Consider the following 225,859-nt stretch of genomic DNA (forward strand, 5'->3'; position numbering starts at 1 on the left):
GGCGATGGTGGCCAGCGCGTCCGCGTCGTCCTGCGTCGGACAGGCCACCCGCACGATCTGGCAGCCCGACGCCGTCAGCTCCGCGATCTGCTGCAGCGTCGACCCGATGTCCGAGGTACGGGTGGTGGTCATCGACTGCACCGACACGGGGGCGTCTCCGCCGACCGCTACGGTGCCGACCTGGATCTGACGGCTCTTGCGCCGCTCGGCGATCTTGGTCGGTACGGACGGCATGCCGAGAGAAATCGCAGTCATCTGCTGTGCAACCCCAAGTCGTGGATCAAGATCCGGTCCCGTGAACCGCGGGCACCCAGGCTTTGAGATTACGACACGGCGCTGTCCCCCAGCACATCCCACCCGGCAAACCCACCCAATGGGCGGCGGCCCGGAACCTCGGGTTCCGGGCCGCTTCTCCTGGTCGTACGAGGTCAGGAGATCCGGACCGGGTTCACCACGTCCGCAATAAGCACGAGCACGGTGAAGCAGACGAAGATCCCGGCCACCACATAGGCCACCGGCATCAGCTTCGCCACGTCGAACGGGCCGGGGTCGGGACGGCGCAGCACCCGGGCCACCTGGCGCCGCAGCGACTCCCACAGGGCGCCCGCGATGTGCCCGCCGTCGAGCGGGAGCAGCGGGAGCATGTTGAAGAGGAACAGCGAGAGGTTGAACCCGGCGACCACGAAGACGGCCATGGCCACCTGCTGGGAGGCCGGGATGTCCAGCGTGGCGATCTCGCCGGTGACGCGGGCGGCGCCGACGATGCCCATCGGGGAGTCCGGCTCGCGCGGGCCGTCGCCGAAGGCGGCGTTCCACAGGGCCGGGACCTTGCCGGGCAGATCGACGAGGGACTCCACGGCGTGACCGACCTGGTCGCCCATCCAGACCACCGAGTCGCCGAAGCCGAGCTTGACGACCCCGCGCGCCGGGCTGAAGCCGAGGAAGCCGGCCGTGACGTACTCGCCCTTGACGTAGTTGCCGCTCGCGTCCTTCTTGGCCACCTGGTTGGACGCGATGGTGGCGTGGAGGGTCACTTCCTTGCCGCCCCGCTCGACCACGATCGGCACGTTGCGGCCCGCGCTGTCCCGGATGAGGTCGGACAGCGTGTTCCACTTCGCGGTGGGTTTGCCGTCGAAGGAGACGATTCTGTCGCCCGCCTTGATCCCGGCGGCGGCCGCCGGGGAGGCCGGGTCGGACTTCTTGCAGTCGTCGCGGTTCTGGCTCTGCGCGATGACGCAGGCGGAGACCGAGGAGACGGTGTTGGTCTGCTGCTGGACGCCGAAGCCCATCAGCACGGTGAGGAAGAGCCCGACGGCCAGGATCAGGTTCATGAACGGCCCGGCGAACATGACGATGACGCGCTTCCACGGCTTGCGCGTGTAGAACATCCGCGTCTCGTCGCCCGGCTTCAGCTCCTCGTACGCGGCCGAGCGGGCGTCCTCGATCATGCCGCGCCACGGGGAGGTGGAGCGGGCTGAGACCCGGCCCGCGTCGTCCGGCGGGAACATGCCGATCATGCGGATGTAGCCGCCGAGCGGGATGGCCTTGATGCCGTACTCGGTCTCGCCCTTGTGCCGTGACCAGATGGTCGGGCCGAATCCGACCATGTACTGCGGGACGCGGATGCCGAAGAGCTTGGCCGTGGACAGGTGCCCCAGCTCGTGCCAGGCGATCGAGACCAGCAGACCGACCGCGAAGACCACTATGCCGAGGATGAACATCAAGGTCGTCATGCACGCGCCTCCGCGGTAGCCGTCCGGTTGGTCAGTTCGCGGGCCCTGGCCCTGGCCCAGGTCTCCGCTTCGAGGACGTCCGACACCGTGAGCGAAGTTCCCGTGACCGGGGTGCCGTGTTCCTCGACCACCCGGATGACGGTCTCCATGATCCCGTTGAAGGGCAGAGCGCCGCCCAGGAAGGCTTCGACGCACTCCTCGTTGGCCGCATTGAACACCGCCGGGGCGGTGCCCGCGAGCCGGCCCACGTGCCGGGCGAGGTTCACCGAGGGGAAGGCGTCGTCGTCCAGCGGGAAGAACTCCCAGGTGGACGCCTTGCTCCAGTCGAAGGCGGGGGCGGCGTCCGGGACGCGCTCGGGCCAGCCCAGGCCGATGGCGATCGGCCCACCCATGTCGGGGGGCGTCGCCTGGGCGATCGTGGAACCGTCGGTGAACTCGACCATCGAGTGGACATACGACTGGGGATGCACGACCACCTCAATGCGGTCGAAGGGAATGTCGTAGAGCAGGTGGGCCTCGATGACCTCCAGGCCCTTGTTGACCAGGGTCGCGGAGTTGACCGTGATCACCGGGCCCATCGCCCAGGTGGGGTGCGCGAGGGCGTCGGCGACGGTGACGTCCGCCAGCTCGGCCTTGGTGCGGCCGCGGAAGGGGCCGCCGGAGGCGGTGACGACCAGCTTGCGCACATCGGCGCGGGTACCGGAGGCGAGGGCCTGGAAGAGCGCCGCGTGCTCGGAGTCCACCGGGATGATCTGGCCGGGCTTGGCCAGCGCCTTGACCAGCGGGCCGCCGACGATCAGCGACTCCTTGTTGGCCAGCGCCAGGGTGCGGCCGGCCTCCAGGGCGGCCAGCGTCGGGGCGAGGCCGATGGAGCCGGTGATGCCGTTCAGGACGGTGTGGCAGTCGGAGGCGGCGAGCTGGGCGGCGGCGTCCGGGCCCACCAGGACCTCCGGGAGCGGCCCGGTGCCGTACTGCCCGGCCAGCGCCTCGCGCAGCGCCGGCGCGGCGTCCTCGCGGGCGACCGCGACGGTGCGTACCCCGAGCCTGCGCGCCTGTTCGGCGAGGAGGTCCACCCGGCCGCCGTTCGCGGAGAGGGCGGTGACCTGGAAACGGTCGGGGTTGCGCAGCACCAGGTCGATGGCCTGGGTGCCGATGGACCCGGTGGAGCCGAGGATCACCACGTCCTTCGGGCCGTCGCCCGCGGCGGGGTCGAACACGAGGTGCGGGTCGGCGAGCGGGGCGGGGCTGGCGGGGCTGTCGGTCATCCCCCCATTGTGGCCGCACCCGGCGACTGCCCGGACCGCGCGTCCCCCGGCCGGGTGGCCGGAACGGAGCCGTGCGGCGCGGGAAGGTTTCTCCCTTTGTGAAACCGGGGTGAAGATCCTGTGATAACAATTCAGTTGAACGGGTGAACTTCTTGCCCGTGCAGCGTCTTTGTGAACGACATCCTTGGGGGGATCTCTTCGTGCGTACCCTGCGCCTTCGCACCGCCCTGCCCGCTCTCGCCGGCGCGGCCCTGCTCGCCGGCACCCTGCTGAGCACCCCGGCCCAGGCGGCCGGCACCGTCCAGATCCACCGGGTGTACTTCGACAGCCCCGGCAAGGACACCCGGTCCAACTCCAGCCTCAACGGCGAGTGGGTCCAGCTCAAGAACACCAGCCGCTCGGCGGTCTCGCTGAAGGGGTGGGTCCTGAAGGACGCCTCGAACCACAAGTACGTCTTCCCGAACGTCAAGCTCGGCGCCGGGAAGTACGTGAAGGTGCACACCGGCAGCGGCCGCGACACCACCTCGGACAAGTACCAGGGCCGCCGTGCCTACGTCTGGAACAACACCAGCGACACGGCGACCCTGACCAAGTCCAACGGCTCCAAGGTCGACACCTGCTCGTGGACGACCCGGAACGGCAGCGACAAGTACTGCTAGCCGCTAACTGCCGTAGGGGCGGCGGGCGTTGACGCGCTCGCTCGCTCCCGGCGTGGCGTCCGCGATCCAGGCGCCGTCGCCCGAGGGGTCGAGGACGCCCTCTTCCAGCCACTCGTAGGCGCCGCCGAGGACACCCTTGACCACCTTGCGGTCGATGCCGTCGGTGTTGTGCCACAGGCGGGCGAACAGCTCGTCCACGCGGACGCGGGCCTGGCGGCAGAAGGCGTCGGCGAGCTGGTACGCCTCGCGGCCGTGCTCGCCCTCGCGCCGCAGCCGCTCGGCCCGGACACAGGCCGCGCTCATGGCGAACAGCTCCGCGCCGATGTCCACGATCCGGCCGAGGAAGCCCTGCTTGGTCTCCATCCGGCCCTGCCAGCGGGACATCCCGTAGAAGGTCGCGCGGGCCAGCTTGCGGGCGTGCCGCTCGACGAACCGCAGATGCCCGGACAGGTCGATGCCGTGCTTGAACTCGGCGTACGAGGAAGGGAGTTGCCCCGGGCCCGCGACCAGCTTCGGCAGCCACTTGGCGTAGAAGACGCCCGCGCCCGCACCGGCCTTCGCCTTGTCCTGGAGGGACTTGTCGGGGTCGATGAGGTCACCGGCGACCGAGAGGTGGGCGTCCACGGCCTCGCGCGCGATCAGCAGGTGCATGATCTCGGTGGAGCCCTCGAAGATGCGGTTGATGCGCAGGTCACGCAGCATCTGCTCGGCCGGTACGGCCCGCTCGCCACGCGCCCCCAGCGACTCGGCGGTCTCGTAGCCCCGGCCGCCCCGGATCTGGACCAGCTCGTCGGCCATCAGCCAGGACATCTCCGAGCCGTAGAGCTTGGCGAGCGCGGCCTCGATGCGGATGTCGTTGCGGTCCTCGTCGGCCATCTGGGAGGCGAGGTCGACGACGGCCTCCAGCGCGAAGGTGGTCGCCGCGATGAAGCTGATCTTGGAGCCGACGGCCTCGTGCAGCGCGACCGGCTTGCCCCACTGCTCGCGCTCGGCGGCCCACTGGCGGGCGATCTTCAGGCACCACTTGCCCGCACCGGCGCACATCGCGGGCAGCGAGAGCCGGCCGGTGTTGAGGGTGGTGAGCGCGATCTTCAGGCCGGCGCCCTCGGGGCCGATCCGGTTGGCGGCCGGGACCCGCACCCGGTGGAAGCGGGTGACGCCGTTCTCGATGCCACGCAGGCCCATGAAGGCGTTGCGGTGCTCCACCGTGATGCCCTCGGCGTCGGCCTCCACCACGAACGCGGTGATGCCGCCGGGGTGCCCCTCGGACTTCGGCACCCGCGCCATGACGACCAGCAGGTCGGCGACCACGCCGTTGGTGGTCCACAGCTTCACGCCGTCGAGGACGTAGTCGTCACCGTCCGGCACGGCGGTGGTCGCGAGCCGCGCCGGATCCGAGCCGACGTCCGGCTCGGTGAGCAGGAAGGCGGAGATGGCGGTGGTGGCGCAGCGGGGCAGGAAGGCGTCCTTCTGCTCCTGGGTGCCGAAGATCTTCAGCGGCTGCGGGACGCCGATCGACTGGTGGGCGGAGAGCAGCGCGCCGACGGCGGGGCTGACCGAGCCGACCAGGGCGAGGGCCTTGTTGTAGTAGAGCTGGGAGAGGCCCAGGCCGCCGTACTTGGTGTCGATCTTCATGCCGAGGGCGCCGAGCCGCTTGAGGCCGGCCACGACCTCGTCCGGGATGCGGGCCTCGCGCTCGATGCGGGCCGCGTCGATCTCCGTCTCGCAGAAGGCGCGCAGCTCGGCTAGGAAGGTCTCGCCACGCCGGACGCTCTCGGCGTCGGGGAGCGGGTGGGGGTGGATGAGGTCGAGCCGGAAGCGCCCGAGGAACAGCTCCTTGGCGAAGCTGGGCTTGCGCCAGTTCTGCTCGCGGGCGGCCTCCGCCACCTGCCGGGCCTCGCGCTCGGAGACGTTGGTGCGTTGAGTGGTGGGGGCGGACATGAGGCTCACCTCGCCGCGAAGAGGGATGTTGGCGGACCGTGGGTAACCGACCCGTTGCTACTGGATCGTTGGTACCTGAATCGGGGCCGCCCCACCACCCCCTGCGCGTCCGTTCAGGTGAACGGACGCTCGGGGGACCAGTGGCCGCTCAGACCGTTTCGAGCGCCGGGACCAGGGGCTCCTGGGCAGGAGCGGCCGGGGTGGCGTGACGGCCGGCGACGGCGTAGGCCAGGCCCACCAGCAGTCCGCCGCCGACGAGGTTGCCGAGGCCGACGAAGAGGAGGTTGTGGGCGAAGGCGCCCACGGTCACGCCGGGGACGTGCTCGAAGAGGCCGAGCGAGAAGGTCGTCATGTTGGCGACGACGTGCTCGAAGCCGGAGGCGACGAAGGCCAGGATGCCCGCGAAGATCAGCATGATCTTGGCGGCGTCGGAGCGGGTGCGCATGCCCATCCACACGGTCAGGCAGACCAGGAAGTTGCAGAGCACGCCACGGAAGAACATCGCCTCGCCGCTCTCGGCCATCTTGGCGGTGAGCATGCCGGTCAGGGCGGTCAGACCGGGGGCGGGCGCACCGGGAGCGGGCGCGACGCCGAGGACCCCGGCGTCATGGACGAGCCAGGCGAGGCCGACCGAGCCGACCAGGTTGCCGACGAGGGAGCCGACGATCACGGAGAGCGCGGCAAGGGGCGAGAGGGCCCGGCGGACCGCGCCCTGCACCATCGTCATCATGTTGCTGGTGGCCAGCTCACCGCCCGCGAAGATCACCAGCGTGAGCGCGACGCCGAAGACCAGGCCCTGGACCAGCTTGACCCAGGGCGAGTGAGCGGCGCTGAGCGGGCCGGACACGCTGACCATCAGCACGACGCCCATGCCGATGAAGGCACCGGCGAGCGCCGAGAGCACCAGGTAACGGCCGGGGGAACGGAGCAGCTTCGCCTTGCTCCGGGCGGTGGCGACCTGCGCGTCCAGCGCGTCTTCCATGGGTATCGGCACGATGCCCTCTCACTTTCCGCGAATGACCGCTCCTGCGGCGGCTCTGTGCGCAGGGAAGTGTGCGCCCGCGCGTACGAAAAAGTCAAAAGCGCAATCAATGACTCAATAGGCGTTGTTTATCGGACTTAAGAGGCCAAACCGATCGCGCGATCGGTCGCGCCTATCACCTAGGGAAAACAGAAACGGCCGGAGCCCCCGCACAGCGGGCTCCGGCCGTTCTGGTGTGACCTGTCCGTGGCAGGTCAGAGTGCGAGGCCCGTGAGGACCAGGACGCGCTCGTAGGTGTAGTCGTCCATCGCGGAGCGGACGCCCTCGCGGCCGACACCGGACTGCTTGGCGCCGCCGTACGGCATCTGGTCCGCGCGGTAGGACGGGACGTCGCCGATGACGACGCCGCCGACCTCGAGGGCGCGGTGGGCGCGGAAGGCGGTCTGGAGGTCGTGGGTGAACACGCCTGCCTGGAGGCCGTACTTGGAGTCGTTGACCGCGGCGAACGCCTCGGCCTCGCCGTCGACCCGGGTGACGGTGAGGACCGGTCCGAAGACCTCCTCGGTGGCGAGGGTGGCACCGGCCGGCACGTCGGTGAGGACGGTCGGCGCGTAGGTGGCGCCGTCGCGCTCGCCGCCGGTGAGCAGGGTCGCGCCCAGCTCGACGGCCTCGTTCACCCAGGACTCGACGCGCTCGGCGGCGGCCTCGCTGACCAGCGGGCCGACCTCGGTCTTGTCGTCGGCCGGGTCACCGGTGACCTGGGCCTCGACGGCGGCGACGATGCGGGGCAGCAGCCGCTCGTACACCGCGCCGTCGATGATCACGCGCTGCACCGAGATGCAGGACTGGCCGCCCTGGTAGTTGGAGAAGGTGGCGATGCGGCTCGCGGCCCAGTCCAGGTCGGCGTCGCTCGCCCAGTCACCGAGGACGACGGCCGCGCCGTTGCCGCCCAGCTCCAGCGTGCAGTGCTTGCGCGGCACCGAGTCCATGATCGCGTAGCCGACCTTCTCGGACCCGGTGAAGGAGATCACCGGGAGGCGCTCGTCCTGGACCAGGGCGGGCATCTTGTCGTTGGCGACCGGCAGGACGCTCCAGGAACCGGCGGGCAGGTCGGTCTCGGCCAGCAGCTCACCGATGACCAGGCCGGACAGCGGGGTGGCCGGGGCGGGCTTGAGGATGATCGGGACACCGGCGGCGATGGCCGGGGCGACCTTGTGCGCGCACAGGTTCAGCGGGAAGTTGAACGGCGCGATGCCGAGGACGACGCCCTTGGGGAAGCGGCGGATCAGCGCCATGCGGCCCTGGCCGCCCGCGTCGGTGTCGAGCCGCTGGGCCTCGCCGCCGTTGAACCGCCGGGCCTCCTCGGCCGCGAGCCGGAACACGGAGACGGCACGGGCGACCTCGCCGCGCGCCCACTTGATGGGCTTGCCGTTCTCGCCGGAGATGAGCTGGGCGATCTCCTCGGTGCGCTCGGTCAGCCGCTTCGCGACATGGTCGAGCGCGGTCGCGCGGACGTGCGCGGGGACGGCGGCGAACTCGTCGCGGACCGCGTACGCCGCGGCCACGGCCTCTTCGACCTGGGCGTCGGTGGGCACGCTCGCCCGGCCGACGACGCGGCCGTCCCACGGGGAGGAGACGTCGAAGCTGTCCTCGCCGGTGGCCTGGCGGCCGGCCAGCCAGAAGGCGTGGGTGGAGGTCATGTGCGGGTCCGGCCCTTCCGCGTCGGGGGTGGTGTGCGTGATCCACGGTAGGGCGGGCGAGCCCGGTGGTCGCTTGTCCGAGTCGTACGGAAACGGGCGGCCGATGCTCCGGTTCGGCGGGGTGGCGCCGGCTACTCCCCCGAGGTCGCCTTCAGCGCCAGCCACAGCTCCATCCGGACGTCCGGGTCGTCCAGGGAGCGGCCGAGGATCTCCTCGACCCGGCGCATCCGGTAGCGCAGGGTGTGCCGGTGCACGCCCAGGTCGGCGGCGGCCGCGTCCCACTGCCCGTGCCGGGACAGCCACGCCCGCAGCGAGGCGACGAGGTCGCCGCGCCCGGTCGCGTCGTGGTCGCGCAGCGCCCGCAGCAGCCCGTCCGCGAACGCCCGTACCGCGTCGTCGGCCAGCAGGGGGAGGACCGAGCCGGCCGCGACGTGCTCGTGCTCGACCAGGACCCGGCCGCGCCGCCGGGCCACCGAGAGCGCCTGCTCGGCCTGCCGGTAGGCGGAAGCGGCCGCGATCGGACCGGCCGGGGCGGAGAGGCCGACGCCGAGTTCGCCGTCCTCGCCGCCCTTGGAGTCCGGTACGAGCCGGGCGGCCTCCAGCGCGCCCGCGTACGCCGTGCAGGCGGCGACGGCCGCGCCTCCGTCGGGAGCGAGGACCACCAGGCGCTCCCGGTCGGGCACCACCAGCACGGCCTCGCCGGAGCGGGCGGCGGCGGACTCGGCGGCCTCCGCGAGCGCGTCCAGCGGGTCGCCGTCCGTCCCCTGCCGGGTCGCGGACTCGGCGACCAGCAGCCGGAACGGCGCGTCCAGCAGGCCGCCGTACAGGTCACCGGCGACCGTGCGGGCGTGGTCGGGCTCCCCGGCGAGCAGCATCCGCAGTACGGCCGCGCCGACCCGCTGTTCGGCGGCGTGCAGGGAGCGGGAACGCTCGGTGGTGAGGGTGAGCAGGGCGATGGCGGAGTGCACCGCGTAGCGCTCGGCGGTGCCGGGTGCGGCGGCGGTGCCGACGGCGAGCGCGGCGCGGGGGCGGCGGCCGGTGCCCAGCGAGTGCAGCTCGATCCGGTCCTCGGTGTCGGGGGCGGCGACCACCGAGGAGGCGGGGGCGGGGCGGTCCCGCAGCCGCTCGACGTCGGCGGTGAGCCGGGCGGCCCGGCGGCCGGCCCACTCGGGCGCGGCGGCGACGACGGCGCCGGACGCGTCGTAGAGCGCGGCCCAGCCGTCGACCTGGGCGGCGAGCGCGGCGAGCAGGCCCTCGGGACCGGTGGTGAGCGCCTGCCGGGTCAGCTCGCGCTGGGCGGCGAAGCCCGCGGTGACGGCGCGGTACTGGTCGGCGGCGATGGCGGCGGAGACGGCCTTGCTGATGGCGAGGAACGGGGTGCGCCGGGGCACCTCCAGCAGCGGCAGCCCCTCCAGCCGGGCGGCCTGCACCAGCGCCTCGGGGATGTCGTCGTAGTTGACGCCGACCGCGAAGCCCAGGCCGACGACGCCCGCGCCGGCCAGCCGCTTCACGTACCGCCGCATCGCCTCGGGGTCCTCCGCGTCCAGCTTGAGCGCGGTGATCAGCAGCAGCTCCCCGCCCTCCATGTACGGCACGGGGTCGGCCAGCTCGCTGACATGCGCCCAGCGCACGGGCACGTCGAGCCGGTCCTCCCCCGCGCGGACCGTCAGCTTCAGCGCGGAGTGGTGGACGAGCGAGGCGAGCGTCGGCGGCATGGGACCTTCGGGTCGGTGCGGTCCGGCGTGACACCACCGGAGATCAATTGGCCGTCATGTACGAACGGCCCACCTTGATTCTGCCTCACCGTACGATTCAGCGCCTCAGCCCCGCAGATCGACCAGCAAGGGCGGTGCGTGCTCCCCTCGCACGGTGGTCAAGGACAACACCGCATGCCCTGGCGGCACCCCGTGCGCGAGCTCGGAGGCGGACCAGCGCTCGCGTTCCACTTGGCGGACGGTGACCGCGCGGGCTGTGGGGGCCTGGCCGGTGATGACGCGGCGGAGCATGTGGACGGCCTTGCCGGCCGGGGTCTCCGCGATGATCTGCCGGTCGGTGACGTCGCGGGTCTCGATCCACTCCTTGCCCCAGACCTCGGCGAAGTCCTGGCCGTCCCAGGGGGTGAGGCCGGAGAACGCCATGCGGCACCCGGTCGCGCCGAGCAGCGGGCCGCGCAGCGGGCGGGGCACGTCGTCCAGGGTGCGCAGGGTGAGGACCACGCCCGCGTTGGCCGAGCGCAGCCGCTGGATGCCACGCACGGACTCGGGTGTGACGACCCCGGCCGCCTCGTCGAGCAGCAGGCAGGCGAAGAGGGAGCGGTCCTCGCGGGCGGTGACGGCGGCCGTGAACTGGGCCAGCACCAGCCGGGCCAGGATGCGGGAGGCGTCGGCGTGCCCGCGCTGCGGCAGGTCGATGCGGACCCGCACCGGGTGGTCGAGGGCCTTCAGGGTGAACGGCCGGGACGCGCCGGAGGTGTCGAAGAAGGCGGCGAACGCGGGCCGGTCCAGCAGCGCGACCCGGTCCGCGAGCACGGCGGCCACGTCACCGGGATGCGCCTGCTGCCGCTCGCGCGCGTCGAGTTCGCGCAGCAGCGAGGCGTGCCCGGTCTCGGTGAGCGCCTTGCGCAGCGCGGCGATCGGGCCGGGGGCCCCGTCGAGGAGCTGGCGCAGCTCGGGCACGGACGGGAAGCGCTGGTGGACGGCGCGGAAGGGGCCGAGCAACTGCGCCAGCACGGTGGTGGAGCGGCGGCTGTCGGAGCCGGGATGCGGGTCGGCGAGGTCGCCGACGAGGGCCTCGGCGAGTATCGCGGCGGCCTCGTCGGGGTCGGTGGTGCCGCCGTAGAGGTCGAGGTCGTACACGGAGTCGGGGTGGCCGACGCGGACCACCACGTCGTACGCCTCGGCCGGGCCGATCCCGGCGCCCGCCGCACCGACGCTGACCACGGCGGCGCGGCCGGCGAGGGCGTGCAGGCAGAGGGACTCCGCGAGCGGCGCCACCAGGCTGCCGGTCTTGCCGGAGCCGGCCGGGCCGACGGCGACCAGGGAGGTGCCGAGCAGGTCGGTGCCGAGGGCGAGCCCGGCACCCCGGTACTGATAGGGGTTGCGCGGGTCGTCGGCGGCGGTGCCGAGCCGGACCTGGCCGGTGAGCAGGTCGTGCCGGGCCTGCCGGGCGAGCAGGTCGCGGTCGCCGGAGGGATGCGGGCAGGCGGCGGAGCCGTCGCGCAGGACGGCACCGGTGAAGGCGGCCAGCGTGTTCGTCCCGGAGCGCACGCCCTGCCAGGCGCGGCCGATCCGGGCGTGGTCGACGTCCCGCATGAGCCCGGTGCGCGCCTCGGCGGCGAGCCGTTCGGCGGCCTCGTGGGCGCCGTGGGCGCGCAGCTCGGGCCAGTCGGCGGGGTCCTCGCCGGGCGCGGGCGGCGGCGGTTCGGCCGGGGTGGCGGTCTTCATCCAGGCGGGCGGCCCGAACCGCCGCCAGACCTCGCCCCAGCGCCCGATCCGGGCGACGGCGAAGAGGATCGCGAGGGCGATGAGGGTGTAGTAGGAGTACCAGAGGACGGCGCGGCCGACAGGGTCGTCGCTCTGGCGCCAGGAGTCCGGGGTGAACAGATCCAGCGGCAGCACCCACCAGCCGCCGAGGTAGCCGTTCCACAACAGGGACCACACCAGCCAGCCGACCAGGAACGCGATCACGGCCCCGCTGAGCAACTGCCGGGCCGGAGTCAGCTCGGGCTCGGTCTCCGGCCGGGGCCGGTGTCCGAGGCGCCACACGCCGGGCGCCGCGACGGGACGGGAGGCGCGCAGCCAGGCGAGGAAGGCCGAGCCGTCCGGGCGCGGCGGCGCTCCGGGTGGCATCGTGGGCATGGGTGGCGGAGCCCCTTCCGGGGGCCGCGTCGGGCGCGGCACCGGGCCCGTATGGGTGGCCCGCGTGTCCCGCGTACCTTCGCTGTCCATCGCCCTGCCCCCTGACCAGCCGGTCCGTCACCGTCAGCGAGTCAATCTAACGCCCCCGCAAGGGGAGTTCACCGATTACGCGGCCGGTGTCCGGTGTCCGGCCGCGCCGAGGACCCGGCCCGCCATGTCCACCACGGACAATGGGCCGCGCCGACAACGCCCACATGGAGCATGCCCACCCCACGGCACCCGTCTTAGCCTGCGGGAAAACAAGGCAAGCGTCCGTAATACCCCCAGGAGCCCCGCATGACCGCACTTCCGCAGGAGCGCCGCGTCGTCACCGCCATTCCCGGCCCGAAGTCGCAGGAGCTTCAGGCCCGCCGCACCGCGGTCGTCGCCCAGGGCGTGGGCTCCACGCTGCCGGTCTTCGTCACGCGCGCGGGCGGCGGCGTCATCGAGGACGTCGACGGCAACAGCCTCATCGACTTCGGCTCCGGCATCGCCGTGACCTCGGTGGGCGCCTCCGCCGAGGCCGTGGTGCGCCGCGCGAGCGCCCAGCTCGCCGACTTCACCCACACCTGTTTCATGGTCACCCCCTACGAGGGCTACGTGGAGGTCGCCGAGGCCCTCGCGGAGCTGACGCCGGGCGACCACGCGAAGAAGTCGGCGCTGTTCAACTCCGGCGCCGAGGCCGTCGAGAACGCGGTGAAGATCGCCCGCGCCCACACCAAGCGCCAGGCGGTCGTGGTGTTCGACCACGGCTACCACGGCCGTACGAACCTCACGATGGCGCTGACGGCGAAGAACATGCCGTACAAGAACGGCTTCGGCCCGTTCGCGCCCGAGGTCTACCGGGTGCCGGTGGCCTACGCCTACCGCTGGCCGACCGGCCCGGAGAACGCGGGCCCCGAGGCCGCCAAGATGGCGATCGACCAGATCACCAAGCAGGTCGGCGCGGACAACGTGGCCGCGATCATCATCGAGCCGGTGCTCGGTGAGGGCGGCTTCATCGAGCCGGCCAAGGGCTTCCTGCCGGAGATCGTGAAGTTCGCCAAGGACAACGGCATCGTGTTCGTGGCCGACGAGATCCAGTCCGGCTTCTGCCGCACCGGCCAGTGGTTCGCGTGCGAGGACGAGGGCATCGTCCCGGACCTGATCACCACCGCCAAGGGCATCGCGGGCGGTCTGCCGCTCGCCGCCGTGACGGGCCGCGCCGAGATCATGGACGCCGCGCACGCGGGCGGCCTCGGCGGCACCTACGGCGGCAACCCGGTGGCCTGCGCCGCGGCGCTCGGCGCGATCGAGACGATGAAGGAGCAGGACCTCAACGGCAAGGCCAAGCGCATCGAGGAGGTCATGAAGGGCCGCCTGGCCACCATGGCCGAGAAGTTCGACATCATCGGTGACATCCGGGGCCGGGGCGCGATGATCGCCATCGAGCTGGTCAAGGACCGCGACACCAAGGAGCCGAACGCCGAGGCCGCCGCCGCGCTGGCCAAGGCGTGCCACCAGGAGGGCCTGCTGGTCCTGACCTGCGGCACCTACGGCAACGTGCTGCGTTTCCTGCCCCCGCTGGTCATCGGCGAGGACCTGCTCAACGAGGGCCTGGACATCATCGAGCAGGCTTTCTCGCGCATCTGAGCGAGAGGACCGCTCCTTCGGCGAGTGGTCCGTACCTCTGACGGACGACTGCGGCAGGCCGTGTGAAGAACGTGTGCGAGGTGGATGACAGGACGCGATTGCGTCTGTCCGGCCGCCTCCGCCTGCCGTAAGTTCGGTCCCGATGAGAGATACACCCCGCTCGCAGGGGACTGCGGGCGAGTTCAGGCCGGGGCCTCCCCAGCTTCGACCTGGTCGTGCCCTCGCGCACACAACCGGGGCCTGAGGGCTCCGGGATCTCCACACCGATCGGACGGTCGCCGCCCCAAACCCCCCGGGGCGCGCGACATCCCGGTCCGGTCGGCCGCCCCGGAACCACCCCCCCCTGTTCCGGGGCGGCCGACCTCCTTCTCGCCGTCCGCGCGCATGCGAAGCTGGCCCGGTGCCGAATCCCGTCCGCCGCCTCGCCCTCGCCGCCGCCCTCCTGACCGGCCTCCCGGCGCTGCTGTTCGCGCTGCTCACCTGGCAGGTGCTGGCACACGGCCCGCTGCTCGCGCTGGACGCCCGGCTCAGCCGGAGCCTGGTCCACCCGGACCGCTTCTCCGAACTCCTCTCCGACCTCGGCAACATCACCGTGGCCGTCCCGGTGCTGGTGCTCGCCCTCGCGTGCACGGCCTGGTGGGCCCACCGCGCCGGGGTGCCCCGCTGGTGGCTCCCGCCCAGCGCGGCCGCCCTGCTGATGGCGGTGCTCCCGGCGATCGTGGTCCCGCTGAAGCTGTGGACCGCGCGGCCGGGGACCCCCGTGGTGCCCCCGGCCACCGGCTACTTCCCCTCCGGCCACACCGCGACGGCCGCCGTGGCGTACGGCGCCTCGGCGCTGCTCCTCCTCCCCTGGTGCCGCACCCGCGCCGCCCGCCTCGCGGCGGTCGGAGTCCCGGCCGCGCTGGTGCTCGCGGTGTCGTACGGGCTGGTACGGCGGGGCTTCCACTGGCCGCTGGACGTGCTGGCGTCCTGGTGCCTGGGCGCGGTGCTGCTGACCTGCCTCGGCCTGGTGCTCAGCCGAAGTAGGAGTCGAAGGTCCGCTGGAACTCCCAGCCCGCGAACCGGTCCCAGTTCACCGACCAGGTCATCAGACCCCGGAGCGCGGGCCAGGTTCCGTGGGTCGGGTACGAGCCGCAGTTCGTCTTCTTCGTGAGGCAGTCCAGGGTCTTGGTGACCTCGGCCGGGGCGACATAGCCGTTGCCCGCGTTGACCGAGGCGGGCATGCCGATGGCGACCTGGTCGGGGCGCAGCGGCGGGAAGACGTTGTTCGCGTCGCCCGCGACCGGGAAGCCGGTGAGCAGCATGTCGGTCATGGCGATGTGGAAGTCGGCGCCGCCCATGGAGTGGTACTGGTTGTCCAGGCCCATGATCGGGCCGGAGTTGTAGTCCTGGACGTGCAGCAGGGTGAGGTCGTCGCGCAGGGCGTGGATGACCGGGAGGTAGGCGCCGCAGCGCGGGTCCTGCCCGCCCCACTTGCCGCTGCCGTAGAACTGGTAGCCGTTCTGCACGAAGAAGGTCTCCGGGGCCATGGTGAGCACGAACGTGGTGCCGTACTTGGCCTTGAGGGTCTTCAGCGCGGAGATCAGGTTGACGATCACCGGGGTGGTCGGGTTCTTGAAGTCGGTGTCCCCGGTGTTCAGCGAGAGCGAGTGGCCCTCGAAGTCGATGTCGAGGCCGTCGAGCCCGTACTGGTCGATGATCTTCGAGACCGAGGAGACGAAGGCGTCGCGGGCGGCGGTGGTGGTGAGCTGGACCTGGCCGTTCTGGCCGCCGATGGAGATCAGCACCTTCTTGCCCGCGGCCTGCTTGGCCTTGATGGCGGCCTTGAAGTCGGCGTCGCTCTCCACGTTCGGGCACTCCGACACCGGGCAGCGGTTGAAGCGGATGTCGCCCGAGGTGACCGAGGTCGGCTCGCCGAAGGCCAGGTCGATGACGTCCCAACTGTCGGGCACGTCGGCCATGCGCGTGTAGCCGGAGCCGTTGGCGAAGCTCGCGTGCAGGTAGCCGACCAGGGCGTGGGCGGGCAGTTGCGCAGAGCCCCCGCCGTCGCCGCGGGCCGGGGTGGTCGCGGTCACCGTGGCGGACCGGGCGGACTCCCCCGCGTCGTTGGTGGCGGTGACCTGGAAGGCGTACGCGGTCGAGGGGTTCAGGCCGCTCACGGTGGCCGAAGTGCCGGTGGTGGAAGCGACTTTGACGCCGTCCCGGTAGACCGCGTAGCCGGTCGCGCCGGTCACCGGGGTCCAGGACAGGGCGACGGAGGTGGCGGTGACCGAGCCGGTCTTCAGTCCGGTCGGCACGGTGGGCGGCTGGGTGGTGGTGCCGCCGCCGGGGCCGGTGAGGGAGACGTCGTCGGCGTAGTAGGCGCCGGTGCCGTACCAGCCGTGGGTGTAGATCGTCACCTTGGTGGTGTCGGCGCCGGTGGTGAAGGTGGTGGTGAGCTTCTGCCAGTCGGGCGCGGACTGGGTCCAGGTGGAGACGTCGGTGGTGCCGGTGCCGCTCGCGCCGAGGTAGACATAGGAACCGCGTACCCAGCCGGCCAGCGTGTACTGGGAGTTGGGCCTGACGGACACCGTCTGGGCGCACTGGGCGTTGTCGCCGCCCTCCGGGGTGGCCTTGAGCGCCGAGGCGCCGCTGCGCACCGGGGAGGCGACGGTGGTGCCGGCGGTGCAGGTCCAGGGGGCGAGCCCGGACTCGAAGCCGCCGTTGACCGCGGCGTCCGCGTCGGCCGCACGGGCGGCCGACGAGAGCGCGGCACTGCCGGGCACGGCGAGAGCCATGACCGTGAGGAACGCGACCAGGGGTCGGGAACGGTCCACAAATGCCTCCAGGCATGGGGGAGTTGGAGGTCGAGGGTGCACCCAACTTGGTCCAGACCAATTCTGTTGTCAAGGAGTTCCCCTCAAGGAGTCCCCGCCGGACGGCCCCGGTCAGGGAGTTCCCGTCAAGGAGTCACGAGCGCCGCCCGTCCTCCTCGCTCGCCAGCGCGGCCGCCGCCTCGTGCATCGCCAGTTCCAGCAGCGCGGGGTCGGTGAGCGTGCCCGACCCGTCCGGCGGCACCAGCCAGCGCACCCCCTGGGTCGCCCGGCCGGGGTACGGGACGACGATCCAGGTGCCGGACCCGGCCGTGCGGATGCCCGTGCCCAGCCAGCGGGCGGCGGTGCCGGGCGGCACGAAGAAGCCCACCCGGTCGCCCCCGAAGTCGACCAGCACCGGGCCGGGTTGATCGAGGACCCGGGTGAGCACGTCCAGCGTCGGATAGCCCAGCTCCCCCGGCAGGACCAGCACGTCCCACGCCTTCCCGGCGGGCAGCAGGGCGACCCCCAGCGGGCTGCGCTCCCACTCCCACCGACAGGCTTCCGGGTCCGGCGCGACGGACGCCAGCCACTCCACCGCAGTCTTCGCCCCTGTCATGAAAAGACCTCCCTCTCCTTCGCGGACGCGCGTGCGTCTGCGAAGGAGAGGGAGGTCGGACCGTCCGCATTACGCGGGTTCACCGGCATCTTTGCTGTGACCTGGGTCACACAGCCTGGTTAGCTGTCGAACCCGAGCCCCAGCCGGTCCATGGCCCGCAGCCACAGGTTGCGCCGCCCGCCCTGCGCGTCGGCCCGCGCCAGCGACCAGCGGGTCAGCGCGATCCCGGTCCAGGCGAACGGCTCGGGCGGGAACGGCAGCGGCTTCTTGCGGACCATCTCCAGCCGGGTGCGCTCGGTGTCCGCGCCGTCCAGCAGGTCCAGCATCACATCGGCGCCGAAGCGGGTGGCGCCCACACCGAGCCCGGTGTAGCCCGCCGCGTAGGCGACCCGGCCCTGATGGCCGGTGCCGAAGAACGCCGAGAAGCGGGAGCAGGTGTCGATCGCGCCGCCCCAGGCATGGGTGAAGCGGACGCCCTCCAACTGCGGGAAGCAGGTGAAGAAGTGCCCGGCCAGCTTGGCGTACGTCTCCGGGCGGTCGTCGTACTCCGCGCGCACCCGGCCCCCGTAGGGGTAGATCGCGTCGTAGCCGCCCCACAAAACCCGGTTGTCCGGGGTCAGCCGGAAGTAGTGGAACTGGTTGGCCGCGTCCCCGAGGCCCTGGCGGTTCCGCCAGCCGAGCGAGTCGAGCTGCTCGGCGTTCAGCGGTTCGGTGGTCAGCGCGTAGTCGTAGACCGGCACCGTGTAGGAGCGGACCCGGCGCAGGAGGCTCGGGAAGATGTTGGTGCCGAGCGCGACCTTGCGGGCGCGGACCGTGCCGTAGGGGGTGCCGGCCTCCATCCCGGCGCCGTACTGCTTCAGGGTCAGGGCCGGGGTGTGCTCGTACACCCTGACCCCCAGGGCGACGCAGGCCCGCTTCAGGCCCCAGGCCAGCTTGGCGGGGTGGAGCAGGGCGACGCCTCGGCGGTCCCACAGGCCGGCCTCGAAGGTGGGCGAGCCGACCTCGGCGCGCAGGGCGTCGCGGTCGAGGAACTCCATGCCGTCCGCGAGGCCCTTGTCCTGAAGTTCCCGGTGCCAGTCGCGCAGTTCCCACGCCTGGTAGGTCTCGGTGGCCACGTCGATCTCGCCGGTGCGCTCGAAGTCGCAGTCGATGCCGTGCCGGGCGAGCGCGTCCTCGATCCCGTCCAGGTTGCGGGCGCCGAGTTCGTGCAGCCGGCCGATCTCGTCCGGCCAGCGGGCCAGGCCGTTGGCGAGGCCGTGGGTGAGGGAGGCGGCGCAGAATCCGCCGTTGCGGCCCGAGGCGGCCCAGCCCACCTCGCGCCCCTCCAGCAGCACCACGTCCCGGCCGGGGTCGCGCTCCTTGGCGTTGAGCGCGCTCCACAGTCCGCTGTAGCCGCCGCCGACCACGAGGAGATCGCAGGTGTCGGTGCCGGTGAGGGCGGGCTCGGGGTGGGGCTTGCCGGGGTCCTCCAGCCAGTAGGGGACCGGCTGGGCTTCGGAGAGGGAAGCGATCCAGTTGTCTTTTCCACGGCTCATGGCTCCAGGGGCCATGATTTCAACTCCCTACGAAGCTAAGGGGCTTTATGCCTGTCGCTGACCGCGTCTACGGGTGACGAGCATCGAGACCAGCACGAACAGTACGGCGACGAGGAACATGGCCGTCCCGATGACATTGATCTGAACGGGCGTTCCGCGCTGTGCCGAGCCCCAGACGAACATGGGGAAGGTGACGGTCGAGCCCGCGTTGAAATTGGTGATGATGAAATCGTCGAAGGAGAGCGCGAAGGACAGCAGCGCGCCCGCGGCGATTCCGGGTGCCGCGATGGGCAGGGTGATCCGCCAGAAGGTCTGCACCGGTCCCGCGTAGAGATCGCGGGCGGCCTCCTCCAGGCGCGGGTCCATCGACATCACGCGCGCCTTGACCGCGGTGACGACGAAGCTCAGGCAGAACATGATGTGGGCGATCAGGATCGTCCAGAAGCCGAGCTGGGCGCCCATGTTGAGGAACAGGGTGAGCAGCGAGGCGGCCATGACGACCTCGGGCATCGCCATCGGCAGGAAGATCAGCGAGTTGACCGCGCCGCGCGCCCGGAACCGGTACCGGACCAGCGCGAAGGCGATCATCGTGCCGAGCGCGGTGGCGCCGATGGTGGCCCACAGGGCGATCTGGAGGCTGAGCCCGAGCGAGCCGCACATGTCGGCGACCCCGCACGGGTCCTGCCAGGCGTCGGTGGAGAAGTGCTGCCACTCGTAGTTGAAGCGGCCCTTGGGCTTGTTGAAGGAGAACACCGTCACGACGATGTTCGGCAGCAGCAGATAGGCGAGCGTCAGCAGTCCCGCGACGACGACGAGACGGCGCTTGAGCCAGGTGAGAGCGGCCATGTCAGACGAGGTCCTCCGTCCCGGCCCGGCGGATGTAGAGCGTGACCATGGCCAGGATCGCTGCCATGAGGATGAAGGAGAGCGCGGCGGCCGTCGGATAGTCCAGCACCCGCAGGAACTGGGTCTGGATGACGTTGCCGATCATGCGGGTGTCGGTGGAGCCGAGCAGCTCGGCGTTGACGTAGTCACCGGCCGCCGGGATGAAGGTCAGCAGGGTGCCGGAGACCACGCCGGGCATCGACAGCGGGAAGGTCACCTTGCGGAAGGTGGTCCAGGGCCTGGCGTACAGGTCCCCGGCCGCCTCGTGCAGCCGTCCGTCGATCCGCTCCAGCGAGCTGTACAGCGGCAGGATCATGAACGGCAGGAAGTTGTACGTCAGCCCGCACACCACCGCCAGCGGGGTGGCCAGCACCCGGTCGCCCGCGGTCCAGCCGAGCCACCCGGTCACGTCCAGCACGTGCAGGGTGTTCAGCGCGTGCACCACGGGTCCGTTGTCCGCGAGGATCGTCTTCCAGGCGAGGGTGCGGATCAGGAAGCTGGTGAAGAAGGGCGCGATCACCAGGACCATGATCAGGTTCCGCCAGCGTCCGGCGCGGAACGCGATCAGGTACGCCAGCGGATAGCCCAGCAGCAGACAGAGCACGGTCGCGGCGGCCGCGTAGAGCACCGAGCGGACGAACTGCGGCCAGTACTCGGCGAGCGCGTGCCAGTAGGTGGCGAAGTGCCAGGTGACCTTGTAGCCCTGCTCCAGCGATCCGGTCTGCACCGAGGTCGACGCCTGGTAGACCATCGGCAGCGCGAAGAACACGATCAGCCACAGGATGCCGGGCAGCAGCAGCCAGTACGGGGTGAACCGGCCGCGCGCGCGGGGTGGCCGCGCGGGCTCCGACGGGGCGAGCGGCGGGGGCGCCTCGGCGAGCGTCGGCATCAGACGGCCGCCTCTTCCTCGGTGCCGGCGGCGCCCACCGTCCCGGCAAGCGGGGACTGGGCCGCGTCGAGCGCGAAGGTGTGCGCCGGGTTCCAGTGCAGGACGACCTCGGCGCCGGGCACCAGCCGGGTGTCCCGCTCGACGTTCTGCGCGTACACCGCGAGCGCGCCCGCGACGGGGCTGTCGATCACGTACTGGGTGGAGACGCCAATGAAGCTGGCGTCCGCGACGGTGCCGGTGAGGCGGTTGCGGCCCTCGGGGACCGAGCCCGCGTCGTCGGCGTGGGTGAGCGCGATCTTCTCGGGCCGGATGCCGACCAGCAGCTTGCCGCCGGCCGGGGCGGGCGCGGGACATCGCGCCTCGGGCAGCAGCAGCTTGCCGTCCCCGGCACGCAGCACGATGTCACCGCCGCCGCGGGAGTCGACCTCGGCCTCGATCAGGTTGGAGGTGCCGAGGAAGTTGGCGACGAATGTGGTGCGCGGGTTCTCGTACAGCTCGGTGGGCGAGCCGAGCTGCTCGACGCGGCCCGCGTTCATCACGGCGACCGTGTCGGCCATGGTCATGGCCTCCTCCTGGTCGTGCGTGACATGGACGAAGGTGATGCCGACCTCGGTCTGGATGCGCTTGAGCTCCAGTTGCATCTGGCGGCGCAGCTTGAGGTCGAGGGCGCCGAGGGGCTCGTCCAGCAGCAGCACCTTGGGGTGATTGATCAGGGCGCGGGCGACGGCGACGCGCTGCTGCTGGCCGCCGGAGAGCTGGTGCGGCTTCTTGCGCGCCTGCTCCCCGAGCTGGACCAGCTCCAGCATCTCCTCGACCTGCTTCCTGACGCTCTTGATGCCGCGCCGGCGCAGGCCGAAGGCGACGTTCTCGAAGATGTCGAGATGCGGGAAGAGGGCGTAGGACTGGAAGACCGTGTTGACCGGCCGCTTGTACGGGGGCAGCCCGGTGACGTCCAGGTCGCCGAGGTGCACGGTCCCGGAGGTCGGCTCCTCCAGCCCGGCGATCATGCGCAGGGTGGTGGTCTTGCCGCAGCCGGAGGCGCCGAGCAGCGCGAAGAAGGAGCCCTGGGGCACGGTGAGGTCCAGCGGGTGCACGGCGGTGAAGGAGCCGTACGTCTTGCCGATGCCGGTGAGGCGGACGTCGCCGCTGCCGTCTGTGGTCGTCTTCATCCTCGTCACGCCCCTGTGAGCTTCGCGAACTTCTCTTCGTAGGCCGTCTCTTCCTTCTGGCTCAGGGAGCGGAAGGCATGGGACTTCGCCTGCATGGCCTTGTCGGGGACGATCAGCGGATTGTCCGCCGCGTCCCGGTCGATCTTCGCAAGCCAGGGCTTCACGTCGTCGACCGGAGTGACGTAGTTGATGTAGGCGGCTAGCGCGGCGGCCTGCTCGGGTTCGTAGAAGAAGTCGATCAGCCGCTCGGCGTTCGTCTTGTGACGTGCCTTGTTGGGGATCAGCATATTGTCCGTCGACGTGACATATCCGCTGTCCGGAATGATGAAGTCCACATCGGGGCTGTCCGCCTTGAGCTGGACCACGTCACCGGCCCAGGCGACACAGGCCGCGAAGTCGCCCTTGGCGAGGTCGGCGGTGTAGTCGTTGCCGGTGAAGCGGCGTATCTGGCCCTTGTCGACCGCCTTCTGGAGCCGGGCGATCGCCGCGTCGTAGTCGTCGTCGGTGAAGTCGGCCGGGTCCTTGCCCATGTCGAGCAGGGTCATCCCGACGCTGTCCCGCATCTCGGAGAGGAAGCCGACCCGGCCCTTGAGCTTGGGATTGTCGAGCAGGTCGGAGACGGATCTCACCTCGATGCCGTCCAGCGCCTTCTTGTTGTAGGCGATGACCGTGGAGATGCCCTGCCAGGGGTAGGAGTAGGCGCGGCCGGGGTCCCAGTCGGGGGTGCGGAACTGGGGCGAGAGATGGGCGAAGGCGTGCGGGAGGTTCGCCGGGTCCAGCTTCTGCACCCAGCCGAGCCGGATCAGCCGGGCGGCCAGCCAGTCGGTGAGGACGATCAGGTCGCGGCCGGTCTCCTGGCCCGCGGCGAGCTGCAGCTTGATCTTGCCGAAGAACTCGTTGTTGTCGTTGATGTCCTCGGTGTACCGGACGGTGATCCCGGTCTTCTTCTGGAACGCGGCGAGCGTGGGGTGGCGTTTGCCGCTGTCGTCCACGTCGATGTACTCGGTCCAGTTGGAGAAGTTCACGGTCTTCTCCCGGGCCGAGCGGTCGTCCGCCGACGTGCCGCCCGGCGTCCGGCCGGCCGCCGGGATGCCGCAAGCGCTCAAGCCGCCCAGGCCCCCGGCCATGAGCACGCCTCCGGCCGACGCCCGCAGCAGCGACCGGCGGGTGAGCGCCGCCCGCCCGCTCCGCAGACTGCGCCGGACGGCGGCCATCTGGGGCGGGGTGAGGCGGTCGGGCTCGTACTGATCCATACGCGTGGTGCCCTTTCGGAAAGCGGCGGGGGCCTAGTGGCTCCGGTCCCCGAAGACCGTGCGGTGCCAGTCCTTGCGGACGGCCGCCGTGTTGTCGAACATGACGTGCTTGACCTGGGTGTACTCCTCGAAGGAGTACGCCGACATGTCCTTGCCGAAGCCGGACGCCTTGTATCCGCCGTGCGGCATCTCGCTGATGATCGGGATGTGGTCGTTGATCCACACGCACCCGGCCCGCAGATCGCGGGTGGCCCGCTGGGCGCGGTAGACGTTGCCGGTCCACGCGGAGGCGGCGAGGCCGTACGGGGTGTCGTTGGCCAGCCGCAGCCCCTCGTCGTCGGTGTCGAAGGGGAGCACGACGAGCACGGGACCGAAGATCTCCGACTGGACGATCTCGCTGTCCTGACCGGCGCCGGTGATCAGGGTGGGCCGGTAGTAGGCGCCGTTCTTGAGGTCGCCGCCGGGGGCTTCGCCGCCGGTCACGATGGTCGCGTAAGCGCGGGCCCGGTCCACGAAACCGGCGACGCGGTCACGGTGGGCGTGCGAGACCAGCGGGCCGAGGTCGGTGCCGGGCGCGAAGGGGTCGCCGAGCCGCACGGTCTCCATCAGCGCGGCGGTCCGCTCCACGAACGCCTCGTACAGCGGGCGTTGCACATAGGCGCGGGTCGCCGCCGTGCAGTCCTGGCCCGTGTTGATCAGCGCGCCCGCGACCGCGCCGTTGGCGGCGGCTTCCAGGTCGGCGTCGTCGAACACCACGAAGGGCGCCTTGCCGCCCAGCTCCAGGTGGAGCCGTTTGACGGTGGCCGTGGCGATCTCCGCGACCCGGCGCCCGACGGCGGTGGACCCGGTGAACGACGTCATCGCCACGTCCGGATGCCCGACCAGCCGCTCCCCCGCGCCGGGCCCGGTCCCGCTGACGATGTTGATCACACCGTCCGGGATGCCCGCGTCGACGGCCGCCCGCGCGAAGAGCAGCGAGGTGAGCGGTGTCAGCTCGGCGGGCTTGAGCACGATGGTGTTGCCCGCGGCCACGGCCGGGAGGATCTTCCACGCGGCCATCTGGAGCGGGTAGTTCCAGGGCGCGATCGACCCGACGACCCCGATGGGCTCGCGCCGGACGTACGAGGTGTGGTCGCTGGAGTACTCCCCCGCCGACTGCCCCTGGAGCTGCCGGGCGGCGCCCGCGAAGAAGGCGGTGTTGTCGATCGTGCCGGGGACGTCGAACTCACGGGTGAGCTTCAGCGGCTTGCCGCACTGGAGCGACTCGGCACGGGCGAAGTCCTCGGCGCGGTCCGCGAGTACGGCGGCGAAACGGTTCAGCGCGTCGGAGCGCTCGCCCGGCGTGGCGGCGGCCCAGCCGGGGAAGGCGGCACGCGCGGCGGCCACGGCCGCGTCGACGTCGCTCTCCCCGGCGAGTTCGTAGCGGTACACCTCCTCGCCGGTCGCCGGGTCCGTCACCGCGTGGGTACGGCCCGAGGTGCCCGGAACGGAGCGGCCCGCGACGAACTGCGCGCCCTCGGCGAAGCGGTCGCGGGCGGGAAATCGTTCCGGGGTGTCGGTACCCGGTCTGTGCATGTCGCTCTCCTCCGCCGGACACCCCTTCGGGGGCCGGGTGGCGTGGCTCCAGCTCGATTTGAGTGCCGATCCTGACAGAGGGGCGGGAGTGCAACAAGGGATTCCGTTGTTGCCTTTTGGTTACGCGACGGAATCTGTCGGCGGGCTGTCTACTCGGGGCTTTCGAGTCCGGACGGAATGTCAGTGGCGGCTGCCACACTTCGGTGCATGGGGAAGATCGACGGGGTGGAAGCGCTGATCGGCGCGGTCCGGGCCGGGGTGCCCGTGAAGTACCTGCACTTCTGGGGGCACCGCCCGCAGCGGGACGGGAGTGTGGGCGCGGGGTGCCTGAGCCAGTGGTGGCCGGCGCCGTTCACGGTGGACGGGGTCGGATACGCGACGGCCGAGCACTGGATGATGGCGGCCAAGGCGCGCCTCTTCGCCGACCCGGACGCCGAGCGACTGGTGCTGGCCGCGGGGCATCCGGCCGGGGCGAAGAAGGCGGGGCGGCTGGTCCGGGGGTTCGACGAGGAGATATGGCGCCGGGAGCGGTTCCGGATCGTCGTCGAGGGCAGCGTGCACAAGTTCGCCGCCGACCCCGGCCTGCGCGCGTATCTGCTCGGCACGGGGGACCGGGTGCTGGTGGAGGCGAGCCCGGTGGACCGGGTGTGGGGGATCGGGCTCAGTGTCCAGGACGAGGCCGCGTGGGACCCGGCCCGCTGGAAGGGGCCGAACCTCCTGGGCTTCGCCCTGATGGAGGCTCGGGAGCGGCTGCGCTCAGAAGCGGGGTGAGGCGGGGATCTGCGGCGCGGAGTTGTAGGAGGTGCCGAAGGGGTCGTCGTCCTGCCGGCTGTCCTCCTTGTTCGCGGCGAACACCAGGATGCCGATGAAGAGCGCCAGCGTGGCCACGCCCACGATGATGCCGATGATGCCGAGCACGAAGCCCGCCTGCGCCTGCCCGCGGTTGGTGGCCTCGCCCCGGTCGGCACGCCTGCGGCCCTGGACGCCCAGGATCACGGCGATGACACCGAGGACGAGGGAAACGAAGCCGTAGAGGCAGAACAGGACGATGGAGAGGATGCCGAGCACCAGGGCGGCGGTGCCGGCGTTGTTCTGCGGGGCGGGGGCCATGGGGGCGCCCCAGCCGTAGGCCGGGGGGTGGGGGTAGCCGTGGGGGGCGCCCGGGTAGCCCTGCGGTCCGCCGGGGTAGCTCTGCGGGCCGGGGTAGCCCGGGCCGCTCGGGTAACCGTAGCCGACGGGGGGTGCGGGGACACCGGGGCCGTTCGGGCCGATGGGCGGGGGCGGAACCGTGGCGCCGGTCTGCTGCGGCGGCACCGTGGGACCGGCCTGGGGGCCGAAGCCGACGCCGGGCATGGCGGCCATGGTCGCCTGGTCGTGGACGGACGGCGGCACCTGGTCCTGCGGACCCTGCTGGTTCTTCTGCAGCGAGGGCCCCTGGGGCGGCGCCCACGGGTCGGAGCCCGGCTCCTGCCCGGTCGTCCCTCGTCCGCCGTCGGGCTGCGTCTGCTCCGTCACGTCCTCATCCCCCCACGTAGCTTGTCAGCCCATGTTAGAGCCGCCGCACGGGCCGTACGGAGCTGCCCCTTCCCTGAGCGACCGTAGGGTCCGCCGCCCCGTCCTAGGATGGCTGGCGCACCGTCCGACCAGCCTGGGGAGGCTCCCTTGACCGAGCGCAGCGCCGCCCGCGATCCGCACGACTTCATCGCCGGCCTGCCCAAGGCCGAACTGCACGTCCACCACGTCGGCTCCGCCTCCCCCCGCATCGTCTCGGAACTGGCCGCCCGGCACCCCGACTCCAAGGTCCCGACCGACCCCGAGGCGCTGGCGGACTACTTCTCCTTCACCGACTTCGCGCACTTCATCCAGGTGTACCTGTCGGTCGTGGACCTGGTCCGCACCCCGGAGGACGTCCGGCTGCTGACGTACGAGATCGCGCGCGACATGTCCCGGCAGCAGGTGCGGTACGCCGAGCTGACCGTCACCCCGTTCTCCTCGGTGCGGCGCGGCATAGAGGACCGGGCCTTCATGGACGCGATCGAGGACGCCCGCAAGTCCGCCGAGGCCGACTTCGGGACCGTGCTGCGCTGGTGCTTCGACATCCCCGGCGAGGCCGGGCTGGAGTCGGCGGAGGAGACGGCCCGGCTGGCGACGGACGACCGGGTCCGGCCCGAGGGCCTGGTCTCCTTCGGCCTCGGCGGCCCGGAGATCGGCGTCCCGCGCCCGCAGTTCAAGCCGTACTTCGACCGCGCGCGGGCCGCCGGCCTCCACTCGGTCCCCCACGCCGGCGAGACCACGGGCCCCCAGACGGTCTGGGACGCCCTGACCGCCCTCGGCGCGGAACGCATCGGCCACGGCACCAGCTCGGCCCAGGACCCGAGGCTCCTCGCCCACCTGGCCGAGCACCGCATCCCCCTCGAGGTCTGCCCCACCTCCAACATCGCCACCCGCGCGGTCCGCACCCTCGACGAGCACCCCCTGAAGCAGTTCGCCGACGCGGGCGTCCTGGTCACCATCAACTCCGACGACCCGCCGATGTTCGGCACGGACCTCAACAAGGAGTACGCCATCGCGGCCCGCCTCCTCGGCCTGGACGAGCGCGGCCTGGCGGCCCTGGCGAAGAACGCGGTGGAGGCGTCGTTCCTGGACGCGGCGGGCAAGGAGCGGATCTCGTCGGAGATCGACGCGTACACGGAGGCTTGGCTGGCGGGCTGACCTCCCGGCACTCTCCCGGCTGCCAGAATGTCCGCCATGCAGACCTGGACCGCCGTCGCACACCGGGGCGACCCCTACCGCTTCCGCGAGAACACCCTCGCCTCGCTGCGCTCCGCGCTGGACCGGGGCGCGGACGCGGTGGAGATCGACGTACGCCTCACCCGCGACGGCGTCCCCGTCCTGCTGCACGACAACACCCTGAAACGCCTGTGGGAAGTCGACCGCCCCCTGGCGTCCCTGACGGCGGCCCAGGTGACGGAACTGACGGCAGGCGGCGTCCCCACCCTGGCGGAAGCCCTGTCGGCAACGGAGGGCACGCGGGTCATGGTGGACCTGTGCGGAGGTGTGACCCCTCGGGTGGCGGACCGGGTTCTCGACGCGGTCCGCGAGGCGGGCGCGGAGGACCGGGTCTACTACTCCTCAGGCGCCGAGTCCCTGCTGGCCCTCCGCGCGGCCGCCCCCGAGGCCGAACTCGCCCTCACCTGGACCACCAAGGCCCGCCCCCGCCCCGCCCTTCTCACAGCCCTACGCCCCCACTACCTCAACTACCGCTTCTCCCTGGTCGACCGGGACCTGGCCACCCGAGTCCACAAGGAGGGCTACCTGTTGTCGGTGTGGACCCCGGACACGGGCCACTCGATGCGCAAGCTGCTGGCACTGGGGGCGGACTCGATCACGACGAACCGGATCGACACGCTTACCGCCCTGCGAAAGCAGCGGGGATAGAGCACCGCTCGCCTGAAGCGGGGCTCTGTTCGGACGAGCCGCGTTGGATCAGGCCGCGGACGCCGGCATGTTCCGAACCGGTGGTCCCGGATCGCAGAGCAGCGTCCGGAACCACCCATGACATCCCAGCCAGGTCCGCTCAGTCGAAGTACTCCGGCTGCGTCTGCACATTCAGCTCGGGCAGATGCACCCGGCGGGCCGAGTCCGTGCGGCGGTCGTTCAGTTTCAGGACGTCGAAGCCCTTCCTGATGTCGTTGGAGTAGATGTAGCCGTTGTAGTAGTACGCGGACCACGAGCCGGCCACCTGGAGGGTGTCCGTGGTCAGCGGGCCGCGCTCGAAGTAGGCGATCTCGTGCGGGTGGGCGGAGTCGGTGAAGTCCCAGACGGAGATGCCGCCCTGGTACCACGCCTGGACCATGAGGTCGCGGCCCTTGACGGGGATGAGGGAGCCGTTGTGGGCGACGCAGTTCTCGGTGTCTGCCTGGTGGCGCGGGATCTTGTAGTAGTTGCGGAAGACCAGCTTGCGGTGGTCGCCGCGGCCGGTGATGTCGTAGATGCCGTCGGCGCCGCGGTTCGGGCCGATGGCCGCGTTGCAGGTGGCCGCGCCGCCGCCACCGAGTTCGTCGGTGAAGACGACCTTGTCCGCGCGCTGGTTGAACGTCGCGGAGTGCCAGAAGGCGAAGTTGACGTTGTCCTGGACCCGGTCGATGACCTTCGGGTGCTCGGGGTCCTTGATGGAGAACAGGATGCCGTCGCCCATGCAGGCGCCCGCCGCGAGGTCCTTGGAGGGCAGGACGGTCAGGTCGTGGCAGCCGGTGGTCTTGGAGACGCCGGGGTTGGTGGGCGCGCCCGGGTTGCCGCCACCGTCCGGGCCCTCACCGGGGAAGAGGACAGGGAAGCCGACCACGGCCGCCTTCTCGGGCGCAGGGCGCGGCACCTTGATGACCGAGATGCCGTCGTGCGGCGGCTGGCAGTCGGGGAACGTGGCGCTGGGCGAGTACGAGGAGACGTAGATGTACACGTTCTCCCGCTCGGGCACCAGCGTGTGGGTGTGGGAGCCGCAGGCGGTCTCCACGGCGGCGACGTACTTCGGGTTCGCCTTGTCGCTGATGTCGAAGATCTTCATCCCCTCCCACGACGACTTCTCGGTCGCGGGCTGGGTCGTGCTCGCGCAGGAGTTGTCGCTGCGCGAGGAGTCGGTGGAGAGGAAGAGCAGGTTGCCGCTGACGGAGATGTCGTTCTGCGAGCCGGGGCACAGCACCTGCGCGACCGTCCTCGGCGCCTTCGGGTCGCTGATGTCGAAGATGCGGAAGCCGTCGTAGTTGCCGGCGTAGGCGTACCGGCCCTGGAAGGCGAGGTCGGTGTTGAGGCCGGGGAGGGCGTCCTTGGGGACGTTGGTGAGGTGCTCGATGTTGGCCGAGTGGACGATCTCGTCCTGGCCCGGTATCTCGCCGTCCGCGATCGCCTCGCGCACCTCGGCCGCCTCGCTCTGGGAGACCCGCTGTCCGGCGGCGGGGGTGTCGCCGGGGTCGGGGGTGGCGGAGGCCGGGGCGGTGGTGAGCAGCGCGGCCAGGAGACCAGCCGCGGCGGCGGCAACTCCCAGGCGTCTGCGACGGGTTCGGGGATCGTGGGACAGGGTCACTGCTTCCTCCCTGATGCCGGACGTGGGGCGCGGCTCACACTCCCCGCAGTATCGACCGCGTCATGGACAGGTCAACAGGGCGCAAATGAGTCGCGTCCGGAGGTTCTCGGTCATTCGCGGGCGGAAGAGTGCTAGGACGGTCGGTACCCGCACCCCCATGAAGGCAGGAGCCCCCCGTGCCGCATCGCCGCGCCTCCCTCACCCCGGCCCTCCTGGCGGCCACGGCCGTGCTCGTGGTCGGCGGCTGCTCAGGTTCCGGCGATTCCGACGCCAAGTCCCCGACGCGCAGCGGCCCTTCGGTCATCGCCCCCGGCAAACCGGGTGAGGCCAACCGCACGATGTCCGCCGACGACGCCGCCGAGCAGCGCGAGGACGACAACTCCCCCAACGCGGCCGACCGTTCCTACGCCCACATGATGATCGCCCACCACACCCAGGCCCTGACGATGACCGAACTCGCCCCGAAGAGAGCCGAGTCGACGCAGGTCAAGCGCATCGCGGAGCGCATCTCCGCCGCCCAGGGCCCCGAAATCAGCGCCATGCGGGGCTGGTTGGCCACCAACGGCAAGGGCAGCATCGCCCACGACCACGGCACCATGCCCGGCATGGCGACCGAAGCCCAGCTCACCGAGCTGCGCGCAGCCAGGGGCAAGGCGTTCGACCGGCTCTTCCTCAAGCTGATGATCGCCCACCACGAAGGCGCGATCACCATGGCCACCGAGGTGAAGGCGCAGGGCAACAACCTCCAGATCGAGGAGATGGCCGACGACGTGATCGCCCAGCAGACCAGCGAGATCGTGCGGATGCGCGACATGCTCTGACCAGGGCCGGGCCGGGCGGCGGCCGGCCGCAAGCCCCGGTCAGCGACCCTCACTCCCCCACGTACTCCGCCAAGTGCCGCCCGGTGAGCGTCGAGCCGTCCGCCACCAGCTCCGCCGGCGTCCCCTCGAAGACCACCTGTCCGCCGTCGTGTCCCGCGCCCGGCCCCAGGTCGATGATCCAGTCCGCGTGGGCCATCACCGCCTGGTGGTGCTCCACGACGATGACGGACTTCCCGGAGTCCACCAACCGGTCGAGCAGGCCGAGGAGTTGCTCGACATCGGCGAGGTGGAGTCCGGCGGTCGGCTCGTCCAGGACGTACACACCGCCCTTGTCCCCCATGTGCGTGGCCAGTTTGAGCCGTTGGCGTTCGCCGCCGGAGAGGGTGGTGAGCGGCTGGCCGAGGGTGAGGTAGCCGAGGCCCACGTCGGAGAGGCGGGTCAGGATGCGGTGCGCGGCCGGGATACGGGCCTCGCCCTCCGCGAAGAACGCCTCCGCCTCGCTGACCGGCATCGCCAGCACCTCGCTGATGTCGCGGCCCCCGAGCCGGTACTCCAGCACCGCCGCCTGGAAGCGCCGCCCCTCGCACTCCTCGCAGGTCGTGGCGACGCCCGCCATCATGGCGAGGTCGGTGTAGACCACCCCGACGCCGTTGCAAGTGGGGCAGGCGCCCTCGGAGTTGGCGCTGAACAGCGCGGGCTTGACCCCGTTGGCCTTGGCGAACGCCTTGCGGATCGGGTCCAACAGCCCTGTGTAGGTTGCCGGGTTGCTCCGCCGCGATCCCCGGATCGCGCCCTGGTCGACGGAGACGACCCCCTCCCCCTGGGGCACCGACCCGTGCACCAGCGAACTCTTGCCGGACCCGGCGACGCCCGTCACCGCGACCAGCACCCCGAGCGGGATGTCCACGTCGATCCCGCGCAGGTTGTTGGCGTCCGCGCCCCGGATCTCCAGCGCGCCGGTGGCCTTGCGGACGGTCTTCTTCAGCGAGGCCCGGTCGTCCAGATGGCGTCCGGTGACGGTGTCCGAGGCCCGCAGCCCCTCGACCGTGCCCTCGAAACAGACGGCACCGCCGCCCGTACCGGCGCCCGGACCGAGGTCGACCACATGGTCGGTGATGGCGATCGTCTCCGGCTTGTGCTCCACGACCAGCACGGTGTTGCCCTTGTCGCGCAGGCGCAGCAGCAGGCCGTTCATCCGCTGGATGTCGTGCGGGTGCAGCCCGGTGGTGGGCTCGTCGAAGACGTACGTGACGTCGGTGAGCGAGGAGCCGAGGTGGCGGATCATCTTCACCCGCTGGGCCTCGCCGCCGGACAGTGTGCCGGAGGGGCGGTCGAGGGAGAGGTAGCCGAGGCCGATCTCCACGAACGAGTCGAGGCTGTGGCCCAGCGCGGTGAGCAGCGGGGCGACCGAGGGGTCGTCGAGGCCGCGTACCCATTCGGCGAGGTCGGTGATCTGCATCGCGCAGGCGTCCGCGATGCTCACGCCGTCGATCTTCGAGGTGCGGGCGCCCTCGTTGAGCCGGGTGCCTTCGCAGTCGGGGCAGACGGTGAAGGTGACGGCCCGCTCCACGAAGGCGCGGACGTGTGGCTGGAGCGAGTCGACGTCCTTGGAGAGGAAGGACTTCTGGATCTTCGGGATCAGGCCCTCGTACGTGAGGTTGATGCCCTCCACCTTGATCTTGGTGGGCTCCTTGTGGAGCAGGTCGTGCAGCTCGCGCTTGGTGAACTTGACGATCGGCTTGTCCGGGTCGAAGAAGCCGCAGCCGGTGTAGATACGGCCGTACCAGCCGTCCACGCTGTAACCGGGGATGGTGAGGGCGCCCTCGCGCAGCGACTTGGTCTCGTCGTAGAGCTGGGTGAGGTCGATGTCGGTGACCGCGCCCCGGCCCTCGCAGCGCGGGCACATCCCGCCGGTGCGGCTGAAGGTGACCTTCTCCGCCCGGCGGGCCCCCTTGTCCACCTTGATCGCGCCGCTGGCCTGCACCGACGCGACGTTGAAGGCGTACGCGCTGGGCGGACCGAGGTGCGGGGCGGCGAGCCGGCTGAACAGGATGCGCAGCATGGCGTTGGCGTCGGTGGCGGTGCCGACGGTGGAGCGGGGGTCGGCGCCGAGCCGCTGCTGGTCCACGATGATCGCGGTGGTCAGCCCGTCGAGCACGTCCACCTCGGGGCGGGCGAGCGTCGGCATGAAGCCCTGCACGAACGCGCTGTACGTCTCGTTGATCAGCCGCTGCGACTCGGCGGCGATGGTGCCGAACACCAGCGAGCTCTTGCCGGAGCCGGAGACACCGGTGAACACCGTCAGCCGGCGCTTGGGGATCTCGACACTGACGTCCTTCAGGTTGTTCACCCGCGCGCCGTGGACCCGGATCATCTCGTGGCTGTCGGCGGCGTGCGCGTCCGTGCCCTTGGTCATACCGTCTCCATCTTCACGTACTGGCTTCTTGTCCTACGCCGGGCCGGCTCAGCGGTGTTCCTGGATGCGGAGCATGTTGCCGGCGGGGTCCCGCACCGCGCAGTCCCGGATGCCGTACGGCTGGTCGGCGGGCTCCTGGACGATGTCGGCACCGGCGGCCACGAGCCGGTCGAAGGTGCCGTCCAGGTCGGGGGTGGCCAGCACCATGCCGGCGTACGTGCCCTTGGCCATCATCTCGGCGATGACGCGCCGCTCGTCGTCGGTGATGCCGGGGTCCATGGCGGGCGGGCTCAGCACGATGTTCGTGTCCGGCTGGCCCTTGGGTCCGACGGTGAGCCAGCGCAGGTTGTTGTGGCCGACGTCGTTGCGCAGTTCGAAGCCGAGCGTGTCCCGGTAGAAGGCGAGCGCCGCCTCCGGGTCGTCCTGCGGGAGGAAGCTGGCGTGAATGGTGATGTCCATGGCCGTCACGCTAGCCGTGGCCCGGGGCCCGCGCTTCTCGATTCCTGACCGGTCTGGTGACCACCTTCACCACGCAGGTCGGCAGCCCTTCCGTAGCCCGCGCGGCCTCGACGCGGTACACACTCGGCGCCATCCCGACCAGCTCACTGAACCGCGTACTGAACGTCCCGAGCGAGGAGCACCCCACCTCGAAACACACCTCGGTCACGCTCAGATCCCCGCGCCGCAGCAAGGCCATCGCCCGCTCGATCCGCCGCGTCATCAGATAGCTGTACGGCGACTCCCCGTACGCCGCCCGGAACTGCCGACTGAGATGCCCCGCGGACATGTTCACCCCACGCGCCAACGCCTCCACGTCCAACGGCCGCGCATACTCCCGATCAATCCGATCCCGCACCCGCCGCAACAACACGAACTCCCGCAGACGACGCGGGTCCACGGACGAGCTGCTCATACCGACAGCGTGCCATGGCCGGGGCAGCGCAAGGTTCGATGATCTTCGTGGTGTGCCATCCAGAGGACCACGTCACAGACGCGCAGGGCACTCACGGTCTTGGGTACCCCGGCTCGTTCCCGCAGGTCGAGCAGCTCGTGGTGGAGAGCCTGACCATCGGCTCGGAGCGCGCGGTGAAGATCGAGCCAGAAAGAGGACGGACTACCGACGACGCACCTCACGACCCTGTCGTAGACGGGGACCAACCGGGGCCGCTTTCTTGCCAGCAACTTGCCGGCCATGACCCAGCCGATGCCCTTCACCCGGAACAGGAGTCTCCATGCCTGATCAGCAGGCGAGCCGGTGTCCAGCTCCGCAGCCTCGACCTCGGCCATGTCGGCATCCGCCGGTATACGCCTCAGCAGCTCGCTCAGATGCCTGCCCGGCTCACCCTCCAGCAGCTCCAAGGCAGCCTTCGCCGGGACGGTCACCGACAACATCTGCACCGCGACCAGATCCTCAGCCGTCACCACATCCACGACCCCGACCCGATCGCCTCCAAGGTGCTCGAACCGTGCCCCCGTATAGGGCGCCTCGCCCTCCAGCCCGAAGTACTCCCGCAGACTGGTCACAGCACGCGCCGACCCCAGGTGACTCCGCAATATGTCGCCAAAAGGCGACGACTTCCCCGCCATGTCCAGCCCCCTGATCGCAGGGGAGAAACCCTAGACCCCTACAACCCCACGATCGAGTTCCATCGCCGGGTGAATTCCGGGCGTTCCGTCGGCTTGATGTCGCGGGCGATGGCTAGGCGCTTGCGCATGGGGGCGTTGGGGAAGATCAGGGGGTTTGTGGCCAGGGCGGCGGTGGCGCGGTCGGGGCTGTCGGCGAGGAGGGGCTGGGCTGCCGGGACCGGGCAGACGTAGTTGACCCAGGTGGCGAGTTCGGCGGCGACCGAGGGGGTGTAGTAGTAGTCGATCAGGCGCTCGGCGGCGGTCTTGTGGGCCGCGCGGTCGGGGATCATCAGGGAGTCCGACCAGAGTTCGGCGCCCTCCTCGGGGACGACGAAGCGGATGTGCGGGTTGTCGGCCTGGAGCTGGATGACATCGCCGGAGTACGCCTGGCAGGCGAGGACGTCGCCGCTGACCAGGTCCTTGGTGTAGTCGTTGCCGGTGAAGCGGCGGATCTGCCCCCGGCGGACCTCGCGTTCGACCTCGTCGCACATGGTGTGGAAGTCGTCGGCCGTCCAGCGGGTGATGTCCACGCCGTTGCCCTGCATCAGCAGCGCGAACGCCTCGTTCAGCCCGGACAGCAGCGTGACCCGGCCCTTGAGGTCGCTCGCCCAGAGGTCCTTCACGTGCCGGATCTCGCGGCCGAGCCGCCGGCGGTCGTACGCGATCCCGGTGATCCCGGACTGCCAGGGGACGGTGTGGAGACGGCCCGGGTCGAAGGCGGGCCGGCGCAGCAGGGGGTCCAGGTACTTCGCCACGTTGGGCTGCTCGGCCCGGTCCATCCGCTGGACCCAGCCGAGGCGGACGTACCGCGCGCACATCCAGTCACTGATGACGATGAGGTCCCGGCCGGTGGGCCGGTGGTTCATCAGGGCGGGGCTGATCTTGCCGAAGAACTCGTCGTTGTCGTTGATCTCCTCGACGTAGTCGACGGAGATCCCGGTGCGCTTCTCGAAGGCGTCCAGCGTGGGCCGCCTGTTCGCGTCGTCGTCATCGGTGTCGATGTACAGCGGCCAGTTCGACCAGGTCAGCCGTTGGTCGGCGGCGGAGCGGTCGGGCGCGGAGCGGTCGCCGGGACGGACGTACGCCGAGGGCACCCCGCACCCGGCGAGCGCGCCGAGCGCGGCGGTGCCCCCGAGGGCCCGCAGCACGGACCGGCGGGAGGGGGCGGAACCACGAACAGAGGTGTGAAGCACCCCGAAAGTGTGCCGCCCGATCCCTTGAAGGAACAATCCGGATGCCGACCCAGGGGCGCGGGGAACTGCGCGACCAGCCCCCACGCGCCCGCGGCCGACATCCGGCCGGGCCCGGCAGAGTCTCACGCGTCCAGAGAAGTCATCACGTGCTTGATCCGCGTGTAGTCGTCGAACCCGTACGCCGACAGGTCCTTGCCGTACCCCGACTTCTTGAAGCCGCCGTGCGGCATCTCCGCGACCAGCGGGATGTGGGTGTTGATCCACACACAGCCGAAGTCCAGCTTCTTGGACATGCGCATGGCGCGCCCGTGGTCCTTGGTCCACACCGAGGAGGCCAGCGCGTAGTCGACGCCGTTGGCCCACTCGACGGCCTGGTCCTCGTCGGTGAAGGACTGGACGGTGATGACCGGCCCGAACACCTCGTTCTGGATGATCTCGTCGTCCTGCTGGAGGCCGGAGACGACGGTCGGGGCGTAGAAGTACCCCTTGTCACCGACCTGGTGGCCACCGGACTCGACCTTGGCGTGCGCGGGCAGCCGCTCGATGAAGCCGGCGACCTGCTTGAGCTGGTTGGGGTTGTTCAGCGGGCCGTAGAGCACGTCCTCGTCGTCCGGCTGCCCGGTCTTCGTCTCGGACGCGGCCTTGGCGAGCGCGGCCACGAACTCGTCGTGGATGGACTCCTGGACGAGGACACGCGTGGCGGCCGTGCAGTCCTGGCCGGCGTTGAAGAAGCCCGCCGTCGAGATGTCCTCGACGGCCTTCGGGATGTCGGTGTCCTCGAAGACGACGACCGGCGCCTTGCCGCCCAGCTCCAGGTGGACCCGCTTGAGGTCCTTGGAAGCGGACTCGGCCACCGACATGCCCGCGCGCACCGAGCCGGTGATGGAGGCCATCGCCGGGGTCGGGTGCTCGACCATCATGCGGCCGGTGTCGCGGTCGCCGCAGATGACGTTGAAGACGCCCGCGGGCAGCACCGAGCCGATGATCTCGGCGATGAGGACGGTGGAGGCGGGGGTGGTGTCCGAGGGCTTGAGGACGACCGTGTTGCCCGCGGCGAGCGCCGGGGCGAACTTCCACACGGCCATCATCATCGGGTAGTTCCACGGCGCGACCTGCGCGCAGACGCCGATCGGCTCACGGCGGATGATGGAGGTCAGGCCGTCCATGTACTCGCCGGCCGAGCGCCCCTCCAGCATCCGGGCCGCGCCCGCGAAGAAGCGGATCTGGTCGACCATCGGCGGGATCTCCTCGGAGCGGGTGAGCCCGATGGGCTTGCCCGTGTTCTCCACCTCCGCCGCGATGAGGTCCTCGGCCCGCTCCTCGAACGCGTCCGCGATCTTCAGCAGGGCCTTCTGCCGCTCGGCGGGGGTGGTGTCGCGCCAGGCGGGGAACGCCTTGGCGGCCGCGTCCATGGCGGCGTCCACGTCCGCCTGCCCGGACAGCGGCGCGGTCGCGTACACCTCACCGGTGGCGGGGTTGACCACCTCGGTGGTCCGTCCGTCGGCGGCGTCCCGGAACTCACCGGCGACATAGTTCCGGAGTTTGCGCAGCCCACGCGGCTCGGTGCTCACTGCCGGCCTCCTGATCTGGTTCGAGGGTTCGAGCTGTCCCCGCCCCGGAGGTGCCGCACGGCTGTCCGGTGGCTGAGACAACCCAACCCTAGTCGGGACACCCACGTTTTCAACACCCCCACCGCCACCCGTCCTGCGAAATCCGCACACTGCACGCCCGTAAACAACGAATTTCATCGATCGAGCCTTGCGAAACTGTCGAGGTGTCGTGCACAGTGAGGGCGTGGCCAGTCGAAGCACAGAACACAGGGACTCCGCCCGCGAGTCCAGGAGCGAGTCCAGGGGGGCGACCCCGCAGTTGGACGCCGTCTCTCTCGCGATCATCGAGCAGCTCCAGGAGGACGGCCGCAGGCCCTACGCCGCGATCGGCAAGGCGGTCGGCCTCTCCGAGGCGGCGGTGCGCCAGCGGGTGCAGAAGCTGCTGGACCAGGGCGTGATGCAGATCGTCGCGGTCACCGACCCGCTCACCGTGGGCTTCCGCCGCCAGGCGATGGTCGGCGTGCACGTCGAGGGCGACGTGGAGAGCGTCGCGGACGCCCTGAGCGCCATGTCGGAGGTCGAGTACGTGGTGATGACCGCGGGCTCCTTCGACGTCCTCGCCGAGATCGTCTGCGAGGACGACGACCACCTGCTGGACGTGATCAACCGGCGTATCCGGGCGCTGCCCGGCGTCCGCTCCACCGAGAGCTTCGTCTATCTCAAGCTCAAGAAGCAGACCTACATGTGGGGAACCCGATAACCGTGACGCAGAAGGACCTCAGCCGCACCGCGTACGACCACCTGTGGATGCACTTCACCCGCATGTCGTCGTACGAGAACTCGCCCGTCCCCACCATCGTGCGGGGCGAGGGCACCCACGTCTTCGACGACAAGGGCAAGCGGTACCTCGACGGCCTGGCGGGCCTGTTCGTGGTGCAGGCCGGGCACGGCCGGGTGGAGCTGGCCGAGACCGCGCTGAAGCAGGCCCAGGAGCTGGCCTTCTTCCCCGTGTGGTCCTACGCCCACCCGAAGGCGATCGAGCTGGCCGAGCGGCTGGCCGGCTACGCCCCCGGCGACCTCAACAAGGTCTTCTTCACCACCGGCGGCGGCGAGGCCGTGGAGACCGCGTGGAAGCTGGCCAAGCAGTACTTCAAGCTGGTCGGCAAGCCCACCAAGCACAAGGTGATATCCCGCTCGCTGGCGTACCACGGCACCCCCCAGGGCGCCCTGTCCATCACCGGCCTGCCCGCGCTGAAGGCGCCCTTCGAGCCGCTGGTGCCGGGCGCGCACAAGGTGACGAACACCAACATCTACCGCGCCCCGATCCACGGCGACGACCCGGAGGCGTTCGGCCGCTGGGCCGCCGACCAGATCGAGCAGCAGATCCTCTTCGAGGGCCCCGACACGGTCGCCGCGGTCTTCGTGGAGCCGGTGCAGAACGCCGGCGGCTGCTTCCCGCCGCCCCCCGGCTACTTCCAGCGGGTGCGCGAGATCTGCGACCAGTACGACGTGCTGCTCGTCTCGGACGAGGTCATCTGCGCCTTCGGCCGCCTGGGCACGATGTTCGCCTGCGACAAGTTCGGCTACGTCCCGGACATCATCACCTGCGCCAAGGGCATGACCTCGGGTTACTCCCCGATCGGCGCGACGATCGTCTCCGACCGGATCGCCGAGCCCTTCTACCAGGGCGACAACGTCTTCCTGCACGGCTACACCTTCGGCGGCCACCCGGTCTCCGCCGCGGTCGGCCTCGCCAACCTGGACCTGTTCGAGCGCGAGGGCCTGAACCAGCACGTCCTGGACAACGAGGGCGCCTTCCTGCGCACCCTCCAGAAGCTGCACGACCTGCCCATCGTCGGCGACGTCCGCGGCAACGGCTTCTTCTACGGCATCGAGCTGGTGAAGGACAAGAACACCAAGGAGTCCTTCGACGGCGAGGAGATCGAGCGCGTCCTGTACGGCTTCGTCTCCAAGGCCCTGTTCGAGAACGGCCTGTACTGCCGTGCCGACGACCGCGGTGACCCGGTGATCCAGCTCGCTCCGCCGCTGATCGCCAACCAGGAGACGTTCGACGAGATCGAGCAGATCCTGCGCGCCACCCTGACGGAGGCGTGGGCGAAGCTCTGACCGGTCCGCCCCCGCCGCCCCGGCCCCGGCGCCGCCCGTTCGAGTGAGAACGGCGGCCCGGGGCCGTGTGCTGTGCCGCCTCCCCCTCGGTGCTGCCTAGCGTGCCCAGTGACCGATCGGCCCGGTCTTCGTTCCCCCGAACAGGGCACAGGGACACGGGAAAACGGATCAGAACCGAGGTGTACGCCATGGAGGCTCCGCCGGACAACGACGTGCTGTGGGCACGCTCCCTGCACTTCAAGCATCCCGATGGCTCCCCCGGCATCGCCGGCATCTCGCTGGGCGTCCGGGAGAGCGAGATCCTCGCGGTCGGCGGCCCGCGCGGCAGCGGCAAGACGACCCTGCTGCGCTGTCTGTCCGGGCAGGTCAGGGTGGACGAGGGCGAGGTGTGGTTCAACAGCTCCCCCGTGCACACCCTGGGCCCGATGGCCCGCGAGAAGCTGCGCCGCGACCGGTTCGGCTGGATCGACCCGGCCCCGGCGCTCGTGCCGGAGCTGAACGTCTGGGAGAACGCGGCGCTGCCGCTGATGCTGCGCGGCACCAGCCGCCGCCGCGCCAAGGTGGCCGCGATGGAGTGGCTGGAGCGGCTGGACGTGGGCGACAAGTCCAGGAAGCGCCCGCACGAACTGCTCCAGGCGGAGCGGCAGCGCGTCGCCATCGCCCGCGCGCTGGCGCCGGGGCCGACGGTGCTGTTCGCCGACGAGCCGACCGCGCCGCTGCACCGCGCCGACCGCGGGCACGTGCTGCGCACGCTCACCACGGCGGCCCGCTCGCACGGCATCACGGTGGTCCTCGCCACCCACGACCCGGAGACGGCGGCGCTGGCCGACCGCTCGGTCTCGCTGCTGGACGGACGCCGGGTGAAGACCGTGCACCTCCCCGACGCCCCGGACACGGAAGGCCGGGCGGCGTGCTCGCTCTCCGTCTGACCCGCGCGGCCCGGCCCGCCGTCCAGTTGCGCCGCCTGCTGGTGGCGGCCGCCTCGGCGGGCACCGGCTTCCTGCTGCTCGGTTCCCTCGGCTACGCGATGGGCCACCCCCAGACTCCGGGCGCGGCCGCGCTGCGGCTGGCCTGGTGCGTGGTGCCGCTCGCCGCGACGGTGTACCTGGCGCTGGCGGTGGCCCGTACCGACCCCGGTACGCGGCCCCGGCCGGGGCTGTCGGCGGTGGGGCTGGGGCCGGGCCGGCTGATGGCGGTCTCGGCGCTGACCACGCTGCTCGCCTGCACGCTGGGCTCGCTGGTCGCCCTGCTGTTCTTCCTGCATCTGCGCGGCGACCTGTCGGGGCTGCCCATCGACGGCAAGGGCGCGCAGTTCCTCGCGGCCGACCGGCCGCTCCCGGTCCCGGCCGCGCTGACGCTGCTGGCGCTGCTGCCGCTCGCCGCCTCGGGCGCGGTGGCGCTCAGCCTGCGCCCGCGGGACCCGCGCCGGCCCGCGGCGAAGGGCACGGCGTCCTTCGGCGCCCGCTGGCACGCCGTCCTCCACAAGGCGGAGACGCCCGCTTCCGAGGAAACCCCGGTGGACGCGGAGAGCGAGGGCTGGTCGGACGTGCTGACCGTCGCGCCGCCGCCTCGCGAGGCTCCGGCGGGCTTCCCCTGGGGTGTCGCCGCGCTGGCGGCGGGCCTCGCCGTGCAGGCGTACGCGAACCGGGCCGCCCCGGCGTCCGTGCTGGCGCTGCCCGTGGAGGGCGCGGCGGTGCTGGGCGGCTGGCTGCTCACCGCGCTCGGACTGGTCCTGGCCGCGCCGGGCCTCACCTACCTGTGCGGGAAGGTCCTGCAGTCGGCACAGCCCGGCGCGCTGCGGCTGCTGGCCGGGCGGGTGCTGATGTCGGAGGCCACGCGGATCGGGCGCCCGCTCGGAGTGGTCTGCTCGGTGACGTCGGCCGCGCTCGCCACGACCGCGATGTACGACCAGCCGGCCGCCGCCTTCGGCCCGCTGTCCACCGTGGCCACGCTGGTGGTCGGCGGCTGCGCACTGGCCACGCTGCTGACGGCCGCCGTGGAGACCCGCCAGTCCCGCGCCGGCACCACGGCCGCGCTGCTCCGGCTCGGCGCCCCGGCCACCATGCTGCGGGGCTCCGCCGCACTGCGGGCCGCCGCGCTGATCACCCTGTTCGTACCGCTCACCCTGCTGATCGCCTACCTGTCGGCGCTGCCGCCGACGAAGTGACAGGGACGAGTTCACGGGCCGCCGATGAGTTTTCCGGCGGCCCGTCGTCTATACCGGCGTAAGCAGCTCGCGCACTTGTCGCACTCGCGCACTTGTCGTAGGGAGAAACCGTGTACCAGCAGATGATCTTCGTGAATCTCGTCACCGCCGACGTGCCCGCCACCCGGAAGTTCTACAGCGACCTGGGTTACGGCATCAACGAGCAGTTCAGCACGGACGAAGTGGTCAGCGTGATGATCAGCGACACGATCGTGGCGATGTTCCTGTCGCCCGCGCACTACGCCCAGTTCACCCAGAAGGAGATCGTGGACTCCCGCACCTCCAGCGAGACCCTGCTCTGTCTGAGCGCGGAGAGCCGCGAGAAGGTGGACGAGCTGGTGGAGAAGGCCATCGCGGCGGGCGGCACCTCGCACGGCCAGACCCAGGACCACGGCTTCATGTACGGCCGCGCCTTCGACGACCTCGACGGCCACACCTGGGAGATCATGTGGATGGATCCCGCCGCCGTCCAGGGGTGAGCATGCCCGTATGACACCCGGCCGGATCATCTTCCTCAACGGCACGTCGAGTTCCGGGAAGTCGAGCATCGCGCGCGAGCTGCTCGGCCTCCTGGACGGCGTGTACTCCCACCTCTCGGTGGACGCCTTCAACGCGATGCGGGCCCAGCGGGAGCTGTCCCCGAAGGAGTTCGACGCCGCGCTGCGCCGGACCCGGCTCGGCTTCCACCGCTCGGTCGCGGCCATGGCCGAGGTGGGCAACGATCTCGTGGTGGACCATGTGCTCAGCGAGCCGTGGCGGCTGACCGACTGCCTGACCGTGCTCCGCCCCGAGGACGTCCTCTTCGTCGGCGTGCACTGTCCGCTGGAGGAGCTGGAGCGGCGCGAGCGCGCCCGCGGCGACCGGGAGCCGGGCCTCGCCGCCCTCCAGTACGACCTCGTCCACGCCCACGGCGACTACGACCTGGAGTGCGACACCGGGGCCGAGTCCCCGCGCGCCTGCGCCGAGCGCATCCGCGACTTCCTCCCCCACCGTCCGGCCCCGACCGCGTTCACCCGGCTGCGGGCCCGGTACTCCGTCGGGGGACGAGGCGCCGCCTAGCATGTGCGGATGCCTTCGATACCCGCCCGGCCGCACGAGGTCGCCCCGGACCATGAGATCGAGTCGCTGGAGGAGTTCGACGCCGTCGTCGCCGCGCACGGCACGCTCGCCCGCTTCCGGGTGCAGGCCGTCGACCTGACCGGCCGTACGGAAGACCTGCTGAGGCTGGACACCACGGGCGCCGTCTTCCTCGGGTGCCCGATGCACATCGGGGCGGCCGCCCACCTCACCGCCCGTGGCGCCCTGGTGTTCCCGCCGGTACCGGGTCTGCCCTTCGACCCGTACCGCGGATTCGTCTACTCCCCCGAGGAGTTGTTCGCCTCGCTGGCCGACGGGTACGAGGCGACGCCGGACGCGCTGGCCTACGCGTGGTTCCAGCGGACCAAGTCCGACGGTGACGTACTCGCCTCGATGCTGCGCGCGATCCACGACGACTCGGTCTCCGACGCGCTGGACGAACTCCTCGCCGGCGCACGGGTGGTGGGCGTCATGGGCGGCCACGCGATGGCGCGCGGCACCGAGGAGTACGCGGGCGCGGCCCGGCTGGGCCGCGAACTGGCCCGCGCGGGGTTCACGGTGGCGACCGGCGGCGGTCCGGGCGCGATGGAGGCGGCCAACCTCGGCGCGTACGCGGCGCCGTTCGAGGACGGGATGCTGACCGAGGCCCTGCGGATTCTGGCCAAGGCCCCCTCGTTCACCCCGTCCGTGACGGACTGGGCGCGGGCCGCCTTCGAGGTACGCGAACGCTGGCCGGGCGGCGGGGAGTCGGTGGGCATCCCGACCTGGTTCTACGGCCACGAGCCGCCCAACGCGTTCGCCTCCCGTCTCGGCAAGTACTTCGCCAACGCCACCCGCGAGGACGGCCTGCTGGCCCGCTCCAACGCCGGGGTGGTGTTCCTGCCGGGCGCGGCCGGGACCGTGCAGGAGATCTTCGACAACGCCACGCCCAACTACTACGGCTCGCGCGGCAATCCGACGCCCATGGTGCTGGTGGACGAGGAGCACTGGACCGAGAGGCTCCCCGCCTGGCCCCTGCTGCGGGCGTTGGCGCTGGAACGGCCGATGGAGTCCCGTATCGCCCTGGTTGGCCGGATCGAGCTGGCTTCCGACACGTTGAAACGTCTCGCGGAGTAATAAGAAGGTAAAGTCAATGCCCGTTGACTGCCCGCGCATTGACATGCTTATGACGCGCTTATAAACCTGTGTGTCTTGTGGGGAAGCTGGGGCTCCGTTCCGTCCACCGCTCCAACTCCCCCTCCACCCCCCGCAGTTCTGCACTCAGCAAAGGACATGACTTGTCCATATCCCGCCGTAACGCGCGCCGCTCCGTGCGCATCCTGGGTCTCGCCTCCGCGTCGGCCGCCCTGGTCCTGGGTGTCTCCGGTCAGGCTCTCGCCTGCAACATCAGCGAGTTCAAGGCCGAGGCCACGTGCAAGGGTGAGAAGGGCCAGATCACCGTCACCGACCGCGACTTCTCCGGCCAGAAGGCCACCGTCTCGGTGTTCCTGGAGAACAACGGCGCCGACGAGAAGAAGATCGGCGAGCAGGTCGTGACCGGCACCAAGGAAGGCGCCACGATCGTCTTCGACGAGGACTGGGCGCCCGGTGCGGTCTACCGCGTCAACGTCAACGTGCCCCGGTTCATCGACAACAAGAACATCGAGCCCAACCTGACGGCTCCGGCGACCGCGTGCAAGAAGGAGAAGTCCCCCTCCCCGACCACGCCCGTCTCCGAGTCCGCCGCGCCGACCCCGTCCGCGTCCGCTCCCGCCTCCGAGTCCCCCGCACCGTCCGCGAGCGAGAGCGGCGCCGCCGCCCCGGTGTCCGAGGCGCCGAGCAACGCGCCCTCCGCCGCGATCGGTGACTCCAACCTCGCCGAGACCGGTGCGAACTCCAACACCGGTCTGATCGCCGGTGTCGCCGGTGCCCTCGTCGTCGTCGGCGGTGGCGCGGTGTACTTCGGCATGCGCCGCCGTGGCGCGAAGAGCGGTAGCTGACGCTTCCGCCCGCCGTAGCCGACAGCGGCCCGTCCCCGTCTCGCACGGGGGCGGGCCGCTGTCCTTTCGCAAGTCAGCCGAGGACGACGGTCTCCGCCGCGTCGAACTCCACCCCGGCCTCGGCGCCGGTCTCCGGCGCCTCGCGCAGCGGGCAGGCCGCCTCCAGGTGCGGGCCGCCGTCGCGGGGCCGGAGCCGGAGCGCGACATGGGTGCCCTTGAAGGTGCGGGCGGTCACCGTGCAGGCCAGTCCCTCACCGGCGGCCACGAGCCGCACCCCGGCGGGCCGCACCAGCAGCTCGCGGGCGCCCTGCGGTGACCCCTCGGGCACGGGCAGCTTGCCCCACGGGGTGTCGGCGGCCGTCCCGGTCACGCTCGCCGGGACCACGTTCTCGAAGCCGAGGAACCGGGCCACGAAGGCGTCGGCCGGCCTGCGCCACACCTCCAGCGGGGTCCCGGACTGCGCGATCCGCCCGTCCCGCATCACCACCACCCGGTCGGCCAGCGCGAACGCCTCGCCCTGGTCGTGGGTGACGGCGAGCACGGTGGTGCCCAACCGGCTGAAGAGTTCACGGAGTTCGACCACCAGCCGCTCCCGCAGCGAGCGGTCCAACTGCCCGAGCGGCTCGTCCAGCATCAGCAGCCTCGGCCGGGGCGCCAGCGCCCGCGCGAGAGCCACCCGCTGCTGTTCCCCGCCCGAAAGACCGGCCACCGCCCGCCGGGCCGCGCCGGGCAGCCCGACCAGCTCCAGCAACTCCGCCACCCGGACGTCCCGTTCACCCTTGGGCATGCCGTGCATGCGGAGCCCGAAGGCGACGTTGCCGCCCACGTCCCGCTGCGGGAAGAGCTGGTGGTCCTGGAACATCAGCCCGACCCCGCGCCGGTGCGCGGGCACACCCGCCTGGTCGCGGCCGTCGAGCAACACGCGCCCCCTGTCTAGGGGTTGGAGCCCGGCCACGCTCCGCAGCAGGGTCGACTTGCCGCTGCCACTGGGCCCGAGCACGCACACCACCTCGTGCTCGGCGACCCCGAGGTCCACGGTGTCGAGCACCGGCCGCCCGCCGAGACGGACGGTCGCCTCCTCAAGACCCAGCAGCATCAGAACTCCCCCGTCCGGTCGGTGCGCAGCCGCTCCAGCATGAGCAGCGCGGCCGCGCAGACCACCATGAGAATCGTGGAAAGGGCCATCGCCTGGCCGTAGTTCAGCTCCCCCGGCCGGCTCAGCAGCCGGGCCACCGCCACCGGCAGCGTGGGGTTGTCGGGCCGGGCGATGAACACGGTGGCCCCGAACTCGCCGAGCGACACCGCGAACGCGAACCCGGCCGCGATCAGCAACGCCCGCCGCACCAGCGGAAGATCGACCTCCCGCCACACCCGCCAGGGCGAGGCGCCGAGCACGGCCGCCGCCTCTCTGAGCCGGGTGTCCACCGCACGGAGCACCGGCAGCATGGTCCGTACGACGAAGGGCGCGCCGACCAGCGCCTGGGCGAGCGGGACCAGGAACCAGGACTGGCGCAGGTCCAGCGGCGGCTCGTCCAGCGCGATCAGGAAGCCGAAGCCGACGGTCACGGCGGAGACACCGAGCGGCAGCATCAGCAGCGCGTCGAACCCGCGCATCAGCCGGCCCGCGTCCCGGCGGGCCAGGGCGGCGGCGGCCAGGGCGCCGACCACCAGGGCGATGCCGGTGGCGGCGACGGCGTACTCCAGCGAGGTCCACACCGCGTGCAGCGGCGCCACCAGGAACGTACCGCCGTCGGCGTCGGTCAGTGCCCGGTAGTAGCCGAGGCCCGGCGCGTCCAGCGAGCGGCGCACCAGCACGCCGAGCGGCAGCACCAGCAGAACGGCGACGGTGGCGAGCACCCCGCCGAGCAGCGCCCACTGGCCGGCGCCGCGCGGACGCCGGGCGGTCACGGAGGCGTCGACCAGGCGCAGCGCGGTCTCCCGGCGCCGTACCGTCCAGGCGTGCACGGCGAGGATCGCGCCGACCGCGGCGAACTGGACCAGGGTGAGGACGGCGGCCGTGGTCAGGTCGAAGACCTCGGAGGTCTGGCGGTAGATCTCCACCTCCAGGGTGGAGAAGGTGGGTCCGCCCAGGATCTGGACCACGCCGAAGGAGGTGAAGGTGAACAGGAAGACCATCAGCGCGGCGGCGGCCACGGCGGGCGCCAGCGCGGGCAGGGTCACCTGGCGCCAGGCGCGCAGCGGGGAGGCGCCGAGCATCCGGGCGGCCTCCTCCTGCCGGGGGTCGAGCTGTCCCCAGAGACCGCCGACGGTGCGGACGACGACGGCGTAGTTGAAGAAGACGTGCGCGATCAGGATCGCCCACACCGTGGTGTCCAGGCGGACGCCCCACAGCTCGTCCAGCAGTCCGCCGTGGCCGACCAGCGCGAGGAAGGCGGTGCCGACGACCACCGTGGGGAGTACGAACGGCACGGTGACCACGGCCCGCAGCACCTGTTTGCCGGGGAACTCCAGCCGGGCGAAGACCCAGGCGGCGGGCAGCACGATCAGCAGGGTCAGCGCGGTGGAGGCGAGCGCCTGCCAGGTGGTGAACCACAACACGTGCCGGATGTCCGAGCGGCCCAGCACCTCGGCGAACCGCCCGAGGTGCCAGGTGCCGTCGGCCTTGAGCCCGCGCACGGTGATCGCGGCGACGGGCCAGGCGAAGAACAGCGCGAAGAACGCGACGGGCAGGGCCATGAGCCCCAGCCGCGCCGCGCTCCCGCGGCCTCGCCGTCCGGCCGCGTCCGCCGCTTCGGCTACTTCAGTACGAGCGACGTCCACGAGCTGACCCACTGGTCGCGGTTGGCGGCGATCTTCTCGGGCGCCATGGTCTGCGGGTCCTTGGCGGCGGGCCCGTACTCCGTGAACTCGGCGGGGACCTTCGCGTCCTTGATCACCGGGTACACGAACATGTTCAGCGGCATGTCCTGCTGGAACTGCCTGGACAGCAGGAAGTCGAGGAACGCCTTGCCGCCCTCGGGGTTCTTCGCGTGGTTCAGCAGGCCGGCGAACTCGACCTGCCGGAAGCAGGTGCCGTCCGCGACGCCGGTCGGGGCGGTCGACGGCTTCTTCTTGGCGTAGATCACCTCGGCGGGCGGCGAGGAGGCGTACGACACGACGAGCGGCCGGTCACCGCCCGCCTTCCTGCCCTCCGACGAGCCGGAGAACTCCTGGTAGTACGCCTGCTCCCAGCCGTCGACGACCTTGACGCCGTTGGCCTTCAGCTTCTTCCAGTACCCCTCCCAGCCCTTGTCGCCGTAACTCGCGGCGCTGCCCAGCAGGAAGCCGAGGCCGGGCGAGGAGGTGGCCGCGTTCTCGGTGACCAGGAGGTTCCTGTACTTCGGGTCCGCGAGGTCAGCGAAGGTCCGCGGCGGCTTCAGCTTGTGCTCGGTGAAGTACGCCTTGTCGTAGTTGACGCAGATGTCGCCGTGGTCGACGGGGGTGACGCGGTGCCTCGCCGCGTCGAGCTGGAAGGCGGGGTCGACCTGGCCGAGGCCCTTGGCGGCGTACGGCTGGAAGAGGCCGTTGTCGAGGGCGCGGGAGAGCAGGGTGTTGTCGACGCCGAAGAAGACGTCGCCCTGGGGGTTGTCCTTGGTGAGGACCGCCTTGTTGACGGCCTGCCCGGCGTCGCCGTCCTTGAGGACGCGCAACCGGTAGCCGGACTGCTTCTCGAAGTCCGCGATCACGTTCTTGGAAGCGGCCCATGAGTCGTGGCTGACGAGGGTCACGGTCTTGGTGTCCGCCTTCCCCTCGGTGTCGGCGGACCCGCACGCGGAGAGCGTGAGCAGGCCGAGGCCGACCGCCGCGGCCACGAAGGTCTTGGTGTGCACTGGTGGTCCTCCTGGGTGGGCCAGGAAGAGACGCGGCCCTGCCCGGACTCCGCGCGGGAGCCCGGGCAGGGCACAACAGCTCGAGTGATGACCGAACTTCCTACCCAGAATGACCTGGGCGAGGTTCAGAGGGTCTGCGGCCTGGTTGCCGCACTCTCAGCGCTGTGGCGCTCCCCTGTCGGAATATGCAGATGTATGACTGGTATGACGTTGTGCTGACTCAGGTTACCGCTCGGTGGCGGCGAGCTGACCACACGCCCCGTCGATCTCCTGACCGCGGGTGTCCCGGACGGTCACCGGCACGCCGTGCGCGGCGATGGCCTCCACGAACGCCTTCTCGTCCTCGGGACGGGAGGCGGTCCACTTGGAGCCGGGAGTGGGGTTGAGCGGGATCAGGTTGACGTGCACGGGCCTGCCCTTGAGCATCCGGCCGAGCCGGTCGCCCCGCCACGCCTGGTCGTTGATGTCCCGGATCAGGGCGTACTCGATGGACAGCCGGCGGCCGGACTTCTCCGCGTACTCGAACCCGGCGTCCAGCACCTCGCGCACCTTCCACCGCGTGTTCACGGGGACGAGGGTGTCGCGCAGCTCGTCGTCGGGGGCGTGCAGGGAGATCGCCAGCCGGCACTTGAAGCCCTCGTCGGCGAAGCGGTGGATGGCGGGGACGAGGCCGACCGTCGACACGGTGATGCCGCGCTGCGACAGCCCGAGGCCATCGGGGGCGGGGTCGGTGAGGGCCCGGATGGCGCCGACGACCCGCTTGTAGTTGGCGAGCGGCTCGCCCATGCCCATGAAGACGATGTTGGAGAGCCGCGCGGGCCCGCCGGGCACTTCCCCGTCCCTCAGCGCCCGCATGCCGTCCACGATCTGGTGCACGATCTCGGCGGTGGAGAGGTTCCGGTCGAGACCGGCCTGGCCCGTCGCACAGAACGGGCAGTTCATCCCGCACCCGGCCTGGCTGCTGATGCACATGGTGACCCGGTCCGGGTACCGCATCAGCACGGACTCGACCAACGTGCCGTCGAACAGCCGCCACAGCGTCTTACGGGTGGTGCCCTGGTCCGTGGCCAGATGCCGGACCACCGACATCAGCTCCGGGAACAGCGCCTCCCGCAGCTTCTCCCGCGAGCCGGCCGGGATGTCCGTCCACTGCTCGGGGTCGTGCGTGTACCGCGCGAAGTAGTGCTGCGAAAGCTGCTTGGCACGAAACGGCTTCTCCCCCGCCTCCGCGACAGCGTCCTTCCGCTCGGCGGGCGAGAGATCAGCGAGATGCCGCGGCGGCTTCTTGGCTCCGCGGGGGGCAACGAAAGTGAGTTCTCCGGGCTTGGGCATGGTGCATCCAGTGTCGCAGATCAACTCTGGGGGCCCAGGCCAGAGCGGGGTGGGGGTGGTCACCCGTGGGTGGCGTCTGTCGGCGTTGGTCGGCCTCGGACGGCCCCGTGACGGCCCAGGGATCCGAGCCCGCCCATCCTTCGAGCACCGGAACGGGCAAGTACGACAGAGGACGGCCTGAACCAAACCGGCCCGCGCTCTGCAGCTCAGCATCTACAGGGAACCGACAGTGAGAGCTACACAAACAAATCCCTCGGTGACGCACTTTTCCCCACACTGGAAGAAGCGCTGGAATCCGAGCTCCTACTCCATGACATCTCAGAAGAAGTGTCGGATGCCGACGCCTGGGAATCAGGGAGCTTGAAGAATAAATACCCTCCGGGGTCCCTCGTCAGAATAACAGCCCTCGGGTCCCTATTCGATACGAGGTATGCGGCTGCCGCATTCGCCGCCTTCGGACATGTGAATGTTGGCCTTAAGGGCATCGGGGCCTCGCCATCGGACGAGCCGCAGCGGACAGGAAAGGGGAAGCAGCCCCAGCAGCGGCCCAGGCCAGCAAGGAAAGGGGAAGGTAGCGCCGACCAATTGGAGGATGCAATCCCGGATTTTCCAGCAGTAGGCGGAACAGACGGGAACACTCTCCGATCGTTCGTACAGATTTCAAAGGGCGTATTTACCCCCGGCTTGCACATAAACTTGACTCCGGCCGCTGGCGCCCTAATCAGCGCGCGACTCCAAGAGGGACGCCAGTACCTCGACACAGAGGCGGAGATTCTTTTCGCCCGTTATGGCACGGAGCGACACTATTGGACGTTGGTCGGCAGCATCGGAAGCTACGGAGCCGAAGAAACCGAACTGCCAGATATGGATTTCTATAATCCCGGCGGGAATATTAATCGCGGACTATTCGCCGAGGCCATGAACGCTCAAATGCGCAACCTCGGGAGGATCGGCTTTATCGATCTGCCTCAGCACCCGGGTTTCTCTCTTATCCCGTTCGCTGTCTACAGGGGCATTCCTCGCAGTGCCGAGTTGGCGCAGGTGCAGCCGTAGGTCGGCGGAACGGCTTTGGGCTGGAGCTGCTTTGGGGCGAGTGATCATGGCCCCGTAAGCTTCCGGCGCGTCGGGCAGTCTGTGGACCTGCCCGTTAAAGCACGACGTTGGGGCCAAGATCTTAGAGGCTCGCCCCAAAGTGGCTGCCTAAAGCCGTGGAGCCGACCGCCCCAGCCACAGAGGGTGTCTCCCACTTCATGCCCGCAGCCGCCGAGCGCGCCGCCGGGCGCGGCCAGCCGGGGCGGAGACAGGGGCAGGCCGCGCCGCAAAGGTGGCGCGTGCCCGCGCCGTGCCCGGGCCTTGATGAAGTACATGAAGTACAGAGATCTGTAACAACTCAAGTCGGCAGGATCGGTCGGCCCTCTCTTGATGGGAGAGGTTGCGGTCATCTCGCGCAGCTCTCGATCAGCCCAGGTAGGGCCGCTCGCGGTGTTCCAAGAAGTGACGGATTCGGAGCTGCTGCGTGTGGTGCATCGGCAGCAGATCGATCTCCTCCGGAGGAACGAACCGCAGCTCCGTGGACTCGTCCGAGATGGCGAGCCGGCCTCCGGTCACGCGGGCGGTGAAGCAGACGTTGAACTGTCTGCGCACCTCACCGTCCGAGTAGGCGATGACGTGGCGAGGGTCAGTGTACGTACCCACGAGCCCGGTGATCTCTACGTCCAGACCGGTTTCTTCTTTCACCTCGCGGATGGCCGTTCCTGGAAGTGAATCCGTCATCTCCATGCCGCCACCAGGCAGCGCCCAAAGATCGTTGTCACGACGGCGCTGAAGGAGCACCCGCCCTTCGTCGTCGGTCACGACGGCGGACGCAGCGACCACGAGGCTGTTCGGCTCCGGAGCCGCTGGGTCGTCGTAGTACTCGGTCCGTGCCATGGTCACCCTTCTTGTACCGGCGTCGCGGTCTCCCACACCGCATCGAAGCTGCCGGCGTAGGTGTCGAACAGGCCGCCCTTTCCGCTGCGCCGAAGATGCCACACGGGAGCACCGTAGGCGTTCACACCCCAGACATGAGCATTGACCATCGCCTGGTCATCCGCACGGTAGACCGAGTTGTAGAGCGTGGTGGCATGGGTCCGCACCTCGATGCCAGGTACCGCGGCAAGGGGGCGATAGTGCATGAGGGCGAGTCGGCAACGGGACTCGATCCCATGGCCGAACCTCTCTTCGCCACCGCGCTGTTGGACGTTCGTGCTGTCCGGGTCGCCGGTCGCGATACGGACCGCACACCCATCGGCGGCTCGCTCTCGCAACAGGTCGTTGAGCCGTGGGTAAGCCTCGTGCAGGAAGACAGCCGCGTACACCAACACGTCGATGTGCTCGCGGGCTTGGGTGAGCATGTCCACCAACGTAGACACGGGGAGGTCCGCCCGCTGGCCGTAGAGAGCCACAAGTTCGGGACTGACGGCGCGGGCGGGGCGTGCCTGTCGGAGCGTCGGCCGTAGGGCGTGCACGTCCTCTCCCAGCGTTTCCGCCGCCAACATGGCCGTGGTACGACGCGGCGTACGCCCCAGATTGACCCATCGCTCGACGGACTTGGGATCGACTTCGACCCGGTCCGCGAGGGCGGCGTACGTCCAGCCGCCGGCCGCCATGACAGCACGTAACCTCTCGTTCGGCATCCCAATCTCTCCCAACACCCAGGGACGGCACTAGGGACGTTCTACCGGACACAGGACGTCCCGAAGTGGGGTTTGCCGGAGGTTCCGACGTCCTGATGGGCAGCGGGATGCTCATCCACATGGCGAGCAACCGGCAGACCGGACCTGGCATCGGTGAACTGGCGAAAGACACTGTCAGTGGGCGTATCGGCGTCGTCATGGGTGAAGTCGGCGCCCGGGTTCAGATGAGGCCCGTCGGCGGCGGCGTCGAGTGGGACGCCATGCCGGACAACGTGGTGGCCCCGACCGCGCGGGAAGAGCTGAGCGCCCGCCTGGCCATCAAGAACGGCAACAGCCGAAGCGGCCTGTGATGCGCGCCGTCGGCCGGTACGACGCAAGTGCCAGAGCACAGCGACAATCAAGCAGATTCGCATGACGGCAACGGCCAACGGCCAGAGGACCGGCCGCGCGGTGGTCGGCGAGGAACTTTTCGAGAGCCTCACCCACTTCGTGGTGGCCCACAACGGACAGCCGCATGAGCGCGCCGAGCGGATCGCGGACCAGGCGGTGGCCTTCGTGGTCACCGCAGCGACCGCCACCGTGCCCATGACCCCCTCGGACGACGTGGACCTCGGCCTGCACGCGCTCATCCTGCACACGAAGGAGTACGCCGAGTTGTGCGAGCGGGTCGCGGGCCGTTTCCTCCACCACAACCCGAAGCCGGGTGCAGGGGCGCGTGACCCGGAAAACGTCGCCGCCTCCGCACACGCGATGAAGGCGGCTGGGTTCATGGTCTTCGACGACCTGTGGACCGTGGACGGCACGAACCTCACGCAGTGCGACTCGGACTGCGGCCGTCCGTACGGTCAGGCGTGGCGACAGGAACCCAGCGGCGCGGCCGACCTCGATGCAGGGTCGGCCGTGCAGTCCGGAAGGAGAACAGACGTTGTCCGGGACACCTCCTGAACTGCCGATCGTCGTGCTCGATGCTCTCGTGCCCACCGCTCAGCGCCTGGTCCTCAATCGCCGGGGCTCCATGGTTTGGGAGGTCAGGAGCCATCGCGGTCACTACGCCGTGAAGGTCGGCTGTCCCATCGAGGCAACGGCTGACTGGCCTTCCCAGCCGTGGACGGCGCTCGCACCCGCCCGTGAGGGCTCCGTGCTGTACCGCCTCGGGTTCCATGACTTCGCGTACGGCGAATGGGAGGGCGGCACGTGGAACTTCCAGCCGTGGCGCGAGGGGCCGGATCTCTACCAGCTGTGGGAGCCCTGTCGCACGGCGAACTCGCGCATCGAGCCACACACCAGCGTGGCTCTTGGCTGCGTGGATGCGCTGGCCGAACTACACACCAAGGGCTGGGCTCACGGTGACGTCCAGCCCGCCCACTTCATCATCGGCCCGGAACGGACTCACCTCATCGATCTGGCCCTCGCGCACGGCGGACGGATCCCCGAGGGGTACGACTTCCCGTTCCGCGGCTGCCTCGTCCACTATGAGGCGCCGGAGATCGCGCGCAGCGTGCTCGCCACCGGAGAGGCTGAGCCCACGCGGGAAGCCGACATCTACGCCCTGGGCGCATCCCTGCTCATCTCCGCCACGGGCTGGCGGGCCGTCGAATACCCGGACGACGCACCACGTCCTGAGCAGAGACGGGCCGTGGCGAGCGGCAAGCGGCGACCTGTGCAGGTGCGTGGTGAACTGGGTGAGTTGATCGACGCCATGCTCAGCCCCGCGCCCGAGGACAGGCCAACGATCTACGAAGTCGGTAAGGCACTGCGCTGAACCGGAACCCGCTCACCCGACCCCCCGTCTGCTTGGATACCGCAGATGACGACGAGTTCCCCCGCTCCCCGCGCGGACGACACCGACACCGACCGCCTGCGGACCTTGCTAGGGCACGCCGCCACGAGCGGGAACGCTCGTGCCTGGAGCGACCTGTGGACGGAGCTGTATCACAACGGTTCTCTGGACGTCGCCCACCCGCTCCTGCTGCCCGCGCTGGCCGGGTTGGCTCAAGGTGACGACGCCGGCGTGGCGGCCTCGGCCCTTCAGCTGGCCGGGGCGCTCGTCGTCCAGGCCGACCAGCGGTACGAGACACGGAACCTGCGGCAGCGGTACGCGCCGGAGGTCGGCCGCCTGCGGGATGCCGCGAACCGGTGGCGGCAGGTGACCGCAGGTCGCAACGACTACTGCTACCTGGTCGAGGCGCTCCTGAACCTGGAAGGCGACATCCACTGGGCGGAGGACCTGATCGGTGGTGTCGTCGGCGAGGAGTACGAGGTCGAGTGCCCCGATCCCGACGGGTGCGCGACGGTGTGGGTGGCCTTCGGAGAGCGGGGAATCTTCAGCACGACCGAGGACTACGCCTGCGCCGAGCCCTCGGAGACTTTCCCTCTCCATCCGGCCGATCCCCGCGCCTTGGAGGGTCTCGGCCGACGCCTCTACGACCTCGCCGCGGCCGACGGCCACAAGGAGGTCGCGCGCGCCCTGACGTACGCCTTCGGTGAGGCGACCTGCCCGGAGTGCCAGCAGCGCTTCTCCGTCGCCGCGCAGGTCAGCGCCGGGTAGCGGGCGTCCCCGGAACGCCGTCGGGCCCCGCCCTGCCGGAGCAGAGCGGGGCCCGAGAGCCGTAAGCCGGGGTCAGGACCCCATGACGTCAGAGTTCAGGAGCCCACGAACGCCACCAGCAGTAGCCACACCACCGGCGCCGTGGGCAGCAAGGAGTCCAGGCGGTCCATGATTCCTCCGTGGCCGGGGAGGAGGGTGCCCATGTCCTTGATGCCGAGGTCGCGCTTGATCATGGACTCGCCGAGGTCGCCCAGCGTGGCGCTGCACGCGACCGCGAGGCCGAGGACCAGGCCCTGCCACCAGGCGCCGTCCTCGATGAGGAACTGCATGCACAGCGCGCCCGCGACCATCGCGAAGGCGACCGCGCCGAGCAGGCCCTCGCGCGTCTTGCCGGGGCTGATGCGCGGAGCGAGCTTGTGCTTGCCGAAGCGCCAGCCGACCGCGTACGCGCCGGTGTCGCTGACCACGGTGAGGACGAGGAACGTCAGCACCCGCCAGGCACCGTCGTCGGCGGTGAGCATCATCGCCACGAAGGTCGCCAGGAACGGCACGTAGAACGCGGCGAAGACACCGGCCGTGACGTCCTTGAGGTAACCCTCCGGCGGCTGGGTCATCCGCCAGACCAGTACGGCGAGCGCGGTGAGCGCCATGGCGACCCAGGCACCCTCGGCGCCGCGCGCGTACCCGGCGACCACCATGGCCGCACCGCCCACCGCTAGCGGCACCAGGGGTGCCCTGATCCCCTTGCGCTCCTGGAGCCGGCTGGTCAGCTCCCACAGACCGACGACCACCGCGACGGCGACCACACCGACGAAGACGGCCTTGACGACGAAGAGCGAGGCGATGATGACCACGCCGAGCCCCACGCCGACGCCTATGGCCGCGCTCAGGTCACGGCCCGCGGTCTTCTTCGGCACGGGCACCGGCTGAGGGGCGTCAGGCATCGGGTCGTCGTCCTGGTCTCCGCCATACGCGGGTACGTCGGGCACGCTGGGCATGGGGCGAGTCTGCTGCGCCTCGGGCGCATCGTATGCGGGACCCGCCGTGACAGCCCCCTGGAGTGGCCCACCAGCGGTGGGCCCCCAGTACCCGGCCTGCCCCGCCTGCGGCGACGCCCCCCAGGAAGAGTCGCTCATCAGACTTCGAGCAGCTCCGCTTCCTTGTGCTTGAGAAGCTCGTCCACCTGCGCCACGTACTTGGCGGTCAGGTCGTCGAGCTCCTTCTCGGCGCGGCGGCCCTCGTCCTCGCCGACCTCGCCGTCCTTGATCAGCTTGTCGATGGCGTCCTTGGCCTTGCGGCGCACGGAACGGATCGAGACCTTGGCGTCCTCGGCCTTGTGCTTGGCGACCTTGATGTAGTCGCGGCGGCGCTCCTCGGTCAGCTCGGGGAACACCACACGGATGATGTTGCCGTCGTTGCTGGGGTTGACGCCCAGGTCGGAGTCGCGGATCGCCTGCTCGATGTTGCGCAGCGCGCTCTTGTCGAACGGGGTCACCACGGCCATGCGCGGCTCCGGCACGGAGAACGAGGCGAGCTGGTTGATCGGCGTCGGGGCACCGTAGTAGTCCGCCACGATCTTGTTGAACATCGCGGGGTGCGCACGGCCGGTGCGGATCGCGGCGAAGTCCTCCTTGGCGACCACGACGGCCTTCTCCATCTTCTCCTCGGCTTCGAGGAGGGTCTCTTCGATCACCACTTGCTCCTGCGTGTCTTGAGTAAGGCCCGGCCGCGGTGCCCGATCGGGCGGCGGGCCGGCTGCGTCGCGTCTGCTTCCTGCACGGTTCCCGACCGACAGGACATTGTCCATCCCCCGGCCGGGGCGCGTCCCGTCCTTGCCCCGGACGGGTCGCGCCGGTGGGGCCGGGGCCGCCGGTCAGTCCCGGCTGCCCTCGTCACCCACGAGCGTGCCGATCTTCTCACCCTTGACGGCCCGCGCGATATTGCCCTCCGCCAGCAGCTCGAACACGAGGATCGGCAGGCTGTTGTCGCGGCACAGGGTGACGGCGGTGGCGTCGGCGACCTTGAGGTCGCGGGTGATGACCTCGCCGTAGCCGAGGGCGTCGAACTTGACGGCGTCCGGGTTGGTCTTGGGGTCGGCGTCGTAGACCCCGTCCACGCCGTTCTTGCCCATGAGCAGCGCCTCGGCGTCGATCTCCAGGGCGCGCTGGGCGGCGGTGGTGTCGGTGGAGAAGTACGGCATGCCCATTCCGGCGCCGAAGATGACCACGCGGCCCTTCTCCAGGTGCCGGATGGCGCGCAGCGGGATGTACGGCTCGGCGACCTGGCCCATGGTGATGGCGGTCTGCACGCGGCTGTCGATGCCCTCCTTCTCCAGGAAGTCCTGGAGGGCGAGGCAGTTCATCACGGTGCCGAGCATGCCCATGTAGTCGGAGCGGGCCCGGTCCATGCCGCGCTGCTGGAGCTCGGCGCCGCGGAAGAAGTTGCCGCCGCCGATCACGACCGCGATCTCGGCGCCGTCACGCACGACGGCGGCGATCTCGCGGGCGATCTTGTGCACCACGTCCGGGTCGACGCCGAGGCCACCGCCGCCGGAGAAGGCCTCCCCGGACAGCTTCAGCAGAAACCGGCCGCTTACTTTGCCGTCGTCGCTCTTCTGGGCCTTGGTGGTCATGGAGATCCCGCCTCTTTCACGTGTTGCACATACGAAGAAGGCCATTGCCGGTGGGTCGCTTCTCGCTCCCTTGCGCGGCAATGGCCTCCTCGTCAGATCTGCTGCCGTCCGCCGCACAGCCACGGGCGGCGCTCTGCGCGGACGACTGCTGTCGACCCTATCGGGGTCGCGCGTCGATCGCGGTACGGACTCAGATGCCGACCTTGATGCGCGAGAAGCGCTTCAGGGTGACACCGGCCTCGTCCAGAACCTTCTGGACCGACTTCTTGTTGTCCAGGGCGTACGGCTGGCCGAGCACCGTGGCGTCCTTGAAGAAGCCGTTGAGACGACCCTCGACGATCTTGGCGATCGCGGCCTCGGGCTTGCCCTCGGCGCGGGTGGTCTCCTCGGCGATGCGACGCTCGGACTCGACGACCTCGGCCGGCACGTCCTCCTTGGAGAGGTACTTCGGCGCGAACGCGGCGATGTGCTGGGCGATGCCCTTGGCGACCTCGGCGTTGGGCTTGTCCAGCTCGACGAGGACACCGATCTGCGGGGGCAGGTCGGGCATCGTGCGGTGCATGTACGCGGTGACGTAGCCGTCGGTGAACTGCGCGAAGCGGTCCAGCACGATCTTCTCGCCGAGGTTGGCGTTAGCCTCGTCCACGAACGCCTGGACGGTCTTGCCGGGCTCGATCTCGGAGGCGAGGAGCGCCTCGATGTCGGCCGGGGAGGTCTTGGCGACGTGCTCGGCGATGGCGTTGGCCACGGCCTGGAACTTGTCACCCTTGGCGACGAAGTCCGTCTCGCACTTCAGCTCGACGAGGACGCCCTCGGAGTTGTCGTCGGCGATGATGGAGACCACGGCGCCGTTCTCGGCGGAGCGGCCCTCACGCTTGGCGACGCCCTTCTGGCCCTTGATGCGCAGCGCCTCGACGGCCTTCTCGACGTTGCCCTCGGCCTCGTCCAGCGCCTTCTTGCAGTCCATCATGCCGGCGCCGGTGAGCTCACGGAGCTTCTTGACGTCGGCGGCGGTGTAGTTCGCCATGAGTCTGTGAGTCTTTCTGGAAGTCTTGGGAGATCGGAGATCCGCACGGGCCCGCGACCGGCCGGTGGCCAGGTCGCGGGCGTCGTGTCGGGCTACGGGTGACGGGCGGGGACGGGGTTCGTGCCGGCCCCGCCGTCAGCGCCGGTGTCAGGCCTGCTCGGCCTTGGGGGCCTCGACCTCGGCGGCAGCCTCTTCGACGGCCTCGGAGACCGGGGCGTCGGGGGCCGGCGACTCGGCGGCGATCTCGACGGCCTCGGCGGCCTCGTCGGCCTTCTTCTCGCCCTCGAGCAGGTCGCGCTCCCACTCGGCCAGCGGCTCGGCCGCGGCCTTCTCGCCCTTGTCACCGGTGGCGACGCGCGAGCGGGAGATGAGGCCCTCGGCGACGGCGTCGGCGATCACGCGGGTGAGCAGGGTGACGGAGCGGATCGCGTCGTCGTTGCCCGGGATCTTGTAGTCGACCTCGTCGGGGTCACAGTTGGTGTCGAGGATGGCGACGACCGGGATGTTGAGCTTCCGGGCCTCGCCGACCGCGATGTGCTCCTTCTTGGTGTCCACGATCCAGACGGCGCTGGGCACCTTCTGCATCTCGCGGATACCACCGAGGGTCTTCTCGAGCTTGGCCTTCTCGCGGGAGAGGACCAGCAGCTCCTTCTTGGTCAGACCGGAGGCGGCGACGTCCTCGAAGTCGATCTGCTCAAGCTCCTTGAGGCGCTGCAGACGCTTGTAGACGGTCGAGAAGTTGGTGAGCATGCCGCCCAGCCAGCGCTGGTTGACGTAGGGCATGCCGACGCGGGTGGCCTGCTCCGCGATGGCCTCCTGCGCCTGCTTCTTCGTGCCGACGAACATGACCGTGCCGCCGTGGGCGACGGTCTCCTTGACGAACTCGTAGGCGCGGTCGATGTACGACAGCGACTGGAGCAGGTCGATGATGTAGATGCCGTTGCGCTCGGTGAAGATGAAGCGCTTCATCTTCGGGTTCCAGCGACGGGTCTGGTGACCGAAGTGGACGCCGCTCTCCAGCAGCTCCCGCATCGTGACGACGGCCATGGCCATCTCCTTGAGTTTCTCGGTTGTGCCGCGTCCGCCGGACGGCGGTCGCGCCTGACGCCCGCGGTGCGCCGTGCCGCGAAGGACCGAGGGGCGCTTGTACGAACCCTGTGACGGGCTTCGTACCGGGGCGTGCGAAGTCGACCCGGTGACCCGGATCGCCAGAAGAAGTGTACGGGACGGCCAGGGCACCGGGTGACGCCGCTGTCCACAACCGGGCGGTTGTCCACAGATCCCGCCAGGATTCGCCGGTGAACGGCAGGGTGCTCGCATGCGATCACTGGTGCGATACGTGAGGAACTGGGCCGTCCCGCCCCTGCTGTTGGCCTTCGCCGTGCTCACGCCCCTGGCGTGGGCCGGCCCGGCGCCCGAGGAGAAACCTCCTGGTGAGCGAGTGCCCGCGCTGGCCCGGACCTGGCCGGTGGGGACGCGCCCGGCGGTGCTGCGGGGCTGGGAGCCGCCCGCCACCGTGTACGCCGCCGGGCACCGGGGCGTGGACCTGGCGGCGGCGCCGGGCGCCCCGGTGCGGGCGGTGGCGGCGGGCCGGGTGTCGTACGCGGGGCGGGTGGCGGGCCGGGGCGTGGTCGCGGTGGTCCTGGCGGGCACCTCGCTGCGGACGACGTACGAGCCGGTGCGCGCCGGGGTGAAGGAGGGCGCGGAGGTGGGCGCCGGGGAGGTGGTGGGGACGGTGGAGGGCACCGGGTCGCACTGCCTTGAGGCGTGTGTGCACTGGGGGCTGCTGGAGGGGAGGACCTATCTGAATCCCCTGGACCTGCTGCCGCCTCGGCTGCTCGGGCACGGGCCGTCCCGGTTGCTGCCGGTGCTGGGGGTTCCGCTGCCGCCCGGCTGAGCCGTCTCAGCCCCGGACGCCGCGCAGGGCCATGGCGACCGCCGCCTCGGTGATCGCCTCGGGGTGCTCGGCGGCGCCGAGTTCGATACGGCGCACGGCCGCGTCCACGACGCCCTGGAGCAGCATCGCGGCGAGCCGTGGCTGCTCGTGGCCCAGGCCGGCCAGCGCTTCCACGATCATCGCGACCAGCCCGCCGTGCGCGGCCCGGATCTTCTCCCGCGCCCCGGCGTCCAGTTCGCTCGCGGAGATCGCCACGACGGCCCGGTGCCGCCGGTCGCCGACCAGGGCGAGCTGCCGGCGCACATACGCCTCGACCTTGCCCTCCGGCGTGGGTTCGTCCGCCATCGCGGCCTCGACCTCCGCGGCCCAGAGGGGGAAGTCGACCTCGCACAGTTCCTCGACCACGGCGGCGCGCGAGCGGAAGTACTCGTACACCGACGACCTGGCAAGACCGGTGCGCTCCGCGAGCGCGGGGAAGGTCAGCGCGTCCGTCCCGCCCTCGGACAGCAGGGAACGGGCCGCGTCCAGCAGGGCGGCTCGCTGCATCGACCGGTGCTCGGCCACGGAGGCCGCTCGAATCCTTGGCACGCCCCCCACTTTACGGACCGGCCGCGGAACGCGGCAGGAGTCAGCGTCCGAAGCTCGCCAGCTTGGCCCGGAGCTGGAGCACCGACTTGGTGTGGATCTGGCTGACCCGGCTCTCGGTGACGCCGAGGACGTTGCCGATCTCGGCGAGGGTCAGGCCCTCGTAGTAGTAGAGCGTGACCACGGTCTTCTCGCGGTCGGGCAGGGTGTTGATGGCCCGCGCGAGGAAGCGGCGCAGCTCCCGGTCCTCGGCCACCTCGACGGGGTTGTCGGCGGCGGTGTCCTCCAGGGTGTCCATGAGGCTGAGCCGGTCGCCGCCCTCGCCGCCGACGTGCAGCAGTTCCTCCAGCGCGACCACGTTGGCCAGGGACAACTGGCTGAAGACCGCGTGCAGCTCCTCGACCTCGACGCCCAGCTCGGTGGCGACCTCCTGTTCGCTCGGGGTCCGCCGCAGCTTCGCCTCCAGCGCGGCGTAGGCCCGCTCGTAGTTGCGCGCCTTCTGCCGGACGGAGCGGGGAATCCAGTCCAGCGCCCGCAGTTCGTCGATCATGGCGCCGCGAATCCGGGTGATCGCGTACGTCTCGAACTTGATCTCGCGCCCGATGTCGAACTTCTCGATCGCGTCGATCAGCCCGAACACCCCGGAGGAGACGAAGTCGGCCTGCTCCACGTTGGGCGGCAGCCCGACGCTCACCCGGCCCGCCACGTACTTCACCAGCGGCGAGTAGTGCAGGATGAGCTGCTCCCGGAGGCGCTCGTCCCCCGTCGCCTTGTACGACCGCCACAGCTCGTCGAGCGTCGAGGGAGCGGGCGGTCGCACGCTGCCGCCGTCGCGGGCGGCTGGGGGGGCCGCCGCCCGGTCGGAGCCGGAGGTGTGCTGGGGCATTCGTCGCCTAGTGCCGTTCTGCCGTGAAGTGCCGTGAACTGCCGTGCCGTGGGTGGGGGATGCGGGGTGGGTGCTGGATGCCGGGTCGTCGGTGGTGGCGCGGGCCGCGCAGGTGGGTGCGGGCCGGGCCGGCCGGTCCGTGCCCGAGCTTTCGTGAGCGTAGCGTGACTGAGGAGTCGCGGTGTGCGAACACTGGGGCGCCACCCGTGCGCGCACCCCTGTGCGACCCCGCTCCCCCGCTTCACCCGGTTCGCTCAGCGTGACCGGTTACGGGCGTCAACTCCGGTAAAACCCAAGGGCGTAGAGGATTCCCCCGGACGGCCGAACACCCTCGGTCAGGGCGGGTGCGGGTCTCTCCGGACCGGCAGGACCGCCTGGCGTGTCAACTTCCAGCCGTCGTCGTGTCGTTCGACATAGCCAAGCGCTCGAAGCTCGTACAGCCGGGCGACCGCCTCCTCGCGGGTGGTGCGTGCCTCGCGGGCGATCTCCTCGGGTCCGGCCGGACGGGCGGCGGGCAGGGCGGCGAGGACGGTGGCCGCTTCGGGGTCGAGCAGGTCACGCGGGAGCACCGGGCCGCGCCGGGGCGGGGCCAGTTCGCCGATGCCGCCGACGAGTTCGACCACGTCCGCCGCGTCGGTGACGAGCACCGCCTCCCCGCGCAGCAGCTCGTGCACCCCGGCGGACCGCCCGCTGGTCACCGGGCCGGGCACTCCCATGGTGAATCTGCCGAGCCGCTGGGCCGCGCGGGCCGTGGCCAGGGAGCCGCTGCGACAGGCGGCCTCCACGACCACCGTGCCCCGGGTGAGCGCGGCGATCACTCGGTTGCGGACGATGAAGCGGCTGGGCGTCGGATGATCTCCGGGCGGCAACTCCCCGATGACGAGCCCCTGTTGGGCGATGCGTTCGATCAGCGCGGCGTGTCCGCGCGGGTACGCCTTGTCCACTCCCGAGGCCAGCACGGCGACGGTCGCCCCGTCGGCCGCGAGGGCACCCCGGTGCGCGGCGCCGTCGACCCCGTACGCCCCGCCGGACACGACCACCCAGCCCTGTTCGGCCAGTCCGGCGGCGAGGGTGGCAGCCACATGGGAGCCGTACCCGGTGCAGGCGCGGGCGCCCACGACGGCCACCGAGCGCAGCGCCCACATCCGCAGCCCCGGCCGGCCGCGCACCCACAGGCCCACCGGGCGTCCGTCGCCCAGGTCGTCGAGCTGGGCGGGCCACTCGGCGTCCCCCGGACACACGAACCGGGCCCCGGCCTGCCGCGCGGCCGCCAGGTCCGCCTCCGGCTCGGCACGCTCGGCCCGGGCCAGCAGCCCGCGCCAGCGGGTATCGCTCACTCCGGGCAGGGGCTCGCCGCCCTCCCGCAGCCGCCGCACCACCTCCGGCACCCCGAAGAGCCGCAGCCACCGTCCGCCGGTCTCGTCGCCGGGCTCGATCACGCGGGTGAGGAACACCCGCCCGGTCCGCTCCTCCTCCGCACGGCCCGGCGTCATGCCAGGGCTCCGATGGCCATGGGGACGCCACGCGGGACGCCGGTGCGCAGTTGCAGGGCGAGGGCCACGTCCCCGGCGTCCGGGCGGTCGTGTCCGACCAGGTCGGCCACGGTCCACGCGACCCGCAGCACCCGGTCGATGCCGCGCGCGGTGAGCACGCCCCGCTCCAGATTGCGCTCGGCCTCGTCCATCGCGCCCGTGACAGCGTGGAAGCGGCTGCGCAGTTCGCGGCCGGGCACCTCGCTGTTGGTGCCCCACGGGGTCCCGGCCAGCCGGGCCGCCGCCCGCTGCCGGGCCTCCCGCACCCGGTCGGCGACCGTGGCCGTGGACTCGCCGCGGGCACCGGGGTCGGTCAACTGGGCGCGGGTCACCGGATCGACCTCGACCCGCAGGTCCACCCGGTCCAGCAGCGGGCCGGAGAGGCGGGACTGGTAGCGCCGGATCGCCGAGGGCGGGCAGTCGCACAGGGAGTCGCGCTGCGAGAAACGCCCGCACGGGCACGGGTTGGCCGCGAGCACCATCAGGAACCGCGCCGGGAACCGCACCACGCCCGCACTCCGCGCGATCACCACATGCCCGGACTCCAGCGGCTGTCGCAGCGCGTCCAGGGTCTGGCTGTGGAACTCGGGTGCCTCGTCCAAAAACAGCACGCCCCGGTGGGCCAGGGAGACGGCGCCGGGCCGGGCGATGCCGGGGCCGCCGCCGACCAGGGACTGCATGGTGGCCGAGTGGTGCGGGGCGCAGTAGGGCGCCACGTCGATGAGCGGCTTGCCCGGTGGCAGCAGCCCGGCCACCGAGTGCACGGCGGTGACCTCCAGGGAGTCCTGCCGGGTCAGCCGGGGCAGTACGGCGGGGAGCCGTTCGGCCAGCATCGTCTTGCCCGCGCCCGGTGGCCCTTCCAGGAAGAGATGGTGACCGCCGGCCGCGGCCACCTCCACGGCGGTGCGGGCCGAGGTCTGGCCCACCACGTCGGCCAGGTCGTGACCCTGGTCGTGCTGGGCCGCCCCGGCGCTGTGGATACCGGTGGCCGAGCCGGTACCCGGCATCCGGAGCCCGGCGAGCAGCGGATCGGGGCGCCCGGGCGCGTCCGGCTCCTCCTCCGGCACCGGTTCGTCCGCGAGGACGGCGATGAGCTGGCGCAGACTGCGTACGCCCAGTACGGACACCCCGGGCACCAGCGCGGCCTCGGCCGCGGCGCACTCCGGGACGACGACCTGGGTGTACCCGGCGTCGGCGGCGGCCAGTACGGCGGGCAGGATGCCCCGGACCGGCCGGACCCTGCCGTCCAGCCCGAGTTCGCCGATCATCACGATGTCGGCGAGCACCCTGGGGTCGATGCGCTCGGCCGCGCCGAGCACGGCGCTCGCCACAGCGAGATCGAACCCAGAGCCGGCCTTGGGCACCGAGGCGGGGCTCAGTCCCACGGTGAGCTTCTTCTGCGGCCACTCACCGCCGGAGTTCACCACGGCGGCCCTGACCCGGTCGCGGCTCTCCGTCAGGCTCTTGTCCGGCAGCCCCACCAGGGTGAAGGCGGCCACTCCGGGCTCCAGGTCGGCCTGGACCTCGACGAGGACACCCTCGACGCCGACCAGGGCCACCGAGCAGGTGCGGGCGAATCCCATTCAGGCCACCCCCCGCGCATGCTCCACGGCGGGCGCCCCGCGCCGGGGCAGCAGCACCCCGACCAGATCGACCCGGACCCCTCCCGGCGGCGCTCCGCCGTGCGTATGCACCCATCGCTCGGCCAGGTCCAGCAGGCGTCGCGCCTTCTCGGGCGTGACGGCGGCCATGGGGTGCTGGAACTCCCCGCCCCGCCGGGTCTTCACCTCGCAGACGACCAGCGTGCCGCCGTCCCGCGCCACGATGTCGATCTCTCCCGAGCGCCCGCAGCGCCAGTTGCGCTCCAGGATGCTCATCCCGGCCTCGGTCAGCCGCCGCGCGGCCAGATCCTCGCCGTACCTGCCGAGTCCACTGCGTGCCCTGTTCATGTCGGCACCACCTCCGGCACCCACCGTGCCGGGGCACGCCGAAAGAAGTGGATCTTGGTGGACAGGGTCTCACTTGTGGATATCTCCGCCACCCGAACAGGTGAACCACACCCGGCTCACCAGCCCGAACCAGCTTGAATCAGCCCGAGCCGGGATCACCCGCTGGGCAGCTCCAGATCGCTCTTGTTCAGCTCCTCGATGTTCACGTCCTTGAACGTCAGCACCCGGACCTGCTTGACGAACCGCGCCGGGCGATACATGTCCCACACCCAGGCGTCGGCCATCGTCACCTCGAAGAACACCTCACCCTGGACCGAGTGCACCTGCATCTCGTAGTCGTTGGTGAGGTAGAAGCGCCGTTCCGTCTCGATCACGTATTTGAACAGACCGACGACGTCGCGGTACTCCCGGTAGAGCTTCAGCTCCATCTCGGTCTCGTACTTCTCGAGGTCCTCGGCGCTCATGGCAGCTTCCCCTTCAGCCGTGCGATCCCCCCATTGTGCGCCAGTCCGGCGAACCCTCAGACGATTTCCGTGTCGAGGGTCACGGGCGTGGCCGGGGGACCCTCGTCGAGCAGCGTGCGCAGCAGCCCGGCGAGCCTGGTCGGATACACCGTCTCATGGGCCTGCTCCAGTTCCCGGCACGTCCACCAGCGCGCTCCCGAGACACTGCGCCGCTCCAGCTCGGTCAGCCCCAGGGCGGCCGTCACCGTCTGCGTCGTACGGGCCAGGTAGTACCACTCGTCCTGGTCCCAGCGGCGCCCGGCGAACGGGAAGGAGCAGCGGCGGCGCCAGAGCACCGGGCCCAGGTCGACCTCGGTGATGCCGGTCTCCTCGACCAGTTCCCGGAGCGCGGCCTCTTCGCGGGTCTCGGCGCCCTCCACGCCGCCGCCAGGGGTGAACCACCAGTCGTCGGCCGGATCGTCCGGCTCATGGCCGTGCAGCAGCAGGACGCGGTCGGCGGGGTCGAGCAGCACCACGCGGGCGACCTTCCGCAGCCCGCCCGCGTAGGTGTCCTCAGCCTGCATGGACGGGCTCCGCACCGCTCCGGGCGCGGGAACGGCCCACGCGCGCCGCGATCGGGCCGTACGCGGCGCCGCCCAGGACCAGCACCGCACCGGCGACGATCATCACCTCGATCAGCGGCAGCGGACCGGCCTCCGACACCGTGCCCAGCGCCTCGAACCCGGTCGGCCGGGCCAGCATGCCCCGCATCGGCCAGACCACGGAGTCCACGCGGGCGTGCACCGCGCCCCGGCTCACCGTGCCCTCGGCCGCGTCGGTGAGGTGGGCGGTGGAGTCCAGTGAACCCTGGCGCTCGTCACCGAGCAGGAAGAGGCGGCCCTTGGGCACGGTCACCGTCGGGAAGCCCTTGACCTCGGCCGGGGTGCCCTTGGGCAGATAGGGCTCGTCCACCGGCTTGCCGTTGACGCTCAGCTTGCCGTCGGTGCAGCAGGCGACGGTGTCCCCGCCGACCGCGACGACCCGCTTGACCACGTCGGCACCGGTCACCCAGGTCTTGTCGCTGAACACCACCACGTCGCCCCGGCGCACGTCCGCGCCGTCGACCCGCTGGGCCAGCACCCGGTCCCCGGCGTCGATGGTCGGGGTCATCGAGCTGGTCGGCACCGTATAGGGCCGGTAGGTCACCGCGGCCCAGCCGAAGCCGGCCAGGAAGAGCAGCAGGCCGACGGCCACCGCCACGCCCGACAGCCGGCCGCCGAGGCCGCCCCTGGCCCCCGCGGACTCCGCGGTCTCCGCGCCTTGGGCAGTTGCCATGTCGTCTCCCGGTCCCCTCCGCCGGGGTCGCCCGGCCTGCCACGATCCGCCTTTGGTAGCACACCGGGCCGGAAGGCCGCGAGGGCGGTGCCCCCCGGTGACCGGTTCTTCACCGGGTCTCCGGGAAACACCGCCCTCGGCAGCGTTCGTACCTGATCCGCGCGAAGACGCGGCTCACACCTGGCGCGCGGCCTCGGCAGCACCTGGACGGGCGGCCTTGCGGCGACGCCACACCGCCACCGGCACCACGAGCGCGACCGCACCCGCGCCCGGCGCGTACGGCAGCGAAGCGGCGGCGGAGCTCTGCTTGTCCAGGCCCGGCTGGTCGAAGGTGTCCGGGATCGGCAGGGTGCCCCAGCGGTTGATGGGCCACGCCTTCACGATCGCGCGCCCGACGACGTCCTTGACCGGCACCATGCCGTGGTTCTCGTCGGTCTGGTTGTACCGCGAGTCCCGCGAGTTCTGGCGGTGGTCGCCCATCACCCAGATGTAGCCCTCGGGCACCTTGACCTTGAACTGGCCGCCCTGGTCGTCCACGCTGCACGGCGTGTTGCCGGGGTAGACGTACGGCTCGTCCAGCGCCTTGCCGTTGACCTTCAGCGGGGCGCTGCCCTCGCACTCGACCGTGTCGCCGCCGACGCCGATCACACGCTTGATGAGGTCCTTCTCCTCGGCGGACGGCATCAGGCCGATCCAGCTCAGCCCCTTCTGCAGCGCGTTCTGCTCCGGCGTCGGCTCGCCCGCCAGCCACTGGCCGGGGTCGTGGAAGACGACGACCTCGCCGCGCTCGGGCTCGGAGCCGAACCAGGGGGTGAGCTTGTCCACGAGGACGCGGTCACCCTGCTGGAGGGTGTTCTGCATCGAGTCGGACGGGATCGAGAACGCCTGCACCAGGAACGTCTTGATCAGCAGGGCCAGCACCAGCGCGATGCCGACGAGGATCGGCAGTTCCTTCCAGAACGAGCGCTGCTTCTCCGGCCGGCGCGCGGCACCGCCGCCGCCACCGCCCTCGTCGGTCCGCGGGGGCCGGCCGGGCGGGGTGCCGTCACCGGCCGCCGCGAAGCCGTTCCCGGAGTTCACGGCGCCGTCCGGGGCCGAGGCGTCGGACCCCACGGGGTGCCCGCGGTGCTCCTCGCCGTCGTGCCCCGACCGTGCGCCAACCGCCACATCCCCCACGCCAACTCCTTACTCTGTGCCGCCGCCTGCCCCATGCACGGTGCAGGCCCACCACTCCCATAACGAGCGGGAGTTCCGCAGGGGTCGGGAGCTGGGTCAGTCCGTTCGGATCGTAGGGGGCAACCCTATGCGACGGAGCACGGGCCGCACTCGACCCGGACGCCGCGTCGGTGACGCTTGCGAAGGTTTTAGGTTCGTCCAGGCGCGTCCAGTGCGCGAAGGGCCAGCCGATGAACATCGCCCGGCCGACGACCGACTCCTCGGAGACGGTCCCGCCGTACGACGTGTTCTGGTGGAAGCGGGAGTCGGCCGAGTTGCCCCGGTGATCGCCCATCACCCACAGGCGGCCCTTGGGCACCGTGATGTCGAAGGAGGTCGCGGAGGGGGCGTTGCCGGGGTAGATGTAGGCGCCCTCGGTGAGCGGGACGCCGTTGACCGTGACCCGGCCCTCGGCGTCACAGCACTTCACATGGTCGCCGCCGACCCCGATGACCCGCTTGATCAGGTCCTTCTCGTTGTCCGAGGGGAGCAGGCCGATGAAGGTCAGCCCCTCCTTCACCTGCTTGACCACGACCGGGTCGTTCTTCTTGGGCGTCTCCTCGCCGGTCAGCCAGCCGCCCGGATCGTGGAACACCACCACGTCACCACGGGCCGGCCGGGAGCCGAACCACGGGGTGAACTTGTCGACCAGCACCCGGTCCCCGATCCGGATCGTCTGCTCCATCGAGCCGGACGGGATCACGAACGCCTGCACCAGGAAGGTCTTCAGCACCAGCGCGATCAGCACCGCGACCCCGAGCAGCAGCGGGATCTCCCGCACCGCCGAACGTCTGCGTTTGCGCTTCACCTTGCGCTGGAGCTTGCGCCGCTCCGCCCGCGAACGGCCGGCGCTCGGCCGGGAGGCCCGGCGGGCGCCGGTGGGCAGCGGATTGTCGGCGGCCGCGCCGGACACCCCGCGCGGCCTTGCCCGGTTACCCATGCGCGGCCTCCGCGGCAGGTACGTGCGCGTAGGCGCGGGGGCGCTCGATGCGCGTGAGGTGGCCGTACGGCCAGACGATCCAGTCGACGCGGCCCACCACGTCGTCCACCGGGACCATGCCGCCGCCGGGCGAGCCGAGATGGTCGCGGGAGTCGCTGGAGCGGGCGCGGTGGTCACCGAGCAGGAAGAGGCGGCCGTCGGGCACCACCACGTCGAAGGGCACGTCGGACGCGCTGTTCCCCTTGAAGAGGAACCCCGTCTCGTCGACCGGGCGGCCGTTCACCTCGATCCTCCCCTCCCTGTCGCAGCAGACCACATGGTCGCCTCCCACCCCTGCAACGCGCTTCACGTAGTCGGCGTGCCCGAAGTAGCCGGTCCCGTCGAACACCACCACGTCACCGCGGCTCGGACGGGCACCGAAACGGTACGCCAACTTGTTTACGAGTACGCGGTCCCCGACCCTCAATCCGGGCTCCATGGAACCGCTCGGAATCTCGAACGGGCGCACCACGAATGTGCTCAGGAGCAGCAGGAAGGCCAGGCAGGCGAGGAGCGTCAGGGTGAACCGGCCGCCCGGCACCCGCTCGGCGAGCGAGCCCGCCAACGCGAAACGCGACCGGCCCCGCGTACCCGGTGTACCGGGTGGGCGGGAACGGTCGCGTTCGGCGGGCTGTGCTTCGGTGTCCATCGGGGCCAGATGCTATCCGGCCCCGTCACGACTGAAGACAGGCGCTCAGTTGTCGCGCTTCTCCTTGATCTTCGCGGCCTTGCCGCGCAGCTCACGGAGGTAGTACAGCTTGGCGCGGCGCACGTCACCGCGGGTGACGAGCTCGATCTTCTCGACGATCGGGGTGTGCACCGGGAAGGTACGCTCCACGCCGACGGAGAACGAGACCTTGCGGACCGTGAAGGTCTCGCGGACGCCCGAACCCTGGCGGCGGATCACGACGCCCTTGAACTGCTGCACACGCGAGCGGTTGCCCTCGATGACGCGGACGTGCACGTTGACGGTGTCACCCGGGCGGAAGGCCGGGACGTCGGTGCGCAGCGACGCGGAGTCGACGGTGTCGAGCAGGTGAGACATTTCGTCTGCTTTCTTCGCTGATGCCACAGGTCATCAACGGAACTAGATGTTCGAAGAGGTCTGCCGTGCGGGTCGGAACGGGCGTCGTGTCCCCCTGTGGCAGGGGCGCACGCCGGACGGACGCACAACAGCGACCTATTGTTCCACGCCCTCGCTCCTGCGCCAAAATCGCCCGGACGAGTGGCCCTCCGGGTCCGGGGACCAGCCCAGGATGGAGAGCATCTCCCGGTCCTTCTTGTCGAGCGTCGCGGGGTCGCAGCGCTCGATCAGGTCGGGCCGGTTGGCGGTGGTCCGGCGCATCGCCTCGTCCCGCCGCCAGCGCGCGATCTTGCCGTGGTGGCCGCTGAGCAGCACGTCCGGGATGCCATGACCCCGCCACTCGGGCGGCTTGGTGTAGACCGGCCCCTCCAGGAGGTTGGCCATCGCGCCGGGGGCGAAGGAGTCGTCCCGGTGCGACTCGGCGTTGCCGAGCACGCCGGGCAGCAGCCGGGCCACGGCCTCGGTGACGACCAGCACGGCCGCCTCGCCGCCCGCGAGGACGTAGTCCCCGATGGAGACCTCGTAGACGGGCATCCGGGTCGCGTACTCGTCCATGACGCGGCGGTCGATGCCCTCGTACCGGGCCGGGGTGAAGACCAGCCAGGGGCGCTTCGACAGCTCGACGGCGAGTTCCTGGGTGAACGGGCGGCCGCTCGGGGTCGGCACGATCAGGGCGGGGCTGTGCGCGCCCGACTCGTAGCCGTCGGCCAGCACGGTGTCCAGGGCGTCGCCCCAGGGCTCGGTCTTCATGACCATGCCGGGGCCGCCGCCGTAGGGGGTGTCGTCGACCGTGTTGTGCCGGTCGTAGGTCCAGGAGCGCAGGTCGTGGACGTTCACGTCGAGCCGGCCGCGCGCGCGGGCCTTGCCGACGAGGGAGACGTTCAGCGGTTCCAGGTACTCCGGGAAGATCGTGACGACGTCGAGCCTCATGCGCCCTCGTCCTCGTCCCGCGCGGAAGCGATCTCGGCGCGGCCGTCGATCAGGCCGGGCGGCGGGGTGATGACCGCCTTCTGCTCGGCCAGGTCGATCTCGCTGACGATCTCCTCCACGAACGGGATCAGCACCTCGCTGCCGTCCGGGCGCTCCACGATGAAGAGGTCCTGGGAGGGCAGGTGGGAGATCTCGGTGATCCGGCCCACCTCCGTGCCGTCCTCGGTGACCACGTCGAGGTCGATGAGCTGATGGTCGTAGTACTCGTCCTCGTCCTCCGGCATCTCCTCCGGATCGACGTCGGCGATCAGCAGCGTGTTGCGCAGCGCCTCGGCGGCGGTGCGGTCGGTGACGCCCTCGAACCGCAGGAGGAGACGGCCGCTGTGCACGCGGCCGGTGGCGATGGTGAGCGGCCCTGCGGACGCCGGGTCGGTGGCCAGGACGGCGCCCGGTGCGAGCCGCGACTCCGGCTCGTCGGTACGCACCTCGACGGTGACCTCACCCTTGATGCCATGAGCACGGCCGATGCGTGCGACTACCAACTGCACGAGTACAGATCTCCTGTCAGACGACTGCGGGCCGGGGACGGCCCAGTGGCCCTCCCCGGCCCGAGCCGGTTGCTATGAAGCGTCAGCGGACGTGGTCCACGTCGACGAGGTCGACACGGACACCGCGGCCGCCGATGGCGCCCACGACGGTACGCAGAGCGCGCGCGGTGCGGCCGTTGCGGCCGATCACCTTACCGAGGTCGTCGGGGTGCACCCGGACCTCCAGCACGCGCCCGCGGCGCAGGTCGCGCGAGGCGACCTGCACATCGTCGGGGTTGTCGACGATGCCCTTCACGAGGTGCTCAAGCGCCTCTTCGAGCATGCTGCTCAGGCCTCGGTCGACTCGGCGGACTCAGCGGCCGCCTCGTCCTTCTTCTCAGCCTTCTTCTTCTGGGTGATGGCCTCACCCTTGTTGTCGTCGTCGGAGCCGAGGCCCTCGAACGACGGACGCTCGGCCTTCGGCGCGGCGACGAGGAGCGGCGCGGGGGCCGGCTCACCCTTGAACTTCTGCCAGTCGCCGGTCTTCTTCAGAATGGCGAGCACCGGCTCGGTCGGCTGCGCGCCGACACCCAGCCAGTAGGCGACGCGATCGGCGTCCACCTCCATGACCGACGGGTTGTAGGTCGGGTGGTACTTGCCGATCTCCTCGATCGCCCGGCCGTCACGGCGGGTACGGGAGTCGGCGACGACGATGCGGTAGTGAGGCGAACGGATCTTGCCCAGACGCTTCAGCTTGATCTTGACTGCCACGGGAGTGAGTTCTCCTGGAATTGACGTGTTGGGCACGGCGGAGTTGCCGCGTGGGGTTGCGGTACCCGAGTGCCCGATGGACGCGTCAGCCGGAGGAGAGAGGGGTCCTGTGCGACTGTCGAGTACAGCTAGCCATTGTGCCACACCCTGCGGGGCCCTCCGGGCCGGGGTGGGCGATCTCGCGCATGCCTGGGGAACGCACGGCGCCACCCCCGCGGCATTGCCGCCCGCGAGGCGAACGGAAGGGCGGAGAGCCGGACGGTACGGCTGCCACGAGCAGCCGTCTTGTCAGCTCGCCGCCGCCACGGTCTCCGGGATGCGGAACGGCTTGCCGCAGCCGCCGCACATGATCGGCGCCTGCGCCAGGACCGAGGGGACCACCCGGACGTTGCGGCCGCAGTCGCAGACCGCCTTGACCCGGACCCCGCCCCCGGAGGAGCCGTGCCGGGCGGCCGGGCCCCGGAAGGTGCGCGAGGTGTCGGCGGAGGTGGCCACCGTGTGCGCCTTGAGCGCCCGCTGCAGCCGGTCGATGGTCGGACGGTAGCGCCGCTTGGCCTCGGGGTTGAGCGTGACCAGCGAGAAACCGCTGCTGGGATGCGGCTCCTCGGGGTGGTCCAGGCCCAGCTCCTCGGCGACGGCGAGGAAACGGCGGTTGTGGTAGCGGCCGGCACGGGAGGTGTCGCGCACCCCGCGGGACGCGGCGATGCCGTGCACCGCCTCGTGCAGCAGCCGCTCGAAGGAGAGCTCGTGCCCGCACGCGGACGACGACTCCCCGATCAGTGATTCCGGTGCGGCGAGGTCGGGCAGCTCGGGGTGGTACCGCTGAATGTCGGCCCACGCCTGTGCCAGCTCCGCGGCGAGAACAGGTGGTGTCTGTGTCGTGCTCACGTAATGACAACGAGCGGGGGTGCCGCTGTGTTCCTATTCCGGGGCATCTCAAATAATTTGCACCTACCCGTCAGTTGTCGCCGATGCGTCCTGACGAGGGCGGGTCCGCCGTTTCACGGAGAAGCCTCGCAGCTCCCCACAAGCCGGTGCGTAGCCAGACGTACGGCTCCCGGCGTCCGCGGGGCTACTGCCACCGCCGGAACCCGCACGTTACCGGGTGCCCCCGCGCACCGCCGAACCCGGTGGTGCGGGGCAGCGTTGCGGGGGCGTGAATTCGAGCCACACGCGCCATCCCGCGGCAAGCCGGGCCCCACGACCACTGGACGACTGGGCGGGCCGGGAGTTACCTGGCATACGTGGAAAGTGCGCACGCACGGCACACGGGGGCCACACACCGGGCACAGCGACGGACAGCCGGCGGATTGGGGCGCTACCTATGACACCTACGCTCGTGCGGGAGCACCTGGCCCACGCGGGTTCCGCACCACCCCGCGTGAACCCCCGCAAACGCGCGCGCGACTGGTCGGAGATCCAGGAGCGGATGCTCGTTCCACTCCACGAGACCGTCCACGAGCGCCTCGAAGTGGGACCGGGCACCCGCCTGCTGGGCCTGGCCTGCGGCTCCGGGCTCGCTCTGCTGCTGGCGGCCGCCAAGGGCGCGGCCGTCACCGGCGTCGACTCCCGCCCCGAACACCTCGCCCTCGCCCGCGAGCGCCTGGACCCGGACGGCCCCCTGGAGGCCCGGCTCGTCCGGGCGGACTCCCCCGCGGACGCGGCCGACGACGACACACCCCCGTACACCCTCGTGACCGCCTACGAGACGGTCGGCGCCCTCGACGACCGCGACGGCCTCGACGACACCCTCGCCGCCGCGCTGCCGCTGGCCGCGCGCGGGGCCGCCGTGGTGCTCGCCGGATGGGGTCCGCCCGAGCGGTGCGCCACCTCCACCGTGCTCCGGGTCGCCGCCAAGCTCGCCGAACCGCTGCGCGGCACCCGCGCCTGGCGCCCGGCCCGCCGGGACGACCTGGAGGAGGTCGCCCGGCGCGCGGGGCTCAGGCCCGACGGCTCCGGCCGGGTGGCCTGCCCCTTCGGCTACGCCGACACCGACAGCGCGGTACGCGGGCTGGTGTCGACCGGACTGTTCGACGCGGCGATCGCGGCGACCGACCGCAAGCAGGTCGGCAAGGAGCTGACCGAGTCCCTGCACCCCTACCGGCGTCCGGACGGGACGGTCTGGATGCCGAACGTCTTCCGCTACCTGATCGCCCGCGTGCCCTAGGGGCACCGAAGCACCCCCCGACGCGCGAAGGGCGCCCCCTCACGAAGAAGGGGCGCCCTCGGCACGTGCGCGGGACCGGTGTCAGCCCATGAACTTCTTGAACTCGTCGGGGAGTTCGAAGTCCTGGCCGCCCTGCTGGGGCAACCCGAGCGCGTTGCCGCCCTGCGCGGCGGCCTCGCGGCGCTGGGCCTCCTCCAGCTCCTGCTGCTTGCGCTTCATCGGGTTGCCCGAACGCTGCTTGCCCTTGGCCTTCTTGGGCTGCTTCTTGGTGCGGCCGGGGCCGCCGCCCATGCCCGGCATCCCCGGCATGCCCGGCATCCCGCCGCCCTGGGCCATGCGGGACATCATCTTGCGCGCCTCGAAGAACCGCTCGACCAGGCCCTTCACCGCGCTGACCTCGACACCGGAACCCTTGGCGATACGGGCGCGGCGGGAGCCGTTGATGATGGTCGGGTCGGTGCGCTCGGCCGGGGTCATCGACTTGATGATCGCGGCCGTGCGGTCCACGTCCCGCTCGTCGATGTTGTTGATCTGGTCCTTGATCTGGCCCATGCCCGGGAGCATGCCGAGCAGCTTGCTGATGCTGCCCATCTTCCTGACCTGCTCCATCTGGGACAGGAAGTCGTCCAGGGTGAAGTCCTGGCCCTTCTTCGACGCCAGCTTCGAGGCCATCTTCTCGGCCTCTTCCTGACTGAACGTCTTCTCCGCCTGCTCGATCAGGGTGAGGAGGTCACCCATGTCGAGGATGCGGGAGGCCATCCGGTCGGGGTGGAACGCGTCGAACTCGTCCAGCTTCTCGCCGTTGGACGCGAACATGATCGGCTTGCCGGTGATCTGCCGGATCGACAGGGCGGCACCACCGCGGGCGTCACCGTCGAGCTTGGAGAGCACCACGCCGTCGAAGCCGACGCCGTCGCGGAACGCCTCGGCGGTGTTGACCGCGTCCTGGCCGATCATGGCGTCGACGACGAAGAGGATCTCGTCCGGGGAGACGGCGTCGCGGATGTCCGCGGCCTGCGCCATCATCTCCTGGTCGATGCCCAGGCGGCCGGCGGTGTCCACGATCACGATGTCGTGGACCTTGGCCTTGGCGAACTCGATCGAGTCCTTGGCGACCTTGACCGGGTCGCCGACGCCGTTGCCCGGCTCGGGGGCGTACACCGCGACACCGGCGCGCTCGGCGACGACGCTGAGCTGGTTGACGGCGTTGGGGCGCTGGAGGTCGCAGGCGACGAGCAGCGGGGAGTGGCCCTGCTCCTTCAGCCAGCGGCCCAGCTTGCCCGCGAGCGTGGTCTTACCGGCACCCTGGAGACCAGCCAGCATGATCACGGTCGGCGGCTGCTTGGCGAAGCGCAGGCGGCGGGTCTCGCCGCCCAGGATGGTGACCAGCTCGTCGTTGACGATCTTGAGCACCTGCTGGGCCGGGTTGAGGGCCCGCGAGACCTCGGCGCCGAGCGCGCGCTCCTTGACGTTCTTGATGAACGACCGGACGACAGGGAGGGCGACGTCGGCTTCGAGAAGCGCGATGCGGATCTCGCGAGCCGTGGCGTCGACGTCCGCCTCGGTCAGCAGACCCTTGCCCCGGAGAGACTTGAAAGTCGCTGACAGGCGGTCGGAGAGAGTATCGAACACGGCGGCGTCGGTCCTCGGGGTCGGAGTCGTTTTGGGCTGCCCTCCAGGGTATCCGGCCCCGCAAGCGATTCGTCCCCGCCCGTCGCACCGGGCAGGCGGGGAATCCCGGCAACCGGTGTCAGGCGCGCAGCGCCTCCTCCAGCGCCCGTGCCGTCGCCGTCGCGTCCTCCGGGGGGAGGGGGGCGCCGGTGCCGCTGGTGACGTAGAAGGCGTCGACCGCGTTGGCGCCCAGCGTGCTGACATGCATGCTCCGTACCCGGACCGCCGCCTTCTCCAGGGCCGTGCCGATGCGGAAGAGGAGGCCGGGGGCGTCCTGGGCGCGGACCTCGATGACCGTGGCGTGGCGGGAGGCGGCGGGGGCGACGGTGACGCGCGGGGGCGGTGCGGCGCGGCCGCGGCGGCGGGGGTAGGCGGCGTCGCGTTCGGCGAGACGGCTGGCGATGTCCAGGGAGCCGTCGAGGGCGCGGACGAGGTCGGCGCGGAGCCGGCCGGCCTGCGGGAGGGAGCCGTACTCGGCGGCGACGCGCCAGTCGAGCAGCAGGACGGAGCCGTCGTCCACATCGTCGGGCAGCCGCAGGGTGCGCAGCCCGCCGGTGCGGACGGTGAGCCGGTGCAGGGCGAGGACTCCGGCGAGGGCGGGCAGCACGCCGGGCTGGTCGGGTACGGCGATGAGCAGTTCGACGCCGAGCGGTTCGCCCGTCCCGGCGGAGTCGTCCGGCGGGGCGGGTTGGTCCTGGGTGCGCAGGGCGAGGACGGGCCCGCCGGTGCGGTGGGCCTCGATGGCGAGGCGTTCCTGTTCGGCGGTGGGTGCGGCGGGCTCCAGCTCGGTGCCGGGGTGGTCGCCGGCGAGTACGGCGGCGACGCGGCGGACGAGGTCGCTGACGAGGGAGCCGCGCCAGGTGGACCAGGCGGCGGGGCCGGTGGCGAGGGCGTCGGCCTCGGTGAGGGCGTGCAGGAGTTCCAGGGTGCTCTCGCTGCCGACGGCGTCGGCGACGGCGCGGACGGTGGCGGGGTCGTCGAGGTCGCGTCGGGTGGCGGTCTCGACCAGCAGCAGGTGGTGGCGGACGAGGGTGGCCAGGACGGTGACGTCGGCGCGGTCGAAGCCGAGCCGGGCGGCGACGTCGCGGGTGATGGTCTCGCCGGCCACGGAGTGGTCGCCGGGCCAGCCCTTGCCGATGTCGTGCAGCAGGGCGGCGACGAGGAGGAGGTCGGGGCGGCCGACGCGGCGGGTGAGGGCGGAGGCGCGGACGGCGGTCTCGATGAGGTGCCGGTCGACGGTCCAGAGGTGGACGGCGTTGCGCTGGGGGCGGCAGCGGACGCGTTCCCAGTCCGGGAGCAGCCGGCTGATCAGGCCCTCGGCCTCCAGGGCCTCCCATACGTCGACGGTGGGGCGGCCGGAGCCGAGCAGGGTGATGAGCTGTTCGCGCGCCTCTGCGGGCCAGGGCGTGGGCAGGGGGCGCGCGGTGGCGGCCATGCGCCGTACGGCGTGCGGGGAGAGCGGGAGGGCGGCCTGCGCGGCGGCGGCCGCGGCGCGCAGGGGCAGTACGGGGTCGCGCTCGGGCCGTGCGGTGCGGGCGAGGACGGCTTCGCCGTCCTGCTCGACGACGCCCTCGGCGAGGGGTGAGCGCTCCACGACAGGCTTGCCGCCCCCCAGCATGGCGCGCAGCCGGGGTCGTACGGCGCGGGCCCGCAGCACCCGGTTGACCTCGCGCCAGGTGACGTCACCGGCGTACGAGATGACGCGGGCGGCCTCGTAGACCTGGCGGAGCAGGGTGTCGGCGTCGAGGAGGCCGAGTTCGGCGGCGACCTGGTCCTGTTCCTGGAGGGCGAGGCGGTCGGTGGCGCGGCCGGTGACGAGGTGGAGGGCGTCGCGGGCGTCGAGGAGGCGGCGGCGGGCGTCGGCGAGTCCTTCGCGGGGTGCGTCGGCGAGCCAGGAGGCGGCGACGGCTCGCAGGGCGGTGGCGTCGCGGAGTCCGCCGCGGGCTTCCTTGAGGTCGGGTTCGAGGAGGAAACGGAGTTCGCCGTGGCGCTCGGCGCGCTCGGCGCAGAGTTCCTGGAGTTCGGGGAGGCGTTTGGGGGCCTGGTTGCGCCAGTCGGCGAGGATCGCGCTGCGCAGTCCGGCGGTGAGGCCGAGGTCGCCGGCGAGGTGGCGGGCGTCGAGGAGGCCGAGCTGGACCTTGAGGTCCTCGCCGGCGGTCTTGCGGGCCTCGGCGGGGGTGCGCACGGAGTGGTCGAGGCTGATGCCGAGGTCCCAGACGGGGTACCAGAGCCGGTCGGCGAGGGCGGCGACGGCGGCGGGGTCGCTGCCGTCGTGCAGGAGCAGCAGGTCGAGGTCGCTGCGGGGGGAGAGTTCGCCGCGTCCGTAGCCGCCCACGGCGACGAGGGAGATGCCCCTGGCGGCGGGGGCGGCGGCCGTGAAGAGGCCGGTCAGCCAGTCGTCGGTGAGTTCGGCGAGGGCGGTACGGCGCGGCGGCCCGGACCGCGCCTCCTCGGTGAGGAGGCGCAGCCGGGCCGCCGCGTAGCCGCTGGGTCCCGTGTCGTCTGTTTCGTTGCGGTCGTCCGTGCGCGTCACCCAGCGACTCCTGTCTTTCCTTGTACTCAGAGCGCGTCCGGGCCGCGCTCGCCGGTGCGGACGCGGACGGCGGTCTCGACCGGCAGGGACCAGACCTTGCCGTCCCCGATCTTGCCGGTGCGGGCGGCCTTGACGATGACGTCGATCAGTTGCTCGGCGTCCTCGTCCTCGGCGAGCACCTCGATGCGGATCTTGGGGACGAGGTCGACGGTGTACTCGGCGCCCCGGTAGACCTCGGTGTGCCCGCGCTGGCGGCCGTAGCCGCTGGCCTCGGTGACGGTGAGTCCGTGGACACCGAACGCCTGGAGGGCTTCCTTGATCTCGTCGAGCCGGTGCGGCTTGACGACCGCCGTGATGAGCCTCATGCGTCCACCTTCTTGTTCTTCGCGGCGGCGAGCGCCTGGGCCGTGGAGCCGCCGACGACTCCGCCGCCGGTGCCGCTGAAGTCGTACGCGGTCTCGGCGTGCTGGGACTGGTCGATGCCGGAGATCTCCTCGTCCTCGGGGACCCGCATGCCGAGGGTCTTGTCGAGGAGGAAGGCGAGGACGGCGGAGGCCAGCAGGGAGTAGGCGAGGACGGCGAAGACGCCGGCGCACTGCTTCCAGAGCTGGTCGAAGGAGTGGTCGCCGTAGAAGACGCCGGTCGCGTCGGACTGGCCCTTGCCGGTGGCGAAGAAGCCGACGAGCAGGGAGCCGACGATGCCGCCGACCATGTGGACGCCGACGACGTCGAGGGAGTCGTCGTAGCCGAACTTGAACTTGAGCCCGACGGCGGCGGCGCAGGCGACTCCGGCGATGACGCCGACGGCGATCGCGCCGAGCGGGGAGACCGCGCCGCCGGACGGGGTGATGGCGACGAGGCCGGCGACGGCGCCGGAGGCCGCGCCGAGGGTGGTGCAGGCGCCGTGGCGGATCTTCTCGTAGGCGAGCCAGGCCAGCATGGCGGCGGCGGTGGCGACCTGGGTGTTGACGAACATCAGGGCGCCCACGCCGTCGTCGTTGCCCAGCCAGGAGCCGGCGTTGAAGCCGAACCAGCCGAACCAGAGAAGTCCGGCGCCAAGCATGACCAGCGGCAGGCTGTGCGGGCGCATCGGGTCCTTCTTGAAGCCGACCCGCTTGCCGATGACCAGGATGACGCCGAGGGCGGCGGCACCGGCGTTGATGTGGACGGCGGTGCCGCCCGCGAAGTCGATCACGCCGAGCTTGAAGGCCCAGCCGTCGGAGGCCCAGACCCAGTGGGCGACCGGGATGTAGACGACCGTGGCCCACAGGGCGACGAACAGGGCCCAGGCGGAGAACTTGACCCGGTCGGCGAGGGCTCCGCTGATCAGGGCGGGGGTGATGATGGCGAACATCATCTGGAAGACCATGAAGACGAACACCGGGATGGTGTAGCCCGGCCAGAGTTCCGTCAGCCCGATGTTGCTCAGGCCGAGCCAGTCGGCGTTCCAGCCGATGAAGGCGGAGCCGGAGCCGAAGGCCAGGGAGAAGCCGTAGAGCACCCAGAGCAGGGTGACGATGCCGATGCTGATGAAGCTCATCATCAGCATGTTGAGGGTGCTCTTGACGCGGACCATGCCTCCGTAGAAGAAGGCCAAGCCCGGCGTCATGAGCAGCACCAGGGCGGAACAGATCAGCATGAAGCCTGTGTTCGCGGAGGACAGTTCGGGTGCCTCCGCCGCAAGCGTGATGGCTGCTGCCATCGGCGTCTCCTCATCGGTTGTACGGCGGCCCCGTGCGGGCGGTGCCTGAGCGGTCCGGTCAAGTGAGGGGTGGGCCGGTTATGCGCCAGAGACTGACGCAGCGCGGTTTCGACCGGGGCGCCCGGCTGTTTCGCGGGCGTGACGAAGGCACCTGGCGTGTTACGCGTCCATGAACTGCCCGCTGTCGGGCACACCGGTCGTTATCGTGGCGCAACCGGCGCCGGGACCGCCGTAGCGACAGGCGGGTGGGGGCATGCGGGAACCGGCCGCGTCCGGCCTCTCGATGACCTGGCATGGGGGAGCCGAGTCGGGCAGTTCGGGAGGACCGGCCGCGGCCGGGGCTTGAGGGATGCGGGCCGGTCAGCCCGCGTCGGCGCTCTCCGGGAGGTCGACGGCGAGCTGTTCGGTGAGGTCGACGACGACGGAGAGGTCCCCGAAGTCCCGCACGGCCGCGCCGACCGTCTTGCGGATGCGGGTGTTGACGCGCTCCGAGCGGACCTTGCGGGCGGTCTCCATGGCCTGGGAGGCGTAGGCGCTGCCCCGCTCGGGTTCGCGCTGGAGCAGATGCACGGTGGCCATGCCGATCAGGTTCAGCGCGTAGGACCGCTGGTGTTCGCCGTCCTTGGCGAACAGCTCCACGGCGCGCTCCATCAGCGGCTGGGCGAGCGAGGCGTAGGTGGGGCTGCGGCCGGCGACGTAGGCGAGGTCGCGGAAGGAGTGGGAGTTCTCGCCGTGCAGTTCGGCCTCGGAGAAGAACCTGATCCAGTCGGCGTCCGGCTCGTCCCAGTCGTCGGCGTCGGCGAAGATGTCCTCGGCCATGCGGACGGCGCGCTTGCACTTGCCTGGCTGGCCCATGTTGGCGTAGGCGCGGGCCTCCATCGCATACAGCATGGACTGGGTGCGCGGACTGGCGCAGTCCCGGCTGCCGTACTGGGCGAGGTGGATGAGTTCCAGGGCGTCGTCGGGGCGGCCGAGGTGGATCATCTGGCGGCTCATGCTGGAGAGCACGTACGAGCCGAGCGGCTTGTCCCCCGCCTCCTTGGCCGCGTGCAGGGCGAGCACGAAGTACTTCTGCGCGGTGGGCTGGAGTCCCACGTCGTACGACATCCAGCCGGCGAGTTCGGCGAGTTCGGCGGCGACCTTGAAGAGCTTGCGGGTGGTGGCCTCGGGCTGGGGTTCCTGGAGGAGGTCGGTGACCTCGTGCAGTTGCCCGACGACCGCCTTGCGGCGCAGGCCGCCGCCGCACTGGGCGTCCCACTGGCGGAACATCTTGGTGGTGGACTCCAGCAGCTCCAGCTCGGGGCGGGAGAGCCGGCCGGGCCTGCGGGGTTCGTGCGGCGGGTCGGGCTCGGGCGGGACCGGCGCATTGGGGGTGGGGACCAGCCAGCGCTGCATGGGCTCGATGAGCGCGGGGCCCGCCGAGAGGCCGAGGGAGGTGCCGAGGAAGCCGCGCCGGGCGAGCATCAGGTCGCTGCGGGAGAACTCGCTGAGCAGGGCGACGGTCTGCGGGCCGGTCCAGGGCAGGTCGACGCCGGACGCGGAGGGCGACTGGCGGGCGACGCGCAGGCCCAGGTCCTCGATGGAGACGACGCAGCCGAACCGCTCGGAGAACAGCTCGGAGAGGATGCGCGGGATGGGTTCGCGCGGGTTCTCGCCGTCCAGCCAGCGGCGGACGCGCGAGGTGTCGGTGGAGATGTGGTTGGCGCCGAGCTGGCGGGCCCGGCGGTTCACCTGGCGGGCCAGCTCCCCCTTGGACCAGCCGCTGCGCACGAACCACGAACCGAGCAGGTCGTTGGGGCGCTTGTCAGCGTTCGTCCCGCCACCGCCGTTGCCGCCCACTGGAACGCCCCCATTCCCTGAATCCACCTGTCGCCGGATGCGCCAAGCCCTATCAGAATGCCGGTGGACCGGGCCGCCCGTCCGGTGGTTCTCACCCTTCGAACGAGCTGACGGCTTGCCTCCGGCATACCCATGAGTGCATGTGCCCCCGGGACTCGCACACTCACAGTAATCCCACGATCACCCTTCCAGCCACGGCGATCCTTGAAACGCCACCATTCGCCACCCCTTCGAATGAACTCACGATGACCACCGCGCGCTTCACTTGACACCGGACGACCGACAGTGGGCGGAGGGAAGCGCGTGGGGGCGCGTGGAGCCCCGTTCACCACCGTTCGTGCCGCGATGCGCCGCCTTGTCCCGGTAGAGGTGAGGGAAAGCGGGAGTCGAGGAATCACGTTCCGCATCCCTCTCGCTCCGTTTCGTAACCACCGGCGCGCTGAACCCGTTGGAGGGGGCATGGGCTTCACGATCGGCGGCATCCGGGAGATCCGCTCCGGCACGCGTCGGCGCGGCCGCACGCCGGAATGCACCACGGCCGCCGAGTTCACCGGCCTGTGGGGCTGGGACGTGGTGCCGGGGGCTCGTGCCTCGGGCGGCGCCTGCTCCTGCGGGCGCGCCGACTGCGCGGAGCCGGGCGCGCATCCGCTGGAGTTCGCGCCCCAGGTACCTGCCGGGGCCACGCTGGACGAGGCGAGCCGGGCGTGGGCCGAGGTGCCGGGCGCCTCGGTGATGCTGCCGGTGGGCCGCGCGTTCGACGTGCTCGAGGTAACGGAGGCCGCGGGGCGCCGGGCGCTGGTGCGGCTGGAGCGGATGGGGCTGCCCCTCGGTCCGGTCACCGCGACCCCGGAGGGCCGCGCGCACTTCCTGGTCGCCCCCGGCACCGCCGCCGAGCTGCCCCACCTGCTGTACCGCATGGGCTGGGACGACCCCGAGGCGCTGGACCTGCGCGGCCTCGGTCCGGGTACGTACATCACCGCCCCGCCCTGTGACCGGGGCGGCCTCGGCCCGGTGCGCTGGCTGCGGCCGCCGGTGCTGGACGGGGTGGCCCGGCCTCCGGCGGCCCGGCTGCTGCTGGGCACGCTGGCCTATGTGGCACACCGCTCCGCCGCCCCGGCGTAGCGCGGCCACCTCCCCGTACGGCGAAGCGCCCGTCCCCCGGTTCTGGTGGGGGCGGGCGCTTCGGCGTGGTCGCGGGCCGGGTGCCTGAGGTCAGTCACCGAGGAGCGCGTCGACGAACGCCTCCGGGTCGAACGGCGCCAGGTCGTCGGGGCCCTCGCCGAGGCCGATGAGCTTGACGGGGACGCCCAGCTCGTTCTGCACGGCGATGACGATGCCGCCCTTGGCGGTGCCGTCGAGCTTGGTGAGCACGATGCCGGTGATGTCCACGACCTCGGAGAAGACACGGGCCTGCACCAGGCCGTTCTGGCCGGTGGTGGCGTCGAGGACGAGCAGCACTTCGTCCAGCGGGGCGTGCTTCTCCACGACGCGCTTGACCTTGCCCAGCTCGTCCATGAGACCGGTCTTGGTGTGCAGGCGGCCGGCGGTGTCGATGAGCACCACGTCGACGCCCATCTCCTTGCCCTCCTTCACCGCGTCGAAGGCGACGGAGGCGGGGTCGCCGGCCTCCGGGCCGCGCACGGTGTAGGCGCCGACGCGCTCGCCCCAGGTCTGGAGCTGGTCGGCGGCGGCGGCGCGGAAGGTGTCGGCGGCGCCGAGGACGACGGTGCGGCCGTCGGCGACCAGGACGCGGGCGAGCTTGCCGGTGGTGGTGGTCTTGCCGGTGCCGTTGACGCCGACGACCATCACGATGCCCGGCTTGCGGCTCTCCGGCTCGGTCTTGACCTCGCGGTCCATGTCGGTGCCGACCAGCTTCAGCAGCTCCTCGCGGAGCAGGCCGCGCAGTTCCCCGGGGGTGCGGGTGCCGAGCACCTTGACGCGCTCGCGCAGCCGCTCGACCAGTTCCTGGGTGGGCTGGACGCCGACGTCGGCGGTGAGGAGGGTGTCCTCGATCTCCTCCCAGGTCTCGTCGTCCAGGTGCTCGCGCGACAGCAGCGTGAGCAGGCCCTTGCCGAGGGCGTTCTGGGAGCGGGAGAGGCGGGCGCGCAGCCGGATCAGACGTCCGGCGCTGGGCTCCGGGATCTCGATCTCGGGAGCCTTCTCGGCGGCGGGGGGCTCCTCGACGGTGGTGGGGGCGCCGCCGCCCGGCAGGTCCACCTCCTCGATGGTCCGGCGTTGTTCGTCGCGCGGGGTCTCGGCCTCGTCACCGACCTGCGGTTCGACGGGGGGCGCGGTGAGGTCGGTCTCGGAAGGACCGGAAGGCGGGGGCGGGGGCAGCGGCTTCTTGAGCCTGCTCGTGATGAGGAGCCCGCCGAGCGCGCCGAGCACGACCACGGCGATGACTACAGCAAGGATGATGGTTTCCATAACCCGACCAGTATCGGCCATGGGGTATCCGATGAAAGGGCTTCCGCGCTCTTGGCATTTCCTCCAAGAGACAAAAGCCACAGGAGCCGTGGAGTCGGATTAAACTACGATGACTCTTGGCTCCGCTTCGCGCGTCGAGTCCGTCGTCCTCGTCCCCCCACCGCTAGGACATCCCCCTTCATGAGCAAGACGGCCGCGCGCGAGGGCGCGCTGGAAACCCGTGGCATCGAACCGGTCCCCGATCACGAACGCACCGCGCGCACCCGCGGGCTCTTCCCCACCTGGGTGGGGGCCAACATCAGCGTCCTGCTGCTCACGATGGGCGCGAGCCTGGTCGTGGCGTACCACCTGAACTTCTGGCAGGCCCTCGTGGTCGCGGCCGTCGCTCCCGTCGTCTCCTACGGCCTGGTCGGGCTGATAGGGATCGCCGGCAAGCGGGGTGCCGCGCCGGGGATGGCGCTGTCGCGGGCGGTCTTCGGCCAGCGCGGCAACCTGCTGCCCGGTTCGCTGATCTGGGTAGCGCGCTGGGGCTGGGAGACGATCAACGCGGTGACCGGCGCGTACGCGCTGCTCACGATCCTGGACCTCGCGCTCGGCATCAAGGCCAACGGCGTGCTGGACATGGTCACGCTGCTGCTCTTCGTGATCGCCACGTTCGTGATCTCCGGGCTGGGGATCAACGCGGTGCAGAAGTGCAGCAAGTACGCGACCTATCTCTTCGGTGTCTTCTCGGTGCTGGTGCTGGCGTACCTGGCCGTGCACACCGACTGGGCGCGCGTGCTGCACGGGGGCGCGGGGTCGACGGCTTCGCTGATCACCGCGGTCGGCATGATCGCCGCGGGCGGCGTGAGCTGGATTCCGTCCGCGCCGGACTTCACCCGCTATCTGCCGCGTACGGCCTCCTCACGGGCGATCGTCGGGCAGACGGTCGGCGGGGCGGGCATCGTCGTGCTGCCGCTGGTGCTGATGGGCGCGGTGATGGCGGTGGGTACGCCGGATCTGGCCTCGGCCGCGGACCCGGTGTCCTTCCTCGGCACTATTCTGCCGCTGTGGATCGCCGTGCCGTACCTGCTGATCGCGGTGGTCGGCATGCTGCTGATCAACTCGATGTCGATGTACTCGGCCGGTTTCACCGCGCAGACCCTCGGCTTCCGGATTCCGCGCCACTGGGCGGTCTCCGTCAACGCGGTGATCTCGCTGGCGCTGGGCGGTGTGCTGATGCTGGTGGCGTCCAGCTTCATGGGCTCCTTCATCGCCTTCCTGTCCATGCTCGCGGTCGCGTTCTCCGCCTGGACCGGCGTCTTCGGCGCGGACATGCTCCGCCGCAAGGAGTACGACGCCCGCGCCCTGGCCGACACCACCCGCACCAGCGCCTACTGGTACCGCGGCGGTTTCTCCCCGGCCGCGGTGGCCTCCTGGGCGACCGGCCTGGTCTCCGGCCTCCTCTTCACCACGTCGGACTGGTTCACCGGCCCCCTCGCCAGGAACAATCCCATCGGCGAGTACGGCCTGGGCTGGATCGCGGCGATCGTCATCTCGGCCGCGCTGTACCTGGCCCTCCCGAAGCCGCAGGTTCCCGCGTCGGCCCCCGCCGCGGCCCCGGCCGAGGAGCAGATCCCGGCGATGGTCTGACCGCACCCCCGAAGGCCCCCTCCACGGAGGGGGCCTTCGGCGTACCGGGCGACGGGCGGACCGGGCACCGGGTACGCGGCTCCGCCGACTGCGAGCCCCCGGCGTTCACGCCCGCCAGCCTGGGCTGCACGCCGGGTACGTGAACCCGCGACAGCGCCTCGGCCGCTCCTGCCATCAAGGGGTGGACGCATGCACGCAGGTCCAGCCATGGCGCGGGCCGCCGTCGGCCGGCACCGGGCGCGCGCCCCCGTCACTGCTCCCGCCTCAGGCGGGGCCGGCGCCCTGCTGCGTGGCCGTCCGGGCGGAGTACGACCCCGCCGTCCCCTCGCGGACTGGGGGTACGCGGCAGCCTGGCCGGCCCCGCATACCGGGCTCGTGACGGGGCCCGTCGACACAGCCCGACCGGCCGGCTCGCGCGCGGCTCGATCGAGCACGGCCCCACCACGTCGGCCGCCCGCGGGCACCCCGAAAACAACACCGCCCCCACCCCCGGCAGTGGCCGGGGTGGGGGCGGTGGAGGTGCGAGGAGAGGGGCAGCGGGGACTCGGCCCTTCTCCTCGGGTCCAGGGGGGCGGTCAGCCCATCTCTTCCAGCGTCTTGCCCTTCGTCTCCTTGACGAACTTCAGGACGAACGGGATGGAGAGCGCGGCGAACACCGTGTAGATCACGTACGTACCGGAGAGGTTCCAGTCGGCCAGCGACGGGAAGCTCGCGGTGATGGCCCAGTTGGCGATCCACTGCGCGGACGCGGCGACACCGAGCGCGGCGGCGCGAATCCGGTTCGGGAACATCTCGCCGAGGAAGACCCAGACCACGACGCCCCAGGAGAGCGCGAAGAAGAGGACGAAGACGTGCGCGGCGATCAGCGCGACCCAGCCCTGCGTGGCGGGCAGCTTGCCGTCGACGAGGTGGTACGAGAACGCCCAGGCTTCCAGCGCGAGACCGACGACCATGCCGACCGAGCCGATGAGGGCCAGCGGCTTACGGCCGATCCGGTCCACGAAGATCATGGCGATCACGGTGCCGATGATGTTGATGATCGACGTCGTGAAGGAGTACAGGAAGGAGTCCGTCGGGTCGACACCGACCGACTGCCACAGCGTGGAGGAGTAGTAGAACGCGACGTTGATGCCGACGAACTGCTGGAAGACCGAGAGGCCGATACCGACCCAGACGATCGGCTTGAAGAAGAAGCTGCCGCCGAGCAGGTCCTTGAAGGACGACTTGTGCTCGGACTTCATGGCGTGCTCGATCTCGTTGACCCGCGCGTCGAGGTTGACGCCCTTGCCCTCGACCTCGGCCAGGATCTCGCGGGCGCGCTCACGCTTGCCGACGGAGAGCAGGAAGCGCGGGGACTCGGGGATCGCGAAGGAGAGCAGGCCGTAGAGGACGGCCGGGATCACCATGACGCCCAGCATGACCTGCCAGACCTCAAGGCCCATGAGCTTGCCGCGCTGGTCGCCGCCGGCGGCGTTCAGCAGGCCCCAGTTGACGAGCTGGGAGACGGCGATGCCGATGACGATCGCGGCCTGCTGGAAGGAGCCGAGCCGGCCGCGGTACGCGGGCGGGGACACCTCGGCGATGTAGGCCGGGCCGATGACCGAGGCCATGCCGATGGCGAACCCGCCGATGATGCGCCAGAAGGCGAGGTCCCACAGCGCGAAGGGCAGCGCGGAACCGACGGCGCTGATGGTGAAGAGGACGGCGGCGATCTGCATGCAGCGGATACGGCCGATCCGGTCGGCTATGCGGCCGGCGGTGGCGGCACCGATGGCGCAGCCGATCAGCGCGATGGCGATGACCTGGGCGAGGACGGCGGAGCCCACGTCGTACCGGTCCCGGATGGCCTCGACGGCGCCGTTGATCACGGAGCTGTCGTAGCCGAACAGGAAGCCGCCCATCGCGGCGGCGGCCGCGATGAAGATGACGTGCCCGAGATGTTCGGGGTGAGCCGTCCCGGCTCCTGGCTGGGGTGCCTGCGCTGTGCTGGTCACGTGTAACTCCTCGGGCCACGGCAACGCTGCCGGGTGGGGGCGAGCCCTTCCAGGTTCCAGTGGCGCACAACTTGGCGCCACTTACACCTGAAGGTAAAAGCAACGTTGCAGAGACTATGCCTTCAAGTTTCGAAGTCAATACTTGGATGGCTGTGACTTAAGAGATACGCGCGCGCCGAAGTTGTTCAAGAAGTAAACGCACGCGTATTTGATCTTGGAGGATCGGCTAGCGCAGCCGCTGCGAGATGACCTTCGACACACCGTCACCCTGCATCGAGACGCCGTACAACGCGTCGGCCACCTCCATGGTGCGCTTCTGGTGCGTGATCACCACGAGCTGGGAACTCTCCTGGAGCTCCCGCATGATCCCGATCAGCCGCTGGAGATTGGTGTCGTCCAGGGCCGCCTCGACCTCGTCCATGACGTAGAACGGGCTCGGGCGGGCCTTGAAGATCGCCACCAGCATGGCGACGGCCGTCAGCGACCGCTCCCCGCCGGACAGCAGGCTCAGCCGCTTCACCTTCTTGCCCGGCGGCCTCGCCTCCACGTCCACACCGGTGGCCAGCATGTCGTCCGGGTCGGTCAGCACCAGCCTCCCCTCACCGCCGGGGAAGAGCCGGGAGAAGACGCCTTCGAACTCGCGGGCGGTGTCCCGGAACGCCTCGGCGAAGACCTGCTCGACCCGCTCATCGACCTCCTTCACCACCCTCAGCAGATCCGTCCGCGTCTTCTTCAGGTCCTCCAGTTGCTCACTGAGGAACTTGTGCCGCTCTTCCAGCGCCGCAAACTCCTCCAGCGCCAGCGGATTCACCTTGCCGAGCTGCTGGTGGGCGCGCTCGGCCGCCTTCAGCCGCTTCTCCTGCTCCGCGCGGTGGAAGGGACGGGGCTGGTTACGGGGGTGCTCGGGGTCCTCCGGCAGCTCCTCGCCCTCCGCCGGGAGGGAGGGCGGCACGGGCTGAAGAGGGCCGTACTCCGCGACGAGCCCCTCCGGCTCGACCCCGAGTTCGTCCAGCGCCCTGGCCTCCAACTGCTCGATCCGCAGCCGCTTCTCCGCGCCGAGCACCTCGCCCCGGTGCACCGAGTCCGTCAACTTGTCGAGTTCCGCCTTGAGTTCACGTCCCGTGCCGCGTGCGTCGGCCAACTCCCGCTCGCGGGCGGCCTTCGCGGCCTCGGCGGCGTCGCGCTCGCGCCGGGAGCGGGCGAGGGAGACCTCGATGTGGGCCAGCAGTTGCCGGGCGCCGTCGGCGACCGCCCCGGCGACCGCCGCCTCGTGGCGCAGCCGGGCCCGCCGCCGCTCCGCACGCGCGCGTGCCTCGCGCTCAGCGCGCGCCGCCCGGTCCAGCGAGTCGGCCCGCCCGGCGAGCCCCTTGACCCGCTCCTCGTGCGTACGGACCTGGAGGCGCGCCTCCATCTCGGTCTGCCGCGCGTTGGCCCCGTCGGCGGAGAGCCGGTCGCGTACGGAGGTGTCGGGCTCCTCCTCGGCCGGCATCTCCTCGGCGACGGCCAGCCGCTCGGCCAGCTCCTCCGCCTCGGCGACGGCCCGCTCCAGCGCCTCCTGCGCCCGCTCTGCGGCCGCCTCGGACCGCTCGGCCTCACCCGCGGCGCCACGCGCCTGCCCGGCGAGCCGCCCGAGCCGCTGGGCGACGTTCGACTTCTCCCGGTCGGCGCCCCGCCGCCGCTCCCCCACTTCCTCCACCAGCGCCGCGGCCTCGGCCCGCACCCCGGCCGCCTCCTCCTGCGCCCGCCCCAGCTCCTCGCACCGCACGGCCAGCTCCGCCAGCTCGGCGGCCGCCTCGTCCACGGCCGCCTGCACCTCCAGCAGACTGGGCGCCCCGGCCGACCCGCCCTGCGCGAAGTGCGCCCCGAGCAGGTCCCCCTCGGCGGTCACCGCCACCAACTCCGGCCGCGCGTACACGACCGCCTCCGCCTCCTCCAACGTCCCCACCACGACGATCCCCCGCAGCAGCCGCCGCACGGCGGGCATCAGCTCGACGGGCGCACGCACGAGGTCGGCGGCGAAGGGGTGCCCGCCGGGGGCGGGGGCAGGAGAGTGCTCCTCCTCCCGGCCCCCCGCCACCAGCAGCGAAGCTCGTCCCGCCTCCTCCTTGTGAAGGTGACGGATCGCTTCGGCGGCCGCGGTGGGAGTCGTGACGGCGAGGGCGTCGGCGGAGGTGGCGAGGGCCGCGGCGAGGGCGGTCTCGTGGCCCGGTTCGACGGTGAGGAGTCCGGCGGCGGGGCCGAGGATGCCGGTGAGGCGGTCGCGGGCGGCGAGCAGGGCGCCGGTGCCGTCCTTGCGGCGCAGGCCCAGCGCGAGGGCGTCGTGGCGGGCGCGCAGCGCGGCCCGTTCGCGTTCGGCGCCGGTGACGGCGTCGCGGGCGGCACCGAGCGCGGCCTCCGCCTCGGTGAGCCGGAGCCTGGCCGCCTCGTGCTGTTCGGCCAGGGCCGTGTCGTCGGCGTCGAGGGCGTCGACCTCGGTCTTGAGGGTCTCGTACTCCTCCTGGGCCTGGGCCGCGCGTTCGCGGGCCTCGTCGCGGCCGGTGGTGAGGCGGTCGATCTCCGCCTGGGCGGAGGCGGCGCGGGAGCGGGCGGCGCCGACCTTGCCGGAGAGGCGGGCGAGGCCCTCGCGGCGGTCGGCGATGGCCCGCGCGATGTCTTTGAGGCGCCGTTCCTCGGCGGTGAGCGCGCGTTCGAGTTCGGCGCGGTGGGCGACGGTGTCGTCGAGGGCGTGCCGGGCCGCCTCCAGGGCGGCTTCCAGCTCGGCCTCCTGCTCCCGGACGCGGGCGGCCTCGCGCTCCAGGTCCTCGGGGTCGCGGCCGCGCCGTTCCTCGGGGGGCGCGGAGGTGGCGCTGCGGACGCGGGCCTCGGCGAGCGAGACGGTGCCGCGTACCCGCTCGGCCAGTTGGGACAGCTCGTGGAAGGTCTGCTGGGCGCGCTGGAGGCGGGGCGCGAGCCGGCGTACCTCGTCCTCCAGGTGGGCCTCGCGCTGGAGGGCCTGGCGGAGTTCGCGTTCGGCGGTGTCCTTGCGTTCCTTCAGCGCGGCCTCGTCGGCGATCTCGGCGCCGAGTGCCTGGCGGAGCCGTACGAGGTCGTCGGCGAGGAGGCGGAGGCGGGCGTCGCGCAGGTCGGCCTGGATGACGGCGGCGCGGCGGGCGACGGCGGCCTGGCGGCCGAGCGGCTTGAGCTGGCGGCGGAGTTCGTCGGTGAGGTCCTGCACCCGCGCGAGGTTGGCCTTCATCGCGTCCAGCTTCCGCAGCGCCTTCTCCTTGCGCTTGCGGTGCTTGAGGACGCCCGCTGCCTCCTCGATGAAGGCACGGCGGCCCATGGGATCGGCGTGCAGGACGGAGTCGAGCCGGCCCTGGCCGACGATGACGTGCATCTCGCGGCCGATGCCGGAGTCGGAGAGGAGTTCCTGGATGTCCAGCAGACGGCAGGTGTCGCCGTTGATCCGGTACTCGCTGCCGCCGTTGCGGAACATGGTCCGCGTGATGGTGACCTCGGCGTACTCGATGGGCAGCGCGCGGTCGGAGTTGTCGATGGTGAGCGACACCTCGGCGCGGCCCAGCGGCGGACGGCCGGTGGTGCCGGCGAAGATGACGTCCTCCATCTTGCCGCCGCGCAGCGACTTCGCGCCCTGCTCGCCCATGACCCAGCTCAGCGCGTCCACGACGTTGGACTTGCCCGAGCCGTTCGGCCCGACGACGCACGTGATGCCCGGCTCGAAGCGGAGCGTGGTCGCGGAGGCGAACGACTTGAAGCCGCGGAGGGTCAGGGCCTTGAGATGCACGCATCCGGACTTTACCGGGCAGCGGGTATCTCACTCCATGAACACTCGCAACCCCACGGTTTCGCCCAAGTGCACGAAGGGCACACCATTTGTTGAAGGGGCTGAAAGGATGCGCGGGGGAAAGAACTGAGGGACGCCGAAGCGTCCCTGTGGACTCGGACGTGCGGGCTTCGCCGTCCGGGTCTGCTTGAAGCGACTGCTGTCGTGGAGCGATGCAGTGATCAGGTGAGCGCAGGCTCCGCCTGGTGTGCGTCGATGCTCTCCATGATCCTGTCCTGAGAAGCGGCAGCCGTGAGCGCGTCGTTCTCCGACTGAATCCGAGTCAGCTCGGATTCCAGATCCTGTACGCGCTGCTGGAGCCGTCGCATCTCGGCGAGGAGTCGCGGGTCGGAGCCGCCGACGTAACCGAGAAGCGCCTTTGCCATGATGGATGGTCCTCCACACTGAGTGACCGACCGAAGCGGTTGGTGGTCGTGAGGGATTCGCACCCGGCATGCCTGGCACACGCTGGTGTTGCACTGCCGTTCGCCATGCCAAACAGCCAAGATGCGCGGGGCTTTCAGCGTCTCACCAAAAAGTTTGACGGTCAACACGATCACACCCCGTATTGGGGGGCGAACCCGCGGCGCGCGGCCGGTGGACGGCGGCGCTGCTGCTGTGACGGGGCCCTCGGGGCGTGACGATCACGTGTACCTCGCGAGCCTGCCACGTGGCGCCGTTCTTGGCAACCACCAGCCTCTTTCCGCTCCGAGGACCCCCGCGCGGGGGTCCTGCGGAGGGGGTCCCAAGGGGTCTCACGGGTGCCGGGTCAGCGGATGGCGAAGCCGTCGTATCCCCCGCGGGGTGTGTCCCAGATCTCGGTGACGCCGTCGACCCGTCCGGGCGTGTCGGCGCCCTGGAGCCAGTCGAGCAGCCGCTCGCAGCCGTCGCGTGGGCCCTCGGCGACCACTTGGACCCGTCCGTCGGCCAGATTGAGAGCAAAACCACTCAGCCCGCCGATCTCCAGCGCCCTGGCACGCGTGAACCAGCGGAAACCCACTTGCTGGACCTGTCCGCGCACCCAGGCCACCAGCCGTACTTCCTCACTCATGGCTGCAACCTAGCCGCCGGATGTCCCGCGAGGCACACCCTGCCCCAGTGGCATGCGGTACCGTCCCGGTCCAATGACTCTCATCTGAAACTCACTCGATCGAGTGAGTTGGCTCGGCCGGGGGGATTCGCCGTGACCAGGCGTCGGCCGACCGCGAGAACGAGGAATGGGGCAGGGCATGGGACGCCATCGACGATCCGGCACCGGAATCTCGGAGGCGGGGTCGTACGGACCCGGGGGCACCGCGTCGTACCAGCGGCCGCAGGCGTACGCGGCGACCGCAGCCCGCAGCACGGACTACCTGTACGCCACCGACGACGAGCGCCGGGCCCTGGAGGCCGACTTCGCCGCGACGGTCGGCACGAGGCAGCGCGGCCACCGGCGCGCCAGGAAGGCCGCCACCCCGGTGCGCACGGGCCTGCTGGGTGTCTCCGCCGCCGTCGCCCTCGGCACGGCGGCCGTCGCCACCGGCGCGGTGCCCGGTCTCCAGAACTACCGGCTCGGCACCAGCAGCGGCCCCGGCGAGTCCGTCCAGGCGGTGGGCGCCCCCGGCAACGCGGCCAGCGAGCAGGGCGGTGCCTCCGGCAGCGCGGACACCCCGAGCACCCCCGGCTCCCCTGCCACGGGCGGCCGGCAGGGCACCACCCCGGTGTCCCCGGCCCCGTCCGCCCCCGCGTCGGCCCCCACCTCGCAGGCCCCGGCGCCCGCCGAGCCGGCCCCCTCCAAGCCGGCCGCCGACCCCAAGCCCGACCCGAAGCCGACCGAGTCCCGGCCCAAGGCCCCGGCCCCCGAGCCGAAGGCCCCCGAGACCTCCGCGCCGGTCACCGTGTCCGCGCAGGCGGCCGCCGAGGCGGAGGTGCTGCGGCTGGTCAACGTCGAGCGGGCAAAGGTCGGTTGCACCCCGGTCACGGCCGACTCGGCGCTCACCGGGCTGGCCGAGGCGTTCAGCGGCGACATGGCCGCCCGCGGCTTCTTCGACCACACCGACCCCAACGGCGCCACCCCCTGGGACCGCGCCGCGAAGGCCGGCATAAAGGGCCTCGGCGGCGAGAACATAGCCCGCGGCCAGACCGACGCGGCAGCCGTCATGGACGCCTGGATGAAGAGCCCCGGCCACCGCGCCAACATCCTGAACTGCGACTTCAAGACCCTCGGCGTAGGCGTCCACCTGGCCCCCGGCGGCCCGTGGTGGACCCAGGACTTCGGCTACTGAGAAAGCCGCAGGTCAGACACCTAAGCCCCGTCCCGGGCCGTCTCCGGGCCGTCATCCTCCCGTTCCGCGTCAGCGAACATCCGGTCCACGGCGGCCCGAGTCCGGCTACCACTCGACGGCATCAGGTGCGTGTACGTCCGCAGCGTGAAACCGGGGTCGTGGTGGCCCAGGTACTCGCTCAGAGCCTTGATGCTCTCGCCCGCGTCCAGGAGCACCGAGGCGTAGAAGTGCCGCAGCGCGTGCATTCCGTTGTCCCGGCCCGGCTCCACACCCGAGGCCCGAAGCGCCGACCGCCAGACTCGATCGTTGAAGCGGTTCCGGTCCAGCGCGAGCCCGGCGGTACCCGTAAAGATCAGCGACGCCGTGACGGGCGGCCCGTCGAGGTTCTTCCAAGGCAGCGTGATCCGCTGGGCCGGGTGGCTCTTGAGATGACGTGCCAGCGCGAAGGCCACTGACTCGGGCAGGGGAACGTCTCGCTCCTTGCCGCCCTTGGGCGGAGCGAACACGGGTCGGCACAGGCGAAGTAGCTTGACCTGCCGGACGACGTGCAGCACACCGCCGAGAAAATCCACGTCTTCCACAGCCAGACCGAAAATCTCCCCCTGTCGCAGACCGCACCCGGCAGCCAGGTTGACCATCGCCTGGTATCGATCCGGCAGCGCGGCCCGGACGTTCTTGACCTGTTCGGCAGGCCACGGCCTGACCTTGCGCGGCTCCAGCCTGGGTGCTTGCACGGAGCGGGCACCACACGGGTTCACCCGGAGGACCCTGTCCTCGACAGCAGCGGTGAACACCGTCGAGACATGAGCGAAGATCCCGCGCCGGTACCCGGCCGACAGGCCCCGGTCTTCCAACGTCCGCAGCCAAGCCCGGAGGTGCGACGGGGTGAACGAGCCCATCGGCCGCGTGCCCAGGTACGGAATCGCGTGCAGCCGGAGCCGACTCTCGACGGACTCACGGGTCAGCGGGTCCGTGATCTGCGTCGTCATCCACTCCGTGGCGTACTGCTCGAAGGTGACCTTGCCAGCGTCCGGGGCAACGTAGTCGCCGCGCGACATATCGGCCTCGATGTTGGCGAGCCACTGTTCCGCCTTGCGCTTCTGCTTGTCGGGGAAGCTCTTGGACTTCTCGGTGCCGTCCGGGCCGATGTAGCGGGCGCGGTAGCGCAGGCCGACGCCGTGGCGGTCGGTCCTGACGCGGACGGGCTTGCCGGTCGGGCCGGGCTCCGTCTTGTACCAGCGGTCTTGGATGTGTCCGGCCATCAGGCGGCCCCTTCCATCAGGGACTCGACCCAGGCGCGCACGTCTTCGGGGTCGAAGCGGAGGTGTCGGCCGACGCGGAAGCCACGCGGCCCGGTGCCCTTGCGTCGCCACTGGTAGACGGTCTCGACGCTGGGCAGGCGAAGGAGGATTACGAGGTCTTCCGGGGTGAGGTACTGAGCGGGCAGGCGGCTCATGCGCACACCTCCCAGTCGTCCAGGTCGGCCAGCGCTTCCCGCGCGGTCTCCCGGTTGACCCGGATCTCCTTGGCGATCGATGCGGCGAGCCAGGACTCACCGGGGGTGTGTCCCTGCCCGGCATACGTCCAGTGGGCAAGCACCAGCGTGGAGCCCTCCGAGTCGTCGAGGTCCTCGGAGAGCCCGCGCTCGCGGCGTTCCTGCCGGGCGCGGTAGTCGGCCCGCACCTGGCGCAGGGCGCCCAAGGTGGTTGAGAAGCTGCGAGACTTGGTGGAGAAGTGCCCGCGGAAGCCGAGCATGTGAGCCCACCGCGCCAGCATCCGGTCCGGGTAGGCGTCGTCCAGGTCCCAGCAGGCTTCGATCAGGCGCCGGGTGTGCTCGGGCAACGGCAGCCGGTCCAGCTCGGAGAGCTCTCCGATCCGGTGATCCACCGTGCCAGTCGTCTCGGCTGCCTTGGTCGCGTACTTGGCGACGTAGGAGGCCACTGCCTGTTCGGTCAGTTCCTCGCGGTCCAGGGCGCCGATCGCCTGCACGTCCACCTGAGTCCCCCACCGCAGCACACGGGCCCGGTGCTCACCGGCGGCCGGGACGGGGACGGAGACACGAGCGGCGGCGGCCCGGATCGCGTCGTCCAGGAGAGCGATGCTGGCCCAAGCCGGCGGGGCGGTGTCGGGGCCGTCCGGTCCGTCGAGGCGGATGACCGCGTGGAAGTGAACCGCGCCGCGCTTCTGGAACTCGGCCACCTTCCCGAACGACACCCGGCACACCTCGGTGAGCGCGGCTTGGGTAAGTCCGGCACGGGCGGCGATCTCACGGCGCAGGTAGATCGTGAACCGGCGCCACAGGTCGCCCGCGTGGTTGTTGAACAGGACTGCGCCCGCGTAGTCGTAGCGGCCCGGATCAAGCGCCGTACCCAAGGCGGGGTCGTCCTCGGCGTGGGAGCTCCCGCAGCGGCAGCGGCCGGAGTCCGGGCGGTTGTGGACCGGGCCGAACGACGGGGCGGTCAGGGTGGCGAACACGCGCGGGTGGTCGCGGACGACCGGGGAGACGCCCTTGAGCGGGTCGCCGGTGATCCCGGCGCGGATCAGGTGGTAGGTGTCCCCGGCGTACGTCCAGGCGCAGGCCGGGCAGCGGGAGGCACGGCGGTTGCCGCAGGCGACCCGTAACGCCCCACCCGGCTCATCGGCCGTGCTGTAGGAGTAGAGGACTTCACCAGTCTCACGGTCACGGGTGGTGGTCTGGCCCATGAGCCGGATCGGATGCGCGCACCCACCCGTGCGCCGGACCTGTTCCTGCCAGCGGTCGAAACCAGGGGCATTGGCCACCCGCAGCAGATCCGCCAGGGTGAGGGGATCGGTGCCCAGGGAGGCCGCAGCACCGGCCACGGCCTCCGGGGGACGGGGAACACCGTCACGCGGCCACCTCCGCCGAGCCCGGTTCGGGGCCGGTCAGCGCGCCGAACGTCTTGTCGGCCGGGCAGATCAGGTCACCGTCGTGGGTGAGGATGCGCAGGCCGTCGATGGGGACCCACGTCCACTGGGGGGCGCACTCGCCGCAGCCGGGACAGGCGGAGGGGCGCTCCATCAGGTCCAGGCAGGAGAAGAGTTCCACGATCAGACCTCCATCGTTCCCGTGCCGACGCAGACGGGGCACCAGATGTCGAAGCCGGTCGTGTCGTAGCCAGACCCGGCGCACTCGGCGCAGGCGCCCCAAGTGCGGTTGGCGTACTCACTCGCGCACTCGGCCGGGACGGGGCACCGGCGCTCACCACAGACCGGGCAACCCCGGCCCCCACGTACCAGACGAACCGGCGCCTCAGCCGAGCCGACCGACGAGGCGGCAGGCGCGATCACCACAGAAGCAGGCATGATGGGGCTTCCCTTCGAGGGAGCCAGGGGCGGCGGTTCTTCTTGGCGGTTGAGCGCCGTCCCTGGGCACATGGCGTAGTACGTGCCGAATCCCACCTGTTGGAGCGCGGGGGCACAGCTCTATAGTGTTTTAGAGCACCCTCCGCGTCAAGGAGGTGTTCTAAAGTGCTCTAGAAGGGAGCTGTTCGCATGAGTGGGGACTCGCCCGCCCTGCCGCCGTACCGGCGCATCGCGGCGCAGATCAAGGGCCGGATCGAGCGCGGCGAGTTGCAGCCCGGTGACCGCATCCCGTCCGTCCGCGAGATCGTGCGCGACGATGGCGTCTCCGTGGCCACGGCTACGCGAGTCGCGTCCGTTCTGCGGGCAGAGGGATACGCAGAGACCATCCCAGGGATTGGAACGGTGGCGCGTATGCCCAGCAAGCTCACGACCGGACCCGACCGACTTCAGTTGCAGCGGACCACGGGCAGTGGCTTCCGGCCCGGCGAACGGGTGGAGATCATCAGCGCTGGGATCGTCCCCGCTGACTCCGAGGTGGCTGACGCCCTGGAGGTCGAGGAAGGCGCGTCGGTGGTTCAGCGCCGACGCCGATACCTCGATGAGGACGGCGTGATCGCCCTGTCCACGTCGTGGCTCCCTGGAGAACTTGCCGAGGCCGCACCTGAACTGATCGTCACCGGCCCGCTGCCGAAGATGACGTTCGGCCTGATCGAGGACCGGACAGGCCGACGCGCGGTCAAGCGACGCGACTCGGTGTCGATCGAGGAGCTTCCGGAGGACGTGGCACCGCTGCTGGAGCTGGCTCCCGGCACCCCCGTGCTGAGCATGGCCAGTCACTATTGGGACCAGAACGGCCAGATCACCGAATACGCGCGGGACTACATGGGGCCCGGTCGCGTGCTCGCCGCAGAGTACGACCTCCAGTAAGCCGCCCGGCGCCTGACCTGCCAGGCCCCCGAGTTACGGGTTTCTCTACCTCATCAAGCCCCGGCTGCGCTCCGCTCCGCCGGGCGCGCTTCCCGGCTCCGCTGCGGGCGCCACTCCTGCCTCCGGCCCGCTCCGCCCGCGCTGCGCCGACGCGCGCCCTGGTGAGGGTAGGCCGACGGCATGAGGTCAGAACACGTCGTGGACGGGGCGGTCGGCTCCACGACTTTAGCCAGCCACTTTGGCGCGAGCCTCGAAGATCATGGCCCCAACGTCGTGCTTTAACGGGCAGGTCCACAGACTGCCCGACGCGCCGGAAGCTTACGGGGCCATGATCACTCCCCCCAAAGCAGCTCCAGCCCAAAGCCGCTCCACCGACCTGGAAGCCTGTCAGTGTCGGCGCAGTTCAGGCCACTCTTTCCAACAAGCCGCATGCGAGACCCCTACGAGGCTCGCCGAGCGGCAGCGAGTTTGGCCGAGCTTCGCGCCGAGCACCTCGTTGCTGGAAGTGAGCGCTCACAGACGTACTCGATTGGGGCCTTGTCCGCCCGCTGTTACGGTCATCAGGACTGGCACGCCTTACTGGGTTCAAGTCCACGCCACTGGCACCCAGTTGACCAACCGGCCATGCTAAGGTTCCCAGTTACAGAATGAACGCATGCCAGAGAGACGTCTGCGACACCTTCCACCGCGCGCTGACGCCTCATGGCTCAAACCCGAGGAGGACCCTTGACTCGCAAGCGACTCCCTCGTACCGGTAAGACATTGCATTGCAATGTCAATGCCGGTACGGAGGACAGTACACCACGGCGATTCTGGCAGGCAAGCAACTTTCACCAGGCCGCAAAGTTGGTGTCGTCCCTTACCTACTTGTTCTACGCGGCAACAAGTCTGACGAAGTGGGTCCTGCACTCGGTCCTGCACTTCTTCTTCTGACCGGATCACCTTCTGGCGGACTTGATAAGCAAGCCCGCCAGAAGGCATCCTCGGGCCGCCGCCGGGCCGTCAACGGGTGCTCGTTAACGACCAACGCCGACAGCCGTCGACAGCCAAGCCACAGGTCACTGCATTGCTCGGCCCAGGAACCGCAGGCCAGGACCCCGACCTCTCACTTCTTCGGCTACTGAAACGCCGGGCGCTAACCCTCGGTTAGCGCAACCTGGCGGTCAGCGCATCCCTCGCCTACCCTGGCGGCATGAGCGGGAGCATTCAGGAGCGGTCGGGCGAGGAGTGCGACTTCGACGTGTTCGCCAGGGCCTGTCCGTCGCGGGGGACGCTGGAGCATGTCACCGGGCGGTGGGGCGGCCTGGCGCTGAGTGCGCTGTACGAGGGGTCGCTCCGGTTCAACGAGCTGCGGCGGCGGGTGGACGGGGTCAGCGAGAAGATGCTGTCCCAGACGCTCCAGGCGCTGGAGCGAGACGGGCTGGTGCACCGGGAGGCACAGCCGGTCAACCCGCCCCGCGTGGACTACGAACTCACCGACCTCGGCCGCCGGGTCGCCGAGCGGCTGCTCGCCCTCATCCACTGCGTGGAGGGCGCCATGGACGAGGTCCTCGCCGCCCGCGCCCGTTACGACGAGACGCGCGGCGCCCGCTGACACTTCGGGCAGAAGTAGCTGGACCGGTTCATCCACGGGCGCCGCAGCATCGGCGTACCGCAGCGGCGGCAGGGCAGGCCCTCGCGGCCGTAGGCGTCCAGGGAGCGGTCGAAGTAGCCGGACTCGCCGTTGACGTTGACGTACAGGCTGTCGAAGCTGGTGCCGCCGACTTCCAGGGCCGCGTTCATCACGTCCCGTACGTGGCCGAGGAGTTCGGCGGTGACCGGGCGGGTGAAGGTGGCGGTGGGGCGCTCGTAGTGCAGGCGGGAGCGCCACAGCGCCTCGTCCGCGTAGATGTTGCCGACGCCGCTGATCAGGGACTGGTCCAGCAGGGCCCGCTTGATCGTGGTGCGCTTGCGCCGCAGCGCCTGGTGGAACACCTCGTCGTCGAAGACCGGGTCCAGCGGGTCGCGGGCGATGTGCGCGATCACGTCGGGCAGGCCCTCGGCGGTGTTGTCGTGCAGCGAGAGTCCGCCGAAGGTGCGCTGGTCCACGAAGCGCAGCTCGGTGTCCAGCTCGTCGGCGAACCGGACCCGTACCCGCAGGTGCTTCTCGTCCGGCGCCGTGTGCGGCTGCACCAGCAATTGGCCGCTCATCCCGAGGTGGGCGAGGACGGACTGCCCGGTGTCGGCGAGCGGCAGCCACAGGTACTTGCCGCGCCGGCTGGGCGTACCGAACCGGTGCCCCTTCAGCCGGTGCGCGAAGTCGTCGGCCCCCGCCAGGTGCCGCCGCACCGCACGCGGATGCAGCACCTCGGCCTCAGCGACGGTACGCCCGCCGACCCACCGCTCAAGCCCCCGCCGGACGACCTCGACCTCGGGCAACTCGGGCATCGACAACCCCCTTGAGGAGAACCGTTGGAAAGAGCCGAGCGCCCGCCCCCGACGGACGGGGGCGGGCGCTCGGGATGTGCTCGGTCAGGCGGTGGCGGACGACGGTGCGTCGTCCGGGGCGGCCTCGGCCTCGACGGCCTTCGCCGCCTCGGCGCGCTCGTCCGCGGCGGCCTTGATGGCCCGCCAGGCGGACTCGGCGGCCTGCTGCTCCGCCTCCTTCTTGCTGCGGCCGGTGCCGGTGCCGTACGAGACGCCCCCGACGCGGGCAGCAGCAGTGAAGGTCTTCTCGTGGTCGGGGCCGGTCTCCGTGACCAGGTACTCGGGAACGCCGAGCCCCTCGATCGCGGTGAGCTCCTGGAGACTGGTCTTCCAGTCCAGGCCGGCTCCGAGGTTCGAGGACTTCTCGATCAGCGGGTCGAAGAGCCGGTGGACCAGCTCGGACGCCGCGTCGAGGCCCTGATCGAGATAGACCGCGCCGATCACCGCTTCCAGGGTGTCGGCGAGGATGGACGCCTTGTCCCGGCCGCCCGTGCCCTCTTCACCACGGCCGAGCCGGATGAAGGAACCCAGGTCGAGGCCACGGCCGACCTCCGCCAGCGCACGCGAGTTGACCACCGCGGCCCGCAACTTGGCCAGTTGGCCTTCGGGCAGGTCGGGGTGGATGCGGTACAGCGTGTCCGTGACGACGAGGCCGAGCACGGAGTCCCCGAGGAACTCCAGCCGCTCGTTCGTCGGCAGACCGCCGTTCTCGTACGCGTAGGAACGGTGGGTCAGCGCGCGCACCAGAAGGGCGGACTCGACGTGGTAGCCGAGCCGCCCTTCCAGAAGCGTGTGGGACGAGGCCATGTTCTCCGCCTTGCCGTTCCCGCGTCGGCGGGAAGCATTGGCTTCGGCGTCTTCCACCTTCTTGGCAGTGGACACAGTGCCTCTCACCGGCCGCTCAGACCTCGAGGACCTGGCGCTTGTTGTAGGTGCCGCAAGACGGGCACGCGATGTGCTGCTGCTTGGGCTCGTGGCAGCGCTCGCACGCAACCAGGGTGGGGACCGCAGCCTTCCACTGCGACCGGCGGTGGCGCGTGTTGCTGCGCGACATCTTCCGCTTCGGAACAGCCACGGCTACTTCTCCTGCTTCTCGTCGGCACGTGCGGATCGAGGCACGTCGCCGCTCATCTCGTCCTTCTCGCCGTCCGACATGGTGTCGGCGAGTCCCTGCAATGCCGCCCAACGAATTTCGACGGCGTCGTGGTGGTGGTCCGGGGCGTCCGTGAGCCGCGCTCCGCATTCGGAACACAGGCCCTGACAGTCGTCCTGGCACACCGGCTGCATCGGCAGTGCGAGCACCACCGCATCCCGCAGCAGAGGCTCGAGGTCGATCAAGCCGTCCTCGATGTACTGCCTGTCCTCGTCGTCCTCGGCGTCGTCGCCCGGTTCCGCGATCACGCGGCCACGGTCGTCGGCGTCAGGGTACGAGAACATTTCCTGGAAGTCCGCTTCGAGCTCCAGCCCGACCGGCTCCAGACACCTTACGCACTCCCCCTTGGCCGATGCACGGGCGGTGCCTGTGACAAGCACCCCTTCCATGACCGACTCCAGACGGAGGTCCAGCTCCAGCGGGGCGCCTTCCGGCACTCCTACGACGCCCTCGATACCGAGGTCCCGGGGGGCGTCGACCTCGCGGGTCAGGCGCTGCATCGCACCAGGCCGCCGACCCAGCTCGTGCGTGTCGATCACGAGAGGGTTGCGATGGTCGAGACGTGCGTTGGAAGCCATTCCTGCTTTCGGTCCGGGCTAGGAGGGACGCGGCCCGACGGTGTTCCGGGCAGCGCTGATCGCGGGGATACACGCGACCGAACAGCCAGGATACTGGACCTTTCGCTCAGGGCCCAATCGGGCCCCACGCGCCTACAGCCCGCGGCCCTGTTCGTACGCGCGGAGCTGCTCCGCGCTGATCATGCCGGTGTCGAAGAGGCTGGTCTCGTCCAGGGCGTAGTCCTGCTGAGCCTGCCCCTGCTGACCGTGCTGACCCTGCTGCTGCGGGTCGTACGGCGCCTGCTGGGGGTCGTAGCCGTGGAAGGAGCCCTCCGCCTGCGGGGCGTAACCGTTGGGGGCGGCGTACGGGTCCTGCTGGTAGCCGTACGCCTCCTGCGGGGCGTAGCCGGGCTGCGGGGGGTAGGCCGCCGGGTAGGCGTCGGGCTGCTGGTAGCCGTACGCGTCCTGCTGCTCGTACGCCGGTTCCGGGGCCGCCGGGGCGCGCTGGGCCGGGGCCGGCGGGGTGTCGGCCAGGGCGGCGAGGTCGGCCAGGTAGTCGGCGTCGCTGGAGTGCTGGAAGGTCGTGGTGTCGTCCGCGAGGGCGCCCAGGTCGTCGGTGGCGATCCGGCCGTGCAGCTTCTGCCGGCCGCGGTGGACGGCCTCCAGGGTCTTGGCCAGCACCGCCTCGAAGGCGCCGAGCTTGACGTCGACGTAGGCGTCCGCGTCGTGGCGCAGGGTCTCCGGGTCCTGGCTGCGCTCGGGGGCGTCCTCGTCCTCGTAGCCGTGCTCGTCGAGGCCCGGGCCGGTGCCGAGCAGCTTCTCGCGGCCGCGGCCGACCGAGCCGAGGGTCTTGGTGAGGACGACCTCGAAGTTGGCGAGCTTGGAGTCGACGTAGTCGTCGGCGTCCGCGCGGACCTGCTCGGCCTCGGCGCGGGCCTCGGCCAGGATGCGGTCGGCCTCGGCCTGGGACTGGCGGGCGACCTCGGTGCCGGCGATCAGGCTGCCGCGCTCGGCGTGCGCGGTCTCGATGATCCGCTCGGCCTCCTGGCGGGCCTGCTCGACCATCTGCTCGCGGCCCCCGATCAGCTCCTGGGCCTGTTCGAGGGAGCCGGGCAGTGCCTGGCGGACCTCTTCGAGCAGCGCGAGCAGTTCCGCGCGGTTGACCACGCAGGAGGCCGACATGGGCATGGACCGGGCACCGGAGACCGCGGCGACGATCTCGTCGAGCTTGTTCTGGACGTCCACCTGGCTCGCCACTCTCTGCTGCTGTGTTGGAGACGGACGGGACGACTGTACGGCCATGGGGCGGCCGTCCGACACCGGGTGACGTGTCGTCACCTTCCCCCGCCGCCCCTTGGGGGCGTCAGTCCTTCCGGAGCCGGTCGCCGAGTGCCGCGAGCACCGGCGGGGGCACCAGGTGGGAGACGTCGCCGCCCCAGGCCGCGACCTCCTTGACCAGGGAGGAGGAGAGGAAGCTGTAGGTGGGGTTGGTGGGCACGAACAGCGTCTCGACACCGGTGAGGCCGTTGTTCATCTGGGCCATCTGGAGCTCGTAGTCGAAGTCGCTCACCGCGCGCAGGCCCTTGACGATGGCGGGGATGTCGCGGTCCTTGCAGAAGTCGACGAGGAGGCCGTGGTGGGCCTCGACGCGGACGTTGGCGTACTCGGCGGTGACCTCGCGGATCAGGCCGATCCGCTCGTCGACGTCGAACAGGCCCTTCTTGGAGGTGTTGATCATCACCGCGACGAACACCTCGTCGTACAGGCGGGAGGCGCGGGCGATGATGTCGAGATGTCCGTTGGTGATCGGGTCGAACGATCCGGGACAGACGGCGCGGCGCACGGGAGATCCCTCGCTCTCGGGTCCGGTCATCGTGCGTCTTCGCACGGTGAGGCGGCGCGACCGTACCAAAACGTTCCCTCGCCGTAACGACGGGACCGGATCGCTTCGAACCCCTCCGGCCAGTGGAATTCGCCCCCTCTGGTGCTGCGCTCCACGGTGACGAGGGCTTCGCCGGTCAGCCAGCCCCCGGAGCGGAGTGTGAGGAGGATCTCGCGGAGATCGTCGTCGGAGACGGCGTACGGGGGGTCGAGGAAGACCAGGTCGTAGGGGGCTGCGGGGGGTGCGGTACGGATGACTTGTTCCGCTTTGCCCGCCCGCACTTCGGCGCCGGGGAGGCCCAGATCGCGGACGTTGTCGCGGACGGTTCTCGCGGCCCGGGCGTCGGCCTCCACGAGGAGGGCGTGGGCGGCGCCGCGGCTCAGTGCCTCCAGGCCGACCGCGCCGGAGCCGGCGTAGAGGTCGAGGACTCTCTCGCCGTTCAGGGGGGCGCCGAGGAGGGACTGCCAGGTGGAGAAGAGGGCTTCGCGTGCGCGGTCGGAGGTGGGGCGGGTTCCTGTGCCGGGCGGCACGGAGAGGCGCCGTCCGCCTGCGGTGCCGGCGATCACGCGGGTCATGTGAGGGTCCTTCTTCTTTGGGGTTTCTCTATTTTCGCAGGTGGTGGGGGGGTCTTGTGATGCGTCGGCGGGTGCGGGGCCGTTGTGGCCGGTCGCGCCCACGCGGCGGAGCCGCATATGGACACAGCCCCGCGCCCCGAAAAGAAATACAGCTCAGCCCTTTTCCAAGTACTGCTCTCTTTCCTCGTCCAGGAGGGCTTCCAGGGCTGTGCGTAGGCCGGGGAGGTGCTGCAGCTCCGGGTCCGCCTCCACCAGCGCTGTCGCCTCTTCTCTTGCCTGCGCGATGATCTCCTCGTCCTCGATGACCTCCAGGACGCGGAGGCTGGTGCGGGCGCCGGACTGGGCCTGGCCGAGGACGTCGCCCTCGCGGCGCTGTTCGAGGTCGATGCGGGAGAGTTCGAAGCCGTCGAGGGTGGAGGCGACGGCGCCCAGGCGCTGGCGCGCGGGGCTGGCCTCGGGCATCTCGGTGACCAGCAGGCAGAGGCCGGGCGCGGAGCCTCGGCCGACGCGGCCGCGGAGCTGGTGGAGCTGGGAGACGCCGAAGCGGTCGGCGTCCATGATGACCATCGCGGTGGCGTTGGGGACGTTGACGCCGACCTCGATGACCGTGGTGGCGACCAGGACGTCCGTCTCCCCGGCGGCGAAGCGGCGCATCACGGCGTCCTTGTCGTCGGGGTGCATCCTGCCGTGCAGCACCTCGACCTTGAGCCCCTGGAGCGGGCCCCGGGTGAGCTGGTCGGCGATGTCGAGGACGGCGAGCGGGGGCCGTTTGTCGCCTTCGGTGGCCTTCTTCTCTGCGGCGCTCTCGTCCTCGTCGCCGATGCGGGGGCAGACGACGTACGCCTGGTGGCCGTTCTCGACCTCCTCGCGGACGCGTTCCCAGGCGCGGGCGAGGAAGTGGGGCTTGTCGGCGGCCGGGACGACATGGGTGGCGATCGGGGAGCGGCCGGCCGGGAGCTGGTCCAGGACCGAGGTCTCCAGGTCACCGAAGACCGTCATCGCGACCGTGCGCGGGATCGGGGTGGCCGTCATGACGAGCAGGTGCGGGGGCTGCTTGCCCTTGCCGCGCAGGGCGTCACGCTGCTCGACGCCGAAGCGGTGCTGTTCGTCCACGACGACCAGGCCGAGGTCGTGGAACTGGACCTTGTCCTCGATGAGCGCGTGGGTGCCGATGACGATCCCCGCCTCCCCGGTGACGATGTCCAGCAGCGCCTGCCTGCGCGCGGCCGCCCCCATCGACCCGGTCAGCAGCACCACCTTGGTCCCGTGCTCGGCCCCGCCCAGCATGCCCCCCTCGGCCAGCTCCCCCATCATCTCGGTGATCGACCGGTGATGCTGCTGAGCGAGCACCTCGGTGGGCGCGAGCATCGCCGCCTGCCCGCCTGCGTCGACGACGGCGAGCATGGCGCGGAGCGCCACCATCGTCTTGCCCGACCCGACCTCTCCCTGAAGAAGCCGGTGCATCGGGTGGGCTGTGGCGAGGTCGGTGAAGATTTCGGCGGAGACGCGTTGCTGGCCTTCGGTGAGGGTGAAGGGGAGGCGGGCGTCGAAGGCGGTGAGGAGGCCGTCGGCCAGGGGGCGGCGGGGGACGGCGGGGAGCTGGGTGTCGGCGTAGCGGCGGCGGGCGAGCGCGACTTGGAGGACGAACGCCTCGTCCCACTTGAGGCGGGCGCGGGCGTCGGCGATGTCGGCCTTGGTGGCGGGGCGGTGGATCTTGACCAGGGCCTCGGGCAGCTCGACCAGGCCGCGCCCCTCGCGCAGCGACTCCGGCAGCGGGTCGACGGCCTCCTGGACGCTGGGCAGCACGGTCTGCACCGCCTTGCCGATCTTCCAGGACTCCAGCTTGGCGGTGGCCGGGTAGATCGGGATGAGGGAGCCGGCCCAGCTCTCCACGGCCTCGTCGCCGTCCTCGGCGTCCTTGTCCAGCAGTTCGTAGGCCGGGTGCGCGAGCTGGAGGCGGCGGTTGAAGACGGAGACCTTGCCGGAGAACATCGCGCGGGTGCCGGGCAGCAGTTCCTTGTGCGGCTTGTGCACGCCGTTGCCGAAGAAGACCAGTTGGAGGCGGCCGCTGCCGTCGGTGATCGTGACCTCCAGCCGCTGGCCCTTGCCGCGCGGTGCGCGCGAGGAGGCGAAGGTGTGCAGCCGGGCGTCGGCGACCTGGGCGAGCACGGTGACGTGCTCGTCCATGGGGAGGTCGGCGAGGTGGGTGAGCTGGCCGCGCTCCTCGTACCGGCGGGGGTAGTGGTGCAGGAGGTCGCCGACGGTGTGCAGGCCGAGGTTCTCGGCCATCACCTTCGCGGTGGCGGGACCGAGCACCTTCTTCAGGGGTTCTCGCAGTGCGGGCACGAGATCCATTGCACACCACGGCACCGACATCGCCGTACAGGTGGCTCCGCCCGGTCCCGGCGAGATCCCCGACGTACCTGGTCAGCTCGGGCCTTCGGCCCTAGGATGACGCGCCTCCGGTCATCCCCCGCGGTCACCGCCCCCACGGCACCCGACCGCCCGACCCCGCGCCGCGCGAAGCTCCCCCCACCGGCGCCGTGACGATGGACTCCCAGACCTCCCAGTCATCCCCGGCCTCCGAGCCGACCCCTCCGCACACCTTCCAGGTCGACCTGCGCGGTCTGGTGGACCTGCTCTCCCAGCACCTCTACTCCAGTCCCAAGGTCTATCTGCGCGAGCTGCTCCAGAACGCCGTGGACGCCGTCACCGCCCGGCGGGCGGAGGAGCCCGGTGCCCCGGCGCGGGTGCGGCTGTTCCCGGACGGGCGGGGCGGGCTGAGGGTGGAGGACAGCGGGATCGGGCTCACCGAGGCGGACGTGCACAGCCTGCTGGCGACCATCGGCCGCAGTTCCAAGCGGGCGGAGGGCCTGGAGGAGACCCGCTCCGGGTTCCTCGGCCGGTTCGGCATCGGTCTGCTGGCCTGCTTCGTGGTGGCCGAGCGCATCCGCGTGGTCAGCCGCAGCGCCCGTACGCCCGGCGCTCCGCCGGTGGAGTGGACGGCCGCCGACGACGGCTCGTACACCGTGCGCACCCTCCCGGACGCGGCGCGCCCCGAGCCCGGTACGACGGTGCACCTGGTGGCGCGGGCGGGTGCGGGCGAGTGGCTGGCGCCCGCGCGGGTGCGCACCCTGGCACGGGACTTCGGCTCGCTGCTGCCGTACGACGTACGGGTGGACGACGAGCCGGTCACCGACCTCCCGGCGCCCTGGGACCGCCCCTGGCCGAGCCCGGTGGAGCGGCGGGCGGCGCTGGAGACGCACTGCCGGGAGCTGTTCGGCTTCACCCCGCTGGACGCGATCACGCTGGACGTGCCGCTGGCCGGGGTGCGCGGGGTGGCGTACGTGCTCCCCGCGGCGGTGAGCCCGGCGCAGCGGGCCACCCACCGAGTGCATCTGAAGGGCATGCTGCTCACCGAGCGGGCCGAACAGCTCCTGCCGGACTGGGCGTTCTTCGTGCGCTGTGTGCTGGACACGGACACGCTGCGGCCCACCGCGTCGCGCGAGGCGCTGTACGAGGACGAGACGCTGGCCGCCGTCCGCGAGGCGCTGGGCGAGCGGGTGCGGGACTGGCTGACGGGGCTCGCCGCGGGTGACCCGGAGCGGCTGTCGGCGTTCCTGGCCGTGCACCATCTCGGGGTGCGGGCGCTGGCCCGGCACGACGGCGAGATGCTGCGGGTCATGCTGCCGTGGCTGCCGTTCGAGACCAGTGACGGCGAGTTGTCGCTGGAGGAGTTCGCCCTGCGGCACCCGGTGGTGCACTTCACCCGGAGCGTCGAGGAGTTCCGGCAGGTCGCGCCGATCGCCGCCGCGCAGGGCGTCGGGGTGGTGAACGGGGGTTACACCTACGACAGCGAGCTGCTGGAGGCCCTGCCGTCGGTGCGGCCGGGCACGGTGGTCGCGGAGCTGGACGCGGACACGGTGACCGCGCACCTGGACAGGGTGGACCCGGCGGCCGAGCTTGCGCTGTCGGGCTTTCTGGCGGCCGCGCGCGCCAGGCTCGGTCCCCTGGACTGCGACGTGGAGCTGCGGGCGTTCCACCCGGCCTCCGTGCCCGCCCTGCACCTGGACGACCGGTCGGCGCGGCATGAGCGGGCGCGGGCGGAGGCGGAGGAGCGGGCGGACGACCTGTGGGCGGGCATCCTGGGCTCGCTGCGCGGCACCGCCCCGCGCGCCCGGCTGGTGCTGAACCATCTCAACCCGCTGGTGAGGCGCGTCGGTTCGCTGACCGACCCGGAGCTGACCGGCACGGCGGCCGAGGCCCTGTACGGGCAGGCGCTGCTGCTGGCGCACCGCCCGCTGCGGCCGGCCGACTCGGCCCTGGTGAACCGGGCGTTCGCCGCACTGCTGGACCGAGCGACGCCCGGAGAGGACGAGGGACGATGAGCCGGATCATGGACTTCGAGGCGCTGCGGCAGGCGATGGCGGAGAACGCGGAGCGGCCGGAGGGCCCGGCACGCAACGCGCGTGCGGAGGAACTCCTCGTCGAGGCCGAGAAGCTGGAGATCCCGCTGGCGGTGATCGAGGCGCTCGGCCATCAGGTGAAGGTCTACAGCTACAGCTCGGAGAAGGACCGGGTCTTCGTGCCGTTCGCGCGGCTGCTGCGGATGTGGGACGAGCGTCCGGAGGACTTCGACGCGTACGAGGCGCACGCGCTGCACTGGACGTTCAAGTGGATGACGGCGGGCATGCTGGGCCAGCCGCACATCCCGCTGGCGTCGGTGGAGAACTGGCTCGGCGAGATGGAGCGCCGCTACCGGGTCGCCGGGTACTCCGAACGGGCAGTGCGCGCGGCCGAGTTCGGCGTGGCCTCGCACATCGGCGACCGGGCGCGGGCCGAGCGGGCGTTCGGCGCGTGGCTGGCCGCCGACCGGGACGACATGGCCGACTGCCACGCCTGTGAACTTCGCGGGCAGGGCGGCTGGCAGGCGCGGTCGGGCCGGGACGCGGAGGCGCTGGAGCTGTGGGCGCCGGTGCTGGAGGGCGAGTTCGCCTGTGCGCACGAGCCGCACGGGGTGCTGGCCCGGTCGCTGGTGCCGCTGCTGCGGCTGGGCCGGGTGGAGGAGGCGCGCGCACATCATCTGCGGGGCATCCGGCTGGTGCGGCCGATGGAGAGCATGCGGGACGCGTTCGCCGCCCATGTGGAGTTCTGCGCGCTGAGCGGGAACGAGGAGCGCGCTCTGGAGCTGCTGGCGGAGCGGCCCGCGTACTTCACGGACACGGGGCATCCGCGCAGCCTGCTGGAGTTCCTGGCCGTGGTGACGCTGCTGATGGACCGGCTGACCGCGCTCGGGACGGGCGGCCGGCAGGTGCCGGGGCCGGCGGGGCGGACGTGGACCGCGCGGGAGCTGGCCGCGCACGCCCGCGCGGAGGCGCTGGAACTGGCGGCGCGGTTCGACGCCCGTAACGGCAGCTCGCACATCGGCGACCTGACCCGCGCCACCATGGAGGCCGAGCCGCTGGTGGACCGCCTGCCCCTGGGCGTCCGGACGGCCCCGGCGCCGTCTCCCGTGGTCGAGGAGGTCGAGGAGGTCGCGGAGGAGGAGCCGGGGGTGCCCGAGCTGCTGGCGCGGGCCCGACGGCTCTCGGAGACCCTGCGGCCGGACGCCCCGCAAGCATGGGCGGCCCTCGCGCGGGCCGCCGACGGCGCCGGACTCGACGCACGCGCGCGTGCCGAGCTGGCCGACAACACGGCGATGGTCCAGGGCCCCGACGGCATCCCGCTCTTCGAGGAGGCCGCCGCCCGCTACGCGGAGGCGGGCGACCCCGGCGAGGCCCTCGCGGCCCGCGCGCGCGGAGCGTACGTACGCGCCCTGACCGGTGACACGGAGGCGGCGCGGGAGACGGTCGACGGGCTGTACGACGAGGTGCTCGCGCTGTACGCGGAGGGGGCGACCGGTCCCCGGCAGACGGCCGGGGTGCTGATCAGCCGGGCCCGGGTGCAGATGCGCCGCGTCCACGAGGGCGCCCCCGCCGGGGAGGCGGAGCGGGCCGCGCGGGAGGTGCTGGCGTTCGTCGGCGGCCGTACCGGCAACGACGTACGGCTGGTGGCGCGCGGGGCCGAGGCGCGGGCCATGCTGGCGGAACTGGCCGAGCTGGGCGGTGACCTGCCGCGCGCGGCCGACCTGTTCCGGCGGGCGGTGGCCGAGTACACGGGCGCGGGGCTGCCCTGGTTCGCCGTGGAGTACGAGGCACGGGTGGGGGCGCTGTCCCAGCACCTCGGGGAGCCGGCCGAGGCCGAGCGGGCGCTGCGGTCGGCGCTGGAGCACGGCGGGGCGTATCTGGAGCCGACCGGGCGTGCCCAGCTCCATCTTCAGCTCGCCGAGCTGATCGGGGCGCGGGGCGGCACCGAGGAGGCGGCCGGGCACGCCCTCCAGGCGGCGCACTGGGCGGACGAGGCGGGCGAGAGCGGCACCTTCGGCGCCTGGGGCCGGCATCTGCTGGGCGGGCTGCTGCTGCGCCAGGGGCGCTGGACGGAGGCCGCCGAGGTGCTGGAGTCGGCGCTCGCCGAGCTGTCGGCCGAGGTGCACGGGGACGGCGCGCTGGTGCAGACCCACTGGTGGCTCGGGGACTGCCTGAGCGAGCTGGGCGAGCACCGGCAGGCGGCCGAGCACCGGCTGCTGGCGGCGGGCCTCGCCGAGCACTGGCCGGAGCAGCAGGACCACGCCACGCTGGCGCACCTGGCCGGCGAGTCCCTGGCCGAGGCGGACCTCCCGGCGGAGGCGGATGGGGCGTATGTCCGGGCGGGCGAACTGTGGGAGGCGCTGGGCAACCCGTACTTCACCGTGCGCGCGCTGCGGGCCCGCGCCTGGCTGGCGCCCCGGCTGGAGGCGGGGGTGCCGGGCGCGCGGGCGCTGATGGCGCGGGCGGTCCAGGTGTGCGGGGAGGCGCTGGCCGAGGTGGACGACCCGCTGGAGGGGGCCCGCCTGAGAACCGAACTCGCGCACACGCACCGCCAGTTCGGGGAGCTGCTGGCCACGGTGGCACAGGAGCCCGAGGAGGCGCTGGCGGAGCTGGAGCGGTCGGCCGCACTGTTCGCCGCGCTCGGCGCGGACGGTCTGCACGGCCGCACCGGCGCCGAACTGGCCGCCGCCGTGCTGGAGGCCGAGCTGGGCCGGTCGGCCGGGGCGAAGGCACGCGCGCGTGCCGTGCTCGCGGCCTACAAGGGCGCCGACGCCACGGACGACACGGTCCGCCTCCGGCGTGAGACGGCTGCCCGACTGCTGGACGGGGAGTGACCCCGGCCGCTCAGCTCACTCCACCCCGATGAGCAGCGGGGCGCCCTGCCTGCCGCCCCGGTAGACCACGGTGTCGACGGCGAGGTAGGCCTCGCGGACGCGGGCTTCGAGGCGGTCGGCGACCTCATCGGGGGCGTCGTCGCCGACGACCAGGGTGACCAGCTCGCCGCCCGCCTGGAGCATGCGGTCGAGCACGGTCTCGGCGGTGCCGGTGAGGTCGGGGCCGATCACGGCCACGTCGCCGTCGATGAGTCCGAGCACGTCCCCGGCCTGGCAGATCCCGGCCGTGGTCCACGACTGGCGCTCGGCCACGAGGACCTCGGCGTACCGGGTGGCCCCGGCGGCCGAGGTCATCTGGACCACGTCCTCGTCGAACCGGCGCTCCGGTGCGTGCACGGCGAGCGCGGCGATGCCCTGGACCGCCGAGCGGGTCGGGATCAGGGCGACCCGGACGCCCTCGGCGCGTACCTGCTCGGCGGCAGCGGCGGCCGTGTGGCGCAGTTCGGCGTCGTTGGGCAGCAGGACGACCTCGCGGGCGTGCGCGCGCCTCAGGGCCTGGGCCAGCTCCCCGCTGGCGGGCGGCTCGCCGGGGCGGGCCAGGACGGTGGTGGCGCCCGCCTCGGCGTACAGCCCGGCCAGCCCCTCGCCGGGCACCACGGCGACCACGGCCCGCTGCGCCGGTTCGCGCGGCGGCCGCTCCCCGCCGGTGTGGACGTCACCGACGGCGAAGTGGGTGATCCTGATCCGGTGCGGCCGCCCGGCCTCGATGCCCGCCTCCACGGCCGCCCCGGCGTCGTCGACGTGCACATGGACGTTCCACAGCCCGTCGCCGCCCACCACGACCAGGGAGTCACCGAGGGCGTCGAGCCGTTCCCGGAGCCGGGCCACGGCCGCGTCGTCGGCCTCCAGCAGGTAGATGACCTCGTAGGCGGGCCCGCCCTCCCCCGCGTGCTCCGGGATCTCCGGGCAGGACTCGGCCCCGGCGGACCCGGCGTAGGTCTCCTCGGGCACCGCCTCGCCCGTGACCGCCTCCACCAGGGAAGCCAGCACGGTCACCAGCCCGCGTCCGCCCGCGTCCACGACCCCGGCGCGGCCGAGCACGGCCAGTTGCCAGGGGGTGGCGGCCAGCGCGGCCCGCGCTCCCTCGTAGGCGGCCAGGACGACCGTCCCGCAGTCGCCCTCGGCTCCGTCGGCCGCGTCGGCGGCGGCCGAGGCGACGGTGAGCACGGTGCCCTCGACCGGGTGGGCGACGGCCTCGCGGGCGGCGTCGGCGGCCCGGCGCAGCGCCGTTCGGAGAAGAACGCCGTCCACGTGAGAGACGTCACTGACGGTGAGGACCTGGGCCATGCCGCGCAGAAGCTGGGCGAGGATCGTGCCGGAGTTGCCGCGGGCCCCGATCAGGGCGCCGTGGGCCATCGCGCGCAGCGCGTCCGCGAGGGAGGGACCGCCCTGCTCGTACCCGGCGAACACCGCCTCGACGGCCGCCGTCGCGGACTCCAGGGTCAGATACAGGTTGGTGCCGGTGTCCCCGTCGGCGACGGGATAGACGTTGATCGCGTCGATCTCCTCGCGCGCCCGCCCCAGCGAGCGCAGCGCCAGACCGCACCAGGTGCGCACCGCGAGAGCATCGAGGAATGTCTGCGGCACCTGCGCCACCTGCGCCTCCCTGTGGCTGGACGTGGGACGCAGCGTAGACCGTGGGACGGCGTCCATCGCGGGAGGGCCGGGCACGGGGTGCCTGGCCACCATGGTAGTTTCGTTGTACGGAAGCAGTCGTTGTATGCTGCTCCGGTTGCCCGATCCCGATCGGGCCATTCCCCCTGGCAGCGCCACTCAAGATCTCAGGTTCTCCTGATCTCGATCCCGGCATGCCGGGATCAACCGTAAGAGCATCTGAAGTCTTTGGAGTGACCCGTGGCTGCCAACTGCGACGTCTGCGGCAAGGGGCCGGGCTTCGGCAACAACATCTCGCACTCGCACCGCCGTACGCCCCGTCGCTGGAACCCGAACATCCAGCGCGTCCGTACCGTGGTCGGCGGGACGCCGAAGCGCGTGAACGCTTGCACCTCGTGCATCAAGGCCGGCAAGGTCTCGCGCTGACGCACATCCCCCAAGCTCTAACCGAGCAGGGGGTGCCCCCATCGCGCGCGGCCATAGTCGGTTGCTGTGAAGAGCCGGTCCACCTTCGGGTGGACCGGCTCTTCGCTTTGCCTTCGTAAGGCTCAGAAGCGCCAGCCGTGGTCCACGGGGCCGATCCCGCCGCCCAGGGCGAACCCGTGGGCGATCGCCCCGGTGACGTACTCCTTGGCCGCCGTCACCGCCTCCGGCACGGTCAGCCCCTTCGCCAGTTGCGAGGCGATGGCCGAGGCCAGGGTGCAGCCGGTGCCATGGGTGTGCCGGTTGTCGTGGCGCGGGGCACGCAGCCGGTACTCCCGGTCGCCGTCGGTGAGCAGATCCACGGCCTCCCCGGTGAGATGCCCGCCCTTGATCAGCACCCACTGGGGTCCGTAGGCCAGTACGGCCTCCGCCGCCGGGCGCAGATCGGCCTCCGAAGCGACCCGGAACCCTGTGAGTTGGGCCACTTCGTCCAGGTTCGGGGTGGCCACGGTCGCCACCGGGAGCAGCCGGGTGCGTACCGAGTCCACCGCGGAGGCGGCGAGCAGCGGATCGCCGTGCTTGGAGACGCCCACCGGGTCGACCACGGCGGGCGCGTCCGTGCCGGAGATCAACTCCGCCACCGCCTCGACCAGTTCCGCCGAGGCCAGCATCCCGGTCTTCACGGCCTGGACGCCGATGTCGTCCACCACACTGCGGTACTGCGCTTGTACCGCCTCCACCGGCAGCTCCCAGGCGCCCTGCACGCCGAGGGAGTTCTGCGCGGTCACGGCGGTGATCACGCTCATCCCGTGCACGCCCAGCGCCAGCATCGTCTTCAGGTCGGCCTGGATGCCCGCCCCGCCGCCGGAGTCCGAGCCGGCCACGGTGAGGACGCGCGGCGGCGCCTGTCCGGCGGGCCTCACTCCGGGTCCCCGAAGTGGTCCCAGCCGCCGGTGGCGGTCCAGGGCGCCCCGTCCACGGTCACCTGGGGCAGCGCCGAGGGGTTGAGCACCTCGCCGATCACCTTCCAGCGGGCCGGGAGCTTGGTGTCGGGCGGGAAGGTGGCCACGATCGCGTGATCCTCTCCCCCGGTGAGCACCCACTGCAGCGGGTCCACCCCGACCGCCTGGCCGATGTCGTTCATCTGGGTGGGGATGTCGATCGCGCCGGAGCGGATGTCGATCCGTACCTTGCTGGCGTCCGCGATGTGCCCGAGGTCCGCGATCAGTCCGTCGCTGACGTCGCACATCGCGGTCGCGCCGAGCGCGGCGGCCGCCGGGCCGGCGTGGTAGGGCGGCTCGGGGCGCCGGTGGGCCTCCACGAAGGCGCGCGGCGAGCGGAAGCCCCGCGAGAGCACCGCGTACCCGGCGGCGGACCAGCCCAGCCAGCCGGTGACGGCCACCAGGTCGCCGGGCTGCGCGCCGGAGCGGGTCACCGGCTCCTGGTTGCGCAGATCGCCGAGCGCGGTGATCGACACCATGATCGTGTCGCCGCGCACGACATCGCCGCCGACCACGGAGGCGCCCGCCACCTGGCACTCGTCGCGCAGGCCGTCCATCATCTCGGTCGGCCAGGTCACCGGGAGTTCGGCGGGGACGACCAGGCCGAGCAGCAGCGCGGTGGGCACGGCGCCCATCGCGGCGATGTCGGCGAGGTTCTGGGCGGCGGCCTTGCGGCCCACGTCATACGCCGTGGACCAGTCGCGGCGGAAGTGCCGGCCCTCCAGCAGGATGTCGGTGCTCGCCACCACCCGGCGGTCCGGGGCGGCGACCACGGCGGCGTCGTCACCGGGGCCGACCCGGACCGCCGGGGTGGTGGTGAGACGGGAGGTCAGCTCCCGGATGAGCCCGAACTCACCAAGCTCACCCACTGTGCCCTTCATGGCCTCAAGCCCCTTCTGTACCTGTCCCGTGCCCGGTCGCGCGTCATCAGTGTCCCCGATACGGTCGAGGTGACCGTCAACTTCCGTGGTGCCCGCACCCCGGCGCGCGTGCCCCGTTCCTCAGGGTCTCCCCTCGGAGAGCGGCGACGCGATACCGTGGCGTTCCTCTTCCCCACATGATCCTCGTGGCCGCCCTGGAGGTTCCGTGGTACAGGCGTACATCCTGATCCAGACCGAGGTCGGCAAGGCGTCGACCGTCGCCGAGACGATCGGCAGGATTCCTGGAGTGATCCAGGCCGAGGACGTGACGGGACCCTATGACGTCATCGTCCGCGCCCAGTCCGACACCGTCGACGAGCTGGGTCGCATGGTGGTCGCCAAGGTCCAGCAAGTGGACGGCATCACACGCACCCTGACCTGCCCGGTCGTGCATCTGTAGCCCCCGTCTACGCTTGGCCGGTGAACTTCTTCCGTCACCGGCCCCTCGGCCTGCTCGCGCCCGCGCTGCTGATCGCGGTCGCGGGCTGTTCCACGGCGGACGACGGCACCACGGTCGCGGCTCCCCGCCCCGACGCCCGCACCGCCCCCCTGTGCCGGCATCTGGACGAGGCGCTGCCCGGGAAGGTGGACGGCCGGCACCGCGACGACCCACGGCCCGCTTCCGCCTATACGGCGGGCTGGTCGGGCCCGGCGATCATACTGCGCTGCGGGGTGGTCCGGCCGCCGAAGATGACCGACCCGAAGGTCGCCCAGGGCCACGATCCCGGCGCGCTGGCCGGCGGGGTGGACGGCGTGGACTGGCTGATGGAGAAGCGGGACGACGGTTCCACACGCTTCACGACCGCCAACCGCCGCGCCTACGTGGAGGTCACGCTGCCCGAGGAGCTGTCCGGCCCGGACGACTCCACGGCCGTCCTGGTCGACCTGGCCCCGGCCGTGAAGAAGGCGATCCCCGAGGGGATCGCCTCCATGCGCTGATCGGTTAAGGGTCTAGCGCAGCCCGGTCGGGCGGCGCAGCGCCGCCTGGATCAGGCGGTCCACCAGCTCCGCGTAGCCGATGCCGGACGCCTCCCACATCTTGGGGTACATCGAGATGGGGGTGAAGCCGGGCAGGGTGTTGATCTCGTTGATGACGAACTCGCCGTCCTCGGTGAGGAAGAAGTCCGCGCGGACCAGACCCTCGCAGGACGCCGCCTCGAACGCCTCGATCGCGAGCCGCTGAAGCTCGGCGGTCTGCTCGTCGGTGAGCGGGGCCGGGACGACACCGGGCGTGGAGTCGATGTACTTGGCGTCGAAGTCGTAGTACGCGTGCGCGCTCGGCGGCGGGATCTCGGCCGGGACCGAGGCGCGCGGGCCGTCCTCGAACTCCAGGACGCCGCACTCGATCTCGCGGCCGGTCAGCGCGGCCTCCACGATGATCTTCGGGTCGTGGCGCTGGGCCTCGGCGATAGCCTCGTCCAGACCGGAGAGGTCGTCGACCTTGGTGATGCCGATGGAGGAGCCGGCGCGGGCGGGCTTCACGAACAGCGGCCAGCCGTGCTCACCGGCGAAGTCCACGATCCGCCTGCGGGCGGCGGACTCGTCCCGCTGCCACTCACGGGGCCGGATCACCACGTACGGGCCGACCTTGAGCCCGAAGGAGGTGAACACCCGCTTCATGTAGTCCTTGTCCTGGCCGACGGCCGAGGCGAGCACGCCCGAGCCGACGTAGGGCACACCGGACAGTTCCAGCAGACCTTGGAGGGTGCCGTCCTCCCCGAAGGGGCCGTGCAGCACCGGGAAGACCACGTCGACCTCGCCGAGCGCCTTGGGCACCGCGCCGGGCTCGCTGTAGACGACCTCGCGGTTGGCCGGGTCGACCGGGAGCACCACTCCGCCCTCGGTGGACTCCGCCACGTCCAGGACCTCCGGGGTGCGGCGGTCCGTGATGGCCATCCGCTGCGGCTCGTCGGCCGTCAGCACCCAGCGGCCGTCCCGCGTGATGCCGATCGGCAGGACGTCGTACTTGGTCCGGTCGATGGCGCCCAGCACGGCACCCGCGGTGACGGTGGAGATCCCGTGTTCGGAGGAGCGGCCGCCGAACACGACGGCCACGCGCGGCTTGCGGGGCTGCGCTTCAGGGCTCTGGGGGAGGTTCTCGGTGCTCATATCGCGTTGAGAGTACCCGTTGGTAGTGCCCCCGGACAGCGTCGACCCGGCGCTTTCGCTCAGCGTCGTTCGGGCTTCGCGCTGCGCGACATCAGCTCCTTGAGGGCGACCACGGGCGGCTTGGCGTCGTGGACGATTCCGACGACCGTCTCGGTGATCGGCATGTCGACACCGTGCCTGCGGGCCAGATCCAGCACGGACTCGCAGGACTTGACGCCCTCGGCGGTCTGCCGGGTGACCGCGATGGTCTCCTGCAGCGTCATGCCCTTGCCGAGGTTGGTGCCGAAGGTGTGGTTGCGGGACAGCGGCGAGGAGCAGGTCGCCACCAGGTCCCCGAGTCCGGCCAGTCCGGAGAAGGTCAGCGGATCGGCGCCCAGCGCCATGCCGAGCCGGGTGGTCTCGGCGAGGCCGCGCGTGATGAGCGAGCCCTTGGCGTTGTCACCGAGTCCCATGCCGTCCGCGATGCCGACGGCGAGACCGATGACGTTCTTGACCGCGCCGCCGAGTTCGCAGCCGATGACGTCGGTGTTGGTGTACGGCCGGAAGTACGGGGTGTGGCAGGCCGCCTGGAGCCGCCGGGCGACCTCCTCGTCGGTGCAGGCGACCACGGCGGCGGCGGGCATCCGGGCGGCGATCTCACGGGCCAGGTTGGGCCCGGTGACCACGGCGATCCGCTCGGGTCCAACCTTGGCGACGTCCTCGATGACCTCGCTCATCCGCATGGCCGAGCCGAGTTCGACGCCCTTCATCAGGGAGACGAGCACGGAGTGCGGGGCGAGCAGCGGGGCCCACTCCGCGAGGTTGGCCCGCAAGGTCTGCGAGGGGATCGCCAGGACCACGAAGTCGGCGTCCCCGAGCGCCTCGGCGGCGTCGGAGGTGGCCCGCACATTGGGGGGGAGTTCGACGCCGGGCAGGTAGCCGGGGTTGGTGCGCGTGGAGTTGACCGCGTCGGTCACTTCGGGGCGGCGGGCCCAGAGGGTGACCTCGCAGCCCGCGTCGGCGAGGACCACGGCGAACGCGGTGCCCCAGGAGCCGGTGCCCATGACGGCGACCCGGACAGGCGTGCTCACTTGCCGCTTCCCCCTTCGGTGACGGTGGGCGCGGTCTCGGCGGCGGGCGCGGGCACCGTGTCCTGGACCTGGCCCTCGCCGGCCCGCACCGCGTGGCCGGAGGGGGTGACCTGGCCGGACTGGGCGCGGGTGCGGCGGCGCTGCTCGATCCGCTCCCGGCGCGGGTCGTAGGGCACGGCCGGTGCCTTCTCGCCCCGGATCTCCTCCAGCAGGCGGGTGACGGCCGCCATGATGACCTCGGTGGCCTCCCGCAGGACGTCGGCGGTCATCTCCCGGTCGTAGAACCGGGAGAGGTCCACCGGCGGGCCGGCCAGCACGTGGTGGGTCTTGCGCGGGAAGAGGTGCGGCTTCTTCGAGTAGGGGGGCAGGAGTTCGTTGACGCCCCACTGGGCGACCGGCACGACCGGGCACTTGGTCTGCAGGGCCACGCGGGCGGCGCCGGTCTTGGCGGTCATGGGCCAGCCGTCGGGGTCGCGGGTCAGGGTGCCTTCGGGGTAGAAGGCGACGCACTCCCCCTTCTCCACCGCCTCGATCGCGGCGCGGAATGCGCTCAGCGCGTCGGTGCTCTCGCGGTAGACGGGGATCTGTCCGGTACCGCGCATCGCGGCGCCGACGAATCCCTTCTTGAAAAGGCCGCTCTTCGCCAGGAATCGCGGAACCCGTCCGGTGTTGTACTGATAGTGCGCGTACGCGAAGGGGTCCACGTGGGAATTGTGGTTCACCGCGGTGATAAATCCGCCGTCGGCCGGAATGTGCTCCATTCCTCGCCAGTCCCGCTTGATCAGAACCGCCAGCGGCGGTTTGCAGATCACCGCGGCGAAGCGGTACCAGAAGCCGATTCTGCGGCGGGACACGCGGACACCTTCCTCCATGGCCTCTGAGGGCCTTCACCTCGGCCGGGGGCCGCACAAGTGTGACTCCGGGCCGCCGGTCTGTCGAGAACACCGTACGCCCGCATGTCCGCGGCGACCGCCCCCGGACTGGCCTTCACAGCATTCCCCCACACCTCGGGGCGGCTCGGGCCGCCTGGTGGGAGCGGGTGACAATGAGCACGGACAGAGAGGGACGGTACGCCGGTGCAGTGGAGCTTGGTCATCCCCCTGAAGCCCTTGGCGCGGGCGAAAAGCAGGCTCGCGGACGCCGTCGCCGAAGGGGCGCGGCCGGGGCTGGTGCTGGCGTTCGCGCAGGACACGGTGACCGCCGTACTGGAGTGTCCCGAGGTCGCGGATGTGGCGGTCGTCACGGACGACCCGCTGGCGGGACGGGCGCTGGCCGCGCTGGGCGCCCGGATCGTGCGGGACGAGCCGGGCGGCGGCCTGAACGCCGCGCTGGCGTACGGCGCCTCGGCGGTGCGCGCGGTACGCCCGGAGGCGGCCGTCGCCGCGCTCAACGCCGATCTGCCCGCCCTGCGCCCGGCGGAACTGGCGCGGGTGCTCACGGCGGCCGCCGAATTCCCGCGCGCCTTCCTGGCGGACGCGGCCGCCCGGGGCACGACCCTGCTCGCGGCGGCGCCCGGCCAGGAGCTGGCCCCGGCCTTCGGCGGCGCCTCGCGCGCCCGGCACCGCGCCTCGGGCGCCGCGGAACTGGCGCCGGGCAGCGTGGAATCGGTACGGCAGGACGTGGACACGGGCGACGACCTGCGGGTGGCGCTGGCGCTCGGCGTGGGCCCGTACACGGCGGCGGTGAGCGCCTCGTGGTCCGCGCCGGTCCCGTTCGCCGGGCAGTAGGCTGCGGACATGCAGGCCACCGCTTACACCTACGACCCCGAGAGCCGCAGCGGACAGGTGCTCCTCGACGACGGCACCCCGGTGCCCTTCGACGCGGCCGCTTTCGACGCGGGCGGGCTGCGGTTGCTGCGGCCCGGTCAGCGGGTGCGGATCGAGACCGAGGGCCGGGGCGAGGGGCTGCGGATCACCCTGGTGACCCTCCAGACCTTCTGAACAGGCACTGAACAGGCACTGAACGGCCCTTGAGCGGTCGCGGGAACGCACCGCGGGCCGGACTCCTCGGGGGAGTCCGGCCCGGCGCGTGTAAGCCCTGGTGGACCGAGTGCCGTGGAAGGCCGTGCCTCTAGCGGGCGGTGGTCTTCTTGGCGGTGGTCTTGCGTGCCGTCGACTTCTTGGCGGGCGCCTTCTTGGCGGTGACCTTCTTCGCGGGAGCCTTCTTCGCGGTGGTCTTCTTGGCGGCCGCGGTGGTGCCGGTGGCCTTCTTGGCCGGGGCCTTCTTCGCGGCGGCCTTGGTGGCGGCCGCCGTCGTCTTCTTGGCCGGCGTCGCCTTCTTGGCGGTGGTCTTCTTCGCGGCGGCCTTGGTGGCCTTCTTGGCCGCGGCCTTCTTGACGGTCGCGGAAGCGCCGCCGGTCAGGCTGCCCTTGGGCGCCTTCTTCACGGAGACCTCGCCACCACGGGGAAGCTTCTTCGAACCGCTCACCAGGTCCTTGAAGCCCTGGCCGGCGCGGAAGCGCGGGACCGAGGTCTTCTTGACCCGAACACGCTCGCCCGTCTGGGGGTTACGGGCGTAGCGGGCGGGGCGGTCCACCTTCTCGAAGGACCCGAAGCCGGTGACCGAGACCCGGTCCCCCGCGACGACGGCGCGGACGATGGCGTCCAGGACCGCGTCGACAGCATCGGCGGCCTGCTGGCGGCCACCCATCTTGTCGGCAATCGCTTCTACGAGCTGCGCCTTGTTCACGTCTTCCCCTTCGGAGACATCGCCAGAACGAAAGTGTTCAAGCTTTTTCGCACGTTAGGCAGATATATACCGCAAATCAAACACGAAACGGGCTTCTCACCCTTGTGCCGCATCGGATTCGGCGGTCCCGGACGGATTCAGCGGTCCTCTTCGGGCATCCGGCCCGCTTCGAGGTCCGCGGTGAATCGTTCGAGACGCGTTGCCGCGCCGGCGAGATCGTGTTTGGCCGCGGCCGTAATGACCAGCAGCTTCCGGGTCAGCGCCATCCGTACGCCCTCCGGGACTTGCAGTGTGCGCACGGTTGCGTGCGCTTGTTTGAGTTGGTCCGCGACTGCCGCATAGAGCTGGAGTTGGCCGTCGTGTTCCATGCACAGATTGTGCCATCTGGGGCGAGTTGTCGCCTGCGCAGGGGGCAACTGCCGCCTCCGCGCGCCGTTTCGGGGCGCGGGGACGGGGTGCCGACGGAGGGCGCCGGGACCTGCAACTTCGTTGCGGCAAAGGGGAGTTGGGATGTCCACCAGGAGCGTCCGGAGGCGTCCGGACCCGGACATGCGCGTACCCCCAATCGTGGCGATCGGGGGTACGCGGCGGCCGTCGAGGTGGCCGAAACCTTATGCGTGCGAGCGGTTGCTCAGCTCGTCAGCGTGCGGGGCTTGTGCGCGGGGCGGGCGTTCTCGTAGGCGGAGATGTCGTCTTCGTCGCGCAGGGTCAGGGAGATGTCGTCCAGGCCGTTCAGCAGCCGCCAGCGGGAGTTCTCGTCCAGCTCGAAGGGGGCGGTGACGCCCTCGGCGCGGACTTCGCGGGCTTCGAGGTCGACGGTGATCGCGGCTTCGGGGTCGCGTTCGGTCAGCTCCCAGAGCGCGTCGACGACCTTCTGCTCCAGGACGACGGTGAGCAGGCCGTTCTTCAGCGAGTTGCCGCGGAAGATGTCGGCGAAACGGGCGGAGATCACGGCCTTGAAGCCGTAGTTCTGCAGCGCCCACACGGCGTGCTCGCGGGAGGAGCCGGTGCCGAAGTCGGGGCCGGCGACCAGGACCGTGGCGCCCTGCCGCTCGGGCCGGTTGAGGACGAAGGTGTCGTCCTTGCGCCACGCCTCGAACAGGCCGTCCTCGAAGCCGTCGCGGGTGACCTTCTTGAGCCAGTGGGCGGGGATGATCTGGTCGGTGTCGACGTTGCTGCGGCGCAGCGGCACGGCCCGGCCGGTGTGGGTGGTGAAGGCTTCCATCGTTATCGCACTCCAGCGGGCACGGGGGTGTCGGACAGGTCGGCGGGCGAGCCGAGGTGGCCCAGGACGGCGGTGGCGGCGGCGACCTGCGGCGAGACCAGGTGGGTGCGGCCGCCCTTGCCCTGCCTGCCCTCGAAGTTGCGGTTGGAGGTGGACGCGGAGCGCTCGCCGGGCGCGAGCTGGTCGGGGTTCATGCCCAGGCACATCGAGCAGCCCGCGTACCGCCATTCGGCGCCGGCCTCCTTGAAGACCACGTCCAGCCCCTCGGAGACGGCCTGCAGACCGACCCGCGCGGAGCCGGGGACGACCAGCATCCGTACGCCGTCGGCGACTTTGCGGTCCCGGAGGATCTCGGCGACCGAGCGCAGGTCCTCGATGCGGCCGTTGGTGCACGAGCCTACGAAGACGGTGTCCACGGAGATGTCCCGCAGCGGCTGCCCGGCGGTCAACCCCATGTACTCCAGGGCCTTTTCGGCGGCGTACCGCTCCGAAGCGTCTTCGTACGAGGCCGGGTCGGGGACGGACGCCGAAAGCGGCGCTCCCTGGCCGGGGTTGGTGCCCCAGGTGACGAACGGGGACAGTCCGGCGGCGTCGATGACGACCTCGGCGTCGAAGACCGCGTCGTCGTCGGTGCGCAGCGTCCTCCAGTACTCGACGGCCGCGTCCCAGTCGGCGCCCTCCGGGGCGTGCGGGCGGCCCTTCAGGTAGGCGAAGGTCGTCTCGTCGGGGGCGATCATGCCCGCGCGGGCACCGGCCTCGATGGACATGTTGCAGATGGTCATCCGCGCCTCCATCGACAGCTTCTCGATGGCCGGACCCCGGTACTCCAGGACATAGCCCTGGCCGCCGCCGGTGCCGATCCGGGCGATGATCGCCAGGATCAGGTCCTTGGCGGTGACACCCTCGGGCAGTTCGCCCTCCACGGTGATCGCCATCGTCTTCGGGCGGGCCATCGGCAGCGTCTGCGTCGCCAGTACGTGCTCGACCTGGGAGGTGCCGATACCGAACGCCAGCGCGCCGAACGCTCCGTGCGTGGAGGTGTGGGAGTCACCGCACACCACGGTCGTACCGGGCTGGGTCAGCCCGAGCTGCGGGCCCACCACGTGCACCACGCCCTGCTCGACGTCGCCCAGCGGGTGCAGCCGCACCCCGAACTCCGCGCAGTTCCTGCGCAGCGTCTCCAACTGGGCGCGGGAGACCGGGTCCGCGATCGGCTTGTCGATGTCGAGGGTCGGGGTGTTGTGGTCCTCGGTGGCGATGGTCAGATCCAGCCGGCGGACCCTGCGCTCGCTCTTGCGGAGACCGTCGAACGCCTGCGGGCTGGTCACCTCGTGCAGCAGGTGCAGATCGATGTAGAGGAGGTCGGGCTCGCCCTCGGCGCGCCGGACGACATGGTCGTCCCAGACCTTCTCCGCGAGTGTCCTACCCATCGCTTTCCCTCCGGCCGGCCACGGTTCCGCCGACACATCTAGAGAACCTGAGGAAGCGACGCCCGCGCCGTGATCTCGGTGCGTACGGGCGTCCGGCACCGCGCCCGCCGTACGCGGGCCGCCGTGTGCTTCAAGAGTGGCGCGTTCCGCGGAAAATTGAACTTGCGTTTCACAGAGTGAGACGGGAGTATCGTTGCATGGACAACAGTAGCGGCGTCGGCGTTCTGGACAAGGCGGCCCTTGTCCTGAGCGCTCTGGAGTCCGGTCCGGCCACCCTCGCGGGTCTGGTCGGGGCCACCGGACTGGCACGACCCACGGCCCACCGGCTGGCCGTGGCTCTGGAGCACCACCGGCTGGTGGCGCGGGACATGCAGGGCCGGTTCATCCTCGGCCCCCGCCTCTCGGAGCTGGCCGCGGCGGCCGGCGAGGACCGGCTGCTGGCGACGGCCGGCCCGGTGCTCACGCACCTGCGGGACGTGACGGGCGAGAGCGCGCAGCTCTACCGGCGCCAGGGCGACATGCGGATCTGTGTGGCGGCCGCGGAGCGGCTGTCCGGACTGCGGGACACGGTGCCGGTGGGCTCGACGCTCACCATGAAGGCGGGCTCCTCGGCGCAGATCCTCATGGCCTGGGAGGAGCCCGAGCGGCTGCACCGGGGCCTGCAGGGGGCGCGCTTCACGGCGACGGCGCTGTCCGGGGTGCGCCGGCGGGGCTGGGCGCAGTCGATCGGTGAGCGGGAGCCGGGCGTGGCCTCGGTCTCGGCGCCGGTGCGCGGGCCGTCCAACCGCGTGGTGGCCGCCGTCTCGGTCTCCGGACCGATCGAGCGGCTGACCAGGCATCCTGGCCGGATGCACGCCCAGGCGGTGATCGACGCGGCGGGCCGGCTGTCCGAGGCGCTGCGCCGCTCCGGCTGAGCGCTTCCCCTCTTGCTCCCCGTCTCGCTTCACCTCTTGCTCCACGCTTCCACCTCGGGCGGGAGCGGGCCCCGACGCCGCGGCCCGCTCCCGCCCGACCGCTTGGCTCAACGGGGCCCCGGCGTACGGCTGTTGCGTCCGGGCCCGGAAAACAGCGAAGGCCCCTCGCTTGCGCGAGGAGCCTTCCTTCTGTACCCCCGACCGGATTCGAACCGGCGCTACCGCCTTGAGAGGGCGGCGTGCTAGGCCGCTACACAACGGGGGCCTGGACACTGCGTTTCCGCAGGTCCGAGCTGGTCTACCTGGACTCGAACCAAGACTAACTGAACCAGAATCAGTCGTGCTGCCAATTACACCATAGACCAATGATGGTTTAGACCAGTCAGTACCCCCGACCGGATTCGAACCGGCGCTACCGCCTTGAGAGGGCGGCGTGCTAGGCCGCTACACAACGGGGGCCCTAGCGATTCCGAAAGATCGGAACCAGTACCCCCGACCGGATTCGAACCGGCGCTACTGCCTTGAGAGGGCAGCGTGCTAGGCCGCTACACAACGGGGGCTCGCGGATACGATCCGCGGTTGCAGATGAGCTCTGCGAGCTGGCCTACCTGGACTCGAACCAAGACTAACTGAACCAGAATCAGTCGTGCTGCCAATTACACCATAGGCCACTGGAACGCAAGCCCCGAGTGGGGATCTTGTTCTAGCAGATGCGCCTGGGGCTCGGCCTTTCGGCCCGTTCCCCTCGGCGCAGGAAGAACATTACCCGAAGGTGGACGGGGCTCCAAAACGGGTATCCGCGCGGACCAGGGCCGGGAGTTCGGCGAGGCTGGTGATCCGGTGTGCCAGGACCGTCCCGGCCGCCCGCGCGTGGGGGTGGCCCCGGTCGATCCACACGGACATCATCCCGGCCTCCGCCGCGCCCCGCCCGTCGATCTCCGGATGGTCCCCGACGTACGCCACCTCGTGCGGGGGCAGCCCCAGCCCCTCGCAGGCGGCCAGGAAGGCCCCGGCGGCCGGCTTGGACACCCCCAGCTCGACGGCGCACAGCACCGACTCGAACCGGTCCCGCAGGCCCAGCGTGCGCAGCTTGTGCTCCTGGACGGTCAGGCTGGAGTTGGACAGCACCGCGTGCCGGTACTCCGGCAGGGCGTCCAGGGCGGGCAGCACGTCCGGGAAGACCTTCCAGGCCGCCTGGTAGTGGCCGACGTAGCGCAGAAACCATTCCTCAGCTTCGGCGTCGCTCAGTTCCGCGCCCAGGAACGCCCGCACCCGGTCCAGCCGCTGCCCCTCGAACGTGGCCTCCCCCGCCGCGTGCCGGGCCCAGTGCGCCTCGGTCGCCGACCGCCACGCCCCGAGCGCCTGCTCCGGCGTATCGAACCGGGCGAGCAGCCCCTCCGCCAGGAGGTGCGCCCGCATGCCCTCACGGTCGGCGGTGGTGTAGTCGAAAAGGGTGTCGTCCACGTCCCAGACCACGGCTCGGATGCTCATGGGCCGACGGTAACGGGCGCCCGCCCCAGCGGCAGCGCGCCGGAACGCCGAGGGGCGGCATCCGGTGGCCGGATGCCGCCCCTGACGGTGTGGCGTTCGTTACGCCGCGAGCCGCTCCAGCGCCGCGTCGATGCGGGTCAGCGTCTTCTCCTTGCCGAGTACCTCCAGGGACTCGAACAGGGGGAGGCCGACGGTGCGGCCGGTCACGGCCACGCGGACCGGGGCCTGGGCCTTGCCGAGCTTGAGGCCGTGGGCCTCGCCGGCGGCCAGCACGGCCTCCTTGAGGGATTCGGCCGAGGTCCAGTCGGCGGACTCCAGCTTCTCCCGGGCGGTGCGCAGGAGCGCGTCCGAGCCTTCCTTCATGGCCTTGGTCCACGCAGCCTCGTCGAAGGCGGGCTCGGGCAGGAAGAGGAAGTCGACGTTGTCGGTGATCTCGGAGAGCACCTTGAGCCGGGTCTGGGCGTGCGGGGCGATCGCCTGCCACTTGGCCTCGTCGAAGTCCTCCGGCGCCCACGGGGCGAACGGGGCCTTCAGCCACGGCTCGCAGCGCTCGGTGAAGTCCTTCACATCGAGCAGCCGGATGTGGTCGGCGTTGATCGCCTCGCACTTCTTCAGGTCGAAGCGCGCCGGGTTGGGGTTCACGTCCGAGATCTCGAAGGCGGCCACCATCTCCGCGATCGAGAAGATGTCCTGGTCCGCCGAGAGCGACCAGCCCAGCAGGGACAGGTAGTTGAGCAGGCCCTCGGGCAGGAAGCCGCGCTCGCGGTAGAGGTTGAGCGAGGACTGCGGGTCACGCTTGGAGAGCTTCTTGTTGCCCTCGCCCATCACGTACGGCAGGTGGCCGAAGGCCGGGATCTGCTGCGCGATGCCCAGCTCCATCAGCGCCTTGTACAGGGCGATCTGGCGCGGGGTGGAGGAGAGCAGGTCCTCGCCGCGCAGGACGTGGGTGATGTCCATCAGCGCGTCGTCGACCGGGTTCACCAGCGTGTACAGCGGGGCGCCGTTGGCGCGCACGATGCCGTAGTCCGGCACGTTCTCCGGGAGGTAGGTGATCTCGCCGCGCACCAGGTCGTCGAAGGTGATCGCCTCGTCCGGCATCCGGAAGCGGACGATCGGCTCGCGGCCCTGCGCCCGGAACTCCTCAACCTGCGCGTCGCTCAGCTCGCGGCAGTGGCCGTCGTAGCCGGAGGGCTTGCCGGCGGCGCGGGCGGCCTCGCGGCGGGTGTCCAGCTCGTCCTGGGAGCAGTAGCAGTGGTAGGCGTAGCCGCCGTCCAGGAGCTTGCTCGCGACGTCCTTGTAGATGTCCATGCGCTGCGACTGGCGGTACGGCGCGTGCGGGCCGCCGACCTCGGGGCCCTCGTCCCAGTCGAAGCCGAGCCAGCGCATGGAGTCCAGGAGCTGGCTGTAGGACTCCTCGGAGTCGCGGGCCGCGTCGGTGTCCTCGATCCGGAAGACCAGGGTGCCCTCGTGGTGGCGGGCGAACGCCCAGTTGAACAGGGCGGTGCGCACCAGGCCCACGTGGGGGTTACCGGTGGGCGAGGGACAGAAACGGACGCGTACAGGTGCGCTAGCCACGCTTGACAACCTTGTTGGTGAGAGTGCCGATGCCTTCGATGGTGACGGCGACCTCGTCGCCGACGCTCATGGAGCCGACACCCGCGGGGGTGCCGGTGAGGATCACGTCGCCGGGGAGCAGCGTCATGGCCTCGGAGATGTTGACGATCAGGTCCTCGATGGGGTGGACCATCTCGCTGGTGCGCCCGAGCTGGCGCTGCTCGCCGTTGAGGGTGAGCTGGACGGTGAGGTCGTTCGCGCGGGCGAGGTCGATGTCCGTCTCCACCCAGGGGCCGAGCGGGCAGGAGGAGTCGAAGCCCTTGGCGCGGGCCCACTGCTTTTCGGCGCGCTGCACGTCGCGGGCGGTCACGTCGTTGGCGCAGGTGTAGCCGAAGATGACGTCCTTGACGCGCTCGCGCGGGACCTCACGGCACATGCGGCCGATGACCACGGCCAGCTCGGCCTCGTAGTGCAGTTCCTTGGTGAAGGAGGGGTACTGGATGTCGTCGCCGGGGCCGATCACCGAGGTGGAGGGCTTGAAGAAGGCGAACGGGACGTCGGGCACCTCGCTGCCCAGTTCCCTGGCGTGCTCAGCGTAGTTGCGGCCGAAGGCCACGACCTTGTTGGGGAGCACCGGCGGGAGCAGCCGGACCTTGCTGAGGGGCACCTTGGTGCCGGACAGCTCGTGGTCGGCGAAGGGGATGCCCTTGATGATGTCGAGGACGAGCTCGTCCTGCTTGTCGCCCTCGACCGCGCCGAAGGCTACGTTCCCGTCGATGGAGAACCTGGCGATGCGCACGGGATTCTGGCGCCTCTCACTGAGAACCGGCGTACTGACGTCCCAGGTTAACCGGTCCGCGCGTCCGGCGTTCGGCCGGTGGCGCGGACGGCGGTTATGCGGTGCGGAAACGGGGGTGGATTAATTCCGGATTTCCGAGGGCTCAGGACACCGTTCCGGTGGGACGGCAGGCCGGTGGCGGCACCGGCCGCGGGGCCGCGTGAGGCGGCACGGGCGCGTATATGCGGTTATTGCCGGGGGCGGTGCGGAATTCACGGGGCCGGATTACCGGAGGACGGATATGGCGGGCGCCCGGTAAATCCTTCGAGCCGGAAAAAGCGAACGCGGCCCGGTGGGCCGTCACGGTGGACGGGCCGCCGGGCCGCGCTCGGGCGGGCCTGGTGCGGTCAGACGCCGGCCTCGACCACCGCGGAGGCGGGCAGCTCCATCAGAATGGTGCGCCGGGGGTTGGCGGTCCGGTCGGGGAGGTCGGTGGGGTGCTCGGGCAGCTCGGCGATCCGCAGTTCGCCGACGTCGTTCAGGTGCGCCAGCGTCGTGCGTCGCGGGTTCGCCGTCGTCTGGAACATCATCGTCGTCTTCACCGTTGTCGTCCTGTGGCCTCGTGATCAGGTGGGGTGATCGGGTGGGAATGGGCAGAGCCGCTCATCCTGTAAAGCGTCAGGCTAAACATGCGAATCCCCGTCACTCACGTGAACCAGCCGTGATCGGGGTGTGAGTTTGCTCACTGCGAGCCACGCAAATGGGTTAATTCAGACTCCCGCCCCTGGGCGATGAAACGGACATTGCTCATCTGAACCCACCATTCCGCTCCTGATCATGGCGACTGGGACACCGTTCGAGCCTCCCGTACTGGCGATCGACTCGCCGGAATTGCCCGCCTATACGGGTGATCCGGTTCCACCCGTCGTGACCCCCGGATCACGCGCCGTCACGTTGGTCACAGCTAGGGGTGCGTCCCTTGTTGGAGATCCGGCACTGTGCTGGAATGCCACGGACCGCCGCGGGAACGAGCCGGCGCAGGGGGCGCGACGCCGCGCCGAGTGGCGGTGAGACAGGGGGGAATCCAGCGCCGGTCACTCAAGACCACACGGGGGGCGTATTCAGGGCGCCCTTCATGACGCCGACACCGTGTCCCGCCGTTCGCGCGGAGGGGCGCCTGGTCCAGAGGTTGCGACGCTAGTGCAGGGACGTTTCAAGAGGGATGGCAGCGCTTCGGCCGAGCCGGAGTCGCACGGCGGGACTGCCCCCATGGCCGGCGGCTCCTCGCACCAGCACGCCCAGAGCGCCGGCCCGGCACCGTCCGGCGACAAGGGCGAGCGCGGGGGACGCCCCGGCGCGTCCGCCCCGGCCGGCGCGTCCGGCACCACGTCGACGGCGCCCGCCGCCAAGACCACCAGGAGCACGCCCAGCACCGGCTCCCGCGTGGCGCTGCGCAACTGGCGCATCTCCACGCGTCTGGTGTCGCTGCTCGCGCTGCCGGTGGTCGCGGCCACCACGCTCGGTGGCCTGCGCATCGGCGACTCGATGGAGGACATCAAGCAGCTCGACAACATGAAGCTGCTGACCGAGATGACCCAGCGCGCGACCGAGCTGGCCCACGCGCTCCAGGAGGAGCGCGACCAGTCCGCCGGTCCCCTGGCGCACGGTCTGAAGTCGTCCGACTACACGGTCAAGGGATTCCGCGACAAGACGGACAACGCGAAGAAGACCTTCGAGGACTCCGCCGAGGACATCGACGCGGCGAGCAAGGACGGCAACCTCCAGGGCGTCCGCGACACCCTGGTCGGCCTGGTCTCCCAGCTCGACGCGCTCGGCAAGATCCGCCGGGACGCGTACGCCTCCGAGGGCAACTCGACCCAGACCGTCGAGGCGTACCACCGGCTGATCACCCAGCTCATCGACCTCTCCCAGGACATGGCCGAGGCGTCGAGCAACCCGGAGATGATCCAGCGCACCCGCGCCCTGGCCGCGTTCTCCACGGCCAAGGAGTACGCGTCGGTGCAGCGGGCCGTCATCGCGGCCGCCCTGCCCGCCAGCAACGCCACCAAGGGCGACCTGTCGACCAACGACCGCCTCTACGGCGAGGCCGCGTACGACAGCGAGGGCTCCGAGCTCAACATCTTCCGCAAGGTCTACGCGAGCCAGGGCGCCGAGGAGATCCTCAAGCCCATCGACGAGAACAACCCGACGATCCAGGCGGCGGACCTCTACGCCAAGCGCGTCTTCGAGTCGCGCGACGGCCTGGCGGGGCAGCCGGCCCGCTCGTACCTGGACTGGATGGACGACAGCTCCACCAAGATCCAGCAGATGAAGAAGATCGAGCACGAGCTGCTCGACAACATGGAGCAGAAGGCCCGCCAGTTGAAGGCGACCTCCGAGCAGGAGGCGATCCTCTCCGGTGTGCTGATCCTGCTCGTGCTCGGCGTCTCGCTGGTCGGCGCGTTCGTCGTGGCCCGGTCCATGATCCGCTCGCTGCGCCGCCTCCAGGACACCGCCACCAAGGTCGCCCAGGACCGCCTGCCCGAGCTGGTCAAGCAGCTCTCCGAGTCCGACCCGCAGGACGTGGACACGTCCGTGGAGTCGGTCGGTGTGCACTCGCGGGACGAGATCGGCCAGGTGGCCGCGGCCTTCGACCACGTGCACCACGAGGCGGTCCGGCTCGCCGCCGAGCAGGCGCTGCTGCGAGGCAACGTCAACGCGATGTTCACCAACCTCTCGCGCCGCTCCCAGGGTCTGATCCAGCGTCAGCTCTCGCTCATCTCCGAGCTGGAGTCCCGCGAGGCCGACCCGGACCAGCTCTCCTCGCTGTTCAAGCTCGACCACCTCGCGACCCGCATGCGCCGTAACGGCGAGAACCTCCTCGTCCTCGCCGGTGAGGAGCCCGGCCGCCGCTGGACCCGCCCGGTCCCGCTGGTCGACGTGCTCCGCGCCGCCGCCTCCGAGGTGGAGCAGTACGAGCGCATCGAGCTGGCGTCGGTGCCGAGCACCGAGGTCGCCGGCCGCGTCGTCAACGACCTCGTGCACCTCCTCGCCGAGCTGCTGGAGAACGCCACCTCGTTCTCCTCCCCGCAGACCAAGGTCAAGGTCACCGGTCACGCGCTGCCCGACGGCCGCGTGCTGATCGAGATCCACGACACCGGCATCGGCCTCTCCCCCGAGGACCTCGCCGCGATCAACGAGCGCCTCGCCGCGCCGCCCACCGTGGACGTGTCGGTCTCCCGCCGCATGGGTCTGTTCGTGGTCGGCCGTCTGTCGCAGCGCCACGGCATCCGCATCCAGCTCCGCCCGTCCGACTCCGGTGGTACGACCGCGCTGGTCATGCTGCCCGTCGACGTCGCCCAGGGCGGCAAGAAGCCCGCTCCGGGCAAGGCCGGCGGCCCCGGCGCCGGTGGCGGTCCCGCCGCCGCGCAGGCCGCGGCCGGTGCCGCCGCGGCGCGCCGGAACAACGGCGGTGGCGGTGGCGGCGCCCTCGGCGGCGCCCCGGCCGGTGGCGGACTCCTGGCGGGCGGCCCCGGCCAGCGCGGCCAGGTCGGCGCGGGCCAGGGTCCGCGCGCGGCGCTTCCCGGCAACGGCCAGAACGGCGGCCGCCCCGGCGGTCCCGGTGGCGCCCGTGGCCCGCAGGGTCCCGGTGCCTTCCAGCAGAACCAGCCCGGCCAGCAGAACCGTCCGGCTCCCGCCCAGGCTTCCGGCCAGCAGCAGGACGCCTTCGGCGGCCGCGGCCCGGCCCAGCAGCAGCGTGGTGGCGCCGGTGCCGAGCAGGGGCGTCAGCCGCAGTTGCCGCCGCGCGGCGGCCCGCGTGCCGAGCTGCCCGGCGGCAACCCGGCCGCGCTGGACGTGCCGCGCGGCCACGACGAGCAGAACCCGTCGCAGACCGCGCGCATGCCGCGTATCGACGACCGGCAGGGCATGGGCGGCACCGCCGAGATGCCCCGCGTCGACGCGCAGGACCCCTCGCAGACCGGCGGCTTCCCCCGCCAGGACCTGTATGGCGCGGGCGAACAGCAGCAGCACACCGGGCAGTTCGCCCGGCCCGGCGCGGGCGGGGCCCAGCACACGGGGCAGTTCCAGCGGCCGGGTGCCGGCGACCCGCAGAACATGGGTCAGTACCAGCAGCCCGGCGCCCAGCAGGCGGGCGGTCACGGCCGTCAGCAGGGCGGCGACGAGTACACCCGCCCCGACCTGTTCGGCGGCCCCCAGGGCCAGCAGCAGAACCCGCAGGCCCCCCGGTCCCCGCAGCACACCGGCCAGTTCCCGGTCCAGCAGCAGGGCTACGACGCGTACCAGGCCGGCCACACAGGCCAGCACGCGCTGCCCGCCCGCCCGGCGCAGCACCAGAACGGCAACCAGGCCGCGCAGAACCCGAACCCGGCCGGCAACACCAGTCAGTTCGAGCAGCAGCGGCCCGCCGCCCCGCAGCGTCCGGCGCGTCAGGCGCCGGCCGACAACTGGGCGCTGCCCCCGGCCCCGGCGGGCAACGCCGGTGACGGCCGTACCCCGCTGTACGACACGCTGGAGACCAACTGGTTCCAGCAGGAACAGCAGCAGCAGTCGGAGTCCGCTCCGGCCGCCGCCCCTCAGCAGCCGCAGGCGCAGGCCCCCACGCCCGCCCCGCAGCAGTCGTCGTCCACCACCGGCTCGTGGCGCACCTCTCCGAACGACGAACTCGTCCGGCAGGCGGAGCGCGTACGGCAGCCCGCGGCGGGCGGTGTCACCACCTCCGGTCTGCCGCGCCGTGTGCCCAAGGCGAACCTCGTCCCGGGCACGGCACAGCAGCAACAGCACCACAGCGGTCCGCAGGTCTCCCGTGCGCCTGACGACGTACGCGGCCGGCTGACCAATCTCCGTCGGGGTATCGCTCAGGGCCGTCAGGCCGGGGGCGGCCAGACCGGCAGCTTCCCGAGCCCCACTCACCAGCAGGAGCGTTAGTTGAGTCCGATGAGCCAGGCGGCACAGAACCTGAACTGGTTGATCACCAACTTCGTGGACAACACCCCAGGGGTGTCGCACACGGTGGTGGTCTCCGCCGACGGCCTTCTGCTGGCGATGTCCGAAGGCTTCCCGAGGGACCGCGCCGACCAGTTGGCGGCCGTCGCGTCCGGCCTGACCTCTCTCACGGCCGGGGCGTCCCGGATCTTCGAGGGTGGCAGCGTGGCGCAGACCGTCGTCGAGATGGAACGCGGCTTCCTGTTCCTCATGTCCGTCTCGGACGGGTCGTCCCTCGCGGTCCTCGCGCACCCCGAGTGCGACATCGGCCTCGTGGGCTACGAGATGACCCTGCTCGTCGACCGCGCGGGTGCGGTACTCACCCCGGACCTGCGCGCCGAACTACAAGGCAGTCTGCTCCACTGACCCACCCCGGCACCACCCACCACACGAAACAACCGTCCGGCCGCCACAATCCCCCCACCGGCCCCGTCAGACGGCACGACTGACCAACTTGCTGTCCCGCCCGGAGGATTCATGACCCCGCCCAACGCCTCTCATGATCCGTACGCGGACCCGTACGGCGATGAGGGCGACCAGCCACTGGTACGTCCATACGCGATGACCGGTGGCCGGACCCGGCCGCGCTACCAGCTCGCCATCGAGGCGCTGATCAGCACCACGGCCGACCCGGCAGCGCTGATGGGAATGCTCCCTGAGCACCAGCGCATCTGCCACCTGTGCCGGGAGGTCAAGTCGGTAGCGGAGGTCTCCGCGCTTCTGGCCATGCCCCTCGGCGTGGCCCGCATTCTGGTGGCCGACCTCGCCGAGGCCGGCATGGTCGCCGTTCACCAGCCGGGCGGCGACGAGAACAACGGCGGCGCTCCCGATGTGACGCTGCTCGAAAGGGTGCTCAGTGGACTTCGCAAGCTCTGACTCGGGGCGGGCCACGACCTCCGCCAAGATCGTGGTGGCGGGCGGCTTCGGCGTGGGCAAGACCACGTTCGTGGGCGCCGTCTCGGAGATCAACCCGCTGCGTACCGAGGCCGTCATGACGTCCGCGTCAGCGGGCATCGACGACCTCACCCACACCGGGGACAAGACCACCACCACGGTGGCCATGGACTTCGGCCGCATCACCCTGGACCAGGACCTGATCCTGTACCTCTTCGGTACCCCCGGTCAGGACCGCTTCTGGTTCATGTGGGACGACCTCGTGCGCGGCGCCATCGGCGCGGTGGTGCTCGTGGACACGCGCCGGCTCGCGGACTGCTTCCCGGCCGTGGACTACTTCGAGAACTCGGGTCTGCCGTTCGTCGTCGCCCTCAACGGCTTCGACGGCCAGCAGCCCTACAACCCGGACGAGGTCCGCGAGGCGCTCCAGATCGGACCCGACGCTCCGATCATCACGACCGACGCCCGGCACCGCTCGGACGCCAAGAGCGCGCTGATCACCCTGGTCGAGCACGCGCTGATGGCCCGCCTGCGGTAGGGCTCAAGTGCGATCTGCCGTAAGGCAGTTGTCGTAGCGCACCCGGAGCCGGCTGTGGCCTTTGACACGGTCGGCTCCGGTGTTCATAACAGTTCGGCAGAGGAAATCCCGTACTTCGCCACGCGACGCGGTCGACCGGTACCGCTGCGCTCACAAAGTCCTTGCCATTTGCGGGGCTCGCTCGCTAATGACCCGTTTTATCTGCTGCTTACAACGGCGCCGCCCCCGTTTGTTACTGCCCAGGTCGACATGCTGGAATGCCTGAACTGCCCAGGGGTCAAAGACGTACTGAGCGGTCGAAGAGGAACCGGGCTCTGAGAGACTGCGGCACGACAGGTGCCGACCCGCCGAGAGGTTGTTGGTCGAGTGAGGCGAAGCAAGAACGGTCCCGAGCCGTCGGCACGGGGCAACTTCACCCCGCCGCCGCGCGCTGCGGCGCCCACCCCTGTGGTGGCCGGACCGGAGCCGGAGGCCGCTGCCGCGTCCAGCGGGGGCCGCTTCTCCCCGCGCAACTGGCGTGTGCCGACCAGGCTGAACGCGATCCTGCTCATACCTGTGCTGGTCGCCCTCGTCATGGGCGGCTTCCAGGTGAAGAACTCGATCGACACCTGGCGGGACGCGGAGGACGCGGAGAACACCGCGATCCTGGTGCAGACGTCCCTGTCCTACGCCGACGCGCTGTACAACGAGCGTGACCTCAGCGCCGCTCCCCTGCTCAAGGGCAAGGCGGCCACGGCCCAGGACAAGGCCACCGTCGAGGCGGCCCGCAAGAACACCGACCAGGCCGCCGCCGCCTTCAGCCGGGCCGCGCAGAACATGCCGGCCAAGCCGGGCCTGGAGCGCCGCCTGAAGCTGTTCCGCGAGGCCGAGCCCTTCCTCCAGACGCTGCGCGCGGGCGCCTACGGCCCCAAGTTCACCGGCGTCCAGACCGAGGAGGGCTACGTCAAGGTCGCCCACCCGCTCATGGAGTTCGCCAACGAGCTGGGCCTGGGCACCGGAAACATCACGTCCTACGGACGTACCGTCTACGCCATCTCGCTGACCAAGGCCGCGCTGTCGCTGGAGCGCTCGATCGGCATGCACATGCTGATCAAGCCCGGCCCGGACGCGCCCAACCTGGCGAGCCAGCGCGTGGCCCTCTCCTCCTACGCCTACCTGGAGGGCATCGCCGTCGAGGAGTACCTCGGCGGTGGCACCCAGGCCGACGCGGACCGGCTGGAGCAGGAGAAGCGGGACATCCAGAACCAGGGTGCCGCGCTGGCCTCCGAGGCCAAGTCGAAGGACCCCTCGTACAAGGCGCCGCCGTCCGACCCGCAGAAGATGGTCGTGGCGCTGGCCCAGCTCAACTCGACCGACCCGCTGCTGCGCCAGCAGCTCGCGGTGCAGGGCATCACCCCCGCCAACTGGTGGGCGGTCAACACGCTGAAGTTCAAGGCGTACCGCTCCATCGAGTCGGACATGGCCGACAAGGCGGTGAGCGAGGCGTCCGGCATCGCCGACGACGCCAAGACCTCCGCGATCATCACCGGTGTCGCCGTCGTCCTGGTCCTGCTGCTGGCCTTCATCCTGGCCGGTACGGTCGCCCGCCAGATGAGCCGCGCGATGCGCCAGCTCCGCAACGCCGCCTTCGGCATCGCCGAGCAGCGCCTGCCGATGCTGGTCGACCAGCTCTCCCGTACCGACCCCGGCCGGGTCGACACCCGGGTCGCCCCGATCCCGATCCACACCAAGGACGAGATCGGCGAGGTCGCCCGCGCCTTCGACCAGGTCCACCGCGAGGCGGTGCGGCTCGCCTCCGAGCAGGCGCTGCTGCGGGGCAACATCAACGCGATCTTCACCAACCTGTCGCGCCGCAACCAGTCGCTGATCGAGGGCCAGTTGACCCTGATCACCGACCTGGAGAACAACGAGGCCGACCCGGACCAGCTCGAGAACCTCTTCAAGCTGGACCACCTGGCCACCCGTATGCGCCGCAACGGCGAGAACCTGCTGGTCCTCGCCGGCGAGGAGCCCGGCCGCCGCTGGGACCAGCCGGTCCCGCTGGTCGACGTGCTGCGCGCCGCCTCCTCCGAGGTGGAGCAGTACGAGCGCATCGAGCTGTCCGGCGTCCCGGAGGCCGAGATCCACGGCCGCGCGGTCACCGACCTCGTGCACCTGCTCGCCGAGCTGCTGGAGAACGCCACCACGTTCTCCTCCCCGCAGACCAAGGTCCGCGTCACCGCGACCCGTCTCCCCGACGGCCGCGTGATGATCGAGATCCACGACAAGGGCATCGGCCTCACCGCCGAGGACTTCGCGGACATCAACCACAAGCTGGCGAACCCGCCGACCGTGGACGCCGCGATCTCCCAGCGCATGGGTCTGTTCGTGGTCGGCCGGCTGTCCGACCGGCACGGCATCCGGGTCCAGCTCCGCCCCTCGGGCGAGCAGGCCGGTACCACCTCCCTGGTCATGCTGCCCGACGCGATCACCCACGGTGGTGGCGGCGAGACGCAGATCGAGCGCGAGGAGTTCACGGTCTCGCAGATCATCCCGGAGCAGCAGTTCGCCGGCGAGAGCTTCAGCCCCCAGCCGCAGGCGCAGGCACAGCCGATGCGCACGGCGGCGGAGCTGGGCTTCGACGACAGCCGCTACAACGAGGTGCCCGACGACCTCCGCGATCTGGACCCGGTCGGCCGTTCCCTGGAGCGCGAGGAGCGCCGGGCGGCCCTGGAGGCCCAGGCGCACGGACCGCAGGACGGTGCCGAGGCCGGCCGGCCCGGCTACCAGGACGGCTTCGAGCAGGCGCCCGGCGGCTACCCGGAGAACGGCTTCCCCGAGCAGCGGCAGCCGCAGGCGGACGCCTACGCCGAGCAGCAGGCGTACCAGGAGCAGCAGCAGCCCGCCTACGACGAGCAGTACTTCGGGCAGGACAACGGCTACCCGCAGTCCGGTTACCCCGATCAGGGCCAGAACGCCCCGGCCGGCGACGCCTTCGGCGGCTACGAGGGTCAGCAGCAGTCCTTCCAGGACGACTGGCCCCAGCAGCAGCAGAACGGTTACCAGAACGGCTACCCGGCGCAGTACGCTGCGGAGCCGGAGCAGGGCCAGGCCGCCGACCGCGGTGACCTGGGGTCCAACGGCCACAATGGCCACGGCGGCCACGGCGGCTTCGAGCGTCCGGCGCCGGGCGGTCCGGCCGCGGGCGGCGTGACCAACGCGGGTCTGCCCCGCCGCGGTGGCGCGGGCGGCTCGGCTCCGCTGGGCAGCTCCGGCGGTCTGAACGTGAACGGTTCGGGCGGCCTGGGTTCCAGCGGCCTCGCCTCCAACGGGCCGCACGGTCCGAACGGCGCCAACGGCTCGAACGGACTGAACGGTTCGGGCGGGCTGAACGGCTCCGCCGGCGCGAACGGCGCGTCGCTCGGCCGCCAGGGGGCCCCGGCCTCCGCGGGCAACGGCCCCGACGACTGGCGGTCGGCGAACGACGAGCGCTGGCAGCAGGCTTCGCAGCTCCGTAAGCCCAAGGCGGGCGGGGTAACGTCCTCCGGCCTGCCGCGGCGGGTACCCAAGGCCAACCTGGTCGAGGGCACCGCCGAGAGCACCCCTCAGGGGGGCCCACAGGTCTCCCGAGCCCCGGAGGATGTCCGGGGCAGGCTGAGCAACCTGCGTCGAGGCGTCCAGCGCGGACGCAGCGCAGGCAGTGAAACGAACGGCCAGGCAACCACCAATCAGCACGGTGGTCCTGACAGCACCTACGACCAGGAGCGTTAGTGTGAGCCCGATGAGCCAGGCGGCACAGAACCTTAACTGGTTGATCACCAACTTCGTGGACAACACTCCGGGTGTGTCCCACACCGTGGTGGTCTCCGCCGACGGACTCCTTCTGGCGATGTCCGAAGGCTTCCCCCGCGACCGCGCCGACCAGCTCGCGGCCGTCGCATCCGGTCTGACGTCCCTGACGGCAGGCGCCTCCCGCATCTTCGAGGGGGGCAGCGTGAACCAGACGGTTGTGGAGATGGAGCGGGGATTCCTCTTCATCATGTCCGTATCCGACGGTTCGTCGCTCGCGGTCCTGGCCCACCCGGAGGCGGACATCGGCCTCATCGGGTACGAGATGGCCCTCCTGGTGGACCGCGCGGGCACGGTCCTGACCCCGGATCTCCGGGCGGAACTCCAGGGCAGCCTTCTCAACTAACAAGCGGACGGTGCGCGTTCGCGTCCCGGGGCCGTAAGGTCTTGGGACGCGGCTCCACAGCGATGGTGCCCGGCACAGTCGGAGGAGGAGAAAGTGGCAACACCCCCAGGCGGTCCGTCTTCGGGCAACTGGTCGTACGGTCCCGCGCAGGGACAGGACGGCGGCTCGGCGAACGGGTACGACTTTCCCTCCGTCCCGGACCACCGGCAGCCGTACGCGCCGCAGGGCCCCGGCCCTTCGCCGTACGACCAGCCGTCGGCCCCGCGCATCCAGCCGGTCCAGCCGCCGCGTCGCCAGGAGCCCGCGGCCGCCCCGTCCGGCGCCAGCAACCCCTTGGTGCGTCCGTACGCCATGACCGGCGGCCGGACCCGCCCGCGCTACCAGCTCGCCATCGAGGCGCTGGTGCACACCACCGCAGCACCGCACCAGATGCAGGGGCAGTTGCCCGAGCATCAGCGGATCTGCAACCTGTGCCGGGAGATCAAGTCGGTGGCCGAGATCTCGGCCCTGCTGACGATCCCCCTCGGCGTGGCCAGGATTCTCGTCGCCGACTTGGCGGAGGCGGACCTGGTCGCCATCCATCAGCCCGGCGGCGACGAGAACGCCGGCGGCCAGCCAGACGTGACACTGCTCGAAAGGGTGCTCAGTGGACTTCGCAAGCTCTAGCGGCGGTCCTTCCCGCTCCACCACCTCCGCGAAGATCGTGGTGGCGGGCGGCTTCGGCGTGGGCAAGACCACGTTCGTGGGCGCCGTCTCGGAGATCAACCCGCTGCGTACCGAGGCCGTCATGACGTCCGCGTCGGCGGGCATCGACGACCTCACCCACACCGGGGACAAGACCACCACCACGGTGGCCATGGACTTCGGCCGCATCACCCTGGACCAGGACCTGATCCTGTACCTCTTCGGTACCCCCGGTCAGGACCGCTTCTGGTTCATGTGGGACGACCTGGTGCGCGGCGCCATCGGCGCCATCGTGCTGGTCGACACCCGGCGCCTGGCCGACTGCTTCCCCGCGGTCGACTACTTCGAGAACTCGGGCCTGCCGTTCGTCATCGCCCTCAACGGCTTCGACGGCAACCAGCCCTACAACCCCGACGAGGTCCGCGAGGCCCTCCAGATCGGCCCGGACGCCCCCATCATCACCACGGACGCCCGCCACCGCGCGGACGCCAAGAGCGCGCTGATCACCCTGGTCGAGCACGCCCTGATGGCCCGCCTGCGGTAGCTGTCCCACGTCGAGGGGCCCTTTCCACACGGAAGGGGCCCCTTTGTCGTGCGTGCGCGTTGTCGTGCGTTGCGCGTCGTACACGGAGCGGCGACGCGACAGGGCCCCGCCTCTCCGAGGGGAGAGGCGGGGCCCTGTGGGGTGCTGTGGGGCTCAGTGCCAGCTATGGGGTGCCCGGAAGCCGCCCTCGCGTTCCAGGCGGCGCCAGCCCGCGCGGGGGCGGGGGCGGTGGGTCGGGGTCTCGGTGGGGCGGGCGGCGGCTCGGGCGAGGAGGACTGCCGTTATGGCGGCTACTTCCTCGGGGTCGGCGAGGCCCTTTTCGACGCGGATGTCGGCACTGGTCATGGCGGTGGTCTCCGGGGTCTCGGTCACTGCGGGGGGTTGCCGTGCTTGCGGGAGGGCAGGTCGGCGTGCTTGGTCTGCAGCATCGACAGGGACCTGATGAGCACCTCGCGGGTCTCGGCGGGGTCGATCACGTCGTCGACCAGGCCGCGCTCCGCCGCGTAGTACGGGTGCATCAGCTCGGCCTTGTACTCCTTGACCATCTTCTGCCGCATCGCCTCGGGGTCCTCGGCGTCGGCGATCTGGCGGCGGAAGATGACGTTGGCCGCGCCCTCGGCGCCCATCACGGCGATCTCGTTGGTGGGCCAGGCGTAGGTGAGGTCGGCGCCGATGGACTGGCTGTCCATCACGATGTAGGCGCCGCCGTACGCCTTGCGCAGGATGAGCGAGATCCTCGGCACGGTCGCGTTGCAGTAGGCGTACAGCAGCTTCGCGCCGTGGCGGATGATCCCGCCGTGCTCCTGGTCGACACCGGGGAGGAAGCCCGGCACGTCCAGCAGCGTGATGATCGGAATATTGAAAGCGTCACACATCTGCACGAAGCGCGCAGCTTTTTCGCTCGCCTCGATGTCCAGGACACCGGCGAGGACCTGCGGCTGGTTGGCGATGATGCCGACCACCTGGCCGTCGAGGCGGCCCAGCGCGCAGATGATGTTGCGGGCCCAGCGCTCGTGGACCTCCAGGTAGTCGCCGTCGTCGACGAGCTCCTCGATGACCTTGGTCATGTCGTAGGGCCGGTTGCCGTCGGCCGGGACCAGGTCGAGCAGGACGTCGCCGCGCCGGTCCGCGGGGTCGGAGGACTCCACGCGCGGCGGGTTCTCGCGGTTGTTCTGCGGGAGCAGCGAGAGGAGGTAGCGCACCTCCGCGATGCAGGTCTCCTCGTCGTCGTACGCGAAGTGGCAGACGCCGGAGGTCTCGGCGTGCACGTCGGCGCCGCCGAGGCCGTTCTGGGTGATCTCCTCGCCGGTGACCGCCTTGACGACGTCCGGGCCGGTGATGAACATCTGCGAGGTCTCGCGGACCATGAAGACGAAGTCGGTGAGGGCGGGGCTGTAGGCCGCGCCGCCCGCGCACGGGCCGAGCATCACCGAGATCTGCGGGATGACACCGGACGCCTTGGTGTTGCGCTGGAAGATGCCGCCGTAGCCGGCGAGCGCGGAGACGCCCTCCTGGATACGGGCGCCGGCGCCGTCGTTGAGCGAGACCAGCGGGGCACCGGCCGCGATGGCCATGTCCATGATCTTGTGGATCTTGGTGGCGTGGGCCTCGCCCAGCGCGCCGCCGAAGATGCGGAAGTCGTGGGCGTAGACGAAGACCGTGCGGCCCTCCACCGTGCCCCAGCCGGTGATGACACCGTCGGTGTACGGCTTCTTGGCCTCCAGGCCGAAGCCGGTGGCGCGGTGCCGGCGGAGCTGCTCGACCTCCTGGAAGGAGTCCGGGTCGAGGAGCAGCTCGATGCGCTCCCGGGCGGTCAGCTTGCCCTTGGCGTGCTGCGCCTCGGTCGCCTTCTCGCTGGGGCCCGCCAGGGCCTGCGCCCGGATCACGTGCAGCTCGGCGACCCGCCCGCGCGCGTCCGCCGGCTCACCCGTCGTCTCTTCCAAAACGGTCATGTAGTGACCATACGAAGGACCTCAAGGAAACCGGGCCGTCGACTCCGTACAGTCTCCGGAGCGTTTTCCTGGTACGACCGAACAGAACCCGGCCGCGATGCAGGCGTTCCGACTGCTCAGAGGGCGCCGTCTTTGTAGGGCTGCCACAAAGTGGGGGGTGTCACAGGGCCCCGGATTCCTGGGTGGGACATGCCATCCCCGGAGTGACACGGGGACACCCGAACGGCGGAAGGGGGCTCGGCAACCCTACCTTCCGCCGTCCGGCGCGCGTCGGCTCAGCAGCCGCCGCAGTTGTAGTACAGGACGTCCCAGTGGTTGCCCTCGTCGGCGTAGATGTTGCCCGACCCGGACTTGTACTGCGGCGCGCCGTCCCCGCGCAGCCCGATGTAGCTGAAGGTGTTCTTGATGTACGAGGTCACGCAGGTGTTCTTGCTGTAGTCGAGCTTGTAGCCGTTCCAGTGCGAGTACGTGCCCGAGGCGTGGCCGGTCTCGGTGCCGCCGGTGATGTTCAGGGCACACCCGGTGGCGCGCTTGAGGGTCTGCGCGCCCTGGGCGGTGGCCAGGTTGAGCTGCTCGAACGACGTACAGGTGGAGTTGTTGCGGTCGGAGCAGCCACCGGAGGACGACCAGGTGATGCCGACGTCGCGGAACATCTGGGTTGCGGTCGCGTGGCTGATCTTGGTGACGGCGAAGGCGTCGGATGCGGTGCCGACCACGGCGACGCCAGGGGCGACGACGAGGGCGAGCGCGGTCAGGACGGAGCGGACCTTCATGAAGTGACCCTTCCTGCGGTTGGCCGTGCTTGCTGTGGGGCGGCTGTGCAGGTGGTGCAGACAGATGGTGCCCGAGTTCTACGCGCGTCCGCCAGAGGGCGTACGCGATAACTCTGAGCGAGGCGGGAAACACGCACCGAATGATGTTGAAAACCGAACTGAATGGGTCTACGGTGGCACTCGTCGGGTTCGTTGAACGTTAAACAGACTCTCCCAAGGAGCACATCATGGGCATCTTCGGCCGCAAGGACAGCACCCCCGAGACCACCGCCACCGCCGCGGGCACCGGCCTCGCCGCGCTGACCGGTGACTACACCATCGACCCCGCGCACACCTCGATCGGCTTCACCGCGCGCCACGCCATGGTCACCAACGTCAAGGGCAGCTTCACCGAGTTCACCGGCGCGCTGCACCTGGACGGCGACGACCCGGCCAAGTCCACCGCGACGCTGGACGTGGTGATGGACAGCATCGACACCGGCAACGCCGACCGCGACACCCACCTGAAGTCCGCCGACTTCTTCAAGACGGACGAGTTCCCGACGATGACCTTCCGCTCCACGGGCGCGGAGTCCCTCGGCGGCGACGACTACCGCATCACCGGTGACCTCTCCATCCTCGGTGTGACCCGCCCGATCACCATCGACCTGGAGTTCAACGGCGCCGCCACCGACCCGTTCGGCAACCAGCGCGTCGGCTTCGAGGGCAAGGCCGAGCTGCTGCGCTCGGAGTGGGGCCTGACCTGGAACGCGGCCCTGGAGACCGGCGGCGTGCTGATCTCCGACAAGATCAAGCTCAACTTCGACGTGTCGGCCATCAAGAACGCGTGAGCCCACGGCGGTCCGGCCGCACCACGCGAGAGCGCCCCGCTCCCCCTCACCGGAGGGGGACGGGGCGCTCACGCGTGTACGGGGCGCGGACCCCCAGAAGACCCAGAAGACCCAGAGAACCCAGAAGACCCAGAGAACTCAGAAGCCTCCGCCGCCGAAGTCCCCGCCGCCCCCGAAGTCGCCGCCCCCGCCGAAGTCCCCGCCGCCGAAGCCGTCACTGAAGCCGCTGGGGTCGAAGTCGGTGCCGGACATGTCGCCGCCCTCGAAGCCGCCCTGGTTCCCGAAGTCGCCGTATCCGCCGCCGAAGTCGGCCGCGTAGGACGGGGTGGCCATCATGCCGCCGAGCAGGGTGCCGGCGAGCAGGCCGGGCAACAGGCCGCCGCCGAAGTAGCCGCCCGCCCAGGGGCCGTAGGCGGGACCCGCGTCCCAGTAGGGGCGGCGGCCGTACTCGGTCTCCACCTCGCGCGCGGCCGGTTCGCGGCCGTCGGCGAGCCGGGTGGCGTCGGCCGCGCACACCGGCACCTCACGGGTGCTGCCGCCCGCCGGGGTCCAGGCGGCGTCGGTGACGGAGGGGCCGTGCCGGGGGTCGAAGAAGCAGGGCGGGCGCCGGTCGGGCAGCGGGCGCTTCTCGCGGCGGGCGGCGAGCACGGCGAGGGAGTAACGGCCGTTCTCCAGCGCCTCGGTGACCCCGCGCACGTCCTCCGGCTTTCGCGCCTCGCCCATGCGGCGCTTGGCGTCGTCGTAGGCGTTGAGCGCGTTCTCGTAGTCGGTGCGCATGGCGTCGTCGGCGCCGGGCTCGCCGGGCTGGAAGTCGAGGCGGTCGAGTTCCTCGCCGAAGGCGGTGATGTCCTCGTCCACGACGACCCGCAGCCGCTCCAGCGCGGCCTGCTGCTCCGCCTCGCGGCGGCGCCGGTTGCGGCGGGTGAGGGTGTAGACCCCGGCGCCCCCGGCCACCACGACGGCCCCGGCGACGATCAGCGCGGTGGTGGAGACACCGCCGCCGTCGTCGGAGGAGGAGCCCCAGGTGGAGGGGGCATGGCCGCGCACGGTGTCCAGCGCGCGGTCGGTGAAGTCGGTGAGCTGGGCCTTGGCGCTCTCGCCCCGCACGCTGGAGACCAGGTTCTGGCGGGCGGTGGCGGAGATGACCGAGGGGTCGGCGCCGGCGGCGAAGCGGTCGCCGACGCGGATGCCGTACAGGCCGGTGATGCCGGTGGCCGAACGGACGTCGCGCAGGAGGCTCTGGGTCGGATGGTCGGCGGGGAGGACGACCAGGAACACCGGCTTGCCGGCGTCCTTGATCTTCTTGGCGAGGGCGTCGGCGTCGGCGCGGGAGAGCTGCCCGGAGGCAGCCGGGTCGACGTAGACCGGGCTCTCGCGCAGGGCCTGGCCGATGGTGGAGGCGCTGGTGGCGGCACTGGCGCCGGGTGCGAACACGAACAGCGGCACCAGGGCCATCGCCAGCGCCGCGAGTATGAGTGCGGGCAGGCTTCGGGCGCGGGTCGGGAGCACGGCCTTCATACTTCCGACGCTACCCGAAGCCTCCCCCATTCGGTCAGGTGTACGGGCTTCCGATGCTGGTCAGTGGGCCGCCCGGTACGCCTGGAGCAGCTTGAGCAGTGCCTGTCCGTACCGTCCGGTCAGCAGCGCGTGGTCGGCCTCGGCGAAGGGCTTCGAAACGGCCGCCGTGATCCGCTGGCCCACCTTGTGCTGGACGATCAGCCGGGCCTGGTTCACCAGCTCGCGCCCCCGGCGGTCGTCGTGCTTGCGCTCGGCGGTCGCGGCCGCCTTGCCGAGGGTGGCCAGCGCACTGCTCTTGGACGCGACCCGTGTGGTCAGACCCCACCCGTAGGGGTACTGCGGGTCGTACGTGCGGTCGCCCACGTTGATCGGCAACTGGGCCTCGCTGCGCGGCCAGGTGACAGGGAGCTGCCCGGTGAAGGGCCGCTTGCCGTAGAGCACGTCGGCCACACCGCCGCCCTCGGTGCCCGGCAGCCAGGACGCCACCAGGGCGTCGATCTTCCCGAGCCGGTCCCCGACCAGCAGCGGGCGGCCGGAGACGGTGAGCACCACGCACTTCATGGCGCCGCACACCTTGTCCACGGTGGCCCGGTCGGCGGCGGACAGGGTCAGCTCATGGCCGTTGCCCACGTCTCCGACGCCCTCGGCGTAGGGGGTCTCCCCCACGACGACCACGCCCACGTCGCTCCCGGCCGTCGGCGCGGAGGCGTCCTTGGAGTAGGTGACCTCACCCCCCGCCTCGCGGATGCCGGCCAGGATGGTGGTGCCCCTGGTGATGTCGCCGGAGGAACCCTGCCAGGTGATGGTCCAGCCGCCGGACTGGTTGCCGATGTCGTCGGCGTTGGACCCGGCGACGTAGACCTTCTGGCTCTTGCGCAGTGGCAGCAGGCCGCCGTCGTTCTTCAGCAGCACCTGGGACTTGGCGACGGCCTCGCGGGCGACGGCCCGGTGCGCCGGGGAGCCGATGGCGGCGGCGCCGGAGGTGTCGGCGTAGGGGTGCTCGAAGAGGCCGAGGCGGAACTTCTGGGTGAGGACGCGGGACACCGCGTCGTCGATCCGCCGCTCGGTGACCCGGCCCGCCTTCACCTCGGCGGTCAGGGCCGCGCTGAACTCCTTGTAGGTGTAGGGGACCATCATCATGTCGACGCCCGCGTCGACCGAGGTGCGGACCTGGGTCGCGTAGTCGCCGGGGAGCTGGTCGATGGCGTTCCAGTCGCTGATGACGAAGCCGTCGAAGCCCATACGGCCCTTGAGCACGCCGTTGAGCAGGTCGGCGCGGGCGTGCATCTTGACCGGGCCGCGTCCGTCGCCGATCACGTCGAGCGAGGAGTACGAGGGCATCACGGTGCCCACGCCCCGGTCCACCGCGTCCTGGTACGGCGCGAGGTGCACGGCCTCCAACTGCTGCCGGGTGAGGGTGGAGACGCCCTGGTCCACGGTGTAGGTGCCGGTGGTGGAGGAGCCGTAGGCGGTGCCGCCGTCGGCGACGAAGTGCTTGGCGGTGGCCAGCACCTTGTCGGGGCGGGCGAGGTCGCGGCCGTCGGCGCGGCCCTGGAGGCCCTGGATCACGGTCGCCATCGACTTCACCAGCGCCGGGTCCTCACCGAAGGACTCGTAGGAGCGGCCCCAGCGTTCGTCGCGGCTGACACAGAGGCAGGGCGCGAAGTCCCAGGGGATGCCGGTGGCGCGGACCTCGGACGCGGTCACCGCCCCGGTGCGCCGGGCGAGTTCGGGGTCGCGGGTGGCGCCGATGCCGATGTTGTGCGGCAGGACGGTGGCGCCGGTGAGGTTGTTGTGGCCGTGGACCGCGTCGACGCCGTAGATCAGCGGGATCTGGAAGCGGGTGGCCTGGGCGCGGAGCTGGAAGCCGTCGATCATCTTCGCCCACGCGGCCGGGGTGTTCGGGGTGGGCGTGGAGCCGCCGCCGGAGAGCAGTGAGCCCAGGCCGTAGGCGGCGATGTCGTTCTGGTCGGCGACGGCGCCGCGCTCGGCCTGGGTCATCTGCCCGGCCTTCTCCGCGAGCGACATCCGGCCCAGCAGGTCGGCGACGCGCTTGCGCACCGGCAACTTGGCGTCCAGGTACGGCAGTCCGTGGGCGTCGATGACGATCTTCGGGTTCTCGGCGGGGGCCTTGGCGCCGGTGACGGTGAGGCCGAGCGGGATGGTCTCGGCGGACTCGGCGGTGCGGTCCTTCCACGTGGTCACCTTCACCGTCCGGGAGGTCCCGGAGGGGGTGCCGGCCGGGAAGGTGAGGGTGCCGTGGGCGGGCGTGTAGTCCTTGCCGGGGCGGGCGGTGCCCTCGCCGGTGGCGTACGCGACGGTCACCGGGGAGGTGACGGGAGCTGCGTCGGTGGTGGCCAGGGTGACGCGGACGCTCGCCGTGCCGCCCTCCTTGACCGGGCGGACGGCCGCGTCGGTGGTGACGGAGGCGCGCAGCGCCGGGTCGGCGGCGCCGTACAGCTCGACGCCGTCCATGGCGAAGCGGCCCTTGACGCCGGTGGGCAGGGTGACCGCGTAGCCCCACATCTGGGTGAGGCCGAGGACGTGGTCGATGCCGCCGACGGGCTGGTAGTCCGTGCGATAGGTGAACGCGGAGAACGGAAGCTCGATCCGCTTCCACCCGGTGAAGTCGTCGGTGAAGGAGGTCGTCCACAGCTCGGACGCCTCGCCGTGCGCGCCGCCGTCCTTGATCTCGAACGTGATCTTCTTGCCGCTGTTCTGCCCCTCCCACCACAGCCGCACCCCCCGGTGGGCGGACCAGTCGTGGGCGGGGGCGGTGGCGGCGTAGTCGTGGGTGAAGCCGCCGTAGCCGCTGATGTCGTAGCTTCCGGTCAGCACCTTGGCGCCCTCGGGGGCGTCGGCGCGGGCGGTCAGCGCCAGGGTGGGCGGGTCGTCGCTGTCGCCGCCCCACCTGAAGATGCCCTCGGCGGGCTGGGCGGCGAAGGGCACCTCGCCCTCGAAGCGGTCGACCGGCACCGGGGCCGGGTCGGGGCCGTCGGCGCCGGAGGCGCTGGCGATGCCTCCGGCCAGCGGGAGCAGTGCGGTCAGCAGAGCGGTGGAGACGAGCAGGGCGGTTCTGCGCATGGACCTTCCCTCGGCTCTTGGTTCCCTCAGGACATAGCGTTCACTCAGGACATAGCGTTCACTCATGACTTAGCTCACGGCTTGAGTGAACTGGGGTCACCTGATCCCCGTCAACCCTTCGCACGGGACATGACGCACCGTCAACTGAACCAAGATCTCTGCGGGTTGTGCGTTCGCCTTCTGAATGCGCGACCCCTTGACGCGGCCCCGGAGCCGTCATTTACTCACGGCTCGCACGCCCCCATCCCCCACCTCGAAGGGCGGCGCCCCATGAGACGACCCCTGCGTCCGGCCCGGCTGCTGCTGGCCGCGCTGCTGACGACGGCCGGCTTCACCACGCTCGCCACCCCGGCCGCACACGCGGCCGGCGAGCCGGTCACGGCCTGGCTGACCACCACCGACGACTCCGCCGGACGGCATGTCGTACGCGGCCTGGAGCCGCAGACGCCGTTCGCCTTCTCGGCCGGTGCCGGAGGCGGCGGCGAGAACATCACGGTGGACGAGAACACCCGCTACCAGACCTTCACCGGCGGCGGAGCCTCCTTCACCGACACCGCCGCCTGGCTGATGAACAGCAGCGGCGCCCTCTCCCAGGCCACGCGCGACGCCACGATGCGCAAGCTGTTCTCACCCACCGACGGCATCGGCCTGTCCTTCCTGCGCAACCCGATGGGCGCCTCCGACCTGGCCCGCTCCGGCTACACCTACGACGACGTGCCGGCCGGGCAGAGCGACCCCTCGCTGGCCAGGTTCTCCCTCGCCCACGACCTCGCCGACGTCCTCCCGCTCACCAAGCAGGCCCGCCAACTGAACCCGGATCTCACGGTGATGGCGTCCCCGTGGACGGCCCCGGCGTGGATGAAGGACAGCGGCTCCCTCAACGGCGGCTGGCTGAAGGCGGAGAACTACGGCGCCTACGCCTCGTACTTCGTGAAGTACCTCCAGGGCTACCGGGACCAGGGCGTGCCCGTCTCGTACGTCACCGCGCAGAACGAGCCGACGTGCTGCTCGGGCTACCCGTCGATGAGCTGGAACGCGAGCGGGCTCGCCTACTTCACCAAGAGCGAGCTGCTGCCCAAGCTCCAGCAGGCCGGGCTCTCCACCAAGGTCCTGGCGCACGACTGGAATTGGGACACCTACGACGCCTACGCCGCCCAGACCGTGGACGACGCGGCCGTGCGCAGCCACCCCAACTTCGGCGGCATCGCCTGGCACGGCTACGGCGGCGACGTCACCAAGCAGACGGCGGTGCACAACCAGTACCCCGCGCTGGACGCCTTCGCCACCGAGCACTCCGGGGGCACCTGGATCGCCGACCAGCAGCGCGAGGACCTGTCCGACATCATCAACTACACCCGCAACTGGGCGAAGTCGGTGACCAAGTGGTCCCTCGCGGTGGACCAGAACATGGGCCCGCACAACGGCGGCTGCGGCACCTGCACCGGCCTGGTCACCGTGCACAACGGCGACAGCCGCAGCGGGAGCGTGGACTACACCGTCGAGTACTACGACATGGGCCACCTCACCAAGTTCGTCCGCCCCGGCGCCCAGCGCATCGCCTCCACCGCGTCCTCGGCCGTGCCCAACGTCGCCTGGCGCAACCCGGACGGCAGCAAGGCGCTGATCGCGTACAACGGGGCCGGCTCGGCCAAGCAGGTCACCATCAACTGGGGTGCGCAGCACGCCACTTACACGCTGCCTGCCCGTACCTCGGCCACCTTCACCTGGTCCGGCGGGCAGTCCGGCGACAGCTCGCGCACCGGTGCCCTCACCGGGCTCGCGGGCAAGTGCCTGGACGTGGCGGGCGGTTCGAGCGCCAACGGCACGGCGGTGCAGCTCTACGACTGCAACGGCAGCACCGCCCAGCAGTGGACGGTGGCCGCGGACGGCTCGGTCCGGGCGCTCGGCAAGTGCCTGGACGTGGTCTCCGCGTCGACCGCGAACGGCGCCAAGGTCCAGCTCTACGACTGCAACGGCACCGGCGCCCAGCGCTGGTCGTACAACGCGGCCACCGGGGACGTGGTGAACACCGCCGCGGACAAGTGCCTCGACGTCACGGACAACTCCTCGGCCAACGGGGCGCGGGCCCAAATATGGTCCTGCACCGGGGCGGCCAACCAGAAGTGGACGCTGAGGTAGTCCGGCCCGGGTTTCCGGCGCGGGTGATGGTGGTACCCGCGCCGTACCGACCGTGACCGGGGAGCTTCGAGATGACCACACCGCAGGATCTGCTGTTCGTCGCGCTGGACGTACCCGCCGACCGGCCCGTGGAACAGGGGGATCTGTCGCTGGCGCTGGCCGCGGCGGAGCTGCTCGACCTGCTCGCCGCCGCGGTGGTCACCCTGCGGGACGAGGTGGTCGTCCCCGTCTCCGGTCAGCTCACCGGCGACCCGATGCTGGACAAGGCGGCCGCCGCGCTGATCCGCACCGAGCCGTACGAGAGCGCCGAGGACTGGCTGTGGCGGCGCGGGGACGGGCTCTCCGCCGCCTACCGCGACGAGCTGGAGCACACCGACCCGGCGGGCTCCGGCCTGCGGCAGTTGTTCCGGCGCGCCGACCGGTCGGTGGAGCGGATCGACTCCGACGCCCGGCGGCACGCGGCCGACCGCTGGGCCCGGCACGAACCGCTCCTGGTGAGCCTCGCCGCCGCCCTCGGCATCGAGGAACCGGAGCACGAGGCCGCGGCCGCGAGTGCCGAGGACGAACGGGTGGACGACCGGGTGGCGGTCGTCCTCGCCGCCCTCGGCGACGCGCTGACCGAGCTGGAGGCGGTGCGGCAGCGGCGGCGGATCGAGGAGGACGCGTTCGACAACGTCTGGCGCGCCCCCTGACCGCCGCCGGCGCCCGCTACTCGGCCGGTTCGACGCCCGCGCGCAGCAGCCCGTAGGTGCAGGCGTCCTCCAGCGCCTGCCAGGACGCGGCGATCACGTTCTCCCCCACGCCGACCGTGGACCACTCCCCCGCGCCGTCGCTGGTGGAGATCAGCACGCGGGTGATGGACCGGGTGCCGGAGGCGCCCTCCAGGATGCGGACCTTGTAGTCCACCAGCTCCAGCTTGGCGAGCTGCGGGTAGATCTTCTCCAGCGCCACCCTCAGCGCCTGGTCGAGGGCGTTGACCGGGCCGTTGCCCTCGGCGGTGGCGACGATCCGCTCGCCCTTGGCCCACAGCTTCACCGTGGCCTCGTTGGCGTGCGTGCCGTCGGGGCGGTCCTCCACGATGGCCCGCCACGACTCCACCTCGAAGTACTTCAGCGGCGCCCCCTGGGCCTCGGCACGCAGCAGCAGCTCGAAGGAGGCGTCGGCGGCCTCGTAGGTGTAGCCCTTCAGCTCACGTTCCTTGACCCGCTCGACGACCCGGCCGACCAGGGCGCGGTCGCCGCCGAGGTCGACGCCGAGTTCCCGGCCCTTCAGCTCGATCGAGGCGCGTCCGGCCATGTCGGAGACGAGCATCCGCATGGTGTTGCCGACCCGTTCGGGGTCGATGTGCTGGTAGAGGTCCGGGTCGACCTTGATCGCGGAGGCGTGCAGGCCGGCCTTGTGGGCGAAGGCGGAGACACCGACGTAGGGCTGGTGGGTGGAGGGGGTGAGGTTGACGACCTCCGCGATGGCGTGCGAGATCCGGGTGGTCTCGCGCAGGTGTCCGTCGGGGAGGACCTTCCTGCCGTACTTCAGCTCCAGCGCGGCGACCACGGGGAAGAGGTTGGCGTTGCCGACGCGCTCGCCGTAGCCGTTGGCCGTGCACTGGACGTGGGTGGCGCCCGCGTCGACGGCGGCGAGGGTGTTGGCGACGGCGCAGCCGGTGTCGTCCTGGGCATGGATGCCGAGCCGGGCGCCGGTGTCGGCGAGGACGGTGCCGACGACGGCGCTGATCTGCGCCGGGAGCATGCCGCCGTTGGTGTCGCACAGGACGACCACGTCGGCCCCGGCCTCGGCGGCGGTGCTCACGACCGCCTTGGCATAGGCGGGGTTGGCGCGGTAGCCGTCGAAGAAGTGCTCGCAGTCGACGAAGACCCGGCGCCCCTCGGCGCGCAGATGGGCGACGGTGTCCCGGATCATCTCCAGGTTCTCGTCGAGCGTGGTGCGCAGCGCCAGCTCCACATGCCGGTCGTGGGCCTTGGCGACCAGTGTGACGACGGGGGCGCCGGACTCCAGCAGCGCTCTGACCTGCGGGTCGTCGGCGGCTTTGGCGCCGGGGCGGCGGGTGGCGCCGAAGGCGACGAGCACCGCGTGCTTCAGACGCAGCTCCTCGCGGGCGCGGGCGAAGAACTCGGTGTCGCGCGGGTTGGCGCCGGGCCAGCCGCCCTCGATGAAGCCCACGCCGAAGTCGTCCAGGTGCCGTGCGATGGCCAGCTTGTCCGCGACGGTGAGGTTGATGCCCTCGCGCTGTGCTCCGTCGCGCAGCGTGGTGTCGAAGACGTGGAAGGAATCGTCGAGCTCGCTGGTTGCGGTCATGGTCTGAAGGCTCCTGTTGTGATGTCGGTCTTACCGGAAATGACCGGCTCCACCGTTCCCCCCATGGTCCCTCGCGCTCCGCCACCGGCTGTGGTTGGGCCGGAAAACGAAAAAACCCCTCGCGGGTGCGAGAGGTCTGCGCGCGGGTCGAGGACGACGGTGCCACCCGCATGTGGTCGTGCGAGGTGGTCACTGCGGACCGGCGCGCCTGCTGCCCATAATCATGGTGAGCGAGAGCACGGGGGAAGTCTGGCACAGAACACCCGCCGTCCCACGGGGTGTCTCACCATGCGGGCCGCACTGTCCGAAAGGGACCGCCCCGGAGCCTCCAGGGCGGTCCCACGGAAGAGTCACCGGCCGGGGTGACTAGCCGATGCGGTGCATCCAGCCGTGCTGGTCCTCGGTCGTGCCGCGCTGGATGTCGAGCAGGGCCTGGCGGAGGCGCAGGGTGACCTCGCCGGGCTCGCCACCGCTCTGCTTCCACTCGGCGCCGGCCCGCTTGACCGTGCCGACCGGGGTGATCACGGCGGCGGTGCCGCAGGCGAAGACCTCGGTGAGGGTGCCGTTCTCGGTGTCGCGCTGCCACTGGTCGACCGAGACGCGGCCCTCCTCGGCCTGGTAGCCGAGGTCGCGGGCGACGGCCAGCAGGGAGTCACGGGTGACGCCCTCCAGGATGGAGCCGGTCAGGGTGGGGGTGACGATCTTGTCTCCGTAGACGAAGAACAGGTTCATGCCGCCCAGTTCCTCGACCCACTGGTGCTCGACCGCGTCGAGGTAGCAGACCTGGTCGCAGCCCTTGGCGGCGGCCTCGGCCTGGGCGAGCAGGGAGGCGGCGTAGTTGCCGCCGGTCTTGGCGTCGCCCATGCCGCCGGGGACGGCGCGGACGCGGTCCTCGGAGACCCAGATCGACACCGGCTTCACGCCGCCCTGGAAGTAGGCGCCGGCCGGGGAGGCGATGACGATGAAGAGGTACTCGTTGGACGGCTTCACGCCCAGGCCGACCTCGGTGCCGATCATGAAGGGGCGCAGGTAGAGGGAGTCCTCGCCGCCGTGTGCGGGCACCCACTCGATGTCCTGGGCGATCAGCGCGTCGCACGCCTCGATGAAGGTCTCCACCGGCAGCTCGGGCATGCCCAGGCGGTGCGCGGAGCGCTGGAAGCGCAGGGCGTTCTGCTCGGGCCGGAAGGTGGCGACCGTGCCGTCGGGCTGGCGGTACGCCTTCAGGCCCTCGAAGATCTCCTGCGCGTAGTGCAGGACGTTGGTGGCCGGGTCGAGCGGGATCGGCGCGTACGGGACGAGCTGGCCGTCGTGCCAGCCGCGGCCCTCGGTCCACTTGATCGTCACCATGTGGTCGGTGAAGCGGCGGCCGAAGCCGGGGCTGGTCAGGATCGCCTCGCGCTCCGCGGCGGCGAGCGGATGGGCGGAGGGCTTGAGCTCGATCGTGGGCGTCGTCATGGGCGGCAGTCCTTCTCTTCCTGGCGTGGGACGGGCGGCTCCGGCGGGGCGGCCGGCGCCTGGGGTCACCCCCGGCAGGGCGCGGCACCGGTGGTGGCGGGCCGCGCTCACGCCGTCCGGGCATTCCCTCATGTCGCGGCTCCGCGTTCGATTATCGCGCGGCGGGGGCGCCGGAAGGAATCGGGGTGAATACGACCCTGGGCTCGATGGTGGCACCCGGCACGGGCACGGCAAAGGGCCGCCGGGCGCCTGATGCGACCCGGCGGCCCTTTCAGGGGGCCTTACGGGTCAGCCGGTTACCCGGCCTACGAGCGCGTCGCCGATCTCGGCTGTGGTGCGCGGCGGCAGATCCACGCGCTCGGTGAGGTCGGCGGCCACGGCCGCGTCGACGCGGTCGGCCTCGGTGTCGTAGCCGAGGTGGCGCAGCAGCAGGGCTACGGAGAGGACCGTGGCGGTGGGGTCGGCCTTGCCCTGTCCGGCGATGTCCGGGGCGGAGCCGTGCACCGGCTCGAACATGGACGGGTACGTGCGGGCCGGGTTGATGTTGCCCGACGCGGCCACACCGATGCCGCCGGAGACCGCCGCGGCGAGGTCGGTGATGATGTCGCCGAAGAGGTTGTCGGTGACGATCACGTCGAAGCGTCCGGGATCGGTCACCAGGTAGATGGTGGCCGCGTCGACGTGGATGTACTCGGTAGTGACCTCGGGGTACTCCTCGGCCACCTTGTTGAAGATGTTGGTCCACAGGTGCCCGGCGAAGGTGAGCACGTTGTTCTTGTGGACCAGGGTGAGCTTCTTGCGCGGGCGGGCCTGGGCGCGGGCGAAGGCGTCCCGGACGACACGCTCGACACCGTAGGCGGTGTTCACCGAGACCTCGGTGGCGACCTCGTGCTCGGTGCCGGTGCGGATGGTGCCGCCGTTGCCCGTGTAGGGGCCCTCGGTGCCCTCGCGGACCACCACGAAGTCGATCTCCGGCTGGCCGGCGAGCGGGGTGGCGACGCCGGGGAGCAGCTTGGAGGGGCGCAGGTTGACGTGGTGGTCGAAGGCGAACCGGAGCTTCAGCAGGAAGCCGCGCTCCAGCACGCCGGACGGCACCGACGGGTCGCCGATGGCGCCGAGCAGTATGGCGTCGTGGGCCTTCAGGGCGTCGAGGTCGGCGTCGGTGAGGGTCTCACCGGTGGCGTGGTAGCGCCGGGCGCCGAAGTCGTACTCCTTGGTCTCCAGCTTGACGTCCTGGGGCAGGACGGCGGAGAGGACCTTGAGACCCTCGGTCACGACCTCCTGGCCGATGCCGTCGCCGGGGATCACTGCGAGATCGATGCTGCGGGACATGTGAGGCACCCTACTCCGCGTCCCACGGGATGACACGGACCGTCCGCGATGCGGACAGCGCGGCGGCGGACGGCCCGTCGGGCGCGGCCCGGCTCAGTGGCCGGTCTCGCCGCCGTTGTCCCGGCGGTCGAGGGCGCGCTGGAGGGCGGCGGCGGCCTGGGCGCGGTCGGTGTCGTTCGAGCGGGAGGTGTGGCGCACGCGGCGGCGGACGGTCGTCTCGGCCATGGGAAATCGACTCCTTCGACAGAGTGGTTGCACGGCAGCGGTGAGCTGTGAGACGCCGGAAGGGGCGGAGAGCGCACGCCACAGGGATTGCCTGCGCGGGGCGCGGCTCACGACCGCCATTCGCTGGATGGAGCGATTCGTTCGGCTCATCCCAAGCTAAGGGACCGGGCCGCCCCTGTCTGCATGATTACTCGGACTTCCTACTATCTGAGACGGCACCTCTCCCCACCTGCGCTTTTCCGCCCTGCGCTGCGGGGGGCCTCAGCCGATGACGAACGGCAGGCGTGCGGCCAGGGAGCCGAGGGCGATCCGCTCCGCGGGGGTGGGGGCGCGGCGGCCGGTGCCGAGGAGAAGGGCGTCCGTGTCGGACAGCGCGGCGGGGAACGGCTCGCCGGTGATCCGCTCCAGCAGGGCGCGGGCCTCGGCCAGGGGCTCCGGGGGCGGGGGCGGGGCGTCCGGCAGGTGGGCGATCAGGTCCAGGTGGTGGAGGGTCCACTCCAGGACGTACGCGGAGAGGTAGTCGGCGACGGTGAGGACCTGGTCCTGGGTGCCGACCCGGGCATCGGGGTCCGCGAGGAGGGCTGCCCGTCCGGCGGCCGAGCCCACGTCGTCCAGGTGGAATCGCAGCAGGGCCGGGTCCTCGTAGGCGGCCGCCAGCCGGACGGTCAGGGCGTCCAGCGGGTCCTCACCGGTCGGCGGGGTGTGGGTGACGGTCCAGTACGTCGCCGCGTCGCGGGTCGGTGCGGTGCCGGCCGGGGTGGCGAGGGTGATCAGTACGTCCTGGGCGTCGATGACGAGGTGGCACACCATGTCGCGGACGAGCCAGCCCGCGCAGCCGGAGGGCCGGCCGAAGTCGTCGGCGGCGAGGTCCGCCACCGCCGTCCGCAGGGCCGACCAGGAGGCGGAGAAGTTGTCGTCCATGGCCGCACGCTAGCAGCGGGGCCGGACAGCACGACGGCCCGGCGAGCCCGTTCAGGGCGGGCTCGCCGGGCCGGATCATGAGGGCGGTCAGCCCATGTGCGGGTAGCCGTACTCGGTCGGCGGGACCAGCGTCTCCTTGATGGCGCGGGTCAGCGTCCAGCGCATCAGGTTCTGCGGGGCGCCGGCCTTGTCGTCGGTGCCGGAGGCGCGGCCGCCGCCGAAGGGCTGCTGGCCGACGACGGCGCCGGTCGACTTGTCGTTGATGTAGAAGTTGCCCGCCGCGTAGCGGAGCTTGTCCATCGTGTACGCCGCCGCCGCGCGGTCGTTGGCGATGACCGAGCCGGTGAGGGCGTAGTCCGAGACCGACTCCATCTGGGTCAGCATCTCGTCGTACTTGTCGTCCTCGTAGACGTGCACGGCGAGGATCGGGCCGAAGTACTCGGTGCGGAAGACCTCGTTGTCGGGGTCGGTGCACTCGATGACGGTCGGGCGGACGAAGTAGCCCACCGAGTCGTCGTAGGAGCCGCCCGCCACGATCGTGCAGGTCGGGTCCTCGGCGGCGCGGTCGATGGCGGCCTTGTTCTTGGCGAAGGAGCGCTCGTCGATGACCGCGCCGATGAAGTTCGACAGGTCGGTGACGTCACCCATGGTGATGCCGTCGATCTCGGCCGCGAACTCCTCCTTGAAACCGGAGTTCCAGATGGAGGCCGGGATGTAGGCGCGGGAGGTGGCCGAGCACTTCTGGCCCTGGTACTCGAAGGCACCGCGGGTCAGCGCGGTCTTCAGCACGGCGCGGTCGGCGGAGGGGTGCGCGACCACGAAGTCCTTGCCGCCGGTCTCGCCGACCAGGCGCGGGTAGGCGCGGTACTTCTCGATGTTGTTGCCGACCGTCTTCCACAGGTACTGGAAGGTCTTGGTCGAGCCGGTGAAGTGGATGCCCGCGAGGTCGCGGTGGGCCAGGGCGACCTCGGAGACGGCGATGCCGTCGCCGGTGACCAGGTTGATGACGCCCTTGGGCAGCCCGGCCTCCTCCAGCAGCTTCATCAGCAGCACGGCGGCGTGGGTCTGCGTCGGGGACGGCTTCCAGACCACCACGTTGCCCATGAGGGCGGGCGCGGTGGGCAGGTTGGCGGCGATGGCCGAGAAGTTGAACGGCGTGATCGCGTAGACGAAGCCCTCCAGCGGGCGGTGGTCCATGCGGTTCCACACGCCCGGGGAGTTGGCCGGGGGCTGCTCGGCCAGGATCTGGCGGGCGTAGTGCACGTTGAAGCGCCAGAAGTCGACCAGCTCGCAGGGGCTGTCGATCTCGGCCTGCTGGGCGGTCTTGGACTGGCCCAGCATGGTGGAGGCGGCGATGGTCTCGCGCCACGGGCCGGCCAGCAGCTCGGCGGCGCGCAGGATGATCGCGGCACGGTCGTCGAAGGACATCGCGCGCCAGGCCGGGGCGGCGGCCAGGGCGGCGTCGATCGCGTCCTGGGCGTCCTCGCGGGTGGCGTTGCGCAGGGTGCCGAGGACGGCCTTGTGGTTGTGCGGCTGGACCACCTGGAAGGTCTCGCCGCCGCCCATCCGCTTCTCGCCGCCGATGGTCATCGGCAGGTCGACCGGGTTCTCGGCCAGCTCCTTCAGCTTGGCCTCGAGACGGGCGCGCTCGGGGCTGCCGGGGGCGTAGCCGTGCACCGGCTCGTTGACGGGGGTGGGGACCTGGGTCACAGCGTCCATGAGAACCGTAACTCCTTTACGTTGAGCGGGTGTTCGGGCTCAGCCCTTGGTGATCATGCTGCGTACGAAGAACTGGAGGTTCGCCGGCTTCTCGGCGAGACGGCGCATGAAATAGCCGTACCAGTCGGTGCCGTAGGCGGTGTAGACACGCATGCGGTGCCCCTCGGCGGCCAGCCGCAGGTGCTCGTCGCCCCGGATGCCGTAGAGCATCTGGAACTCGTACTCGTCGAGCTTACGGCCCGCGCGGTGCGCGAGTTCCTGGGCGATGGAGATGAGGCGGGGGTCGTGGGACCCGATCATCGGGTACCCGTCGCCCTCCATCAGCGTCTTCAGCACGCGCACGTACGCCTTGTCGATCTCGTGCTTCTGCTGGTACGCGACCTCGGCGGGCTCCTTGTAGGCGCCCTTGACCAGGCGGACCCGGCTGCCGGCGGCGGCCAGGCGGCGGGCGTCGGCCTCGGTGCGGAACAGGTACGCCTGGATGACGCAGCCGGTGGCGGGGAAGTCCTTCCGCAGCTCCTCGTGGATGGCGAACATCGAGTCGAGGGTGGTGTGGTCCTCGGCGTCCAGGGTGACCGTGGTGCCGATGGCGGCGGCGGCCTCGACGACCGGGCGGACGTTGGCGAGGGCCAGCTCGTGGCCGCCCTCCAGCGCCTGGCCGAACATGGAGAGCTTGACGGACATCTCGACCCGCTCGCCCAGGTCGAGGTCCTTGAGGTGGTCGACCAGCGCGAGGTAGGCGTCGCGGGCGGCGGCGGCCTGCTCGGGGGTGGTGATGTCCTCGCCGACGACGTCCATGGTGAGCTGGAGGCCCTTGGCGGTCAGCTCCGCGATGATCGGGACGATGTCGTCCACGGTCTCGCCGGGGATGAACCGGTCGACGACCTGCTTGGTCACCGGGGCGGCCGAGATCAGACGACGCATCCGGTCGCTGCGCGAGGCGGCGAGAATCACGGGACCCAGCACGGGGCACCTCCACAACAAAAACACCGAAACGGCCGGGACCCGACGATTCGGGGACGGCACGGAGAACCACCGTGAAACCTAGGGATCTCTTCGATGGTGGGCCATCGACAGACGTCACGCATCCGATCACCGGTTCTCAGACAGATGTATGAAGCGGGCTCGGATATGCGGCAGAATGCCCGGGTGGCGGCCGATTACAGAGATGACTACCAGGAGCTGGTGGACGAGATCTCGGAGCTGCTGGGCGCCCCGGCGACCCTGGAGAACCGGGACTTCGAGCTGATCGCCTTCGGCGCGTACGACAGCGAGGGCGAGCTGGACCCCACCGCGCTGGACCCGGTGCGGGCCCGCTCGATCCTGACCCGGCGCTCGACCTCGGCGGTGCGGGCGTGGTTCGAGGGCTTCGGCATCACCCGCGCGACGGAACCGGTCCGCATCCCGCCCACCCCGGAGGCGGGCGTGTACCGGGGCCGGATCTGCCTGCCGGTACGCCATCGGGGTGTGGTGCTCGGCTATGTGTGGCTGCTGGACGACGACCCCGGCCCGAGCGACCCCCAGCTCACCGCCGCCATGCGGGTGACCGGGCGGATCGGCGCGCTGCTGGCCGACGAGGCGCGGGCAGGGGCCGGGCTCGGCCGGGAGCTGCGGGCGGTGCTCACGGCGGACGACGGCTGGCAGCGGGACATGGCCGTCACCGACCTGCGCACCGCGCTGGGCCCGCGCGCGGACGGCCCGCACACCGTGGTCTGCGTCGCCCCCTGGTTCTCCGCCGACCCCGACGACGCGCCCTCGGTGCGCACCGTCCCGCACGCCACCGCGCTGTGCACGGTGCCGTGGGGCGCGAGCGCACAGAGCCTCGCGGTGCTGGTGCGGCTGCGCAGTACGGAGGTGACCGCCCCGGCGCTGGTGACGGCCGCGCGGCTGGTCAAGGAGGCCGAGGGCGCCGTCGTCGGGGTGGGCGTCGGGGAACCCCGCGCGGGGCTGGCCGAGCTGGGCACGGTGTGGCTGGAGGCGTCGGCGGCGGCGCGGGCCGCGCTCGCGGAGCCGAGGTTCGCGCCGGTGGCCGAGTGGCGGGGCATCGGCCCGTACCGGCTGCTGTCCGCGCTGCCGCCGAGGTCGGTGCAGGACCCGGTGGCGGCGCCGCTGCTCTCCCCCGCCCACCAGGAGCTGGCCCGCACCGCCGAGGTCTACCTCGACTGCGCGGGCCAGGCCGGCCGGGCGGCGGCCGAACTCGGCATCCACCGCCAGACGCTCTACTACCGCCTGGGCCGCGTGGAACGCCTCACCGGCCTGGACCTGGACGACGGCGAGGACCGCCTCCTCCTCCACATGGCCCTGAAACGGGCCCGGCTGGGCTGAGCGTTCAGCTCTTGCGTACGCCCTCGACGACCTGGCGCAGCCCGCGGTGAGGACGTCCGCGTCCGGGACATCCACGCCCAGTGGAAGCGCTCCAGGGGGACAAACGCCGGAGCGCCGGGCCGCCCGCGAAGGGGCTGCCCGGCGCTCCGGTGTGTCTCAGACCAGGTTGACCGACCGGGCGGAGGTCGCCCCGATCTCCTCGGCCAGCTCGGTCAGCGTGGCCGGGGCGACCGTGTCGTCCACGGTCAGGACGGCCAGCGCCTCGCCGCCGGCCGCCGCGCGGGCGACCTGCATACCGGCGATGTTGATGCCCGCCTCACCGAGGACCCGGCCGACGGTGCCGACGACACCGGGACGGTCCTCGTAGCGCAGGACGACCATGTGCTCGGCCAGCGCGAGGTCCACGTCGTACTCACCGACCGCGACGATCTTCTGGACGTGCTTGGGGCCGGCCAGCGTGCCGGAGACCGACACCTCCTCGCCGCCCGCGAGGGTGCCGCGCACGGTGACCACGTTGCGGTGGTCGGCCGACTCGGAGCTGGTGGTGAGGCGGACCTCGACACCGCGCTCCTGCGCGAACAGCGGGGCGTTGACGTAGGAGACGGTCTCGTCCACCACGTCCTCGAACACGCCCTTGAGCGCGGAGAGTTCGAGCACCTTCACATCGTGCTGGGTGATCTCGCCGTACACCTCGACGTCGAGGCGGACCGCGACCTCGCCCGCCAGCGCGGTGAAGATGCGGCCGAGGCGCTCGGCCAGCGGCAGGCCCGGCTTCACGTCCTCGGCGATGACACCGCCCTGGACGTTGACCGCGTCCGGCACCAGCTCACCGGCGAGGGCGAGCCGCACCGAGCGGGCCACCGCGACGCCGGCCTTCTCCTGGGCCTCGTCGGTGGAGGCGCCCAGGTGCGGGGTGCAGACCACCTCGTCCAGCTCGAACAGCGGGGAGTCGGTGCACGGCTCCTTCGCGTACACGTCGAGCCCGGCGCCGGCGACCCGGCCCTCCTTCAGCGCCGCGTACAGCGCGGCCTCGTCGACGATGCCGCCGCGCGCGGCGTTGACGATGCGCACGGTCGGCTTGACCTTGCGCAGCGCCTCGTCACCGATCAGGCCGAGGGTCTCGGGGGTCTTGGGCAGGTGGACGGTGATGAAGTCGGAGACCTCCAGCAGCTCGTCCAGCGACAGCACCTTGACGCCCATCTGCGCGGCCCGAGCGGGCTGTACGTAGGGGTCGTAGGCGACCACCTTCATGCCGAAGGCGGACATCCGCTGGGCGACCAGGGCGCCGATACGGCCGAGGCCGACCACGCCGAGGGTCTTCTCGGCCAGTTCGACGCCGGTGTACTTGCTGCGCTTCCACTCGCCGTTCTTCAGGGCGGTGTTGGCCTGCGGGATGTTGCGCGCGCTGGCCACGAGCAGACCGCAGGCCAGCTCGGCGGCGGTGACGATGTTGGAGGTGGGGGCGTTGACGACCATCACGCCGGCCTTGGTGGCGGCGGAGACGTCGACGTTGTCCAGGCCGACGCCGGCTCGTGCGACGACCTTCAGCTTCTTGGCCGCGGCGATCGCCTCGGCGTCGACCTTGGTGGCGGAGCGGACGAGGATCGCGTCCACGTCGGCGATGGCGGGGAGCAGTTCTGCGCGGTCGGCTCCGTTGCAGTGCCGGATCTCGAAGTCCGGCCCGAGTGCGTCCACGGTGGCGGGCGACAGCTCTTCAGCGATGAGTACCGTGGCTTTTCGACTGGGGTACGAGCTCACGTGAGTCCTCACAAGTCCAATGCGGACGGCCGTCCCGACGGCCGCTGGCGGTGGAGGGGTGCTAGCCGCGTGGAAGACGCACGACACTGTGGGCCTGACGCGTTTGTTGTGCAGCAGTGTAGTGGCGCGGCGGCCGGGCGGGCGGCACCCCGCCAGGGGGCGCCGCCGCCGGCCGCCATGAGGCTCACGCCTCTTCGTCGACCCAGGACATCAGCTTGCGCAGCTTCTTGCCCGTGGTCTCCAGCAGGTGCTCGGAGTCCTGCTTCTTGTACTCGTCGTACTTCTTCAGGCCGCCGTGGTACTCGTCCATCCAGTTCTTGGCGAAGGAGCCGTCCTGGATCTCGGCGAGGACCTTCTTCATCTCCGCCTTGGTGGCGTCGGTGACGATGCGCGGGCCCGTGACGTAGTCGCCCCACTCGGCGGTCTCGGAGATGGACCAGCGCATCTTCTCCAGGCCGCCCTCGTACATGAGGTCCACGATCAGCTTCAGCTCGTGCAGGCACTCGAAGTAGGCGATCTCCGGCTGGTAGCCGGCCTCGGTCAGCGTTTCGAAGCCCGCCTTGACCAGGGCGGCGGTGCCGCCGCAGAGCACGGCCTGCTCACCGAACAGGTCCGTCTCGGTCTCCTCGGTGAAGGTGGTCTTGATGACACCGGCACGGGTGCCGCCGATGGCCTTGGCGTACGACAGGGCCAGCGGGAAGGCGTTGCCGGAGGCGTCCTGCTCGACCGCGACGATGCAGGGCACGCCGCGCCCCTCCTCGTACTGGCGGCGGACCAGGTGGCCGGGGCCCTTGGGGGCGACCATGCAGACGTCGACCTCGGCCGGGGGCTTGATGAAGCCGAACCGGATGTTGAAGCCGTGGCCGAAGAACAGCGCGTCGCCGTCCTTCAGGTTCGGGGCGATGGACTCCTCGTAGACCTGGGCCTGGAGCGGGTCCGGGACCAGGATCATGATGACGTCGGCCTCGGCGGCGGCCTCGGCCGCGGTGACCACGCGCAGGCCCTGCTCCTCGGCCTTGGCGCGGGACTTGGAGGTCTCGGGCAGACCGACGCGGACGTCGACGCCCGAGTCCCGCAGCGACAGGGCGTGGGCGTGGCCCTGGCTGCCGTAGCCGATGACCGCGACCTTGCGGCCCTGGATGATGGACAGGTCGGCGTCGGCGTCGTAGAACAGCTCGGCCACTGGTTCTCTCCTTGAGGTGCGGGTGCTGCGCCCCACCGTATTGCGGCGGGGGGACGGAAGGTTTCGGGGTCTCGGCATCCGGTCGCCCTCGGAAGGCGGCCGGGCCGGGGGTCACGCGGTGCGGTCGAGGGCGCGCAGGGAGCGGTCGGTGATGGAGCGGGAGCCGCGTCCGATCGCGATGGTGCCGGACTGCACCAGCTCCTTGATGCCGAAGGGCTCCAGCATCTTCAGCATCGCGGACAGCTTGTCGCCGGAGCCGGTGGCCTCGATGGTGACGGCCTCCGGGGAGACGTCGACGGTCTTGGCGCGGAACAACTGGACGATCTCCACGATCTGCGACCGGGTCTCGTTGTCCGCGCGCACCTTCACCAGAACGAGTTCACGCTGGACGGCCTGTCCGGGTTCCAGTTCGACGATCTTCAGCACGTTGACGAGCTTGTTGAGCTGCTTGGTCACCTGTTCCAGCGGCAGGTCCTCGACGTTCACCACGATGGTGATGCGGGAGATGTCGGCGTGCTCGGTGACGCCCACCGCGAGCGAGTCGATGTTGAAGCCGCGCCGGGAGAAGAGGGCGGCGATGCGGGCGAGGATGCCCGGTGTGTTCTCCACCAGGACGGAGAGCGTGTGCTTGGACATGTCGTGGTCTCTCTCGGTCTCTCTCGCTCGTGTCCTCGGTCAGTCCAGGTCGCTGTCGCCGAAGTCGGGGCGCACGCCCCGCGCGGCCATGACCTCGTCGTTGGAGGTCCCGGCGGCGACCATCGGCCACACCATGGCGTCCTCGTGGACGATGAAGTCGACGACCACCGGACGGTCGTTGACCGCGTTGGCCTCCTCGATGACCTTGTCCAGGTCCTCGGGGCGCTCGCAGCGGATGGAGTGGCAGCCCATCGCCTCGGCCAGCTTCACGAAGTCGGGGACGCGGGTGCCGGCGCTGGGGCCGGTCGGTCCGTCGGGGCCGGAGTGCAGCACGGTGTTGGAGTAGCGCTGGTTGTAGAACAGCGTCTGCCACTGGCGGACCATGCCGAGGGCGCCGTTGTTGATGATGGCGACCTTGATCGGGATGTTGTTCAGGGCGCAGGTGGTCAGCTCCTGATTGGTCATCTGGAAGCAGCCGTCGCCGTCGATCGCCCAGACCGTACGGCCGGGCTGTCCGGCCTTGGCGCCCATCGCGGCCGGGACCGCGTACCCCATGGTTCCGGCGCCGCCGGAGTTGAGCCAGGTCGCGGGCTTCTCGTACTGGATGAAGTGGGCGGCCCACATCTGGTGCTGGCCGACGCCCGCCGCGAAGATCGTGTCGTCCGGGGCGAGCTGCCCGATGCGCTCGATGACCGCCTGCGGGGAGAGCGAGCCGTCCTCGGGGGTCTCGTAGCCGAGCGGGTAGGTCTCCCGCCAGCGGTTCAGGTCGCTCCACCAGGCGGTGTGGTCGCCCCGGTGGCCCTCGCTGTGCTCCTTCTGCACGGCCTGGATCAGGTCGGCGAGCACCTCGCGGGCGTCACCCACGATCGGCACGTCGGCCTCGCGGTTCTTGCCGATCTCGGCCGGGTCGATGTCGGCGTGCACGATCTTGGCGTACGGCGCGAAGCTGTCCAGCTTGCCGGTGACGCGGTCGTCGAAGCGGGCGCCGAGGGCGACGATCAGGTCGGCCTTCTGCAGCGCGGTGACGGCGGTGACCGAGCCGTGCATGCCGGGCATGCCCACGTGCTGCGGGTGGCTGTCGGGGAAGGCGCCCAGTGCCATCAGGGTGGTGGTGACGGGGGCGCCGGTCAGCTCGGCGAGCACCTTCAGCTCGGCGGTGGCGCCGGCCTTGAGCACGCCGCCGCCGACGTAGAGGACGGGACGGCGGGCGCTGGTGATGAGCTTGGCGGCCTCGCGGATCTGCTTGGCGTGCGGCTTGGTCACCGGGCGGTAGCCGGGCAGGTCGGTCTGGGGCGGCCAGGAGAAGGTCGTCCGCGTCTGGAGCACGTCCTTGGGGATGTCGACCAGGACCGGGCCGGGGCGGCCGGTGGAGGCGATGTGGAACGCCTCCGCGATCGTCCTCGGGATGTCCTCGGCCCTGGTCACCAGGAAGCTGTGCTTGGTGATCGGCATGGAGATGCCGACGATGTCCGCCTCCTGGAAGGCGTCCGTGCCGATCGCCTTGGAGACGACCTGGCCGGTGATGGCGACCAGCGGCACCGAGTCCATGTTCGCGTCGGCGATCGGGGTGACCAGGTTGGTGGCACCGGGGCCCGAAGTCGCCATGCAGACACCGACCTTGCCGGTGGCCTGCGCGTACCCCGTGGCCGCGTGCCCCGCGCCCTGCTCGTGCCGGACCAGCACATGACGCACCCGGGTGGAGTCCATCAGCGGGTCGTAGGCGGGAAGGATCGTGCCCCCGGGAATGCCGAATACGGTGTCGACCCCGACCTCCTCGAGCGAGCGGATGAGGGACTGCGCACCCGTGACGTGCTCGACGGGGGCGGAGTGCTGTCCTCCGGATCGGGGCCGCGGCTGCGGATGGTGGGCCCCGGTGGCCTGCTCGGTCATCGTCATTCTCTTCTCGAGCTTGAGGGTTTGCGAGGTTCGGGCGGTGTGGGTGCGGAGCGGGGGGGGCCGCACGAGGGTCACTCGTGCAACAAAAAACCCCTCGTGCCGCTAGGCAAGCGAGGGGAGCGCGTCGGTGAGGGTGCTGGGATTTCCGGACGGTGTCCGGTCGAGCCCCAGGTCAGCCGACGCGCTTTCCAAGTACGAGAATTCGGGTGCGCATGGCACTGACCCTCCCCCCGGCGCGCACCGTGTGTCAAGTGGGTGGGACAGCCGTCTCATCATGTGAGCGGAGTGCCGTCCCGCCGAAGACGGTGGACCGGGTCCCGGAGTAGAGCCCGGCGCCCTTCCCGGCGAAGACCGGCTCGGCGGGGGCGTGCGGCACCGGGAAGCGGCCGGAGGCGAGCGCCCGGCGCAGCCGGTACTCGTCCACCGGCCCGGCGAACGCCATGCCCTGGCCGTGGGTGCAGCCCATGGCGCGCAGCGCGACCACCTGTTCCGGCAGGTCCACGCCCTCGGCGACGGTCTGGAGGCCGAGGTCGCCCGCGATGCGCAGCAGCCCGCTGGTGATCTTGTGCAGCCGGGCGGACTCCACGACGCCCTCGATCAGCCCGCGGTCGAGCTTGAGGATGTCCACGGGGAGTCTGCGCAGCGCCGTGATGGCCGCCTGGCCGCTGCCGAAGCCGTCGAGCGCGATCCGTACCCCGAGGCGGCTGAGCGCGGTCAGACGGCGCTCCAGCTCGTCCTGGGAGATCCGGGGGTCGGTGCCGGACAGTTCGATGATCAGCGCGCCGGGCGGCAGTCCGTGCCGGGTCAGCAGCGCCTCGATGGAGCCCAGCGGCAGCGAGCGGTCCAGCAGCCGCCGGGCGCTCATCCGCACCGACACCGGGACGACGAGGCCGCCCGCGGCGCGCTCGGCGGCCTGCTCGACGGCTTCCTGGAGTATCCAGCGCTCCAGCTCCGCCGTACGGTCGCCGTCCTCGGCCACCCGCAGGAACTCGGCCGGGGTGAACAGCACGCCCTGGGCCGAGCGCCAGCGCGCGTGGGTGGCGACCGAGGCGATCCGGCCGCCGTTGAGGCAGACCACCGGCTGGTGCAGCAGCGCGAACTCGCCCTCGTGCAGCGCGGCCCGCAGCCGCCCGGCCAGCTCGGCCTTGCGGACCACGTCCTGCTGCATCTGCGGCTTGTACAGCTCCACCCGGCCCTTGCCGCCGGCCTTGGCCCGGTACATCGCCAGGTCGGCGTTGCGCAGCAACTCGCCCGCGCCGAGACCGGGTTCGGCGAAGGCGACGCCGATGGAGGCGTTGACCCGGACATCGTTGCCGTCGATGGCGTACGGCTGGGAGAGGGTGAGCCGGAGCCGGTCGGCCAGCTCCAGTATGTGCCGCTCGCGGGCGGCGCGGTCGCGGGTGCCGTCGCCGGTGATCAGGGCCGCGAATTCGTCCCCGCCGAGCCGGGAGGCGGTGTCCCCCTGGCGTACGGAGTCCTGGAGTCTGCGCGCGGCCTGGATCAGCAGCTCGTCCCCGGCCTGGTGGCCGATGGTGTCGTTGACGGCCTTGAAGCCGTCGAGGTCGATGAAGAGCACGGCGGTGCCGCGCAGGGCGGCGCCCCGGTCGGTGGACCGGCGCCCGGACAGGGCCTGCTGGACGCGCCGGGTGAACAGCGCGCGGTTGGGCAGGTCGGTGAGCGGGTCGTGCTCGGCGTTGTGCTGGAGCTGGGCCTGGAGCCGTACCCGCTCGGTCACGTCCCGGCTGTTGAAGATCAGCCCGCCGTGGTGCCGGTTGACGGTGGACTCCACGTTGAGCCAGCCGCCCCCGCCGGAGCGGAAGCGGCACTCGATGCGGGTGGTGGGTTCGGCCAGCGGGTCGGCGGCCAGGAAGCGGCGCACCTCGTGCACCACGCAGCCCAGGTCCTCGGGGTGGATCAGCGCGGCCAGTTCGGTGCCGATCAGGGCCTCGGCGCTGCTGCCGTAGACCCCGGCGGCGGCCGGGGAGACGTAGCGCAGGACGCCGTTGGGCGCGGCGATCATGATGACGTCGCTGGAGCCCTGCACCAGGGAGCGGAAGTGGTTCTCCTTCTGCGCCAGTTCCTGGGTGAGGGTGATGTTGTCCAGCAGCATGATGCCCTGCCGGATGACGAGCGCCAGCACCACGGCGCCCGCGGTGATCAGCACCACGTGGTCGGGCCGGCGCCCGTTGAGCACGTTGTACAGGATGCCCAGCGTGCAGACGGCGGCGGCGAGGTACGGGGTGAGGGCGGCCAGCGAGCCGGTGAGCGGCCGTCCGGACGGGTACCGGTGGCCCTCGGTGCCCGGCGGGTGCGGCTGCGCGGTGGACGGAACACGCTGGCCCGGCACGCGCTCGTGCGCGCGGCGGGTCTCGGACGCGCCCCCGTCGCCCTCGCGCCCCCTGGGTGCGGCCCAGGGGGCGTAGGCGAGCAGCAGGGAGCCCGCGAACCAGCCCGCGTCCAGCAGTTGCCCGGAGCGGTAACTGCTGTGCAGCAGCGGGGAGGTGAAGAGCGCGTCGCACATCACGGTGAGCGCGAGGGCGCCGATCGCGGTGTTGACGGCGGTGCGGTTGCCCGGGCTGCGCCGGAAGTGCAGCGCGAGCACCATGCTGACCAGGACGATGTCGAGCAGCGGGTAGGCCAGCGAGAGGGCGGTGTGCTCGACGCTCGGGCCGTCGATCCGGGCGGTCTGGGCGAGCGCCAGGCTCCAGGAGAGGGTGAGCAGCGAACCGCCGATGAGCCAGGCGTCCAGCGTGAGGCAGATCCAGCCGGCCCGGCTCACCGGGCGTTTGGCGAGGACCAGCAGGCCCACGATGGCGGGCGGCGCGAAGCAGAGGAAGAACAGGTCGGCGTAGCTGGGGCTCGGTACGGGGCGTTCGAGGACGACCTCGTACCACCCCCAGACCGCGTTGCCCAGGGCGGCCATCGCGGAGGAGAGGGCGAAGAGCAGCCAGGCGGGGCGGAAGCGGACGCGGCGGGTGCGGGCGTAGAGGAAGCAGGAGACGGCGGCGGTGCCGGCCGCCGCGCTGAGCCCGAAGTCACCCATGAACAGCGCGAGTTGCCCATTGCCCCAGTCGAAGGCGGAGCCGACGGCGTAGGCCGCGCAGATCAGGGCGAGGGCGAGCTGCTGGGTCAGCCGCGATCCGTCGCCGGCCGCTGCCGGTGGCCGGGTGGGGGGCGTGCGGACGGCCTGCTGCGGCGCGCGGGGCGCCCCTTCGAGCGCGGTCGTGGTCACCGGCGGCGCGTTCACCGCGCCCTCCCGGTGCGGCTCGCGCCGGTGACCCTCGGGGGCCGGTGCGGATGCCTGTGCCGGGCGCCCGGCCGGGGGTGCAGGGCGTGCCGGCTCATCGGCCGCTCGCGCCTGCGCGCGGTCGTGCGCCAGGGTCGCCGTCGGCGGCTCCGCCGCGTCGGATCGTTCGTCCATAGGCCGTGCATCGCCCGTCGCCCCCCTCACAGAGCTGAAATGTTCGTCCCCGGCGCCGATCGGTCGGCGGCGCACCCCTGTCGGGACGATACACCAGGATCGTCACTCAGGGACATAGCTTCTCTACTCTCCGTGACGACCAGCGACTATGCGGGCACACACCGCGCCCGGAGGGTCGCGGAGGGTGCCCGACAAGCGGCGCCGAGCGGCTCACGCCCCGGTGGTGAGGACCACGTGGCGCAGTGGCTCATGGTTCACGAACCGGGTCAACTGGTCCACCAGGAGCCGCTCGGCGCGCGGCCGGAACGCCGAACTCGGGCCGCCCACATGCGGGGTGATCAGTACGCCCGGCGCCCGCCACAACGGGTGCCCCGGCGGCAGCGGTTCGGGGTCGGTCACATCGAGCGCTGCCGTGAGGCGCCCGCTCTCCACCTCGCCGAGCAGGGCGCCGGTGTCGACCACCGCTCCGCGCGCGATGTTCACCAGCAGGGCGCCGTCCTTCATGCGGGCGAGGAAGGCGGCGTCCACCAGGCCCCGCGTCTCGTCGGTGAGGGGTGTCGCGAGGATCACCACGTCCGCGTCCGGGAGCAGTCGGGGAAGTTCGGTGAGCGGATGCACGACCCCGCGCGCGGTGGTGCGCCCGGAGCGCGCCACCCGGGTCACGCGCTCCACTTCGAAGGGCGCGAGCCGGTCCTCGATGGCGGAACCGATGGCGCCGTAGCCGAGGATGAGCACGTTCCGGTCGGCCAGAGCGGGCCGGAACTCCCCTTGCCAGCGCCCCTCCTCCTGCGCCCGCACGAACCCCGGAATCCCGCGCAGCGAGGCCAGCGTGAGGGTGAGGGCCAGCTCGGCGGTGCTGGTGTCGTGGACGCCGCGGGCGTTGCAGAGCCGCACACCGGGGGCGATCAGGCCGAGGTTGCCGGTGATGTCGTCCACGCCCGCGGTGAGCGTCTGGATCACCTGGAGCCCCGTCATCGCCTTCAGCGGGCGCACCTTCACGGGCTCGCGCCGCATGTACGGCACCACGTACACCGCGCACTCGGCCGGATCACCGGGGAACTCCCGCTGCTCCCCGTCCCAGAACAGGTAGTTCGGCCCCTCGGGGAGCCCCTTGATCTCCTCGGGCGGGAGCGGCAGCCAGACGTCTCGGGTCATGGTCAGGAGGCTAGTTCAGGCAGCGGGGACGCAGACGTTAGGTTGGGAGCCTCGGCAAGGAAGGGTCGCGGCAGGTGGAGCGCAGGAGGATCGGCACGGGGGCGCTCTCGGTGGGGGCCGTGGGGCTCGGGTGCATGCCGATGAGCTGGGCGTACAGCGGGTCGCGGCAGCGGGGCGAGGAGTCGCTGAGGGCCGTGCACCGGGCACTGGACCTCGGGTCGGACCTGCTGGACACGGCCGACATGTACGGCCCGTTCACCAATGAGCTGCTGCTCGGCCGGGTGCTGAAGGAGCGGCGCGCGGACGCCTTCGTGTCGACCAAGGCCGGGCTGCTGGTGGGCGATCAGCACATCGTGGCCAACGGGCGCCCCGGCTATGTGAAGCGGGCCTGCGACGCCTCGCTGCGCCGTCTCCAGACCGATGTGATCGACCTGTACCAACTGCACCGCGCCGACCCTGAGGTCCCGGTCGAGGAGACCTGGGGCGCGATGGCGGACCTGGTGCGGGCCGGGAAGGTACGGGCGCTGGGCCTGTGCGCGGTCGGCGCGCGCGGCGGCCGCCGCCCGGGGTCCGGGCTGTACGACGGCACGCTGCGCCAGTTGCGGCGGGTGCAGCAGGTGTTCCCGGTGAGCGCGGTGCAGGCGGAGCTGTCGGTGTGGTCGCCGGAGGCGCTGACCGCGCTGCTGCCCTGGTGCGCGGAGCGGGGCATCGGCTTCCTCGCGGCGATGCCGCTGGGGAACGGTTTCCTCACCGGGACCCTCACCCCCGGCGAGGGTTTCGAACCGGACGATCTGCGCGCCCGCCACCCCCGTTTCACGGCCGAGATGATGGCGGCCAACCAGCCCCTGGTGGCCGGGCTCCGGCGCGTCGCGCGGCGGCACGGCGAGGACGTCACCCCGGCGCAGGTGGCGCTGGCCTGGGTGCTGGCCCAGGGACCGCAGGTCATCGCGCTGCCGGGCACCAAGCGGGAGCGCTGGGCGCGGGAGAACGCGGCGGCGGCCGCGCTGCGGCTGACCCCCGAGGACCTCGCCGAGGTGGCCGCGCTGCCCCCGGCGCTGGGATCGTGGGACTGAACCGGGGACGCGCACGGTGCGCGTCTGGTGGGGTAGCAGTGTCGGTGCGACCCCTTCCGGAGGGACCATGACCGTGCGAAGCCGAACCGTGCCCGCCGTACTCGCCGCGACCGCGCTGCTGCTGGCCGCGGGCTGCTCCTCGGACGGGGGTGCCGGGCGGGGATCGCCCTCCAGAGGCACGGTGACCGCCACGGCGCAGTCACCCTCCGAGACCGCCCCGCCGGCCAAGGGCTCGGTGAAGGTGCTGCGGACGGTGGCCGAGGGCCTGAGGAGCCCGTGGGGGCTGGCCCCGCTGCCCGACGGGAACCTGCTGGTCTCCTCGCGCGACGACGCCACCCTGACCCGGATCGACGCCGAGACCGGCAAGAAGACGGTGGTGGGCCGGATCTCCGGGGTCGAGCCCGCCGGTGAGGGCGGCCTGCTGGGCATCGCCCTCTCCCCCGGCTTCGCCTCGGACCACATGGTCTACGCCTGCTTCACCTCCGCCTCCGACAACCGCGTCGTCCGCGTCCGGTACGACGAGAAGCGGGCGCCCGGTGATCAACTGGGCGCCCCGGACACGGTGTTCAAGGGCATCCCCAAGGGCCACATCCACAACGGCGGCCGGATCGCCTTCGGCCCCGACGGCATGCTGTACATCGGCACCGGCGAGGGCGGCGACAGCGGGCTGGCCCCCGACAAGAAGTCACTCGGCGGGAAGATCCTCCGGATCACCCCGGAGGGCGAGCCCGCGCCGGGCAACCCCCTCGGCCGCTCCCCGGTGTACTCCTGGGGCCACCGCAATGTGCAGGGCCTCGCCTGGGACGCCCGACAGCGGCTGTTCGCCTCGGAGTTCGGGCAGGACACCTGGGACGAGCTGAACGCGATCAAGCCGGGCGGCGACTACGGCTGGCCCGGCACCGAGGGCAAGGGCACCGACCCGCGCTACCAGAATCCGCTGGCCCAGTGGCACACCGACGACGCGTCCCCGAGCGGTATCGCCTACGTGGACGGCGTGATCTGGATGGCCGGGCTCCGGGGCGAGCGCCTGTGGCGCGTCCCGCTGCGCTCGACCTCGGCGTCGGCCCCGCCGCAGGCGTTCCTGGACGGCGAGTACGGCCGGCTGCGCACGGTGGCCCCGGCGGGGAAGGACCGGCTGTGGCTGCTGACCAGCAACACCGACGGCCGGGGCGAGCCGGAGAAGGGCGACGACCGGCTGCTGGAGCTGCGGGTCCGCTGACGGGGGCGGTGCGGCACCGCCCCCGCTCGTACGGTCAGCCCGCCGAGGGCAGGCCGAGCAGCGCGTCGGAGTACTTCAGCGCGGCCAGCAGCAGGCCGATGACGCCGAGCGCGACACCGCCCCACGCGACCGACTTGATCCAGGGGGCCTGCGGGCGGCCCGGCGCGCCGAACGCGGGGCGGACGAGCACGGCCACGCCCACGACCAGCGCGGCCACCGCGAAGAGGCCGGCCCACAGGGCGGTGGCGTGCCAGGCGTCGCCGTAGACCGCCTTGATCTGCTGGGCGACTCCCGCCTGGGACGAGGTCTTGAGCTGGCCCATGAGCTGGGCGCGGGCCGAGGCGACGGTGCCGATCCAGCCGCCGTTGAGCGAGACCAGGCCGAGCGCGGCGGACACCACGGCACCGGCGCCCTGGCCGACCCCGGACGCGCGGCGCGGCTCGGTGGCGGCCGTCTCCTCGCCGGTCTCCTGCTGCTCGGGTGCCTGGGCTTCCTCGGTCACGGCGGCCTCCGCCACCGTCTCGTCGTGCTGTGCGCCGGTCTCGGTCCCGGCGCCTTCCGCTGTCTTCGTAGCCATGCCCGGCACCGTACGGACGGAGTCTGAGAGGCGCCTTAACGCCCGTGCGCTGGGGCTTGGCGGGCCGCGCGCCACTCGGGGGCCAGCACCGCCCAGACCTCGGTGTCGGTGCGCACGCCCCGGTGCGGGTAGTTCTCGCGGAGCACGCCCTCGCGGCTCATGCCCAGGCGCCGGGCCACATTGACGCTGGGCTGGTTGCCGGGGGCCACATGCCACTCCACACGGTGCATGCCGCGCTCGCCGAAGGCCCAGTCGAGCAGGATCTCCATCCCCCGCGTGACCAGCCCGCGCCCGCCCGCCCCGGGGACGAGCCAGCAGCCGGCCTCGGCGACACCGGTCTCGTTGTCCCACAGCCGGAACATCAGGCCGCCGACCAGGGTGCCGTCCAGCCAGATGCCGTGCAGGCTTCCGGTGTCGGTGGCGCGCTTGTCGGCGTACCGCTTGAGGAAGGCGCGGGCGCCGTCGAGGTCGGGGACCACGTCCGGCAGGCCGACGTGGCGGCCGATGAACTCGCGCTCGGCGTCGATATTGGCGAAGAACTCCGGCGCGTGCCAGACCTCCATCGGGCGCAGTTCGGCGCCGTCCACGCCCAGTGGTGTCGCGTACATCGTGCTGTGGTCCCTTCCCCGCGGTCCGGTGGCCGAGCCTTTCACGGGCTCAGTCGAACTGGTCACCGAGGGCCATGATCATCGTCCCGGCGATCAGCAGCCAGAGGGCCCGGCGGGTGCGGCCGCGGGCGCCGAGGACGGCGGCGGCCGTGCAGACGGCGGCGCCGGTGGCGTACGCGGCGGGGACCAGGGCGGGGGCGGGACCGGTCAGGCGGAGCAGGGCGGCGGCGACCCCGGCGAGAGTGAGGAGGCCGCCGGTGCCGGTGGCGAGCCGGCGGGCGTGGCGGGCCTCCTCGTAGTACTCGGCGTACTCGGCGTACTCGGCGTACTCGGCTTCGTCTTCGTCTTCGGCTTCGGCTTCGTGCCGTATGACGGGCTCCGCCCGTTCCGCCTCCTCGGCCTCGGCGGGTCCGGCGACGGAATCGGTACGTCCACTCATGGCGGGCGAGCGTAGCGCCTCCGCCTCGGGTGCCTCGTCGCGGCCCCCGGAAACGACCGTGGCCCCGGAGGACTTCACCTCCGGGGCCACGTCTCGGCGCGGGACTCAGCCCTCGCTCACGCCCAGCCGGTCCAGGATCAGCTCCTTGACGCGGGCGGCGTCGGCCTGGCCACGGGTGGCCTTCATGACCGCGCCGACCAGCGCGCCGGCCGCCGCGACCTTGCCGCCGCGGATCTTGTCCGCGATGGCCGGGTTGCCGGCGATGGCCTCGTCAACGGCGGTGGTCAGCGCACCCTCGTCGGAGACGACCTTCAGGCCGCGCTTCTCCACGACCTCGTCCGGCGTGCCCTCACCAGCGAGGACGCCCTCGATGACCTGGCGGGCCAGCTTGTCGTTCAGGTCGCCGGAGTTCACCAGCTCGGTGACCCGCGCGACCTGCGCCGGCGTGATCGCCAGCTCGTCCAGCGCCTTCTGGGACTCGTTGGCGCTGCGCGCCAGCTCGCCCATCCACCACTTGCGGGCGGAGGCCGCGTCGGCACCGGCGTCGATGGTGGCGACGATCAGGTCCAGCGCACCGGCGTTGGTGATCGACTGCATGTCGGTGGCCGAGATGCCCCACTCCGCCAGCAGGCGGGTACGGCGGGCCAGCGGCAGCTCGGGCAGCGCGGCGCGGATCTTCTCGACCCACTCGCGCGAGGGCGCCACCGGGACGAGGTCGGGCTCCGGGAAGTACCGGTAGTCCTCGGCCTCCTCCTTCACGCGGCCCGAGGTCGTGGACCCCGTGTCCTCGTGGAAGTGGCGGGTCTCCTGGACGATCGTGCCGCCGCCGTCGAGCACGGCCGCGTGGCGCATGATCTCGAAGCGGGCGGCGCGCTCGACCGAGCGCAGCGAGTTGACGTTCTTCGTCTCGGAGCGCGTGCCGAACTTGTCCCGGCCGTGCGGGCGCAGCGACAGGTTCACGTCGCAGCGCATCTGGCCCATCTCCATCCGCGCCTCGGAGACTCCGAGGGCCCGGATGACCTCGCGCAGCTCGCGGACGTAGGCACGCGCGACCTCGGGGGCCCGCTCGCCCGCGCCCTCGATGGGCTTGGTGACGATCTCGATGAGCGGGATGCCGGCGCGGTTGTAGTCCAGCAGGGAGTGGGACGCGCCGTGAATACGGCCGGTGGCGCCGCCGACGTGCGTCGACTTGCCGGTGTCCTCCTCCATGTGGGCGCGCTCGATCTCCACGCGGAAGGTGTCACCGTCCTCCAACTGCACGTCGAGGTAACCGTCGAAGGCGATCGGCTCGTCGTACTGGGAGGTCTGGAAGTTCTTCGGCATGTCCGGATAGAAGTAGTTCTTCCGGGCGAAGCGGCACCACTCGGCGATCGAGCAGTTCAGCGCGAGGCCGATCTTGATCGCGGACTCGACGCCGGTCGCGTTGACGACCGGGAGCGCGCCGGGCAGGCCGAGGCAGACCGGGCAGGTCTGCGAGTTGGGCTCGGCGCCCAGCTCGGTCGAACAGCCGCAGAACATCTTGGTGTGGGTGCCGAGTTCGACATGGACCTCAAGGCCCATGACGGGGTCGTACGACGACAGCGCGTCCTCGTACGACACCAGGTCGGTCGTGGTGGTCACGGTGAAAACTTCCCTCTCAGCCCAGCAGGACGTCGTCGTCGCCCAGCCGCTTCAGCTCGCGGTAGAGGATGGCGAGGCCGGTGACGATGGCGACGGCGGACGCGGCGGCGTCGATCAGGCGCAGGGTGTCGCGCTCCGACCGGGCCTTCTTGATCTGCTTGGCCACGCCGACCGCGCTGAACGCGGTGCCGGCCATGGACAGGTACGTGCCGGACCTCGACTGCTTGAAGCCCTTGGCCTTGTTCAGTGCGCTCACAGCGACGGTGCCTCCTCGATCAACGGGTGACCCCACTTTTCCACGAAGGCGGCCTCGACGGCGGCGCCGACCTTGTACAGCCTGTCGTCCTTCAGCGCCGGGGCGATGATCTGGAGGCCCACCGGGAGGTTGTCCTCCGGGGCGAGACCGCACGGCAGCGACATGGCCGCGTTGCCCGCGAGGTTCGTCGGGATGGTGCACAGGTCCGCGAGGTACATCGCCATCGGGTCGTCGGCGCGCTCGCCGATCGGGAAGGCGGTGGTCGGCGTCGTCGGGGAGACGATCACGTCGACCTTCTCGAACGCCTTCTCGAACTCCTGCGTGATGAGGGTGCGGACCTTCTGCGCGGAGCCGTAGTAGGCGTCGTAGTAGCCGCTGGAGAGGGCGTACGTGCCCAGCATGATGCGGCGCTTGACCTCGGCGCCGAAGCCGGCCTCACGGGTGAGCGAGGTGACCTCCTCGGCCGAGTGGGTGCCGTCGTCGCCGACGCGGCGGCCGTAGCGCAGGCCGTCGAAGCGGGCGAGGTTGGACGAGCACTCGGACGGCGCGATCAGGTAGTACGCCGACAGCGCGAGGTCGAAGGACGGGCAGTCCAGCTCGACGATCTCGGCGCCCAGCTCCTTCAGCAGCTCGACGGACTCGTCGAAGCGCTGGAGGACACCGGCCTGGTAGCCCTCGCCGCGGAACTGCTTGACGACGCCGACCCGCATCCCCGCCACCGAGCCGTTGCGCGCGGCCTCGACGACCGGCGGTACGGGGGCGTCGATGGAGGTGGAGTCCAGCGGGTCGTGGCCCGCGATGACCTCGTGCAGCAGGGCCGTGTCCAGCACCGTGCGGGCGCAGGGGCCGCCCTGGTCCAGGGAGGAGGAGAAGGCGACCATGCCGTAGCGGGAGACCGAGCCGTAGGTCGGCTTGACGCCGACGGTGCCGGTGACGGCGGCCGGCTGGCGGATGGAGCCGCCGGTGTCGGTGCCGATGGCGAGCGGGGCCTCGTAGGCGGCGAGCGCGGCGGCGGAACCGCCACCGGAGCCGCCGGGGATCTTGGTGAGGTCCCAGGGGTTGCCGGTCGGGCCGTAGGCGCTGCTCTCGGTGGAGGACCCCATGGCGAACTCGTCCATGTTGGTCTTGCCGAGGATGACCACGTCGGCGGCCTTCAGCCGCTTGGTGAGCGTCGCGTCGTACGGCGGGAGCCAGCCTTCGAGGATCTTCGAGCCGACCGTGGTCGGCACGCCCTCGGTGGTGAAGATGTCCTTCAGCGCGACCGGGACGCCGGCCAGCGGGCCGAGCTTCTCGCCGCGGGCGCGCTTGGCGTCCACGGCGCGCGCCTGGGCGAGGGCGCCCTCGCGGTCGACGTGCAGGAAGGCGTGCACCTTCTCGTCGACGGCTTCGATGCGCGCCAGGTGTGCCTCGGTCACCTCGACGGCCGTCAGCTCGCCGGAGGCGATCTTCTCGGCGGTCTCGGCGGCCGTGAGCTTGATGATGTCGGTCATGACTTCTTAGTCCTCCCCCAGGATCTGCGGCACCTTGAAACGCTGCTGCTCCTGGGCGGGGGCGCCGGAGAGCGCCTGCGCGGGGGTGAGCGAGGGACGGACCTCGTCCGCCCGCATGACGTTCGTCAGCGGGAGCGGGTGCGAGGTCGGCGGTACGTCTTGGTCGGCGACCTCGCTGACGCGGGCGACCGCGCCGATGATGTCGTCGAGCTGGCCGGCGAAGTGGTCGAGCTCTTCGGGCTTCAGCTCCAGACGCGCCAGCCGGGCGAGGTGGGCGACCTCCTCGCGCGTGATGCCAGGCATGCAGCGATCCTCTGGGGTGAGTGAGTGTGGTTTGGCCCCAATCCTATGGGGCGGGGGCCGGTCACCGTTAAACGGTTTCCCCACGGGCCCCCGGCCAAGGGCCCCGCGGCCCGGCGTGGTGATCGTCAGGGGGAAACGTTCCCCCGGCCTGAGCCGGGGGCTACTCCCCCGCCGGCAGGGCCGCGCGGGGCCGCTGCCAGCCGCGGGAGCCGCGGGCCTGGAGCCAGGCCGTGGTCTCCTCGGGCGGCATCGCGGCGGCCACCAGCCACCCCTGTACGGCGTCGCAGCGCAGGTCGCGCAGGTGCTCCCAGGTCTCGTCGTCCTCCACGCCCTCGGCGACGACCACCAGGCCGAGCGAATGCGCGAGGTCGACCGTGCAGCGCACGATCGCCGCGTCCTCGGCGTCGACCGCGAGCCGGGCGACGAAGGAGCGGTCGATCTTCAGTTCGCTGACCGGCAGCCGGCGCAGGTGGACCAGGGACGAGTAGCCGGTGCCGAAGTCGTCCAGGGACATCTTCACGCCGTGTCCGGCGAGCGCGGCCAGGGTGTCGGCGGCCCGCTGGGGGTCCTCCAGCAGCACGTGCTCGGTGATCTCCAGTTGCAGCGCCCCCGCCGGGACCCCGTGCCGGGCCAGCCGGGCGGCGACGGAGCCGGCGAAGCCGGGGCTGTGCACGTCGCGCGGGGAGACGTTCACCGCGACCGGCACCCGGAGCCCCTGCTCGCGCCAGCGGGCGACCTGCGCGAGGGCGGTCTCCAGCACGTACTCGGTGAGGTGCGGCATCAGCCCGGAGGACTCGGCTATCGCTATGAACTCGTCCGGCGGGACCTTGCCCCGCTCCGGGTGCACCCAGCGCACCAGGGCCTCCAGGCCGGCCACCTGGCCGTCGAAGCGGACCTTGGGCTGGTAGTGCAACTGGACCTCGCGGGCGTCCAGCGCCCGGCGCAGATCGCCCAGCAGGGCGAGCCGGTCGGGGGTGTTGGAGTCCCGCTTGGACTCGTACGCCTCCACGCCGGAGCGGTCCCGCTTGGCCTGGTACATCGCCACGTCCGCGCGGCGCAGCATGCCCTCGGCGTCCAGCGCGTGGTCGGGGAAGACGGCGACGCCCGCGCTGGCCTCCAGCACGAGCGTGAGTCCGTCGAGGTCGAGGGGCGAGCCGAGCGCGGTGACCAGCCCGCGCGCGACCCGGGTGGCCGACGTGGTGGAGTCGGCCACCGGCAGTAAGACGGCGAACTCGTCCCCGCCGAGGCGCGCGGCCTCCGCTCCGTCCGGGAGGGCGTTCTGGAGCCGGTCCGCGATCTGCAACAGCAGCCGGTCACCGGCGAGATGGCCGAGCGTGTCGTTGACCGACCGGAAGCGGTCGAGGTCTATCAGCATCAACGCCGAGCGGGCGCCGATGCGTTCGGCGTCGTCCAGCGCGGTCCAGATCCGCTCCAGCAGCCACTGCCGGTTGGGCAGCCCGGTCAGCGGGTCGCGCAACTGCTCCTCCGCGCGGGCCCGCGCCATCCACAGGGTGGAGTCCAGCGCGATCAGCGGGATGACGAACAGCGGCAGCAGCACCGGCCGGGCGTCCGCGACCACGCACACCAGCGGCGCGATGCCGAGCAGCGCGACGGCGACGAGGCCCTGCCGGACCAGCGCGGTCCGGGCGACGGTGGGCACCCCGCCCCCGCGCGGGGCGTGCAGGTACCAGAGCAGACCCCGGCTGACGACGAGGTAGGCGCCCGCGGCGAGCATCACCTCGGGGACGGTGCCGAGTCCCCAACTGCCCGGCCGCCAGGGCTCCTCCACGCTGCCCACCCGGCCGAAGGCGCCGAGCACCAGGGCACCGGCGCCGATGGCGAGGATGTCCACCGCGCCGTGCAGCAGGCCCTCGCGGCGGCAGTTGCGCCGGGCGGCGCCGACCAGGACGACGACGGTGAGGCTGACCAGTCCGGCCGGGACCCAGCCGTACAGCAGCAGGGTGGCCAGGGTGAGGGCGGCGCCGGAGGCGGTGCCGCCGCCCCAGCGGGCCCGGCCCAGCATGACGAGATGGCCGACGACGAGCCCGGTGAGCAGCGCCAGTGCCCACCCGGCCGTACCGGCGGGGAAGAGCGCGTGGCCACCGCTGAAGGCGCCGTAGAGCCCGGCGCCCAGCGCGAGCGCGGCCGCCCCGGCGAGGGCGGCGGGCAACGTGGGTATCCGTACGCGCCCTTGGCCGCCCGGCTGCGAGGAGAGATCGGCGGCGAGGACCACTGCCGCGTGCGGATCGGCGCCGTCGGCGCCGGAGTCGGGTCCCGCGCGGTCCTTGCCGTGTCCGGTCCACCGGTTCCCCCGCCACGCGCCCGCGCGGCGGCGCAGGCGCAGCCGTGAGCCGGGGGCGGCGCTCTCGGTCGGTTCCATTCCCGTCCCTCTCACAGCCGGCGGTGCCCACGCCACGCGCCCCAGGCCCCGAAGACCCTCGGCGGCTCGGCGGTGGAAAGCCCTTCCCCGTGCCGGCTGTCGGGCACGGGGATGCACCGGCCGCGGCTGGGCACGGCGGGCGCACCCCTCAACAGTAGGCCGCGGAGGGCTTCCTCGGGCAGCGGTCGTGGACGGTCGCCCGAATGCGTACGGGCCACCCGTATGCATCTGATATGCGCCGTACGGGTGGCCTTCAACCGCTACTCCCCGGTCGGAAGCGCGACTTCCGCCGCCGCCTCGGGTCCGCGCTCCAGCAGGACGGTGAATCCGTCCTCGTCCAGCACCGGCACCTTGAGCTGCATCGCCTTGTCGTACTTGGAGCCGGGGTTGTCGCCGACGACCACGAACGAGGTCTTCTTGGAGACGGAACCGGTCACCTTCGCGCCCCGGCTCTGCAGCGCGTCCTTGGCGCCGTCACGGGTGAAGTTCTCCAGCGTGCCGGTGACGACGACGGTCATCCCCTCCAGCGGGCGCGGCCCCTCGTCCTCGTCCCCGGCCGCCTCCTCCAGCGGGACCCCGGCCGCCTTCCACTTGCGCACGATCTCGCGGTGCCAGTCCTCGGCGAACCACTCCTTGAGCGCGGCCGCGATGATCGGGCCCACCCCGTCGGTGGCGGCCAGTTCCTCCTCGGTGGCCGCCTCGATGCGGTCGACGGACCGGAACTCGCGGGCCAGCGCCTGTGCGGCGACGGGGCCGACGTGCCGGATGGACAGGCCGTTGATGAACCGGGCCAGCGGACGCTGCTTGGCGGCCTCGATGTGCTCCAGCAGGGAGAGGGTGTTCTTCTTCGGCTCGCCCTTCTGGTTGGCGAAGACGGTGACGACCTTCTCCTCGCCGGTCTTCGGGTCGCGCTTGGGCAGCCCGCTGTCGGGGTCCAGCACATGGGCCTTGATGGGCAGCAGCTTCTCCACCGTGAGATCGAACAGGTCGCCCTCGTCCACCAGCGGCGGGTCGGCGGGCTCCAGCGGCCGGGTGAGCGCGGCGGCGGCGACCCCGCCGAAGTGCTCGATGTCCAGGCACTCGCGGCCCGCGAGGTAGGCGACCCGCTCGCGCAACTGGGCCGGACAGGTACGGCCGTTGGGGCAGCGGAGGTCGATGTCGCCCTCCTTCATGGGCCGCAGCGGGGTGCCGCACTCGGGGCACTCGCCCGGCATCACGAACTCCCGCTCGCTGCCGTCCCGGAGGTCGGCGACGGGCCCGAGGATCTCCGGGATGACGTCACCGGCCTTGCGCAGCACCACGGTGTCCCCGATGAGCACGCCCTTGGCCTTGACGACCTCCTGGTTGTGCAGGGTGGCGAACTCGACCTCGCTGCCCGCCACCGTGACCGGCTCGACCTGGGCGTAGGGGGTGACGCGGCCGGTGCGGCCGACGCCGACCTTGATGTCGATCAGCTTGGTGTTGACCTCCTCCGGCGCGTACTTGTACGCGATGGCCCAGCGCGGGGCGCGCGCGGTGGAGCCGAGCCGGCCCTGGAGGCGGATCTCGTCGAGCTTGACGACGACGCCGTCGATCTCGTGGTCCACGGAGTGCCGGTGCTCGCCGTAGTACGCGATGAACTCCCGTACCCCGTCGAGGCCGTCGACCACGCGGTTGTGCGGGGAGGTGGGCAGGCCCCAGGTCTTCAGCAGCTCGTACGCCTCGGACAGCCGGGTCAGGCCGCTGAAGCCCTCGTGGGCGCCGATGCCGTGGACGACCATGTGCAGCGGGCGGCTCGCGGTGACGCGGGGGTCCTTCTGGCGGAGCGAACCGGCCGCCGCGTTACGGGGGTTGGCGAAGGGCTTCTCCCCGGCGGCGACCAGACGCTCGTTCAGTTCGAGGAACTTGTCCATCGGGAAGTAGACCTCGCCGCGGATCTCCACGAGGTCGGGCACGTTGTCGCCCCGGAGGCGGTCGGGGATGTCGGTGATGGTGCGGACGTTGGGCGTGATGTCCTCACCGGTGCGGCCGTCGCCGCGGGTGGCGGCGCGGGTGAGGCGGCCGTGCTCGTAGGTGAGGTTGACGGCGAGTCCGTCGACCTTCAGCTCGCACAGGAAGTGGTAGGTCTGGTCGCCGAGTTCACGGGCGATGCGGTCGGCCCAGGCGGCGAGTTCCTCGTCGTTGAAGGTGTTGTCCAGGGACAGCATCCGCTCGCGGTGCGCGACCGCGGTGAACTCGGTCTCGTAGGACCCGGCGACCTTCTGGGTGGGCGAGTCCGGGGTGCGCAGCTCCGGGAACTCCTCCTCCAGGGCCTCCAGGGACTTCAGGAGCTGGTCGAACTCCGCGTCGCTGATGACGGGAGCGTCCTTCACGTAGTACCGGAAGCGGTGCTCCTCGACCTGCTCCGCGAGCCGCCCGTGCCTCTCGCGCGCCTCGGCGGGCACCGCCGTCGTCGCCGCTTGCTTGTCGCCGGCCACCGTAGTGTCCTCCCGTTACTCAGGGTTGTCCGCGAGGGATCTCGCCGCCCGGACGCAGTGGGCGAGCGCCTGGCGGGCATAGGCGGGGGAAGCACCCGCGAGACCGCACGTGGGCGTGACCGTGACTGCCTCCGCGAGCAGCCCCGGCCGCAGCCCCAGCCTGCGCCACAGCGTCCTGACACCCATGACGCTACCGGCAGGGTCTGACAATGCCCCGTCCGTCCCCGGCACGACACCGGCGAACAGCCGGGTGCCGCCCTCGACCGCTTCCCCGATCGCGTCGTCGTCACGCTCGGTGAGGAGGTCGAAGTCGAAGGAGACGGCGTCGGTGCCCGCGCGGCGCAGCAGCGCGAACGGCACGTCGGGGGCGCACGAGTGCACGACGGTGGGGCCCTCGCCGCTCGCGCCGAGCACCTCGCGCAGCCCCGACTCCACGACCTGCCGGTCCACGGCCCGGTGGGTCCGGTAGCCGCTGGCGGTGCGGATCTGGCCGCGCAGCACGGCGGTGAGGGAGGGCTCGTCGAGCTGGAGCACCACGCGGGCGCCGGGGATACGGCGGCGGACGTCGGCCAGGTGCAGGCGCAGGCCCTCGGCGAGCGAGGCGGTGAGGTCGCGGCAGGCGCCGGGATCGGACAGCACCGCCTCGCCGTTGCGCAGTTCCAGCGCGGCGGCGAGCGTCCACGGGCCGACCGCCTGCACCTTGACGTCGCCCTCGTAGCCCTGGGTGAACTCCTCCAGGGCGTCGAGGTCCTGGCGCAGCCACGCGTGCGCGCGCCGGGTGTCGCGGCCGGGCCGGTCGGACAGCCGCCAGCCGCTGGGCTCCACGCGCGCGTACAGCTCGACGAGCATGCCGGCGGTGCGGCCGATCATGTCGGCGCCGGGGCCGCGCGCGGGCAGCTCCGCGAGGTACGGGAAGTCCTCCAGGCTGCCGGTGACGGTCTTGGCGGCCTCGCGCGCGTCCCCGCCGGGCATCGAACCGACGCCGGTGGCCGCGGGGAAGGTGACCTGGGTGTTCTCACTCACCCCGGCAGGGTATGCCGTACGGCGGGCGGGCGCGTCAGCGGCCGGGGCGCACGGTCAGGTCGTTGATCTCGGCGTCCCTGGGCAGGTCCAGGGCGAGCAGGACGGTGTCCGCGACCGACTCGGGGTCGATGAACCGCGCGGGGTCGTACTCCTTGCCCTCCTGCTGGTGCACCTTGGCCTGCATGGGGCTGGCGGTGCGGCCGGGGTAGACGGAGCTGACGCGGACGCCGTTGCCGTGCTCCTCCTGGCGCAGCGAGTCCGCCAGCGCCTTCAGCCCGTGCTTGGAGGCGGCGTACGCGGACCAGCCGGCGTGGGCGTTGAGTCCGGCGCCGGAGTTGACGAAGAGGACCTGGCCGCGGGCGGTGCGGAGCTGGGGCAGGAAGTGCCGGGTCAGCTCGGCGGGCGCGATCAGGTTGACGTTGAGCTGGTGGCGCCAGGACTTGGGGGTGAGGTCCCCGACGTCGCCGAGGTCGACGACCCCGGCGATGTGCAGCAGCGAGTCCACGCGGTCCGGCAGCGACTGGTGGGAGAAGGCCCAGGACAGCTTGTCCGGGTCGGCGAGGTCGCCCACCAGGGTCGTGGCGCCGGGGAACTCGGCCGCCAGCTCCTTGGCGCGGCCCGCGTCGCGCGCGTGCAGCACGAGGTCGTCCCCGCGCGCGTGCAGTCGGCGGGCGACGGCGGCGCCGATGCCGGAACCGGCGCCGGTGATCACATGAGTAGCCATGCCCGCCATGGTCGCATCAGCCCGCGGCGAGGGACTCCTCCAGGTGGGCCAGGGCGGCGGCCGGCTCCGCGGCGAAGAACATCAGCTCCGACAGCGGGCGCGGCAGGAAGCCCTCGGCCTCCATGCGGCGGAACTGCTGCTCCAGGCCGTCGTAGAAGCCGGCGGTGTTGAGCAGCACCACGGGCTTGGCGGTGCGGCCGTGCTTCTTCAGCTCCAGGATCTCGGTGGCCTCGTCCAGGGTTCCGGTGCCGCCGACCATGATGACCACGGCGTCGGCCTTCTGAAGCAGCAGCCGCTTGCGCTCGGCGAGGTCGGCGGCGACCACCATCTCGTCGGCGCCGGGCCGCGCGACCGCCGACAGGAACTCCACGGAGACGCCCACGAGCCTGCCCCCGGCCTCCTGCACACCGTCGGCGACCACCTTCATCAGGCCGGAGTCCGAGCCGCCCCAGACGAGCGTGTGGCCGCCCTTGCCGATCAGTTCCCCGAACTCCCGCGCGGGGCGCGTGTAGCGCTCGTCGAGGTCGGCGGCGGACAGGAAGACGCAGATGTTCATGGAGCCCACGGTACGCGGGAACATCGGCGGCCCGGTGCGCGCTGTCCGGTTATGGCACATGGACACACGATCACCATCGAAGAGGGCGAGCAGCGCGTGCGCGTCGTGCACGACGGCCAGGTGCTCGCGGAGACCGACCGCCCCCTCGTGCTGCGCGAGACGGGCTGTCCGCCCCGGTACTACCTCCCCGCCGAGGACGTCCGGCTCGATCTGCTGACCCCGTCGGACACCCACACCGACTGCCCCTTCAAGGGCACGGCGTCCTACTGGTCGCTGCCGGACGCGCCCGACCTGGTGTGGGCGTATCCGGACCCGAAACCGGAGGTGGCGCGGATCAAGGACCACTACTGCTTCTACAGCCCCGAAGTGGCCTGAGCGCAGGGCGCGCCGTGTCGTGACCGGTGACTTCGGCACCCGTACGGCAGTCTCCACGGGCATGGACAAGAAGACGACTTCCGTCGACGGGACCCCTCTCGCGTACCGCGTGACCGGTGAGGGGCCCACGGTGATCCTGGTCAGCGGCGCGATGTCCACCGGGCTCACGCTCGCGCCGCTGGCGGCGGCGCTCGCGGACCGCTGCCGGGCCGTCGTCTACGACCGGCGCGGCCGGGGCGCGAGCGGCGACACGGCGCCCTACGCGGTCGAGCGCGAGGTGGAGGACCTGGCCGCCCTCGTCGCGGCCGTGGGCGGCGAGGCGGCGCTCTTCGGGCTGTCCTCGGGCGGCGCGCTGGTGCTGCTCGCGGCGGCGAGCGGCCTGCCGGTGGCCCGGGCGGCGGTCTACGAGGTGCCGTTCAACGACTTCCTGCCCGAGGGCCCGGAGCGGCAGATCGCGTACGCGGCGGCCCTGGACGTGGCGCTGGCGGCGGGCGACCGGGGCGGGGCGGCGGAGCTGTTCCTGCGGCTGACCGGCCTGGGCGAGGAGATGATCCAGCGGGCCCGGCAGTCCCCCCTGTGGCCGGGCCTGGAGCAGCTCGCGCCGAGCCTCGCCCACGACGCGGCCCTGATGGGCGACGGGCTGCTCCCGGCGGAGCTGCTGGCCCGCGTCCCCGTGCCGGTGCTGTCGGTGGCGGGCGGCCTGAGCCCGCGGTGGCTGCGGGCGGGCGCCCGGGCGGTCGCGGAGGCGGTGCCGGACGGCGCGTACGCGGTGCTGGAGGGGCAGACGCACGCGGTCGAGCCGGCGTTCCTCGCGCCGCCGCTGGCCGACTTCGTGACGGGCTGAGCCGGGCCGGGGATCAGATCGCGGCGGCCGTGGCCCGCCTGGTCGTGGCGATGGTCGCCGAGCCGACCACGCGCGTGCCGTCGTACAGCACGATCGCCTGGCCGGGGGCGACACCCCGGACGGGCTCGGTGAAGGTGACGCGCAGTTCGCCGTCCACCAGCTCGGCGTCGACCTCGGTCTCGCCGCCGTGGGCGCGGAGCTGGGCGGTGTAGGTGCCGGGGCCCTCGGGGGCGGTGCCGCACCAGCGGGGCTTGATCGCGGTGAGGGCGGTGACGTCCAGGGCGGCGGCCGGGCCGACGGTGACGGTGTTGGTGACCGGGGAGATGTCCAGGACGTAGCGCGGCTTGCCGTCGGGGGCGGGGGTGCCCAGGCGCAGGCCCTTGCGCTGGCCGATGGTGTAGCCGTAGGCGCCCTCGTGGGTGCCGAGGCGGTTGCCGTCCTCGTCCACGATGTCGCCCTCGGCCTTGCCGAGCCGGTCGGCGAGGAAGCCCTGGGTGTCGCCGTCGGCGATGAAGCAGATGTCGTGCGAGTCGGGCTTCTTGGCGACGGCCAGGCCGCGCCGCTCCGCCTCGGCGCGGATCTCGTCCTTGGTGGTGACGGTGTCCCCGAGCGGGAACAGGGCGTGCGCGAGCTGGCGGTCGTCCAGCACGCCGAGGACGTAGGACTGGTCCTTGGCCATGTCGGAGGCGCGGTGCAGCTCGCGGTTGCCGTCCTCGTCCACCAGCACCTTGGCGTAGTGGCCGGTGCAGACCGCGTCGAAGCCGAGCGCGAGCGCCTTGTCCAGCAGCGCGGCGAACTTGATCTTCTCGTTGCAGCGCAGGCAGGGGTTGGGGGTGCGGCCGGCCTCGTACTCGGCGACGAAGTCCTCGACCACGTCCTCGCGGAAGCGGTCGGCGAGGTCCCAGACGTAGAACGGGATGCCGATGACGTCGGCGGCGCGGCGGGCGTCGCGGGAGTCCTCGATGGTGCAGCAGCCCCGCGCGCCGGTCCGGAACGATTGCGGGTTGGCGGAGAGCGCGAGGTGGACACCGGTCACGTCGTGACCGGCTTCCGCGGCACGCGCGGCGGCGACGGCGGAGTCCACGCCACCGGACATGGCGGCGAGGACGCGGAGGGGGCGCGGCGAGGTCTCAGTCATAGCCCTTCCAGGGTACGGGGCGGCGGGAACCGGGAACGCCGGGTGTGCGTTGGTGATCAGGAGGGGTTCGGCGGAATCGGGGCGTACGGGGTGGAGATGGACGACGGGGATCGCAGACCGGGCCGGCGCGCGCTGCTGATCGGGGGTGCGGTGACCGCCGCGGGGGCGGCGGTGCTGGCCCACGACGAGCTGGCGCGGCTGTACTGGCGGCTGCCGGGGGTGGAGCGGAAGCGGGTGCCGGGCGCGGTGGACTTCGCGGGCGCCCGCTGGGTGGCGGCCTCGCCCGCCAACTACCGGCACGCGGACCGCCCGGACGACTATCCGGTGGACCGGGTGGTCGTCCATGTCACCCAGGGCGGGTACGCGTCGGCGGTGAAGGTGTTCCAGGACCCGGCGCATCAGGCGGCGGCGCACTACATCGTGCGGGCGGACGGCCGGGTGACCCAGCTCATCCGGGAGCTGGACGTGGCCTTCCACGCGGGCAACCGGTCCTTCAACGAGCGCAGTGTCGGCATCGAGCACGTCGGCTTCGTGGACGACCCGAAGTCCTTCACCGACGCGATGTACGCCTCCTCCGCCCGGCTGACGGCCGCCATATGCGCGCGGTACGGCATGCCGGTGGACCGCGAGCACGTCATCGGGCACGTCGAGGTGCCGGGCACGGACCACACGGACCCCGGCCCGCACTGGGACTGGGACCGCTACATACGGCTCGCGCGGAGGGCGCGTACCGCGCTCGGCAGGACCTCGGCCTAGACGAGTCCGGCCGCGCGGGCTCGTTCCACGGCGGGGCCGATGGACTTGGCGACGGCGTCCACGTCGTCCTGGGTCGAGGTGTGGCCCAGCGAGAAGCGCAGGGTGCCGCGCGCCAGGTCGGGGTCGGTGCCGGTGGCGAGCAGGACGTGGCTGGGCTGGGCGACGCCCGCGGTGCAGGCGGAGCCGGTGGAGCACTCGATGCCCTGGGCGTCCAGCAGCAGGAGCAGGGAGTCGCCCTCGCAGCCGGGGAAGGTGAAGTGCGCGTTGGCGGGCAGCCGGCCGCCGGGTGCCGGGTCGCCGCCGAGCAGGGCGTCGGGGACGGCGGCGTGTACGGCCTCCACCAGGCGGTCGCGCAGGGCGCCGATCTCGCGGGCGAACCACTCCTGCCGTTCGGCGGCGAGGCGTCCGGCGACCGCGAAGGAGGCGATGGCGGGCACGTCCAGCGTGCCGGAGCGGACATGGCGCTCCTGGCCGCCGCCGTGCAGCACGGGTACGGGGGTGTACTCGCGGCCGAGCAGCAGGGCGCCGATGCCGTAGGGGCCGCCGATCTTGTGGCCGGAGACGGTCATCGCGGCGAGCCCGGAGGCGGCGAAGTCGACCGGCACCTGACCGAACGCCTGCACCGCGTCGGCGTGCAGCGGAACCCCGAACTCGGCAGCCACGTCAGCCAGTTCGCGGACCGGCATCAGGGTGCCGATCTCGTTGTTGGCCCACATCACGGTGGCCAGCGCGACGTCGTCGGGGTTCCGGGCGATGGCCTCGCGCAGCGCCTCGGGGTGGACGCGGCCGTGCGCGTCGACGGGGAGGTACTCGACGGTGGCGCCCTCGTGCTCGCCCAGCCAGTGCACGGCGTCCAGCACCGCGTGATGCTCGACGGGGCTGGCCAGCACCCGGACCCGGTTCGGGTCGGCGGCGCGGCGGGACCAGTACAGACCCTTGACGGCGAGGTTGTCGGCCTCGGTGCCGCCGGAGGTGAGGACCACCTCGCTGGGGCGGGCGCCGAGGGCCTCGGCGAGGGTTTCGCGGGACTCCTCGACGGTGCGGCGGGCCCGGCGGCCGGAGGCGTGCAGGGAGGACGCGTTGCCGGTGACGCCGAGCCGGTCGGTCAGCTCCCGCGCGGCCTCGGGAAGCATCGGCGTGGTGGCCGCGTGGTCGAGGTAAGCCATGGTGACGCCGATTCTACGGGCCGCGCGGAGCCGCTTCCGGCCCCGCGCCGGTGGGTCACAGGCTCCAGGACACCGTGTCGGTGAACTGCATGGTGGCGAACAGGACCACGAGGTCGGCCACACCGAGCGCCAGGCCGAGGCAGGCGCGGCCCCGGCGGTTCGTGCCGCGCCACAGCGAGACACCCGCGAGGACGATGGCGACGGGGCCCAGGAAGAGGTTGAGGACGAGCAGTCCGAGCAGGCCGAGGATGAAGGACGCGACGGCCATGCCGTCGGCGTCGCGCGGGCGCGGCTTCGCCTCGACCTGACCGGTGGCAGGTGCGGTGAGATGCATGGTGCTCAGCTCCTGATGGTCGGTGCGGACGGGCGGGTCAGTGGCTGGGGGTGCGACGCCGGCCGTGGCGCTCACGGACGGCGAAGACGACGAGCCAGACACTGATGAAGGCGGCGACGGCGACGCTGACACCCACCGGTACGTGCGCCACGGTGCCGAGCGCGACACCGAGCAGCATGAGTGCGGCAACGAGGAACAGCATGGTTTCGAACCCCCCTCAGGGTCGTCTCGGTGAACAGTTGTAGTAACACTTGTTCACTGACACTGAGTCTAACCCTCCGCGCGGCTTTCCAATTCCAGAGAACAGTTGTTAACTGGATGACATGAGTCACACCCTCGGCATCCGGCAGGCACAGAAGCAGAAGACCCGTCAGGCGTTCCTGGACGCGGCCCTGGTGCTGCTGGAGGAGCAGAGCCTGAGCAGCCTGGGGCTGCGCGAGGTGACTCGTGCCGTGGGGGTGGCGCCGACCGCGTTCTACCGCCACTTCCGCTCCACCGCGGATCTCGGGGTGGCCCTGGTCGACGAGGCGCTGGGCAGCCTGCACCCGATGGTGGGCCCGACGGTGTCGGCGGCCAACGACTCGGAGGAACGCATCGGCCGCGCGGTCGAGTTGATCGACCAGCACGTACGGGCCTTCCCGGCGCACGTCCGCTTCATCGCCCGCGAACGGCACGGCGGGGTGCAGCCGGTGCGTGAGGCGATCCGGGACCAGCTCGCGCGCTTCACCGAGGAGGTGAAGGCCGAACTGGCCCTGGACCGCGAGTCGGAGGGCTGGGGGGACGACGACCTGACGATGCTCGCGCATCTCTACGTCGACCAGATGCTCATCACGGCCCAGCTCTTCCTGGAGGCGCTGGAGGCCCCGCAGGGCGAGTGGGAGCGGGTGACCCGGCTGGCCGTCCGGCAACTGCGCCTGATCACACTGGGCAGCAGGCACTGGATGGACCCGAAGACGCCCTCCGGGCCGTAGAAGCAGGCCGGTTCAGCCCAGGCGGACGCGGGCGAGCTGGCGGGACTGGGCGACCAGCCGGTCCTCGCTGTCCCAGACCTCGGCGTCCTCCTCCAGGAAGCCGCCGGCCAGATTGCGGGTGATGATGGACACCCGCAGCGGACCCGGCGCGGGCCGGTGCCGTACGTGCACGGTCAGTTCGACGGTCGGCACCCAGCCGGTGAGCCCGATCTCGAACGCGGTCGGCGGCAGCGCGTCCACCGCGAGCAGCAGCGAGAAGGGGTCCGCGTCCCGGCCGTCGGCCAGCCCGAACCAGGCCCGCATCTCCCCCTTGCCGGAGGGCGCGCCGACCGCCCAGCCGACCGTGGCCGGGTCCAGCTTGAGCATCAGCCGCTCGGTGATGGCCGAACTGCCGTCCACCGGCGCCGGACCGTCGGCGGGGCCGAGGCAGCGCTCCAGCGGCGGGATGGCGGGCGGCACGGCCGTCGTCCGCACGTCGTCGGGGAGCGCCGCGAGGTCGCCGTACGAGGCGAGGACGCGGATGCGCTCCACCTCGTTGCCGTCGGCGTCGTACTGGAAGAGCGACGCCTGGCCGGTGGAGAGGGTGCGGCCGGTGCGCACGGTCTCGGTGCGGATGACCGCGGGGCCGGGCTGGGAGGCCGTCAGGTAGTGCGCGGAGACGGTGAACGGGTCCGGATGCGGGAGGGTGTCCGCGAGGGCCCGGCCGAGCACGGCCAGCAGATAGCCGCCGTTGACGGCGCTGATGATGGTCCAGCCGGCCGAGAGGTCGATGTCGTAGACGCCGGGCGCGCGCCGGACGACCTCGGTGTCGCGGTCGAACTCGCTGTCGCCGATCACGGCTCGAGTGGCGGGGGCGGAGGCTGCTTCTGGCATGGGTGAACGGTACAACAGCCAATTACTAAGCGGTAGCTTTTTGCATTGCGACGACGTGAACAGCGGATCTCGCTCCTCCAGATCTCACTCCTCCATGACGGTGGAGCGCCGGTTCCAGGCGCGCGGCGCCCGCCAGTGGAACTTCATGGCGAGCAGCCGCAGGACGAACGCGGCCGTCGCCGCGAGCCCGCTGGTGACGGAGGTCAGCGCGTCGAAGCGGATGCACAGCACCACCGTCGTGGCGCCGACGATCGCGGGCACCGCGTACAGGTCGCGGTCCCAGCGCAGCAGCGAGGGCACCTCGTTGGCGAGCACGTCACGCAGCACACCGCCGCCGACGGCGGTGGCCAGGCCCAGGGTGGCGGAGGCGGTCAGACCGAGTCCGTGGCTGTACGCCTTGGTGGTGCCGGTGACGCAGAACAGGCCGAGTCCGGCCGCGTCGAAGACGAGCACCGCCGCCTGGATGCGTTCCACGTGCGGGTGGAGGAAGAAGACCACGACGGTGGCGAGCAGGGGGGTGACGAAGAACCCGAGGTCGGTGAAGGCGGCCGGGGGCACGGCCCCGATGATCAGGTCACGGAAGAGCCCCCCGCCCAGCGCGGTCACCTCGGCGAGTACGGCCATCCCGAAGACGTCGAAGTTCTTGCGGACGGCCAGCAGGGCGCCGGAGATGGCGAACACGAAGATGCCGATGACATCGAGCGTGTGCTGGACGGAGGGACTGAAGATCTGATCGAGCTGCACCCGCACATTCTGACCTGTCGCGGGGTGCGGGCCTTGCGAAGCAAGGCGGGAGCGGCGGCCGCCGGGTGAACGGCGGCCGCCGGCTCACTTCTCGTCGGCGTCCGGCGCGTCAGCCTTCTCGGTCTCGGCAGCCGGGTCGGCCTTCTCGACCTTGGCAGCGGTGTCGGCCTCGGCAGCCGTGTCGGTCTTCTCGACCTTGGCAGCCGTGTCGGTCTTCTCGACCTTCTCGGCCTTGGCCACCGCGGGCTTCTCCGGGGCGGCCTCCGGCTCCTTGGTGGCGGCGGTCTCCGCCACCTCCGCGGCGACGGCGGCCGACGTCTCCGCCGACTCCTCCAGCACCGCGTCCGGCACCAGCTCGGAGGCTTCCTTCGCCGCCGTCAGCAGAACGGTGTCCTGCGGGGCCTGGTCGGCGAAGTTCTCCGGGTGGTGACAGGCGACCCGCTGACCCGGCCGCAGCTCCAGGAGCTGGGGCTCGGTGGTCTTGCAGATCTCCGTCGCCTTCCAGCACCGGGTGTGGAACCGGCACCCGGAGGGCGGCGAGATCGGCGAGGGCACGTCACCGCGGAGCAGGATGCGCTCGCTCTTGGCACCCCGGCGCTTGGGGTCCGGCACCGGCACGGCCGACATCAGCGCCTTGGTGTACGGGTGCATCGGCGCCTCGTACAGCGAGGTGCGGTCGGCGATCTCCACCATCTTGCCGAGGTACATCACCGCGATCCGGTCCGACACGTGCCGGACGACCGAGAGGTCGTGCGCGATGATCACGTACGTCAGACCCAGTTCCTCCTGGAGGTCGTCCATGAGGTTGACGACCTGGGCCTGGATCGACACGTCCAGCGCGGACACCGGCTCGTCCGCCACGACCAGCTTCGGCTTCAGCGCGAGCGCGCGGGCGATACCGATGCGCTGGCGCTGGCCGCCGGAGAACTCGTGGGGGTAGCGGTTGTAGTGCTCGGGGTTGAGACCCACGACCGACAGCAGCCGCTGGACCTCCTTCTTGATGCCGCCCTCGGGCTCGACACCCTGGAGCCGGAAGGGGGCCCCGATGATGGTGCCGATGGTGTGCCGGGGGTTGAGCGAGGAGTACGGGTCCTGGAAGACCATCTGCACGTCGCGGCGCATCGGGCGCATGCCCGAGACCCCGAGGTGGGTGATGTCCTTGCCCTCGAACTCGATGGTGCCGGCGGTCGGCTCGTCCAGCCGGGTGATCAGCCGGCCCATCGTGGACTTGCCGCAGCCCGACTCGCCCACGATGCCGAGGGTTTCACCGGCACGCACCTCGAAGTCGATGCCGTCGACCGCGTGCACCGCGCCGACCTGGCGCTGGAGCAGCCCCTTCCTGATGGGGAAGTGCCGCTTCAGGCCGCGGACCTTCAGCAGGATCTCGCCGTCCGCGCTGTCGGCGGGTTCGGCCTGCGCGGGGATCGTCACTGCCTTCTCGTCGCTCACAGCTTCGGCGCAATCTCTTCGGTCCAGATCCGCTCCCGCTGCTCCGTGCTCATGTGGCAGGCGGCCCAGTGCGTGCTGCCGACCTCGGTCAGCTCGGGGCGGACCGTGCGGGTCACGTTGTCCTTGGGGAGGTCGGCGTACGGGCAGCGCGGGTTGAAGGCGCAGCCGGACGGGATGTTGATCAGAGAGGGCGGGGAGCCCTTCACCGGGATCAGGCGGTCCTGCTGCTCGCGGTCGAGCCGCGGCATCGATCCGAGCAGACCCCAGGTGTAGGGGTGCCGGGGCTCGTAGAACACCTTCTCCGCCGGGCCCCGCTCGACACAGCGGCCGCCGTACATCACCAGGATGTCGTCGGCGAGTTCGGCGACGACGCCCAGGTCGTGGGTGATGACGATGACCGCGGAGCCGAACTCCTTCTGGAGGTCGCGGATGAGGTCGAGGATCTGCGCCTGGACGGTCACGTCCAGGGCGGTCGTCGGCTCGTCGGCGATGAGCAGCTCGGGGTTGTTCACCAGCGACATGGCGATCATGGCGCGCTGGCGCATACCGCCGGAGAACTCGTGCGGGTAGCTGTCCACCCGCTTGTCCGGCTGCGGGATGCCCACCCGGTCGAGCATCTCGATCGCACGCTTGCGGGCGGTCTTCTTGTCGACCTTGTGGTGGATGCGGTACGCCTCCACGATCTGCTGGCCGATCGTGTAGTACGGGTGCAGCGCGGACAGCGGGTCCTGGAAGATCATCGCCATCTCGCGGCCGCGCATCCGGCGCACCTGGTCGGGGTCGGCCGACAGCAGCTCGGTGCCGTTCAGCCAGATCTCGCCGGAGATGCGGGCCTTCTGCTTGCCGTACTGGCCGGCCGTGTGCAGACCCATGATGCCGAGCGAGGTGACCGACTTGCCGGAGCCGGACTCGCCCACGATGCCGAGGGTCTTGCCCTTCTCCAGCGTGAAGGTCAGGCCGTCGACGGACTTGACCAGGCCGTCGTCGGTCGGGAAGTGCACCTTCAGGTCGCGCACGTCCAGGAACGCCTTGGCGGCGGCCTTGGGGTCGGTGGGCTCGCCCACCGCGGCTCCGGTCTTGCTGAGTTCGGTCATGAGAGCCTCACGCGCGGGTCGATCACGGCGTACAGGATGTCCACCAGGAGGTTGGCTATCAGCACCGCCACCGACGTGATCAGGGTGACGCCCAGGATGACGGGCAGGTCCTGATTCTTGATGGCGTTGAGGACGGCCTGGCCGAGGCCGGGCAGGCTGAACGTCGTCTCGGTCAGGATCGCGCCGCCGATGAGGGCGCCGAGGTCCATGCCGAGCATGGTCAGGATGGGGGTCATCGTGGAGCGCATGGCGTGCTTGCCGATGACCGTCTGCTCCTTGAGGCCCTTGGCGCGCGCGGTGCGGATGTAGTCCTCGCCGAGGATCTCCAGCATGGTGGCGCGGGTGATCCGGGCGTACATCGCCGCGTACAGGAAGGCCAGGGTGATCCAGGGCAGGATCATGCCGCCGAACCAGCCGCCGATGCCGTCCTCCAGGGGGACGTACTGGGCGTCGATCAGCCCGAGTCCGTAGGAGAAGATCGCCAGCGAGAGCAGGCCGGTGAAGTAGATGGGGAGCGAGACGCCGCCCAGTGCGACCACCATCGCGGTGCGGTCCCACAGGGTGCCCCGCTTGAGCGCGGAGAGGACACCCGCCGCGACACCGAAGACCAGCCACAGGATTGCCGCACCGAGTGCGAGGGACAACGTGACCGGGAAACGGTCCGTCAGCACCGGCCAGATGGCCTGTTCGCTGCGGAACGAGTAACCGAAGCACGGCGCAGCACAGTGGGTGACGTCGCCGCCGGCCGCGTACGTGCGGCCCACGAAGATGCCCTTGAAGAACTCCCACACCTGCTGGATGATCGGGTCGCTCAGACCGAGCTTCTCCCGGATCGCCTCGACTGCCGCGGGGTCGGCCTGCTTGCCCACGAAACTCGTGGCGACGTCGACCCCCGCCCACTTGGGGACGAGGAAGAAGATGCCGAAGACCACCATGACGATGACCACGAGCATCACTGCGGCGGCGAAGAGCCGCCTGATGAGGTAAGCGAGCACAGCTTACGGCCCGCCGCGGACCGTGAGCCGCCGGAGATCATCCGGCGGCTCACGGTCTCGCCGCGCCGGCCTTCACCTGCCTTTCGTGCCGTTCGGCGGGTGTGCCGGGGTTACTTCGAGGACTTCAGACCGAGGTTGACGAAGTCGTACATGCCGCTGTAGCCGTTCGACGTGTAGATGTTCGCGACGCGGTCCGAGCGCCAGTTGATGAACTTCTCGAAGACGAAGGGCAGGTAGTAACCGCCCTCCATCACCTTGTGGTTGATCTCAGTGGCGATCTTGGTCTTGCCGGCGTCGTCCAGCGTCTTCACGTACTGGTCGAAGAGGCCGTCGATCTTCTTGTCCTTGATGAGGGCGTAGTTGTTGTTGCCGCTCTCGAGGATGTACTTGCTGTTCCACAGCGGGAGGCCGTAGCCCTGCACGGACGGGAAGTCCGGGCCCCAGCCCATGATGATGATGCCGTAGTTCTTCTTCTTGACGTTCGACGGGCTGCCGATGATGCCGGCGGTCTGCGCACCGTCGTACTGGTCGATCTGGGCGGTGATGCCGATCTTCTTCAGCGCCGCCTGCATCGACTGGGCGGTGGCCACCTCGACGGGCTTGTTGTTGCGCACCGCGATGGTGGTGCTGAAGCCGTTCGGCTTGCCGCAGGCCTTCAGCTCCTCCTTGGCCTTGGCGACGTTGCCGGTCTTGTTGGCACCGGCGATCTCGTACGGGTCGTACTTCTGGCCCTCGGCGCCGGGGACGGACGGCGGGAGCATGTTGGTGCCGATGTCGCCGCCGGCGACCGGGCCGCCACGGGCGGTCTGGAGCGAGACGTGGTCGGCACCGTAGATCACGGCCTTGCGGCAGTGCTCGTTGTCGAACGGCTTCACGCTCTGCGGGAAGGTGGCGTAACGGACGTAGCCGGAGACCGGGTTGTCCAGGTTGCCCTTGTGCTTCTTCAGGGCGACCGTACGGCCCTGCGGCGACATGCCGGTCTGGTTGAGGTCGATGTCCAGGTCGCCGTTGATCAGGCGCTGGTCCAGGTCGTTGGCGTTGGAGAAGAACTTGACGGTGATCGCGTCCGGGTACGCCTTGCGGACGGGGTCCGAGGACGCCTTCCAGTTCTCGTTACGGACCAGCTTGAGGTCCTTGCCGGGGGCGTAGGAGGCGAACTTGTACGGGCCCGAGGAGAACGGGTGCAGACCGTACTTGGACTTGGTGTCCTTGTCCTGGCGGACCGGGGAACCCGAGGTCAGCGCCAGCATCTCCTCGAAGTCCGAGTTGGCCTGCGGGAGGTGGAAGACGATGGTCTTGTCGTCCGGGGTCTCGATGGCCTTCAGGCCCAGGTGGTCCTTGGCCTTGTCCTTGTAGGGGCCCTTGTACTCACCCTTGGGGTCCAGGACCTCCTTCAGGTAGGTCGGACCGCCGGACAGCACGTCCTGCGCCCACACGCGCTCGATGCCGTACTTGACGTCCTTGGAGGTGATCGGCTTGCCGTCCTCCCACGTCACGCCGTCACGCAGGGTGTACGTGTAGGTCTTGCCGTCGTCGGTCACCTTGGCGGTCGCGGTGGCGAGGTCCGGGGTGATCTCGGCGCCCTTGGCACCCGGCTCGGTCTTGTTGGTGACGAGCTGGCGGCTGTAGTAGCGGGAGAAGTTCCACATGAAGCCGTAGTAGCCACGCGTGGTGTCCCACGAGTCGGCGTCCTGGGCGGACCCGAAGCGCAGGGTGCCGCCCTTCTTGGCCTCGGACGCCTGGGCGACCTTGTTGTTCGCCGCGTCGAAGCCGGCGGCACCGTTCTTCGAACCGCCGTCGTCGCCGCCGCCGCACGCGGCCGTGGTCAGCAGGGCGGCGACCACGGCGGCAGCGGCCGCGGTCCGCTTGGCCCGCCCTGAGGTGCGCTGGGTAGTCACGATCTCGGTTCCTCCGCAATTGATGAGAGACCCCGTGCTGGTTCCACGGGTCGCTTGGGGGTACGGCATGGTCAGCGGGAAGCCTTGGGGTCCAGGGCATCCCGGACGCCGTCGCCGAACAGGTTGAAGGCAAGAACGGTGATGAAGATCGCCACACCGGGGACCACCATGTACATGGGGTCCGAGTCGTAGTAGTCGATCGCGTTCGAGAGCATCTGCCCCCAGGAGGCGGTGGGCGGCTTGACGCCCACGCCCAGGAAGCTCAGGGCCGCCTCGGTGAGGATGTTGGTCGGGATCATCATCGTGGAGTAGACGATGATCGGCGCGACCAGGTTGGGCAGCAGCTCCTTGAACAGGATGTAGAACCGTCCGGCGCCCAGCGAGCGGGCCGCGTCGACGTACTCGCGCTCACGCAGCGAGAGGGTCTGACCGCGCACCACGCGGCCGATGTAGGGCCAGCCGAAGAAGCCGATGACCAGGATCATCACGAAGACGCGCACGGCCGAGCCGCTCAGTCCCAGCATGCTGTTGGGCATCACGGAGACGAGCGCGATGATGAACAGAAGCTGCGGGAAGGCGAGCAGACCGTCCATCACCCGGCTGATCAGCGAGTCGACCCAGCCCCCGAAGAACCCGGCGAGGATGCCGAGCACGGTGCCGAGGGCGACGGCCACCACGGCCGACAGGAAGCCGACCAGGAGCGAGATCTGCGCGCCGTAGAGGATGCGGGCCATGATGTCGCGGCCGTTGACCGGCTCGACGCCCAGCAGGTGATCGCCGCTCATGCCGCCCAGGGAGCCCTTGGGGGTGCCGAACAGCGGGTCGATCAGGTTCTCGTGGTACGCGTCCGGGTCCTGCCCGAGCAGCGAGGTCAGCACGGGCGCCAGCAGGGCGATCACGATGAGCAGGACGACCACGGTGCCGCCGGCCAGGGCGAGCTTGTCCCGCTTCAGCCGCTCCCAGGCGATGCGCCCCAGCGAACGTCCCTGGACGTCCTTCGCCTTGGCGCCCGCGACCTCCGCTTCCTCGTGCGCGTTCGGGGCCGCGTCAGCGGTCGGCTCGTGCAATGGTGCCGTCATTCTGACAGGGACCCCTCTCAACCGGCCTGAGCCGGCCCACACTTGCCGCGCGAGCGGCTTCGAAGACTGTCGTACACAGGGGCGAACACCCCTGGACCGGGAGTCTTCAACGGCTGGGCGATCCGTTTCCAGACTTGACGATGAATGGATGCCTAAACGTGATGCAAGCTGGCACGTTCCGATATCCGAACGACGGGTAACAGCGGTAGGACACAGGTGAATTCGGGACGACATGAGCAAAGACCGTCATTCACCGCCATGTGCGTGTGAACACGTCCTAATGGCAGGGGAGTTCACACCGCCGCAACACCGGACCTCCACGTGATCTACCCGGAACAGGGCGTGACGAACACTCAGTTCACACAGATGTTCCGGATCGCCGGCGCGCCCCTCCGCCGCCGGCGGGTGGGCATGCGGAAATGCCGGAGGGCCCCCGTGAAATTCGGGATTCCGGAACGCGGAATTACCAGGAAAAGGCAAAGAGCGGAAAGGAAAGGGCGCTAGTACGCCCCGCCCACCGGCGCCACGGCCCCGTGGGCCTCGCGGTCGTAGAACGGGCGGGCGTTGGCGCGCATCCAGAGGACGACGGGGTCGAAGTCGTCGGTCATGGCGACCGTGGAGACCGGCAGGCCCTCGGGGACCGCGCCGACCGACTGCTGCATCATCGCGCGGACGGAGTCCACCGCGGCCGGGGTCGACTCGTACACGTCGAGGCCGAGGGCGAGGTAGGGGGCGCCCAGGGCGGGCTGGACCCAGGCGCGGCGCAGGGAGCGCAGGGCAGGGGTGCGGTGGGCGTTCTGCGCGAGCAGGGCGTAGAACTGCGCCACCTCGATGGCGGGTTCGGTCAGCCGCAGCGGCCCGGCGGGCTGGCGGTCCAGGCCGGTGGCGATGCGGCGCAGGTCCAGCCAGGGGATGCCGACGCCGCCGCCGGGGGCGTGCGGGTTGAGCCAGAGGCCGTAGCGCTCCGGGTAGAGGGTGCGGGCGACGTCGAGGCTGTCGACCACCTCGTAGGACCGGCTCCAGCCGCTGGCGGAGAGTTCCTGGGCGGAGGTCACGCAGGGGGCGTAACCGAAGCCGTCGACCTCCATGTTCCCGTACTGCGCGTCCGGGGAGCCGGACTGGCCCTGCCACAGGAGCATCCAGATCTGGCCGGACGAAGGGGCGGCGAGGGCGCGGAGCAGTGCCTCGTAGGCGTCGTAGCGTCCGGGAGTGACCTGGCGCAGCATGTGCTCGACGCTGCCGCTTGGGCTCGCGCTCACCTGTCCTACCGCCCCTTCATTGCAAGTTCCCCACGTGTGGGGACAGCTTAAGCGCCGACCGGCGCGGGCCCCGCGAGCCCTGATGCCTCAGTTGCCGAACTGGTAGAAGGGGCGCACGTTCGTCCTCAGCCAGTCGGCCACCGGGTCCTGGGTGGCGTCCAGAAGGACCAGGTTGACGGGCCAGGGGGCCGGGGCGCGGCCGAGGGCCTTGCCGAGGGCGTCCAGCGGGAGGGCCCGTGCGTCGCCCTCGAGGTGGGCGAGTTCGACGCCGACGAAGAGCACCGGGTCGGCCGTCTCGATGACGGCGAGGCAGCGCCGGGCGCTGACGACCACACCGGTCGCGGCGAACTCGGCGGAGGCGGCGGCGAGGAAGTCCACCGGGTCCTCCTGCCAGTCGGGCTCGAAGAGCCGCACCCGGCCCCCGGAGGCCGGACCGTCCAGCGGGCTTCTCCCGGCCCGGCACAGCGCGGCCACCGCGTCGGGCGGCAGCGGGAGTCCGACCACGCCGCCGGGGTTGATGACGATGCCCGCCTGCGGCGGCAGGCCGCGCGCGAACTCCACGGCGGGGGCCACCGTGTGCGAGAGGTGTCCGCCGGGCGACTGCCGGAACTGCTCCTCGGAGCTGAACACCGGGACGTACACCTGGCCGTCGATGTCGACGGTGGGCAGGTCGAGCGGGCCGCTGTGCGGGCCGCCGCCGTTGGGCAGGGGTATCCAGACGAAGGAGCGGGCCAGCACCTCGATGACGCGGGCGCCGGCCGCGGGTATGCCGAGGGAGGCCGAGAGGACCTCCTCCAGTTCGTTGCCGGGCCAACCGCCGTGCGGGTGGGGGTGTGCCTGTGCCGGGAAGTCCGCGGGAAGGTCCGCCGGGAAGTCCATGTGCCTACCGCCTGCTGGGAGTCATGCTGTGGTGCAGAAGGCTATCCGGTACGGGTGCGGGCGCTCACTCGGCGAACTCGATCCGCGTGAGGCCGTCCGCCGAGGCGCGGTCCAGCAGGACGACCGAGCCGCAGCCGGCCGGGCTCTCGCCGCGCTCCACGGCGTCCAGCAGGCGGGCGGTGGTGCCGCGGTGACGGCGGAAGGCGTACCGGGAGACGCCCCGGCCGCGCTCGCGCTGGCCGCGCCGGGCGGTGTCCGCGGGCACGTCGAGCAGGATCAGGTGCAGGGTGCCGCCTCTGCGGCGCGCCTCGCGGGCGAGCCAGGCGCGCACCCAGGACTGGGTGCCGCAGTCGTGCACGACGACGCCCTCGCCGGAGGCCAGCGCGCGGCGCAGCCCGGCGTAGTGGGCCAGGCGGACCAGCGGGCGGTAGAGCGCGTAGGGCAGCGCGGCGGGCAGGCGGGCGGCCCAGCGGTCGCGGGCGTCCTGGGAGTCGACGCGGCGGCCGGGGACCGTACGGCGCATCAGGGTGGACTTGCCGCTGCCGGGCAGCCCGGTGACGACGGCGAGGTCGCCCGGGCCGAAGCGGAGGGTGCGGGGGCCGCCGCCGGGGCGGTCGCGCAGGTCGCGGACGAGGGGTGCGGGGCGCTCCGCCTGCCCCCGGGCGCCCGCGCAGGGCCGCTGCCGCACCGGGATGCCGGTGGTCGTGGCGTACACCGTGGTCCTGTTCACCGTGATCGTCCCTCCCCAGTGGGCCTGGGTCTTCCCCTGCCCAACCAATGTAAAGAGAAGGTAATGCGCGAGGTCGCCGGACGGGTCCCGGAACCGCTACGGGCATGTCACAGCCGGTGGCCCCTTCAGGGCCGGGCCCCGCCGTGCGATGATGTGCCCGCCAACTGCATACCGGCCGTTTGAATCCGCGCGGGAGAGTCCCCATCCGGGGCGCCGAAGGAGCAAGTCCCTCCCTTGAATCTCTCAGGCACCGTTACCGCGTGGGCGAGGCACATCTGAAAAGCGGGCCGCTGACGCCAGTGGCCCCACCCAAGGTGCAAGCCAGTGACACCCCCCCTGTGGGCCTGTCATGGCGAACCTCTCAGGTTCCGATGACAGATGGGGAGGAACGTTCCTCGCCCCATCCCCCGTTGCCCTGGGAGACGACCGATGAGTAGCACAGCCCCCAACGCCCCGCGCCGTACCGCGCTCGACGCCGTGCACCGCTCGCTCGGCGCGACGATGACCGACTTCGCCGGCTGGGACATGCCCCTGCGCTACGGCTCCGAGCGCGACGAGCACCAGGCGGTGCGCACCCGGGCCGGGCTGTTCGACCTCTCGCACATGGGCGAGATCACGGTGACCGGCCCCGAGGCCGCCGCCCTCCTCAACTACGCCCTCGTCGGCGACCTGGCCTCGGTCGGCGTCGGCCGGGCCCGCTACACCATGATCTGCCGCGCCGACGGCGGCATCCTGGACGACCTGATCGTCTACCGGCTCGCCGAGCACGAGTACATGGTGGTGGCCAACGCCTCCAACGCCCAGGTCGTGCTGGACGCGCTGACCGAGCGCGCGGCCGGCTTCGACGCCGAGGTCCGCGACGACCGCGACGCCTACGCGCTGCTCGCCGTCCAGGGCCCCGAGGCCCCCGGCATCCTCAAGGCCGTCACCGACGCCGACCTCGACGGCCTGAAGTACTACGCCGGGCTGCCCGGCACCGTCGCGGGCGTCCCCGCGCTGATCGCCCGTACCGGCTACACCGGCGAGGACGGCTTCGAGCTGTTCGTACGGCCCGAGCACGCGCCGCGGCTCTGGGAGACGCTGCTGGAGGCCGGTTCCGCCGCCGGTCTGGTGCCGTGCGGGCTGTCCTGCCGGGACACCCTGCGCCTGGAGGCGGGCATGCCGCTGTACGGGCACGAGCTGACCACCGAGCTGACCCCCTTCGACGCCGGTCTGGGCCGCGTGGTGAAGTTCGGCAAGGAGGGCGACTTCGTCGGCCGCGAGGCGCTCGCGAAGGCCGCCGAGCGTGCCGAGACCCGGCCGCCGCGTGTCCTGGTCGGCCTGATCGCCGAGGGCCGCCGGGTGCCGCGCGCCGGGTACTCCGTCGTCGCCGGCGGCGAGGTGATCGGCGAGGTCACCTCCGGTGCCCCCTCCCCCACCCTCGGCAAGCCGCTGGCCATCGCCTACGTCGACGCCGCGCACGCCGCCCCCGGCAGCACCGGTGTGGGCGTGGACATCCGGGGCAGCCACGAGCCGTACGAGGTCGTGGCGCTGCCCTTCTACAAGCGCGCCAAGTAGACACTGGCACCGGGTCCGGCCGTCCCCGGCGTGACCCTGCGCACATTCACCCGCTCTTCAGCGGTTCGAGCCCTTTTCGCCCGACGAGCACGTCCTCGCGTACAGGAGAATCCAGGTCATGAGCAACCCGCAGCAGTTGAGTTACAGCAAGGAGCACGAGTGGCTGTCGGCCGCCGAGGGCGGCGCGTCGACGGTCGGCATCACCGAGCACGCGGCCAACGCGCTCGGCGATGTGGTCTTCGTGCAGCTTCCCGAGGTCGGCGCCCAGGTCACCGCGGGCGAGTCCTGCGGCGAGCTGGAGTCCACCAAGTCGGTCTCCGAGCTGTACTCCCCCGTGTCCGGTGAGATCACCGAGATCAACCAGGACGTCGTGGACGACCCGTCGCTGGTGAACTCCGCGCCCTTCGAGGGCGGCTGGCTGTTCAAGGTGCGCGTCGCGGAGCAGCCCGCCGACCTGCTGACCGCCGACGAGTACACCGCCTACATCGCAGGCTGAGGAGCCGGAAGCCGTATGACTGACGTCCTGAACACGCCCCTGCACGAGCTGGACCCGGAGATCGCCGCCGCGGTCGACGCCGAGCTGCGCCGCCAGCAGTCGACCCTGGAGATGATCGCCTCCGAGAACTTCGCACCGCTCGCGGTGATGGAGGCGCAGGGGTCGGTCCTGACCAACAAGTACGCCGAGGGCTACCCGGGCCGCCGCTACTACGGCGGCTGCGAGCACGTCGACGTGGCCGAGCAGATCGCCATCGACCGGCTCAAGGAGCTGTTCGGCGCCGAGTACGCCAACGTCCAGCCGCACTCGGGCGCCTCCGCGAACCAGGCGGCGCTGTTCGCGCTGGCCCAGCCCGGTGACACCATCCTCGGACTCGACCTGGCGCACGGCGGCCACCTCACCCACGGGATGCGGCTGAACTTCTCCGGCAAGCAGTTCGACGTGGTCGCGTACCACGTGGACGGCGAGACCGGGCTGGTCGACATGGCCGAGGTCGAGCGGCTCGCCAAGGAGCACCGCCCGAAGGTGATCATCGCGGGCTGGTCGGCGTACCCCCGGCAGCTCGACTTCGCGGAGTTCCGGCGGATCGCGGACGAGGCCGGGGCGTACCTGTGGGTGGACATGGCGCACTTCGCCGGTCTGGTCGCGGCGGGGCTGCACCCGAACCCGGTCGAGTACGCGGACGTGGTGACCTCCACCACGCACAAGACGCTCGGCGGCCCGCGCGGCGGCATCATCCTGGCGAAGAAGGACTTCGCGAAGAAGCTGAACTCCTCGGTCTTCCCCGGCTTCCAGGGCGGTCCGCTGGAGCACGTGATCGCCGCCAAGGCGGTCTCCTTCAAGGTCGCGGCCTCGGCGGACTTCGCGGAGCGCCAGCGGCGTACGGTGGAGGGTGCCCGCATCCTGGCCGAGCGGCTGACCGCGCCGGACGCCCGCGAGGCCGGGGTGAACGTGCTCTCCGGCGGCACGGACGTGCACCTGATCCTGGTGGACCTGCGTGAGTCGGAGCTGGACGGGCAGCAGGCCGAGGACCGTCTCCACGAGGTCGGCATCACGGTCAACCGCAACGCGGTCCCGAACGACCCGCGCCCGCCGATGGTCACCTCCGGCCTCCGGATCGGCACGCCCGCCCTCGCCACCCGCGGCTTCACCGCCGAGGACTTCGCCGAGGTCGCGGACGTGATCGCACAGACGCTGAAGCCGTCCTACGACGCGGAGGCGCTGGCGGCCCGGGTGCGGGTGCTGGCGGACAAGCACCCGCTGTATCCGACGCTGGGCGAGTAGTACCCCGCAGTTGCTGTCCGGGTGCCCCGCCCCCTGTCGGTGGGCGGGGCACCCGTGCTGTGTCCGCACCACCTTTTTGTACCTGTTCGTATTGAGGAGTTCCCGTGGCCGTCTCGGTCTTCGACCTGTTCTCGATCGGCATCGGCCCGTCCAGCTCCCACACGGTCGGCCCGATGCGGGCGGCGCGCATGTTCGCCCGCCGGCTGCGCAACGAGGGCCTGCTGGACCCCGTCGCCGCCGTCCGCTGCGAGCTGTACGGCTCGCTCGGCGCCACCGGCCACGGCCACGGCACCCCCAAGGCGGTGCTGCTGGGCCTGGAGGGCGCCTCCCCGCGCACGGTCGACGTGGAGAGCGCCGACGACCGGGTCGAGGCGATCCGCACGGCCGGCCGGCTCAGCCTGCTCGGCGAGCACGAGATCGCCTTCTCCTACGACGACGACCTCGTCCTGCACCGCCGCGAGACCCTGCCGTACCACGCCAACGGCATGACGCTCTGGGCGTACGACGCCTCGGGCGCGGAGCTGCTGAGCAAGACCTACTACTCGGTCGGCGGCGGCTTCGTCGTCGACGAGGAGGCGGTCGGCGCGGACCGGATCAAGCTGGACGACACGGTGCTGAAGTACCCCTTCCGCACCGGTGACGAGCTGCTGCGGCTCACCAAGGAGACCGGCCTGTCGATCTCCGCGCTGATGCTGGAGAACGAGCGGGCCTGGCGCACCGAGGAGGAGATCCGCGAGGGCCTGCTGGAGCTGTGGGGGGTGATGCGCGCGTGCGTGGCCCGCGGCATGTCCCGCGAGGGCATCCTGCCGGGCGGCCTGAAGGTACGCCGCCGCGCCGCCGTCTCCGCCCGCCAGCTCCGCGCCGAGGGCAACGCGCTCGCGCACTCCATGGAGTGGATCACCCTGTACGCGATGGCGGTGAACGAGGAGAACGCGGCGGGCGGCCGGGTCGTCACCGCGCCCACCAACGGCGCGGCCGGCATCATCCCGGCGGTGCTGCACTACTACATGGACTTCGTGCCCGGCGCGGACGAGGAGGGCGTGGTCCGCTTCCTGCTGGCGGCGGGCGCGATCGGCATGCTCTTCAAGGAGAACGCCTCCATCTCCGGCGCCGAGGTCGGCTGCCAGGGCGAAGTGGGCTCCGCCTGCTCCATGGCGGCGGGCGCGCTCGCCGAGGTGCTCGGCGGCTCCCCCGAGCAGGTGGAGAACGCGGCCGAGATCGGCATGGAGCACAACCTCGGCCTGACCTGCGACCCCGTCGGCGGCCTGGTCCAGATCCCGTGCATCGAGCGCAACGGCATGGCGTCGGTGAAGGCGGTGACCGCCGCGAAGATGGCCATGCGCGGCGACGGCTCCCACAAGGTCTCCCTCGACAAGGTCATCAAGACCATGAAGGAGACGGGCGCGGACATGTCCGTGAAGTACAAGGAGACGGCGCGGGGCGGGCTCGCGGTGAACATCATCGAGTGTTAGAGGCGTCGCGTGTGAGGAGCGGGGCGGGGCTGAATACTGGGGATCATGCGTACCGACTTCGATCCCTCGGCCATGGCCCCGCACGCCTTCTACCGGCTCCTCACCTCGGTGGTGGTGCCGCGGCCGATCGCGTGGGTCTCCACGGTTGACCGGGACCATCCGGACCGGCCGAACCTGGCGCCGCACTCCTTCTTCTCGGTTTCCTGCGTGAATCCGCCGATCGTGCAGTTCACCTCGGTGACCCGCAAGGACTCACTGCGGAACGTGGAGGAGACCGGGGAGTTCGTGGTCAACCTCGCGCCGGAGGGGCTGTTCCGGGAGATCAACGACACCGGGACCGACTTCCCGTCCGACGTCAGCGAGTTCGGGGCGGTGGGACTGGAGCCCGAGCCCTCGCTGCGGGTGAAGCCGCCCCGCGTCGCGGCCTCCCCGGCGGCCCTGGAGTGCGAGCTGCACAGCCTGCTGACGCTGGGCGACTCCACGGTGGTGTTCGGGCGGGTGGTCCACGCCGTGGTCAGCGAGGAGGCGCTCGCGGGGGACGGCCTCCCGGACATCCAGCGGCTGCGTCCGCTGTCCCGGCTGGGCCGGGATGAGTGGGGCACGCTCGGCGAGGTGCTGGAGAAGCCCCGCATCCGCTGGCGCGACTGGCAGGAGGGCGAGCGGAGCTGAGCCCGTCCAGGGCGGTTCTGCCGGGTACGCGACTTTCGCGGGGGTAGCCTCGCGCGCATGCACGCGATCACTGTGACCGAGCCCGGCGGCCCCGAGAAGCTGAACTGGACCGAGGTCCCCGACCCGGTGCCCGGCCCCGGTGAGGTGCTGGTGGACGTGGCGGCGGCCGGGGTGAACCGCGCCGACATCATGCAGCGCCAGGGCGCCTACGACCCGCCGCCCGGCGCCTCCCCCTACCTCGGCCTGGAGTGCTCCGGCACCATCTCCGCGGTCGGCCCCGAGGTCTCCGGCTGGTCGGCCGGCGACGAGGTGTGCGCGCTGCTCACGGGCGGCGGATACGCCGAGAAGGTCGCCGTACCGGCCGGCCAGTTGCTCCCGGTGCCCAAGGGGGTCGGGCTGGTGCAGGCCGCCGCGCTGCCCGAGGTGGTGTGCACGGTCTGGTCCAACGTCTTCATGGTGGCGCACCTGCGCCCCGGCGAGGTGCTGCTCGTGCAGGGCGGCGCCGGGGGCATCGGCACCATGGCGATCCAGTTGGCCAAGTCGATCGGGGCGCGGGTCGCGGTGACGGCCGGGTCGCGGGAGAAGCTGGAGTTCTGCGCGGAGCTGGGCGCGGACATCCTGATCGACTACCACGACCAGGACTTCGTCACCGAGATCAGGCGGGCCACCGACGGCGCGGGCGCCGACGTCATCCTGGACAACATGGGCGGCGGCGACTACCTCGACCGCAACGTCCAGGCCCTCGCCGCCAACGGCCGCCTGGTGATCATCGGCCTCCAGGGCGGCACCACGGGTGAGCTGAACATCGGCGCCCTGCTGGGCAAGGAGGGCGCGGTGATGGCGACCTCGCTGCGGGCCCGGCCGCCGCGGGAGAAGGCCGCGATCGTCGCCGGGGTGCGCGAGCACGTCTGGCCGCTGATCGACTCGGGGCGGGTCCGCCCGGTCATCGACCGTGAGCTGCCGATGTCCGAGGCCGCCGAGGCGCACCGCGCGATGGACAGCGACCACATCGGCAAGGTATTGCTCACCGCGCCGCACCGCAGGTAGCGGAGGTACGCTCGAATCAGCACCCGATTGCTCACCTTTTGTGAAGGGGTTGCTGATGTCGACCGTTCTGTGCGTCCTCTATCCCGACCCGCAGGCGGGATATCCGCCGGTATACGCGCGGGACGAAATCCCGGACATCACCTGGAATGTCAACGGTCACCCCGCCCCCAAGCCAGAGGGTCCGCTCGGATTCACACCGGGCGAACTCGTCGGGTGCGTATCGGGTGAACTCGGACTGCGGAGTTATCTGGAGCAGAACGGCCACCGGTTCATCGTCACCAGCGACAAGGACGGGGAGCAGGCCGAGTTCGACAGATATCTCCCGGAGGCCGAGGTCGTCATCTCGCAGCCGTTCTGGCCGGCGTATCTGACGAAGGAGCGCCTGGCGAAGGCGACCAAGCTGAAGCTGGCGCTCACGGCGGGGATCGGCTCGGACCATGTCGACCTTGACGCGGCGGCCGAGGCGGGGGTCACCGTCGCCGAGATCACCGGCTCCAACAGCGTCAGCGTGGCCGAGCACACGGTGATGATGATCCTGGCCCAGGTCCGCAACTACCTTCCCTCGCACGGCATTTCCACCAACGGGGTGTGGAACGTCGCGGACTGCGTGGAGCGCGGCTACGACATCGAGGGCATGAAGTACGGGGCGGTCGGGGCGGGCCGCATCGGGCTGGCCGTCCTGCGGCGGCTCAAGCCGTTCGGCCTGGAGCTGCATTACCACCAGCGGCATCGACTCGATCCGGACATCGAGAAAGAGCTGGGCCTCGTCTTTCACCCGGACCTGGAGTCGATGATCACCGAAATCGACATTCTGAGCCTGCAATTGCCGCTGTACCCGTCGACGAAGAACATGCTGAATGCCAAGACCTTCGGCATGATGAAGCGCGGGACGTACGTCATCAATTGCGGCCGGGCTCAGTTGGTCGACCGGGACGCGGTCGTGGAGGCTCTGCGTTCCGGCCATATCGCGGGATACGCGGGAGACGTCTGGTATCCGCAGCCGGCGCCGGTCGACCATCCCTGGCGCACGATGCCGTTCAACGGAATGACGCCCCATATTTCCGGGACGACGCTTTCCGCGCAGGCCCGCTATGCCGCCGGAACTCTCGACGTCCTCCAGTGCTATTTCGAGGGGCGCCCCATCTGCGAGGAGTATCTCGTCATCGACGCGGGAAATCTCGCCGGGGTCGGCGCCCAGTCGTACGAACTGAAGTGACGGCTTGCGGGCGCTCAGCCGCCGTCCAGCCCCCACGCCTCGGCCAGCAGCGAGAAGGAGCGGGCGCGGTGGGCGGGGTCGTAGGTGTAGGTCGTGATGATGAGTTCGTCGGCCGCCAGGTCCGCGACGAGCGCCTCCAGCTCGGTGACGACCGTCTCCGGGGAGCCCACCGCGCGCACCTGCTGGAAGTCGTCCACGAACCGGGCGACCTCGGGGCCGATGACGGTCTCCAGGTCCCGGACCGGGGGCCGCAGCGGGACGCGCCGGCCGGTGTAGATGCCGGCCGCCATCTGCTGGGCGGTGGTGAACAGGTAGTGCGCCTCCTCGTCGGTGGGAGCGACGAGGACGTTGACGCCGACCATGGCGTACGGCCGCTTGATCTCGGCGGTGGGGAACTCCGTCGAGAAGCGCGAGCGGTACAGCTCCAGCGCCTCGTGCCGCATCTGCGGGGCGAAGTGCGAGGCGAAGGCGTACGGCAGGCCGAGGTAGGCGGCGACGGCGGCGCCGTCGAGGCTGGAGCCCAGCATCCACAGCGGGACCTCGGTGCCCTGGCCCGGCACCGCCCGCACCTCGGGCCCCTCCCCGTCGCGGGAGCTGAGGTAGCGGTGCAGGTCGACGACGTCCTGGACGAACGTGTCGGTGGCCGCGCCGCCCCGGCGCAGCGCGGCGGCCGTCGTCGGGTCGGTGCCCGGTGCGCGGCCGAGGCCGAGGTCGATGCGGTCGCCGTACATCTCGGCCAGGGTGCCGTAGTACTCCGCGACCATCAGCGGGCTGTGGTTGGGCAGCATGACGCCGCCCGAGCCCAGCCGGATGCGTTCGCTGTGCTCGGCGGCGCGGCCGATGAGCAGGGCGGTCGCGGAGGAGGCGAAGGTGAGGACGTTGTGGTGCTCGGCGTACCAGTACCGGTGGTAGCCGAGCGTGTCCGCGAGCCGCACCAGCTCGACGGACTGGTTCAGCGCGGTGGGCGTATCCGTGCCCGAGGCCACGGGTACGAGGTCGAGGATCGACAGCGGAACGCGTGGAGCAGTCATGTCGGCGCCACAATCTTCGGGAACGGAGTGCCTACCGGCGAACGTTTCACAGGCGGGACCGGCCCGCAATCAGAGCCGGACCCCAGGGGGCGCCCCGACCCGGCGAACCGGCAGTGGGGGAAACTCACAGGCGTCCGGTGCGGTGTGCCCGGGCATGGTGTCTGTAGTTCCAACTCCCCCTGTTTTTCCGTCCCGAGCGGTGGTGGTGTCCTCGCCGGGGCGGGTTCGCCTGCCAGGAGAAAGCATGTCTCTGAGCCTTCGGTTCACTGTCCGTAGTGACAAGGGGCTGGTCCGGGAAGTCAATGAGGACTCCGTGTACGCGGCGCCGCATCTGCTGGTGGTGGCCGACGGGATGGGCGGGCATGCCGCGGGTGAGGTGGCCAGTTCCGTGGTGATCTCGCACATGGCCGAGCTGGGGCCGGAGCTGACGCGGGCGGAGCCCATGGAGGCGCTGCGCGGGGCGATACTCGCCGGGAACCGGGCCATCGCCGACGCGGTACGGACCTCGCCTGAGCTGGAGGGGATGGGGACCACGCTCACGGCGGTGCTGATGGAGGCGGACAGCGACCAGTTCGTGGTGGCCAACGTCGGGGACTCCCGTACGTATCTGATGCGCGCCGGGGAGCTGGTGCTGCTGACCCGTGACGACTCCCTGGTGCAGACCCTGCTGGACGACGGCCGGATCACCCCCGCCGAGGCGCTCGCGCATCCGCAGCGGGCCATGGTGACGAAGGCGCTGGTCGGCGGGGAGTCGCTCAGCCCGGCCCTGTTCCGCCTTCAGGCCCTGCCCGGCGACCGGTTCCTGCTCTGCTCCGACGGCCTCTCCGATCTCGTCCCCGAGGCCCAACTCGCCGCAGCGCTCGGCCTGTCCGGCCGGGACGAGGCCGCCGACCGGCTGCTGGAGCTGGCGCTCGGCGCGGGCGGCCGGGACAACATATCCGTCGTGGTCGCCGATGTCGTCCAGGGCGAAGCCCCCGCGACCCCGGTCGTCTCCCGCGCCCCCCTTCAGGCCCCGCACCGGCACAAGCGCACGGTGTACGCGGTGGCCGCCGCAGCCCTGGCCGCCGGCCTCGCGGCGGCCTACGTGCTCAGGTCGCGCTAGCGAGCCGGTCCAGCTCGACGAGCACCAACTCCGCGTGCCGACCGGGCTCGGGAACGGGGTGGATCAACGACCGCACGGCGCCGGCGCGGTCCAGGACGACCCCGGCCCGCTCGAACAGGGCCCGTCCCTCGGCCTGCACCTCGGGCACGCCCAACTCGCGGCCCAGCGAGAGGTCCTCGTCCCCGATCAGGGGGTAGCCGAGGGCGCGTCCGGCGGCGAACTCCGCCAGGTGACCGGGGGCATGGGCGCTGACGCCGAGCACGCGGGCCCCGGCGCGGGCGAACCTCGCCGCCGCGTCCCGCGCGGAGCACAACCCCGTGCTGCAGCCGCCGAGTTCGGGCACGCGTTCCCCGATGCCGGGCTCGGTGATGAAGAACAGCACGGTCCACTCGTGGTCGGGGGACGGCACGCTGACCGGGCCCTCGGACGTCATGACGGTGCGGTGCATGAAGGTTCCTCCATCGGGTCGTGAACGCGCGCGGAGCCGGATGTTCCGAGCGGCGGTGCGGGGGGCACAAGACCTTCATGCTCCATGGCATCGATGTCAGCGCGTACCAGTCCTCGTCGTACGAGACCGACGGGCTCTCGTTCGCCTTCATAAAGGCGACGGAGGGTCGTTCGTACGTCAACTCCAGACTCGCGGCCCAGACGAAGACGGCGCGGGACGCGGGTCTGGTCACGGGCTTCTACCACTTCCTGTGGCCGGGCAACCTCACCGACCAGGCCGAGTACTTCCTCCGGCACGCTCCCGACCGGCCGGGCGACATCCTGGCCGTCGACTGGGAGGTCACCGGTGACGGCACGCACGCGAGCAACGCGGAGAAGGACGCCTTCATCCGGAAGCTGCGCGGTCTGCGGCCGGACAACCGGGTGGTGCTGTACACCAACCGGGACTACTGGCTGAACATCGACACCACGTCGTACGCGGGCGACGGCCTGTGGATCGCCGACTACGTGTCCGCGGGCAAGCCCCGGATCAAGGCGGACTGGAAGTTCCACCAGTACACCTCGGAGCCGCACGACAAGAACGTGGCGGACTTCGCCAGCAAGGCCGCGCTCAAGGAGTGGGCGACCGGGAGGTGACGGGAGGGGTGTCCGCGCGGCGCGGACACCCCTGCCGGGTACGTCACTTGTTCAGGTAGGTCCAGAACTCGTCGAACGTCAGCACCTTGTCGCCGTCGATGTCACGGCTCTTGATGACGACCTCGGCGACCGCCTCGGTGACGTTGAAGTCGCCCTGCTGGGCGAGCGCGGACTTGAACTCGGCCGCGGTGATGAACCCGTCGCCGTCCGCGTCGATCCGCTGGAACTGCTTGCGTGCTTCCTCGATGTCCGCCACCGATCCGCCCCTCTGTGCTCGTACTTCTCATACCGTGTCGGCGTACTGCCGCTGGTCAGATTAACGCTCTGCCCGCGCAGCGGTTGCCCCGGACCGAGAGGCACCCCCGATGGAGACGTTGCCGGACCTGCTCGACGCGGCGGCCCACGCCCGCTTCCCACCCCCGGACGGCACAGTGACCATCCTCCCCCAGCCCTGCCGACGGGACGCCGGTCACCCCCGTGTGGTGCGTGCCCGGCGTCGCAGGGGGGCCGTGCGGGTCTGGGGGGCTGACGGCGGGCTGCTGGTTGTCGGGTGTGGGGTGGGCGGGCGGCTGGAGGTGGCGCTGGAGGTGGATGGTGGGAGTGCCGGGCTGGGGCGTGGACTGGCCCTTGCCGCACGGCAGTTGGCCGGCGGGCCGGTGTGGGCGCAGGTCTCGCCGGGGAACGCCCGGAGCACGCGGGCGTTCCTGGCGGCCGGGTACCGGCCCGTCGGCGCCGAGCTGCTGCTCAGTGCCAGGGACGGTAGTACGGGTTGCTCTGGCAGTCGCTCATGATCTCGGTCTTGGTGGCCTTGTCGACCGGGCAGACGCCGATGACGTACTGGCGCTGGATACCGCCGGGGAAGGCGACCTCGACCTGGTCGGCCCACTTGTGGGTGTCACCGATGGTCTTGTTGACGTCCACCCCGCCGGGGGCGTCGATGTAGTAGTTGTAGCCCGACTTGTACCAGGTCTTGTACAGGTCGTGGTCGTAGGTGGTCGAGACGTACGGCGAGGGCTGGTTGACGAGGACGTACTTCTCCACGTCGTACTGGCCGTTCACCGTGTCCTTGGGCAGGAAGCCCTCCTCGAAGACGACGGCCGGGCCTCGGCTGTCGCTGCGGTAGAGGGTGCCGCAGCCGGTGCGCCACACAGGATCCGGGGTGATCCGGTCGACGTCCACCCGGCGGTCGGCGGCGGCGTGCACCTTGTCCTGGAACTGGGGACAGGAGGGCGCGGCGGCACGGGACTTGAGGTCCGCCGGAGCGGCGGCGGGGGTGGCGGCCGTGGTGGCGAGGAGGGCGCCGAGGGAGAGGACGGCGGCGGTGGCACCGCGCCGAAGGCGAGTTGTGATCATGCCGAGCACGATGGCGGTACGGCCGGGGCGAAGGGGGGATCATCACCCCATCGGGGGCGTGTCCGCCGGCCTCAAGTCGGCGGGGACTAGCGGTCGGAGACCCGCATCTCGAACCACGTGGTCTTGCCGCGCGGCAGCAGGTCGACGCCCCAGCGGTCCGCGAGCTTGTCGACGAGGAACAGCCCCCGCCCGCTGACGTCCATCGCCTGCACCGGCATCAGACAGGGCAGCCCCCGCGAGGGATCGCGCACCTCCACGCGGACCCAGCCGCGCCGGCGGCGCATCCGTAACCCGAACACACGGGCGCCGGTGTGCCGTACGGCGTTGCCCACGAGTTCGGAGACGAGTAAGACGGCGTCCTCGGTCAGCTTGGGGGTCAGTCCCCAGTGCCGCAGGACGACGATCTGGGCGAGTCTGCGCGCGGTGGCGGCCGACTCGGGACGCGACGGGAGCGGAACCTCCGCCTCCGCCGGGTTGCCGAACAACTCGAGCGCTCTGAGCCCTTGTTCGTCCTCGACCGCGGGCGACCAACGCGCCGCGGCAGCACGGCTGTGTCCCCGTGGCTGATCGATGCCATCCAGCCCCGCCATGCACCCATGATGGCCGTCACAGCGGGCCTCCGGGGCCGATCCGGAGGAATACGCCCCCCGTGCGCCCCCGGTCTGCTCCAGTCTCTCGGCATATGCCAGCGGCAGGTCGGGGTCGGCGGTGGCCCGGTCGACCTGCGGCGACGGCTCGGTTCCGGGCAATCGTGCGGCTCCCTCGGCGAGGCAGGCTTAAGGTGCGGTTAAGGCTGCCATAAACCGGTCCGCCGGGGGAGCCGAATCAGACGACGCGTCAATTGCAAGGCCCGCAGGGGGCCTACTCGCCGTCCCTCAGAGGAACTTGGCCTTCCCCGGCCCCTCCTCCACGAAGCTGCGCATCCCCCGCTCGCGGTCCTCGGTGGCGAACAGACCCGCGAACCAGTTCCGCTCCACGGTGAGCCCGGTGTCGATGTCGGTCTCCAGGCCGGCGTCGACCGCCTCCTTCGCGGCGCGCAGCGCGAGCGCCGGGCCCTGGGCGAGCCGGGCCGCCCAGGCGTGCGCCTGCTCGTACACCTCGCCGGCCGGGACGACGCGGTCCACCAGGCCGAGGGCGAGGGCCTCGTCGGCCTTGACCATGCGGCCGGTGAAGATGAGGTCCTTCGCCTTGGAGGGGCCGATCAGCCGGGGCAGCCGCTGAGTGCCGCCCGCGCCGGGGATCAGGCCGAGCAGGATCTCGGGCTGGCCCAGCTTGGCGTTCTCCCCGGCGATCCGGAAATCGGCGCAGAGCGCCAGCTCGCAGCCGCCGCCGAGCGCGTATCCGGTGACGGCGGCGACGACGGGCTTGGGGATGCGGGCGACGGCGGTGAACGCGTCCTGGAGGGCGCGGGCGCGCAGGACCATCGCGGTGTGGTCCATCGCCTGCATCTCCTTGATGTCCGCGCCCGCGGCGAACACCTTCTCCCCGCCGTAGATCACCACGGCGCGCACGTCCTCGCGGCGCGTGGCCTCCTCGGCGAGTTCCTTGAGCCGGTCCTGGGTGGCGACGTCCAGCGCGTTCATCGGCGGCCGGTCCAGACGCAGCGTGCCGACGCCTTCGGCGACTTCGAGATTCACGGTCATGCGCAGCAGGTTAACGGCGACTAACGCCGACGGGCCCGGTGCCGTTCCTCACAGCACCGGGCCCGCCTCGCGGAATGGTTACTTCTTCCAGTCCGCCCAGCTCATGTTCCAGCCGTTGAGACCGTTCTCCGGGGCGACCGTGCGGTCGTGGGAGTTCCGCACGACGACCACGTCACCGACCATGGACTTGTTGAAGAACCAGGCCGCCGGGACCCCGCCGTCGTAGCCGCCGCGCACGTCGCGCAGGCCCACGCAGCCGTGGCTGGCGTTGTAGTTGCCGAAGGCGCCGCCGCCCCAGTAGTTGCCGTGGATGAAGGTGCCGGAGTCGGTGAGGCGGATGGCGTGCGGCACGTCCTTGATGTCGTACTCGCCGCCGTAGCCGACCGTCTCGCCGTTCATCCGGGTGACGGAGAGCTTCTCGGTCATGACCATCTTGCCGTTCCAGGTCTCGTAACCGGGCTTGCCGGTGGTGACCGGGAGGGTCTTGAGGGTCTTGCCGTCCCGCACGACCTTCATGGTGTGCTTCTTGGCGTCGACGTAGGAGATCTGGCTGCGGCCGATGGTGAACTTCACCGTCTTGCGCTGCTTGCCGTACACCCCGGCGCGGCCCTCGACGCCGTCCAGGTCGAGGTCGACGGTGACCTTGGTGCCGGGCTTCCAGTAGTTCTCCGGGCGGAAGTCCAGGCGGTCGTTGCCGAACCAGTGGCCCGCGACGTCCACCGCGGGCTCGGTCTTGATCCGGATGGCCTTCTCGACGGCGACCGGGTCGGTGATGCCGCGGGTGAAGCGCAGCGAGAACGGCATGCCGACGCCGACGGTGGAGCCGTCCTCCGGGGTGAAGGTGCCCATGAAGGTGTTCTTGGGCGTCAGCGTGGTGAAGCTGGAGTCCTCGGCGGCCTTGCGGCCCCGCGAGTCCTCGGCGACCGCGTGCACCGTGTACTTGGTGGCGGCGGCCAGGTGCCGGGCCGGGGTCCAGGTGGCGCCGCCCTTGGCGAGCGTGCCGTCGACCTCGGTGCCCTTGCTGTCCTTGACGACCACGCTGGTCAGTCGGCCCCCGGCGACCTTCACGTTCAGCGCGCCGCTGGTGTCCACGGCCGTGGCGCCGGACTTGGGCGCGATGGTGACGGCGGCCGAGGACTGCTTGTCCTGGCCGTCCTTGCTGTTGGCGGTCTTCGCCTTGTCCGACCCGTTCCCCGTGGTCTCACCGCCGCCGCAGGCGGCCAGCGACAGCACGAGCGCCCCCGCCATGAGCGCCAGCCCCTTACGACCCCTGTGCCGAGTTCCTGCCGAAGCCCCCGATATCGGCCGCACGTTCAAGTCGTTCTCCCCTCCCGGACCTGGTCACAGGTCCACACCCCGGCGCGTCCCGCGCTCATCCGGGAATGCTAGCCGCCGGGTTCCGGGCTCGGTGTCCGTCGAATGTCACCGTTCAGTCGCAACTTCAACGAGTGGCCGAGACCCGGAATCCCGCAGCTCACCGGGTCACTGGAGCACGCTGCCGGCCTTCCACTGCTTCCACGCCATGTTCCAGCCGCTGAGGCCGTTGTCCGGGGAGACCGTCTTGTCCTTGCTGTGCACGACCTCGATGACGTCCCCGACGAGGCTGCGGTCGAAGAACCAGCCCGCCGGGGTGTCCGCGCCGCCGCCCTTCACGTCCCGCAGCCCCACGCACCCGTGGCTGACGTTGACCTCGCCGGGCGACTCGGGCGACCAGTAATTGCCGTGCAGGAAGGTGCCGGAATCGGTGAGCTTCATGGCGTGCGGCACGTCCGGGATGTCGTACTCCCCGCCGAAGCCGACCGTCTGGCCGTTCATGCGGGTCACCTCCAGCATGTCCATCACCACCATCTTGCCGTTGTACGTGGGCGTCTTGGGGGCGCCCGCGGTGATCGGCACGGTGGCCAGGAGTTCCCCGTCCCGGCGCACCTCCATGGTGTGCGCGGCCGCGTCGACCAGGGAGACCTGGCTGCGGCCGACGGTGAAGGCGATGGTCTTGCGCTGGAGCCCGTAGACGCCGGGCGCCCCCTCCACGTTGCGCAGGGCGATGTCGACCGTGACCTCGGTGCCGGGCTTCCAGTAGCGCTCGGGGCGGAAGTCCAGCCGGTTCCTGCCGAACCAGTGGGCGCGGATGTCGACGGCGGGCTTCGCGGTGACGCGTACCGCCTTCTCCACCGCCGCCCGGTCGGTGATGTCCCGGTTGAAGGCGAGGGAAACGATCATCCCGGTGCCGACCGTGGAACGGTTCTCCGGGGTGACGTAGCCGATGAACCGCTGGTCGGGGACGTAGGTGGTGAACGTGGTGTGCCGGGCGGAGCGGCGGCCGTCGCCGTCCACGGCGACCGCGTCCACGGTGTACCGGGCGGCCAGGGCCAGTTGGTCGTCGTCCGGCTTCCAGGTGCGGCCGTCCGCCGCGATGTGCCCGGCGACGGCGGTGTCCTGCGCGTCCTGGGAGCGGGTCACGGTGACCTTCTCCAGCCGCCCGTCGGGCACCTTCACCCGCAGCCGCTCGCCGGGGCGCACCCCCTTGCCGCCGTCGTCCGGGGTCACCCGGATGGCGTCCTCGACGGCCCGGGGTCTGCCCGGCGGGCCGCCGATGCCCAGGGGTCCTGAGCCGTCCGCGGTGCAGCCGGCGGCCCCGGCCAGCAGTACCGCCCATGAAAGTGCCGTGGCCAGTGCGGCCAGCGCGCGCCGCGCGCGTCCTTGTAGGTGCCTCACGCCGACACAACGACGCGGCACGCTCCGGGGAAACGTGAGTGCGACCCCGCGGCTGGGCAGAACAGAGGGAAGGACGACGCGAAGGGGAGCCGCCGCGCCCGCGCCGGAGCCGTCGGGGCGCTGCCGTACCGGCCGGCCGAGCGTGCCCGGGGCCTTGGCAGGCCCGCGGGTGCGGTCGGCCGTTCGGCGCGGGCGGTCGTGCCCCGGAAGGCCGAGCCACTGAAAGAGGGGCCGACTGGTGACGAGCGCAGCCGAGCAGCGGGCACGGGCCGGGGAACCGGCCGCCCAGAGCGGGACCGCCACTCCCCCGGTGCGCGGTGCCCGGCGCGCCGCGCCGCCCGCGTGGCCGGGGACGCCGACCCCGCTGGGGGCCCGGTTCCGTACCGGCCCGGACGGGGTGGCGGGGACCAACTTCGCGCTGTGGGCGGGCGGCGCTGAGGCGGTGCGGCTGTGCCTGTTCGACGAGCGGGGCCGGGAGACCCAGGTCCGGCTGACCGAGCTGACGCACGAGATCTGGCACGGCTTCGTCCCCGGTGTGCTGCCCGGCCGCCGCTACGGCTACCGGGTGGAGGGCCGCTGGGACCCGTGGACCGGCGCCCGCTGGAACCCGGCGAAGCTGCTGCTGGACCCGTACGCCCGCGCGGTGGACGGGGAGTTCGCGTTGCCGCCGGAGGTGTACGGGCATGTGCGGGACTGGCCGGAGCAGGCTTACGCGGACACCGTGCGGGACGAGCGGGACTCGGCGCCCTTCGTGCCCAAGGGTGTGGTGGTCCATGACGACGACGACTGGTCCGACGACCGCCGCCCCAAGACCCCGTGGGCGGACTCGGTCCTCTACGAGCTGCACGTCAAGGGCTTCACCAAGCGCCACCCGGGCATCCCGGAGGAACTGCGCGGCACCTACGCCGGTCTCGCGCACCCGGCGGCGATCGAGCACCTGGTGAGGCTGGGCGTGACGGCGGTGGAGCTGCTCCCCGTCCATCAGTTCGCGCACGAGGACCATCTGCTGCGCCGGGGCCTGAAGAACTACTGGGGCTACAACTCCATCGGCTACTTCGCCCCGCACGCCGCCTACGCGGCCTCCGGCACCACGGGTGAGCAGGTCGGCGAGTTCAAGCGGATGGTGCGCGCGCTGCACGCGGCCGGGATCGAGGTGATCCTCGACGTGGTCTACAACCACACCGCCGAGGCGGGCGAACTCGGCCCCACACTCTCCCTGAAGGGCATCGACAACCGGGGCTACTACCGCCTCCAGCCCGACGCCCGCCGGTACACCGACTACACCGGCTGCGGCAACACCCTGCACGTGGTGCAGCCCCAGGTGCTCCGGCTGATCACGGACTCGCTGCGCTACTGGGTGACCGAGATGGGCGTGGACGGCTTCCGTTTCGACCTGGCCGCGGCGCTGGCCCGCTCGATGCACGACGTCGACATGCTGTCGCCCTTTCTGGCCGTCATCGCCCAGGACCCGGTGCTGCGCCGGGTGAAGCTGATCGCCGAGCCGTGGGACATCGGCTCGGGCGGCTACCAGGTGGGCGCCTTTCCGCCGCTGTGGACGGAGTGGAACGACCGCTACCGCGACACGGTGCGCGACTTCTGGCGGCACGCGCTGCCGGACGTGCGCGAGATGGGCTACCGGCTGTCCGGCTCCAGCGACCTGTACGCCTGGGGCGGCCGCCGCCCGTACGCCTCGGTCAACTTCGTCACCGCGCACGACGGGTTCACCCTGCGCGACCTGGTCTCGTACCACGGCAAGCACAACGAGGCGAACGGCGAGGACAACCGGGACGGCACCGACGACAACCGCTCCTGGAACTGCGGCGCCGAGGGCGAGACCGACGACGAGGACGTACGGGCCCTGCGCAGACGGCAGTTGCGGAACCTGCTGACCACGCTGCTGCTGTCCACCGGGGTGCCGATGCTGGTCGCGGGCGACGAGCTGGGCCGCACCCAGGCCGGCAACAACAACGCCTACTGCCAGGACGGCGAGCTGAGCTGGCTGGACTGGTCGCTGCTGGACGACCCGGACTGGCGCCCCCTGTTCGACCTGACCTGCCGGCTGATCGCCCTGCGCCACGCGCACCCGGTGCTGCGCCGCCGCGCCTTCTTCTCCGGCCGCGCGCACTCGGCGGACGGCCTCAGGGACCTGGCCTGGTTCACCGCGCGGGGCACGGAGATGACCGAGGGCGACTGGTACGCGCCCGCCGCCACGCTTGGCATGTATCTGTCCGGCCGGGACATTCCGGGGCGGGACGAGCGGGGCGCGGCGGTGGTCGACGACAGCTTCCTCGCCGTACTGCACGCCGGGCACGAGCCGACCGTCTTCACCCTTCCGGGCGCACCCTGGGCGACCGGCTACGAGGTGGTGGTGGACACCTCGGGCGAGGACCAGCTCCGGGCGCCGGGCACGGTCCTCGACGCGGACACCGACATCACGGTGCCGGCCCGGACGGTGCTGCTGCTGCGGGTCGTCTGAGGGGGTGCGCAGGGGCCGGAAAACTCGGTGGGCCGGACGGGGGCCGGTCCGTACGCTGACCCCGGTGTCCACCAACTCTCCCCCCGCCCGGCGCCGCTCCGCCGCCCGCACCCTGCTGCGGCTGTGGCCCTACGTACGCCCGGTGCGCGCACGCTGGTTCGCGGCCGCCGTCATCGCGGTCGTCGCCTCCTGTCTCGGTCTGGTGATCCCGCTCGTCCTGAAGTGGATGGTGGACGGCCCGGTGGCCGCGCGCGACCCCGCCGGGGTCTGGCTGGGCGCCCTGTACCTGCTGCTGATCGGGGTGGCCGAGGCGCTGCTGTTCGGCATCAGGCGCTGGCTGGTGGCCCGTCCGCTGGCGCGGGTGGAGGCGGGCATGCGCGCCGACCTCTACCGGCGGCTCCAGCGGCTCCCGGTGGCCTTCCACGACCGCTGGCCCTCGGGCCAGTTGCTGTCGCGGGGCACCGGCGATCTGATGCTGGTGCGGATGTTCCTCGCCTTCCCGCTGACCTTCCTGCTGGTCAACGGCGTGACGATCGTCGTGGGTGTCGGGATCATGCTGGCCCAGGACTGGGTGCTCGGCCTGGTCGTGCTCGGTCCCGCCGTGCCGCTGCTGTGGATCTGCGTGGTCGTGGAGCAGCGGTACGCGCACGCGGCCCGGCAGGCGCAGGACCAGGTCGGTGATCTGACCACGCTGGTCGAGGAGAGCGTGCTCGGCATCCGGGTCGTCAAGGGCTTCGGCCGCCATCGCAGCCAGGCCCGCGCGTTCCGGCGTACGGCGCTGACGCTGCGGGACACCGAGATCCGCAAGGCACGGATTCTGGCCGTCATCTGGGCGGCCATCGTGACGCTGCCCGAGGTGGCGATCGGGGCCGCGCTGGTGCTGGGCGTGCTGCGGGTGGCGGACGGCTCGCTGTCGGCGGGCACGCTGGTCGCGTTCCTGAGCACGGCGCTGGCGCTGCGGTGGCCGGTGGAGTCCATCGGCTTCCTGCTGGCGATGTGCCAGGAGGCGGCGACGGCCACGGAACGGTACTTCGAGGTGCTGGACGAGCGTCCCGAGGGCGACGCGGAGAGGCGTGCCGCCACCGCCCCCGATCCCGGCGAGCCCGGCCTGCGCTTCGAGGGCGTGGGTTTCCGCCACGCCGACGCGGCCCCCGACGCCCGCCCGGTGCTGGACGGGGTCGACCTGCACATCCGCCCGGGCGAGTCGATGGCGCTGGTCGGCGCGACGGGCAGCGGCAAGACCACCCTGACCTCGCTGGTCCCCCGCCTGCACGACGCCACGTCGGGCCGCATCACGCTCAACGGCGTCGACATCACCGCGCTCCCCCGCGAGGAACTGCGCGCCCGGGTCGCCGTCGCCTTCGAGGAGCCGACCCTGTTCTCCACGAGCGTGGCGGAGAACGTCCTCATGGGCGCCGGTGAGGGCGCCGGCCGGGAGGAGCTGGACCGGGCGCTCGCCGTGGCGCACGCCGACTTCGCGCACGCGCTGCCCGAGGGCCCGGACACCCGGGTCGGCGAGCAGGGCCTGAGCCTCTCCGGCGGCCAGCGTCAGCGGCTCGCGCTGGCCCGCGCGGTGGCCGGGCGGCCGGAGTTCCTGGTGCTGGACGACCCGCTGTCCGCGCTCGACGTGCACACCGAGGCGGCCGTGGAGGCCGCGCTGCGCCAGGTGCTGGCCGACACCACCGCGCTGATCGTGGCCCACCGCCCCTCCACGGTGCTGCTGGCCGACCGGGTCGCCCTGCTGTCCGGCGGCCGGATCACCGCTGTCGGCACCCATCACGAACTGCTGCGCACCAACGCCGAGTACGCCCATCTGATGTCCGGCGGCCCGCGCGAGGCTCCCGAGGAAGCCGAGGACTCCCGATGACCACCACGACGTCCGCCGCCCCCACCACGGACGACGACCTGCCCGCACCGGATTTCCCACCGGACTCCGGCGACCCCTTCGACCGCGACGTCCTGCCCGTCCCGCCCGGTGCCACCGCCGCCCTGCTGCGCTCGCTGCTCGCCCCGCGCCGGGTCCGCGTCGCGTTCACCGTGCTCCTGCTGCTGCTCCAGCAGGCGGCGGCGCAGACCGGCCCGCTGCTGGTGGCGTACGCCATCGACATCGCCGTACCCGCCGTGCGCCGGCACGACCACGGGCCGCTGCTCGCGGTGGCGGCGGGGTACGCGCTGTGCGCGCTGGCCTCCGGCGGGCTCCAGTACGCGTTCATCCTGGCGTCCGCCCGGGTCAACCAGGACGTGCTGCTGGACCTGCGCGGCCGGATCTTCCGGCACGCGCAGGCGCTCAGCGTGGACTTCCACGAGCGCTACACCTCCGGCCGGCTGATCTCCCGCTCCACCACGGACGTGGAGGCGCTGCGCGAACTCCTCGACGAGGGGCTCCAGGAGCTGGTCACGGTGGTGCTGTCCTTCGTCTACATCTCCGCCCTGCTGCTCTGGCTCGACCTGGGCCTCGGCGCGGTCGCGGTCGCCTCGTTCGTGCCGCTGTACCTGCTGGTGCGGCGCTATCAGCGGCGCGCGCAGAAGGTGTTCGCGGCGCGCTCCTCGGCCGTCGCGAGGCTGATCGTGAAGTTCGTGGAGACGATGAACGGCATCCGCCCGGTGCGCGCGTTCCGCCGGGAGGCCGCCAACGACGCCGAGTTCGCCACGCTCAACGGGCAGCACGAGCGCAGCAACGGCGACTCGCTGCTGGAGATGGCGC

General features: G+C 71.3%; 204 protein-coding genes, 5 tRNA genes, 2 pseudogenes and 2 riboswitches (1 of these 213 cut by a window edge). Of the genes and pseudogenes, 66 read left to right on the forward strand and 145 right to left on the reverse strand.

Features of this window, described 5'->3' with window-relative positions:
* The 3 genes from ACZ3HQ_RS00005 to dxr all read right to left on the reverse strand — a co-directional run.
* A partial coding sequence (locus ACZ3HQ_RS00005; RefSeq protein WP_467506621.1) for a flavodoxin-dependent (E)-4-hydroxy-3-methylbut-2-enyl-diphosphate synthase occupies positions 1–255 on the reverse strand: 255 nt, incomplete at its 3' end.
* 173 nt (positions 256–428) lie between these two features.
* Positions 429–1,733 carry a M50 family metallopeptidase gene (locus ACZ3HQ_RS00010; protein ID WP_467506623.1) on the reverse strand — a complete coding sequence of 435 codons (1,305 nt, stop codon included), beginning with the start codon at positions 1,731–1,733 and terminating at the stop codon, positions 429–431.
* Positions 1,730–2,998, reverse strand: coding sequence for a 1-deoxy-D-xylulose-5-phosphate reductoisomerase (gene dxr, locus ACZ3HQ_RS00015; protein WP_467506625.1), 1,269 nt, complete (start codon positions 2,996–2,998; stop codon positions 1,730–1,732). Before dxr ends, ACZ3HQ_RS00010 begins: the two co-directional genes overlap by 4 nt.
* 200 nt (positions 2,999–3,198) lie before the next feature.
* On the opposite strand from dxr, the gene ACZ3HQ_RS00020 reads away from it, so the two are divergent.
* Positions 3,199–3,657, forward strand: a complete 459-nt coding sequence (locus ACZ3HQ_RS00020; protein ID WP_467506626.1) for a lamin tail domain-containing protein — start codon at positions 3,199–3,201, stop codon at positions 3,655–3,657.
* A gap of 3 nt (positions 3,658–3,660) precedes the next feature.
* Here the strand turns inward: ACZ3HQ_RS00020 and ACZ3HQ_RS00025 are convergent, their stop codons facing one another.
* The 5 genes from ACZ3HQ_RS00025 to ACZ3HQ_RS00045 form a co-directional block, all read right to left on the reverse strand.
* Complete coding sequence (locus ACZ3HQ_RS00025) at positions 3,661–5,598, reverse strand: acyl-CoA dehydrogenase family protein (protein WP_467506628.1); 1,938 nt, start codon at positions 5,596–5,598, stop codon at positions 3,661–3,663.
* Between the two features lie 148 nt (positions 5,599–5,746).
* Positions 5,747–6,592 (reverse strand): formate/nitrite transporter family protein, encoded by an 846-nt coding sequence (locus tag ACZ3HQ_RS00030; RefSeq protein ID WP_467506629.1) that lies wholly within the window; start codon positions 6,590–6,592, stop codon positions 5,747–5,749.
* Between the two features lie 242 nt (positions 6,593–6,834).
* Positions 6,835–8,280, reverse strand: coding sequence for an aldehyde dehydrogenase family protein (locus tag ACZ3HQ_RS00035; RefSeq protein ID WP_467506631.1), 1,446 nt, complete (start codon positions 8,278–8,280; stop codon positions 6,835–6,837).
* A gap of 131 nt (positions 8,281–8,411) precedes the next feature.
* The gene (locus ACZ3HQ_RS00040) at positions 8,412–9,995 is read right to left on the reverse strand and encodes a PucR family transcriptional regulator (RefSeq protein ID WP_467506633.1); all 1,584 of its coding nucleotides are present in this window, start codon (positions 9,993–9,995) and stop codon (positions 8,412–8,414) included.
* Between the two features lie 105 nt (positions 9,996–10,100).
* Positions 10,101–12,227, reverse strand: coding sequence for an ATP-binding protein (locus ACZ3HQ_RS00045; RefSeq protein WP_467506634.1), 2,127 nt, complete (start codon positions 12,225–12,227; stop codon positions 10,101–10,103).
* Positions 12,228–12,473: 246 nt separating this feature from the next.
* Here ACZ3HQ_RS00045 and gabT point away from each other — a divergent pair, with 246 nt between their 5' ends.
* Positions 12,474–13,808 carry a 4-aminobutyrate--2-oxoglutarate transaminase gene (gene gabT, locus ACZ3HQ_RS00050; RefSeq protein ID WP_467506636.1) on the forward strand — a complete coding sequence of 445 codons (1,335 nt, stop codon included), beginning with the start codon at positions 12,474–12,476 and terminating at the stop codon, positions 13,806–13,808.
* Positions 13,809–14,505: 697 nt separating this feature from the next.
* A pseudogene (locus tag ACZ3HQ_RS00055) lies at positions 14,506–14,748 on the forward strand (phosphatase PAP2 family protein); the annotation flags it as partial.
* Positions 14,749–14,821: 73 nt separating this feature from the next.
* Here the strand turns inward: ACZ3HQ_RS00055 and ACZ3HQ_RS00060 are convergent.
* From ACZ3HQ_RS00060 to ACZ3HQ_RS00095, 8 genes are all read right to left on the reverse strand, one after another.
* Entirely contained in the window at positions 14,822–16,585 is a 1,764-nt protein-coding gene (locus ACZ3HQ_RS00060) for a chitinase (protein ID WP_467507934.1), read from the reverse strand.
* A gap of 172 nt (positions 16,586–16,757) precedes the next feature.
* A complete protein-coding gene (locus ACZ3HQ_RS00065) occupies positions 16,758–17,219 on the reverse strand; it encodes a hypothetical protein (RefSeq protein ID WP_467506638.1) in 462 nt (153 codons plus the stop codon).
* A 119-nt stretch (positions 17,220–17,338) separates the two neighbouring features.
* Positions 17,339–18,769 (reverse strand): NAD(P)/FAD-dependent oxidoreductase, encoded by a 1,431-nt coding sequence (locus ACZ3HQ_RS00070; protein ID WP_467506640.1) that lies wholly within the window; start codon positions 18,767–18,769, stop codon positions 17,339–17,341.
* A 30-nt stretch (positions 18,770–18,799) separates the two neighbouring features.
* Positions 18,800–19,600 carry an ABC transporter permease gene (locus ACZ3HQ_RS00075; protein ID WP_467506642.1) on the reverse strand — a complete coding sequence of 267 codons (801 nt, stop codon included), beginning with the start codon at positions 19,598–19,600 and terminating at the stop codon, positions 18,800–18,802.
* Between the two features lies 1 nt (position 19,601).
* Positions 19,602–20,528, reverse strand: coding sequence for an ABC transporter permease (locus ACZ3HQ_RS00080; RefSeq protein ID WP_467506644.1), 927 nt, complete (start codon positions 20,526–20,528; stop codon positions 19,602–19,604).
* Entirely contained in the window at positions 20,528–21,697 is a 1,170-nt protein-coding gene (locus ACZ3HQ_RS00085; protein ID WP_467506645.1) for an ABC transporter ATP-binding protein, read from the reverse strand. The genes ACZ3HQ_RS00080 and ACZ3HQ_RS00085 overlap by 1 nt, the downstream gene beginning before the upstream one ends.
* 5 nt (positions 21,698–21,702) lie before the next feature.
* Complete coding sequence (locus tag ACZ3HQ_RS00090; RefSeq protein WP_467506647.1) at positions 21,703–22,950, reverse strand: polyamine ABC transporter substrate-binding protein; 1,248 nt, start codon at positions 22,948–22,950, stop codon at positions 21,703–21,705.
* 33 nt (positions 22,951–22,983) lie between these two features.
* A complete protein-coding gene (locus ACZ3HQ_RS00095) occupies positions 22,984–24,525 on the reverse strand; it encodes a gamma-aminobutyraldehyde dehydrogenase (RefSeq protein ID WP_467506649.1) in 1,542 nt (513 codons plus the stop codon).
* 177 nt (positions 24,526–24,702) lie between these two features.
* On the opposite strand from ACZ3HQ_RS00095, the gene ACZ3HQ_RS00100 reads away from it, so the two are divergent.
* Positions 24,703–25,296, forward strand: a complete 594-nt coding sequence (locus ACZ3HQ_RS00100) for an NADAR family protein (RefSeq protein ID WP_467506651.1) — start codon at positions 24,703–24,705, stop codon at positions 25,294–25,296.
* Here ACZ3HQ_RS00100 and ACZ3HQ_RS00105 read toward each other — a convergent pair.
* Positions 25,282–26,040: a DUF4190 domain-containing protein gene (locus tag ACZ3HQ_RS00105; protein WP_467506653.1), complete on the reverse strand. Its 759-nt coding sequence runs from the start codon at positions 26,038–26,040 to the stop codon at positions 25,282–25,284. The two genes, ACZ3HQ_RS00100 and ACZ3HQ_RS00105, sit on opposite strands and share 15 nt — an antisense overlap.
* A 108-nt stretch (positions 26,041–26,148) precedes the next feature.
* Here ACZ3HQ_RS00105 and ACZ3HQ_RS00110 point away from each other — a divergent pair, with 108 nt between their 5' ends.
* Both ACZ3HQ_RS00110 and ACZ3HQ_RS00115 read left to right on the forward strand, forming a co-directional pair.
* A complete protein-coding gene (locus ACZ3HQ_RS00110; RefSeq protein ID WP_467506655.1) occupies positions 26,149–27,237 on the forward strand; it encodes an adenosine deaminase in 1,089 nt (362 codons plus the stop codon).
* A gap of 36 nt (positions 27,238–27,273) precedes the next feature.
* Positions 27,274–27,963 (forward strand): glycerophosphodiester phosphodiesterase, encoded by a 690-nt coding sequence (locus ACZ3HQ_RS00115; protein ID WP_467506656.1) that lies wholly within the window; start codon positions 27,274–27,276, stop codon positions 27,961–27,963.
* A gap of 139 nt (positions 27,964–28,102) precedes the next feature.
* Here ACZ3HQ_RS00115 and ACZ3HQ_RS00120 read toward each other — a convergent pair whose 3' ends face one another.
* Positions 28,103–29,605, reverse strand: coding sequence for an LVIVD repeat-containing protein (locus tag ACZ3HQ_RS00120; RefSeq protein WP_467506658.1), 1,503 nt, complete (start codon positions 29,603–29,605; stop codon positions 28,103–28,105).
* 176 nt (positions 29,606–29,781) lie between these two features.
* Here ACZ3HQ_RS00120 and ACZ3HQ_RS00125 point away from each other — a divergent pair, with 176 nt between their 5' ends.
* Positions 29,782–30,426, forward strand: coding sequence for a DUF305 domain-containing protein (locus tag ACZ3HQ_RS00125; RefSeq protein WP_467506660.1), 645 nt, complete (start codon positions 29,782–29,784; stop codon positions 30,424–30,426).
* Between the two features lie 49 nt (positions 30,427–30,475).
* Here the strand turns inward: ACZ3HQ_RS00125 and ACZ3HQ_RS00130 are convergent, their stop codons facing one another.
* From ACZ3HQ_RS00130 to ACZ3HQ_RS00155, 6 genes are all read right to left on the reverse strand, one after another.
* Positions 30,476–32,842 (reverse strand): ATP-binding cassette domain-containing protein, encoded by a 2,367-nt coding sequence (locus ACZ3HQ_RS00130; protein ID WP_467506662.1) that lies wholly within the window; start codon positions 32,840–32,842, stop codon positions 30,476–30,478.
* Positions 32,843–32,890: 48 nt separating this feature from the next.
* Entirely contained in the window at positions 32,891–33,301 is a 411-nt protein-coding gene (locus ACZ3HQ_RS00135) for a VOC family protein (protein WP_467506664.1), read from the reverse strand.
* 10 nt (positions 33,302–33,311) lie between these two features.
* Positions 33,312–33,755, reverse strand: a complete 444-nt coding sequence (locus ACZ3HQ_RS00140) for a helix-turn-helix transcriptional regulator (RefSeq protein ID WP_467506666.1) — start codon at positions 33,753–33,755, stop codon at positions 33,312–33,314.
* Positions 33,752–34,429 (reverse strand): DUF6308 family protein, encoded by a 678-nt coding sequence (locus ACZ3HQ_RS00145; protein ID WP_467506668.1) that lies wholly within the window; start codon positions 34,427–34,429, stop codon positions 33,752–33,754. The genes ACZ3HQ_RS00140 and ACZ3HQ_RS00145 overlap by 4 nt, the downstream gene beginning before the upstream one ends.
* 38 nt (positions 34,430–34,467) lie before the next feature.
* Entirely contained in the window at positions 34,468–35,661 is a 1,194-nt protein-coding gene (locus ACZ3HQ_RS00150) for an extracellular solute-binding protein (protein ID WP_467506670.1), read from the reverse strand.
* Between the two features lie 122 nt (positions 35,662–35,783).
* Positions 35,784–37,232, reverse strand: a complete 1,449-nt coding sequence (locus ACZ3HQ_RS00155; RefSeq protein ID WP_467506672.1) for a gamma-aminobutyraldehyde dehydrogenase — start codon at positions 37,230–37,232, stop codon at positions 35,784–35,786.
* Between the two features lie 208 nt (positions 37,233–37,440).
* Here ACZ3HQ_RS00155 and ACZ3HQ_RS00160 point away from each other — a divergent pair, with 208 nt between their 5' ends.
* The 8 genes from ACZ3HQ_RS00160 (at position 37,441) to ACZ3HQ_RS00195 (ending at position 44,600) form a co-directional block, all read left to right on the forward strand.
* A complete protein-coding gene (locus ACZ3HQ_RS00160) occupies positions 37,441–37,971 on the forward strand; it encodes an Lrp/AsnC family transcriptional regulator (protein ID WP_350899530.1) in 531 nt (176 codons plus the stop codon).
* Between the two features lie 2 nt (positions 37,972–37,973).
* Positions 37,974–39,338, forward strand: a complete 1,365-nt coding sequence (locus ACZ3HQ_RS00165) for an aspartate aminotransferase family protein (protein WP_467506675.1) — start codon at positions 37,974–37,976, stop codon at positions 39,336–39,338.
* Positions 39,339–39,526: 188 nt separating this feature from the next.
* Complete coding sequence (locus ACZ3HQ_RS00170; RefSeq protein ID WP_391754089.1) at positions 39,527–40,267, forward strand: ABC transporter ATP-binding protein; 741 nt, start codon at positions 39,527–39,529, stop codon at positions 40,265–40,267.
* Entirely contained in the window at positions 40,249–41,505 is a 1,257-nt protein-coding gene (locus ACZ3HQ_RS00175; RefSeq protein ID WP_467506677.1) for a hypothetical protein, read from the forward strand. The genes ACZ3HQ_RS00170 and ACZ3HQ_RS00175 overlap by 19 nt, the downstream gene beginning before the upstream one ends.
* Positions 41,506–41,615: 110 nt before the next feature.
* Positions 41,616–42,023, forward strand: a complete 408-nt coding sequence (locus tag ACZ3HQ_RS00180; RefSeq protein WP_467506679.1) for a VOC family protein — start codon at positions 41,616–41,618, stop codon at positions 42,021–42,023.
* Between the two features lie 10 nt (positions 42,024–42,033).
* Positions 42,034–42,603, forward strand: a complete 570-nt coding sequence (locus tag ACZ3HQ_RS00185; protein WP_467506681.1) for a chloramphenicol phosphotransferase CPT family protein — start codon at positions 42,034–42,036, stop codon at positions 42,601–42,603.
* 9 nt (positions 42,604–42,612) lie between these two features.
* The gene (locus tag ACZ3HQ_RS00190; protein WP_467506683.1) at positions 42,613–43,737 is read left to right on the forward strand and encodes an LOG family protein; all 1,125 of its coding nucleotides are present in this window, start codon (positions 42,613–42,615) and stop codon (positions 43,735–43,737) included.
* 161 nt (positions 43,738–43,898) lie between these two features.
* Positions 43,899–44,600 carry an LAETG motif-containing sortase-dependent surface protein gene (locus ACZ3HQ_RS00195; RefSeq protein WP_467506685.1) on the forward strand — a complete coding sequence of 234 codons (702 nt, stop codon included), beginning with the start codon at positions 43,899–43,901 and terminating at the stop codon, positions 44,598–44,600.
* A gap of 73 nt (positions 44,601–44,673) precedes the next feature.
* Here ACZ3HQ_RS00195 and ACZ3HQ_RS00200 read toward each other — a convergent pair whose 3' ends face one another.
* The 4 genes from ACZ3HQ_RS00200 to rlmN form a co-directional block, all read right to left on the reverse strand.
* Positions 44,674–45,696 (reverse strand): ABC transporter ATP-binding protein, encoded by a 1,023-nt coding sequence (locus ACZ3HQ_RS00200; protein WP_467506687.1) that lies wholly within the window; start codon positions 45,694–45,696, stop codon positions 44,674–44,676.
* Positions 45,696–47,297: an ABC transporter permease gene (locus ACZ3HQ_RS00205; protein WP_467506689.1), complete on the reverse strand. Its 1,602-nt coding sequence runs from the start codon at positions 47,295–47,297 to the stop codon at positions 45,696–45,698. Before ACZ3HQ_RS00205 ends, ACZ3HQ_RS00200 begins: the two co-directional genes overlap by 1 nt.
* A 59-nt stretch (positions 47,298–47,356) precedes the next feature.
* Positions 47,357–48,430, reverse strand: coding sequence for a thiamine ABC transporter substrate-binding protein (locus ACZ3HQ_RS00210; protein WP_467506691.1), 1,074 nt, complete (start codon positions 48,428–48,430; stop codon positions 47,357–47,359).
* A gap of 225 nt (positions 48,431–48,655) precedes the next feature.
* On the reverse strand, positions 48,656–49,762 hold the full coding sequence (gene rlmN, locus ACZ3HQ_RS00215; RefSeq protein ID WP_467506693.1) for a dual-specificity RNA methyltransferase RlmN: 1,107 nt from the start codon (positions 49,760–49,762) through the stop codon (positions 48,656–48,658).
* 177 nt (positions 49,763–49,939) lie between these two features.
* On the opposite strand from rlmN, the gene ACZ3HQ_RS00220 reads away from it, so the two are divergent.
* Positions 49,940–50,815 carry a DUF6414 family protein gene (locus ACZ3HQ_RS00220; RefSeq protein ID WP_467507936.1) on the forward strand — a complete coding sequence of 292 codons (876 nt, stop codon included), beginning with the start codon at positions 49,940–49,942 and terminating at the stop codon, positions 50,813–50,815.
* Positions 50,816–51,220: 405 nt separating this feature from the next.
* Here the strand turns inward: ACZ3HQ_RS00220 and ACZ3HQ_RS00225 are convergent, their stop codons facing one another.
* Together ACZ3HQ_RS00225 and ACZ3HQ_RS00230 are read right to left on the reverse strand one after the other, a co-directional pair.
* The gene (locus ACZ3HQ_RS00225) at positions 51,221–51,691 is read right to left on the reverse strand and encodes an NUDIX domain-containing protein (protein ID WP_467506695.1); all 471 of its coding nucleotides are present in this window, start codon (positions 51,689–51,691) and stop codon (positions 51,221–51,223) included.
* A 2-nt stretch (positions 51,692–51,693) separates the two neighbouring features.
* Complete coding sequence (locus tag ACZ3HQ_RS00230; protein WP_467506697.1) at positions 51,694–52,437, reverse strand: XRE family transcriptional regulator; 744 nt, start codon at positions 52,435–52,437, stop codon at positions 51,694–51,696.
* A gap of 119 nt (positions 52,438–52,556) precedes the next feature.
* Here ACZ3HQ_RS00230 and ACZ3HQ_RS00235 point away from each other — a divergent pair, with 119 nt between their 5' ends.
* From ACZ3HQ_RS00235 to ACZ3HQ_RS00250, 4 genes and pseudogenes are all read left to right on the forward strand, one after another.
* A complete protein-coding gene (locus tag ACZ3HQ_RS00235; protein ID WP_467506699.1) occupies positions 52,557–52,787 on the forward strand; it encodes a hypothetical protein in 231 nt (76 codons plus the stop codon).
* A 61-nt stretch (positions 52,788–52,848) separates the two neighbouring features.
* Positions 52,849–53,289: pseudogene (locus tag ACZ3HQ_RS00240) on the forward strand (glycine-rich domain-containing protein); the annotation flags it as partial.
* Positions 53,290–53,362: 73 nt separating this feature from the next.
* Positions 53,363–54,199, forward strand: coding sequence for a protein kinase family protein (locus tag ACZ3HQ_RS00245; protein WP_467506701.1), 837 nt, complete (start codon positions 53,363–53,365; stop codon positions 54,197–54,199).
* A 45-nt stretch (positions 54,200–54,244) separates the two neighbouring features.
* Entirely contained in the window at positions 54,245–54,985 is a 741-nt protein-coding gene (locus ACZ3HQ_RS00250) for a hypothetical protein (protein ID WP_467506703.1), read from the forward strand.
* Positions 54,986–55,080: 95 nt separating this feature from the next.
* Here ACZ3HQ_RS00250 and ACZ3HQ_RS00255 read toward each other — a convergent pair whose 3' ends face one another.
* The 5 genes from ACZ3HQ_RS00255 to rpsB form a co-directional block, all read right to left on the reverse strand.
* Positions 55,081–56,121, reverse strand: a complete 1,041-nt coding sequence (locus ACZ3HQ_RS00255; RefSeq protein WP_467506704.1) for a phosphatidate cytidylyltransferase — start codon at positions 56,119–56,121, stop codon at positions 55,081–55,083.
* Entirely contained in the window at positions 56,121–56,678 is a 558-nt protein-coding gene (frr, locus tag ACZ3HQ_RS00260; RefSeq protein WP_026248385.1) for a ribosome recycling factor, read from the reverse strand. Before frr ends, ACZ3HQ_RS00255 begins: the two co-directional genes overlap by 1 nt.
* Before the next feature lie 180 nt (positions 56,679–56,858).
* Positions 56,859–57,617: a UMP kinase gene (pyrH, locus tag ACZ3HQ_RS00265; RefSeq protein ID WP_391300527.1), complete on the reverse strand. Its 759-nt coding sequence runs from the start codon at positions 57,615–57,617 to the stop codon at positions 56,859–56,861.
* 190 nt (positions 57,618–57,807) lie between these two features.
* Positions 57,808–58,644 carry a translation elongation factor Ts gene (tsf, locus tag ACZ3HQ_RS00270; protein ID WP_030808611.1) on the reverse strand — a complete coding sequence of 279 codons (837 nt, stop codon included), beginning with the start codon at positions 58,642–58,644 and terminating at the stop codon, positions 57,808–57,810.
* A 147-nt stretch (positions 58,645–58,791) separates the two neighbouring features.
* A complete protein-coding gene (gene rpsB / locus ACZ3HQ_RS00275) occupies positions 58,792–59,691 on the reverse strand; it encodes a 30S ribosomal protein S2 (protein WP_030808608.1) in 900 nt (299 codons plus the stop codon).
* Between the two features lie 271 nt (positions 59,692–59,962).
* Between rpsB and ACZ3HQ_RS00280 the strand changes: the two genes are divergently transcribed.
* Positions 59,963–60,541 (forward strand): M23 family metallopeptidase, encoded by a 579-nt coding sequence (locus ACZ3HQ_RS00280; protein ID WP_467506706.1) that lies wholly within the window; start codon positions 59,963–59,965, stop codon positions 60,539–60,541.
* 6 nt (positions 60,542–60,547) lie between these two features.
* Here the strand turns inward: ACZ3HQ_RS00280 and ACZ3HQ_RS00285 are convergent, their stop codons facing one another.
* From ACZ3HQ_RS00285 to ACZ3HQ_RS00365, 17 genes are all read right to left on the reverse strand, one after another.
* Complete coding sequence (locus tag ACZ3HQ_RS00285; RefSeq protein WP_467507938.1) at positions 60,548–61,105, reverse strand: TetR/AcrR family transcriptional regulator; 558 nt, start codon at positions 61,103–61,105, stop codon at positions 60,548–60,550.
* Positions 61,106–61,169: 64 nt separating this feature from the next.
* On the reverse strand, positions 61,170–62,012 hold the full coding sequence (gene whiG, locus ACZ3HQ_RS00290) for an RNA polymerase sigma factor WhiG (RefSeq protein ID WP_467506708.1): 843 nt from the start codon (positions 62,010–62,012) through the stop codon (positions 61,170–61,172).
* A 335-nt stretch (positions 62,013–62,347) separates the two neighbouring features.
* Positions 62,348–63,505, reverse strand: coding sequence for a DNA-processing protein DprA (gene dprA, locus ACZ3HQ_RS00295; RefSeq protein ID WP_467506710.1), 1,158 nt, complete (start codon positions 63,503–63,505; stop codon positions 62,348–62,350).
* Complete coding sequence (locus tag ACZ3HQ_RS00300; protein ID WP_467506712.1) at positions 63,502–65,127, reverse strand: YifB family Mg chelatase-like AAA ATPase; 1,626 nt, start codon at positions 65,125–65,127, stop codon at positions 63,502–63,504. The genes dprA and ACZ3HQ_RS00300 overlap by 4 nt, the downstream gene beginning before the upstream one ends.
* Positions 65,128–65,493 (reverse strand): YraN family protein, encoded by a 366-nt coding sequence (locus ACZ3HQ_RS00305; RefSeq protein WP_467506714.1) that lies wholly within the window; start codon positions 65,491–65,493, stop codon positions 65,128–65,130.
* Positions 65,494–65,648: 155 nt separating this feature from the next.
* A complete protein-coding gene (locus ACZ3HQ_RS00310; protein ID WP_018544766.1) occupies positions 65,649–65,957 on the reverse strand; it encodes a DUF2469 domain-containing protein in 309 nt (102 codons plus the stop codon).
* A gap of 56 nt (positions 65,958–66,013) precedes the next feature.
* The gene (locus ACZ3HQ_RS00315) at positions 66,014–66,520 is read right to left on the reverse strand and encodes an NUDIX hydrolase (protein WP_467506716.1); all 507 of its coding nucleotides are present in this window, start codon (positions 66,518–66,520) and stop codon (positions 66,014–66,016) included.
* The gene (gene lepB / locus ACZ3HQ_RS00320; RefSeq protein WP_467506718.1) at positions 66,510–67,271 is read right to left on the reverse strand and encodes a signal peptidase I; all 762 of its coding nucleotides are present in this window, start codon (positions 67,269–67,271) and stop codon (positions 66,510–66,512) included. The genes ACZ3HQ_RS00315 and lepB (ACZ3HQ_RS00320) overlap by 11 nt, the downstream gene beginning before the upstream one ends.
* A gap of 174 nt (positions 67,272–67,445) precedes the next feature.
* Positions 67,446–68,351, reverse strand: a complete 906-nt coding sequence (gene lepB, locus ACZ3HQ_RS00325) for a signal peptidase I (protein ID WP_467506720.1) — start codon at positions 68,349–68,351, stop codon at positions 67,446–67,448.
* On the reverse strand, positions 68,317–69,426 hold the full coding sequence (gene lepB, locus ACZ3HQ_RS00330) for a signal peptidase I (protein WP_467506722.1): 1,110 nt from the start codon (positions 69,424–69,426) through the stop codon (positions 68,317–68,319). Before lepB (ACZ3HQ_RS00330) ends, lepB (ACZ3HQ_RS00325) begins: the two co-directional genes overlap by 35 nt.
* Positions 69,419–70,114: a signal peptidase I gene (gene lepB, locus ACZ3HQ_RS00335; RefSeq protein ID WP_467506724.1), complete on the reverse strand. Its 696-nt coding sequence runs from the start codon at positions 70,112–70,114 to the stop codon at positions 69,419–69,421. Before lepB (ACZ3HQ_RS00335) ends, lepB (ACZ3HQ_RS00330) begins: the two co-directional genes overlap by 8 nt.
* Before the next feature lie 45 nt (positions 70,115–70,159).
* The gene (gene rplS / locus ACZ3HQ_RS00340; protein WP_030808575.1) at positions 70,160–70,510 is read right to left on the reverse strand and encodes a 50S ribosomal protein L19; all 351 of its coding nucleotides are present in this window, start codon (positions 70,508–70,510) and stop codon (positions 70,160–70,162) included.
* A gap of 135 nt (positions 70,511–70,645) precedes the next feature.
* Positions 70,646–71,479: a tRNA (guanosine(37)-N1)-methyltransferase TrmD gene (gene trmD / locus ACZ3HQ_RS00345; RefSeq protein ID WP_467506726.1), complete on the reverse strand. Its 834-nt coding sequence runs from the start codon at positions 71,477–71,479 to the stop codon at positions 70,646–70,648.
* Positions 71,476–72,027, reverse strand: coding sequence for a ribosome maturation factor RimM (gene rimM / locus ACZ3HQ_RS00350; RefSeq protein WP_467506728.1), 552 nt, complete (start codon positions 72,025–72,027; stop codon positions 71,476–71,478). Before rimM ends, trmD begins: the two co-directional genes overlap by 4 nt.
* An 82-nt stretch (positions 72,028–72,109) precedes the next feature.
* Positions 72,110–72,349, reverse strand: coding sequence for an RNA-binding protein (locus tag ACZ3HQ_RS00355; RefSeq protein WP_005479813.1), 240 nt, complete (start codon positions 72,347–72,349; stop codon positions 72,110–72,112).
* Positions 72,350–72,354: 5 nt separating this feature from the next.
* Positions 72,355–72,777: a 30S ribosomal protein S16 gene (gene rpsP / locus ACZ3HQ_RS00360; protein WP_031183689.1), complete on the reverse strand. Its 423-nt coding sequence runs from the start codon at positions 72,775–72,777 to the stop codon at positions 72,355–72,357.
* 288 nt (positions 72,778–73,065) lie between these two features.
* Positions 73,066–73,665, reverse strand: a complete 600-nt coding sequence (locus ACZ3HQ_RS00365; RefSeq protein ID WP_388994859.1) for a hypothetical protein — start codon at positions 73,663–73,665, stop codon at positions 73,066–73,068.
* Between the two features lie 436 nt (positions 73,666–74,101).
* Here ACZ3HQ_RS00365 and ACZ3HQ_RS00370 point away from each other — a divergent pair, with 436 nt between their 5' ends.
* Entirely contained in the window at positions 74,102–74,944 is an 843-nt protein-coding gene (locus ACZ3HQ_RS00370; protein WP_467506729.1) for a methyltransferase domain-containing protein, read from the forward strand.
* An 81-nt stretch (positions 74,945–75,025) separates the two neighbouring features.
* Here ACZ3HQ_RS00370 and ffh read toward each other — a convergent pair whose 3' ends face one another.
* From ffh to nsdA, 5 genes are all read right to left on the reverse strand, one after another.
* Complete coding sequence (gene ffh / locus ACZ3HQ_RS00375) at positions 75,026–76,576, reverse strand: signal recognition particle protein (protein WP_450269249.1); 1,551 nt, start codon at positions 76,574–76,576, stop codon at positions 75,026–75,028.
* Between the two features lie 118 nt (positions 76,577–76,694).
* On the reverse strand, positions 76,695–79,148 hold the full coding sequence (locus ACZ3HQ_RS00380; protein ID WP_467506731.1) for a [protein-PII] uridylyltransferase: 2,454 nt from the start codon (positions 79,146–79,148) through the stop codon (positions 76,695–76,697).
* Positions 79,149–79,174: 26 nt separating this feature from the next.
* On the reverse strand, positions 79,175–79,513 hold the full coding sequence (locus ACZ3HQ_RS00385; protein ID WP_031181810.1) for a P-II family nitrogen regulator: 339 nt from the start codon (positions 79,511–79,513) through the stop codon (positions 79,175–79,177).
* On the reverse strand, positions 79,510–80,850 hold the full coding sequence (locus ACZ3HQ_RS00390; RefSeq protein WP_467506733.1) for an ammonium transporter: 1,341 nt from the start codon (positions 80,848–80,850) through the stop codon (positions 79,510–79,512). The genes ACZ3HQ_RS00385 and ACZ3HQ_RS00390 overlap by 4 nt, the downstream gene beginning before the upstream one ends.
* 360 nt (positions 80,851–81,210) lie before the next feature.
* A complete protein-coding gene (gene nsdA / locus ACZ3HQ_RS00395) occupies positions 81,211–82,689 on the reverse strand; it encodes a transcriptional repressor NsdA (protein WP_467506734.1) in 1,479 nt (492 codons plus the stop codon).
* Between the two features lie 459 nt (positions 82,690–83,148).
* Here nsdA and ACZ3HQ_RS00400 point away from each other — a divergent pair, with 459 nt between their 5' ends.
* The gene (locus tag ACZ3HQ_RS00400; protein WP_467506735.1) at positions 83,149–83,811 is read left to right on the forward strand and encodes a bifunctional DNA primase/polymerase; all 663 of its coding nucleotides are present in this window, start codon (positions 83,149–83,151) and stop codon (positions 83,809–83,811) included.
* 90 nt (positions 83,812–83,901) lie between these two features.
* Here the strand turns inward: ACZ3HQ_RS00400 and ftsY are convergent, their stop codons facing one another.
* Positions 83,902–85,116, reverse strand: a complete 1,215-nt coding sequence (ftsY, locus tag ACZ3HQ_RS00405; RefSeq protein ID WP_467506737.1) for a signal recognition particle-docking protein FtsY — start codon at positions 85,114–85,116, stop codon at positions 83,902–83,904.
* Positions 85,117–85,296: 180 nt separating this feature from the next.
* On the opposite strand from ftsY, the gene ACZ3HQ_RS00410 reads away from it, so the two are divergent.
* Entirely contained in the window at positions 85,297–86,748 is a 1,452-nt protein-coding gene (locus ACZ3HQ_RS00410; protein ID WP_467506739.1) for a cytosine permease, read from the forward strand.
* A 575-nt stretch (positions 86,749–87,323) separates the two neighbouring features.
* Here ACZ3HQ_RS00410 and ACZ3HQ_RS00415 read toward each other — a convergent pair.
* From ACZ3HQ_RS00415 to ACZ3HQ_RS00430, 4 genes are all read right to left on the reverse strand, one after another.
* Entirely contained in the window at positions 87,324–88,742 is a 1,419-nt protein-coding gene (locus ACZ3HQ_RS00415; protein ID WP_467506741.1) for a sugar porter family MFS transporter, read from the reverse strand.
* 226 nt (positions 88,743–88,968) lie between these two features.
* Positions 88,969–92,526, reverse strand: a complete 3,558-nt coding sequence (gene smc, locus ACZ3HQ_RS00420) for a chromosome segregation protein SMC (protein WP_467506742.1) — start codon at positions 92,524–92,526, stop codon at positions 88,969–88,971.
* A gap of 221 nt (positions 92,527–92,747) precedes the next feature.
* Positions 92,748–92,951, reverse strand: a complete 204-nt coding sequence (locus tag ACZ3HQ_RS00425) for a hypothetical protein (protein WP_030808525.1) — start codon at positions 92,949–92,951, stop codon at positions 92,748–92,750.
* Positions 92,952–93,334: 383 nt separating this feature from the next.
* Positions 93,335–93,616 (reverse strand): acylphosphatase, encoded by a 282-nt coding sequence (locus tag ACZ3HQ_RS00430; RefSeq protein WP_467506744.1) that lies wholly within the window; start codon positions 93,614–93,616, stop codon positions 93,335–93,337.
* Between the two features lie 178 nt (positions 93,617–93,794).
* Here ACZ3HQ_RS00430 and ACZ3HQ_RS00435 point away from each other — a divergent pair, with 178 nt between their 5' ends.
* Positions 93,795–94,829: a CAP domain-containing protein gene (locus ACZ3HQ_RS00435; RefSeq protein ID WP_467506746.1), complete on the forward strand. Its 1,035-nt coding sequence runs from the start codon at positions 93,795–93,797 to the stop codon at positions 94,827–94,829.
* Between the two features lie 20 nt (positions 94,830–94,849).
* Here the strand turns inward: ACZ3HQ_RS00435 and ACZ3HQ_RS00440 are convergent, their stop codons facing one another.
* The 4 genes from ACZ3HQ_RS00440 to ACZ3HQ_RS00455 are packed head-to-tail and all read right to left on the reverse strand — an operon-like array spanning position 94,850 to position 97,896.
* Positions 94,850–96,091, reverse strand: a complete 1,242-nt coding sequence (locus ACZ3HQ_RS00440) for a tyrosine-type recombinase/integrase (RefSeq protein WP_467506748.1) — start codon at positions 96,089–96,091, stop codon at positions 94,850–94,852.
* A complete protein-coding gene (locus tag ACZ3HQ_RS00445; protein WP_161188420.1) occupies positions 96,091–96,285 on the reverse strand; it encodes a helix-turn-helix transcriptional regulator in 195 nt (64 codons plus the stop codon). Before ACZ3HQ_RS00445 ends, ACZ3HQ_RS00440 begins: the two co-directional genes overlap by 1 nt.
* Complete coding sequence (repSA, locus tag ACZ3HQ_RS00450) at positions 96,282–97,670, reverse strand: replication initiator protein RepSA (RefSeq protein WP_467506750.1); 1,389 nt, start codon at positions 97,668–97,670, stop codon at positions 96,282–96,284. Before repSA ends, ACZ3HQ_RS00445 begins: the two co-directional genes overlap by 4 nt.
* A gap of 25 nt (positions 97,671–97,695) precedes the next feature.
* Positions 97,696–97,896, reverse strand: coding sequence for a hypothetical protein (locus tag ACZ3HQ_RS00455; protein WP_467506752.1), 201 nt, complete (start codon positions 97,894–97,896; stop codon positions 97,696–97,698).
* A gap of 446 nt (positions 97,897–98,342) precedes the next feature.
* On the opposite strand from ACZ3HQ_RS00455, the gene ACZ3HQ_RS00460 reads away from it, so the two are divergent.
* Positions 98,343–99,080: a GntR family transcriptional regulator gene (locus ACZ3HQ_RS00460; protein WP_467506754.1), complete on the forward strand. Its 738-nt coding sequence runs from the start codon at positions 98,343–98,345 to the stop codon at positions 99,078–99,080.
* A 1,192-nt stretch (positions 99,081–100,272) separates the two neighbouring features.
* Positions 100,273–100,674: a winged helix-turn-helix transcriptional regulator gene (locus tag ACZ3HQ_RS00465; RefSeq protein ID WP_467506755.1), complete on the forward strand. Its 402-nt coding sequence runs from the start codon at positions 100,273–100,275 to the stop codon at positions 100,672–100,674.
* Here the strand turns inward: ACZ3HQ_RS00465 and mutM are convergent.
* From mutM to recG, 8 genes are all read right to left on the reverse strand, one after another.
* On the reverse strand, positions 100,647–101,507 hold the full coding sequence (gene mutM, locus ACZ3HQ_RS00470; RefSeq protein ID WP_135789981.1) for a bifunctional DNA-formamidopyrimidine glycosylase/DNA-(apurinic or apyrimidinic site) lyase: 861 nt from the start codon (positions 101,505–101,507) through the stop codon (positions 100,647–100,649). The genes ACZ3HQ_RS00465 and mutM overlap by 28 nt on opposite strands.
* A gap of 84 nt (positions 101,508–101,591) precedes the next feature.
* Positions 101,592–102,440, reverse strand: coding sequence for a ribonuclease III (rnc, locus tag ACZ3HQ_RS00475; protein WP_364816187.1), 849 nt, complete (start codon positions 102,438–102,440; stop codon positions 101,592–101,594).
* A 7-nt stretch (positions 102,441–102,447) separates the two neighbouring features.
* Complete coding sequence (rpmF, locus tag ACZ3HQ_RS00480; protein WP_003951102.1) at positions 102,448–102,621, reverse strand: 50S ribosomal protein L32; 174 nt, start codon at positions 102,619–102,621, stop codon at positions 102,448–102,450.
* A gap of 2 nt (positions 102,622–102,623) precedes the next feature.
* Entirely contained in the window at positions 102,624–103,277 is a 654-nt protein-coding gene (locus tag ACZ3HQ_RS00485; RefSeq protein WP_467506756.1) for a YceD family protein, read from the reverse strand.
* Positions 103,278–103,409: 132 nt separating this feature from the next.
* The gene (locus ACZ3HQ_RS00490; protein WP_467507940.1) at positions 103,410–104,501 is read right to left on the reverse strand and encodes a cell division initiation protein; all 1,092 of its coding nucleotides are present in this window, start codon (positions 104,499–104,501) and stop codon (positions 103,410–103,412) included.
* Positions 104,502–104,619: 118 nt separating this feature from the next.
* A complete protein-coding gene (coaD, locus tag ACZ3HQ_RS00495; protein WP_350899732.1) occupies positions 104,620–105,099 on the reverse strand; it encodes a pantetheine-phosphate adenylyltransferase in 480 nt (159 codons plus the stop codon).
* A gap of 26 nt (positions 105,100–105,125) precedes the next feature.
* A complete protein-coding gene (gene rsmD / locus ACZ3HQ_RS00500; protein ID WP_467506758.1) occupies positions 105,126–105,830 on the reverse strand; it encodes a 16S rRNA (guanine(966)-N(2))-methyltransferase RsmD in 705 nt (234 codons plus the stop codon).
* A 36-nt stretch (positions 105,831–105,866) separates the two neighbouring features.
* The gene (gene recG / locus ACZ3HQ_RS00505; RefSeq protein WP_467506760.1) at positions 105,867–108,068 is read right to left on the reverse strand and encodes an ATP-dependent DNA helicase RecG; all 2,202 of its coding nucleotides are present in this window, start codon (positions 108,066–108,068) and stop codon (positions 105,867–105,869) included.
* A 194-nt stretch (positions 108,069–108,262) separates the two neighbouring features.
* Here recG and ACZ3HQ_RS00510 point away from each other — a divergent pair, with 194 nt between their 5' ends.
* Together ACZ3HQ_RS00510 and ACZ3HQ_RS00515 are read left to right on the forward strand one after the other, a co-directional pair.
* Positions 108,263–110,101, forward strand: a complete 1,839-nt coding sequence (locus tag ACZ3HQ_RS00510) for an HSP90 family protein (protein WP_467507942.1) — start codon at positions 108,263–108,265, stop codon at positions 110,099–110,101.
* Positions 110,098–112,953 (forward strand): tetratricopeptide repeat protein, encoded by a 2,856-nt coding sequence (locus tag ACZ3HQ_RS00515; RefSeq protein WP_467506762.1) that lies wholly within the window; start codon positions 110,098–110,100, stop codon positions 112,951–112,953. Before ACZ3HQ_RS00510 ends, ACZ3HQ_RS00515 begins: the two co-directional genes overlap by 4 nt.
* Before the next feature lie 15 nt (positions 112,954–112,968).
* Here ACZ3HQ_RS00515 and ACZ3HQ_RS00520 read toward each other — a convergent pair whose 3' ends face one another.
* Positions 112,969–114,609, reverse strand: a complete 1,641-nt coding sequence (locus ACZ3HQ_RS00520) for a DAK2 domain-containing protein (protein ID WP_467506764.1) — start codon at positions 114,607–114,609, stop codon at positions 112,969–112,971.
* Between the two features lie 258 nt (positions 114,610–114,867).
* On the opposite strand from ACZ3HQ_RS00520, the gene rpmB reads away from it, so the two are divergent.
* A complete protein-coding gene (gene rpmB / locus ACZ3HQ_RS00525) occupies positions 114,868–115,053 on the forward strand; it encodes a 50S ribosomal protein L28 (RefSeq protein WP_004924906.1) in 186 nt (61 codons plus the stop codon).
* A 122-nt stretch (positions 115,054–115,175) separates the two neighbouring features.
* Here the strand turns inward: rpmB and thiD are convergent, their stop codons facing one another.
* Entirely contained in the window at positions 115,176–115,973 is a 798-nt protein-coding gene (gene thiD / locus ACZ3HQ_RS00530; protein WP_467506766.1) for a bifunctional hydroxymethylpyrimidine kinase/phosphomethylpyrimidine kinase, read from the reverse strand.
* Positions 115,970–116,932 carry a thiamine-phosphate kinase gene (locus tag ACZ3HQ_RS00535; RefSeq protein WP_031181787.1) on the reverse strand — a complete coding sequence of 321 codons (963 nt, stop codon included), beginning with the start codon at positions 116,930–116,932 and terminating at the stop codon, positions 115,970–115,972. Before ACZ3HQ_RS00535 ends, thiD begins: the two co-directional genes overlap by 4 nt.
* 205 nt (positions 116,933–117,137) lie before the next feature.
* Between ACZ3HQ_RS00535 and ACZ3HQ_RS00540 the strand changes: the two genes are divergently transcribed.
* Together ACZ3HQ_RS00540 and ACZ3HQ_RS00545 are read left to right on the forward strand one after the other, a co-directional pair.
* Positions 117,138–117,371 carry an Lrp/AsnC family transcriptional regulator gene (locus ACZ3HQ_RS00540; protein ID WP_030808468.1) on the forward strand — a complete coding sequence of 78 codons (234 nt, stop codon included), beginning with the start codon at positions 117,138–117,140 and terminating at the stop codon, positions 117,369–117,371.
* Between the two features lie 20 nt (positions 117,372–117,391).
* On the forward strand, positions 117,392–117,910 hold the full coding sequence (locus ACZ3HQ_RS00545) for a DUF3515 domain-containing protein (RefSeq protein WP_467506768.1): 519 nt from the start codon (positions 117,392–117,394) through the stop codon (positions 117,908–117,910).
* Positions 117,911–117,922: 12 nt separating this feature from the next.
* On the opposite strand, the gene ACZ3HQ_RS00550 is transcribed toward ACZ3HQ_RS00545, so the two are convergent.
* From ACZ3HQ_RS00550 to ACZ3HQ_RS00560, 3 genes are read right to left on the reverse strand one after another with little or no spacing between them, the layout of a single operon-like run.
* Positions 117,923–119,080, reverse strand: coding sequence for a D-alanine--D-alanine ligase family protein (locus ACZ3HQ_RS00550; protein WP_467506770.1), 1,158 nt, complete (start codon positions 119,078–119,080; stop codon positions 117,923–117,925).
* A gap of 59 nt (positions 119,081–119,139) precedes the next feature.
* Entirely contained in the window at positions 119,140–120,150 is a 1,011-nt protein-coding gene (locus ACZ3HQ_RS00555; RefSeq protein ID WP_467506772.1) for an NAD(P)H-dependent glycerol-3-phosphate dehydrogenase, read from the reverse strand.
* Positions 120,147–121,004 (reverse strand): lysophospholipid acyltransferase family protein, encoded by an 858-nt coding sequence (locus tag ACZ3HQ_RS00560; RefSeq protein ID WP_467506774.1) that lies wholly within the window; start codon positions 121,002–121,004, stop codon positions 120,147–120,149. Before ACZ3HQ_RS00560 ends, ACZ3HQ_RS00555 begins: the two co-directional genes overlap by 4 nt.
* Before the next feature lie 222 nt (positions 121,005–121,226).
* Here ACZ3HQ_RS00560 and cofC point away from each other — a divergent pair, with 222 nt between their 5' ends.
* Together cofC and ACZ3HQ_RS00570 are read left to right on the forward strand one after the other, a co-directional pair.
* Complete coding sequence (gene cofC, locus ACZ3HQ_RS00565) at positions 121,227–121,877, forward strand: 2-phospho-L-lactate guanylyltransferase (RefSeq protein ID WP_467506776.1); 651 nt, start codon at positions 121,227–121,229, stop codon at positions 121,875–121,877.
* Between the two features lie 9 nt (positions 121,878–121,886).
* The gene (locus tag ACZ3HQ_RS00570; protein ID WP_031181780.1) at positions 121,887–122,090 is read left to right on the forward strand and encodes a hypothetical protein; all 204 of its coding nucleotides are present in this window, start codon (positions 121,887–121,889) and stop codon (positions 122,088–122,090) included.
* 130 nt (positions 122,091–122,220) lie between these two features.
* Here ACZ3HQ_RS00570 and ACZ3HQ_RS00575 read toward each other — a convergent pair whose 3' ends face one another.
* From ACZ3HQ_RS00575 to leuC, 4 genes are all read right to left on the reverse strand, one after another.
* Positions 122,221–122,838, reverse strand: coding sequence for an HU family DNA-binding protein (locus ACZ3HQ_RS00575; protein ID WP_467506778.1), 618 nt, complete (start codon positions 122,836–122,838; stop codon positions 122,221–122,223).
* Positions 122,839–122,975: 137 nt separating this feature from the next.
* Complete coding sequence (locus ACZ3HQ_RS00580) at positions 122,976–123,206, reverse strand: SCO5555 family protein (protein ID WP_030808451.1); 231 nt, start codon at positions 123,204–123,206, stop codon at positions 122,976–122,978.
* A 263-nt stretch (positions 123,207–123,469) separates the two neighbouring features.
* Entirely contained in the window at positions 123,470–124,063 is a 594-nt protein-coding gene (leuD, locus tag ACZ3HQ_RS00585; protein WP_467506780.1) for a 3-isopropylmalate dehydratase small subunit, read from the reverse strand.
* A gap of 2 nt (positions 124,064–124,065) precedes the next feature.
* On the reverse strand, positions 124,066–125,493 hold the full coding sequence (gene leuC / locus ACZ3HQ_RS00590) for a 3-isopropylmalate dehydratase large subunit (RefSeq protein ID WP_467506781.1): 1,428 nt from the start codon (positions 125,491–125,493) through the stop codon (positions 124,066–124,068).
* Positions 125,494–125,690: 197 nt separating this feature from the next.
* On the opposite strand from leuC, the gene ndgR reads away from it, so the two are divergent.
* Positions 125,691–126,407: an IclR family transcriptional regulator NdgR gene (gene ndgR, locus ACZ3HQ_RS00595; protein ID WP_135784271.1), complete on the forward strand. Its 717-nt coding sequence runs from the start codon at positions 125,691–125,693 to the stop codon at positions 126,405–126,407.
* A gap of 192 nt (positions 126,408–126,599) precedes the next feature.
* Here ndgR and ACZ3HQ_RS00600 read toward each other — a convergent pair.
* From ACZ3HQ_RS00600 to ACZ3HQ_RS00640, 9 genes are all read right to left on the reverse strand, one after another.
* Positions 126,600–126,672, reverse strand: a tRNA-Glu gene (locus ACZ3HQ_RS00600).
* Between the two features lie 28 nt (positions 126,673–126,700).
* A tRNA-Gln gene (locus ACZ3HQ_RS00605) sits at positions 126,701–126,772 on the reverse strand.
* Between the two features lie 21 nt (positions 126,773–126,793).
* Positions 126,794–126,866: transfer RNA gene (locus ACZ3HQ_RS00610), tRNA-Glu, on the reverse strand.
* Between the two features lie 28 nt (positions 126,867–126,894).
* Positions 126,895–126,967, reverse strand: a tRNA-Glu gene (locus tag ACZ3HQ_RS00615).
* Positions 126,968–127,006: 39 nt separating this feature from the next.
* Positions 127,007–127,078, reverse strand: a tRNA-Gln gene (locus tag ACZ3HQ_RS00620).
* A gap of 91 nt (positions 127,079–127,169) precedes the next feature.
* Positions 127,170–127,898 (reverse strand): HAD family hydrolase, encoded by a 729-nt coding sequence (locus tag ACZ3HQ_RS00625; protein ID WP_467506782.1) that lies wholly within the window; start codon positions 127,896–127,898, stop codon positions 127,170–127,172.
* A gap of 99 nt (positions 127,899–127,997) precedes the next feature.
* On the reverse strand, positions 127,998–129,482 hold the full coding sequence (gene gltX / locus ACZ3HQ_RS00630) for a glutamate--tRNA ligase (protein WP_467506784.1): 1,485 nt from the start codon (positions 129,480–129,482) through the stop codon (positions 127,998–128,000).
* Entirely contained in the window at positions 129,466–130,251 is a 786-nt protein-coding gene (locus tag ACZ3HQ_RS00635) for a fumarylacetoacetate hydrolase family protein (RefSeq protein WP_030808439.1), read from the reverse strand. The genes gltX and ACZ3HQ_RS00635 overlap by 17 nt, the downstream gene beginning before the upstream one ends.
* A gap of 386 nt (positions 130,252–130,637) precedes the next feature.
* Complete coding sequence (locus tag ACZ3HQ_RS00640) at positions 130,638–130,832, reverse strand: hypothetical protein (protein ID WP_030808437.1); 195 nt, start codon at positions 130,830–130,832, stop codon at positions 130,638–130,640.
* Positions 130,833–131,430: 598 nt separating this feature from the next.
* Here ACZ3HQ_RS00640 and ACZ3HQ_RS00645 point away from each other — a divergent pair.
* The 8 genes from ACZ3HQ_RS00645 to ACZ3HQ_RS00680 all read left to right on the forward strand — a co-directional run bounded on the left by ACZ3HQ_RS00645 (position 131,431) and on the right by ACZ3HQ_RS00680 (position 142,068).
* A complete protein-coding gene (locus ACZ3HQ_RS00645) occupies positions 131,431–135,177 on the forward strand; it encodes a sensor histidine kinase (RefSeq protein WP_467506785.1) in 3,747 nt (1,248 codons plus the stop codon).
* 9 nt (positions 135,178–135,186) lie between these two features.
* The gene (locus ACZ3HQ_RS00650; RefSeq protein WP_020128762.1) at positions 135,187–135,600 is read left to right on the forward strand and encodes a roadblock/LC7 domain-containing protein; all 414 of its coding nucleotides are present in this window, start codon (positions 135,187–135,189) and stop codon (positions 135,598–135,600) included.
* Positions 135,601–135,711: 111 nt separating this feature from the next.
* Complete coding sequence (locus ACZ3HQ_RS00655; protein ID WP_161189082.1) at positions 135,712–136,110, forward strand: DUF742 domain-containing protein; 399 nt, start codon at positions 135,712–135,714, stop codon at positions 136,108–136,110.
* Positions 136,091–136,666 (forward strand): GTP-binding protein, encoded by a 576-nt coding sequence (locus ACZ3HQ_RS00660; protein ID WP_030808427.1) that lies wholly within the window; start codon positions 136,091–136,093, stop codon positions 136,664–136,666. The genes ACZ3HQ_RS00655 and ACZ3HQ_RS00660 overlap by 20 nt, the downstream gene beginning before the upstream one ends.
* Positions 136,667–137,032: 366 nt before the next feature.
* Positions 137,033–140,416, forward strand: a complete 3,384-nt coding sequence (locus ACZ3HQ_RS00665) for a sensor histidine kinase (RefSeq protein ID WP_467506787.1) — start codon at positions 137,033–137,035, stop codon at positions 140,414–140,416.
* Positions 140,417–140,426: 10 nt separating this feature from the next.
* A complete protein-coding gene (locus ACZ3HQ_RS00670) occupies positions 140,427–140,840 on the forward strand; it encodes a roadblock/LC7 domain-containing protein (RefSeq protein WP_005479603.1) in 414 nt (137 codons plus the stop codon).
* Positions 140,841–140,933: 93 nt separating this feature from the next.
* A complete protein-coding gene (locus ACZ3HQ_RS00675) occupies positions 140,934–141,506 on the forward strand; it encodes a DUF742 domain-containing protein (RefSeq protein ID WP_467506790.1) in 573 nt (190 codons plus the stop codon).
* Entirely contained in the window at positions 141,487–142,068 is a 582-nt protein-coding gene (locus tag ACZ3HQ_RS00680) for a GTP-binding protein (protein ID WP_030793786.1), read from the forward strand. The genes ACZ3HQ_RS00675 and ACZ3HQ_RS00680 overlap by 20 nt, the downstream gene beginning before the upstream one ends.
* A 153-nt stretch (positions 142,069–142,221) precedes the next feature.
* Here the strand turns inward: ACZ3HQ_RS00680 and ACZ3HQ_RS00685 are convergent, their stop codons facing one another.
* The 3 genes from ACZ3HQ_RS00685 to ACZ3HQ_RS00695 form a co-directional block, all read right to left on the reverse strand.
* Positions 142,222–142,413: an acyl-CoA carboxylase subunit epsilon gene (locus tag ACZ3HQ_RS00685; protein ID WP_467507944.1), complete on the reverse strand. Its 192-nt coding sequence runs from the start codon at positions 142,411–142,413 to the stop codon at positions 142,222–142,224.
* Between the two features lie 23 nt (positions 142,414–142,436).
* On the reverse strand, positions 142,437–144,020 hold the full coding sequence (locus ACZ3HQ_RS00690; RefSeq protein ID WP_030808412.1) for an acyl-CoA carboxylase subunit beta: 1,584 nt from the start codon (positions 144,018–144,020) through the stop codon (positions 142,437–142,439).
* Between the two features lie 275 nt (positions 144,021–144,295).
* On the reverse strand, positions 144,296–144,793 hold the full coding sequence (locus ACZ3HQ_RS00695) for a hypothetical protein (protein WP_467506792.1): 498 nt from the start codon (positions 144,791–144,793) through the stop codon (positions 144,296–144,298).
* A gap of 227 nt (positions 144,794–145,020) precedes the next feature.
* On the opposite strand from ACZ3HQ_RS00695, the gene ACZ3HQ_RS00700 reads away from it, so the two are divergent.
* Entirely contained in the window at positions 145,021–145,623 is a 603-nt protein-coding gene (locus ACZ3HQ_RS00700) for a YceI family protein (protein WP_467506793.1), read from the forward strand.
* 138 nt (positions 145,624–145,761) lie between these two features.
* On the opposite strand, the gene ACZ3HQ_RS00705 is transcribed toward ACZ3HQ_RS00700, so the two are convergent.
* Entirely contained in the window at positions 145,762–147,141 is a 1,380-nt protein-coding gene (locus ACZ3HQ_RS00705; RefSeq protein WP_467506795.1) for a hypothetical protein, read from the reverse strand.
* Between the two features lie 60 nt (positions 147,142–147,201).
* Positions 147,202–150,225, reverse strand: a complete 3,024-nt coding sequence (locus tag ACZ3HQ_RS00710) for a glycoside hydrolase family 3 protein (RefSeq protein WP_467506796.1) — start codon at positions 150,223–150,225, stop codon at positions 147,202–147,204.
* A gap of 270 nt (positions 150,226–150,495) precedes the next feature.
* Between ACZ3HQ_RS00710 and ACZ3HQ_RS00715 the strand changes: the two genes are divergently transcribed.
* Together ACZ3HQ_RS00715 and ACZ3HQ_RS00720 are read left to right on the forward strand one after the other, a co-directional pair.
* Positions 150,496–152,364 (forward strand): ricin-type beta-trefoil lectin domain protein, encoded by a 1,869-nt coding sequence (locus tag ACZ3HQ_RS00715; protein WP_467506798.1) that lies wholly within the window; start codon positions 150,496–150,498, stop codon positions 152,362–152,364.
* Between the two features lie 71 nt (positions 152,365–152,435).
* On the forward strand, positions 152,436–153,056 hold the full coding sequence (locus ACZ3HQ_RS00720; RefSeq protein WP_467506800.1) for a GPP34 family phosphoprotein: 621 nt from the start codon (positions 152,436–152,438) through the stop codon (positions 153,054–153,056).
* A 16-nt stretch (positions 153,057–153,072) separates the two neighbouring features.
* Here ACZ3HQ_RS00720 and cimA read toward each other — a convergent pair whose 3' ends face one another.
* The 7 genes from cimA to ACZ3HQ_RS00755 all read right to left on the reverse strand — a co-directional run bounded on the left by cimA (position 153,073) and on the right by ACZ3HQ_RS00755 (position 161,295).
* Positions 153,073–154,677 carry a citramalate synthase gene (gene cimA, locus ACZ3HQ_RS00725; protein ID WP_467506801.1) on the reverse strand — a complete coding sequence of 535 codons (1,605 nt, stop codon included), beginning with the start codon at positions 154,675–154,677 and terminating at the stop codon, positions 153,073–153,075.
* A gap of 366 nt (positions 154,678–155,043) precedes the next feature.
* The gene (locus tag ACZ3HQ_RS00730) at positions 155,044–156,132 is read right to left on the reverse strand and encodes a branched-chain amino acid aminotransferase (RefSeq protein ID WP_467506803.1); all 1,089 of its coding nucleotides are present in this window, start codon (positions 156,130–156,132) and stop codon (positions 155,044–155,046) included.
* Positions 156,133–156,420: 288 nt separating this feature from the next.
* The gene (locus ACZ3HQ_RS00735; RefSeq protein ID WP_467506805.1) at positions 156,421–157,464 is read right to left on the reverse strand and encodes a 3-isopropylmalate dehydrogenase; all 1,044 of its coding nucleotides are present in this window, start codon (positions 157,462–157,464) and stop codon (positions 156,421–156,423) included.
* A 93-nt stretch (positions 157,465–157,557) separates the two neighbouring features.
* Entirely contained in the window at positions 157,558–157,689 is a 132-nt protein-coding gene (locus tag ACZ3HQ_RS00740; protein ID WP_275409778.1) for a hypothetical protein, read from the reverse strand.
* A 261-nt stretch (positions 157,690–157,950) separates the two neighbouring features.
* Positions 157,951–158,610 carry a maleylpyruvate isomerase N-terminal domain-containing protein gene (locus ACZ3HQ_RS00745; RefSeq protein ID WP_467506808.1) on the reverse strand — a complete coding sequence of 220 codons (660 nt, stop codon included), beginning with the start codon at positions 158,608–158,610 and terminating at the stop codon, positions 157,951–157,953.
* An 87-nt stretch (positions 158,611–158,697) separates the two neighbouring features.
* The gene (gene pruA / locus ACZ3HQ_RS00750; protein ID WP_467506810.1) at positions 158,698–160,329 is read right to left on the reverse strand and encodes an L-glutamate gamma-semialdehyde dehydrogenase; all 1,632 of its coding nucleotides are present in this window, start codon (positions 160,327–160,329) and stop codon (positions 158,698–158,700) included.
* 39 nt (positions 160,330–160,368) lie between these two features.
* The gene (locus ACZ3HQ_RS00755; RefSeq protein WP_467506811.1) at positions 160,369–161,295 is read right to left on the reverse strand and encodes a proline dehydrogenase family protein; all 927 of its coding nucleotides are present in this window, start codon (positions 161,293–161,295) and stop codon (positions 160,369–160,371) included.
* Positions 161,296–161,439: 144 nt separating this feature from the next.
* Between ACZ3HQ_RS00755 and ACZ3HQ_RS00760 the strand changes: the two genes are divergently transcribed.
* Positions 161,440–162,654 carry a PucR family transcriptional regulator gene (locus ACZ3HQ_RS00760; RefSeq protein ID WP_467506813.1) on the forward strand — a complete coding sequence of 405 codons (1,215 nt, stop codon included), beginning with the start codon at positions 161,440–161,442 and terminating at the stop codon, positions 162,652–162,654.
* A 156-nt stretch (positions 162,655–162,810) separates the two neighbouring features.
* Here the strand turns inward: ACZ3HQ_RS00760 and serA are convergent, their stop codons facing one another.
* The 6 genes from serA to ACZ3HQ_RS00790 all read right to left on the reverse strand — a co-directional run bounded on the left by serA (position 162,811) and on the right by ACZ3HQ_RS00790 (position 172,703).
* The gene (serA, locus tag ACZ3HQ_RS00765) at positions 162,811–164,412 is read right to left on the reverse strand and encodes a phosphoglycerate dehydrogenase (protein ID WP_467506815.1); all 1,602 of its coding nucleotides are present in this window, start codon (positions 164,410–164,412) and stop codon (positions 162,811–162,813) included.
* Positions 164,413–164,596: 184 nt separating this feature from the next.
* Positions 164,597–165,595 carry a ketol-acid reductoisomerase gene (ilvC, locus tag ACZ3HQ_RS00770; RefSeq protein WP_364816297.1) on the reverse strand — a complete coding sequence of 333 codons (999 nt, stop codon included), beginning with the start codon at positions 165,593–165,595 and terminating at the stop codon, positions 164,597–164,599.
* A 111-nt stretch (positions 165,596–165,706) separates the two neighbouring features.
* Entirely contained in the window at positions 165,707–166,231 is a 525-nt protein-coding gene (gene ilvN, locus ACZ3HQ_RS00775; RefSeq protein WP_161189469.1) for an acetolactate synthase small subunit, read from the reverse strand.
* 39 nt (positions 166,232–166,270) lie between these two features.
* Positions 166,271–168,121, reverse strand: coding sequence for an acetolactate synthase large subunit (locus tag ACZ3HQ_RS00780; protein ID WP_467506817.1), 1,851 nt, complete (start codon positions 168,119–168,121; stop codon positions 166,271–166,273).
* A gap of 253 nt (positions 168,122–168,374) precedes the next feature.
* Complete coding sequence (locus tag ACZ3HQ_RS00785; RefSeq protein WP_467507946.1) at positions 168,375–171,374, reverse strand: putative bifunctional diguanylate cyclase/phosphodiesterase; 3,000 nt, start codon at positions 171,372–171,374, stop codon at positions 168,375–168,377.
* A 384-nt stretch (positions 171,375–171,758) separates the two neighbouring features.
* A complete protein-coding gene (locus ACZ3HQ_RS00790) occupies positions 171,759–172,703 on the reverse strand; it encodes a 2-hydroxyacid dehydrogenase (protein WP_467506819.1) in 945 nt (314 codons plus the stop codon).
* 74 nt (positions 172,704–172,777) lie between these two features.
* On the opposite strand from ACZ3HQ_RS00790, the gene ACZ3HQ_RS00795 reads away from it, so the two are divergent.
* Together ACZ3HQ_RS00795 and ACZ3HQ_RS00800 are read left to right on the forward strand one after the other, a co-directional pair.
* Positions 172,778–173,776, forward strand: a complete 999-nt coding sequence (locus tag ACZ3HQ_RS00795; protein ID WP_467506821.1) for an aldo/keto reductase — start codon at positions 172,778–172,780, stop codon at positions 173,774–173,776.
* 67 nt (positions 173,777–173,843) lie between these two features.
* Positions 173,844–174,995: a PQQ-dependent sugar dehydrogenase gene (locus tag ACZ3HQ_RS00800; protein WP_467506823.1), complete on the forward strand. Its 1,152-nt coding sequence runs from the start codon at positions 173,844–173,846 to the stop codon at positions 174,993–174,995.
* A 34-nt stretch (positions 174,996–175,029) separates the two neighbouring features.
* Here ACZ3HQ_RS00800 and ACZ3HQ_RS00805 read toward each other — a convergent pair whose 3' ends face one another.
* The 12 genes from ACZ3HQ_RS00805 to ACZ3HQ_RS00860 form a co-directional block, all read right to left on the reverse strand.
* Positions 175,030–175,572: a hypothetical protein gene (locus ACZ3HQ_RS00805; RefSeq protein ID WP_467506824.1), complete on the reverse strand. Its 543-nt coding sequence runs from the start codon at positions 175,570–175,572 to the stop codon at positions 175,030–175,032.
* Between the two features lie 35 nt (positions 175,573–175,607).
* Positions 175,608–176,180, reverse strand: a complete 573-nt coding sequence (locus tag ACZ3HQ_RS00810; RefSeq protein WP_467506826.1) for a GNAT family N-acetyltransferase — start codon at positions 176,178–176,180, stop codon at positions 175,608–175,610.
* A 49-nt stretch (positions 176,181–176,229) separates the two neighbouring features.
* Positions 176,230–176,619, reverse strand: a complete 390-nt coding sequence (locus tag ACZ3HQ_RS00815) for a hypothetical protein (protein WP_467506828.1) — start codon at positions 176,617–176,619, stop codon at positions 176,230–176,232.
* Positions 176,620–176,724: 105 nt separating this feature from the next.
* The gene (gene gatB / locus ACZ3HQ_RS00820; protein WP_467506830.1) at positions 176,725–178,239 is read right to left on the reverse strand and encodes an Asp-tRNA(Asn)/Glu-tRNA(Gln) amidotransferase subunit GatB; all 1,515 of its coding nucleotides are present in this window, start codon (positions 178,237–178,239) and stop codon (positions 176,725–176,727) included.
* A 16-nt stretch (positions 178,240–178,255) separates the two neighbouring features.
* Positions 178,256–178,495: a hypothetical protein gene (locus ACZ3HQ_RS00825; RefSeq protein WP_217461720.1), complete on the reverse strand. Its 240-nt coding sequence runs from the start codon at positions 178,493–178,495 to the stop codon at positions 178,256–178,258.
* Positions 178,492–179,985, reverse strand: coding sequence for an Asp-tRNA(Asn)/Glu-tRNA(Gln) amidotransferase subunit GatA (gene gatA / locus ACZ3HQ_RS00830; protein ID WP_467506832.1), 1,494 nt, complete (start codon positions 179,983–179,985; stop codon positions 178,492–178,494). The genes ACZ3HQ_RS00825 and gatA overlap by 4 nt, the downstream gene beginning before the upstream one ends.
* A gap of 6 nt (positions 179,986–179,991) precedes the next feature.
* On the reverse strand, positions 179,992–180,288 hold the full coding sequence (gene gatC / locus ACZ3HQ_RS00835) for an Asp-tRNA(Asn)/Glu-tRNA(Gln) amidotransferase subunit GatC (protein ID WP_018544665.1): 297 nt from the start codon (positions 180,286–180,288) through the stop codon (positions 179,992–179,994).
* Between the two features lie 160 nt (positions 180,289–180,448).
* Positions 180,449–182,668 carry a putative bifunctional diguanylate cyclase/phosphodiesterase gene (locus tag ACZ3HQ_RS00840; RefSeq protein ID WP_467506833.1) on the reverse strand — a complete coding sequence of 740 codons (2,220 nt, stop codon included), beginning with the start codon at positions 182,666–182,668 and terminating at the stop codon, positions 180,449–180,451.
* Between the two features lie 260 nt (positions 182,669–182,928).
* Positions 182,929–185,124: an NAD-dependent DNA ligase LigA gene (gene ligA, locus ACZ3HQ_RS00845; RefSeq protein ID WP_467506835.1), complete on the reverse strand. Its 2,196-nt coding sequence runs from the start codon at positions 185,122–185,124 to the stop codon at positions 182,929–182,931.
* 15 nt (positions 185,125–185,139) lie between these two features.
* Complete coding sequence (locus ACZ3HQ_RS00850) at positions 185,140–186,147, reverse strand: methionine synthase (protein WP_467506837.1); 1,008 nt, start codon at positions 186,145–186,147, stop codon at positions 185,140–185,142.
* Between the two features lie 34 nt (positions 186,148–186,181).
* Positions 186,182–186,871 (reverse strand): SDR family oxidoreductase, encoded by a 690-nt coding sequence (locus ACZ3HQ_RS00855; RefSeq protein WP_202459809.1) that lies wholly within the window; start codon positions 186,869–186,871, stop codon positions 186,182–186,184.
* A 16-nt stretch (positions 186,872–186,887) separates the two neighbouring features.
* Entirely contained in the window at positions 186,888–187,427 is a 540-nt protein-coding gene (locus ACZ3HQ_RS00860; RefSeq protein ID WP_467506838.1) for an LOG family protein, read from the reverse strand.
* A gap of 51 nt (positions 187,428–187,478) precedes the next feature.
* Between ACZ3HQ_RS00860 and ACZ3HQ_RS00865 the strand changes: the two genes are divergently transcribed.
* A complete protein-coding gene (locus ACZ3HQ_RS00865) occupies positions 187,479–187,802 on the forward strand; it encodes a DUF427 domain-containing protein (RefSeq protein WP_467506839.1) in 324 nt (107 codons plus the stop codon).
* 61 nt (positions 187,803–187,863) lie between these two features.
* Complete coding sequence (locus ACZ3HQ_RS00870) at positions 187,864–188,646, forward strand: alpha/beta fold hydrolase (RefSeq protein WP_467507948.1); 783 nt, start codon at positions 187,864–187,866, stop codon at positions 188,644–188,646.
* Positions 188,647–188,659: 13 nt separating this feature from the next.
* Here the strand turns inward: ACZ3HQ_RS00870 and mnmA are convergent, their stop codons facing one another.
* Positions 188,660–189,784 carry a tRNA 2-thiouridine(34) synthase MnmA gene (mnmA, locus tag ACZ3HQ_RS00875; RefSeq protein WP_467506840.1) on the reverse strand — a complete coding sequence of 375 codons (1,125 nt, stop codon included), beginning with the start codon at positions 189,782–189,784 and terminating at the stop codon, positions 188,660–188,662.
* Positions 189,785–189,880: 96 nt separating this feature from the next.
* Between mnmA and ACZ3HQ_RS00880 the strand changes: the two genes are divergently transcribed.
* Positions 189,881–190,540, forward strand: coding sequence for an N-acetylmuramoyl-L-alanine amidase (locus ACZ3HQ_RS00880; RefSeq protein ID WP_467506842.1), 660 nt, complete (start codon positions 189,881–189,883; stop codon positions 190,538–190,540).
* Here ACZ3HQ_RS00880 and ACZ3HQ_RS00885 read toward each other — a convergent pair.
* The 3 genes from ACZ3HQ_RS00885 to ACZ3HQ_RS00895 are packed head-to-tail and all read right to left on the reverse strand — an operon-like array spanning position 190,537 to position 192,242.
* Positions 190,537–191,706: a cysteine desulfurase family protein gene (locus tag ACZ3HQ_RS00885; protein WP_467506843.1), complete on the reverse strand. Its 1,170-nt coding sequence runs from the start codon at positions 191,704–191,706 to the stop codon at positions 190,537–190,539. The two genes, ACZ3HQ_RS00880 and ACZ3HQ_RS00885, sit on opposite strands and share 4 nt — an antisense overlap.
* Before the next feature lie 55 nt (positions 191,707–191,761).
* A complete protein-coding gene (locus ACZ3HQ_RS00890) occupies positions 191,762–192,040 on the reverse strand; it encodes a DUF4190 domain-containing protein (RefSeq protein WP_467506845.1) in 279 nt (92 codons plus the stop codon).
* 37 nt (positions 192,041–192,077) lie between these two features.
* Entirely contained in the window at positions 192,078–192,242 is a 165-nt protein-coding gene (locus ACZ3HQ_RS00895; RefSeq protein ID WP_467506847.1) for a hypothetical protein, read from the reverse strand.
* Between the two features lie 121 nt (positions 192,243–192,363).
* Here ACZ3HQ_RS00895 and ACZ3HQ_RS00900 point away from each other — a divergent pair, with 121 nt between their 5' ends.
* The gene (locus ACZ3HQ_RS00900) at positions 192,364–193,011 is read left to right on the forward strand and encodes a TetR family transcriptional regulator (RefSeq protein ID WP_467506848.1); all 648 of its coding nucleotides are present in this window, start codon (positions 192,364–192,366) and stop codon (positions 193,009–193,011) included.
* A gap of 12 nt (positions 193,012–193,023) precedes the next feature.
* On the opposite strand, the gene ACZ3HQ_RS00905 is transcribed toward ACZ3HQ_RS00900, so the two are convergent.
* The 10 genes from ACZ3HQ_RS00905 to ACZ3HQ_RS00950 form a co-directional block, all read right to left on the reverse strand.
* Complete coding sequence (locus tag ACZ3HQ_RS00905; RefSeq protein ID WP_467506849.1) at positions 193,024–193,884, reverse strand: thioesterase family protein; 861 nt, start codon at positions 193,882–193,884, stop codon at positions 193,024–193,026.
* A gap of 84 nt (positions 193,885–193,968) precedes the next feature.
* On the reverse strand, positions 193,969–194,628 hold the full coding sequence (locus tag ACZ3HQ_RS00910; protein WP_467506850.1) for a trimeric intracellular cation channel family protein: 660 nt from the start codon (positions 194,626–194,628) through the stop codon (positions 193,969–193,971).
* A gap of 84 nt (positions 194,629–194,712) precedes the next feature.
* A complete protein-coding gene (locus tag ACZ3HQ_RS00915) occupies positions 194,713–196,077 on the reverse strand; it encodes an ABC transporter ATP-binding protein (RefSeq protein WP_467506852.1) in 1,365 nt (454 codons plus the stop codon).
* Positions 196,074–197,171, reverse strand: coding sequence for an ABC transporter ATP-binding protein (locus ACZ3HQ_RS00920; protein ID WP_467506854.1), 1,098 nt, complete (start codon positions 197,169–197,171; stop codon positions 196,074–196,076). The genes ACZ3HQ_RS00915 and ACZ3HQ_RS00920 overlap by 4 nt, the downstream gene beginning before the upstream one ends.
* Positions 197,168–198,166 (reverse strand): ABC transporter permease, encoded by a 999-nt coding sequence (locus ACZ3HQ_RS00925; protein WP_467506855.1) that lies wholly within the window; start codon positions 198,164–198,166, stop codon positions 197,168–197,170. The genes ACZ3HQ_RS00920 and ACZ3HQ_RS00925 overlap by 4 nt, the downstream gene beginning before the upstream one ends.
* 110 nt (positions 198,167–198,276) lie before the next feature.
* On the reverse strand, positions 198,277–200,064 hold the full coding sequence (locus ACZ3HQ_RS00930; RefSeq protein WP_467506857.1) for an ABC transporter substrate-binding protein: 1,788 nt from the start codon (positions 200,062–200,064) through the stop codon (positions 198,277–198,279).
* A gap of 71 nt (positions 200,065–200,135) precedes the next feature.
* Entirely contained in the window at positions 200,136–201,143 is a 1,008-nt protein-coding gene (locus ACZ3HQ_RS00935) for an ABC transporter permease (RefSeq protein WP_467506859.1), read from the reverse strand.
* 500 nt (positions 201,144–201,643) lie between these two features.
* Positions 201,644–202,369 (reverse strand): enhanced serine sensitivity protein SseB C-terminal domain-containing protein, encoded by a 726-nt coding sequence (locus ACZ3HQ_RS00940; RefSeq protein WP_467507949.1) that lies wholly within the window; start codon positions 202,367–202,369, stop codon positions 201,644–201,646.
* Between the two features lie 120 nt (positions 202,370–202,489).
* The gene (locus ACZ3HQ_RS00945) at positions 202,490–203,281 is read right to left on the reverse strand and encodes an enhanced serine sensitivity protein SseB (RefSeq protein ID WP_467506861.1); all 792 of its coding nucleotides are present in this window, start codon (positions 203,279–203,281) and stop codon (positions 202,490–202,492) included.
* Positions 203,282–203,345: 64 nt separating this feature from the next.
* Complete coding sequence (locus ACZ3HQ_RS00950) at positions 203,346–204,011, reverse strand: AAA family ATPase (RefSeq protein ID WP_467506862.1); 666 nt, start codon at positions 204,009–204,011, stop codon at positions 203,346–203,348.
* Positions 204,012–204,191: 180 nt separating this feature from the next.
* A riboswitch (glycine riboswitch) is annotated at positions 204,192–204,280 on the forward strand.
* Positions 204,281–204,399, forward strand: a riboswitch (glycine riboswitch).
* Positions 204,400–204,440: 41 nt separating this feature from the next.
* Here ACZ3HQ_RS00950 and gcvT point away from each other — a divergent pair.
* The 7 genes from gcvT (at position 204,441) to ACZ3HQ_RS00985 (ending at position 211,752) form a co-directional block, all read left to right on the forward strand.
* Positions 204,441–205,568: a glycine cleavage system aminomethyltransferase GcvT gene (gene gcvT, locus ACZ3HQ_RS00955; RefSeq protein WP_467506863.1), complete on the forward strand. Its 1,128-nt coding sequence runs from the start codon at positions 204,441–204,443 to the stop codon at positions 205,566–205,568.
* 118 nt (positions 205,569–205,686) lie between these two features.
* Entirely contained in the window at positions 205,687–206,064 is a 378-nt protein-coding gene (gene gcvH / locus ACZ3HQ_RS00960; RefSeq protein WP_467506864.1) for a glycine cleavage system protein GcvH, read from the forward strand.
* 15 nt (positions 206,065–206,079) lie between these two features.
* Complete coding sequence (locus ACZ3HQ_RS00965; RefSeq protein WP_467506866.1) at positions 206,080–207,348, forward strand: serine hydroxymethyltransferase; 1,269 nt, start codon at positions 206,080–206,082, stop codon at positions 207,346–207,348.
* A 104-nt stretch (positions 207,349–207,452) separates the two neighbouring features.
* Positions 207,453–208,820, forward strand: a complete 1,368-nt coding sequence (locus tag ACZ3HQ_RS00970) for an L-serine ammonia-lyase (protein ID WP_467506868.1) — start codon at positions 207,453–207,455, stop codon at positions 208,818–208,820.
* A 45-nt stretch (positions 208,821–208,865) separates the two neighbouring features.
* A complete protein-coding gene (locus ACZ3HQ_RS00975; RefSeq protein ID WP_467506870.1) occupies positions 208,866–209,489 on the forward strand; it encodes a flavin reductase family protein in 624 nt (207 codons plus the stop codon).
* Positions 209,490–209,546: 57 nt separating this feature from the next.
* On the forward strand, positions 209,547–210,536 hold the full coding sequence (locus ACZ3HQ_RS00980) for an NAD(P)H-quinone oxidoreductase (RefSeq protein ID WP_467506872.1): 990 nt from the start codon (positions 209,547–209,549) through the stop codon (positions 210,534–210,536).
* 55 nt (positions 210,537–210,591) lie between these two features.
* The gene (locus ACZ3HQ_RS00985) at positions 210,592–211,752 is read left to right on the forward strand and encodes an NAD-dependent formate dehydrogenase (RefSeq protein WP_467506873.1); all 1,161 of its coding nucleotides are present in this window, start codon (positions 210,592–210,594) and stop codon (positions 211,750–211,752) included.
* 14 nt (positions 211,753–211,766) lie between these two features.
* Here the strand turns inward: ACZ3HQ_RS00985 and ACZ3HQ_RS00990 are convergent, their stop codons facing one another.
* A complete protein-coding gene (locus ACZ3HQ_RS00990; RefSeq protein WP_467506875.1) occupies positions 211,767–212,783 on the reverse strand; it encodes an LLM class flavin-dependent oxidoreductase in 1,017 nt (338 codons plus the stop codon).
* A gap of 244 nt (positions 212,784–213,027) precedes the next feature.
* Here ACZ3HQ_RS00990 and ACZ3HQ_RS00995 point away from each other — a divergent pair, with 244 nt between their 5' ends.
* Positions 213,028–213,885, forward strand: a complete 858-nt coding sequence (locus ACZ3HQ_RS00995) for a PP2C family protein-serine/threonine phosphatase (RefSeq protein ID WP_467506877.1) — start codon at positions 213,028–213,030, stop codon at positions 213,883–213,885.
* On the opposite strand, the gene ACZ3HQ_RS01000 is transcribed toward ACZ3HQ_RS00995, so the two are convergent.
* Positions 213,872–214,333 carry a redoxin domain-containing protein gene (locus tag ACZ3HQ_RS01000; protein WP_467506879.1) on the reverse strand — a complete coding sequence of 154 codons (462 nt, stop codon included), beginning with the start codon at positions 214,331–214,333 and terminating at the stop codon, positions 213,872–213,874. The two genes, ACZ3HQ_RS00995 and ACZ3HQ_RS01000, sit on opposite strands and share 14 nt — an antisense overlap.
* Before the next feature lie 77 nt (positions 214,334–214,410).
* Here ACZ3HQ_RS01000 and ACZ3HQ_RS01005 point away from each other — a divergent pair, with 77 nt between their 5' ends.
* On the forward strand, positions 214,411–214,968 hold the full coding sequence (locus tag ACZ3HQ_RS01005) for a GH25 family lysozyme (protein ID WP_467506880.1): 558 nt from the start codon (positions 214,411–214,413) through the stop codon (positions 214,966–214,968).
* 43 nt (positions 214,969–215,011) lie between these two features.
* On the opposite strand, the gene ACZ3HQ_RS01010 is transcribed toward ACZ3HQ_RS01005, so the two are convergent.
* Entirely contained in the window at positions 215,012–215,224 is a 213-nt protein-coding gene (locus tag ACZ3HQ_RS01010; RefSeq protein ID WP_467506882.1) for an EF-hand domain-containing protein, read from the reverse strand.
* 109 nt (positions 215,225–215,333) lie between these two features.
* Here ACZ3HQ_RS01010 and ACZ3HQ_RS01015 point away from each other — a divergent pair, with 109 nt between their 5' ends.
* On the forward strand, positions 215,334–215,759 hold the full coding sequence (locus ACZ3HQ_RS01015; RefSeq protein ID WP_467506884.1) for a hypothetical protein: 426 nt from the start codon (positions 215,334–215,336) through the stop codon (positions 215,757–215,759).
* Here ACZ3HQ_RS01015 and ACZ3HQ_RS01020 read toward each other — a convergent pair.
* The 5 genes from ACZ3HQ_RS01020 to ACZ3HQ_RS01040 form a co-directional block, all read right to left on the reverse strand.
* Positions 215,713–216,321, reverse strand: a complete 609-nt coding sequence (locus ACZ3HQ_RS01020) for an ADP-ribosyltransferase (RefSeq protein WP_467506885.1) — start codon at positions 216,319–216,321, stop codon at positions 215,713–215,715. The two genes, ACZ3HQ_RS01015 and ACZ3HQ_RS01020, sit on opposite strands and share 47 nt — an antisense overlap.
* An 86-nt stretch (positions 216,322–216,407) precedes the next feature.
* Positions 216,408–216,911 (reverse strand): ATP-binding protein, encoded by a 504-nt coding sequence (locus ACZ3HQ_RS01025; RefSeq protein ID WP_467506887.1) that lies wholly within the window; start codon positions 216,909–216,911, stop codon positions 216,408–216,410.
* A 285-nt stretch (positions 216,912–217,196) separates the two neighbouring features.
* Positions 217,197–217,964 carry an enoyl-CoA hydratase/isomerase family protein gene (locus ACZ3HQ_RS01030; protein ID WP_467506889.1) on the reverse strand — a complete coding sequence of 256 codons (768 nt, stop codon included), beginning with the start codon at positions 217,962–217,964 and terminating at the stop codon, positions 217,197–217,199.
* Between the two features lie 78 nt (positions 217,965–218,042).
* Positions 218,043–219,281 carry a L,D-transpeptidase gene (locus ACZ3HQ_RS01035; protein WP_467506891.1) on the reverse strand — a complete coding sequence of 413 codons (1,239 nt, stop codon included), beginning with the start codon at positions 219,279–219,281 and terminating at the stop codon, positions 218,043–218,045.
* Positions 219,282–219,446: 165 nt separating this feature from the next.
* On the reverse strand, positions 219,447–220,679 hold the full coding sequence (locus ACZ3HQ_RS01040) for a L,D-transpeptidase (RefSeq protein WP_467506893.1): 1,233 nt from the start codon (positions 220,677–220,679) through the stop codon (positions 219,447–219,449).
* Between the two features lie 238 nt (positions 220,680–220,917).
* Here ACZ3HQ_RS01040 and glgX point away from each other — a divergent pair, with 238 nt between their 5' ends.
* The 3 genes from glgX to ACZ3HQ_RS01055 form a co-directional block, all read left to right on the forward strand.
* Positions 220,918–223,155, forward strand: coding sequence for a glycogen debranching protein GlgX (gene glgX, locus ACZ3HQ_RS01045; protein ID WP_467506895.1), 2,238 nt, complete (start codon positions 220,918–220,920; stop codon positions 223,153–223,155).
* 64 nt (positions 223,156–223,219) lie between these two features.
* A complete protein-coding gene (locus ACZ3HQ_RS01050; RefSeq protein ID WP_467506897.1) occupies positions 223,220–225,022 on the forward strand; it encodes an ABC transporter ATP-binding protein in 1,803 nt (600 codons plus the stop codon).
* Positions 225,019–225,859 carry the start of an ABC transporter ATP-binding protein gene (locus ACZ3HQ_RS01055; protein ID WP_467506899.1) on the forward strand. The gene runs 1,025 nt beyond the window's last position, so 841 of the gene's 1,866 nt are visible here — the first part of the coding sequence; it begins with the start codon at positions 225,019–225,021; its stop codon lies beyond the right edge, outside the window. The genes ACZ3HQ_RS01050 and ACZ3HQ_RS01055 overlap by 4 nt, the downstream gene beginning before the upstream one ends.

The organism is Streptomyces sp. NPDC018263, assembly GCF_055562575.1.

Coding starts and splice junctions, on each gene's coding strand:
- ACZ3HQ_RS00300 (WP_467506712.1), bottom strand. CDS start 65,127: ATGGGATTCGCCCGCACCTGCTCGGTGGCCCTGGTCGGCGTCGAGGGT.
- gatA (WP_467506832.1), bottom strand. CDS start 179,985: ATGACCGACATCATCAAGCTCACGGCCGCCGAGACCGCCGAGAAGATC.
- ACZ3HQ_RS00810 (WP_467506826.1), bottom strand. CDS start 176,180: ATGTACGCGACACCACTGGGCGTGGACGGCGCCGAACTGCGCCCGATG.
- ACZ3HQ_RS00885 (WP_467506843.1), bottom strand. CDS start 191,706: ATGGCTTACCTCGACCACGCGGCCACCACGCCGATGCTTCCCGAGGCC.
- dprA (WP_467506710.1), bottom strand. CDS start 63,505: ATGACGCCGGGCCGTGCGGAGGAGGAGCGGACCGGGCGGGTGTTCCTC.
- ilvN (WP_161189469.1), bottom strand. CDS start 166,231: ATGTCCAAGCACACGCTCTCCGTCCTGGTGGAGAACACACCGGGCATC.
- ACZ3HQ_RS00185 (WP_467506681.1), top strand. CDS start 42,034: ATGACACCCGGCCGGATCATCTTCCTCAACGGCACGTCGAGTTCCGGG.
- ACZ3HQ_RS00840 (WP_467506833.1), bottom strand. CDS start 182,668: ATGGAACCGACCGAGAGCGCCGCCCCCGGCTCACGGCTGCGCCTGCGC.
- ACZ3HQ_RS00865 (WP_467506839.1), top strand. CDS start 187,479: ATGGCACATGGACACACGATCACCATCGAAGAGGGCGAGCAGCGCGTG.
- ACZ3HQ_RS00690 (WP_030808412.1), bottom strand. CDS start 144,020: ATGACCGTTTTGGAAGAGACGACGGGTGAGCCGGCGGACGCGCGCGGG.
- ftsY (WP_467506737.1), bottom strand. CDS start 85,116: ATGGAAACCATCATCCTTGCTGTAGTCATCGCCGTGGTCGTGCTCGGC.
- ACZ3HQ_RS00040 (WP_467506633.1), bottom strand. CDS start 9,995: ATGCCGCCGACGCTCGCCTCGCTCGTCCACCACTCCGCGCTGAAGCTG.
- cimA (WP_467506801.1), bottom strand. CDS start 154,677: ATGACCGCAACCAGCGAGCTCGACGATTCCTTCCACGTCTTCGACACC.
- ACZ3HQ_RS00070 (WP_467506640.1), bottom strand. CDS start 18,769: ATGGCCCCTGGAGCCATGAGCCGTGGAAAAGACAACTGGATCGCTTCC.
- rpsB (WP_030808608.1), bottom strand. CDS start 59,691: ATGGCCGTCGTCACGATGCGGGAGCTGCTGGAGAGCGGCGTCCACTTC.
- leuC (WP_467506781.1), bottom strand. CDS start 125,493: ATGGGTAGGACACTCGCGGAGAAGGTCTGGGACGACCATGTCGTCCGG.
- mnmA (WP_467506840.1), bottom strand. CDS start 189,784: ATGACTGAGACCTCGCCGCGCCCCCTCCGCGTCCTCGCCGCCATGTCC.
- ACZ3HQ_RS00140 (WP_467506666.1), bottom strand. CDS start 33,755: ATGAGCAGCTCGTCCGTGGACCCGCGTCGTCTGCGGGAGTTCGTGTTG.
- ACZ3HQ_RS00310 (WP_018544766.1), bottom strand. CDS start 65,957: ATGAGCGCCGAGGACCTCGAGAAGTACGAGACCGAGATGGAGCTGAAG.
- ACZ3HQ_RS00075 (WP_467506642.1), bottom strand. CDS start 19,600: ATGGCCGCTCTCACCTGGCTCAAGCGCCGTCTCGTCGTCGTCGCGGGA.
- ACZ3HQ_RS00855 (WP_202459809.1), bottom strand. CDS start 186,871: ATGGCTACTCATGTGATCACCGGCGCCGGTTCCGGCATCGGCGCCGCC.
- ACZ3HQ_RS00100 (WP_467506651.1), top strand. CDS start 24,703: ATGTCAGTGGCGGCTGCCACACTTCGGTGCATGGGGAAGATCGACGGG.
- ACZ3HQ_RS00760 (WP_467506813.1), top strand. CDS start 161,440: ATGTATGAAGCGGGCTCGGATATGCGGCAGAATGCCCGGGTGGCGGCC.
- pruA (WP_467506810.1), bottom strand. CDS start 160,329: ATGGACGCTGTGACCCAGGTCCCCACCCCCGTCAACGAGCCGGTGCAC.
- ACZ3HQ_RS00740 (WP_275409778.1), bottom strand. CDS start 157,689: ATGGCCGAGACGACCGTCCGCCGCCGCGTGCGCCACACCTCCCGCTCG.
- ACZ3HQ_RS00570 (WP_031181780.1), top strand. CDS start 121,887: ATGCAGGCCACCGCTTACACCTACGACCCCGAGAGCCGCAGCGGACAG.
- gabT (WP_467506636.1), top strand. CDS start 12,474: ATGACCGCACTTCCGCAGGAGCGCCGCGTCGTCACCGCCATTCCCGGC.
- ACZ3HQ_RS00170 (WP_391754089.1), top strand. CDS start 39,527: ATGGAGGCTCCGCCGGACAACGACGTGCTGTGGGCACGCTCCCTGCAC.
- ACZ3HQ_RS00985 (WP_467506873.1), top strand. CDS start 210,592: ATGTCGACCGTTCTGTGCGTCCTCTATCCCGACCCGCAGGCGGGATAT.
- ACZ3HQ_RS00390 (WP_467506733.1), bottom strand. CDS start 80,850: ATGGCAGCAGCCATCACGCTTGCGGCGGAGGCACCCGAACTGTCCTCC.
- gcvH (WP_467506864.1), top strand. CDS start 205,687: ATGAGCAACCCGCAGCAGTTGAGTTACAGCAAGGAGCACGAGTGGCTG.
- leuD (WP_467506780.1), bottom strand. CDS start 124,063: ATGGAAGCCTTCACCACCCACACCGGCCGGGCCGTGCCGCTGCGCCGC.
- ACZ3HQ_RS00890 (WP_467506845.1), bottom strand. CDS start 192,040: ATGCATCTCACCGCACCTGCCACCGGTCAGGTCGAGGCGAAGCCGCGC.
- rplS (WP_030808575.1), bottom strand. CDS start 70,510: ATGTCTCACCTGCTCGACACCGTCGACTCCGCGTCGCTGCGCACCGAC.
- ACZ3HQ_RS00465 (WP_467506755.1), top strand. CDS start 100,273: ATGAGCGGGAGCATTCAGGAGCGGTCGGGCGAGGAGTGCGACTTCGAC.
- ACZ3HQ_RS00800 (WP_467506823.1), top strand. CDS start 173,844: ATGACCGTGCGAAGCCGAACCGTGCCCGCCGTACTCGCCGCGACCGCG.
- ACZ3HQ_RS00065 (WP_467506638.1), bottom strand. CDS start 17,219: ATGACAGGGGCGAAGACTGCGGTGGAGTGGCTGGCGTCCGTCGCGCCG.
- ACZ3HQ_RS00200 (WP_467506687.1), bottom strand. CDS start 45,696: ATGCTGCTGGGTCTTGAGGAGGCGACCGTCCGTCTCGGCGGGCGGCCG.
- ACZ3HQ_RS00510 (WP_467507942.1), top strand. CDS start 108,263: ATGGACTCCCAGACCTCCCAGTCATCCCCGGCCTCCGAGCCGACCCCT.
- ACZ3HQ_RS00190 (WP_467506683.1), top strand. CDS start 42,613: ATGCCTTCGATACCCGCCCGGCCGCACGAGGTCGCCCCGGACCATGAG.
- rlmN (WP_467506693.1), bottom strand. CDS start 49,762: ATGCCCAAGCCCGGAGAACTCACTTTCGTTGCCCCCCGCGGAGCCAAG.
- ACZ3HQ_RS00515 (WP_467506762.1), top strand. CDS start 110,098: ATGAGCCGGATCATGGACTTCGAGGCGCTGCGGCAGGCGATGGCGGAG.
- ACZ3HQ_RS00230 (WP_467506697.1), bottom strand. CDS start 52,437: ATGCCGAACGAGAGGTTACGTGCTGTCATGGCGGCCGGCGGCTGGACG.
- ACZ3HQ_RS00250 (WP_467506703.1), top strand. CDS start 54,245: ATGACGACGAGTTCCCCCGCTCCCCGCGCGGACGACACCGACACCGAC.
- mutM (WP_135789981.1), bottom strand. CDS start 101,507: ATGCCCGAGTTGCCCGAGGTCGAGGTCGTCCGGCGGGGGCTTGAGCGG.
- ACZ3HQ_RS00425 (WP_030808525.1), bottom strand. CDS start 92,951: ATGGCAAAGGCGCTTCTCGGTTACGTCGGCGGCTCCGACCCGCGACTC.
- ACZ3HQ_RS00670 (WP_005479603.1), top strand. CDS start 140,427: ATGAGCCAGGCGGCACAGAACCTTAACTGGTTGATCACCAACTTCGTG.
- gatC (WP_018544665.1), bottom strand. CDS start 180,288: ATGCCTGGCATCACGCGCGAGGAGGTCGCCCACCTCGCCCGGCTGGCG.
- ACZ3HQ_RS01005 (WP_467506880.1), top strand. CDS start 214,411: ATGCTCCATGGCATCGATGTCAGCGCGTACCAGTCCTCGTCGTACGAG.
- ACZ3HQ_RS00920 (WP_467506854.1), bottom strand. CDS start 197,171: ATGACCGAACTCAGCAAGACCGGAGCCGCGGTGGGCGAGCCCACCGAC.
- ACZ3HQ_RS00410 (WP_467506739.1), top strand. CDS start 85,297: ATGAGCAAGACGGCCGCGCGCGAGGGCGCGCTGGAAACCCGTGGCATC.
- ACZ3HQ_RS00940 (WP_467507949.1), bottom strand. CDS start 202,369: ATGCTGCGCCAGGTCACTCCCGGACGCTACGACGCCTACGAGGCACTG.
- ACZ3HQ_RS00580 (WP_030808451.1), bottom strand. CDS start 123,206: ATGGAACACGACGGCCAACTCCAGCTCTATGCGGCAGTCGCGGACCAA.
- ACZ3HQ_RS01000 (WP_467506879.1), bottom strand. CDS start 214,333: ATGCACCGCACCGTCATGACGTCCGAGGGCCCGGTCAGCGTGCCGTCC.
- ACZ3HQ_RS00400 (WP_467506735.1), top strand. CDS start 83,149: ATGGGCTTCACGATCGGCGGCATCCGGGAGATCCGCTCCGGCACGCGT.
- ACZ3HQ_RS00115 (WP_467506656.1), top strand. CDS start 27,274: ATGCAGACCTGGACCGCCGTCGCACACCGGGGCGACCCCTACCGCTTC.
- ACZ3HQ_RS00045 (WP_467506634.1), bottom strand. CDS start 12,227: ATGGACAGCGAAGGTACGCGGGACACGCGGGCCACCCATACGGGCCCG.
- lepB (WP_467506718.1), bottom strand. CDS start 67,271: ATGGCAACTGCCCAAGGCGCGGAGACCGCGGAGTCCGCGGGGGCCAGG.
- ndgR (WP_135784271.1), top strand. CDS start 125,691: ATGGACAACAGTAGCGGCGTCGGCGTTCTGGACAAGGCGGCCCTTGTC.
- ACZ3HQ_RS00790 (WP_467506819.1), bottom strand. CDS start 172,703: ATGACCCGAGACGTCTGGCTGCCGCTCCCGCCCGAGGAGATCAAGGGG.
- ACZ3HQ_RS00945 (WP_467506861.1), bottom strand. CDS start 203,281: ATGGACTTCCCGGCGGACCTTCCCGCGGACTTCCCGGCACAGGCACAC.
- lepB (WP_467506724.1), bottom strand. CDS start 70,114: ATGGACACCGAAGCACAGCCCGCCGAACGCGACCGTTCCCGCCCACCC.
- ACZ3HQ_RS00720 (WP_467506800.1), top strand. CDS start 152,436: ATGACCACACCGCAGGATCTGCTGTTCGTCGCGCTGGACGTACCCGCC.
- ACZ3HQ_RS00090 (WP_467506647.1), bottom strand. CDS start 22,950: ATGGATCAGTACGAGCCCGACCGCCTCACCCCGCCCCAGATGGCCGCC.
- ACZ3HQ_RS00235 (WP_467506699.1), top strand. CDS start 52,557: ATGGCGAGCAACCGGCAGACCGGACCTGGCATCGGTGAACTGGCGAAA.
- ACZ3HQ_RS00975 (WP_467506870.1), top strand. CDS start 208,866: ATGCGTACCGACTTCGATCCCTCGGCCATGGCCCCGCACGCCTTCTAC.
- ACZ3HQ_RS00355 (WP_005479813.1), bottom strand. CDS start 72,349: ATGCTCGAAGAGGCGCTTGAGCACCTCGTGAAGGGCATCGTCGACAAC.
- ACZ3HQ_RS00205 (WP_467506689.1), bottom strand. CDS start 47,297: ATGGCCCTGCCCGTCGCGTTCTTCGCGCTGTTCTTCGCCTGGCCCGTC.
- ACZ3HQ_RS00080 (WP_467506644.1), bottom strand. CDS start 20,528: ATGCCGACGCTCGCCGAGGCGCCCCCGCCGCTCGCCCCGTCGGAGCCC.
- ACZ3HQ_RS00995 (WP_467506877.1), top strand. CDS start 213,028: ATGTCTCTGAGCCTTCGGTTCACTGTCCGTAGTGACAAGGGGCTGGTC.
- ACZ3HQ_RS00655 (WP_161189082.1), top strand. CDS start 135,712: ATGACCCCGCCCAACGCCTCTCATGATCCGTACGCGGACCCGTACGGC.
- ACZ3HQ_RS00980 (WP_467506872.1), top strand. CDS start 209,547: ATGCACGCGATCACTGTGACCGAGCCCGGCGGCCCCGAGAAGCTGAAC.
- ACZ3HQ_RS00625 (WP_467506782.1), bottom strand. CDS start 127,898: ATGAGCATCCGAGCCGTGGTCTGGGACGTGGACGACACCCTTTTCGAC.
- ACZ3HQ_RS01015 (WP_467506884.1), top strand. CDS start 215,334: ATGGAGACGTTGCCGGACCTGCTCGACGCGGCGGCCCACGCCCGCTTC.
- ACZ3HQ_RS00780 (WP_467506817.1), bottom strand. CDS start 168,121: ATGACCGAGCAGGCCACCGGGGCCCACCATCCGCAGCCGCGGCCCCGA.
- ACZ3HQ_RS00010 (WP_467506623.1), bottom strand. CDS start 1,733: ATGACGACCTTGATGTTCATCCTCGGCATAGTGGTCTTCGCGGTCGGT.
- ACZ3HQ_RS00705 (WP_467506795.1), bottom strand. CDS start 147,141: ATGAAGGCCGTGCTCCCGACCCGCGCCCGAAGCCTGCCCGCACTCATA.
- ACZ3HQ_RS00135 (WP_467506664.1), bottom strand. CDS start 33,301: ATGGACATCACCATTCACGCCAGCTTCCTCCCGCAGGACGACCCGGAG.
- ACZ3HQ_RS00435 (WP_467506746.1), top strand. CDS start 93,795: ATGGGACGCCATCGACGATCCGGCACCGGAATCTCGGAGGCGGGGTCG.
- ACZ3HQ_RS00110 (WP_467506655.1), top strand. CDS start 26,149: ATGGCTGGCGCACCGTCCGACCAGCCTGGGGAGGCTCCCTTGACCGAG.
- ACZ3HQ_RS00965 (WP_467506866.1), top strand. CDS start 206,080: ATGACTGACGTCCTGAACACGCCCCTGCACGAGCTGGACCCGGAGATC.
- trmD (WP_467506726.1), bottom strand. CDS start 71,479: ATGAGGCTCGACGTCGTCACGATCTTCCCGGAGTACCTGGAACCGCTG.
- whiG (WP_467506708.1), bottom strand. CDS start 62,012: ATGCCCCAGCACACCTCCGGCTCCGACCGGGCGGCGGCCCCCCCAGCC.
- ACZ3HQ_RS00535 (WP_031181787.1), bottom strand. CDS start 116,932: ATGAAGGGCACAGTGGGTGAGCTTGGTGAGTTCGGGCTCATCCGGGAG.
- ACZ3HQ_RS00735 (WP_467506805.1), bottom strand. CDS start 157,464: ATGTCCCGCAGCATCGATCTCGCAGTGATCCCCGGCGACGGCATCGGC.
- ACZ3HQ_RS00815 (WP_467506828.1), bottom strand. CDS start 176,619: ATGAGTGGACGTACCGATTCCGTCGCCGGACCCGCCGAGGCCGAGGAG.
- ACZ3HQ_RS00805 (WP_467506824.1), bottom strand. CDS start 175,572: ATGGCTACGAAGACAGCGGAAGGCGCCGGGACCGAGACCGGCGCACAG.
- ACZ3HQ_RS00730 (WP_467506803.1), bottom strand. CDS start 156,132: ATGACGACGCCCACGATCGAGCTCAAGCCCTCCGCCCATCCGCTCGCC.
- ACZ3HQ_RS00370 (WP_467506729.1), top strand. CDS start 74,102: ATGACACCTACGCTCGTGCGGGAGCACCTGGCCCACGCGGGTTCCGCA.
- ACZ3HQ_RS00485 (WP_467506756.1), bottom strand. CDS start 103,277: ATGGCTTCCAACGCACGTCTCGACCATCGCAACCCTCTCGTGATCGAC.
- ACZ3HQ_RS00745 (WP_467506808.1), bottom strand. CDS start 158,610: ATGGACGACAACTTCTCCGCCTCCTGGTCGGCCCTGCGGACGGCGGTG.
- ACZ3HQ_RS00385 (WP_031181810.1), bottom strand. CDS start 79,513: ATGAGGCTCATCACGGCGGTCGTCAAGCCGCACCGGCTCGACGAGATC.
- ACZ3HQ_RS01030 (WP_467506889.1), bottom strand. CDS start 217,964: ATGACCGTGAATCTCGAAGTCGCCGAAGGCGTCGGCACGCTGCGTCTG.
- ACZ3HQ_RS00085 (WP_467506645.1), bottom strand. CDS start 21,697: ATGAAGACGACCACAGACGGCAGCGGCGACGTCCGCCTCACCGGCATC.
- ACZ3HQ_RS00280 (WP_467506706.1), top strand. CDS start 59,963: ATGCGATCACTGGTGCGATACGTGAGGAACTGGGCCGTCCCGCCCCTG.
- gcvT (WP_467506863.1), top strand. CDS start 204,441: ATGAGTAGCACAGCCCCCAACGCCCCGCGCCGTACCGCGCTCGACGCC.
- ACZ3HQ_RS00695 (WP_467506792.1), bottom strand. CDS start 144,793: ATGAAGGTCCGCTCCGTCCTGACCGCGCTCGCCCTCGTCGTCGCCCCT.
- ACZ3HQ_RS00445 (WP_161188420.1), bottom strand. CDS start 96,285: ATGAGCCGCCTGCCCGCTCAGTACCTCACCCCGGAAGACCTCGTAATC.
- ACZ3HQ_RS00895 (WP_467506847.1), bottom strand. CDS start 192,242: ATGCTGTTCCTCGTTGCCGCACTCATGCTGCTCGGTGTCGCGCTCGGC.
- ACZ3HQ_RS00145 (WP_467506668.1), bottom strand. CDS start 34,429: ATGGCGGGGAAGTCGTCGCCTTTTGGCGACATATTGCGGAGTCACCTG.
- ACZ3HQ_RS00460 (WP_467506754.1), top strand. CDS start 98,343: ATGAGTGGGGACTCGCCCGCCCTGCCGCCGTACCGGCGCATCGCGGCG.
- ACZ3HQ_RS00685 (WP_467507944.1), bottom strand. CDS start 142,413: ATGACCAGTGCCGACATCCGCGTCGAAAAGGGCCTCGCCGACCCCGAG.
- recG (WP_467506760.1), bottom strand. CDS start 108,068: ATGGATCTCGTGCCCGCACTGCGAGAACCCCTGAAGAAGGTGCTCGGT.
- ACZ3HQ_RS00255 (WP_467506704.1), bottom strand. CDS start 56,121: ATGAGCGACTCTTCCTGGGGGGCGTCGCCGCAGGCGGGGCAGGCCGGG.
- ACZ3HQ_RS00130 (WP_467506662.1), bottom strand. CDS start 32,842: ATGACCAAGGGCACGGACGCGCACGCCGCCGACAGCCACGAGATGATC.
- ACZ3HQ_RS00550 (WP_467506770.1), bottom strand. CDS start 119,080: ATGAGCACCGAGAACCTCCCCCAGAGCCCTGAAGCGCAGCCCCGCAAG.
- ACZ3HQ_RS00870 (WP_467507948.1), top strand. CDS start 187,864: ATGGACAAGAAGACGACTTCCGTCGACGGGACCCCTCTCGCGTACCGC.
- rsmD (WP_467506758.1), bottom strand. CDS start 105,830: ATGCGGCTCCGCCGCGTGGGCGCGACCGGCCACAACGGCCCCGCACCC.
- ACZ3HQ_RS00935 (WP_467506859.1), bottom strand. CDS start 201,143: ATGACGGCACCATTGCACGAGCCGACCGCTGACGCGGCCCCGAACGCG.
- ACZ3HQ_RS00710 (WP_467506796.1), bottom strand. CDS start 150,225: ATGCGCAGAACCGCCCTGCTCGTCTCCACCGCTCTGCTGACCGCACTG.
- dxr (WP_467506625.1), bottom strand. CDS start 2,998: ATGACCGACAGCCCCGCCAGCCCCGCCCCGCTCGCCGACCCGCACCTC.
- ACZ3HQ_RS00650 (WP_020128762.1), top strand. CDS start 135,187: ATGAGCCAGGCGGCACAGAACCTGAACTGGTTGATCACCAACTTCGTG.
- ACZ3HQ_RS00900 (WP_467506848.1), top strand. CDS start 192,364: ATGAGTCACACCCTCGGCATCCGGCAGGCACAGAAGCAGAAGACCCGT.
- ACZ3HQ_RS00905 (WP_467506849.1), bottom strand. CDS start 193,884: ATGCCAGAAGCAGCCTCCGCCCCCGCCACTCGAGCCGTGATCGGCGAC.
- ACZ3HQ_RS01025 (WP_467506887.1), bottom strand. CDS start 216,911: ATGGCGGGGCTGGATGGCATCGATCAGCCACGGGGACACAGCCGTGCT.
- ACZ3HQ_RS00305 (WP_467506714.1), bottom strand. CDS start 65,493: ATGAACAGGGCACGCAGTGGACTCGGCAGGTACGGCGAGGATCTGGCC.
- ACZ3HQ_RS00225 (WP_467506695.1), bottom strand. CDS start 51,691: ATGGCACGGACCGAGTACTACGACGACCCAGCGGCTCCGGAGCCGAAC.
- ACZ3HQ_RS00025 (WP_467506628.1), bottom strand. CDS start 5,598: ATGTCCGCCCCCACCACTCAACGCACCAACGTCTCCGAGCGCGAGGCC.
- ACZ3HQ_RS00315 (WP_467506716.1), bottom strand. CDS start 66,520: ATGCAGGCTGAGGACACCTACGCGGGCGGGCTGCGGAAGGTCGCCCGC.
- ACZ3HQ_RS00035 (WP_467506631.1), bottom strand. CDS start 8,280: ATGACCTCCACCCACGCCTTCTGGCTGGCCGGCCGCCAGGCCACCGGC.
- lepB (WP_467506722.1), bottom strand. CDS start 69,426: ATGGGTAACCGGGCAAGGCCGCGCGGGGTGTCCGGCGCGGCCGCCGAC.
- ACZ3HQ_RS00060 (WP_467507934.1), bottom strand. CDS start 16,585: ATGGCTCTCGCCGTGCCCGGCAGTGCCGCGCTCTCGTCGGCCGCCCGT.
- ACZ3HQ_RS00860 (WP_467506838.1), bottom strand. CDS start 187,427: ATGAACATCTGCGTCTTCCTGTCCGCCGCCGACCTCGACGAGCGCTAC.
- ACZ3HQ_RS01020 (WP_467506885.1), bottom strand. CDS start 216,321: ATGATCACAACTCGCCTTCGGCGCGGTGCCACCGCCGCCGTCCTCTCC.
- tsf (WP_030808611.1), bottom strand. CDS start 58,644: ATGGCGAACTACACCGCCGCCGACGTCAAGAAGCTCCGTGAGCTCACC.
- ACZ3HQ_RS00095 (WP_467506649.1), bottom strand. CDS start 24,525: ATGCACAGACCGGGTACCGACACCCCGGAACGATTTCCCGCCCGCGAC.
- ACZ3HQ_RS00715 (WP_467506798.1), top strand. CDS start 150,496: ATGAGACGACCCCTGCGTCCGGCCCGGCTGCTGCTGGCCGCGCTGCTG.
- pyrH (WP_391300527.1), bottom strand. CDS start 57,617: ATGACCACCAAGGCCCAGAAGAGCGACGACGGCAAAGTAAGCGGCCGG.
- ACZ3HQ_RS00700 (WP_467506793.1), top strand. CDS start 145,021: ATGGGCATCTTCGGCCGCAAGGACAGCACCCCCGAGACCACCGCCACC.
- ACZ3HQ_RS00990 (WP_467506875.1), bottom strand. CDS start 212,783: ATGACTGCTCCACGCGTTCCGCTGTCGATCCTCGACCTCGTACCCGTG.
- ACZ3HQ_RS00880 (WP_467506842.1), top strand. CDS start 189,881: ATGGACGACGGGGATCGCAGACCGGGCCGGCGCGCGCTGCTGATCGGG.
- ACZ3HQ_RS00440 (WP_467506748.1), bottom strand. CDS start 96,091: ATGGCCGGACACATCCAAGACCGCTGGTACAAGACGGAGCCCGGCCCG.
- ACZ3HQ_RS00430 (WP_467506744.1), bottom strand. CDS start 93,616: ATGAGTGAGGAAGTACGGCTGGTGGCCTGGGTGCGCGGACAGGTCCAG.